This is a genomic window from Anaerocolumna sp. AGMB13025 (genome assembly GCF_029689925.1).
In the GTDB taxonomy this organism is placed as follows: Bacteria; Bacillota; Clostridia; order Lachnospirales; family Lachnospiraceae; genus Anaerocolumna.
In genome coordinates this window covers 848015-1078700 of the sequence record NZ_CP121445.1, presented here as the reverse complement: position 1 = coordinate 1078700, position 230686 = coordinate 848015, and the positions used below count along the sequence as shown (strand labels likewise).

Annotated in this window: 173 protein-coding genes, 1 other RNA gene, 1 pseudogene, 1 riboswitch and 1 other annotated feature (1 of these 177 only partly in view); of the genes and pseudogenes, 27 read left to right on the top strand and 148 right to left on the bottom strand. The window is 38.1% G+C overall.

Annotated features, from left to right (window positions below; translation table 11 throughout):
* From QA584_RS04505 to QA584_RS04475, 7 genes are all read right to left on the bottom strand, one after another.
* A protein-coding gene (locus QA584_RS04505; RefSeq protein ID WP_278273309.1) for a tetratricopeptide repeat protein crosses the window boundary here: on the bottom strand, positions 1-978 show its 5' portion. The gene continues 429 nt to the left of window position 1, outside the view; the window shows 978 of its 1407 coding nt (coding positions 1-978); its start codon is at positions 976-978; its stop codon lies beyond the left edge, outside the window.
* 66 nt (positions 979-1044) lie between these two features.
* Positions 1045-1185 (bottom strand): hypothetical protein, encoded by a 141-nt coding sequence (locus tag QA584_RS04500; protein ID WP_278273308.1) that lies wholly within the window; start codon positions 1183-1185, stop codon positions 1045-1047.
* A 293-nt stretch (positions 1186-1478) separates the two neighbouring features.
* Positions 1479-4142: a valine--tRNA ligase gene (locus tag QA584_RS04495; protein WP_278273307.1), complete on the bottom strand. Its 2664-nt coding sequence runs from the start codon at positions 4140-4142 to the stop codon at positions 1479-1481.
* Between the two features lie 87 nt (positions 4143-4229).
* Positions 4230-4467: a binding site (T-box leader), on the bottom strand.
* Between the two features lie 582 nt (positions 4468-5049).
* Positions 5050-6279 carry a hypothetical protein gene (locus QA584_RS04490; protein ID WP_278273306.1) on the bottom strand — a complete coding sequence of 410 codons (1230 nt, stop codon included), beginning with the start codon at positions 6277-6279 and terminating at the stop codon, positions 5050-5052.
* 15 nt (positions 6280-6294) lie between these two features.
* Entirely contained in the window at positions 6295-7131 is an 837-nt protein-coding gene (locus QA584_RS04485; RefSeq protein WP_278273305.1) for a hypothetical protein, read from the bottom strand.
* Positions 7132-7201: 70 nt separating this feature from the next.
* Positions 7202-8470 (bottom strand): DUF5716 family protein, encoded by a 1269-nt coding sequence (locus QA584_RS04480; protein WP_278273304.1) that lies wholly within the window; start codon positions 8468-8470, stop codon positions 7202-7204.
* 155 nt (positions 8471-8625) lie between these two features.
* Positions 8626-12189 (bottom strand): DUF5717 family protein, encoded by a 3564-nt coding sequence (locus QA584_RS04475; RefSeq protein WP_278273303.1) that lies wholly within the window; start codon positions 12187-12189, stop codon positions 8626-8628.
* Positions 12190-12632: 443 nt separating this feature from the next.
* On the opposite strand from QA584_RS04475, the gene QA584_RS04470 reads away from it, so the two are divergent.
* Positions 12633-13730, top strand: a complete 1098-nt coding sequence (locus QA584_RS04470; RefSeq protein WP_278273302.1) for a pyridoxal phosphate-dependent aminotransferase — start codon at positions 12633-12635, stop codon at positions 13728-13730.
* A gap of 240 nt (positions 13731-13970) precedes the next feature.
* Here QA584_RS04470 and gtfA read toward each other — a convergent pair whose 3' ends face one another.
* The 9 genes from gtfA to QA584_RS04425 form a co-directional block, all read right to left on the bottom strand.
* Positions 13971-15416 (bottom strand): sucrose phosphorylase, encoded by a 1446-nt coding sequence (gene gtfA / locus QA584_RS04465; RefSeq protein ID WP_278273301.1) that lies wholly within the window; start codon positions 15414-15416, stop codon positions 13971-13973.
* A gap of 141 nt (positions 15417-15557) precedes the next feature.
* Positions 15558-16745, bottom strand: a complete 1188-nt coding sequence (locus tag QA584_RS04460) for a sialidase family protein (RefSeq protein WP_278273300.1) — start codon at positions 16743-16745, stop codon at positions 15558-15560.
* 108 nt (positions 16746-16853) lie between these two features.
* Positions 16854-17750 (bottom strand): carbohydrate ABC transporter permease, encoded by an 897-nt coding sequence (locus QA584_RS04455; protein ID WP_278273299.1) that lies wholly within the window; start codon positions 17748-17750, stop codon positions 16854-16856.
* Positions 17751-17771: 21 nt separating this feature from the next.
* Positions 17772-18737 carry an ABC transporter permease gene (locus QA584_RS04450; RefSeq protein ID WP_278273298.1) on the bottom strand — a complete coding sequence of 322 codons (966 nt, stop codon included), beginning with the start codon at positions 18735-18737 and terminating at the stop codon, positions 17772-17774.
* A gap of 83 nt (positions 18738-18820) precedes the next feature.
* The gene (locus tag QA584_RS04445; protein WP_278273297.1) at positions 18821-20461 is read right to left on the bottom strand and encodes a hypothetical protein; all 1641 of its coding nucleotides are present in this window, start codon (positions 20459-20461) and stop codon (positions 18821-18823) included.
* Positions 20462-20553: 92 nt separating this feature from the next.
* Positions 20554-21558 carry a 4-hydroxythreonine-4-phosphate dehydrogenase PdxA gene (pdxA, locus tag QA584_RS04440; RefSeq protein WP_442870351.1) on the bottom strand — a complete coding sequence of 335 codons (1005 nt, stop codon included), beginning with the start codon at positions 21556-21558 and terminating at the stop codon, positions 20554-20556.
* 103 nt (positions 21559-21661) lie between these two features.
* The gene (gene dapA, locus QA584_RS04435) at positions 21662-22555 is read right to left on the bottom strand and encodes a 4-hydroxy-tetrahydrodipicolinate synthase (protein ID WP_278273295.1); all 894 of its coding nucleotides are present in this window, start codon (positions 22553-22555) and stop codon (positions 21662-21664) included.
* 46 nt (positions 22556-22601) lie between these two features.
* Positions 22602-23759, bottom strand: coding sequence for an iron-containing alcohol dehydrogenase (locus QA584_RS04430; RefSeq protein WP_278273294.1), 1158 nt, complete (start codon positions 23757-23759; stop codon positions 22602-22604).
* Complete coding sequence (locus QA584_RS04425; protein WP_278273293.1) at positions 23735-25021, bottom strand: four-carbon acid sugar kinase family protein; 1287 nt, start codon at positions 25019-25021, stop codon at positions 23735-23737. Before QA584_RS04425 ends, QA584_RS04430 begins: the two co-directional genes overlap by 25 nt.
* A 321-nt stretch (positions 25022-25342) precedes the next feature.
* Here QA584_RS04425 and QA584_RS04420 point away from each other — a divergent pair, with 321 nt between their 5' ends.
* Entirely contained in the window at positions 25343-27130 is a 1788-nt protein-coding gene (locus QA584_RS04420) for a sigma-54-dependent transcriptional regulator (RefSeq protein ID WP_278273292.1), read from the top strand.
* Positions 27131-27305: 175 nt separating this feature from the next.
* On the opposite strand, the gene QA584_RS04415 is transcribed toward QA584_RS04420, so the two are convergent.
* From QA584_RS04415 to QA584_RS04395, 5 genes are all read right to left on the bottom strand, one after another.
* Positions 27306-28580: an adenylosuccinate synthase gene (locus QA584_RS04415; protein ID WP_278273291.1), complete on the bottom strand. Its 1275-nt coding sequence runs from the start codon at positions 28578-28580 to the stop codon at positions 27306-27308.
* A gap of 518 nt (positions 28581-29098) precedes the next feature.
* Entirely contained in the window at positions 29099-29917 is an 819-nt protein-coding gene (locus QA584_RS04410) for a DUF4362 domain-containing protein (RefSeq protein WP_278273290.1), read from the bottom strand.
* A 26-nt stretch (positions 29918-29943) separates the two neighbouring features.
* A complete protein-coding gene (locus QA584_RS04405; protein ID WP_278273289.1) occupies positions 29944-30387 on the bottom strand; it encodes a GNAT family N-acetyltransferase in 444 nt (147 codons plus the stop codon).
* Between the two features lie 98 nt (positions 30388-30485).
* The gene (locus tag QA584_RS04400; protein ID WP_278273288.1) at positions 30486-30902 is read right to left on the bottom strand and encodes a DUF523 domain-containing protein; all 417 of its coding nucleotides are present in this window, start codon (positions 30900-30902) and stop codon (positions 30486-30488) included.
* A gap of 34 nt (positions 30903-30936) precedes the next feature.
* Positions 30937-31590, bottom strand: coding sequence for an HAD family hydrolase (locus QA584_RS04395; protein ID WP_278273287.1), 654 nt, complete (start codon positions 31588-31590; stop codon positions 30937-30939).
* Between the two features lie 231 nt (positions 31591-31821).
* Here QA584_RS04395 and QA584_RS04390 point away from each other — a divergent pair, with 231 nt between their 5' ends.
* Positions 31822-33120 (top strand): LysM peptidoglycan-binding domain-containing protein, encoded by a 1299-nt coding sequence (locus QA584_RS04390; RefSeq protein ID WP_278273286.1) that lies wholly within the window; start codon positions 31822-31824, stop codon positions 33118-33120.
* A gap of 251 nt (positions 33121-33371) precedes the next feature.
* On the opposite strand, the gene QA584_RS04385 is transcribed toward QA584_RS04390, so the two are convergent.
* Positions 33372-35483, bottom strand: coding sequence for a glycoside hydrolase family 36 protein (locus QA584_RS04385; protein WP_278273285.1), 2112 nt, complete (start codon positions 35481-35483; stop codon positions 33372-33374).
* A gap of 533 nt (positions 35484-36016) precedes the next feature.
* On the opposite strand from QA584_RS04385, the gene QA584_RS04380 reads away from it, so the two are divergent.
* Positions 36017-36940, top strand: coding sequence for an AraC family transcriptional regulator (locus tag QA584_RS04380; protein ID WP_278273284.1), 924 nt, complete (start codon positions 36017-36019; stop codon positions 36938-36940).
* A 219-nt stretch (positions 36941-37159) separates the two neighbouring features.
* Here QA584_RS04380 and QA584_RS04375 read toward each other — a convergent pair whose 3' ends face one another.
* From QA584_RS04375 to QA584_RS04320, 12 genes are all read right to left on the bottom strand, one after another.
* Positions 37160-38245, bottom strand: coding sequence for a helix-turn-helix domain-containing protein (locus QA584_RS04375; protein ID WP_278273283.1), 1086 nt, complete (start codon positions 38243-38245; stop codon positions 37160-37162).
* Positions 38246-38416: 171 nt separating this feature from the next.
* On the bottom strand, positions 38417-38641 hold the full coding sequence (locus QA584_RS04370) for a hypothetical protein (RefSeq protein WP_278273282.1): 225 nt from the start codon (positions 38639-38641) through the stop codon (positions 38417-38419).
* Between the two features lie 243 nt (positions 38642-38884).
* On the bottom strand, positions 38885-41245 hold the full coding sequence (locus tag QA584_RS04365; RefSeq protein WP_278273281.1) for an ABC transporter permease: 2361 nt from the start codon (positions 41243-41245) through the stop codon (positions 38885-38887).
* Positions 41229-41924, bottom strand: coding sequence for an ABC transporter ATP-binding protein (locus tag QA584_RS04360; protein ID WP_278273280.1), 696 nt, complete (start codon positions 41922-41924; stop codon positions 41229-41231). Before QA584_RS04360 ends, QA584_RS04365 begins: the two co-directional genes overlap by 17 nt.
* 65 nt (positions 41925-41989) lie before the next feature.
* Entirely contained in the window at positions 41990-43219 is a 1230-nt protein-coding gene (locus QA584_RS04355) for a sensor histidine kinase (RefSeq protein ID WP_278273279.1), read from the bottom strand.
* Positions 43216-43917, bottom strand: coding sequence for a response regulator transcription factor (locus tag QA584_RS04350; protein ID WP_278273278.1), 702 nt, complete (start codon positions 43915-43917; stop codon positions 43216-43218). Before QA584_RS04350 ends, QA584_RS04355 begins: the two co-directional genes overlap by 4 nt.
* Positions 43918-44194: 277 nt before the next feature.
* Positions 44195-44707, bottom strand: a complete 513-nt coding sequence (locus QA584_RS04345; protein WP_278273277.1) for a deoxyuridine 5'-triphosphate nucleotidohydrolase — start codon at positions 44705-44707, stop codon at positions 44195-44197.
* A 363-nt stretch (positions 44708-45070) separates the two neighbouring features.
* Complete coding sequence (locus tag QA584_RS04340) at positions 45071-45853, bottom strand: MBL fold metallo-hydrolase (RefSeq protein WP_331487838.1); 783 nt, start codon at positions 45851-45853, stop codon at positions 45071-45073.
* Positions 45854-45974: 121 nt separating this feature from the next.
* Complete coding sequence (locus tag QA584_RS04335) at positions 45975-46856, bottom strand: LysR family transcriptional regulator (protein WP_278273276.1); 882 nt, start codon at positions 46854-46856, stop codon at positions 45975-45977.
* Positions 46857-46859: 3 nt separating this feature from the next.
* Positions 46860-47201, bottom strand: a complete 342-nt coding sequence (locus QA584_RS04330; protein ID WP_278273275.1) for an arsenate reductase family protein — start codon at positions 47199-47201, stop codon at positions 46860-46862.
* A 37-nt stretch (positions 47202-47238) separates the two neighbouring features.
* Positions 47239-47517 (bottom strand): GNAT family N-acetyltransferase, encoded by a 279-nt coding sequence (locus tag QA584_RS04325; protein ID WP_278273274.1) that lies wholly within the window; start codon positions 47515-47517, stop codon positions 47239-47241.
* Positions 47518-47721: 204 nt separating this feature from the next.
* Positions 47722-49095 carry an aldehyde dehydrogenase gene (locus QA584_RS04320; RefSeq protein ID WP_278273273.1) on the bottom strand — a complete coding sequence of 458 codons (1374 nt, stop codon included), beginning with the start codon at positions 49093-49095 and terminating at the stop codon, positions 47722-47724.
* Between the two features lie 274 nt (positions 49096-49369).
* Between QA584_RS04320 and QA584_RS04315 the strand changes: the two genes are divergently transcribed.
* Both QA584_RS04315 and QA584_RS04310 read left to right on the top strand, forming a co-directional pair.
* Complete coding sequence (locus QA584_RS04315) at positions 49370-51367, top strand: oxidoreductase (protein ID WP_278273272.1); 1998 nt, start codon at positions 49370-49372, stop codon at positions 51365-51367.
* A gap of 250 nt (positions 51368-51617) precedes the next feature.
* The gene (locus tag QA584_RS04310) at positions 51618-52214 is read left to right on the top strand and encodes a TetR/AcrR family transcriptional regulator (RefSeq protein ID WP_278273271.1); all 597 of its coding nucleotides are present in this window, start codon (positions 51618-51620) and stop codon (positions 52212-52214) included.
* A gap of 322 nt (positions 52215-52536) precedes the next feature.
* Here QA584_RS04310 and QA584_RS04305 read toward each other — a convergent pair whose 3' ends face one another.
* The 12 genes from QA584_RS04305 to QA584_RS04250 form a co-directional block, all read right to left on the bottom strand.
* On the bottom strand, positions 52537-53160 hold the full coding sequence (locus tag QA584_RS04305; protein WP_278273270.1) for a peptidase C39: 624 nt from the start codon (positions 53158-53160) through the stop codon (positions 52537-52539).
* A 56-nt stretch (positions 53161-53216) separates the two neighbouring features.
* Complete coding sequence (locus QA584_RS04300) at positions 53217-54092, bottom strand: ABC transporter permease (RefSeq protein ID WP_278273269.1); 876 nt, start codon at positions 54090-54092, stop codon at positions 53217-53219.
* Positions 54093-54366: 274 nt separating this feature from the next.
* Entirely contained in the window at positions 54367-55311 is a 945-nt protein-coding gene (locus QA584_RS04295; protein WP_278273268.1) for an ABC transporter permease, read from the bottom strand.
* Positions 55304-56326: an ABC transporter ATP-binding protein gene (locus tag QA584_RS04290; RefSeq protein ID WP_278275108.1), complete on the bottom strand. Its 1023-nt coding sequence runs from the start codon at positions 56324-56326 to the stop codon at positions 55304-55306. The genes QA584_RS04295 and QA584_RS04290 overlap by 8 nt, the downstream gene beginning before the upstream one ends.
* Positions 56327-56477: 151 nt before the next feature.
* The gene (locus tag QA584_RS04285) at positions 56478-57500 is read right to left on the bottom strand and encodes an ABC transporter ATP-binding protein (RefSeq protein WP_278273267.1); all 1023 of its coding nucleotides are present in this window, start codon (positions 57498-57500) and stop codon (positions 56478-56480) included.
* On the bottom strand, positions 57497-59200 hold the full coding sequence (locus QA584_RS04280; protein ID WP_278273266.1) for an ABC transporter substrate-binding protein: 1704 nt from the start codon (positions 59198-59200) through the stop codon (positions 57497-57499). The genes QA584_RS04285 and QA584_RS04280 overlap by 4 nt, the downstream gene beginning before the upstream one ends.
* A 781-nt stretch (positions 59201-59981) precedes the next feature.
* Complete coding sequence (locus QA584_RS04275; RefSeq protein ID WP_278273265.1) at positions 59982-61463, bottom strand: aldehyde dehydrogenase family protein; 1482 nt, start codon at positions 61461-61463, stop codon at positions 59982-59984.
* 737 nt (positions 61464-62200) lie between these two features.
* The gene (locus QA584_RS04270; RefSeq protein WP_278273264.1) at positions 62201-63043 is read right to left on the bottom strand and encodes an SAM hydrolase/SAM-dependent halogenase family protein; all 843 of its coding nucleotides are present in this window, start codon (positions 63041-63043) and stop codon (positions 62201-62203) included.
* Positions 63044-63339: 296 nt separating this feature from the next.
* On the bottom strand, positions 63340-64677 hold the full coding sequence (locus tag QA584_RS04265; RefSeq protein ID WP_278273263.1) for a Sapep family Mn(2+)-dependent dipeptidase: 1338 nt from the start codon (positions 64675-64677) through the stop codon (positions 63340-63342).
* A gap of 240 nt (positions 64678-64917) precedes the next feature.
* Positions 64918-65772, bottom strand: coding sequence for an energy-coupling factor transporter transmembrane component T family protein (locus QA584_RS04260; RefSeq protein WP_278273262.1), 855 nt, complete (start codon positions 65770-65772; stop codon positions 64918-64920).
* Entirely contained in the window at positions 65765-67471 is a 1707-nt protein-coding gene (locus tag QA584_RS04255; protein WP_278273261.1) for an ABC transporter ATP-binding protein, read from the bottom strand. Before QA584_RS04255 ends, QA584_RS04260 begins: the two co-directional genes overlap by 8 nt.
* Positions 67472-67487: 16 nt before the next feature.
* Positions 67488-68066, bottom strand: a complete 579-nt coding sequence (locus tag QA584_RS04250; RefSeq protein ID WP_278273260.1) for an ECF-type riboflavin transporter substrate-binding protein — start codon at positions 68064-68066, stop codon at positions 67488-67490.
* Between the two features lie 698 nt (positions 68067-68764).
* Between QA584_RS04250 and QA584_RS04245 the strand changes: the two genes are divergently transcribed.
* Both QA584_RS04245 and QA584_RS04240 read left to right on the top strand, forming a co-directional pair.
* Positions 68765-68965 (top strand): helix-turn-helix transcriptional regulator, encoded by a 201-nt coding sequence (locus tag QA584_RS04245; RefSeq protein WP_278273259.1) that lies wholly within the window; start codon positions 68765-68767, stop codon positions 68963-68965.
* Positions 68966-69517 (top strand): hypothetical protein, encoded by a 552-nt coding sequence (locus QA584_RS04240; RefSeq protein WP_278273258.1) that lies wholly within the window; start codon positions 68966-68968, stop codon positions 69515-69517.
* 187 nt (positions 69518-69704) lie between these two features.
* On the opposite strand, the gene QA584_RS04235 is transcribed toward QA584_RS04240, so the two are convergent.
* The 12 genes from QA584_RS04235 to QA584_RS04180 all read right to left on the bottom strand — a co-directional run bounded on the left by QA584_RS04235 (position 69705) and on the right by QA584_RS04180 (position 81381).
* On the bottom strand, positions 69705-70433 hold the full coding sequence (locus tag QA584_RS04235; protein ID WP_278273257.1) for a ThuA domain-containing protein: 729 nt from the start codon (positions 70431-70433) through the stop codon (positions 69705-69707).
* A gap of 256 nt (positions 70434-70689) precedes the next feature.
* Positions 70690-72123 (bottom strand): adenylosuccinate lyase, encoded by a 1434-nt coding sequence (gene purB / locus QA584_RS04230; RefSeq protein ID WP_278273256.1) that lies wholly within the window; start codon positions 72121-72123, stop codon positions 70690-70692.
* A 349-nt stretch (positions 72124-72472) separates the two neighbouring features.
* Complete coding sequence (purF, locus tag QA584_RS04225) at positions 72473-73915, bottom strand: amidophosphoribosyltransferase (RefSeq protein WP_278273255.1); 1443 nt, start codon at positions 73913-73915, stop codon at positions 72473-72475.
* Between the two features lie 186 nt (positions 73916-74101).
* Complete coding sequence (purC, locus tag QA584_RS04220) at positions 74102-74812, bottom strand: phosphoribosylaminoimidazolesuccinocarboxamide synthase (protein ID WP_278273254.1); 711 nt, start codon at positions 74810-74812, stop codon at positions 74102-74104.
* Positions 74813-75082: 270 nt separating this feature from the next.
* Positions 75083-75292 (bottom strand): hypothetical protein, encoded by a 210-nt coding sequence (locus QA584_RS04215; protein WP_278273253.1) that lies wholly within the window; start codon positions 75290-75292, stop codon positions 75083-75085.
* 97 nt (positions 75293-75389) lie between these two features.
* Positions 75390-76268 carry an Hsp33 family molecular chaperone HslO gene (gene hslO, locus QA584_RS04210; protein WP_278273252.1) on the bottom strand — a complete coding sequence of 293 codons (879 nt, stop codon included), beginning with the start codon at positions 76266-76268 and terminating at the stop codon, positions 75390-75392.
* A gap of 39 nt (positions 76269-76307) precedes the next feature.
* Positions 76308-77396: a methyltransferase domain-containing protein gene (locus tag QA584_RS28805; RefSeq protein ID WP_331487834.1), complete on the bottom strand. Its 1089-nt coding sequence runs from the start codon at positions 77394-77396 to the stop codon at positions 76308-76310.
* A gap of 51 nt (positions 77397-77447) precedes the next feature.
* On the bottom strand, positions 77448-78221 hold the full coding sequence (gene hisA / locus QA584_RS04200; protein ID WP_278273251.1) for a phosphoribosylformimino-5-aminoimidazole carboxamide ribotide isomerase: 774 nt from the start codon (positions 78219-78221) through the stop codon (positions 77448-77450).
* Positions 78222-78633: 412 nt separating this feature from the next.
* Positions 78634-79689 carry a glycosyltransferase gene (locus QA584_RS04195; protein WP_278273250.1) on the bottom strand — a complete coding sequence of 352 codons (1056 nt, stop codon included), beginning with the start codon at positions 79687-79689 and terminating at the stop codon, positions 78634-78636.
* Between the two features lie 40 nt (positions 79690-79729).
* On the bottom strand, positions 79730-80329 hold the full coding sequence (locus tag QA584_RS04190) for a TVP38/TMEM64 family protein (RefSeq protein WP_278273249.1): 600 nt from the start codon (positions 80327-80329) through the stop codon (positions 79730-79732).
* 265 nt (positions 80330-80594) lie between these two features.
* A complete protein-coding gene (locus tag QA584_RS04185; protein ID WP_278273248.1) occupies positions 80595-80822 on the bottom strand; it encodes a GntR family transcriptional regulator in 228 nt (75 codons plus the stop codon).
* 259 nt (positions 80823-81081) lie between these two features.
* On the bottom strand, positions 81082-81381 hold the full coding sequence (locus QA584_RS04180; RefSeq protein ID WP_278273247.1) for a hypothetical protein: 300 nt from the start codon (positions 81379-81381) through the stop codon (positions 81082-81084).
* Between the two features lie 301 nt (positions 81382-81682).
* Here QA584_RS04180 and QA584_RS04175 point away from each other — a divergent pair, with 301 nt between their 5' ends.
* Both QA584_RS04175 and QA584_RS04170 read left to right on the top strand, forming a co-directional pair.
* On the top strand, positions 81683-82606 hold the full coding sequence (locus QA584_RS04175; RefSeq protein ID WP_278273246.1) for a tyrosine-type recombinase/integrase: 924 nt from the start codon (positions 81683-81685) through the stop codon (positions 82604-82606).
* A gap of 159 nt (positions 82607-82765) precedes the next feature.
* Positions 82766-84415, top strand: coding sequence for a GNAT family N-acetyltransferase (locus QA584_RS04170; RefSeq protein ID WP_278273245.1), 1650 nt, complete (start codon positions 82766-82768; stop codon positions 84413-84415).
* 14 nt (positions 84416-84429) lie between these two features.
* Here the strand turns inward: QA584_RS04170 and QA584_RS04165 are convergent, their stop codons facing one another.
* The 4 genes from QA584_RS04165 to xylA form a co-directional block, all read right to left on the bottom strand.
* Positions 84430-86820, bottom strand: a complete 2391-nt coding sequence (locus QA584_RS04165) for a hypothetical protein (RefSeq protein WP_278273244.1) — start codon at positions 86818-86820, stop codon at positions 84430-84432.
* Between the two features lie 279 nt (positions 86821-87099).
* On the bottom strand, positions 87100-88113 hold the full coding sequence (locus QA584_RS04160) for a PDDEXK nuclease domain-containing protein (RefSeq protein ID WP_278273243.1): 1014 nt from the start codon (positions 88111-88113) through the stop codon (positions 87100-87102).
* Positions 88114-88489: 376 nt separating this feature from the next.
* Positions 88490-89962 carry a xylulokinase gene (gene xylB, locus QA584_RS04155; RefSeq protein WP_278273242.1) on the bottom strand — a complete coding sequence of 491 codons (1473 nt, stop codon included), beginning with the start codon at positions 89960-89962 and terminating at the stop codon, positions 88490-88492.
* Positions 89963-90165: 203 nt separating this feature from the next.
* Positions 90166-91485 (bottom strand): xylose isomerase, encoded by a 1320-nt coding sequence (xylA, locus tag QA584_RS04150; RefSeq protein ID WP_278273241.1) that lies wholly within the window; start codon positions 91483-91485, stop codon positions 90166-90168.
* 197 nt (positions 91486-91682) lie between these two features.
* Here xylA and QA584_RS04145 point away from each other — a divergent pair, with 197 nt between their 5' ends.
* Positions 91683-92843 carry an ROK family transcriptional regulator gene (locus QA584_RS04145; protein ID WP_278273240.1) on the top strand — a complete coding sequence of 387 codons (1161 nt, stop codon included), beginning with the start codon at positions 91683-91685 and terminating at the stop codon, positions 92841-92843.
* 482 nt (positions 92844-93325) lie between these two features.
* Here QA584_RS04145 and QA584_RS04140 read toward each other — a convergent pair whose 3' ends face one another.
* The 6 genes from QA584_RS04140 to QA584_RS04115 form a co-directional block, all read right to left on the bottom strand.
* Positions 93326-94234 carry a diacylglycerol/lipid kinase family protein gene (locus tag QA584_RS04140; RefSeq protein WP_278273239.1) on the bottom strand — a complete coding sequence of 303 codons (909 nt, stop codon included), beginning with the start codon at positions 94232-94234 and terminating at the stop codon, positions 93326-93328.
* Positions 94231-94449, bottom strand: a complete 219-nt coding sequence (locus QA584_RS04135; RefSeq protein WP_278273238.1) for a small, acid-soluble spore protein, alpha/beta type — start codon at positions 94447-94449, stop codon at positions 94231-94233. The genes QA584_RS04140 and QA584_RS04135 overlap by 4 nt, the downstream gene beginning before the upstream one ends.
* Before the next feature lie 150 nt (positions 94450-94599).
* Complete coding sequence (locus tag QA584_RS04130) at positions 94600-96828, bottom strand: methyl-accepting chemotaxis protein (protein WP_278273237.1); 2229 nt, start codon at positions 96826-96828, stop codon at positions 94600-94602.
* A gap of 409 nt (positions 96829-97237) precedes the next feature.
* On the bottom strand, positions 97238-100996 hold the full coding sequence (gene addA, locus QA584_RS04125; RefSeq protein ID WP_278273236.1) for a helicase-exonuclease AddAB subunit AddA: 3759 nt from the start codon (positions 100994-100996) through the stop codon (positions 97238-97240).
* Complete coding sequence (locus tag QA584_RS04120) at positions 100962-104657, bottom strand: PD-(D/E)XK nuclease family protein (RefSeq protein WP_278273235.1); 3696 nt, start codon at positions 104655-104657, stop codon at positions 100962-100964. The genes addA and QA584_RS04120 overlap by 35 nt, the downstream gene beginning before the upstream one ends.
* A gap of 483 nt (positions 104658-105140) precedes the next feature.
* Positions 105141-105281, bottom strand: a complete 141-nt coding sequence (locus tag QA584_RS04115; protein ID WP_278273234.1) for a hypothetical protein — start codon at positions 105279-105281, stop codon at positions 105141-105143.
* A 937-nt stretch (positions 105282-106218) separates the two neighbouring features.
* Between QA584_RS04115 and QA584_RS04110 the strand changes: the two genes are divergently transcribed.
* Entirely contained in the window at positions 106219-106677 is a 459-nt protein-coding gene (locus QA584_RS04110; protein ID WP_278273233.1) for a hypothetical protein, read from the top strand.
* Between the two features lie 129 nt (positions 106678-106806).
* Here the strand turns inward: QA584_RS04110 and QA584_RS04105 are convergent, their stop codons facing one another.
* Positions 106807-107679 (bottom strand): DegV family protein, encoded by an 873-nt coding sequence (locus tag QA584_RS04105; RefSeq protein ID WP_278273232.1) that lies wholly within the window; start codon positions 107677-107679, stop codon positions 106807-106809.
* A 170-nt stretch (positions 107680-107849) separates the two neighbouring features.
* Positions 107850-109271 (bottom strand): annotated as a pseudogene (locus QA584_RS04100) (NAD(+) synthase); the annotation flags it as partial.
* A 210-nt stretch (positions 109272-109481) separates the two neighbouring features.
* Here QA584_RS04100 and QA584_RS04095 point away from each other — a divergent pair.
* Genes QA584_RS04095 through QA584_RS04080 form a run of 4 tightly spaced genes read left to right on the top strand, consistent with a single transcriptional unit; the run spans position 109482 to position 115351 of the window.
* Positions 109482-110876: a tyrosine-type recombinase/integrase gene (locus tag QA584_RS04095; RefSeq protein WP_278273231.1), complete on the top strand. Its 1395-nt coding sequence runs from the start codon at positions 109482-109484 to the stop codon at positions 110874-110876.
* Positions 110873-113041, top strand: a complete 2169-nt coding sequence (locus tag QA584_RS04090) for a hypothetical protein (RefSeq protein WP_278273230.1) — start codon at positions 110873-110875, stop codon at positions 113039-113041. The genes QA584_RS04095 and QA584_RS04090 overlap by 4 nt, the downstream gene beginning before the upstream one ends.
* Entirely contained in the window at positions 113034-114875 is a 1842-nt protein-coding gene (locus tag QA584_RS04085) for a tyrosine-type recombinase/integrase (protein WP_278273229.1), read from the top strand. Before QA584_RS04090 ends, QA584_RS04085 begins: the two co-directional genes overlap by 8 nt.
* A complete protein-coding gene (locus QA584_RS04080; RefSeq protein ID WP_278273228.1) occupies positions 114842-115351 on the top strand; it encodes a hypothetical protein in 510 nt (169 codons plus the stop codon). The genes QA584_RS04085 and QA584_RS04080 overlap by 34 nt, the downstream gene beginning before the upstream one ends.
* A 348-nt stretch (positions 115352-115699) precedes the next feature.
* Here QA584_RS04080 and QA584_RS04075 read toward each other — a convergent pair whose 3' ends face one another.
* From QA584_RS04075 to QA584_RS04040, 8 genes are all read right to left on the bottom strand, one after another.
* Positions 115700-116128, bottom strand: coding sequence for a hypothetical protein (locus tag QA584_RS04075; RefSeq protein WP_278273227.1), 429 nt, complete (start codon positions 116126-116128; stop codon positions 115700-115702).
* A gap of 219 nt (positions 116129-116347) precedes the next feature.
* Complete coding sequence (locus QA584_RS04070) at positions 116348-116956, bottom strand: SEC-C domain-containing protein (RefSeq protein ID WP_278273226.1); 609 nt, start codon at positions 116954-116956, stop codon at positions 116348-116350.
* 291 nt (positions 116957-117247) lie between these two features.
* Positions 117248-118009 (bottom strand): hypothetical protein, encoded by a 762-nt coding sequence (locus QA584_RS04065; RefSeq protein WP_278273225.1) that lies wholly within the window; start codon positions 118007-118009, stop codon positions 117248-117250.
* A gap of 210 nt (positions 118010-118219) precedes the next feature.
* On the bottom strand, positions 118220-120208 hold the full coding sequence (locus tag QA584_RS04060; RefSeq protein ID WP_278273224.1) for an NAD(+) synthase: 1989 nt from the start codon (positions 120206-120208) through the stop codon (positions 118220-118222).
* 43 nt (positions 120209-120251) lie between these two features.
* Positions 120252-120827, bottom strand: a complete 576-nt coding sequence (locus QA584_RS04055; RefSeq protein ID WP_278273223.1) for a nitrilase-related carbon-nitrogen hydrolase — start codon at positions 120825-120827, stop codon at positions 120252-120254.
* A gap of 296 nt (positions 120828-121123) precedes the next feature.
* Positions 121124-121302, bottom strand: a non-coding RNA gene (gene ssrS / locus QA584_RS04050) — 6S RNA.
* Positions 121303-121364: 62 nt separating this feature from the next.
* A complete protein-coding gene (locus QA584_RS04045) occupies positions 121365-122852 on the bottom strand; it encodes a sensor histidine kinase (RefSeq protein ID WP_278273222.1) in 1488 nt (495 codons plus the stop codon).
* A 200-nt stretch (positions 122853-123052) separates the two neighbouring features.
* Positions 123053-123745 carry a response regulator transcription factor gene (locus QA584_RS04040; RefSeq protein ID WP_278273221.1) on the bottom strand — a complete coding sequence of 231 codons (693 nt, stop codon included), beginning with the start codon at positions 123743-123745 and terminating at the stop codon, positions 123053-123055.
* Positions 123746-124043: 298 nt separating this feature from the next.
* On the opposite strand from QA584_RS04040, the gene QA584_RS04035 reads away from it, so the two are divergent.
* Positions 124044-124706 carry an Ig-like domain-containing protein gene (locus QA584_RS04035; RefSeq protein WP_278273220.1) on the top strand — a complete coding sequence of 221 codons (663 nt, stop codon included), beginning with the start codon at positions 124044-124046 and terminating at the stop codon, positions 124704-124706.
* Positions 124707-124770: 64 nt separating this feature from the next.
* On the opposite strand, the gene QA584_RS04030 is transcribed toward QA584_RS04035, so the two are convergent.
* Positions 124771-125334 (bottom strand): NfeD family protein, encoded by a 564-nt coding sequence (locus tag QA584_RS04030; RefSeq protein WP_278273219.1) that lies wholly within the window; start codon positions 125332-125334, stop codon positions 124771-124773.
* A gap of 288 nt (positions 125335-125622) precedes the next feature.
* Here QA584_RS04030 and QA584_RS04025 point away from each other — a divergent pair, with 288 nt between their 5' ends.
* Complete coding sequence (locus QA584_RS04025; protein WP_278273218.1) at positions 125623-125823, top strand: cold-shock protein; 201 nt, start codon at positions 125623-125625, stop codon at positions 125821-125823.
* A 287-nt stretch (positions 125824-126110) separates the two neighbouring features.
* Here the strand turns inward: QA584_RS04025 and purH are convergent, their stop codons facing one another.
* Complete coding sequence (gene purH, locus QA584_RS04020; protein WP_331487832.1) at positions 126111-127748, bottom strand: bifunctional phosphoribosylaminoimidazolecarboxamide formyltransferase/IMP cyclohydrolase; 1638 nt, start codon at positions 127746-127748, stop codon at positions 126111-126113.
* Between the two features lie 272 nt (positions 127749-128020).
* Positions 128021-128102, bottom strand: a riboswitch (ZMP/ZTP riboswitch).
* A 483-nt stretch (positions 128103-128585) separates the two neighbouring features.
* On the opposite strand from purH, the gene QA584_RS04015 reads away from it, so the two are divergent.
* On the top strand, positions 128586-129242 hold the full coding sequence (locus QA584_RS04015) for a TIGR01906 family membrane protein (RefSeq protein ID WP_278273217.1): 657 nt from the start codon (positions 128586-128588) through the stop codon (positions 129240-129242).
* Positions 129243-129969: 727 nt separating this feature from the next.
* Here QA584_RS04015 and QA584_RS04010 read toward each other — a convergent pair.
* The 7 genes from QA584_RS04010 to QA584_RS03980 form a co-directional block, all read right to left on the bottom strand.
* Positions 129970-131715, bottom strand: a complete 1746-nt coding sequence (locus tag QA584_RS04010) for a sensor histidine kinase (RefSeq protein ID WP_278273216.1) — start codon at positions 131713-131715, stop codon at positions 129970-129972.
* Between the two features lie 14 nt (positions 131716-131729).
* Entirely contained in the window at positions 131730-132428 is a 699-nt protein-coding gene (locus tag QA584_RS04005; RefSeq protein WP_278273215.1) for a response regulator transcription factor, read from the bottom strand.
* A 64-nt stretch (positions 132429-132492) separates the two neighbouring features.
* Complete coding sequence (phoU, locus tag QA584_RS04000) at positions 132493-133143, bottom strand: phosphate signaling complex protein PhoU (protein WP_278273214.1); 651 nt, start codon at positions 133141-133143, stop codon at positions 132493-132495.
* Positions 133144-133328: 185 nt separating this feature from the next.
* A complete protein-coding gene (gene pstB, locus QA584_RS03995) occupies positions 133329-134087 on the bottom strand; it encodes a phosphate ABC transporter ATP-binding protein PstB (protein ID WP_278273213.1) in 759 nt (252 codons plus the stop codon).
* A gap of 24 nt (positions 134088-134111) precedes the next feature.
* Positions 134112-135266 carry a phosphate ABC transporter permease PstA gene (gene pstA / locus QA584_RS03990; RefSeq protein ID WP_278273212.1) on the bottom strand — a complete coding sequence of 385 codons (1155 nt, stop codon included), beginning with the start codon at positions 135264-135266 and terminating at the stop codon, positions 134112-134114.
* Between the two features lie 23 nt (positions 135267-135289).
* Positions 135290-136210, bottom strand: coding sequence for a phosphate ABC transporter permease subunit PstC (pstC, locus tag QA584_RS03985; protein WP_278273211.1), 921 nt, complete (start codon positions 136208-136210; stop codon positions 135290-135292).
* Positions 136210-137151 (bottom strand): phosphate ABC transporter substrate-binding protein, encoded by a 942-nt coding sequence (locus QA584_RS03980; RefSeq protein ID WP_278273210.1) that lies wholly within the window; start codon positions 137149-137151, stop codon positions 136210-136212. Before QA584_RS03980 ends, pstC begins: the two co-directional genes overlap by 1 nt.
* Before the next feature lie 319 nt (positions 137152-137470).
* Here QA584_RS03980 and QA584_RS03975 point away from each other — a divergent pair, with 319 nt between their 5' ends.
* Entirely contained in the window at positions 137471-137950 is a 480-nt protein-coding gene (locus QA584_RS03975; protein ID WP_278273209.1) for a deoxycytidylate deaminase, read from the top strand.
* Positions 137951-138227: 277 nt separating this feature from the next.
* On the top strand, positions 138228-138926 hold the full coding sequence (locus QA584_RS03970; RefSeq protein ID WP_278273208.1) for a peptidoglycan recognition protein family protein: 699 nt from the start codon (positions 138228-138230) through the stop codon (positions 138924-138926).
* A gap of 63 nt (positions 138927-138989) precedes the next feature.
* On the opposite strand, the gene QA584_RS03965 is transcribed toward QA584_RS03970, so the two are convergent.
* The 14 genes from QA584_RS03965 to QA584_RS03900 form a co-directional block, all read right to left on the bottom strand.
* Complete coding sequence (locus tag QA584_RS03965) at positions 138990-140786, bottom strand: CehA/McbA family metallohydrolase (protein WP_278273207.1); 1797 nt, start codon at positions 140784-140786, stop codon at positions 138990-138992.
* A 183-nt stretch (positions 140787-140969) separates the two neighbouring features.
* On the bottom strand, positions 140970-143417 hold the full coding sequence (locus QA584_RS03960) for a hypothetical protein (protein WP_278273206.1): 2448 nt from the start codon (positions 143415-143417) through the stop codon (positions 140970-140972).
* 27 nt (positions 143418-143444) lie between these two features.
* Positions 143445-145190: a glycoside hydrolase family 35 protein gene (locus tag QA584_RS03955; protein ID WP_278273205.1), complete on the bottom strand. Its 1746-nt coding sequence runs from the start codon at positions 145188-145190 to the stop codon at positions 143445-143447.
* Positions 145191-145298: 108 nt separating this feature from the next.
* Positions 145299-146354 carry a LacI family DNA-binding transcriptional regulator gene (locus QA584_RS03950; RefSeq protein WP_278273204.1) on the bottom strand — a complete coding sequence of 352 codons (1056 nt, stop codon included), beginning with the start codon at positions 146352-146354 and terminating at the stop codon, positions 145299-145301.
* Positions 146335-147912, bottom strand: coding sequence for a glycoside hydrolase family 30 protein (locus QA584_RS03945; protein ID WP_278273203.1), 1578 nt, complete (start codon positions 147910-147912; stop codon positions 146335-146337). Before QA584_RS03945 ends, QA584_RS03950 begins: the two co-directional genes overlap by 20 nt.
* A gap of 93 nt (positions 147913-148005) precedes the next feature.
* Positions 148006-149007: a carbohydrate ABC transporter permease gene (locus QA584_RS03940; protein ID WP_278273202.1), complete on the bottom strand. Its 1002-nt coding sequence runs from the start codon at positions 149005-149007 to the stop codon at positions 148006-148008.
* The gene (locus QA584_RS03935) at positions 148997-149905 is read right to left on the bottom strand and encodes a carbohydrate ABC transporter permease (protein WP_278273201.1); all 909 of its coding nucleotides are present in this window, start codon (positions 149903-149905) and stop codon (positions 148997-148999) included. The genes QA584_RS03940 and QA584_RS03935 overlap by 11 nt, the downstream gene beginning before the upstream one ends.
* A gap of 54 nt (positions 149906-149959) precedes the next feature.
* Positions 149960-152608: a DUF5696 domain-containing protein gene (locus QA584_RS03930; protein ID WP_278273200.1), complete on the bottom strand. Its 2649-nt coding sequence runs from the start codon at positions 152606-152608 to the stop codon at positions 149960-149962.
* A gap of 192 nt (positions 152609-152800) precedes the next feature.
* Positions 152801-153436, bottom strand: coding sequence for a Yip1 family protein (locus QA584_RS03925; RefSeq protein ID WP_278273199.1), 636 nt, complete (start codon positions 153434-153436; stop codon positions 152801-152803).
* A complete protein-coding gene (locus QA584_RS03920) occupies positions 153426-154901 on the bottom strand; it encodes a hypothetical protein (RefSeq protein WP_278273198.1) in 1476 nt (491 codons plus the stop codon). Before QA584_RS03920 ends, QA584_RS03925 begins: the two co-directional genes overlap by 11 nt.
* A gap of 9 nt (positions 154902-154910) precedes the next feature.
* On the bottom strand, positions 154911-155801 hold the full coding sequence (locus QA584_RS03915; RefSeq protein ID WP_278273197.1) for a carbohydrate ABC transporter permease: 891 nt from the start codon (positions 155799-155801) through the stop codon (positions 154911-154913).
* A gap of 25 nt (positions 155802-155826) precedes the next feature.
* Positions 155827-156729 (bottom strand): carbohydrate ABC transporter permease, encoded by a 903-nt coding sequence (locus tag QA584_RS03910; RefSeq protein WP_278273196.1) that lies wholly within the window; start codon positions 156727-156729, stop codon positions 155827-155829.
* Between the two features lie 46 nt (positions 156730-156775).
* Positions 156776-159682 carry an extracellular solute-binding protein gene (locus QA584_RS03905; RefSeq protein ID WP_278273195.1) on the bottom strand — a complete coding sequence of 969 codons (2907 nt, stop codon included), beginning with the start codon at positions 159680-159682 and terminating at the stop codon, positions 156776-156778.
* A gap of 274 nt (positions 159683-159956) precedes the next feature.
* Complete coding sequence (locus QA584_RS03900; RefSeq protein ID WP_278273194.1) at positions 159957-162047, bottom strand: hypothetical protein; 2091 nt, start codon at positions 162045-162047, stop codon at positions 159957-159959.
* A gap of 454 nt (positions 162048-162501) precedes the next feature.
* On the opposite strand from QA584_RS03900, the gene QA584_RS03895 reads away from it, so the two are divergent.
* Complete coding sequence (locus QA584_RS03895) at positions 162502-164340, top strand: sugar-binding protein (protein WP_278273193.1); 1839 nt, start codon at positions 162502-162504, stop codon at positions 164338-164340.
* Positions 164341-164402: 62 nt separating this feature from the next.
* Here the strand turns inward: QA584_RS03895 and QA584_RS03890 are convergent, their stop codons facing one another.
* The 7 genes from QA584_RS03890 to QA584_RS03860 form a co-directional block, all read right to left on the bottom strand.
* The gene (locus tag QA584_RS03890) at positions 164403-165326 is read right to left on the bottom strand and encodes a helix-turn-helix domain-containing protein (RefSeq protein WP_278273192.1); all 924 of its coding nucleotides are present in this window, start codon (positions 165324-165326) and stop codon (positions 164403-164405) included.
* A 244-nt stretch (positions 165327-165570) separates the two neighbouring features.
* On the bottom strand, positions 165571-167025 hold the full coding sequence (gene guaB / locus QA584_RS03885) for an IMP dehydrogenase (RefSeq protein WP_278273191.1): 1455 nt from the start codon (positions 167023-167025) through the stop codon (positions 165571-165573).
* A gap of 747 nt (positions 167026-167772) precedes the next feature.
* Positions 167773-168270 (bottom strand): DUF6106 family protein, encoded by a 498-nt coding sequence (locus QA584_RS03880; RefSeq protein WP_278273190.1) that lies wholly within the window; start codon positions 168268-168270, stop codon positions 167773-167775.
* Positions 168271-168776: 506 nt separating this feature from the next.
* Positions 168777-169943 (bottom strand): IS110 family transposase, encoded by a 1167-nt coding sequence (locus tag QA584_RS03875; protein ID WP_278271556.1) that lies wholly within the window; start codon positions 169941-169943, stop codon positions 168777-168779.
* Positions 169944-170295: 352 nt separating this feature from the next.
* Positions 170296-171918, bottom strand: a complete 1623-nt coding sequence (gene groL / locus QA584_RS03870) for a chaperonin GroEL (RefSeq protein ID WP_278273189.1) — start codon at positions 171916-171918, stop codon at positions 170296-170298.
* Between the two features lie 34 nt (positions 171919-171952).
* A complete protein-coding gene (locus tag QA584_RS03865; protein WP_278273188.1) occupies positions 171953-172240 on the bottom strand; it encodes a co-chaperone GroES in 288 nt (95 codons plus the stop codon).
* A gap of 1141 nt (positions 172241-173381) precedes the next feature.
* Entirely contained in the window at positions 173382-173582 is a 201-nt protein-coding gene (locus QA584_RS03860) for a hypothetical protein (protein ID WP_278273187.1), read from the bottom strand.
* A 78-nt stretch (positions 173583-173660) separates the two neighbouring features.
* Here QA584_RS03860 and QA584_RS03855 point away from each other — a divergent pair, with 78 nt between their 5' ends.
* Positions 173661-174395, top strand: coding sequence for a DUF6062 family protein (locus tag QA584_RS03855; RefSeq protein WP_278273186.1), 735 nt, complete (start codon positions 173661-173663; stop codon positions 174393-174395).
* Positions 174396-174841: 446 nt separating this feature from the next.
* On the opposite strand, the gene QA584_RS03850 is transcribed toward QA584_RS03855, so the two are convergent.
* From QA584_RS03850 to QA584_RS03785, 14 genes are all read right to left on the bottom strand, one after another.
* Positions 174842-175690, bottom strand: a complete 849-nt coding sequence (locus QA584_RS03850; protein ID WP_278273185.1) for a DUF2225 domain-containing protein — start codon at positions 175688-175690, stop codon at positions 174842-174844.
* 13 nt (positions 175691-175703) lie between these two features.
* On the bottom strand, positions 175704-177371 hold the full coding sequence (locus QA584_RS03845) for a glutamine--tRNA ligase/YqeY domain fusion protein (protein ID WP_278275106.1): 1668 nt from the start codon (positions 177369-177371) through the stop codon (positions 175704-175706).
* A 384-nt stretch (positions 177372-177755) separates the two neighbouring features.
* Positions 177756-178823, bottom strand: coding sequence for a histidinol-phosphate transaminase (gene hisC, locus QA584_RS03840; RefSeq protein WP_278273184.1), 1068 nt, complete (start codon positions 178821-178823; stop codon positions 177756-177758).
* A gap of 216 nt (positions 178824-179039) precedes the next feature.
* Entirely contained in the window at positions 179040-180230 is a 1191-nt protein-coding gene (locus tag QA584_RS03835) for a pyridoxal phosphate-dependent aminotransferase (protein WP_278273183.1), read from the bottom strand.
* Positions 180231-181484: 1254 nt separating this feature from the next.
* On the bottom strand, positions 181485-182108 hold the full coding sequence (locus QA584_RS03830; RefSeq protein ID WP_278273182.1) for a cytidylate kinase-like family protein: 624 nt from the start codon (positions 182106-182108) through the stop codon (positions 181485-181487).
* Between the two features lie 80 nt (positions 182109-182188).
* The gene (locus tag QA584_RS03825; protein WP_278273181.1) at positions 182189-182899 is read right to left on the bottom strand and encodes an ABC transporter ATP-binding protein; all 711 of its coding nucleotides are present in this window, start codon (positions 182897-182899) and stop codon (positions 182189-182191) included.
* A 27-nt stretch (positions 182900-182926) separates the two neighbouring features.
* Positions 182927-183685 (bottom strand): ABC transporter ATP-binding protein, encoded by a 759-nt coding sequence (locus QA584_RS03820; protein WP_278273180.1) that lies wholly within the window; start codon positions 183683-183685, stop codon positions 182927-182929.
* A gap of 21 nt (positions 183686-183706) precedes the next feature.
* The gene (locus tag QA584_RS03815; protein ID WP_278273179.1) at positions 183707-184705 is read right to left on the bottom strand and encodes a branched-chain amino acid ABC transporter permease; all 999 of its coding nucleotides are present in this window, start codon (positions 184703-184705) and stop codon (positions 183707-183709) included.
* A 7-nt stretch (positions 184706-184712) separates the two neighbouring features.
* Positions 184713-185591 (bottom strand): branched-chain amino acid ABC transporter permease, encoded by an 879-nt coding sequence (locus tag QA584_RS03810; RefSeq protein WP_278273178.1) that lies wholly within the window; start codon positions 185589-185591, stop codon positions 184713-184715.
* Between the two features lie 245 nt (positions 185592-185836).
* Complete coding sequence (locus QA584_RS03805; protein WP_278273177.1) at positions 185837-186988, bottom strand: ABC transporter substrate-binding protein; 1152 nt, start codon at positions 186986-186988, stop codon at positions 185837-185839.
* A gap of 761 nt (positions 186989-187749) precedes the next feature.
* Positions 187750-187989: a hypothetical protein gene (locus QA584_RS03800; protein WP_278273176.1), complete on the bottom strand. Its 240-nt coding sequence runs from the start codon at positions 187987-187989 to the stop codon at positions 187750-187752.
* 21 nt (positions 187990-188010) lie between these two features.
* Positions 188011-188688, bottom strand: a complete 678-nt coding sequence (locus QA584_RS03795; RefSeq protein ID WP_278273175.1) for a hydrolase — start codon at positions 188686-188688, stop codon at positions 188011-188013.
* A 398-nt stretch (positions 188689-189086) separates the two neighbouring features.
* Positions 189087-190499: an ATP-dependent Clp protease ATP-binding subunit ClpX gene (clpX, locus tag QA584_RS03790; RefSeq protein WP_442870350.1), complete on the bottom strand. Its 1413-nt coding sequence runs from the start codon at positions 190497-190499 to the stop codon at positions 189087-189089.
* Positions 190500-190935: 436 nt separating this feature from the next.
* The gene (locus QA584_RS03785; RefSeq protein ID WP_278273173.1) at positions 190936-192939 is read right to left on the bottom strand and encodes a S1C family serine protease; all 2004 of its coding nucleotides are present in this window, start codon (positions 192937-192939) and stop codon (positions 190936-190938) included.
* 328 nt (positions 192940-193267) lie between these two features.
* Between QA584_RS03785 and QA584_RS03780 the strand changes: the two genes are divergently transcribed.
* Positions 193268-194686: an undecaprenyl-phosphate glucose phosphotransferase gene (locus QA584_RS03780; protein WP_278273172.1), complete on the top strand. Its 1419-nt coding sequence runs from the start codon at positions 193268-193270 to the stop codon at positions 194684-194686.
* Between the two features lie 105 nt (positions 194687-194791).
* A complete protein-coding gene (locus QA584_RS03775; RefSeq protein ID WP_278273171.1) occupies positions 194792-195820 on the top strand; it encodes an LCP family protein in 1029 nt (342 codons plus the stop codon).
* Between the two features lie 493 nt (positions 195821-196313).
* On the opposite strand, the gene QA584_RS03770 is transcribed toward QA584_RS03775, so the two are convergent.
* From QA584_RS03770 to QA584_RS03710, 13 genes are all read right to left on the bottom strand, one after another.
* Positions 196314-197504, bottom strand: coding sequence for a CDP-glycerol glycerophosphotransferase family protein (locus tag QA584_RS03770; RefSeq protein WP_278273170.1), 1191 nt, complete (start codon positions 197502-197504; stop codon positions 196314-196316).
* A 41-nt stretch (positions 197505-197545) separates the two neighbouring features.
* Positions 197546-198775 (bottom strand): glycosyltransferase family 1 protein, encoded by a 1230-nt coding sequence (locus QA584_RS03765; RefSeq protein WP_278273169.1) that lies wholly within the window; start codon positions 198773-198775, stop codon positions 197546-197548.
* Positions 198776-198855: 80 nt separating this feature from the next.
* Entirely contained in the window at positions 198856-200094 is a 1239-nt protein-coding gene (locus tag QA584_RS03760) for a CDP-glycerol glycerophosphotransferase family protein (protein WP_278273168.1), read from the bottom strand.
* A 9-nt stretch (positions 200095-200103) separates the two neighbouring features.
* Positions 200104-200505, bottom strand: coding sequence for a glycerol-3-phosphate cytidylyltransferase (gene tagD, locus QA584_RS03755; protein ID WP_278273167.1), 402 nt, complete (start codon positions 200503-200505; stop codon positions 200104-200106).
* 191 nt (positions 200506-200696) lie between these two features.
* Positions 200697-202364: a 2-isopropylmalate synthase gene (gene leuA, locus QA584_RS03750; protein ID WP_278273166.1), complete on the bottom strand. Its 1668-nt coding sequence runs from the start codon at positions 202362-202364 to the stop codon at positions 200697-200699.
* 243 nt (positions 202365-202607) lie between these two features.
* Positions 202608-202883, bottom strand: a complete 276-nt coding sequence (locus QA584_RS03745; protein WP_278273165.1) for an HPr family phosphocarrier protein — start codon at positions 202881-202883, stop codon at positions 202608-202610.
* Between the two features lie 68 nt (positions 202884-202951).
* Positions 202952-204175 (bottom strand): CdaR family protein, encoded by a 1224-nt coding sequence (locus QA584_RS03740; protein WP_278273164.1) that lies wholly within the window; start codon positions 204173-204175, stop codon positions 202952-202954.
* Positions 204156-205034 carry a diadenylate cyclase CdaA gene (gene cdaA, locus QA584_RS03735; protein WP_278273163.1) on the bottom strand — a complete coding sequence of 293 codons (879 nt, stop codon included), beginning with the start codon at positions 205032-205034 and terminating at the stop codon, positions 204156-204158. Before cdaA ends, QA584_RS03740 begins: the two co-directional genes overlap by 20 nt.
* 25 nt (positions 205035-205059) lie before the next feature.
* Positions 205060-206118, bottom strand: coding sequence for a hypothetical protein (locus tag QA584_RS03730; RefSeq protein ID WP_278273162.1), 1059 nt, complete (start codon positions 206116-206118; stop codon positions 205060-205062).
* A gap of 17 nt (positions 206119-206135) precedes the next feature.
* A complete protein-coding gene (locus QA584_RS03725) occupies positions 206136-206537 on the bottom strand; it encodes a hypothetical protein (protein ID WP_278273161.1) in 402 nt (133 codons plus the stop codon).
* Between the two features lie 1090 nt (positions 206538-207627).
* Positions 207628-209385 (bottom strand): glycoside hydrolase family 35 protein, encoded by a 1758-nt coding sequence (locus tag QA584_RS03720; protein ID WP_278273160.1) that lies wholly within the window; start codon positions 209383-209385, stop codon positions 207628-207630.
* A 15-nt stretch (positions 209386-209400) separates the two neighbouring features.
* Positions 209401-210432: a LacI family DNA-binding transcriptional regulator gene (locus QA584_RS03715; protein ID WP_278273159.1), complete on the bottom strand. Its 1032-nt coding sequence runs from the start codon at positions 210430-210432 to the stop codon at positions 209401-209403.
* An 88-nt stretch (positions 210433-210520) separates the two neighbouring features.
* Positions 210521-211561: a carbohydrate-binding family 9-like protein gene (locus QA584_RS03710; protein ID WP_278273158.1), complete on the bottom strand. Its 1041-nt coding sequence runs from the start codon at positions 211559-211561 to the stop codon at positions 210521-210523.
* 409 nt (positions 211562-211970) lie between these two features.
* Between QA584_RS03710 and QA584_RS03705 the strand changes: the two genes are divergently transcribed.
* On the top strand, positions 211971-213824 hold the full coding sequence (locus tag QA584_RS03705) for a glycoside hydrolase family 20 zincin-like fold domain-containing protein (RefSeq protein WP_278273157.1): 1854 nt from the start codon (positions 211971-211973) through the stop codon (positions 213822-213824).
* A 281-nt stretch (positions 213825-214105) separates the two neighbouring features.
* On the opposite strand, the gene QA584_RS03700 is transcribed toward QA584_RS03705, so the two are convergent.
* From QA584_RS03700 to QA584_RS03665, 8 genes are all read right to left on the bottom strand, one after another.
* Positions 214106-215746, bottom strand: coding sequence for an extracellular solute-binding protein (locus QA584_RS03700; RefSeq protein ID WP_278273156.1), 1641 nt, complete (start codon positions 215744-215746; stop codon positions 214106-214108).
* Positions 215747-215871: 125 nt separating this feature from the next.
* Positions 215872-216786 (bottom strand): carbohydrate ABC transporter permease, encoded by a 915-nt coding sequence (locus QA584_RS03695; RefSeq protein ID WP_278273155.1) that lies wholly within the window; start codon positions 216784-216786, stop codon positions 215872-215874.
* Positions 216787-216909: 123 nt separating this feature from the next.
* A complete protein-coding gene (locus QA584_RS03690) occupies positions 216910-217857 on the bottom strand; it encodes an ABC transporter permease (RefSeq protein WP_278273154.1) in 948 nt (315 codons plus the stop codon).
* Between the two features lie 72 nt (positions 217858-217929).
* On the bottom strand, positions 217930-218919 hold the full coding sequence (locus QA584_RS03685) for a glycoside hydrolase family 130 protein (RefSeq protein WP_278273153.1): 990 nt from the start codon (positions 218917-218919) through the stop codon (positions 217930-217932).
* 20 nt (positions 218920-218939) lie between these two features.
* Positions 218940-220340: an alpha-L-fucosidase gene (locus QA584_RS03680; RefSeq protein ID WP_278273152.1), complete on the bottom strand. Its 1401-nt coding sequence runs from the start codon at positions 220338-220340 to the stop codon at positions 218940-218942.
* 469 nt (positions 220341-220809) lie between these two features.
* Entirely contained in the window at positions 220810-221073 is a 264-nt protein-coding gene (locus QA584_RS03675; RefSeq protein ID WP_278273151.1) for a hypothetical protein, read from the bottom strand.
* A 221-nt stretch (positions 221074-221294) separates the two neighbouring features.
* A complete protein-coding gene (locus tag QA584_RS03670) occupies positions 221295-223301 on the bottom strand; it encodes a right-handed parallel beta-helix repeat-containing protein (RefSeq protein ID WP_278273150.1) in 2007 nt (668 codons plus the stop codon).
* A gap of 63 nt (positions 223302-223364) precedes the next feature.
* Positions 223365-224729, bottom strand: coding sequence for an MFS transporter (locus QA584_RS03665; protein ID WP_278273149.1), 1365 nt, complete (start codon positions 224727-224729; stop codon positions 223365-223367).
* Positions 224730-224903: 174 nt separating this feature from the next.
* Between QA584_RS03665 and QA584_RS03660 the strand changes: the two genes are divergently transcribed.
* Positions 224904-226004, top strand: coding sequence for an AraC family transcriptional regulator (locus QA584_RS03660; protein WP_278273148.1), 1101 nt, complete (start codon positions 224904-224906; stop codon positions 226002-226004).
* 69 nt (positions 226005-226073) lie between these two features.
* Here QA584_RS03660 and QA584_RS03655 read toward each other — a convergent pair whose 3' ends face one another.
* The 5 genes from QA584_RS03655 to QA584_RS03635 all read right to left on the bottom strand — a co-directional run bounded on the left by QA584_RS03655 (position 226074) and on the right by QA584_RS03635 (position 230339).
* Positions 226074-227513: a permease prefix domain 1-containing protein gene (locus tag QA584_RS03655; protein WP_278273147.1), complete on the bottom strand. Its 1440-nt coding sequence runs from the start codon at positions 227511-227513 to the stop codon at positions 226074-226076.
* Positions 227482-227832, bottom strand: a complete 351-nt coding sequence (locus QA584_RS03650) for a PadR family transcriptional regulator (RefSeq protein WP_331487830.1) — start codon at positions 227830-227832, stop codon at positions 227482-227484. Before QA584_RS03650 ends, QA584_RS03655 begins: the two co-directional genes overlap by 32 nt.
* Before the next feature lie 148 nt (positions 227833-227980).
* Positions 227981-229327, bottom strand: a complete 1347-nt coding sequence (locus QA584_RS03645) for an MATE family efflux transporter (RefSeq protein WP_331487829.1) — start codon at positions 229325-229327, stop codon at positions 227981-227983.
* 66 nt (positions 229328-229393) lie between these two features.
* On the bottom strand, positions 229394-229882 hold the full coding sequence (locus tag QA584_RS03640; RefSeq protein WP_278273144.1) for a DUF6790 family protein: 489 nt from the start codon (positions 229880-229882) through the stop codon (positions 229394-229396).
* Positions 229866-230339 (bottom strand): MarR family winged helix-turn-helix transcriptional regulator, encoded by a 474-nt coding sequence (locus tag QA584_RS03635; RefSeq protein ID WP_278273143.1) that lies wholly within the window; start codon positions 230337-230339, stop codon positions 229866-229868. Before QA584_RS03635 ends, QA584_RS03640 begins: the two co-directional genes overlap by 17 nt.
* Between the last annotated feature and the right edge of the window lie 347 nt (positions 230340-230686).

Sequence of the window (230686 nt, the reverse complement as noted above, 5' to 3'; positions counted from 1 at the left end):
ATAAATGGTATCATCATATTCCACCACTTGAAATCCATCAATTTGAGCCTGCAAATCCTTTACTTTTTGCTGAAGGTCTTTATTATCCTTATCAAGAGAACCCTGATTCTGTGAATTCTTATTGATTTGCTCGGTGTATTCTACTTCCTGTTTTTTAAGCTGATTTTTATAATTATTTTCCACTGTGGGCACAATTAGGAAAAATACACCTAATATACCAATTGCAATACCTAAAATAAGATTTACAAAGACCCACACATTCGGTTTGTCTTCTTTATAAGTAGTGGTAGGAAATACTGTAGGTTCCTGTACCCTTCTTACATTCTCCCGGTCGGTATTACCACTTTCCTCTCTAAGGGAGGTAGTCATCTCACCCAATTCATGGAGATATCTTAACGTTGTTGTATTGGATACATCTATTTTACTTGCTTTTATAAGGCACTTTACCGCCTTATCTGTCTCACCGCTCTTCATGTAAAGTAAGGCTAACAGCTGCAAGGCTTTTACAAAATGAGGATTTAAATTGGTAACTTTTTTTAGCTGGATAATTGCCAGGTCATCACTGCCTTGTTTTGCATACTGTAAGGCTGCATTATATTTTTTAATGGTCTGGTTCAAAGAATCTAATTTGGTTGGATTAGACTGTAAGGACTCCATATAATCATCCGCATCGTTTTGTTCTGCCTGAAAATGTTTGCTGATAACCCATTCACTTAAAGCAGATACCGTTTCCCCTACCTCGTAATAAATAAGTCCCAATAAGTTCCTGGCATTGGTGTTCCTCTTATTTAATTCGAGACTCTTTTTCAGTACCAGTATGGCACCGGACAAATCCCTTACTTTTGCTTTTTCCAGGCCTTCGTTATAATATTTATTGGATAACAAATACATTTTCCTGTATATTGTTAAATCCTCACCACACTTATCACAGCGGTTTCTCTTTGCTGCTATCGTGCTGCCGCATACCGGACAATTCATACTCATCTCCACCTAACCGTCTATTCTCATGTACAATTTATGGTTTACATTAAACTGATAAAAGTCTTATTTATCTTTTAAATCCTTAAGCATGGTCTTTATTATATCAGTAATATCCGATAAATCGTTATTATTAATTACCTCTTCTGCCTGATCCACTTCAAGGCTTGGCTGAAATTTAGCTATTTCTTCATCGAAATTAATCATGGTAACCTCTTTCTGGCTTTGCCAAATCTTATCACAGATTAAAAGAAATTTACAACCTGAACATATACATCATAACCAGTTTGAGAATAAAAATCAAGTTAATATTTGCCTGTATCAAAAGAATTCCAATAGAATGTACCGATTACATACATTCTATTGGCAACGAGCAGTATTATCTACTTCTATTATAATATTACTGGTTTTTTATGCAAGAAAAACTGTTCGATTTCAATCGACATAGTAACCTATATTTACCATAATAAATGGTTTTTACAACGTTACCAGTACCGCTTTTATTTACTCAGATGCTCTAACTGTTCACTGACCTGAGCCATCATATTGGTGTACTTTTCTAATTTTTCTTTTTCTTCTGCTATTTTGGCTTCAGGTGCTTTACTTACGAAACGTTCGTTGCTTAACATTCCCTTAACTCTGTTAAGTTCACCTTCCAGTCTTACTTTTTCTTTGGTAAGACGTTCGATTTCTTTTTCAATATCAACAAGGTCTGCAAATGGCATGTAGATCGCAGCTTCTGGAATTACAGCAGCCACGGAGTCCGAAGGAATGCCGGTTTTATCTGCCTGAATCGTAACTTCTGCGGCATAACCTAGAGTGGCAAAAAATACTTTGCTGTTATCAAAGACAGCTCTTACTTTATCACGTTCCGAAACCACAATAACAGAAGCTTTTCTGCTTGGCGGAACATTCATATCCGTGCGGACATTACGGATTCCTTTTACCGCAGCTTTTATTATTTCAACCGCTTCCTCTTCCTTTTGAAAGGTAAGTTCTTCTGTATAAACCGGCCACTGGGAAATCATAATGGATTCCTCTTCGCCGCTCTTTCCTTCCATTTCTTTTAAGGTACAGTAGATTTCCTCGGTAATAAAAGGCATATAAGGATGGAGCAGTTTTAACGATATGGTAAGCACCTGTTTTAAGGTCCACATAGCACCGGCTTTGGTCTCATCGGTTTCACTGTATAATCTGGGTTTTACCATCTCAATATACCAGTCACAGAATTCTTCCCATACAAAGTCATAGATTTTCTGCACTGCAATACCAAGTTCAAAATTGTCCATATTATCGGTAACATCTTTTACAAGTGAATTGGCTTTGGATAAAATCCATTTATCCGCATCGGTTAAGGTTTTAGGATCAATCGAATCTCCGGTTTTGGCCTTTTCTAAGTTCATCATAATGAACCTGGAGGCATTCCATACTTTATTAGCAAAGTTTCTGCTGGCTTCTACTCTTTCCCAGTAAAAACGCATATCATTGCCGGGAGCATTACCGGTGATTAAAGTAAGTCTTAAAGCGTCAGCACCGTATTTATCAATGATTTCAAGGGGATCAATACCATTGCCAAGGGATTTGCTCATCTTACGTCCCTGGGAATCTCTTACCAGACCGTGGATCAGCACTTTGCTAAAGGGTGCTTTGCCGGTATATTCAAATCCAGAGAATACCATACGGACAACCCAGAAGAAGATAATATCATATCCGGTTACCAATACATCGGTAGGATAAAAATAGTCTAAATCTGCCGTATTATCCGGCCATCCTAAGGTAGAAAACGGCCAAAGGGCAGAACTAAACCAGGTATCTAAGGTATCTTCATCCTGTTTGAAATGGTCATGACCGCATTTCGGGCATTTATCCGGTGTTTCTTTGGATACTATGACTTCCCCGCACTTTTCACAGTAATAAGCAGGAATTCGGTGTCCCCACCATAACTGCCTGGAGATACACCAGTCCCTGATGTTATCGGTCCAGTTAAAATATATCTTGTCAAAACGTTCCGGCACGAATTTAACTTCCCCAGTTTTAACTGCTTCTACCGCCGGTTTAATCAGTTCATCCATCTTAACAAACCACTGCTGTTTAATTAAGGGTTCTACCGTTGTCTTACATCTGTCATGGGTACCAACGTTGTGGACATGATCTTCCACTTTCACTAACAGCCCCATGTCCTCAAGTTCCTTAACCATTAACTTTCTGGCTTCATAACGGTCAAGCCCTGCATATTTACCGCCGTTGTGGTTAATTGTAGCATCATCATTCATTACATTGATTTCCGGCAGGTTATGTCTTTTACCCACTTCAAAGTCATTGGGGTCATGGGCTGGCGTAATCTTAACAACACCGGTACCAAATTCCTTATCTACATAGTTATCTGCAATAATAGGAATTTCTTTATTTACTAAAGGCAGAAGAACCATCTTCCCAATCAGATGCTTATATCTTTCATCCTCCGGATGAACTGCTACGGCTGAATCCCCAAGCATGGTCTCCGGTCTGGTCGTAGCCACTTCAACAAACTCATCGCTTCCCACAATAGGATATTTTATATGCCAGAAATGCCCAGCCTGTTCCTCATGTTCTACTTCCGCATCAGAAATACTGGTCTGACATACCGGACACCAGTTAATAATTCTGGAGCCTTTATAGATATAACCTTTTTCGTATAAACGGATAAAAACTTCCGTAACTGCTTTGGAACAACCTTCGTCCATGGTAAAGCGTTCCCGCTCCCAGTCACAGGAGGAACCAAGCTTCTTTAACTGACCGATAATCCTGCCGCCGTATTCTTCTTTCCATTCCCAGGCTCTTTTTAAAAACCCATCCCTGCCAAGACTTTCTTTATCAATACCTTCTTTTTTTAACTGCTCGATAATCTTAACTTCCGTCGCAATACTTGCATGGTCGGTTCCCGGCTGCCATAACGCATTATAACCCTGCATTCTCTTAAAACGGATCAGGATATCCTGCATGGTATTGTCAAGAGCATGTCCCATGTGTAACTGCCCCGTAATATTTGGCGGTGGAATTACAATGGTAAATGGTTTTTTACTTTTATCTACTTCGGCATGAAAATATTTCTTATTCAGCCATTTTGCATATAATCTGCCTTCTATGTCCTGGGGATCATAGGTTTTAGCGAGTTCTTTCTGCATGGTTTTATCTCCTTTAATCATAATATTCTACTTTTTAAAAAAATTGATACTGTGCATTTTTTGTAAAATAAAAAAAAGCCCTCCGCCTGAAAGGACGAAGAACCGCGATACCACCTTTATTCATGGCATTCTTACCAAATGCCACCTCTGGATCAGATAACCCTGACCACCAGCCTGTAACGGGACCACCCGTAACTTCCTACTCAACTTCAGAAATCCTGTTCCGGAGCTACCTTCAATAAACACTTCCTAAGATAACCTTTCAGCCATGGGCTATCCTCTCTGCTAAGATTATTTATCTAATCCTCTCCATCTCTACATTTAACCGCTATAGTATTAAATAAAATAAATACAACAATAATAATATCAGCAAAAATCCTATAATAATAAAAAAATAATAATAGTAATAGTAATACAATAATTAATAATAATAAACTAAGCCAAACCAGACTCGTTCTAATTACTATAAGACCTGGCATACAACCAGCAAAGAGGCAAGTAAACTACACCGCCGAACCTTAAAATTAAACCGAGGAGCTTAACTTTACGTTCCTATATAATAATATGAAATGTATCAATTTCTGTCAAGTCATTTTTGCAAGTAATAATAGTCAGGATATGTTTCCTATGCGATTCTTCTTCACCTGCAAATTCACTTATGGCTTTTTCCTGTGGTTCAGAGCGAGAAAGCACACTGTCTGACGAGCTTTGCTCGGAGTTTGTGCTTTCTCGCTCTCGCTTTACCACAGGAAAAAACCATTAGTGAATATCAGGCGAAGAATCTAAGCATAGGAAACATATCCTGCACAAGGCTTTCCTCACAACCTAAAAAGCTGATTTATTCAAGTAAATCAACTCCCTCCAACCAGCGAAGTTCCCCCTTGAAGCACTATCGAAACATAGAGCATTACAGATAAATCCCATACTTCCGAAGCTGCTCCGCCACTTCCTCCCGGTTCTCCGGTCTCCGGTTAATAAAAATCCTAACCGCCTCAATACTATTGTCTTTTAACCCATTATTATAATCAATCTGCTCCCTCAGCTTCTGCCTTCTGGAATTAAGCCGGTGACGCACCTCAACCATTTCCTTGTTATCAATAATAGCCGCCGCCTGATGTACCCAGATATCCGGATCCCTTAAATCATAACTACGAAGTTCCTTCACCAGCTCTTTTTTATAGAACTCTAACTGCTCCGTATTCTTGTTATAAATCTTCTCCTCTTCTTTGGCTTTTAAATACTGATCCCATAAATACTTAAGCTCCGCATAACTATTAACCATATACTTTTGATAGGTATAATCCAATGCATTGGTATTATTAATATACTTAATCTTAACTTTATTCAAAAGTCCGATCGCTTTATTCAGCTTTAACTCGGTCACTTTCATCTCTTTTTTATTGATTCTTGAATTAAGAAATATATAAACGACAGAAACCATAGCCATGACAAGGGTCATCATAAAGGGAATCTGCATATCAGCCTTTGTATAATTCTGGATTAAGATAAAAAGCCCAAACAAGATAATAACTAAAACACTGGTGGTAATAGCAATGCCTTTTAAATACGTATGTTTATTTAAAATCTCTTCTTTCTGATAATAAAGAGCTCCCTTTTCTCCCTCTAAATATTTCATATCGGTTTTAATTGTATTTTGATATGCTTCATTATTTTTCATCCGCTTTAATTCAGCCGGCAGGTCTTCCTCATACCGGGCTATATGCTTAAACTGGGAATCCGAGATTTTTTTGTTACTATTCTGAAATTTTGCTTTCTCCCTGATAAACGTAATGATTTTTCTTGCCAGGTCACCTATATACTCCCTGTCCTCAGAAGGTATCTGTTCCAGCTTTTGAATATCCGTCAGATATGAAGTCACCGCCTGGTATTCCACTTTTAATTCCTCCAGTTGTTTCGAGGTCTCCAAAATCTGTTCGCAGTTATCGATTATAAAATTCCCCCGGTCAGCCGTGGAATTATAATCCACTGTCTTTTCCTCCAGGGAAATCATGGCGTTCTGATCCTGTTCCTCGTCACGCTTGGCTTGGAAATCTTCCTGTGGCTGAGGATTGTTTCGTTCTTTCGTTTTGCTTGGTTTACTGTTCCTTTTTGGAAACAGTCTGTTTCGTATGCCCATTAGATTCCTTTCCTGTTACGAGTTTTCCCTTCTGAATTCTTGTTTCCATTGATTGATTAGGTCCTCTGTCATCTCGTAAAACGGAATAATTCTGCCGTTATCTTTATACTCCAGAAGGTTAGTGATAACCTGGTATCCCTCCGAAGTTTTAGCCTCTGATTCATAGATCTCTAAATCACTTCTAAGACGGTTAAGCTCTTCCTCCCCGATACCGTAATTAATAACTTCCTGTTTCAACCGTTCTTCCTGCCTGCTCATAACCAGTGCATTCAGATATTGTTTTAACGATTCCCTGTCCTGATTTCTCTCATAGGCTTCTTTAAAGGTATCCGATGCAGCAGCTAAGCCAATGGTATATATCCTGGCCAGTGCCAGATTATGCAGTAAATTCCCATATCCAGCATTGTCTAATCCGGCCGCCTCGGTACTGCTTAAGATGGCTTCATACTCCAGGGCAGCTTCGGTAAACTGTCTGTATTTCATATAATTATCCGCTTTTTTCTTCTTTTTATCAATAGGTGTCAAATTCCCCAGCTCATCCATGATATGTAACAGCTGTTTGATTTCGGTTTCAGAATAATAATCCGCACTACATAAAATACATACGACATAATCCTTAATCCCCGCTTTATTCTCCAGTAATTCAAGAAGCTTATCTGCTCTATCCTCTAAATCTAATTCCTCTCTGATCCAGGTTATAAGAGCCTCTAAAAAGAGCTCTTCTTGTATGAACTCAATATTATTATAAATATAATAACATAATTCTTCGATGGTATAGACATACGTGTTTGTCAGTTTAAAGTAATACGGCTTGTCTGTCTGCCTCCCGCCGCATAGAATCAACTTTCCCATAAAACCCTCCTAGTTTAGACCTTATTTTCTCCCCTGACTGCTTTCCTTCCATGCCGCTTAGTCCAAAAAATTAAAAGGTAATTTCCATTTCCCATATCCGGTTAGTTGAAGGAAAAAAGTTACCAAATCCCTTGTCTTTCACGGTTATGACAGCGGTATTCCGATTAAGGAACCTAATCCTTATTTCGACCCTGGTAGTTTTATTGGGTCTCTTGGGCAGTCCCTCTAACATAAGGCTATAGGTTTGTGTCTCATGCTTTAGGATATCTTTTCGGTAAATACTGATCTCATTACTGTCATCCAGTATTAAATCCAGCTTCTCCTCTAAGTCATACCAGGGGGAAGAGGCCTTAGCCAAAGTCGCAATGGCCGGTTTATTATCATAATAGCCATTAATATAAAAGGTACTGGTAATCATATCCCCGTCCAGGAGTAAAAAATCCTCTAATTTTTGCTCTCCGGATAATTCCCTTGCGGCGTAACAGGCACCTTTGGCATACAGGTTCTGTCCTTTAAACACTCTTCTTCCAATACATAGTTCCTTTAATACCGCATCCGCCCAAGTTCCTTCAAATCCCTTGCCGGTAACATAAATAGTTGAGACCACCTGCTTATAAAGTACTTTTTTTGCCAGATTGCTAAACAGATACTCCTGTCTTTCCTTATCCTGAATTTCTTCTAAGGACTGATAATTAATAATATCGTTTAATTCTTTCTTAAGAATTCCCACAACATAGGGCTTGGTTTTCCTGTCAATTGTTATCTGCTGATAGTTTAGTCCCTCTTCATCAAAATCAAATAACCCAATGTCATTTAACCACAATTCCTTGCTCTGATACAGAGCATAATACTGATAACACTGGGAATGGCTCAAAACCACCGCCCGGTCTTTTCCGATACCCATATTGTTAAGCGCCTGATAGATGCCTTCTTTAACCGCTCCCTCCGATTCTTTCACGGTTACCGCCAGTTTAAGAATACTGTTGGAGGGAAAATAGATTTTTAAAAGCTGCAGACATTTACGGAAGTACTTCTCAAGAAGCGCCACCGGCTTAAAAGGAACTCCGTAAATCTCGGTATCTTCACCGGTTAAGAGCTTCGACAGTAATCCATCTACTAAAACCCCGGTTCCAGCTTTACCTGCAAGATAAGCCTCCTCTCCATAAATCCACTCCTTGTTTTTTTCCTTAACCCCTAAGGCGGTAGGTATCAAATATTTTGTTTTATCGGAAGTGACACAGATGGATTCCGCTTCAAAGGTCTTAGAATTATAACAGCAAAGCTGGGAATCTCTATCACATAAGTCAAATCCTACAATAAGGCTTTTTTGTTCACTCATACTTCATACCTCCCTTCCAGATACTCATACAGGTTATTGCATACAATTCATTGTTGCCCCAAGGACATGCCCCTATGGCATGGAAACCGTGAAGTCCTGATCAGTTGTATGTTTTATTTTTAAAAAAGTTGCGAAATAATCAGTGTTTGATTCTCCTATAATAGCTTAAAAGCCTTGGATATCACATAATCCGTTGTATAATAATTGCTTAAACTCTCAATTAATGTCTTATCATCCTGAACTTCCAGGGCAGTAAGTAAGAAATTTAGATGGTCGTACCTGGTGTCTTCCTCCAGTTTCATATTATGATCTAATTCAACGCTAACACTTTCGGTAACGGCTATTTCTCCCTCCCTGTCTTCCTCCGTTATGTAATACTGTATACTTTCATTATAGAATAGGATAAACTCCTTTATGTGGATGCCCAGATATACATTTTTCATCTCTTCCGAGACAAATTCATCGGTACTGTTTTTCCCTTCCAGACGGTAATGGATTGTCACTTTATGAGCCGGATTGGTGATATATTCTACAAATATACGGTCGTTGACCCGAGATGGAAGGGTAAGCACGTTCTGGAATTTTTTATAAAAGGGCAGAATAATTCCTTTTTGAATGAATTTATGTAGGTTATAATCGATCATTTCTATTTCGCTGTCGGTAAATTCCTCTCCCTGGGACAGCTTCTTTAATAACGCCAGCATACAAACTTCATTCTCTTCATAAACTAATTCCCGTTTCATTATATTAAAAAGCTCAGGCTGTATTACCCGGTCCATAACCAGATATTTGTAAGCATTATAAGATAAAAAGGCCCGGATTAGTTTATGATTCGTACCTCTTTTATAATAATTCAGGAATACTGCCAGAGAATTGGTAATGTAACTTTCTGCAAACAGCATCTGCACTAAAAGCCGTTCTTCCAGGTCGGCAGTCTCCAGTTCAAAACCTGACGCGGCTTCCCAGAGCTTGTACATCTCTGCGGTGGTACCAAAGAAATGCTTTACCAGATACTTAAGGATTTGCTCGTTGTACTTGCCTTCCTTAAAGATATGATAAGCCAGGCTTACAATTACTTCCTCCTTTGTCTGCTCTTCCCCGGTAGACTGTAATAGAGCAGAACATAATTTAATCAGCCGCTTCACCGCAATTCCCTCAAACCCAAACTCATTAAGGGCTGCCAGAGCTTTCTCATATAAATCTCTTATAATGAAAAGTTCAATTATCTTATCCCGGTCTGCTTTATTAAGTCTGTGAAGATCAATACAGTTTAAGTAATTCTCCAGCAGCTCTCCCTCGAAATTATCATAATAGTAATAGATCAGGTCAAGAATGATTTTATTGTAATAAGCATCACTTAATCCTTTTAAGCCCAATATACTCTTACGGATTTCTATGGATTGCTCGTCAAATTTAAGATAATTCTGTACTTTCTCTGAAAGATTGAGTAAAACCATTGGATGGTTTATTTTCATCTCATAACAGGTATTAATGTAATATTCCCAGTGCATTAGTTTATTCAGGGTATATTCCGCAGTAACTTTGTAGCGGTTTTCAAAACCGTCTATCAGAAATATCTCGGCATCTTCCGTATAAATATCCACATAGGCCGTTTCCCCGGTAAAGGGAGTGTATACTTCCTCTTCCAGCTCCTTATGCACCACCAGAACACCTCTCATATTCGGATTGTGGCATACAATCTCATGTTTGAACATGACCTCGGGAAGTGCTGCAGCCAACTCCTGGGTAAGCACTTGCTGGGCAATTAATTCTTCATATAGCAGGGCCAGATTGATACCTATATTTCGGTTTTTCAGCTGCTTTTCAACAAACTGCTCAATCCGTTTCCAGTAGGAACGGTACATGGCAGGCAGATTCTCTTTATTTTTAACAATATATGCATACAGATAAGCTTTTTTGCGGTCACTTAAGCTGCTATTATATATAAAATACAGCAAAATCTGCTGGGGCAGTACGGTGTCGGGATTCTCATTAATGGAATACATATAATATTCGTAAAGCTCTGTAATCCTTAACTGTTCATTCACACCTTCCTGATACCAGTTAAAATACTTATTGTTTCTTTGCTGTCCTCTGATTAAGAGACTGCAGATGGCAGTTAATACTTCTTTGTTCTTATATTTTTGATATATCTTCACCAGACAGTTATGTACAGGCTTTGAAAAGTTCTTTTTCTTTCCTGCAAGATAGCTGTACTGCATTGCAGTTTCTTCGGAAATATAGTCATGCTTTATATCCCAGCCAAGTACCTGAAGTTCAAAGTCCTGTAATTCATGAAGCAGGGAGGGTTCTTCGTTAAATACAACTGCAGCTTCAAAATATAAAATCGGGCTTCTGCAGCCGCTTTTGTATTGTTCCCTGATTGCTTCCAGTTTTAAGGCTTTATTGACATCATATTTTTTATCGATATAGAGCAGACACCAGAGGATCTTCCATTCATTCCGGTTGGTTTCATATACTTCTTTCATTGTGTGAAGGGCATCTGCTATAGAGGTTTCATCCTTATGCAAAAGAGCCAGCAGGTACAGATAGCCGCAGTATAAGACAGGTTCTGACTGCCTCCACTTTTCGGCGGTTACCGCGTATTCTTTTAGCAGCTGTTCGGATTTTTCCTCCTCCCCGGATATAATTAACAAATGGATCCGTTGGAGTTTAAATTCCTCCTGTCTGGTTTCACTCAGGGTTATAACTTGTTCCAATAAACCTTCCGATTCATTAACATACTGGGTCAAAGGAAGTCTTCCCAAGCGAAAATCCAGATAATTCTCTATCAGTTTCAGCTTGCTTTTGTTTATTTTTTTATGATTAATATCCCTTAATGTACTGTTTCTGGCACAATGACAGCTAATTTCAATTGCAATGGTTTCATGGGCCGTAGTCAGTAATAACCTTCCGTAATTATTACCGGCACGCATTAAGGCAGGATTTAGTACAAATTCCAATGGATAGGTATTCCCAACAAAATTATCTGTCCAGATGATTTTATGTTCCGGTATCAAAAACGGAGCCTCCGAGGTGACACGTATTTCCGCATATCCCCAATTATCCTTTGACAGGGTAACCTTATCCATAATACTTTCGCTTATCAGCTCATAATGAAGCTTGGTTTTATCTACGGCTAGGTTAATACTTAGTTTTTTGCGGATGGCAATCAGGAATTCTTCCATTGCCTGGCTTATGGACCTGCTTTTGATTATATTCTGATACAATAAAAGGAATTTTATATCATGATGTATTAAGATTTGCTTAAATTCCTGAGATTTAAACAGTTTGATTGCTTCTGCCGTATCTGTTTTGGCCAGATTCGTAAAGTTAAACAGATCCTTAATTTTTCCGATGGAAGAATTAAGATAAGGTGCCTCAATGGTAACGGTAAACGGTAATATAATCTCTCCGCAGTCACTGACAATACACACCTCACCCTGTACTGTCTCCAGCGGATTCATATTATCCCCATTAAAGCGGTAACCAATGACATTCTCCCTGTCAGTAAAGCTGCTTTGTTCCAGACAGAATAATTCACTGGAGGAATACAATATACCTTTAATCGGTGTATTTTTACTGTTTTTAATGGTAAAGCTGCCGGAATAGACCTTGCCTGCATCTACTGTAATCACCAGTTCTTCTTCCGATAAAAGAATACCCGGTGATTCATATTCAAAAACTCCTTTCGCTAACCGCTCCACTTTATCTTTCAATTGTTTCACCCCAAGCTTTGGATTTTATTATTCTGTATTGCATTTTTCTGGATTTAAATTATAATAATTATAACACTAATCGACATATTTTAGCAATAGAAAGTGGATAGGCAAATGTTCACATGTTTTATCAAAACTACTGAATATTTGGGCATTTTTCATAAAATTAATTGTTAAGGGAGACTCCTCTGGGGATGCTTTACAAATACCTATGGTATGCTATACAAATACCCATTGGATGCTTTACAGATACTCATTGGATATTTTACAAATACCCATTGGATGCTTTACAGATTCATTGCATATAATTTTGTATAATAATACGAATAGTGGAATAATTCAGATTAGATTCTCAATGAAGGAACGCAATAATGTAACTGTACGATTACAATCTTTATAATAAATTAACTGAAACAACAAAGCAAAGAAAAGGATGGAACGATATGCTGACACCAAAAGAACATTTTCACGGAAGTGATTTAGAAAAAATTGAAGCAATCTATGGAATAAAAAAAGAGGATATCACCAGTTTTTCTGCCAATGTCAATCCTCTTGGCATCTCACCGAGGTTAAAAGCCGAACTGTCTGGTAAAATTGATGCCATAACAGGATATCCGGACAGAGAATATACTTCCCTTAGAAAGTGTATCGCAGCATATGTGAATGCTGATCCGGAACATATTGTGGTAGGCAATGGTTCTACGGAGCTAATCTCTTTATTCATCCAGATAACCCATCCCAAAAAAGCCCTGATCTTAGGACCTACTTATTCGGAATATGAACGGGAAATCTCCTTAGGCGGCGGCAGTTCCCAGTATTACCGTCTGGAGGAAGAAGAGGATTTTAAGCTTAATGTGGAGGACCTTAAAGGAGAGCTGACTTCGGATTTTGACCTTTTAGTTATCTGTAATCCCAATAACCCAACCTCCTCTGCCATTCCCTTATCCGATATGAGAAAAATACTGGATATCTGCAAACAACGCAACATTATCTGCATGGTGGATGAAACCTATGTGGAGTTTGCGGAGGATATGAAAGAGATTACCGGGATTTCCTTAGCCGGTTATTATAATAACATTATTATCCTAAGGGGTATCTCTAAATTTTATGCAGCCCCTGGACTTCGTTTGGGATATGCAATCTGCGGAAATCTGGATTTATTAAAGCAGTTAAATCAGAGAAAGAACCCCTGGACCATTAATACCCTGGCGGCCATTGCAGGAGAAATCATGTTTACGGACGAGGATTATATTAATGAGACCAGAACCTTAATCAAACAGGAACGTGACAGAATCGTAACTCTTCTGTCCGCCTGTCCTAATATAAAGCTTTATCCTCCCGTTGCAAATTTTTTACTGGTTAGAATTCTAAAAGATGGTATCACTTCTGCTGATGTATTTGACGCTGCGATCCGAAAAGGCTTAATGATAAGGGACTGCTCTACTTTTCCTTTCTTAGACCAGAAGTTTATACGCTTCTGCTTTATGTCTCCGGAGAAAAATACGGAATTGGTGCATTTGCTGCTTGGGTTGTTTGCGTAATGAAATGGCACTGATTCTAATAGGTTTTAGGATTGACAAATGATACGATTTATTAAATGACGGGGCCTTTGCCCCGTCTTTTTTAATCCGAGTGGTATAATACCCACATCCTTATCCGGATTCTGGTATCATAATAAAGGGCTCTCAACACACATAGTTTTGCAAACACAAAAAGGACTGCGGCTATTCAGAAATTACTTATTATGAATAGCTGCAGTCCTTCTATATGAATTAAATTAATCAAACCACTAAACGTTTCTCCTGACCTTCTTCACTATATATGATATTCCATTCCTTTGTAATAAAATCAACAGAGAGTTCGGCATAATTTTCTCCATAGTTGCGTTTTATGACCAGCGTGTTTTGGGTACTCTCTTTTATCTGGAAGTCCCCCTCAAATGCGGGATGATTGTTTCTAAAACGCATCAGTGTAAGCAGGGCCTTTACAACCGGACGGGCTGTCTCCTGCTCTACCTCATCTTCTGAATAGTAATGCCTGTTTATATTCCTGCCGACTTTCGTCTCTTCCAGTAATTTAAGATCATTTTTACCGGCGAGCATTCCCACATAATATACCTGAGGAATTCCCGGAGCAAAAAACTGAACAGCCCTGGCTATCAGATAAGCTGCATCATCATCACCCAGGGCAGAATAAAAGGTGCAGTTTACCTGATAAATATCAAGATTATTATAAGCCGCGGTATTATAGATCTTTTTCACATTCGCACCAAACTTAAAAATATCGTCCTTGGTTTTCATGATTTCTTCCTCCGGCAGAAGGTCCTTAACATCCACAACTCCAATCCCGTCATGGGTATCCAGGGTCGTAAACTGTTTTCTTGGACAAATTCTTAACCAGTTTTTAAGATAGCTGCTATTGCCGTAATAAAGTGCATGAATTAAGAGCATGGGAAGAGCAAAATCATAAACATAAAATCCTTTTTCCGCAATTTTTAACTGCATGGTGTAATGCTCATGGATTTCAGGCAGAATAGTGATTCCATAAGGAGTAAGCACCTCTACGACTTCCCTAAGCAGATCCCATACCTCAGGTTCAATAAAAAAACAGCTGGTACCTGCCCTCTTACCGGCATAAGCAAAAGCATCCAGACGGATAATGGCAGCACCATGGTTTGCTAAAAATGTCAGGTTTTCCTGGATAAATTTCTTTCCGGCTTGGGACATACAGTTAATATCAATCTGCTCTTCATCAAAGGTACACCATACTTTTTCTGTGGTACCATCTGCAAAGTGAGCATCGGCATAGGGCATACGGGGTTTTCTTTTATAGATCAAATCAACTTCCTCTTGTGAAGGCTCCCCATTTTCCCAAAAATCCTTATAACGGATAAATAAGTCTTTATATTCTGAATCCTCTTTCTTCGTTAAAAAATCCTCATAATACTCACTTTTCGCTGAAATATGATTTATCATATAATCATACATAAGATAATAATCTTTGCTTAAATTTCCGATATCCTCCCAGGTCCCAAAAGCACTGTCAACTTTAGTATAATCCATAGGCGCAAATCCACGGTCACCGGAGGATGGAAAGAATGGAAGCAGATGGATGCCTCCTATGGCATCTTTAACATAGTTTTTTAATATCCGATTTAAGTCCTTCACATTATTACCCAGGGAGTCTGCATAGGTAATCAGCATAATTTTATTTGGTACTTTATTCATATTTAACCTCATTGCATATCGCAAGTCCCTTGCGGTACTGCCACATAATAAAAGTGAACTAAGTTTCACAGGTTGAAAGAATCCATGCGGTACCCTTTTGGTTCTTATATTTTCCTTCAGCCCTCAAGTCATCACCCGTGCCTAACGTCTGCAGGGCATAGACGGGTCATTTTCAGCACCGTAGCAGATTTTTTCACCGCGTATCCATTTTTCATCCACACAAACGTATTTGATACATTTTCTTTTTCCGAACTTTTGATTTCCCCAGCTGTATGCAACATGGATGTTGCCGGCATGATCCTGCATCATAACCGGATACTCATATCTGCCATTATTAATGTCATTGTATTTTCCGGTAAATCCTTCTCCAAGCTCTACAATTCTGCGGTAGGGCCAGGTCATTCCGCCGTCTTCCGATATTGCCAGGGTAACCGGACACCTCTGCTCCGGCCATACTGTCTTAGTCATATCCTCATTAAAAGATACCGGATTATACACTAACCCAATGGCTCCGCTCTTTAATTTTATGGCTGAGATACTGGAATTATTATTAGGCAGTTCCGTACGTATTGGCTCACTCCAGTTCTCGCCGTAATCTTCTGATTTAGACAGGTAAATAAAATCCGCAAAACGGCTCCGGAACAAGGCGGTTAAACTGCCGGGTTCCGTCTCTATAATATTGGCGTGGACTCTTCCCTGGCTTTTTGGAACCGGAACTTCCCTCCAGCTCTTACCTTTATCATCGGATATCTGCATAACGGTTATATCGCTGCCGTTTCTGGAATCATCACTAAAGCAGATCCAGTTGCCAAAAATATAGCGGCCGTTTGAGAGGATCTGAATCTTTTGTCTGCAAAAGGAACCCGGACGGTTGAACATAACCTCTGTCTGGCCCCAGGTATATCCGTTATCCTTTGATATTTTTCTCCTGATTTCAGCTGTGTATTGCAGATTAAATCCGGTTTCCGTCTCCGGCGTCCTTGCGATTTGTGCCGTATACATTATCCAGATTTCTCCCTCTGGTGTCAAAAACAGAGAAGGATTTTGCTCCGAACGGGTCGGATCATCCGAAATCATAACCGGTTCGGTCCATATACTGGAACCGGCATTTAATCTGGAAAGTACAATGCTGACATCCGCATTCCCTTCATCTGTACCGGCAAACCAGCAGCAAAGCAGGTCTCCATTTGGCAGCTCTAGTAAATCAGCCGCATGGCAGCTTTTATAAGGAGTATTGGGAATCCTTGATTCTACCGTATCCATCAGGGCATTTTTATATAGCTTTCCATTTTCTTCAATTATATCAATAGTTATATATTCTCTTTCCATAGTTGCTCCCATCTTGTATCAATTCATATATATACTGATTTCATTCATGAACTGCTTCATTTGCATTCATACAGTATTTACGGTTTACATCATAACATAAACACCGGTTTAACCCTTTACGGAACCGATTAGAATACCTTTTTTAAAGTATTTTTGTACAAAAGGATAAACGCAGACAATTGGTGCCATAGCAATAAAGATCGCTGCGGCTTTCATATTATTCTGATTCAGGGTATAGCCGTTTCTGATCACATTATTAAAGACAGTTCCGGAATTACTGGAGGTAATTACTACGCTTTTTAGAATCTGCTGTATTGTCTTTAAATTATCTGATTTTAAAAACATCTGGGGAACCAGATACTGATTCCAGATACTAACGGCATTAAATAATGCTATTGTGGCCAGTATCGGTTTTGATATGGGAAGAAAAACCCGCTGCAGAGACTGAAAGTCCGTAGCTCCATCTATAAATGCCGCTTCCTCAAGTTCTGCGGGCAGCCCGTCTAAAAATGCTTTGGTTATCAGTAAAAATTGTACGTTAATCGCCCCTGGTATTATCATGACCCAGATATTATCAATAAATCCCAGGTTACTGTAAATGATGTACTGAGGTATGATACCTGCTTCAAACACCCAGGTAATTACAAACAAAGCCATAATAAAATACCGCTGTCTAAGTCTTGGTCTTGAGAGTGCATATGCCGTAAAATAAGTAAAAAGTACGGCAATGAATGTCCCTAATATCGTATAGATAAAAGAATTTCTCATACCAGTAAAGATATCAAATTTAGGATTAGAAAGAACATATTTAAAAGCTTCAAGATTAAATCCCTTAGGGAAAAAGTTTACTTCTCCTTTTGTTAAATAAGTGCCGTCACTGCTGGCAATAAAAAACACATAAAGGAATGGATAAATACATAACAAAGCAACCAATATCAGTACTGTATCATTCACGGAATCAAAGGCTGTCAGTCTTCTTTTTACCTTATTACTTAATTTCTTCAATATTTATTCACATCCCTTCCCTTAAAACAGCCTGGTTTCGGCGTATTTATTTGCTGCTTTATTCGTAAGCATTACCAGCACAAAGGCTAATATAGATTTCAAAAGGTTTACGGCAGTTCCATAACTGTAATTTGGAAAACCTGAGCTTTCAAACGCGATACGGTATACATAGGTCTGTATGACATCGGCAGTGGAATACACACTGTTATTATACATTAATAATATCCTGTCTAAATCTACGGTAAATATATTACCGACACTTATAATAAACATAGTAATTACAGAGGTTGAGATAGAAGGCAGTGTAATCCGAAACATCTTTACCCAACGGTTGGCACCATCCACCTCCGCTGCCTCATAAAGGGACGGATCAATTGCCGTCATAGCAGCAATATAGATTACTGCTGAATAACCAAACGTCTGCCATACCTGCAAAAATACATACATAGGACGAAACCAGACCGGACTGGCCTGAAAGTGAATCGCTGTTCCTCCAAAGAACTTAATCAGATTGTTTACTACCCCATTTGTCGGAGACAACATGGTAAAAAGAATACTGACCATAACCGCAGAGGATATAAAATACGGCATAAAGCTTAAAGATTGTACAAAATTACGGATTGCTTTCCGCTTTATCTCATTTAAGAATAATGCAAAGATTACCGGGATTGGAAATACGATAACCAAGGAAAGTACCGCCAGAATAATAGTATTTTTCAGAAGTTTAAGCATATAGGGATCATGGAATATTTTAATGAACCATTTTAACCCCACCCAATCGCTTCCAAATATTCCTTTGAAGGCACTGAAATTCTCAAAAGCAATTACCATTCCAAAAAGCGGGCCGAATTTAAACAATATTAAACTAAGGATGCCTGGCAGTAAAAGTAAATATAACTGCCTGTTTTTCTTGAAGTCATTTTTGATACGCTGATTCAGCGGTTTCTTTATAATAGGAATCGGTGCTGCTTTATTTCCTTTTTTCAATATTTTCATCCCTTTCTAGCTCAATCTGACAGGCTGCCCCTTAAGAGGCAGCCATATGAAATAAATACTGTCAGAATTGCATGTTATTTATTAAACGTATCCGCGTAAGCTTCCTGCTGGATTTTTTCAATATCTCCTAAGCCCATACCATCCATTTCTTTCACAAAGGCTTCCCAGTTTGCTTCATTTAATTCCTTATCACCTATTATAAAATGAGTTAAACCAGAGCATTCAGCTTCATATACAGACGCAACCAGATTCGTTAGCTGTTCCTCCTGCTCCGTTGAATAGATTAACGTAGGACGATCAAGGAAATTATCACTGATAAAATAGTTATTTGCAGCATCTGCTATGAGTTTTGTATTCCAGCTATAAAAAGCTGTCTGATCTACCGGCTTTGTAACAGTATAACGGTCACTTAAGAAAGACCATCTCTTTTCTCCAGGCTCTTTTGATTCTTCTGCTGAGTAATCAACGATAAAGGATTTAGTATTACCCTCGTTTTTAAAGCTTTCGCCTTCTACACCCCAGTTAGCTAAGGTGATACCATCTTCGCTGTAAAAATAATCGATAAATTTTAAAATTGTTGCAATCTTATCTTCATCACAGGATGAATTTACTGCTGTAACACATCCACTTTGGTAAAGAGTAGAGGTTGTAATGGGAATTGTCTTTCCATCTGCTCCTTTTAAGAAATCCAGTACCTGCATGTCATAGTTCGGGTTATTATCTGGTCCGCCGTTTGCCATAAACCATTCCGTACGGTTATAATAATCATAAAATATACTTGCGCTTCCTTCCAAGGTCTGGGATTCCCAGTCACCTTCACTATTGGTTCCGCTTATCCAGGAAGGATTAATTAGACCTTCCTCATACCACTGTTTCATGGTTTTTATCCAGTCATATGCACCGGCTGCCTTTATATCAAAAGACCCATCCTTTTCATGGTTATAATATACGCCTCCGGAGCCATTGGCATTCGCATAGCTAGCTGCTCCAAACCAGGCTGCAAAACGGAGTGCACTGTCTCTGCCGGATAACGGATAATAATTATCATCTTTTGCCCCATAATAAGCCTTTAGGGTCTGCAGCGCTTTCGTGAAGTCCTCTATCGTTTTAATAGAGGCGGCATCAATACCTGCTTCTTTGAACTGATCGGCACGATATCCGATTAAATCTGCAAAAATTGGAGATTCTTTTACCAGACCGTAGATTGCTCCATCATCACTTGAAACATAGGCTTTATAATCCGGATTCGCATCGATATAGGCCTGAAGATTTGGTGCATATTTTGTAATATACGGAGCCAAATTAACAAAAGCTCCCTGACTGCCATATACCTTTGCCTGTGCCAGATTTACCATTGCGGCATCCGGAAGGGTTCCGCTTGCGATTCTCTGGTCGACTTCCGTGTAAGTATCACTGATTTCTTCCGGTCCTTCCACATACTCAACATGAATTCCGGTATTTTTTTCTGCTTCATCATACCATTTCAGTTCTTTAATCCAGTCAACATACTGTGACCTCATAAACATAGTATAAGAACCTGCTGACGTTGCTTCCCCATCGCTGCCTGCTGTATTCTGGTTATCTCCTTTGGTTTCCCCGGTTTCAGCCGTTGTATCGCCCTCTCCCGGTTTCGTAGATGAACCACAGCCATAAAATACGGATGCTGTCATGATTAACACAAGTAACAATGCAATAAATTTCTTCTTGCTTTTCATAAAAATACCTCCCTAAATTTTTCTTCTTATCTATTATGATCAGTATGCCTGCTTGCTGATATGCCGGCACATATTCCGGCAAATAACAGTTGTTAAATGTTTCCACCTGCAAAACTGATAGCATAATCCATCGCATTTACCAGACTAAGTTCACTGGCAAGACCGGTATTAGCCTGGTCAAAAGCAGTTCCATGATCTACCGAAGTCCGGATAATCGGAAGCCCTAAGGTAATATTTACCCCTTTTACAGAATCCCATTTTTTTAGTTCCTTATTGTATACAAACCCCAACACCTTTAAAGGAATATGACCCTGGTCATGGTACATTGCCACCACAATATCATAAAATCCGCCTCTGGCTTTTGAAAAAATACTATCCGGCGGTATTGGTCCCTCCGTATTAATTCCTCTTAACTTTGCTTCCGTTATCGCAGGTATTATTTCCTCCTGTTCCTCCATACCGAACAGACCATTTTCACCGCAGTGGGGATTTAATCCGGCTACACCTATAACCGGAGATAAAATTCCCATCTCAATACAGGCGTTATTTGCAATTTCAATTACTTCCAGGATTCGTTCCCGTTTTACCCTGTCACAAGCTTCCCGCAAAGAAACATGAGTAGATACATGAACGACCCGCAGTTCCTCATAGACCAGCATCATTGTATATTTCTTAGTTGCAGTAAGTTCAGCATAAATTTCGGTGTGTCCTGAATAATGATGTCCTGCCAGATTTATTGCTTCTTTACTGATGGCATTGGTGACCGTGGCAGCAATCTTTTTCTCCATGGCCAGTTCTATCACCTTTTTTACATATTGAAAAGCTGCTTCCCCTGCCACGGCAGATATCTCACCTGGTCTTATTTGATCAGGATCCGTCAGTCCCAGGTCCAGTACATCAATTACTCCCGGCGTAAATACGGCTTCCTTCACATCTGTAACCGGATGTATTCGGAGTGCATCCATGCCAAGGACCCCTTTTACCCTGTCTAATATCGCTGCATCACCAATGACGATAGGTGCACACCGTTCGTAATAGCTGTACCGGCTTAATGCTTTTAGTGTAAGCTCTGGCCCGACACTGGCAGGATCTCCCATTGTAATTCCAATAATCGGCTTATTCTTCATTTTAACCTCATTTCCGATTTGTTCTTTACGCCTCTTAGGTTTGTGGATTACAGGTTAGATAAAAACTGTAATCTCAGTTAATTCCCAATTGCTTATATTCTAAGAGTACCTCACGAATTGCCTTGATACCCTCCGGTGAGACCTGATTAAAAGGGCTTCTGCATTTCCCTACGGGATAACCAGACAGGGCAACTGCAGTTTTTACGATTGTATTGGGATTTCCAAACTTGAAGCAATTCCTGAACCCTCTTATATTATCCTGACACTCTTTTGCTTTATCAAATTCACCCTGAATATAATTTTCATAAATCCCCACCATATTATGAGGAAAAACATTGGAGCATCCTGCAATTCCACCAGTACCTCCTGCTATGAGATTCCAAAGTATTAAAGAATCATTTCCGCTTAGTACGGAAAAATTTCTTCCTTTTGTTTTTTCAATGTACATAAGCATATTATCAAAATTTCCACTACTGTCCTTAACACCTTCAATATTATCCACCTCTGCCAGTCTTGCTACCGTATCAGGTGATAATGCATTACCTGTCCTGGCCGGTATATTATAAAGGACGATGGGTAAATCCACTGCTTGGGCCACTGTTTTATAATGTTGATATAGCTCTTCCTGTGAGGCCAAAGCAAAGGAAGGGGTAATTACGGATAATACATCCGCTCCTATTTTTTTTGCATTTTCCGATAGTCTTATGGTATCTTTTGTACTGATACAACCCGTACCTGCATAAATGGTAACTCTTTTAGCAGCTTCCTCAACTACCACAGACAATACCTGTTCTTTTTCTTCTTCACTTAATATATATCCTTCCCCATTGGTACCGGCTGTAAATATCCCATGGATTCCCGCATTTATCAGGCGGTTGACCTGATTTCTAAGCTCTTTTTCATTAATGCTTTCATCCTCATTCATGGGAGTTATTATCGGTGCAATAATTCCTTTTATCAACTCCATGTTCTCTCCAATCTGCGCCTATAACGGCTATCCAACTTCATTTCTATCATTGCATTACTTCCAGATAGAGTTTTCTGGCATCCTCTGCAGTAACCGTAGTCTTATTATTATTCAGCAGACGCTTTACTTGCATACCGTCTTGTACCAGTGCCTCCAAATCCCCAGTATTAATCCCAAAACTTCTTAGTGAGGAGGGTATTTTAAGGGTCCTGATTATTTCACTGATTTTATTCAAAACCCATTCTGCTTTTTCTTCCTGCCTTACATTGAGATTTCTTTTTGAGACTGTATCATAAATCTCTTCTAATTCTTTCAAACAGGACGGCCTATTGAATTTTAAAACCGGCAGCAGCATAATAGCATTAGATATACCATGAGGGATGTGATATCTGCCCCCCAGCGGATAAGACAGCGCATGTACCGCTGTAGTACCGGAAGCTGTAATGGCCGCTCCGGCATAAAAGGCCGCCAGAAGCATACTATTCTTTTCTTTCACTGCACCCGGATCTTCACAGGCAGGAATAATATTATCAAAAATAAGTTTTAAAGCTTCCATTGCAAACATATTACTAATGGGATTTGCCTTATTTGAGGTATAACATTCTATCGCATGGGCTAAAGCGTCAATTCCGGTTGAGGCTGCTATCTGCTGAGGCAGATTCTTTAACATTCTTCCGTCTAAAATAACCATATCTGCCAGCATTTCGGCATTTACAATTCCTACTTTAAGATTCTTTTCCGGAACAGTTACAATACTGTTGGGGGTAGCTTCTGAGCCGGTACCTGCTGTTGTAGGGATTAACAATACATCTGCAAATTTTCTGCCGATGAAGGGCTTGTCCAGTAAATCTCTCACTCCATAGGTATCCGTAGCGGCAATGGAAGCAAGTTTAGCGACATCCATTACACTGCCTCCTCCGATCCCTACAATCAGATCAGCGCCTGACCTTCTAAAATCATCGACTACCTTCTGGGCTTCATCACAGCTTGGCTCGGTGGGCAGTTCATCAAATATTATTATTTCGAGATTACAAAGTCCCAAAAGTTCCAGAGGATAATCGATAATCCCAGAGTTATGGATTCCCTTATCCGTAAATACAGCAGCTTTTTTATATTTACCCTTCAGGAGTCCTTCGATTTGTTCCAAAGCATTACTTCCGCCAATTACTTTATGAGGCATCAAGAGCATATATTGTTCTGGCATAAAACTCCTCCTTCTAAATTTAACTTCCTAACAATCTCATAAATCAATTCCCGGCTTCCAAAGCCACCGGACTTTGATATAATCCACAATTTTTGGTTTTCATAATTGATATAGGAAAGAACCGTTCCAGTATCCAGTTCGCATACAGGAAATACTTCACTGCATTGTATCTGATTAAAGAATCCCAGTAAGGTATCACCGCCTATAATCATAAGGGTATGATTTCTGTTGATTTCTAACAGTTTCTTAACAATCCCGCCTAGTCCGGAAGCGATTTTAATCCTGGTATCATGTAAGATGTTTTTCGTCCTTTCGCCCTGGTTGTTTATCGGTTCCAGATCCTCACTTCCTGTATCAAGCATTACAACAGGATGCTTCGTAAATAAGTCTTCAATGGATTCCATCCAACGGTAACCATTTTCTGATGATAGATAATCTGGCTCAAACATCTGTATCGATTTCAGCATTATTCTACCAAAACCTTGCTCCTGTGCATATTCTATCTGCTCCTGGGATATCGGATTTACACTACCGCACATGACAAATAGCGGGCCGGTTAATCTCGGTATAGTAATCTGCCTTTTTTTAAATTCCAACAATTCAGGAAGAAAGTAAGCAAGCCCGGCACATCCGGCCATAATTCTTAAATGTTTTTTTTGATTTAAGTATTCTGCTATTCTTTGCATATCTTCTTCTGATTCAGCATCAAATATACCAATTGCAGGAGTATCAAAATCTAAATCGTAGGTTTCATTCAACTCTAAAATTTCAACCCTTGTTTTCTCTTTCTCAAAAAGATCCTTTACCTCTGATGAAGCTACCGGTTCAAATGGATCTCTTCCAAATACACTTTCATCAATAGGTTGTCCGTCAATATAATGGCGACCTTTCATGGTGATACGATTCATCTGAGGATATGCAGGTATAAATGGTAAAAAGCTCTCATCACTGGCATCTAACAATGCTTTTAGTTCACTGCCTATATTCCCTCTCAGTCCGGAATCCGTCTTTTTATAGATATGAGGTACTCCTGCTGATACAGCATTCTTAGCCAGGTTATAAACCTTTTTATATGCCTCCTCACCTGACAGATGTCTTGTTTGTGCATCGATAACCAATACTTCCGCGCTGTTATCCTCAAACAAATTCTCATCCCAATTCGATGTTGTTATGATTTTAGTATTCGCTCCATATTGTGCAAATTGAATCCCTGTATCTAATGCACCCGTGAAATCATCTGAGATCATTAAAAGCTTTATCATTCCCTCTACTCCTGACTGTTTCATATTAAAACACTTACTATTATGCTGTGTCATTTTTATGCAGTTATGTTTTAATGTTTTTTCTTTATATGTATATAATATCAACTTTTTCAACATAATACAAGGTGTTTTTCGTCATTTTTCTGCTTATTATGTATTATTTTGAAACATTATTGTCATATATTGATTTGTATGTTTTATTATGATACAATAACTATTAGCTAAAATTACTTACTATCATAACAGTTATAACAGAAAGCAAAGGAAGAACGTTTTCAACTAGTATTAGCTTGCCGCAAATGCGGCAGATGGAGGTTATTTATGAAAAAAATTAAAATTTTAGGCATTGCCCCCTATGATGGTATTAAATCTCTGATGCTTCAGATTGCAGAAAGACGGACTGATCTTGAGCTTACTGCCTTCACCGGTGATTTAAATGATGGACTTGCCATCGCACAAAAGTATGAAAACTCCGGTTATGATATTATTGTATCCAGAGGTGGGACAGCAGAGTTAATACGGCAGTATTGCAAAATTCCTGTCATTGATATTTCTCTAAGTATTTACGATATATTCCGTTCAATAAAATTAGCTGAAAATTCTACGAATAAATATGTCGTGATTGGTTTTCCTGCCATTACAAAAAATGCTCACTTTATATGCGACATGCTCAATTATAATATCAATATATATACCATCCATAATGAATCGGAAGCTTCTGCTACGTTGAAAAACCTGAGTTTGGAAGGATACGACATGGTGTTATGTGACATGATTACAAGTTCACTGGCTCAAAAATACGGAATGAATGCTATCTTAATTACTTCCGGTTCCGAAAGCATTGAAGCTGCCTTCGATTTATCCATACAGATGTCTGAATCCATAAATAAAATCAAAAATGATGTTACCTTCTACAAAATGATACTGGAAAACAATCCAAGACCTTATGTAGTATTTGATGAAAATTTTGATCAGGTATTTTATTCTGGTCTGTCTTCCGAACCCGCTCCTGTATTGGCCGAAATCAAAAAAAGACTACCTGTAATATTAAACGATGGTTACCAAAAATCTTATTTTGAATATTCCGGCTTACTCTATGTACTAATAGGAACTAAGAAAACAGAAAATGAAAAAACCTATATCATTTATTATATTAATCAGCGCAAGGTTCCTCTGGCTCTTACCAAGAATGGGATTTACCACCTGAGCAAAGAAGAAGCAAATGATAAGTTCTTTAACAGCTTTTACGGTATAACGCATTCAACACAGAAGGATCTCATGACCATAGAACAATACGCCGAAAGTAATTATCCCGTTATGATAATGGGTGAAGCAGGCACTGGAAAAGGACAGCTTGCAAGACTGCTTTATGCAAAAAGCAAATTGCAGAACTGTCCTATGACAATTATAGACTGCGCAAGAATCAATTCCAGAGCCTGGGAGTTCTTAACAAATGACAACAATTCCCCTTTAAGTGATACCAATATAACCATTTATATTCAAAACATGAATTATTTAACAGATTCGCAGTTTTCAGAATTATGCAGCATTATAAAGGATTTAAACCTGCATCACAGAAATCGGATTTTCTTTACCAATTCCATTGAAAATGAGGAAGCCTTAAAACGCTGTGAAAAGGTGATTAACAGTCTTTCCTGCCTTACCCTTAGAATACCGCCTTTAAGGGAACACAATGAGGATATACCTAATCTGGCCAGTTTATATATCAGTGTTCTTAATATGCGTTTTGCAAAAGAAATTGTAGGTCTTGAGCCAGATGCCATAAAGCTGCTTCAGGATTATAACTGGCCCTATAATTACGATCAATTTAAACGCATCGTAAGCAGCTTAGTCACTACCGCAAATTCTTCTTATATTACAGCTTCAGCTGTGAAGGGATTTTTAAACAAGGAATTATCCAATACCGTTATCGGTAGCGCGGATAAAATATACGTGAATCTGGACCAGACACTGGAGCAGATCAATATCGATATCTTAAAGATTTTGTTGCATCAGGAGGAGAATAACCAGAGTAAGGTTGCGAAGAAACTGGGTATCAGCCGTTCTACTCTTTGGCGTATGCTCCAGAAGTTAGAATTACCGCAATAAGCATACTATCATAACAGTTGTAACTCAATAATTTATAAATATTACTGCATATAGATACTATTTATTTTTAACAAAAAACAGAACCCTGTGAATAGTTATGGGCCTATTCCCTGGTTCTGTTTTTTGCCGTTTAAGGCAGTCCTATATACAATATATTTAACAATACTTGAGCTAATTAGCGTTTGATAATTTCATCCCTGCCTGGTCCGTTGGATACCAGGGTAATCGGTACTTCGATTTCTTTCTCGATGAACTCAATGTATTTTCTGCAGTTTTCCGGAAGGTCTTCATACTTTTTAATTCCGCGGATTTCCTGATTCCAGCCCGGTAATACTTCGTAAACCGGTTTTGCTTTTGCTAATTTAACTGTAGTGGGGAAATCTTTTGTCACGACACCGTCAATTTCATAACCTACACATACCGGAAGTTCCTTAAGATATCCTAAAACATCCAGAACAGTTAAGGCTACTTCTGTGGCTCCCTGCATTCTACAGCCGTATCTGGTAGCTACTGCGTCAAACCAGCCCATACGTCTGGGTCTTCCGGTGGTTGCACCGTATTCACCGCCATCACCGCCGCGTCTTCTTAATTCGTCTGCTTCATCACCAAAGATTTCACTTACGAATTCGCCTGCACCTACTGCGCTTGAGTATGCCTTGGCAACTGCTATAACATTCTTTATCTCATAAGCAGGTATTCCTGCACCAATTGCTCCGTAAGCTGCTAAGGTGGAAGAGGAAGTAACCATGGGATAAATACCGAAATCCGGATCTTTTAATGCACCTAACTGACCTTCCAACAAGATACTTTTTCCATTCTTAATTGCCTCATGTAAATAAGCAGCCACATCACAAACGTAAGGTTCAACCATTTTTTTGTAATCTAATAATAAGTTATATAATTCATCGGGATTAATGGCCGGTTTGTGATACATATGCTCTAAAATGATATTCTTCATTTCGCATACACGGTCAACTTTTTCCCTTAAGGCTTCCGCGTCAAAAAGTTCAGATACCTGAAAACCAATTTTCGCATATTTATCAGAATAAAAAGGTGCTATACCTGATTTCGTGGAACCAAAAGATTTTCCGCCAAGTCTTTCTTCTTCATATTGATCAAAAAGAATGTGGTACGGCATCATAATCTGTGCCCGGTCGGATACTAAAATCTTAGGTGATGGAACACCCCTGTCAACGATGGACTTAATCTCGTTAAATAAATAAGGGATATTAAGAGCTACACCATTGCCGATAATGCTTGTCGTGTGGTCATAAAAAACGCCGGAAGGCAGTAAATGCAATGCAAACTTGCCGTATTTATTAATAATTGTATGACCTGCATTACTTCCGCCTTGGAATCTTACGATTATATCAGCTTCCTGTCCTAACATATCCGTAATTTTGCCTTTTCCTTCGTCGCCCCAGTTAGCGCCAACTATTGCTTTTACCATACCAAATTCCTCCTATTTCATTCATTCTTTCGAATATTACATACAAAGTATTTTCGCTAATCTGCTGCAATATTCTTTTTATTTCAAAAAAATGGCATTGTAACAAAACCTGCTACAATGCCTTATTACTTTCTTATTATAATCTAAGGAGTAGCATAAGTAAAATCAATATTATTTATATTAGTCATAATTTTTACTTATGCTCTTGTTTGTTTTTTACCCATACTTTTGCTCTCATCTAACTGCATGAAAAAAACATAAGTGAATGGACATTTATAAATATTAGTAAAAATGATTATCGATTAGAAATGTATAAATGAAAATATTATAAATGATTAAGATTTTTAATAATTAAAATCAAAATGATCAAAATTATAGATGATTAAAAAAATAATAAATGATTTAGGAAAAGAATACTAAGCTTATCAAACATAGCATTATCAAGGTTTTCTAAATCATCACAAAGCAAAAACATCAAGTTTATCAATAAGCATGTAACTACAAATTTTAAGTACTATTTAATAAGACAGCAGATAGATATCCGTTAACACCTCTGTGCTGCTGCTTGCTATTTTCTGATTAAATTCTTCGTCCGTTATATCATTTCTGTCTGCCAGATAAACTATTTTTTTATTCTCTTTCTCATAGGTATTAATAAACTTATACTCCTTCTTATATAGCTTATCACTATTTCCCGCATAAGCATCCCTTGTCTTATCTTCAAACACAAAGTATTTATTACCATCATATATCACATCCGTTATAATGGGATCACCTTCCATCGTATAGTTTACTCTCCGCAGATATCCCACGATTCCATTATACGTATTCTGTACAAAATTATTCAGGACCTCTTCACCCTCCGTCTTATCAAGCCCTATTACAAAACAATTATCTTTTACTGCTTCTTCACTGGTATACTCTTTCGGGAGTTTGTCCGTTGGAGGCCAGTTATCCTTTACCGGCTCAAGGATTTCCACCTTGTCTGCCCATAGTTGTCCAGGATAGGATTCTGCAATATTTCCGCCATAGGTTATCTTTATTAAAGTACCCATGGTGACCTCAAGAGAAGGTGCACCGTCGTAATGAACGGAGAAGGGTTCAAAGGAGCGCATGCCGCTGTTATCATAGGCTGCAACCATAAAGCCAGTATCATTTTTTGATATGACTATACTATTAAGTGTAGCAGAATTATTTTCTGTGGTTTCTGCTGTTGTGGTTTCTGCTGTTGTGGTTTCTGCTGTTGTATTTCCTATGTCAGAATCCTTAGATTCCTTGATAAAACTACAGCCAGTGCATATATATAGAATTAGCAACAGACCTATTATCTGCTTCATGCGGTTTCCCTTCTTTCCTTGACCGGTTAATTTATTATCTTCTTTCCCATTAACACCATATCATCATAACTGCAAAAGCCTCTTTTTTTATAGAATCCTTCTGTCTCCTCTCCTTTGGAGGTAAACAGAATAATCTGATCAATGCCTTTATTCTTTAACCGTAGTTCAAATTCTTCAAAAAGCTTCGTACCAATTCCTTTGCCTCTAAGAGTGTTGTCTACACAAAATTCTTTCACATTAAAATGTACTCCATTATAGTATTGTTCTTTACTGCCTAAAATCATACCTATAATTTTGTCATTTTCACAGCAGACCAACCCATAAGCACCCTCACAATTTATCATCTGGGTCAGTCTTTTTGCTGCTGTTGCTGTTGTCCAGGAATCACACCAGGGCGGAGAATTAAAAGCATTTACATATAATTCTGAAATTTTATCTATGTATTTTAATGTTAAATCAAAGTATTCCATGCAGTATCCCTCTATCTTCTTCCCCCAATTTGTCCGTAATCTTCTCGTTATAACAGTTCTCCAAATATCACAGGCAGCTTAGTCCAGATATCTGGTAATTATATCTCCTTTTCCGTCATCACCTTAATATCATGTTCCTCCAATTTTGCAGCAGTGATACCTTTACCGTCAATCAACTTCCCAGAAAAAGTTCCGTCATAGATTTTACCAAAGCCGCAGGAGGGGCTGTTGCTTTTTAAAATCGCAGTTGTACAGTCCAACAGTTTGGCTATCTTTACGGCTTCCTCCGCTCCTTTTTCAAATTGTCTGGTAACATCAACCTGATCTTTATTTATTGCTCTGCCATTCATTAGCTCCACCGGTGTACGGGGCGTTGTTAAGCCCCCTAGTTGTTCGGGGCAGACCGGGATTAAATTATGGTTGTTCTTTAATTTTACAACCGCCTCATTTAAAATTCCTGTCCCCTGGTATCTGCAATCAACACCTAGCAGACAGGCACTCACCAATATATTCATATTATATCCCTTCCTTTCCATTATACGATTACAATCATTCTTCTCTTACAGGAGGCACAAATAATTCAAGTAATTCCTCCAATTCCGTTACCGTGTAATCCGGTTCATAACTCTCTGACAGAGGATGCTGCATTCCGCCAAAGCCCTGTTTGATCCAGACCGTTATCATTCCGATCTGGTTTGCCGGATAAATATCATTATCCAGCCGGTCTCCTATCATAACTGCTTCACTTGACTTACACCCAGCCAGTTCAAGGGCCTTTAAATAGAATCTGACATCCGGCTTTTCCAAACCTTCTTCTGCTGAAGATAGTACCAGATCTATATCATCCATTAACCCAAAGCCCCTTAGCCGTTCTATCGTTCCCGCCGTTTGGTTGGCTATAACCCCAATTTTGTAATAGGAATGCAGTTCCTTAAGAACACTTTTTGCAGCAGCATAGGGTACCTCCAGTTCTTTTTCATAAGGTTCGTAATAATCGATACCAAAGGATTTTAGCGCAGTTACATAGGGCTGGCAGTAATCCCTGGAAGCCTGTACCATTGCCTCGTATAAATTATCATAAGTAAGCTTCCATTTACTGCCATGAAAGCGGCTTACCGTGTTCTTAATCCGGTTTTCATGACATTTATCTTCATTAATGAGAGTATATCCCACATCAAAAAACAACCATTTCACATTATCCATCAGAGTATCCCTTTCAACCAATATAAATAGTCCGTGAAATTTCTTCCCTCTATCTTATATTAATCTATTTCCGATGAACTATCAACAAAAGTCTCATCCCTCTACCAGGTATTTTCGTACAAGCCCTCAGAAATACCAATAAACTTATCCTGTTAAAGCAAAGATTTTGGAATTAACTAGCTGATTAATCAATACTATAGTAAAAATAAGTAAATACTCAAAGGGGTAACTGTGTATATACATGTTGTACAACCAACTGACACGATTGAATCCATTGCCGCCAGTTATGGTGTTTCTGCTGCCAGCATAATCTTAAGCAACGGACTGATTAATCCCTATAACTTAGTTTCCGGGCAGTCAATTGTAATTGCATACCCCAATCAGACCTATACCGTACAGGAAGGGGATTCCCTGACAGGTATTGCCGCGGCTTTTCAGGTTCCGCTTATGCAGCTGCTTCGAAACAATCCGTTTCTATCAAACAGGGAGTTTATTTATCCCGGAGAGACCCTAATCATCAGCTATAACACCAGCGGAACCATTACCACCAATGGCTTTGCTTATCAGTATATCAACCTGGATACCCTTAGAAAGACTTTGCCTTTCCTGACTTACCTCTCGGTTTATAATTACAGGGCTACCGGGCAAGGAGGTATTGCCAGCTATTATGATGATTCGGAGTTAATAAGGATTGCAAAAGAGTATGGAACCCTTCCTCTTATGTTACTTACAACCCTGACCATCCAGGGTGAACCTAACCTTCAGATTGCCTTTGATATCCTGACAAATGATACTTATCAGAGTCATTTTATAGAAGAAACCCTTACTATTTTAAAAGAAAAAGGATTTTACGGAATTAATATCTTTTTTAATTATTTAACTCCGGACAATCAGAAAATATATGATGATTTTGCGGTAAAATTATCAGACGCCCTGAAGCAGGAAGGATATCTGCTATTTATTACGGTTAATCCTAATGTCAGCCTGACCGGTACTGATATATCCGGTCAAATAGCAGATTATACGAATATTGGCAGTCAGGTTAATAATATGACCTTTCTAAGTCTGATCTGGGGGACAAACAACGGGCCTCCTCTGCCGGTTATCTCTCTTAATGTCATTGACCAATTTCTTAATCATGTTACGGCAGAGGTGAATCCTGGGGTTATTGATGTTGGAATACCAATTATCGGTTATGACTGGCCGCTGCCATATGAGGCAGGTGTAACCGTAGCCAATGCACTAACAATTAATGCATCTTTGACTTTAGCCAATGATGTGGATGCCAATATTGATTTCGACATTAACAGCCAGACTCCGTATTTCTTTTATAATGAGTATAGTATTGATGAACCTATCGAACATATAGTAAGGTTTGTTGACGCAAGAACAATTGATGCTCTGCTGAATTTAAAGATGGTATATGATTTTAGGGGAATTGGTGTCTGGAACATCATGGTGTTTTATGAGCAGCTGTGGTTAATTATCAACTGTCAGTATGAAATAGTGAAACTCCTGTCTGATCAATAAAACGGACCATCCTTCTTATTTTCGCTGATTACCGCAGTGTATAAGCTTCAAAATCCGAGACTTACAGCACTTAACAAAAAGGACCGATGCTTGATCATAGTTTTCCTGCTTTTGCAGTGTCTTCTATCATTGCATATCGGTCCTTTAACTAAAACCCCGTTTCTTACAGTTAAATACTTATAACTTACATTGTGCTTATCCATGTATCATAACTGGAATGGTATGAAGAGGAGGCTGCTTAGTTTGATGAGTTATTCTACTGTTATTTTAAACAATCTTGCCATATAATCCCCGGAAATGGTCACGCCAAGGGAAGACCTTTTATTTTCCCAGTGATAAGGTACTTCGGAATAGGCGGGATAAACACAGCTGACTTTCACCTCCTGACCTTCTAAGGAAGGTACCGGCAGGTTAATGGTATGATTCTCCCCTTCCCTTCTCCACACTGCAAGATAGATAGTTTTATTGCAGGTTAGTCCAAAACTTACCCACTCATCAGAATAGTCAGATAATCCCAGAGGCCATATGGGAAGTCCAGTCTTAAGTTCCTGACGGATGGATTTATAAACATCCAGGGCTTCTTTCACCAAAGCTTTCCGCTCTGGGCTTAAATTCGCCAGGTGTCCGCTTTGATGGATGCGAAGCAGCATGGCATTCACCATATTAAATACTACCTCTTCCTTATCCCCCTGTGCCAGAGGATACGACCAGATTGCACTTTGCTCCGGTGTCAGTCCCGTAGGGGAATTAGCGGCTATCGTACAATAATAGCGGTAATTATCCTGATCGCTGGTTGACTGTATGCTGTAGCGGGACAGCATTGCATAGTCAATTCGAAGTCCTCCGGAGGAACAATTCTCAATGATCAAGTCCGGATATCTGGCAAATACACCGTCCAGCCAGGCAAGATAGGCTCTCTCATGGGACAGCAAGCCCTCCCCTGCACTGTCTGCTTCCCGCTCTGTACCGATTCCAGGTTCAATATTGTAATCCATCTTAATATAGCCGACACCATAATCCTTCACCAGGCGGTCTATTACACTGTCTGCATAGGCGGTAACCTCTGGATTTCTGTAATCCAGCTGATACCTGCTTCTGTCATAAACTTTTTTGCCATGTCTGGTAAAGAACCAGTCCTCTGGGACTTTCTTCGCTATGGGGCAGTTAATCCCCATAACCTCAAGTTCCAGCCACACCCCAGGAATCATGCCTTTTGCCCGAATATAGTCCGTTACTTCTAAAAGACCGCCCGGAAAGCGCTTACGGCTTTCTTTCCATTCACCTACCTCATCCCACCAGTCACCGTCTGCATACCACCCTGCATCAATGCAAAAATATTCACAGCCGGTTTCTGCTGCCGCATCCACTAGTGGAAATTCCTGTTCTGCCGTAGGATCCCCCCAAAGACAGTTCATATAATCATTAAAAATAATCCTCAGGTTTTCATTATCTGCATTGCCACGGCGGATTCGCCTGCGGTACTGGGTAAGACTTCCTACGGCGTCTTCAAAGCCCCTGCCGGTTACACCTACTGCTACCGGTACCGTGGTAAAGGAGTCACCCGGCTTTAAGTGTTTATACCAATGGGAGTAGATTTCATTGGGTCCGCTAATACCCAGATATAAATGTCCGTTCTGATCGCCAATTTCCCAATGCCAGGAACCATTATTTTCAATCTGCCAGATTAGTCCCGTTCCGGTTTCCCTGTTTTCCAGATATGCCATGGGAAGATATTCTTTAGACGACCAGTTGCCTGTATTAGAAACCCTGATCATATTAGAGGAACGCTGCTCCTTCGCCGGCTGTACCAGTTCCATTCCAAGTTCCGGGAGGGTATATTTCTTCCAGTTCATTTCCCTCTGCCAGCTGTTATGAGGCACCCAGATCTGCATTTTTTCATCCCGTTTAAGCTTTCCTTCTTTTTCGATTCCCTCATAATTAAAGGAGGAAATATAGTCAATCGTCTGTATCTCTGCGCCGCCGTTTATTACCTCATTCCAAAATCGTACTACAGGCAGCCCCTTATAAAACTGCATGTGGGCATATACATAAACCTTAGTAATTTCATCCATCAAAGTAAATACCAGTTTACGTCCCTTTTCATTCTGCTCATCAACATGTGCGATATAACGCATATGATAACCCGGCGCGGTGACAATATATTTATTGCCATGGCGCTCATATGGACGGTCATAACCTGCCAGATTCAGTTCTACAAATCGGAACCCATACTCCGTTGAGGATGCTATGATATCCTCTTCTTTAAAAAGTGTTGCACCAAAGTGCAGAAGTTTAAAACATTTATCGTCTGCAATTTCAAATACGGCATGGATACCGTTTTCTAATATAGTAATTCGTTCCATCTTGCTTTCTCCAATCTATCTTTACTTTTATCTTTACTTATACCACTATATCATGGGGCAGTAGTGTTTATGTTCTATCATATATTTTTCTGACCTCACGTTAGTACTCCATATTTTTTTCGTTAATGCTTATTTTCCTTCATCAGTACTGCTTTATATCTTTGTTATGCTTCTTTGTTATGCTTCTTTGTTATGCTTCTTTATATCTTTGTTAATGCTTCCTTAGGTTTATTCGACGGCTCTTTTTTCTGTCCTTTCATAAATGTAGAATACATCCAATTATACTTTTTATTCTAACAGTATGACTGAATTATAAAATGCTTCTAGGCGACAGTTTCTTATCCGTAAGCGACTATTGAAATTTATAGCTGATATGCTATGATAAACGTTAGAATTATATTGATTCCTTGCGAAACATATCGTTATGGAACACTACAAACAATTGATACGAAAATTCAAAGTTTTAGCTGCCTTCCGGGCACATCAGAGTTTACAATTACCTAAGAAATTAAACTGGAAAGGAGATTGATATTATGCATTTTTATCTGAAAACAGACCATTTTCCCAAATCCTCCTTTATGAACCGCAGTATTTATCCGGAGGACTGGATGCATTTTCCCAGGACTCCAGGTGAATTTATGCTGTTTTTAATTAATGACGGGACCTTATATATCCGCGAAGACGATATCAACTATGAGCTGCATACAGGTGATATGCTATTATTAGAACCCGGGCGTTTTCATGTGGGATATCAGTGCTCTTATGTGGACTATTATTTTATTCATATGCCGGCAGATACCTTTGCCGCTGTAAATCTTGAGACTGTCTATGAGCTTAACCGTTATTACAGACAAAATAAACACAACTATTTTAAAGCCAGTCCCTTTGACTATGAACTCTATGATTCCTGTAAGGGGCTGCTGCCTAAGACTATGCATATAGACTCTGCTGCTATGACCACTGTCCGTAGGTCCATGGACGAAGTAATAAAAGCCTTATCTACCAGGGATGCGTTTTACAAGTTCATTTGCTCCAAAAACATTCTGGACATATTAATCTGTTTACTCCGCTGCTATTCTGCACAGACCTTTTCAGAAAGTTCAGAGGCAGAGCCACACTCAAAAGGCGACCTCAGGGTAGACGATATTCTTTTCTATCTGCAGCAAAATTATCACACGAAAATTACTGGAAAAGAACTGGAAACCCGGCTGCATATGAATTTTGACTACTTAAACCGGATATTTAAACAAAAAACCGGAATTACCATATTTGAATATCTAAAAATCCTACGGATTAACAAATCCAAGGAATTGTTAAATAACAGCAATATGAAACTATATGAGATTGCAGCCCTTACCGGCTTTCCCAATGAGTATCATTTCAACCGGGTATTTAGTGATACAGTCGGTACATCTCCCGGGAAATACCGGCGGAAGGTCGCAAGACTCAAGAGCTGACGCGCACACATCCGTGACACTTTTTTATTAAGCCTCCTGTACATCTGACATACCTCCTGCATGGAATACTTTTTATCGTAGAGGATAATTCAGAGAACCTTTTGTATAAAATAAAAGGGTCTGATACAAAATTCATCTCTCAGCAATTTTGTATCAACCCTTTATAATTTTATATAGTTAGCTCAACCTTCGTAGTAAAAAACTTAAAACCAGATTATATCAGCATTTAACCCGGTATTCTTCAATTAATTCTAGAAATTCTTTATTCGTTCGCAGAAAATCATATTCTGTACTGCTTTCCATCGCAGAAAGCGTCACTGGTAATAATTGCTTACCATAGTCTTTTGTATCTTCTTTCTTCTCTTCTTCTTTTCCCTCCACGGTTATAAAGATATGGCGGTACAGGGGAATTTTTTTTAACTCCCAGGGTATCAGCATGGCAGAAAGCATTGATTTTAGAAGGGATATGCTCTCCTCTACTTTCTTTTGTTCAAGCGCAATCTCTAATGGTATAATAAAGCGATTCATACCCCACAATTCAAATAATTCACTAAATTTTCCATTAATCTCTCCCAACCGCGAGGCATTCTGACTGTTTCCTTCCTTTAACTCAATTTTTACTAAATTCACCAAGATACCATATATTTCATTTACTTCCTGTAGTAATTTCCGTTCCAGTAATCCAGCGGCTTCGGCATACTTATTCTGCCTAACCAAAAGTTTGGCCATAAAAAATCTTTTATCCAAATCACTTCGGTCTGGTAATAACTCTAACATTGCCTGGGCTTTCTCATCTTCCATCTGATTCATATATTTCGAAATCAGCATATAAATGGCTTTATTGCGAACCTGTTCATCATCACTTTTGGCAGCTCGCTCATATAAAGCAGTAATTTGCTTCCTATAGGGTTCTTTATCCTCAATTTCTATTCCATACAGCATAAGAGCCCCTTCTAACGTCATTGCCATTGTTTGAATCAGTGCATCACAACTTGGATATTCCTGTATTTTATCCATAGCCATAGTAAAACCACTCTCATAACCATTTTTACGGATTGCCTCCACTACTTCATTACTAAAGTAGCCGATTTCTTTTTCCGAAAGTCCTTCGTTAAAGCATAGCAGTGTATTTAAATCAATTTTTAGTAATCTGGCCAGTGGGGGCAGTAAGGATATATCCGGATAGGTAGTTCCTTTTTCCCATTTATTAACGGCTGGCGCGGTTACTCCAAGATACTCGGCAATCTGTTCCTGGGTTAGTCCGATTTCTTTTCTTTTATCCCGAATAACGATATTCATAGACATATGAATCATCTCCCAATTCTAATATTATGAAAAGGCCTTTCATTGATTATAGTTTACAGGAGAATTCTTGTCTTTGCAATTGAATGGTAGTTAAATAGCAGGCAGGAAAATTAACCATTAGTTAAGATTGCTGTTGGTGAAAATTTTGTCACATACCAAATTCTTTAGATTTTAATTCGTATTTCCCTCAAATGAAACCTTATACTTGTTAAATTCCTTTCCATCTGCATTAAAGATTAGGTTTACTGAGTTTAGGTAATCTTCATCGTTATTGTATAAAGGTTCATGATATATTCCAATCACATCATCATTCATCCAGAGATATACTTTAACTTCTACAACCGGAGGATTTTCTGGAACTTTAACATCCTTTCTAAAACTGAATGTTAAACTCAAATTTTTATTATCATCTAAATCGCCCGTATATTCGATATAATCATCTAAATTATTTAATAACGTTAATGCATCTACATTTTTATCAATAATCGCTTCATTTGTTGACTTTTTACTACATGCAGTGCAACATAAGGCAAGTAAAAAAAAAGTATGAAATATTTTTTCATATAAAACAATCCTCCCCTAATTATTGATTAGTCAAATGCACTTTCACACTCAAAACCATTTCGCTGCTGTTTTCCTTTATTTTGCACTAATGGTATCTACAATCGACATATTGTGAATCCGTTTCGCCGGCCCCCTTACCGCAAATATAACCGAAATAAGTACAATCCCAATGATAATCCCAAGTTCAACAGATGGAAGTTTCCAGTGTTCTCCCCAATAGGATGTTATCATTTTTTCATATAGAAGTTTGTTTAGGAATAATCCTACTATACTTCCGCAGATACCTCCTGATATTGCATAAGTAAATGCCTCTGCAAGAATCATTGTATCAAGCTGTCTGCTGCTAAGACCGATAGCGCGTAATGCACCATACTGCTTTGTACGTGCTGCAACACTCATAGCTGTGCTGTTTACAATATTAAAGATTGTAATTAAGGCAATTAAGGTCATAAATCCATAGAGGAACAGTCCAAAGGAATAAAATGAGCCTATTACGCTGCGATTGCCCAGGCGTTCGTCTGAGAACGTGAATTTCGAACCGGCTAATTTATTAATTTGATTCACATTTTCCTCAGTAGCATTTTTATATAATTGCATATCTATTATGGTATAATCCGTTTGCCCAGTGAGCTGTCGAAAGGTTTTCTCAGAGCAGATAATAGTTCCGACCTCCGGTGCGCTATTGAATGGACTGGAAGAAAGAGAACCAACTATTTTAATATTCCCGGAGCGATTTCCTATGTGCAGAGTAACCAAATCACCCACTTGTATGGTATTCTGCGGTTTAAAAACAATTAATCCGGTATTGTCCTGTTGCATAACCTCATTAACAGAGCCTTTTAGCATATAATCCTTTGCCCATCCAAATTGAGTTTTCTCATAAGAAATCAAATCAACCTTTTTTTCTATGCCATTTACTGTAACCGGCAGGTTGTAAGCAAACATCCGACCGTATGCCCGTTTTACCCCAGGATTTTTTTTGATTTCCCCTAACAGTGAGCTGTTTATAGAACTAGTATTATCAAGGCTTATTATAGATAAATCGGGGGTCCAGGGTTTTAAGGGCCGAAGGGCATGATTCATAAAGTCTATTGTGACTGAAAACGATAGAAAAAGAATGATACTAAGGGAAAAGGAACCGACCATTAATATAAAATTCTTCTTACTTGATTTTGCATGATGGATACCCAGGGCAGTATCTATTTTAAATAATGCAGTATTGGCAGCCCCTTTGACGGGACGTAAATCATTGGCGTTACCTGATACTGCCATCAGCGGTGAAACCTTCGAGGCTTTCTTTGCCGGGGAACGGGCGGCAAGCAAAACTGTCAGAATACCTACAATGATACCGGCTAAAATACTTGGTAAGCTTATGGCAAAGGCAGGCATTCCCATAAAGTAATCCGGGCTTAATACTTTAAGTACCCCACACAATACCCATATTATAACGATTCCCACAAGTATCCCATATGGAATTGCAAATCTGCACCAACTAAGTGCTTCCTTACGAACTAGTTTCATAATCTGTTTTGTTGTTGTGCCAACACAGCGCATCATTCCAAAAAACTCGGTCCGCTGGGTGATGTTGCTGTTAAGACTACTCGTAATCATCATGACACCAGCTAGTAAAACTAATAAAAACAAGATAAAGGCCGAACCATAAATCTGCATCATAAAAGCAGAACCGCTTTGTCCAAGTAAGCCAAGAAGCTTTGTATTTTCACCTACCTGATTTTTGGACAGTCCAAGCTGTGCTTTTAAGTCACGGATTACTTGTTGTATGTTGCAGTGGGTGGAAAACTGCACATAATAGACACTGTTATAATCAGCGGGCTGCCCTTTTGTAACTCCAGGATATATAGAACGGAATTCTTTGGTGGTAAGAAAAACACCAAAAGAATCTTCTTCCAAGTTTTTTGATACATTATTCATAAAGCCTGAAATCGTATAGGAGAGACTTTTTCCCTCCGGCGCAGTTATAGATATCTGATCTCCGATTTTAAGTCCGAGCTTTGTTTTTGCGTTCTCACTAATCAGTGCTTCTTTATCCGTTTTAGGGAATACGCCATCTTTCATAAATCCTGTCTGCATCTTGGCAATAAAACTTTTGTCACTTCCGCCAATAATAACCTTCTTGTCTGCCAACGTATATCCCTGGTCTCCCCGGAAATTAAGGACACCATACCAGGAAAAAGCCGTTACCTCAGGGCGTGCAGAGATTAAAACCGCTTCTTCCTCACTGATATCCTTAAAAACTGCATGCCAGTTTCCATCTTCCATACGTGCCTGCATAATTTGGCTGCGTATGAACATATCAGCCATGCCAAATATAACAGTAACCATAAACACTGCTAAAACAATACAGAAAATGGACATCCTGTTTTGACGTCTATGTACTTTTGCTGAAATTGGGACAAGCTCAAGATAACTTTTCATTCTTTTTCCCTCCCAAATCCGTAAGTACACCGTCTGATACCCGCAGTACACGGTCTACCGAAGCGGTCAGATTGTTATTATGAGTAATCATTACAATGGTCTGCTGGTAATAGCGGGAGGCTTTAACCAATAAATCCATGACATCCTGACTATTTTTGCTGTCTAAATTACCGGTAGGCTCATCGGCAAGTATCAATTTGGGTCTGGTAATCAGTGCCCGCCCGATGGCAACGCGCTGCTGCTGTCCGCCGGATAATTGGCTGGGCAAGTGGTGGCGGCGATCGGTAAGTCCCAAAACTTCCAGGATTTCCTCCACTGCTGCCGGTTCCGGTCTTTGGTAATCTAAAAGAATTGGAAATATTATATTCTGTTCCACTGTTAACTCTGAAATCAACTGAAACGACTGAAAAACAAAACCGATATTACGTCGTCTGAATATTGTCTGCTGTTCCTCTTTCATAGAAAATAAATCTTTCCCATCCATAAAGATGTTGCCGGAGGTGGGCATATCCAGCGCACCGATACAATTTAACAGTGTACTTTTACCAGAACCGGACTCACCGACTACTGCTGCGAATTCTCCCTGTTCCACCGTAAAGCAAACATCCTTTAAGGCCTCTACCAGGCTTTCTCCTTTTCCATAGGTTTTACATAAATGCTCTACTTTTAAAATTTCCATTCTCCAAGTACCTCCTTTTCTTAAAAAGAATATCACGGATGCCTTACAGTCTGGTGAATAGCAGCTTACAATTCTGTAAGAAAGGAAATTACAAACGTAGTTCCCTCATTTAAACTACTGTGAAAAGAGATAATTCCTCCTTGTCCCTCAATAATTGATTTTGTCAGGGACAATCCAAGACCAACACCCTGGGTATCCAGAGATTTTTCACTGTGGTAAAACCGCTTGAAAATATGATGGATATCCTCTGGCGCAATGCCTGAACCATTATCATTTATATATATTCGAAACATAGCCGGAGTGTGTTCCCAGGAAATGCGAATAACACCTCCATAGTCTGTATGATCCAAAGCATTTTTTACAATATTCTCAATGGCTTCACTGGTCCATTGTACATCACAGATAACCGTGTCTTCCCGTGAACCCTCTACTAAAATTTCTTTTCCCTCCTTCTCTGCCCTTGGTTTTAATTCACGGACAGACTGGGAAATCAGTTCTGAAACCGGACAGACCTCCTTTTCAAATACAATACTTCCAGCATCTAAGCGGGTGATTTTTAACATGGCTTGAATCAATTGCTCCATCCGTTGTAGGGCCTGCCCGGTCTTTTCCGAATAAACCTTTACGAGCTCCACATTCTCCGGCTCCTCGGTTATAATTTCATGATACATAATAAGGGCGGTAAGAGGGGTTTTCAACTGATGGGAAATATCTGATATGGTATTCTTTAAAAACTCTTTTGTTTTATGCTCTGTTTCATTTTTCGATTGCAGTATGGTAGCCAGCTGATCGACAGATGCAAAAAGACGGTAGATCGTTCCTTCTTTCATATGGGGTAAATGCTTCGAAAAATCCCCTTCGGTAAAACGGGCAATTACTTGTGTCGCTTGCCCATATAGTTCCTCTCTTTTCTTAAGGAAGGCATATGCTCCCCCAAAGAGCAACACAGCCAATACCATACCTGGAACAAGCATACCAAATCCCATGGTCTGTTTTAGTTCTGAAACAAAGGGAAGAAACCTGCTTGACGTATGTTTGGTAATCCCGAGGGTAACAAGAAACTTTTCTCCCTCCCTGCTGCTTAAGGTATTGGTTATCGCTTTTGCAATGATATCCTTTGATACACCCTGATCTAAAAGAGAGGCCGCAACCGCTCTGTCATGGGATAAAAACATATTTTGAGCGGCTTTCACCCAAGCTGTATACAATAGGGTACCGGATAAAAATAGCAGCAGAAGGAAGAGGGCAAGGTAAATTCCAAAGTTTCTATGCTGTTTATCACGAAAAATATTCATTCAGACACCTCAATCCATTGATAACCAAAACCCCGTACCGTAATCAGATGTTCCGGATGGGAAGGGTCAGCCTCTACTTTTTCACGAAGACGCCTTACATAGACAGAGAGGGTATTATCGTCCACAAAATCTCCCCCGCTGTCCCATAATTCATTCAATACTGCACTACGGGTTACCACCCGGTTCGCATTTCTTACCAGCAGACAGATTAAGCGGTATTCTCCACTGGTCAACTCAAGAGGTTTTCCTTTTAATATGACCCTGCTGCCCAAAAGATCAATTGAGATATCACCACACTTTATAATAGTATTATTATTTTGACTGGATACACCCGTCCGGCGCAGCAGGGCACGGATACGGGAGCAAAGTTCCCCTAAACGAAATGGTTTTGTAATGTAATCATCCCCGCCGCTGTCTAACCCTCTGATAATGTTGACTTCTTCATCCGATGCTGTAAGAAAAATAATTGGTATCTGGCTTCCTTGCTTTCTTACTTTTTCACAAACTTCAAAACCTGTTCCATCCGGAAGTGTTACATCAAGTAACATTACATCATAAGTTCCAAGCTTCGGCAGGAAACTCACCGCCTCTTTTACCGTCCGGACAAGTTCAACCTCAAAGCCGTTCCGGTTTAGTGAGTATTTCAACCCGTCCACTAAGCTAATATCGTCTTCTAAAAGCAAAATTCTATTTGTCATAACTTTAACCCCATTAAACTTTTTCTTTCAGTATATAAGCAGTATCCAATAAAATCAATTAGTTTGCTGTAATTCATAGGAATATCCTGTAAAAGAAGGGGTAGATTCACGCAGACTTTTCATAATACTTGACTAGATAAAAGTATATATTTTACTCAATAATTGCCTAAAGAAAAGCCTGCCGAAAATTCGGCAGGCTTATTTGTAATATGATTTTTTAGGCATCTTCGAGACCTATTATAAGAAATGTCCCCTAAATTAAGAAAGCCAGGTATATTTATTTTGTTGTACTTCCAAATCCACCGTTTCTTATTTCTTTGGCTTCATCATCTATGGTAATGCCATATTCTACAAAGATTCCCTGCATGAATCCGGTTCCTGCCTGGATTTCAACGGTTTTCCCTTCCTTGGTGTCGTTCGTTACCTTAGCAAATATATGACCTTCATTATCCGAATAAAAGTAATCACTGTCTATAATTCCTACGGTATTATTCATCTGAAGGCGGAATTTAAAACCAAGACCGCTTCTTGGATAGCACTTTAGTACCCAGTTTTCTTCTATTTCCACACGGATTCCGGTAGGAATTTTTATTGCTTTGCCCGGTGCCAGGGTGATGTCTATGGGACTATAGAAATCATAGCCGGCAGAACCTGTAGTAGCGCGTTTAGGGAGACCTATGGCTTCATATATTTCCTTTACTTTTATCTCCTCTGTGCCTGGAAATGTATCTACCCAGTCTTTTAAGAATTGTTCATAGCTGACTTTATGGAATTTTGCAATACGTTTCATCTTCATACCTATATGTACTACAGAATATCTGAGTACCACCATAAAAAATTATTTTTTATTATGGTTTCCCTTTCTCTTGTTGTATTTCTAATAACTGTTTCATTACTGTTCATGCTCTTTCAATGTTCTTTACTCTTGTACTGTTCCTTGCTCTTTTACTGTTCCTTACGCTTTCACTGCCCCTTACTTTTTCACTTCTCCTTACTCTTTCACTGCCCCTTACTCTTTCACTGACCCTTACTCTTCACTGTCTTCTTCTGTTTATTCCTACTAAACAGCGAATTACCTTTTATAGTGTTACTTAGACACATAGGGCAATTTGATGCTCAAATCATAATCATTAAATTATAATTTGTTTTCTCTTTAAATCTGTATCATAAACTCCTCAAATGCAAATATACCACTGCCTTGTCTTAGCTTTCCCAGCTTTTCAATTGTTTCAAAGCCTGCCTTTACCTTTTGTATAAAATCAGGCTTAATATCTAAGGCATGATGTGCCGGCAAAATCTTAACCACTTCCAGGCTACTTATTTTATCAACAGATTGCTTAAATTGCAAGGGATTCGTACTGGGATAAAATGCATATAAAGTTCCTTTATAGATTAAGTCTCCGGTAAATAAATACCCTCTCTCCTCTTCCCAAAGGCAAATATGTCCCGGTGAGTGTCCAGGTGTATGTATCACACGGATGCTTCTTTTTCCAAGATCGAATGTATCACCGTCCTTTAGAATTTCTGACGGATTACCTTTAAATACCTGATAGTTATGGATATTAAATTCCTTCGGGGTTAAGCCCGTATTCAGATCTTTTATTACATTGCTTTTAATAACCTGTTCCGGGATTGGAAGCCCTTTTATAAGCCAATGGGCATCTTCTTTATGAACCGCTATATCATGGAAAAGACCATGTCCTCCGATATGATCCCAGTGGGCATGGGTTGTAACAACTTTTATAGGAAGTGCCGTGAGTTTCTCTGCTTCTTCCTTTATATTTCCTATACCAAGCCCCGTATCAATTAAAAGAGCCTTCGTGTCTCCGATTAAAAGATAGGAATGAACCTCTTCCCAGTGACCATATTCACTGATAGCAAAGGTAGTTTCATCAATCTTTTCTATAGTAAACCAATTACTCATTTCATCACTCATTTTTATATCCCCTATTGCATGTCCAAATCTTATTTAGATTAATAAGATATAGAAGCAATCCGTTATCTTATATATACAGATTTTCCCTTTATCTTACACCCTCACTGGTTTGCCCATTGCCTTACTTCATCAGGTCCAGCAGCTCTCTGGCTGCCGTTGATATTGGATTTTTATCACTGGTTATGATACAGAAACTTCTTCCAGGAATCTGCTTTCTGAATTTTAACCGAAATAATTCACCAGAGTCTAAGAACTTTTCCGCAAAGTTACTCACCACAGATCCAATTCCAAGATTCCTTAAGGTAAACTGAACAATCATATCACTGGTAGCAAGTTCAAACTCAGGGTTTAATAAAACCCCGTTATTCCTTAATATTTCATCAATATACATTCTGGTACTGGTATTACTTTCAAGGCAGATAATCGGCAGCTTCTCAAGGTCAGAGTATTCCAGTACCTGATCTTTCAGGTAAGAAAACCTGCTGCCGGCGACGAAGATATCCTCCACTGCTTTTACTTCTCTTGATATTATCTCAGATTTTGCAAAAAAAGGGGCACTTACCACTCCAAAATCAATTTTACCATCATATAAGTATTCCAGGGTTTCCGGTGTCGGCGCATTGGTAACTGTCACTTTAATCCCTGGGTATTTGGTATGAAACGCTTCCAAAAAGGACAGTAGATAGAACTGCAAAGTCATATCACTGGCACCAATACGGATTTCACCATTTTCCAGGTCAATCATTTTCTTGAATTTGGTTTCGCCTAAAAGTATGGTCTCATACCCCCTACTGATATAGGAGTATAAGACCTCTCCCTCCGGTGTAAGTTTCACGCCCTTTTGTGTCCTGACAAAGAGATTGCTGCCTAGATTAGTCTCTAACAGCTTAATCCCCTGGCTTACCGCAGGCTGTGAAATGCACAATTCCTCTGCCGCCTTTGTAAAACTTCCAAAGCCGGCAACATAATAGAATATTTTATAATATTCAAGATTAACGTTCATGAATTAAACCCATTCTTTCCAGATATCCGGCTGATATCCCACCGTAGCCTGTTTTCCATTTCTTACAATGGGCGTTTGAAACATTCCTGGATGCTCTAAGAGCTTTTCTTCTTTATCCGCATCATCGGATAAATATTTTACGTAGTTTTCCTCATATTCCCTGGATTTTTCATTCATCAGCTTACTCATACCGCCGACTGCTGTTTTCACGCTTTTATATTCACCCAGGCTCATGCCGTATTTCCCTAAATCAATAAGCTGATACTTGATTTTTCTCTCTTTAAAATAACGTTCCGCTTTTTTTGTATCAAAGCATTTGGATTTTCCAAATATTTGTATGTTCATAACTACTCCCGTTTCACGAGCTGTCACAGGTCCCCCATTATTGTTCCGCCAGAAGATTCCTGTATTGTTTATTTTTCTCAAACCACATAACGGCATAAGAACAGGTCGGATAAGCCTTTTTATTCTCAGCCATAAGATACTTTACCACCTCTTCCATTAACTTTCCCGCAATCCCCTGTCCTCTTAAGGAGTCATCCACGAAGGTATGGTTAATATTTACCACATCTTTCGTCATATCCGGGAAGGTTACCTCCGCAATCATATTTCCTTCTTCATTTTCTAAATAAATCCTGTTTCGTTCCTGTTTAAACTCCATATTTTCTCCTTTCTGCTAACGTTTATGATAAGTAATTGCGAAACTTAAATTTAGTGTCTGTATACTATACCATTCATGCAAGTTCAATTTCAAAACTGATTCCTATAAAGAGGAGCGATAATGCATTGAAATTGATATGAATTGTATCGTATATTCTAACTAAATGGTTTTGCAAGTACCTAAAAGTTCATGACTTACCTTATATTATTTTAAGAAAAACCTGACCAGTCTATCTTTGGTTTTCGTATAAGGAGGATACCGCATGGGCAAATCCACCCAGTTTGCTTTCTTTATAATACTTTTCTTATGGCTGAAGGTATCAAAACTGTGCCTGCCGTGATAACTGCCCATGCCGCTTTCTCCTGCCCCGCCAAACCCCAGATAAGGAGAGGCCAGATGGATGATGGTATCATTGACACAGCCTCCTCCAAAGGATATATTCTTAAGGATATGCCGTTCCAGCTGTCTATCCGTAGTAAAAAGGTATAGTGCGAGAGGTTTGGGTCTGCCGTTTACATATTCCGTTACTTCTTTTATATGCTTATAAGTCAGGATAGGAAGCACAGGTCCAAAGATTTCTTCCTGCATGATTTTAGAAGCTGGCGTAATATTGTCTAAAAGTGTTGGGGCAATCTGGTATTTATCCGTTTCACTTCCATAACCTCCGGTCAGTATAGTCTCCCCCTCAATAAGGCTCATAATACGTCTGTAATGTTTCTCGTTTATAATCTTTGGATAGTCCGGATTCTGAAACGGATCTTCACCTAAGAATTCTTTTATATATCTTTTCAGATAGGTGATCAGCTCCGTTTTAACTGTTTCTTCCACAAACAGATAGTCCGGCGCTACGCAGGTCTGTCCGGAATTTAACAGTTTTCCAAAGGTGATCCGTTTTGCCGCCAGTTTAAGATCTGCGGTTTTATCAACAATGCAGGGGCTTTTGCCGCCAAGTTCTAAGCTAACAGGAGTAACATGCTTTGCAGCCTTCTCCATAACCAGCTTACCTACCTCCACACCGCCGGTAAAGAATATATAATCAAATTTCTGCTCTAAAAGTTCCTGATTCTCCTGCCTGCCCCCTTGCACTACTGCTACATACTTTGCCGGAAAACATTCTGATAGGATGTCTGCCATTACCTGGGATACTTCTGGTGCATAAGCCGAGGGTTTTAAAATAACGCAATTTCCAGCAGCAAGGGTTCCAACTAAAGGCGTTATACTTAACTGAAAAGGATAATTCCAGGGTGACATGACTAACACCACCCCATAAGGCTCCGAAAGAATAAAACTCCTGCCATAAAACTGAGCAATCGGCGTCTTTACATATTTTGCTGCCGCCCATTTTGGCGTATGCTTAACCAGTGTCTTAATTTCTTCTAACACCATACCAATTTCTGTCATATAACTTTCGGCTTCAGATTTATTTAAATCTTGTTTCAGGGCTGTTAATATCCTGGATTCATTGGTTAAAATTGCTTTTCTTAATTTCTTTAGTGCATTCAAACGAAAACTGACAGGAGTCGTTACTCCCGTCTTAAAATATTCCCTTTGTTTTTTTACAATCTCCTGAATCTCCACGAAATTAGCCTCCTTCTTATTTTATTTTAAAATGATATTTTCTAAAATGCAAGGTATTATTAAAGTAATATCCAAAAAAACCTTATTTAAAAGCTGTTTTTGATCCTTAAATAAAAGCTGTTTTTGATCCTTGACAAATTTTTATCAAAGAGTTAACATGATTATACCGAATGCATTCGATGAATGTATTCTATGAATGCGTTCTATGCGTATTCTGGGATTTACTTTTAAGTTTATTTCAACATTAACTTATTTATGAAAACGGAGGATATTTATGCAGAAAAAGTACAAGAAGCTATTTGAAACAGTTTCCATTGGCAGCTGCTCCTTAAGTAATCGTTTTGCTATGGCTCCCATGGGTCCACTTGGTTTAGGGGATGCAGAAGGGGGCTTTAACCAACGGGGTATCGATTATTACGTAGAACGTGCCAAAGGCGGAACCGGCTTAATTATTACCGGAGTAACCTTTGTTGACAATACCATCGAAAAGCACGACATGCCAAGCTGCCCCTGTTCTACTTATAACCCGGTGCATTTTATTCGTACCGGACGTGAAATGACGGAACGCATACATGCTTATAACTCCAAAGTCTTTTTGCAGTTGTCCGGAGGTTTTGGAAGAGTTACCATCCCAACGAACCTGGGAGAACATCCGCCGGTAGCACCTTCTGCCATTCCTCACAGATGGCTGGATAAAACCTGCCGCCCTCTTTTGAAGGAGGAAATCAAAGAAATCGTTACCCAGTTTGGTAAAGGAGCTTATAATGCCAAACGTGCCGGCTTTGACGGTGTCCAGATTCATGCTGTACATGAAGGTTATTTAATGGACCAGTTCGCTATCTCCCTGTTTAATAACCGTACCGATGAATATGGCGGTAGCCTTGAGAACCGTCTCCGTTTTGCAAAAGAAGTAGTAGAAGAAATAAAAAGAACCTGCGGAGAAGATTTCCCCGTAACCCTGCGTTACAGCGTAAAAAGTTTTATCAAAGACTGGCGTGTGGGAGCGTTACCCGGTGAAGTATTTGAGGAAAAAGGAAAAGACTGCGAAGAAGGCATAGAAGCTGCAAAACTCCTGGCCGGATATGGTTATGATGCCTTGGATGTGGATGTAGGCTGTTATGATGCCTGGTGGTGGAATCACCCTCCTATGTATCAGGAGAAAGGTCTTTATATCCCTTATGCGAAAATGGTAAAAGAAGCGGTGGATGTACCAGTTATCTGCGCCGGCAGAATGGATAATCCGGATCTTGCCATGAAAGCCTTAGAGGACGGAGCCTGTGATATTATATCCCTTGGACGCCCCCTCCTGGCAGATGCAGACTATGTGAATAAACTTAGAAAAGATCAGACTGAATCCATTCGTCCCTGCCTCTCCTGCCACGAAGGCTGCATGGGAAGAATCCAGGAATATTCTGCACTTAACTGTGCGGTAAATCCACAGGCAGCAAGAGAACGCTCCAGCAGACTTATTCCCGCTTTAAGCAAGAAGAAAGTACTCATTATCGGGGGAGGTGTTGCAGGTTGTGAAGCTGCCAGAGTACTTGCCCTTAGAGGCCATGAACCTGTACTTTATGAGAAAACTGACCGTCTGGGCGGCAATTTAATACCAGGTGGTGTACCGGATTTTAAGGAAGATGATCATGCACTGGCCGCTTGGTATGAACATGAACTTGCCACACTGGGAGTTCCTGTCCACAAAAATACTTTAGTGGATGAAGAACTGATTAACGCCTCTAAGGCAGATACCGTTATTTTTGCCACCGGTTCAAAACCAAAGAAGTTCTCACTGGGTCAGGGAAAGGTTCATACTGCCGCTGAAATATTAATGGATGAAGAACCAGCCGGAGACAAAGTAGCTATTATCGGCGGCGGACTTGTAGGCTGTGAAACAGCCCTCTGGTTAAGAGAAAAAGGAAAAGAGGTAACCATCGTTGAAGCACTTCCAAAAATCCTGTCCGTAAACGGTCCGTTATGCCACGCTAATGTTGAAATGTTGGAAGCCTTAGTGCCTTTTAAAGGTATTTCTGTTGTTAGTTCAGCGAAAGCTAAAAATTATGACGGCAAAGTCCTGGAAGTTGAAACAACAGACGGCAGCAAAGAAATCTCTGCCGATACGGTTATCCTGGCAGTTGGCTATACTTCTGAAAATGAATTATACAATCAGATGAAGGATGAATTATCAGACGTTCATATATTGGGAGATGCCGGTAAGGTATCCAATATTATGTATGCCATTTGGGACGCTTTTGAACTTGCAAGCAATATAGATTAAGATTGGCAGCTCCTAAATAAGGCTGTTGCAAATTATAGTATGTTGGTCTTGGCATAGAATAGGGTATATTTTGCAAATATTTCATTCCAAGTTCGCGCGAATATGCAGCTTCATTCACTTTCTTGCAGCCATTCGTCCATACTTTCCACAAAATATTTGTAAACTATAATTCCTATTCTCTTCCAGGCAATTTAGTCTTTGATTTGCAACAGTCCCTTTGATATAATAGCCATAATAAAGGAGAATTTTTATGGCAGAAAAACTTACGAACCGTGCCAGACAGGCACAAAACACCAAGAAACGAATCTATCAATGCGGTATTGGGCTTATGCAGCAGCATGGTTTTGAAAACATAACCGTAGAACAGATTGCAAAAAAATCAAAAGTATCGATAGGAACCTTCTACCACTATTTTCAGTCTAAATTTGATCTACTGGTGGAGATTTACCGGCAGGGGGATGATTTTTTCTTAGAGCATACCCCTGAAATTATAGGAAAAGACGTGTCTTGTCTGGAAAAAATAAAGGATTATTTTTTATTATATGCAAAGCTTTCTTTAAGAGACGGAATTGACAGTGTCAGAAATTTATATGTTCCCACCAACCGCATGTTTATTACCCACGGTCGTGCTATGCAGGATTTGTTAATAGAGATTATAAAAACCGGTCAGGAACGCGGTGAAATAACGAACACACTTCTGCCGGATATTATATCCGAAAAACTATTTATTGCTGCCAGAGGCATTATTTTTGACTGGTGTTTACATGATGGTGAAAGTGATTTAATGACGGATATGGAAGATATTATAGGCAGATTATCAACCTCCTATCTGAATAAGCAGCAATGATTTAGAAGGCTTGAAAAATGGGGCTGTTGCAAAACCGTAAGGTTTTTGAACTTGGGCTTAGAATGGGGATAATGTTTTTTAAAAACATTATCCCCATTCTCACCCAAGTAATTTACTCTTTGAATTTTGAACCGCCTCGTTCTTTTTATATCTATAACTGGACAATTTTACTTATATTTTAAACCTTTCTTACCTCAGTATTAACGTATATACGGTTATACCAGTCTGTACTACTTTAGTTCCTGCTTTAAAAAGAAAACCGTACAATCTCCCTGGGATACCGAAGCCGGTTAAAAGCTTAAGGGTCAAAAAGAGGTTACCGTTATATAAAATATTCAATGGATTTGTCCGGAGTCCTCCTTGTATTAACATTATAAAGCAGCATAATTTCACGTTTCTCCATGGCACCAAGGGTATAATAACCTTTGCCGTCTTTATTCATCAGCTCCATCTTTACCTTGCGGTTCATTTTACATGGGCAGCCTTCTACTCTTTGTACCTCTGTTCCGTCAATGGGCTTCTCCCATTCATAGGGGTCAAAGAGGCACATATAGTCCCTTTCCACATCCGTTAAGAGAATATAATGTTCACAGGTGTCAAGCCATACTCTGGCAACTGCTGCTCCTCCCTGTAAGAGGCATTCCGCGATTTTACTGTTCTTATTAATCCGCACACTATCCCCCATAAGGATTTCGGTATAAACCGGAAAATTCTTTGTCTGGCGGAAATGATTAAACCAGTTGGACAGAAACTGCATCGCCATCCGGGAGGTGCCGCTTTTTCCGTATTCTCCCTGGCTGTTATATTCATCCAGGGTATAAAGATATATGGTTTTTATTATTTCCGGCATAATATCTTCCCGTTCAAACAAATATCGGAATGCATTTATTAAAGTTGTCGGTCCGCAATCGTATTCCGAGGTCTGATAACATAATTGATTCTTCATATAAACTAACATTCCTTTCATTTCGAGCAAGCGTTAATTGTTAAGTTTAAACAGAATTATTTACCGGAAGGATCAAAGGCATCCCTAAGGGCATCCCCAATAAAATTAATGCTGATAACCAGCAGCACAATTAAAAGTCCCGCCGGTATCCAAAGCCATAATTTCGTAGTAAGTACAGATAAGGACTGGGCGCCGTTTAACATATTGCCCAGACTCGCCTGAGGTGGCTGAATACCCATGCCAAGAAAACTTAAGGCTGCTTCATCCAGCATGGATAGTGCTATGACAGAAGTGGCATACACTAGAATCGGTGCCACAGTATTTGGCAGTATCTCTGAAAACAATATATACCTGGTTGGCATCCCTGCTACAAAATCTGCTTGTATATAATTGGTTTCCCGAATCGATAAGACATTGCCTCTTACCAGTCTGGCAACCCCTGGCCAGTCTACAAAACCCAATATTAAAATGATATTCCAAAGCCCCGGTCCGAATATAGCCGCCGAAACCAGTACCAGCAATATATAGGGAAAGGACATAACCATATCCGTAAATCTCATAATGACCATATCAGTCCAGCCCCCAAAATAGCCGGATATCAGCCCTAAGATTACTCCAATTGCCGTGGAAACTGCCGTAGCCGCTATACCTACTAACAGAGAAATCCTGGTTGCGTAAAATAATCTGCTCAAAACATCCCTGCCTACCTGGTCCGTCCCCAAAAGGAATTTGGCAGAAGGGGCTTCACTGAAGCCGCCTGCTATTTTATTAGGATTATGGGGAGCAAGTAATGGTGCAAACAAGGCACAGAGCATAATTACAAGTAAAAAAACCAGACTTGCTACCGCAAGTTTATGCTGAAAAAAACGCTTCATTACCCTGTTGCCTGTTTTTAACTTAGTTTCCGTGGGCTTTTTTATCTGTTTCTTCATTGTACTCCCATCTGTGCGTACAGTGCACTGCGAAATAAAGAAGTTAAGAAAATCACTATTGTTTTCTAAACCTGCCTCTTTCTTATAATATTCCGTATATCCTGCTGTAAGTGAAACAAATATAGGTACTTAGTATCGTTCCTTCACCTAATATGTCTTTCAAATAAAAGATACCTTGAATTATCTTAACCATAGTATTCCACCAAATGATTTATGCAGAAGTTTTCTCACTAAAATAATATTCAGCCAAAGTAATTCCTCTAAGTAGCCCCGCTTAATATTTAATCGTCGGGTCAACCACGGCATATAGTATATCTGTTAGTAAATTAGCAGCCATTACCACGATAGCCGACATCAGACATACTCCCATAATAACGGGGTAATCCCTGTTAATAATGGCACTCATGGTCATCAGTCCCAGACCGGGCCAGCTAAAAATCTGTTCAATTATAATAGCACCTCCGAAAAGAACCGGTATCTCCATACCAAATACAGTAACAATCGGTAACATGGCATTTCTAAGGGCATGTTTGTTGATTACGAGAAACCGTCCGATTCCCTTTGCTTTTGCGGTGCGAAGGTAATCTTTTTGTAGAATTTCAAGCATAGCACTCCGGATATAGCGGATATTGGTGCCGGCCATGGAGGCTGCCAGAACAATTACCGGCATAATCATATGCTTTATAATATCCCAAACATTCTTATCTGCTCCTAACGTGGACATTCCGCTGGAAGGCAGCCATCCAAGCCTTACGGTAAAAATATAAATTAAGATAAGGGATAAAAAGAACCCTGGTATACTGCTGCCTAAAAAGGATAAGGTTACCACGGAGTAATCTCCGATGGAATACTGGCGCACTGCACTATAAATTCCTGCGGGAACTGCAATGATCATACTGACTACCAGAGAAGACGCCATAAGTAACAGGGTCGGTCCAATGTAAGTTCCTATCATCTGGCTTACCGGCTGGTAGTTCTTCATGGAATAACCTAAATTACCGTGGAACAGTTCCTTCAACCAGTGAAGATATTGGATATAGACGGGCTGATCAAGCCCCAGGGCAACTTTCTTTACTTCCAGAGCTGCCTGAGACACTCTGGCACCCTGAATCATTTCCAGGGGACTGCCAGCTAAACTCATAATAAAATAATCAATGATTGTAATACCAAGCAGTACCGGTATTGCAATTAGAATCCGCCTTACTATATATTTAAGCATCTGCCTCCTCCTTTCCCTTAAGGTTATTAGACATAACCGGACAGGCTGCCCTATGAGAGCTTGCGGTGCTAACCGGTGCCAGGACTGGTTCTGCTATTTTACAGGTTTCCACTGCGTAAGGACACCTTGGATGAAATCTGCAGCCGGAAGGTATTAAGGTATTGGAAGGAATCTCCCCCTGCAATATAGTCCTCTCTCTGTTCCGTTCCCTAGGATCTGGTATGGGGGCTGCATTGCATAAAGCCTTTGTATAAGGATGTATGGGGTTGGCAAATAATTCTTTCGCTTCTGCTATCTCCACTATCTTCCCAAGATACATAACTGCGATGCGGCTACTGACATAATTAACGGCATCCAGACCATGTCCGATAAAGAGATAGGTAATGTTTAATTCCTCCTGGAGGTTTTTAAGCAGATTTAGTATCTGGGCCTGTATGGAAACGTCCAGGGCACTTACTGGTTCATCACAGATAATCAGCCTTGGATTTAAGGAAAGTGCTCTTGCTATTCCGATACGCTGTCTTTGCCCACCTGAGAATTCATGGGGATAGCGTTCTTTACTTGTCTTTGGAAGCCCTACCAGTTCAAGCAGTCGGTCAACCTGTGACTCTGCCGTTTTACTGGCACAGATGCCGTGATACAGCATAGGTGCCGAAATAATATCCATAATTCGCTTTCTGGGATTTAGAGAAGAATAAGGATCCTGAAATACCATTTGAATTTGAGTACGGATTTTTTTTAGTTCCCTGGCTGAGATGTCAGTTAACTGAATTCCATCATAGAATATCTGCCCTTTCGTAGGTTTCTCAAGAACTGCCAGCTGACGCCCAATCGTAGATTTTCCGCAGCCGGATTCTCCAACGAGACCAAGGGTTTCTCCTGTATATATTGTTAAATCAACACCATCCACAGCTTTAATCTTCCCTACAGCATGGGGAATGACACCGCCCATAACAGGATAATGTTTTATTAATCCTTTTATTTCTATCAGAGGTACTTTATCCTTCTCCACCAGCCATTCCTCCTGTTTATCCGCTTTGTTATCTTCTCATCAGCCATTTATTTAAGTCATTTATTTTAAGTTGAGCCTGGTATTCACTCATGCTTTTTTCATGTGGTAAAGCAAGACCCAAAAAGCACAAATTCCTCGCTATTTCTTTACTATGTTACTCACTAACATTACTTCTTTCTGCTATTTTTATTTCAGACGTAACATTCATTATATCTTCCAGGGATCTCCAACAGCGTTTATAATGCCCTTCTTCTGTTTCAATTAACTTCTGCTCCAGACTGCAATCTGGCCCGGCATACGAACATCGGTTGGCAAAACGGCAACCCTTAATCTCCTGATATTGTTCCGGAACTGCTCCCTTAATCGGCACCAGTTCTCTGGTTTCCTTATCCCGTATACTTGGTATTGATTGTAAAAGTGCTCTGGTGTAGGGATGTTCTGTATTCTGAAAGAGATCAGATACCTTTCCTTCTTCTACGATTTGTCCCGCATACATTACCAGTACCCGGTCAGCCATTTCTGCTACCAGCCCCATATCATGGGTAATCAATATAATTGACATATTAAGTTCCTGATTAAGAGTCTTAAGCAGTTCCATAATCTGTGCCTGAATCGTAACATCCAGGGCAGTGGTCGGTTCATCTGCAATCAAAAGCAGCGGATTACAGGCTAAAGCCATAGCAATCATAACCCGCTGTCGCATCCCTCCTGACAGGGTATGGGGATATTTTTTCATAACAAGGTCAGAATCCGGCAGTCCTACCTTTTTAAGCAGATCTGCCGCCCTCTTCCTGGCTTCTTTTTTATCAATTTTTAAGTGGGATACCATGGTTTCTGTTATCTGGTTTCCCACTGTAAATACCGGGTTTAAACTGGTCAGGGCATCCTGAAAAATCATGGTCAGGGCACTTCCTCTTATTTCATCCAGTTCTTTTTCTGTTTTAACAGCTAAGTTTTCACCGTTAAAGGTGATGTCTCCGCCGGTTACCTTACCATTTTTGTCAAGGAGCCCCAGTATCGAAAGAGCGGTTACACTCTTACCGGAACCGGATTCTCCAACGATACAGAGGATTTCTCCAGAGTTTACCTGAAAGCTTACTTTATCAATACGGGTAATTTCCTTTTTGTCTGCGGTGAAGGCTACTTCTAACTCTTTTACCTCTAGTATAGGGGTCATTGTGTCACATCCCAATCCTGAATATTAATAAAGGAACCGTATACATTTGGTGTAGCATTTACCAGACGTTTATTGGCGGCACCTTGTGCACTGATGACATAAGCTGAAATCATAGGTACCTGTTCCTGTACAATCTTATCAATGGTCAGATATTGTGTCTTGATTGCTGCCACATCACTGGTGGTCTGGGTTGCTGACAGGGCATCGGATATCTGAGCATTTGCAAAACCGGTCCAGCCGTCTGCAGATAAAAGCCAGTTAACATCCGGATAAGGATCAACCGGTGCATAGGTATATTGGACTGCCAGCATGTCAAAGCCTTTACTGCCTGCTGTGGTCATAAGGGTTGACAAATCTACGGTATTCACCTGGACTTTAATTCCTACTTCTGCAAGCTGGGCAGTAATGTAATCTGCTGCCTGGGTAAAGGTAGTATCTCCGCTGTTTACATAGAACTGAAGTACTTTGGAGGAATCCCAGCCATTGCTTTCTGCTTCTTTTACAAGGGCTTTTGCTTTTTCCGGATCATAGGCTGTCGGTGTTAAGCTGGAATCATAAAAAGGTCCTGCACTGGATAAAAAGCCGTCTACTACTTCACCTTTTCCATTTAAGAGTCCGGTTATGATAGCCTGACGGTCAAAGCCGCACAAAATAGCCTGACGGATTCTTACATCCGTTATACTGGTAGTGTTAAAAAAGATGGACTGATTAGTTATTGGCGAGCCATAGGTAACATTAACATTATCAAGACCTTCCACTCCAGCATAATCTTCCTGCAAAATGTTACCTGTAGTCTGTTGTACAAAATCTATTTCACCGGACTGAAGGCTGGTTAAGAGCTGAGCAGCCGGCAGAATCTTTATATTTAACTTACCAATCTTTGGAACACCCTTCCAGTACTTATCATTAGCTGTATAGGACACATAATGCTGAAGATCCACATCTGTAATCCGATAAGGTCCGCTTACTACAGTAGGTGCGTTAAACCAGTCATATGCTGCAAGATCCTCCTCAGCCACATCCTTTAATATGTGCTTTGGAAGGGTAAGGATATAACGGCCGTATGTATTTTCAAAGGTAGTGAGTGCCATTTTATACTTGGTGGTAAATTCCACTGTCTTCTCATCCACGGCCTTTACACCGGATATTTCGGTAGCACCCTCCTTCACAAAGCCATCATCTCCGACACCTTCAAAGGCATATAAAGCCATATTAGCATTGGCAAGTTTGGGACTTGCAAGTTTTAGTACTGTAAATACCACATCCTCTGCCGTAACCGGCTGACCATCGGACCATACCGCAGCTTTATCGAGATTAACGGTAAAATGCAGATTATCCTCTGTTGTGATAGAAGAAGCCAGCATACCTTCAAATTCCAGGCTGCTGTTTAATTCCACTAAGGGCAGAAATTCCAGTCCGGTAGAATACTTAAGGATTTCCGTAGCATCCATTAACAGGGGATTACTGGTGGATAAGGTATCTGTCATACCGATGTTAACAATTTTATCTCCTGTCACGGTATTTCCGCTGTCTGAGGTAGTATCCCCGGCTGTTGTTTCTGTAGTGCTTTGGTTTTCACCATTTACAGCAGCCGTATCTTTGTCTCCGGATTTCTGAGTCCCTCCGCATGCTGTTAAGGACAGCATCATAAAAAGTGCCATAAAAAGTGCCGTGATCTTCTTCCCATTCCTTCGATTCATCTTATTCATCCTTCCTTTTGCCAATAGATTCTTATCATGTTAATGCTTGAGAGGATGCTGCATAAAGCGGCATCTCAAAAATATGCACAGACTGCTTATCTTCATAACCCGCAGCAGCATGGCTGCTTCGTAAGTTTCTCTTTCTTACTTTTCCTAAGAGTATTTTTAGTGTTATGTCTTCGCATATATTATTCATATATTCATATTGGTTTAGTATGTATTAATTAAAGTTATTCTACTACCGAAATTATTCCCTGTCAACTCCATTCTGTGTTCCCGTTTCTCTTTTCTGTATTCCTCCTAATTCTTTATCTGCAATCCAACTTCTTTTATTCTGTATTTCAATTTCTTTTTTCTCTGTTCTTGTTCTTTGATATATATCTTTCACCAGATATGATCAAACTTTCTTTACTTGTCATAAAATACCATGTAAATTTATTTTTATGATTATACATCATATATTACCATATCGCAATAGGGTAACTATCTGCATTTTCTTTTATTTGCTATATTCCCCATATTTTCTATTATGATATATGGCAAAAGTAATTATTGATAGGATGGCTGCACTTTTTAACCATCAAATATTCAAATAAAGATATATTTCCTTTCTATACAAGAATATATGAATCTTTGAAATTTATCCATATTAAAAGAAAAAAATACCCATCGCGATTACAACGGGTATATTTTTTTCTTTTATATTTTATATATAGAGTAGATAGCTGTACTAACATTATTATTATCCCATATGACACCAGTTTAACAATAATAATTTAAATTAATGCATAAACCAGCCAATTGGCCCAGTTTCCAGTGCGATATTAACCTGTTTTACTTCCTGGTATTCTTCCAGTCCATGAACGCCAAGCTCCCTGCCAATGCCGCTCATCTTATAACCTCCCCAGGGGGCTTCGTTAAAGGTGGGCTGACAGCAGTTAATCCACATAATTCCTGCTCTTATCTCCTTCATGACACGAAGAGCTCTTGCGCTGTTTAACGTACATACGGTTCCTGCCAGACCATAGGGTGTATCATTTGCAAGGGCAATGGCTTCCTCCTCTGTTTTAAACGTCTGGACCGTAAGGACCGGTCCAAATATTTCTTCTCTTACAATTTTCATCTCCCTGGTACAATGATCAAATATGGTAGGTTTGATAAAGAATCCCTTGGCACACTCACCTTCCATATATCTTTCACCGCCGCAGACAAGTACTGCTCCTTCCTGTATTCCCGACTGAATATACCCCAGTACCTTTTCCATCTGGGCTTTCGTAATAATGGCTCCCATATCCGGGTCTAAAAGACCGGGTCCTATGGTTATGGCTTCGGCCCGCTCCTTTAATCTTGCAAGGAATTTATCTTTGATGCTATCTTCAATAATTAATCTGGAACCGGCAGAACACACCTGTCCGGAGTTAAAGAAAATCCCAATCATTGCCCATTCAATAGCGCCTTCAAAATCACAGTCTGCAAACACAATGTTAGGCGATTTACCGCCAAGTTCCAAACCTATCTTTTTCAGGTTACCGGCTGCCGCCTTCATAATGGATTGACCGGTTTTTGTACTTCCTGTAAAGGTAATCATGTCTACCTCTTCACTTTCAGCAAATACCGCACCAACCTCAGGGCCGGTTCCTAGAACCAGATTGACAGTACCTTTTGGCAGTCCCACCTTTTCAAAGATTTCAAACAGCAGTACCGTTGACAGGGGGGCATTTTCACTGGGCTTAAATACAATACAGTTACCGGCTGCCAGCGCTGGCGCTAACTTCCAGACCGCCATAAGAAGAGGATAATTCCAAGGGGTAATCTGTGCACACACTCCTACCGGTTCGTGAACGGTGTAAGAGTGCATGGGACCGAAACCATTATTTACTTCGTAAACGCCACCCTGAGGCTTTGTTATCAGTCCTGCATAATATTTAAAGCAGGCCGCCGCATCGGATACATCTCCCTGGGCTTCCCGTAACGGTTTCCCATTATCAAGGGTATCCGTCCTTGCCAGTTCCTCTCCACGGGCGGTAATTTCATCAGCAATCTGATACAAGTAGTCTGCGCGGTCGGTTCCAGACATTCTCCGCCATTCCCCGGTTACATAAAAAGCTTCTCTGGCGGCTTTAATAGCAGCTTTCGCATCGGCTTCATTGCTTTCAGTGGTGTAAGCAATAATTTCGCCGTTTGAAGGACATATGATTTCTCTTTTTCTTTCGGTAACCGATAAAACCCACTGTCCATTGATATAATTTTTCTTCGTCTCCATATCATTCTCCTATCCGTGCGCTGCTGCGCACTTAAATTTCTTATTTTTATTCCAAAGCACTTTATCTATTCACAAACTGCTTTGCTTTATCATACCTGACCAAATCATTATTACTTAGTACTTATTAATACTAACCGCATATACCTATGTGAATCCGATCAGCACATTTTGATTGGTAAATGGAATAGACATACCTCCTGCCTGTCAGGGTTTTCTATTTCAAAGGAATTTTCTATAACATAAAACAGACAGCAGAAATCACCATAAGCGACTTCTCTGTCCGTTTATTTCAATCCTCCTGTTTTACTGCTTCTTCGACACTTAAGGCAATCCTATTAGATCAAAGCGTCTGGCTCGCCAGACTCTAGCGCTAATGCGCTGTCACATCAGTGACACCTTCCTGTTCCGTGTCAATCGCCTCCTGCACGGAGCTCTATTTTACAGGATAGTTCAGCAAACTTTCCTCATAAAATAAAAAAGAGAAGCTAAGATGCTAAATTTTAAGCATCCACGCTCCTTTATATCCTTTTTTAATTGGCAATTGCCTCATAGGCAGTCTACTTTGCTTATTCTATTCCTTGTTTCTCTATTTATATTAGCTGTTAAATATTATTATAAACTATGGTATGATACCAGAGTCAATACCTTTTTTGAAATTTGCCCGCAGCTTTTTTTATCTGAGTTTTTTTATCTGTTACCATTGTAAGTTCAATTATCATGAATATAACTTACCCGGTTTATTTCTCAAACTTAACCTTCCAGTCCTGTCCGAAATCCACCTGATAGGTATCCATAAAATTACCCATACTGTTAGCCATAGCTATTTTCATAAGCTCATTGGTATAAACCACCGGTTCACCTTTTTTTACATAGCCAAAGGATTTGGCAAAGGGTACTTTTTCCTGATATATAAGGTCGTTGCCATGATAAATAGCCACCTTAAGAATATCCCCATATGCAAAACCGTTATTAAGAAACTCCTCCACCGGAATGTTACTCCACAGATTTCCGAAGTTAGGGTCGCTGATTTCAAAGATTCCTTCTGCTTTCCCTGGTTTTAGGACCGGTTCTTGTATTTCATGAACTACAATTTCCTGTATCGGGTATGCAGGTCCAACTTCTTCATAGGATATGATTCCGCTGGCAAGTCTGGCAGCACAGTAGCCGAATAAATCCCTTCCATGGAAGATGCTGGTTCCTACTGTAGATTTCAGCCGGTTTATCGTTTCGTCAATTTCCCTTACTTCTTCAATTCCTATGTTCTTCAAAACATGGGTTAAGGCTCCGTTATCCGGAGTTACCACATAATATCCGTCCGTGGTTTTGGCTACCGCTGCCCTTCTTTTCGTACCTACCCCCGGGTCTACCACCGATACGAATATGGTACCTTTTGGCCAGAACCGCATGGACTGGTACAGACGGTAAGAAGCACTCCAGGTATCAAAGTGCGGGATTTCATGGGTACCGTCAAAGATCTCCAGGCTGCGGTCTACGGTTTTTACCACTCCATACATGGAGCAGACCGCACCTTCTTTATAAGTAAAGTCCGTTTGAAATACTAAAATTGGTTTTTCATTCATATCAAAATTGTCCTTCCCGGGTACCTAATTATTTACCCTTCTAGAATTATTTACTGTTTTGAATTATTGTAGTATATAATAATTGCTGAATTATGACTACCTTGTATAATAAATGCTTTGTAATATGACTGTTTGTATCATGACAGCTTTGTATACTGCTTATCTCGTTACTGCTTTGTATCGTGCATTGTCTCGTAACTGCTTTGTATTATAACTGCATTGTATTATTCCACTTTGTATCATGACAGCTTTACATTATAACATTTTGCATTATACAGTCTTATCAAAGCCTTTTATTACATATCCCCAAGGCAACACATGGCTTCCTTATATACCTCAAATAAATTCTCTACCTTTCGGATTTCAATTCTCTCATCAGCCTGATGGGCCAGCATAGGTTCCTCTTTTGTCAAGGGACCAAAGGCAACACAGTTTGCAAGGGCTTTACTGTAGGTGACCCCGCCGCTTATTAAGGGCTTTGCCTGGGTATCTTTTGTAACACGCCGGTAAGTATCCAGCAGCACTTTGATATAAGGTGAATTCACATCCGCTAAGGTAGGTTTATCATCATAACCGATTTCAATCTGAAAAGATCCTAACGCTTCCTTAAGTTTCTCTTTTAATACATCTGAGGTAACACCTAAGGGATAGCGGCAATCCACAACCGCTGTAATACTATTGTTATGAATCTTTAAAATTCCTAAATTTAACGTAAGTTTTCCCATAGGTATCAAGTCATATTCCATACCGGCTCCTTTTCCATAGGAATCATAAAAGCAGTTATACAGCAGACCAGCCAAAGGATCTTTACCTGCCTGCTGTATAACATCCAACAGCATCACCGTGGCATTGGCTCCGTCCTCGGGTCTGGAAGCATGGGCAGCTTTTCCGTGGACTGTGATTTTAAGCTGTTCCTTTTCTTTTATAACCTCTCCGGTATAACCGGACTTATTAAGAACCCGTAAAAACTCGTCCTCCATTTTTAAGTCCTTAATATATGCGACCGCAGCTGGGCTGATTACATTACACTGGACTCCACCCTCTAAGGAAGCAATACAGCTCTTATGATTTCCGGTTATCTGAAACATCAGAGCGCCCTTTTCTCCATAGCTGATTGGGAATTTACCATCTGGTGTAAATGCAAAATCCGGGATTCCTGCCTTTGCTGCATAATACCTCATATCATCCATGGTCCGTTCTTCATCGCCGCCGATTACAAGACGGACTTCATTTTTACAAGGTATGTTATGGTCCTTCATATATTTCAGGGCATAATAGGTAATCATAAGGGGACCTTTCATATCCAGAGTTCCTCTTCCATGGATATATTCTCCTGTAATTCTTCCGTCAAATGGTTCTAAAGTCCAGCCTTCTCCGGGTTCAACCACATCCAGGTGGGAAACCACATCAATCCGTTTTTCTGATTGTTGCCCTTTTATACGGATAGCCAGTGCATGTCCGTCAAACTCTATAACCTCAAAGCCGTCTCTTAAGGCCATTTCCTTTAACCACAGAAATCCTCGGTGCACTTTTTCTCCATAAGGCATGGTTTCCGATACCGTTGCCTCCTCATAGACGGTAGGAATCTTAACCAGTTCGCTGATACCGTTAATCATCTCCTTAAGATAGCTCATTCCTATCACCTTTCTTTTTTTATCTGCTTTATATCTTCTATCTACATTATATCTTCTACCTACTTTATATCTTCTACCTACTTTATATCTTCTACCTACTTTATATCTTTTATATATTTGTTATCTTAATAATATCCCCTGCTTATTTTATATGACATAGGACCACAGGTTATAAGTGACTTCACTTCGTTCACTGTCATAAAATACTTCGGGAACCTTTCATGTATCATGTATCATGTTCTATGAAAACGGATACCACATTTTAGCAGAATGGGGCATAATATTGCGGGTAATAATCCAATAGATACAAAACACTGCTAAAAGGCTGTATATTACTTTCATAATCTGGTCAGACTTTTCTTCTTCCCGCTCACTATAATAAGTGCGGGTCTTTCCCTTGCCGTAACCTCTTAAGTCCATGGCATTGGCAATGTTTCCAACCCGGTCAAAGGAGGTAATGATTAAGGGCATTAAAATCAATATATTTTGCTTTAGACGTGTAAGAATGGAGGCCTTTTTAGGATCCAGCTCAATTCCCCTGACCTGCATGGAAATTTTGATATTCTCAAAATCTCTCCCGATATCCGGAATATAACGAAAGGCAATAGAAAATATGGTACAGATTTTATAGGGCACTTTAACAGAATACAACCCTGCTGCCAATTCCGAAGGGGTAATGGATAACACAAAGGTCATTGAAACCATCAGTGAGGTCATCATCTTAAAAAACCGGATAGACAGATACCATATGCTTTCTGCCGATATAAAATACCTTTCTGTAAACCGCAGCAATACCGTATTACTGCCGCCGCACCAGTCACTGCCGCAGTAGGGCTTTACTACCCAGTACAGAATAATATTAATGGAATTCATGATAATTGCGATAATAAATATGTATTTAAGGGTTTTCCATTTAGGCTTTAGGGATATCAGCCCTGCAAAGCTGATTATAAACAAGGGAAGCAACAGCCGGATATCAAAGGACATGATAATATAGACCAGAAGAATCAGGAACATTCTTACTTTGGTTTTTCCGGTCAATTTATGCAGCCAGGTACTTCCCGGGATAAGATTGATCAGCAGTTCGTTATTCATGCTCTTTCATCATCCTTTCATAAGCAATAAAATGCTCAATATATTCCTCCGGACTAAAATCCAGACGTTTTGCCAGGGTATAAAGGGACGTCTGCTTTAAATTGGCCTGTTCAATCACTTCATTGTCTGAAAGCACCTTATACACGGAATCATCTGCAATCAGCCTGCCTTCTGCAAATACAACGGCTCGGTCTGTATACTGTATTGCCAAATGCATATCATGGGTAATAAATATAATAGTAATTCCGTATTCTTTATTAAGTTCCTCCAAAAAATTCATAATCTCTGTGTAATGGAAATAATCCTGTCCGGCTGTGGGTTCATCCAGTATAATGACTTCCGGCTCTAATACCAGAATGGACGCTATGGTAATCCGCTTTCTCTGCCCATAGCTGACAGCCGTTACAGGCCAGTTCCTCATCCCATAAAGCCCGCACATTTTGAGGGTCTTCTCAACGGCTTCATCAATTTCGTCCTTACTTTTCCCCCTCAGTACAAGGGCAAGTTCCACTTCTTCCCGAATAAAGTTCTTAACCAGCATCTGATTGGGATTTTGCATAACAAATCCGATTTTTTCACCGATTTCCTTAATAGATAATGTTAGATAATCCTGTCCGTTGATATAGATGCTTCCTCTTAAGGGTCTTTCAATACCGCAGATTAATTTTGCCATAGTACTTTTTCCAGCACCATTTTTTCCTACAAAGGCAATCTTTTCACCTTTTCTTATGGAAAATGATATATCTTTTAGTACTTCCTCCTTACCATAGGAATAGGATACTTTGTCCGCTCTAAGAACTTCACTGCCTAATTTGGGTATATACTTTTCCCAATTAAATTTCTGCTGCTTAATCAGCTTTTCCTCAAAGGAATCTAAATTCATATGATAAATATCGGACAAATTCTGATCTTTATAAAATTGACAGCCTGCATATTTCATAGCCAGAATATAAAGAGGTTCCCTAATTCCATATTCCGGTAAAAGCCCCGACGCTAAGAGTTCATCCGGTACACCGTTAAAGATGATTTTCCCATCGTTCATCAGAACAACCCGGTCTACCTGCCGGTATAGGACATCCTCCAGACGATGTTCAATGATTACGACTGTTTTATCCTGTTCTTTTTGGATCCGGTCGATTAAATCCACCGCATACATTCCCATCTTAGGGTCTAAAGCCGCTAAAGGTTCATCAAAGATTAATAAATCCACATTATCATGAATGACACCTGCAAGGGCAACTTTCTGCTTCTGCCCTCCAGATAATTCATAAGGTACATGGAGGAGGAATTCCTCCATTCCCACTGTTTCACTTGCTTTTTGCACCTTGGGAAGCATATCTTTACGGGGCATGCTGTCATTTTCCAGGGCAAAGGCGATATCCTCTCCTACGGAGAGTCCTACAAACTGAGCATCGGAATCCTGCAGAACCGTTCCGACAATACGGCTCAATGCAAAAATGCTGGCATCTTTCGTTTCCATGCCAGCAATTTTAAGAGAGCCGGTTACAGTACCTTCATAAGAAAATGGATTTAATCCATTCATACAATTAACCAGAGTTGATTTGCCGCTGCCGCTAGGACCAAGCAACAATACTTTTTCTCCCTGATAAATTGTAAGATTAATATTATGTAAGGTGGCTCCTGTTTGAGATTTATATTTAAATCCAAAATCCTTAAATTCTACGATTGGTTTTTTCATTTTACAACTGCGCTTTCTATTCGAGGGTTAAATTCGTATTGCGTGCATTGCGCTTTGATAAAGCAAACAGAATCGGGATACCGATAATAGTCAGTACCAGAGTATTGGCAATTCCGCCGGATAAAGACTGAACAAAAGTAACTTCCAGCTCACCGCCGTAAAAAAGAACGGTAAAAATAGGTGTTACCACACCAAAGGCAAAGGCATTACCAATGATACAGGTAATTACATAAATAACCGCGTGGCGCAATTTAAAGATACCATCATTAATCCTGGCACCATAAAGGGGAAGAAGTCCAACAATAAAACCTAACACACCATTGCCAATGGACCAGTCAAACCAATACCCCCAGCCCCCGATTAAGTCTGCTATGGTATTACCTACCAGACAGGTAATAAATGCAGGTACCGGACCGAACATACCGCCGACAATAACTGGTATAATCATGGCAGTTGTCAGTTTCGTATTCGTAAATACCGGTATTCCTCCAATGTTCATCAATACCCCAAATAAAGCTGCACCAATTGCAATTACTACAACAGTCTTGGTATTCCAGACACCAAGGATTGTTTTAAAGATACTTTTTTCTTTCATTCGTATTTACCTCCGTTTTGATTTTACGTTTTATCCTATATTAAAATCTCCTGTTACTTTTAGTACTTTCACAGTTACAGGACATCTTACGATGCCGATGCTCACAAAACTGATTTGCTCATCAATCCTGGTGTAGAAATATCCGATTTGACTTCTTGCTTTTTGAGGTTCCACTTCTTGCTTTTGAGATTCCGATTCCTTATACTCTCTGAAAAATATCTGATCGACCCGTGTCAGAAATTAACTAACTGAAATAAATACAAGCTGACATTATGAGAAAGAATTACTTATACACAGGCAGCTCATACATATATCCTATTATTCATATTATAATTTAGCTTTTTAATTATTGGTAGTATATTCCATAAACATATGGTTGTCAACAGAAAACATGCCAATATTTAAAAGAAATTTTATATTAATTTTATATTAATTTTATAATAACTTTATAATGATTCGAGTGGTTTAGAGGTCAATTATGTGTTTTGAATAACTATGTTAAAACCAAGATTTCTCAAAAAAATAATATAAAATAAATATAAACTATTAAACGCCAGTATTAAAAATGTAATATATATTTGACATTTATCAACTTATATTGTACAATCTTTTTAGAAAAATGCAATCAGCCGAATTCCGAATTCAGACCAACAATGCTAAAGTCAAAATGAGCATCAAAGAGGTGATCGAATCCAAATATGAAAAATAAAAAGATGAAAATAGCCCGGATTGAATGTGATATGACTCAGGATGATCTGGCGAGAGCAGTGGGAGTTACCAGGCAGACTATCAGTATGATCGAAGCTGGGAACTATAATCCCACCTTAAAGCTTTGTATAGCAATCTGCAGTAAACTGAATAAAACACTGAATGATTTATTTTGGGAGGATGAAACGTAAATGAAACTTAAAGAAACAATAAGAAATTTAGCTTCCAGAGGCGATGAACGTACCCTTGCCGGTGTAGGCAAAGCGTCCGTCATAACTTTATATTTTACTTATATCTATCTGATTTTAATCATGGTTATAAAAATATTAAAAACCAAGAGTTTTGATTCTTCGGTATCTGATGTAATATTATTCTTATTAATTACCGCTACCTTTCTGATATCTTCAAGGCTTAATAAAGAATACAGTCCATCCCTGCCGGTATCTATGATTGGAAAAACACTGAATACAGATTTAACCGGAAAAGGGAAACAGAATCGAATCTTTAAGTATCTTCGGGATTCCGTTATCACTACGCTAAGTATAACTTTGGGGGTATATCTCTTAAATTGGTATACGAAAGGCAGTGATTCCTATAAAGAATCCGGTTTTCTCTCAGAAACCGTGACCTGGCTGATAACACTTTTTGTAGTATCGTTTTTCACTAATTACTCTTTGAACGAGAGAAAAATAAAGAAATATGTCCGCTATTTGCAAGAACTTGAGAAAGAGGAGGAAGAATAGAACTCAATCGGAATCCAAACAAAAATAACCCAAGCTAACCTATGACTGATGATTTCATACGAAAAGCACCTTCCCTGACAAACTGTCTAGAATCGTATCATTCAATACATAAGACAGCATGACAGAGTGGGTGCTTCTATCATTCATCCGGTTATTTAATCTTTCTGTTTATGGGTAATACTTTCTACTATGCTCTGAACTTAACTACCGGCGGCACATTACCGTATTTTACCTCCGGAGTATTGACCGGGCAGGCCCACTTAACGGCATTGGTTATAACCTTCTGAACCTCAGGCATATGATAAACCGGAAAAGTTTCATGACCGGGACGGAAGTAGAAAATCCTTCCCTTTCCTCTGTTCCAGCAGCAGCCGCTTCTAAATACTTCTCCTCCCTCAAACCAGCTAATAAAAACCTGCTCATCGGGCTGAGGTATATTAAAGTGTTCTCCATACATCTCTTCTGCCGGGATAATAAACTTCTCCTCCATTCCGTCGCAGATTGGATGTCCCGGATTTACAGACCAGATTATTTCTTTCTCACCGTCTTCTCTCCATTTTAGTGATTCTGTGGCAGTACCCAATAACTTACTGAATATTTTAGAAGCATGTCCGGAGTGCAGTACAATTAATCCCATACCCTCCAGTACACGGTGATAAACCCTTTCTACGATTGCATCTTCCACTTTATCATGAGCCATATGACCCCACCAGATTAAAACATCTGTATTACTTAGTACTTCTTCGGTTAACCCGTGTTCCGGCATAGTCAGCGTGGCGGTTTTTACATCCATACCTGCTTCTTCTAAAAATTTTGCAATACAACCGTGTATTCCCTCAGGATATACTGCTGCAGCTTCTTTTAATTCAATTTCATGTAGATATTCATTCCATACTGTAACCTTAATCTGTCCCATATCTAATCTCCATTTCAAATATTGGCTGCCCAGACACAATTGACTGGAAATCTCAGCCATTCTGATGATTTTTTAGCTATATTATAATGTACCACTTTTTACTGTATTTGAAAAGCTTCTACAAGATATTTATCATTTTTTAACCTAAAAAGCTGAATCTGGTATTGTCCTGCAAAAGCGAAGGGATAAAGGTGTTAAAACCGCAGAACCACATGCAAAGGAAGTTATGTTTATCTACTGCAAAATGGTTTCTTTATCATACTTTAATATCGGCTTTTAAACCCAATAACGCTTTATTCTCATTCAAAATCGGTAAAATAACCTCAGTAATAAATTCTTCCACCTGCTGCTCGGAACGTCCGGTATATTTAGACGGATCCATCGTATTCTTAAGTTCCTCCAAAGACATGTTAAAGGAAGGATCTGCAGCAATCAGTTCCAGAAGATTGTTGTCAAGACCGTACTCCTTCACATTTCTTCCGGCTTCCATGGATAAGGTTCTGATTTTTTCATGCAGTTCCTGTCTGTCACCGCCAAGCTTAACGGCATCCATCATAATGTTTTCCGTTGCCATAAAAGGAAGTTCTGCCATAAGGCGCTTTTCAATTACCTTGGGATAAACCACCAGACCGTCTACTACATTGAGATATAAGTCTAATATACCGTCTACCGCAAGGAACGCTTCGGGAATACTAATCCGCTTATTCGCTGAATCATCCAGGGTTCTTTCAAACCACTGGGTTGCAGATGTAATTGCAGGGTTCATCACATCAGCCATTACATAATTAGCAAGAGAAGCGATACGTTCACTTCTCATAGGATTCCGTTTATAAGCCATAGCTGAAGAACCAATCTGGTTCTTTTCAAAAGGCTCTTCGATTTCTTTTAAATGCTGTAACAGCCTGATATCATTCGAAAATTTATGGGCACTGGCTGCAATACCGGCAAGGATATTCACCACTCTGGTATCTACCTTACGGGAATAGGTCTGTCCCGATACAGGGTAGCAATCAGTAAAGCCTACTTTTTCAGCAATCAGCTTATCCAGTCGTTTAATTCTGTCATGGTCACCGTCAAATAGTTCTAAGAAACTGGCCTGGGTTCCGGTGGTGCCTTTCGAGCCTAATAATCTCATACTGTCTATTACATAACAGATATCATCATAATCCAGTTTTAATTCCATTAACCAAAGAGCAGCTCTTTTACCAACAGTAGTCGGCTGCGCCGGCTGAAAATGGGTAAACGCCAGCGTCGGCAGTCCCTTATACTTCATGGCAAACTTAGACAGTTCATCCATTACATTCAGAAGTTTCTTTTTCACCAGCTTTAAAGCTTCCGTCATAACGATGATATCCGTATTATCTCCTACATAACAGGAGGTTGCGCCTAAATGGATAATACCCTTTGCATTAGGACACTGAACGCCGTAGGCATAAACATGGGACATTACATCATGACGTACCAGGGCTTCTCTTTCCTTTGCCACATCATAATTAATATCGTCCTGATATTTCTTTAATTCTTCAATTTGTTCCTCTGTTATTGCTAACCCCAGCTCTTTCTCGGCTTCTGCTAAAGCCACCCATAACTTTCTCCAGGTCCTAAACTTCATATCCGGGGAAAAAATATACTGCATTTCTTTACCGGCATAGCGTTCGGACAAAGGGCTTACATATTTATCGTAACTCATAAAATCCTCCTGATGCTGCAACTAATATGGACTATTTCCTATTTATGTTCCATACTCCATTTTATTATCTACTATTTAAGATTCTGTTATTAAATACCGTTTCATAAAACTTTGAACACACATATTTTGCGGTTCATAAAAAACTTTGAACACACATATTTTCCGTTTTATGAGACTTTGACTCACTCCGGTAAGACACACCGGGGTACATAACTAATCCATAACAGAACTCAACCAATTATATCATATCGTTTCTGCATTAACCATACGTAAATTATATCTGTCAGACATGACAAACCGCTGTCATGTAATAAAATCTTCCAGTTCACTGAGTATGATACTTTGTTTCTTATCTGTCGTACTCTCCCCTGATATCTTCCTTCGGGGGTTCCACCGGATAATTTCCGGTAAAACAAGCATCACAGTAACCGGTATCTCCGTTAATCAGTTCACTTAAGCGGTCTACGGACAGATAGCCTAAGGAATCTGCTCCGATTACCTCCCGGATCTGTTCTACGGTATTATTATGGGCAATCAATTGATCATCGGAAGGTACGTCGGTACCAAAGTAGCAGGGATATAAAAAGGGCGGGGAACTAATTCTGACATGAACCTCGGTGGCTCCTGCATTTTTAAGCATTCTTACGATTCTTTCACTGGTAGTTCCTCTTACGATTGAATCATCAATCATAATAACACGTTTGCCTTTTACAACGTCCTTTAATACATTTAGTTTAATCCTGACACTGGATTCCCGCATGGATTGTTTAGGTTTAATAAAAGTACGTCCAACATAACTGTTCTTTACAAAAGCCGTGGCGTACTGGATGCCGGATTCAAAGGAATATCCCATAGCGGCCGCATTACCGGAATCAGGTACTCCGATTACTAAGTCTGCCTCTACCGGATAGGTCTGGGCTAGAATCCTTCCTGCCATAATTCTTGAATTATAAACGCTTACGGAATCCAGACAGCTGTCGGGTCTGGCAAAATAGATATATTCAAAGATACACTTGGCAGCTTTCGCCTGAACCATGGAGGTATCGGAGTGGATACCGTCCTTATCAATCATTACAACTTCCCCTGGCTGTACATCACGGATAAATTCTGCATCCACTGCATCTAAGGCAGAACTTTCGGACGCCAGAACATAGGTATTCTCTCTTTTGCCAATACAAAGGGGACGGAAACCAAAGGGATCTCTGGCACCAATTAATTTTCTTGGGCTCATGATTACCAAAGAGTAAGCACCTTTTAACTTTAACATAGCCTTTTTCACCGCTTCTTCTACACTGCCTGTCTGTAACCGTTCTCTGGCAATGAGATAAGCAATTACTTCTGAATCAATGGTGGTTTGGAATATTGCACCGGTATAGGCCAGCTCGTCCTTTAATTCCAGGGCATTAACCAGGTTACCGTTATGTGCTAAACCTAACGTACCTTTTACATAATTTAATACCAGGGGCTGGGTGTTTTCCCGATTGCTGGCTCCAGCCGTTGAGTAACGTACATGTCCTAAACCGATATTTCCGTTTAAAGAATCAAGACTCTCTGGGGTAAATACCTCATTGACCAGACCCATGCCTTTATAGGATTTTACGCTTCCTTTCGGTCCATTGGTGTCACTTACTGCGATACCACAGCTTTCCTGACCTCTGTGCTGAAGTGCAAATAAACCGTAATAAATAGAGGAAGCCACATCCTTGCCGTCAAAATCATAGATGCCAAAGACACCGCATTCCTCATGTATTTCGTCTGAAATATAGTTATCAACCTTATTACTATTATTCATCGCAATTTCCTTTCTATATAAAGTGTTAAAATGGATAAATAAGCCGAAGGACTTATTTAATCATATTTCTCCGGATTTTCATGCGTCATTTTAAATTACTCCAGTGGCTGAAAAATGGACAATATGTTATACTATTGTCCATTTTTCGTTAACCGATTCCATCCGTTCGGACAGGCGGTACTGTTTTTATTTAGCCAGACCAAGACGTTTTAATACTTCCTGATAGGCGTCTTCTACATTGCCTAAGTCTCTTCTAAAACGGTCTTTATCTAATTTATCGTGTGTCTTGATATCCCAAAGTCTGCAGGTATCCGGTGAAATTTCATCTGCTAAGATTACTTCTCCCTTGTATCTGCCAAATTCTATTTTAAAATCGATTAATTCAATTCCACATTCTTCAAAATACTTGCAAAGTACTTCATTTACTTTAAAAGTTAGTTCAGTAATACGATCAATTTCTTCTCTGGTAGCTGCACCAATGGCAATGGCATAATAGTCATTAATCATAGGATCACCCAAATCATCATCTTTATAGCTGAATTCCAGTGTGGGGCATAATAATTTTATGCCTTCCTCCATACCAAGTTTTTTAGCAAAGCTTCCTGCGGATACATTACGTACGATTACTTCAAGCGGTACGATTTCAACTTTCTTCACAGCCGTTTCCCTGTCACTTAATTCCTCAATATAATGTGTGGGTACCCCTTCTTTTTCAAGCAACTGGAATATGTGGTTGGACATTCTGTTATTAATTACACCTTTTCCAACGATGGTTCCTTTTTTTAAGCCATTAAAAGCGGTTGCATCATCCTTATAATCAACGATATATACGTCTTCGTTATCTGTCTTAAATACTTTCTTGGCTTTTCCTTCATAAAGCATATCTAATTTTTTCATTTCGGCTCCTATCTGCGTGTGTCACGCCACATTCAGTAACAGTGAAGTATGGTAAACTTGTCTACGAACTTTACACTTATATTATAGCGAACCTTGGAAGTTTAGCAATAGATTTATAGGTGTTTACCCTTATTTTCTCCTAATCAAGTTAATAAGCATTACTTATCAACCGGTATATACCTATAACTAATAACTATAAACAAATTAATAAATCCTATCATTTCAGCCAGTTTAGCTAAAATATATCACCCCATACACAAAATTATAGCTTTATCTATCTGAGTCCATCATATTTTTATCTGAGCCTATCATTATTTTATCTGAGTCCATCATACTTTTATCTGAGCCCATCATAATTTCATCTGAGCCCATCATAATTTCATCTGAGCCCATCATATTTTCATCTGAGCCCATCATATTTTCATCTGAGCCCATCATAATTTCATCTGAGCCCATCATATTTTCATCTGAGCCCATCATAAGCACTACTCATTATATTTGCAATGTATGCTCCTTGCCTTGCAGATCTTTCCTATATAAAAAATTATGAAACTTTCATAAAGATGTTAAAAATGCTTTATTTACTCTTTTCCAATATAACTTTTAATTCATCCACCGAAAAGTTATATTTCGTATTACAAAAATGGCAGTTTACCTCAATGGGTTCCTTATCATCAATCATTTCCTGAATGTCCTTCTTACCAATACTGACAATGGCCTTTTCTACCCGTTCTTTGGAGCAGTTGCAGGCAAAAGCAGTGGGCATGGTATCTAATAGTTCAAGGTCAAACTCTCCTAAAATGTGTTCCAGGATCATCTCCGGGGTAAGGTCGGCATCTAACAGTTTCGTTATAGAGGATACCTCACTGATTTTTTTCTCCAGCTTATTTATTACTTCTTCTTCGGCAAAGGGCATTAACTGAATTATAAATCCGCCGGAACGCTTTACCGTATTTTCTTTATTCATTAAAACTCCAAGTGCAACGGAGGACGGTACCTGTTCGGAGGTCGCATAGTAATACGTAATATCCTCTGCAATTTCACCGGAGATTAATTCCGTCTGTCCCACATAGGGGTCCTTTAACCCAAGGTCTTTTATCACACTAAGAACGCCTGCCCCCAATGCGCCGCCCACATCAAGTTTCCCCAGAGGACTGGGTGGCAGCATAACCGTGGGGTCGTATACATACCCTTTTACATTGGCATTGGCATCTGCTGTAACGGTAAGCCCCTGAATCGGTCCGTTGCATTTTATCTGCAGGGTCAGAAGGTCATTGGTTCCTTTCATCATGCTGCCCATCATGGCACCTGCCGTTAATAATCTTCCCAGGGCTGCTGTTGCAACGGGGCTTGTATTATGAACGCTTCTTGCGTACTCTACCAGTTCCCTGGTCGTTGCCGCAAAAGCACGGATCTGATTGTTTGCTGCTGTAGCTCTTACTATATAATCTGACATAATAACCTCCATCTGCCGCATTAGCGGCAATTACTTCTTTCAATTACTTCTTTCATTTCCTTCGATATATTTCTTGTTCTCCTGATACTTTTCCTTCGCGATAAAATATATCCTCTCACTGGTATCACTCGGTGGGTTTTTAGTAAAGGCATCATATACTGATACAAATTCCAGTCCTGCCTTTTCCAGTAATTCGGTTACCTTGCCAATAGGATAAGCTTTCTGGTAGTGGGTTTCCTGAAAACGGGTAAAGATTTGATTATATCCGGTATCTGCATAATTATCACTGTTGCCTGAGTAATTATTACTGTTGTCTGAGTAATCAACACTTCTGTTTTCAAAATCATAGTCTTCTTCCTCAGATACAGTTCCTTTATCCTCGGCATCATAGGTGTCTTTCTCAGATACATCCACTTGCTCATAGTCCTCTGTATCCTCGTTGTCTGTTTCATCCTCTATCTCTATTTTAACGAATATGGTCATATTGTATTCATTGACCTGCTGTGCTTCGTCGTAATAATTTTCCCATATAAAGCTGCAATCTTCCCTGTTTTCTGCTATGGTACTATCACCAAGGAGGTTTTTATATTTATATTCCGTATTCATATCAAAGATAAAGATACCGCCAGGGTCCAGGTAATTGTTGACCAGCTTAAATACTTTTAACAAATCCTCCTCTGAGGTAATATAATTCATGCTGTCGCAGATACTTACCACCGCATGAACGGTTCCATACAATTCAAATTCACGCATATCCTGCTGCAAATACAGAATGGGGTTTCTAATATTCTGACTGGCCACTGAATTAGATGACTCGAATGTATTTTGTGTTTCAGTATTATTTTCAGTATCAAAAGATTCCAAATCCTCTGACCAGGAGTCCTCTTCATATTCCTTCTCCCTGGCTATTTCAAGCATCTCCTCAGAGAGATCAATCCCTATCATATCATATCCCTTTAAGGCCAGCCTCCTGGTAACTTTACCAGTACCGCAGCCAAGTTCCAAAACCAGACCATCCTTCACACCGTACTCCTGTAATAGTCCGGTGAGATAATCTGTCCATGCATCATAGGGAACATTATCCATAAATATATCATAAACCTGTGCAAAACCAGTATAAGCCTGCATTTTTACTCACTTTCTGTCAGCCTTACTATATTACTGTTTTCTAATTCCTGTCTATCTTAACTGACTTACTACATCCGTATATTTCATAGGTCCTCCGAATAAGTCCAGAGCACTTCCAATTGTAACATCCAATTTGTCCTGTCCCAATTCTTTAAGAAGGCTTAAATCCTGAAAACTTCCGACTCCTCCTGCATAAGTAATGGGTATCTTTCCCCAATCCCCAAGGATTTTTACTAATTCCTGTTCAATTCCAGAGGATTTTCCTTCCACGTCTACCGCATGGACTAAAAATTCATCACAATAATCCGTCAGGGCATTTAAAGTATCCAGATTAACTCTTACCGTAGTAAACTTCTGCCACCGATCGGTTACAATAAAATATTCTCCCTCACTTTTACGACAGCTTAAATCCAGAACTACTCTATTCTTTCCCACTGCTTTCACCAGTTTTTTCAGATTATCATAGTGAATGATTCCGTCTTTAAATACATAGGAGGTAACAATTACATGGGAAGCACCGTCTTTCAAAAAATCAGCCGCGTTCTCCTCTGTTATTCCTCCCCCAATCTGTAATCCCCCCGGATATTCTCTCAGAGCTTTCTTAGCCTGTTCGCAATCCTGTCTGTAATACTCAGTACCATTAGGATTTAGGAGGATAATATGCCCTCCTTTAATATGATCATTTTTATATAAAGCCGCATAAAAGGATGCATCCTGCTCTGATATAAAATTCTCAACCGCCATACTGCCCTGATCGGACAGGCTGCCGCCTACAATCTGCTTTACCCTTCCATTATGAATATCGATACAAGGTCTGAATTTCATATAGTCTCCTGTAAACTTATGACTTAGCGCTAACTTTAGGCTTCTATCTTATCATACTTGTTCTGAATACGCAAGATAGGTGGATTTCTCACAAATTTCCCTCATATAAAGTAGAATTAGAACTTATCCGTGCTATCAAAAAAACACTTTTCCGATGAGCTGAAACCTATTTGCTCTCACCAGAAAAGTGGTATTTTTATTATACTTCAATTCTTCTTACCAGAATCCATAACCCTTGATTTCTTCTGTGGATTAGTTCGCAGTATATTTGTACTTTTTAAATTCTTTTGATATTATTCTTTTGATACTATTCTTTTGATATTAATCTATTGATATTAATTCTTTTGATATTAATTCTTTTGATATTAATTCTTTTGATATTAATTCTTTTGATATGATATTGTATATTCTGTTATAGATTATTCTGAGTAAGATAAATCCTTTTTACTTTAGTTTCAGTCTTCTCCTTACGTTTCATCATCTTTGCATATTCCTCTTTCAGTTGGGCTCCCACTGCTTTTATACTTCTCTCATTTACAACTTTATATCCAGGTTCAACTAAAGAAGGAAATTCCCCGTTAATAATTCCCTGGATATTATGCTGAAATTGTGACAAATTTTTTCCCTTATAAACATCCCTTCCATCAACCAGGCTTTCTTCATAAATTGGTATGTCCCTGATTAAAACCGGGGTCTTCATGGCCAGGGCTTCTAATAATACAATTCCTTCTGTTTCCTCATGGGTGAGGAACAGAAATAGATCGCTTCCGGCGTAAGCCTCCCGAAGCTCCTCTCTGCATACATACCCCGGAAAAAACAGATTGGGAAGTTTTGTTTTTACTGCCTTTTTTACACGGATTGATACGGTATTTAAATTGGTATAGCCAAACCAGATGAATTTATAGTCTGGCATTGCCTTTGCCAGTTCTACAAAATCCAGAATACCTTTCCGTTCTATGTATAACCCGGCTGATATGACTACTTTATCCTCTTCCCTCAAATGGTACTTTTCCCGGAATTTACTTCTATCCCCTTCATTCCTCTTATAGTATTCCAAATCAATACCATTAGAAATACTTACAATGGGCTTTTTCAGTCCATAACCCTCTAATAGGTTTTTGGAATACAGAGTTGGGGTAACAATAAGGTCGCCGCTGTTATAACATTTCATAATCCATTTTTTATACAGGGGAGCAAGCAGATTGGAACAGAGAAATGAATTTTTAAAATCCTCTTCCGTGGAATGTGCATGGTATACAATCTTTTTACCTTTTGCCTTAGCAACCAGTGCCATAAAGAAAGAACTCAGAAATATAGTATTTATATGAATAATGTCATACTCTTCTTTTTTGTCCGTCGTGTAAGAAACCTCATTTACTTTAAGCGCCTCTTGCTGATGATAGATGGCTCTTCCTACACCACTCTTTTCTACAAGTCTCAGATGACCTGAATATAATAAAATTTTCATAACAACTCCTATCTGCCGCATTCGCTGCAATCAAGTACAATTATTGAATCAAGGTAATCAGATACTTTCCTATCTCCGTCAGCCCCATACTATAAATTGCGATTGACATTGGTTTTCCTAATAAAATAATAGTTGTAAATTTCATTAATTTCATTTTGGTTAAACCCGCAATATAACATAACAAATCATCCGGTGCCAGGGGAAAGAAAATAGCGCAGGCAAACATAATATCAAATTTCTTACCCCGGTCAACCCATCCTATATATTTATCAAAAGATTTTTCTCCGATGGCCCCTCTTACAAACCTTCTACCGTACTTTTTAGAGAGAAGGAACACGATTATTGAACCGATACAAATTCCAATATAGTTATAAACAAATCCCATCCAGGGGCCAAAGATTATAATACCCGCAACACAGCCCACCGCACCGGGAAGTATTGGCACAACCACCTGAATAATCTGTATCAGTAAAAAGATTAAAGGTGCCCAAATACCAAAGCTATTAATAAAATTTTTAAAGGTTTCCGTTGACTGGAATAATCCGTTCTTATAACCCCAAAATAGGAAAATACCGATTAGCAACAGACCTATACAGGTACTTACATGTACTAATCTATTTTTCGCTACTTTAATATCCATAGACTGTGTCACCGTCCTTTCAGTTTTTATTCTTACAGAATACTTTTTACAGGTAATGACTGTTGATTAGAATAACCTATGGTAAACTTCTATTAAAGTAACCTCTTGTGAAAGTAATCTGCTGTTAAAATAACCTCCTATTGAAATTAACCTCCCTGTTTACAGCTACTTTACTATAGTTTAACTTGCTTTCATAAACAGTCTATTATAGTATAATAAAGTTTTTATAAAATTTATTTGCCCTGCTGTTATATATAACTTCAATTTATTCACATCCTCCGTTACATAGGTCCCCAGACCTCTTTTTGTGAATTTCTTCGGATTCCATTTCTTTGTATATACGGTTTGCGGTATTGGGATTAATTTTATATTTAAAAGCCAGTTCCCTTCCAGAAGGTAGTTTTTCACCAAGTGCTACTACACCGTTTACCATATCTTTTTTTATTTCATTAATAACTTGTATATAGATCGGTATATTATTACTAAACTCCATTCACATCCTCCTTTCCATTCGATACAAATTCTTGTTATAAATTACAAAAACACTGTATTTCTTCTCTTGCAATTTCGATTAGTTATTTCAGTGGTTTACTTTGTTACCAGTAAACTAGTTAAATAGTACACTAACTTCATATTTATGTCAATATCTTTTAATAAAATACTTTAGAAATATTATAGTGTATTATTTATTTTTTTTATTTCTCTTTTATATAACGACTTACTTCTTATTTTTTCTTCAAGAATATGTAAATTTATTTTTTGGGAACACCTTGTTGAAATAGTTGTGCTAGTTTGTAACCATCATATAATCCGGCTAAGTAGCTCAGTGAGCTATATTCTGCATTGCTGATGTCTGTCCATAACAAAAGAGCTTCTATGATTTCACGCTGCTCTTTTGTTAAAGTTAGATTTAGGTAATCCCTTTCAGCTATATCCTGTTGTTCAGAGACCGCCTGATAATTTAAGTCATTTTTAAGGAGATTGTTAAGCGTTTTTTCCTTTAGTTCCATCAGTACTCTTTTTAACACATCATTAAATTCCTTATGCTCCATATTTACCCCCATCGCATATCGCAAGATCACTTGCTGATACTACCACTAATACTCTTCTGTTTTTTGTTGTATGTGAGGTATCATATCATAAAATACATCTATAAAAAGTTCCCGGGTAGGAACCAGTCATAAATTTGATGTTAATATAACTCCCTGTTTTAGGCTGATTAGAAATGTCTGTTTCAACGATAAATTATTCAAATATAATAGAAATCCTTCAGAAATACATTTTAATTATATATCTTTTCAACTCCTTTATATCTGATAAAATATAATCATAACAACAAGGAGCATAACACAAATGAAAAATTTACAAACCATTATTTCTGAGTACTTATTATTCTGTAACAATCAAAAAAGATTAGATAGTAAAACTATCAAGGCTTATAAAATTGATTTAACACAATTTTCTGATTATCAGTTAAATGATTTTTCTAAATCTATTAAACCTGATTCTATAGAGGATTTCGTCTCTACTCTGCATCAGTCCTATAAACCTAAAACTGTAAGACGGAAAATAGCTAGTGTAAAAGCCTTTTTTCATTACTTAGAATACAAAGATGTTATTCTTATAAACCCTTTTAACAAATTACAAATAAAATTTCGCGAACCAATAGTTTTGCCCAAAGTGATACCCTTACATATAATTGAAAGCTTTTTATTTACATTATACAAACAGGAGAAATTAGTCACTACCTCATTTCAAGCAAAATGTATATCTCGTGACATTGCAGTCATAGAACTCCTTTTCGCAACTGGAATAAGGATTTCAGAACTTTGTTCTTTAAAGAAGTCTGATATTGATTTTATAGAAAGACATGTATTAATAAATGGTAAGGGGTCAAAAGAACGACGAATTCAAATCGGCAATGATGATGTAATATTAGCTTTAGAAAATTACCAAAGATATTTTAAAGAAGAACATATAACTTCCAAATATTTTTTTATTAATCGAATAAATAATCGCCTCTCAGAACAATCCGTGCGATATATGATAGATAAATACGCTAAGTTAGCAGCTATTGAGTTACATATTACACCACATATGTTTAGACATTCATTTGCTACTTATCTTCTAGAAGAAGATGTTGATATCCGTTATATTCAAGAAATGTTAGGGCATAGTTCCATAAATATAACTCAAATTTATACCCATGTCACTATGGCCAAACAGAAAAATATTTTGACAAAAAAGCATCCGAGGAATGCTATACATTTTAATTAACCCACATATAATCACTAAAAAAATTGCGTATTTATGATACTGGCATTAGTAAATTATCAGCTCTTCTATAAATAAAGGATAATCTGGTATTATCTTTTATTCATTATAAGATAATGGAAAAATAAATTGCTTTATATACAAAGATTGTGAGGGGCAAAGTTGATTTTACAAATTATTAAATACGAAAGCAGGATGCAGAATGCTTTACTTGTTTTTTTCAAAAAAGCATTTAAAGAGGATCAACGGTATTTATCTTTGCATGAGAAAGACAAGGATCTATGTGATATAAAGGGTAGTTATCTGGATAAGGGTTGCTTCTGGTGTATTGTTGATCAAAGCGAAAAAATCTATGGAACAATTGCCTTGAGAAATCTGGGTAATTTTTTTGAGATTCGCAGGTTATTTGTTTTAAAAAAGATACAGAACAAAGGATACGGTAAAAAGCTCATTACCTTGGCAATAGAATATGCTATAAAACAAAATGCATCCCAACTGAAAATAGCTGTTATGGAAAGAGGAATTGCCGTTCAACATTTAATGGATGTGTTTGAATTCTCACCAACTAAGCAATATAACAATAGCAGTGCTGATATTTTTTTTAAGCGGGATTTAACGCCTGATTACATTTATAACTTTAAATTGAAACAGCTGTCACTAGCTTATGAGAATTCTATTATTCTAAATCCGACAGAAAATATTCCTTTTTATAATAAAATGTATGATACCCACTTTTTTGAAGGATTATATGTAAGCGAAAGACTAAAGGATATCAATGATAAGGTGATTTTTGCAGGAAGAAACGAATATATAGAATTCTTTGAATATATTAAACAGGAATGGAAAAAGAGGCTCAATGCCTATGATGTGGACTTAAAAACACTTGCAGGTTTGAACGCTCATCTTATACTTTTTTTATGTATTTTAAGCCCTGGAGACACGGTTATGTTATTGCCTGAAATCTGTGGAGGACATTTTTCAACAGAACAAATCCTTTGTAACTTAGGAGCAAAGGTAATCCAGATGGTTCCTGATAAGAAGAAATTACGTGTGGATAAACAACAAACTAGGCTTCTAATCAATGAGACAAAACCGAATTACATTTTCGTAGACAGAAGCGAAGGTTTGCTATACGAGGATTTTTCATGGCTAAAAGACTATACAGATATTTATAAAATCTTTGATGCTTCCCAATATTTAACTCAAATATTATTGGAACAATATATATCTCCTTTTGACATGGGATTTGATATGATTGTGTCGACGCTGCATAAAAATTACCCAGGTCCACAAAAAGGTATTATTGCTGTGAAGAAAGATGGGGAAATATGGGAAAACTATCTAAGAGATGCTAAAACATATATTTCGAATACTCACCCCATGCATATTGCAAACTCAATTATCCCTCTTCTGAATGAAGATGAGTTTATATCATACAGTAGCTTGAATATTGAATGCTCGCGGTTGTTGGAATATTATCTCCTACAAATGAAAGTACCTGTGGTACAAACTTCGGGAGTAGAGCCTCGGACTTTGCATGTTTGGATATTGTGTGACGACAAAGAACTTAGCTATAAATACTATCTCAAGCTACAAACTTTACATATCCTTTGTAATTACAGACAGTTGCCATACGACCTTGGTTTCGGACTGCGGGTAGGTACTAGCGCTGCCGTCAGAATGGGGTTGAGACCTGCCCATGTAAAAGAATTAGCCACTATTATGGCTAATGCGTATCATGGTCCAGTCACCCCTTCAATCAGCAAAAGAGCAATAAAACTGATTCAAATCGTTAAAAAATCAGCATCATAATAAGAAAGCTATATTTATTGAAGAATAATTGGATAAGATCTTAATATCCAATACAGCAGCATAGTCATTCCTTGGTTCGTTTTTTTTCTCTCTTCAATACGATCAACTATCTTTTTCTCTTTTATGTATTCCGGATTATCAGAAATTAACTGCTTTAATTCTGTAAGCAGTCGCAATTGATCAACTGGAAATTGGTAGAGTTTAAAAAGTAATTCCAAAAAGTTTATTCTGAATATGCCATATCTATTATGGTACTTGGAATATATTTCTTTAGCAGTGTCAAAGTGTTTTTTGACCTCATCCATTGTATGAGAGCTTAGATTAATACCGTATTGATTCGATATATTTCTTCCGTCAGCAATCTTTATCTTTGCGAGTAATGTATGACAAAATGCTTCGTGCACATCTACATTGTTAGCTTGAGAATGCATAAGGAATTCATCTATCTGACAAAGGATTGGACCAACATCGCAACCAACGGAAATCATATCCAACTCTGATTGTTTAACAAGTGAGGCCCGTCTGGATTTTTCATCTGATGATAGGGAATCATTGGCTCGTCTATAGTACTCCTTTGCTTTCCCTATCAGCTCCAATGCTATAGTATCAGATTCTTCTTGTGAACAGTTTGGAATTTCTATATAATGGATAGAACTTGCTTTTATATATAAATTGTAGTAATAATCATAAAGAGCTTCTCCTTGGTCTCTAAGAAAGCTAATGAAATTTTTTATCAGAGATTCCGGAAGTTCAATCCCTAGAATGTGATAACATCTAATCTCATCGGTATAGCATCGTTTTATGATTTCATTGTGAAGATGAACGTTTTCAACCGTTGAATAATGTTGAAGATCTTTACGGATTTTTTTCAGGTCGGAATAATTAAATATCCCTTTTTCTGTCGCTATATGTATTTCCCAGTATGTTGCATATAATGAATATAAAGTTTCTTCTTTTTTCATATCAACAATATATTTAAGTATATTATTCATTACTCGCGAATTGCTACTACCATGGCTACTCTCAATAATATGTAGGATGGCTTCCTTACTTTTATTTCCTTTCATATTCTCTAGCATCTTTTGGAACATTTCAGCAGAGATCTTATGATTTCCCATATGAAAGTTTAAAATACCGCATTCATAGATAAAGAGTTGTTTTTTTTCTGGTTGAAGAAAGATGGCACGCTCCAATGATTGATATAGTGGTTTATATCTACCGTTCATTAAAGCTTCACTAAACAATTTTAAACGTATCTTTTCATCCACTTGTTTAATTGCATTTGGGTTACTTTTTACAAAGCAAATCCATCGGATTTCTTCCTCAACATACTTCGATTGTACAAAAATATCCAGTATCTTATTATATTCATCATCATAGACATAGAACTTCTCTATCTCCATCAGCAACGATTGTTCACAAATGCAGTAAATATAATTCGTGTTAAAGGGAAATGGCAGGAATATGTTTGCTTTACGTATATATTTCAAACATTTGCTTATCTCTTTTCTCTTTACATTCAATATCTTACAAATAAAATCAATCTCCACAAATGTGTTTGATAATATTGTAAAATATATTGCAAAAAATATTTCTTTATCTTTTGGTGAGAGATGCTTAATTAGTGGGTGAATATCATCTTGTGAAATGGTATCAATCAGACTATTATTGAAATCGAACACTTTAGCTGCCTGCAATAACTGGAAATCTACAAATGGTCGTCCATTGTCACTATCCTCTATTAAAACGAACATATTGTTTGCAGAGCTAAAAAGTTCATTATTTATCTCAATAAACCTTTGTCCTAATTGTTCTACATTATCAAGCACTATTAGAGAATTTTCAAACTCCCTTAATCTCGAGGTGCTGTCTGTAGATTTGAAAAATGAAAAAATATCATCCTTTTTATTGGCGCAATTAATAAACACAATATTCTTAAATTGAGTTACATCTTTTACACGATTCAAAAAAACTCCTTCCAACAAGAAGAAAGCGGCAGTAGTCTTTCCACGATTTGGAAATCCATAAATATACACAAACGAATTAATATCTTGTTTACCATAAATCCCCTCACATAAGTTCTGCTGGATTTGATTTCTATCCGGCGATAACACCAGATACTTTTGCGTCTTTCTTCTTGAAGCAAAAAAACTAACGATTCTAAGACCTACTGATGAGTTTTGATTAAATAGCGAAATGAGATCGAACACTGAAGCTGTACCAATGATTCCTAAAATTAATCTGAAAATGAAAAAGAGAGATACTCTTGTATCGCTGTCAATGGTATCTTTAAAAATAAAGGTACAAACAAAAACCGCTAGCACAACAATTATGATCAGACCAGAAAGGAGAGATGCTAAAATCCGGTCACGCCTTTTTACAATACATATCTTTTCAATAATCACTCTCATACCCCCTGCAACCTTAATATATAAAAAACAATAATAACTTATTATTTTATAAGCAGTAATGAATAAAGGATAATACCAGATTATCCTTTATTCATTATATCAAATTTAATTACAAATAAAAACAATTTTTTAATAATTTGGGAATATTTTGTCATATTATAAAAAAACATATTATTGGTACTACTGTAACTAGATTTATAAACCCACATTTTGACATTCATAAGATGCTGTTTCTAAGTATCCAAGAAAATCCTGAATGCTATTTTCTAATTTCTAAATCTCTAACTTCTTAATTATCTTTTCAACTTCCGCAATTAGCTGTTCCTTATCGGGAATGTAATAAGTATACTTTGAAGCAAAAATATTGTTTGACAACCCACCAAGAGCATATTCTGCCGTTAATGAATCTTTATCAGTACATAGAATAATACCAATTGGTTTATTGTCATCCTCGTCATTTACTTCTCGTTCGTAATAATTCAGATACATGTTAAGTTGTCCGGCAGCCTCTGGCATTAATTTTGTAGTTTTAAGTTCAATCAAAACATATGATTTAAGTGGCTTATTATAAAATACCATATCCACATAATAATGAATGTTATTTATTGTAACTCTTTGCTGAGTGCCTACAAACATAAAACCACGTCCAAGTTCTAATAAAAACCTTTCAATCTGCCTTACAAGTGCTTCTTCTAAATCATTTTCCATGAGAGGTTTATCCTCTGGTAAACCTAAAAACTCAAATACATACGGGTCTTTTATCATATCGGCAGGTTTCGCCAATTCTATTCCTTTCGTAGCCAGTTTGAGTACTTCTGCTTTATTGACATCACCTTTGGATAGCAACAGTCTCTCATACAGCGATGTGTCAATTTGTCGTTTTAATTCCCTAACTGACCATTTCGAATTAATTGCTTCTTTTTCATAAAAGCTTCTTTTGTCTTTATTTGAAATAATGAGTAATTCGCAATAATGAGACCAACTTAATTTAACAGACACTGTCTGTTGAATTTCATATTCTTGATAAAATCTTCTCATGAATTGAAGATTTGAAACTGAAAATCCTCTTCCCAATTCTTTTGTCAATTCTTTTGATAGTATTTTTAACGTCTTTACTCCATATTCTGCACGAATATTTTCATTTTGCTCATATAGAACTATAATTTCACCAATTTTCCAATATGAAATAAGTAGTTCTGTATTGACTTCTTTTGCTATGTTATTGCGAGCAGTCTCAAGAATATTTTTTATTTCATGTACTAGTGGATTCATTAAATCATTTGCCATTTTAATACCTTCTTTTCCTATTTAAATTTAACTAGTGCTGATGCTAATACAGTAAATAAATCTCCTCTACCTATACAGACCATATTTTATACAATAATAAATTAATAATAACTTTTAGTCTATTAATCTATGTATTGTTAGAAATACTATAAACCTACAGTAAAAATTCGCTGATGATGTCTATAAATAAAAATATATATTTATATGTCAATATTATATCACACGATTACTACTTGGGATCGTAAAAAATTTCTCAAAAAGCAGTATGCCAAAGTCGCCCACCAAGGACTACTTATAAACATACTGCTTTCTCAAATTTTCTATATTTCAATTTTCATATAAATATTCTTATCTATAAAGACAAGATCCGTACATTTTACTCCGCAATCCTATCAAACATAGTCTTAAGCGTAGGATATAAATCCTTAAATATATCATACTTCTTATTATACTTAGCAACAATCACAGGATCTTGTTCCGTCGTTTCAATTACCTTAATCAGCTTTCCGGCAGCTTCTTCTACGGATGCATATTTACCGCAGCCTACGGCAGCTAAGATGGCAGCTCCAAAGGCAGGTCCTTCCGCACTGTTGATTTTATCAACTTTTACATTCAGGACATCAGCAATGATCTTGCACCATAAAGGACTTTTTGCACCGCCGCCGTTAATACGGATACGGTCTATGTTTACACCTAATTTCTTGGTGATTTCAAAGGAATCACGAAGTGCAAAGGCTACACCTTCTAACATAGCCTGGGTCATATCGGCACGGGTGGTATCCATGGTCATACCGATAAAGGTACCTCTGGCATTGGGGTTATTGTGGGGAGTTCTTTCTCCCATCAGGTATGGAAGGAAATATACATTGTTATCTCCAAGCTTTGTGATAGCAGCTTCTTCCTTTTTATATTCCTTGGTTCCAATAATTTCATCCTGCCACCATTTGTTGGAAGCGGCTGCGGATAACATAACACCCATAAAATGATATTTACCGTCTGCGTGGGCAAATACGTGAAGGGCATTCTGATCTACTTCTGCATATTCTTTGCTGGCAATAAATACTACGCCGGAGGTTCCAAGGGATACATTGCACATACCCTCTCCTACGGTTCCGGTACCTACTGCGGCTACTGCCTGATCTCCGCCGCCGGCAATTACTTTCACGCTTTCCGGCAGACCTAACTCTTTGGCTATATCTTTTTTCAGAGTACCGACTACTTCATAGCTTTCATATACTTTAGCCAGCTGTTCTTCTTTTAAGCCGATAATATCAAGCATTTCTTTAGACCAGCATTTATTCTTAACATCCAGTAATAACATACCAGACGCATCGGATACGTCGGTGCAGTGAACACCGGATAAACAATAGGCTGCATAATCCTTTGGCAGCATAACTTTCTTAATTTTTGCAAAATTCTCCGGTTCATGTTTTTTAACCCACAACAGCTTTGGCGCTGTAAAGCCGGTTAATGCCATGTTACCGGTATAAGCAGATATCTTATCCCTGCCGATTTCGTTATTCAGATAATCGCATTCTGCCTGGGTACGTCCGTCATTCCAAAGAATTGCAGGACGGATGACTTTATCCTCCTCATCAAGGATTACCATACCATGCATCTGACCGCTGAAACTGATACCATCAACGGTGGTTTTATCACAATCCTTTGTCAATTCCTTAATGCCGTCTGTTAAAGCAGAGAACCAGTCCTCCGGATTTTGTTCAGACCAGCCCGGCTGAGGAAAATATAAAGGATATTCTCTTGTTACAATACTTTTAATATCTCCGCTTTCATCCATTAAAAGCAATTTTACTGAAGATGTTCCTAAATCCACACCAATATATAACATGTTAAACCTCTTTCCCGAATGCTTCTATCATGCTTCGTACCATAAGTATAAATAGCTTCTGCGGCACAGCCGAAAGTATATTCCGGTTATGCCGGCTTAAGCTATTATCTTTTATTCTGACTATAAACAGAATTAAGTTCAGATTTCACAAATCCACATAAAATTTTTAACTCAATTATTTTAACACAGTTATTCTTACAAGTTTATTTCGTTTCAATGATATACTGATTAAGAATAGATTCCAGAAGTTCCTGTCTTCCGGAAACATTAGGCGCAACACCGTTCTTTAGTGCATAAGCTTCTAATTCCTTAAAGCCAACTTTGCCTTCCACGATGTCTTTGCCAATACCTTCCGTATAACTTGCATAACGGTTCGCGATAAAGTTTTCAAATACCTTATCTTCAATTAACTTTGCAGCAACTTTAAGACCTCTTGCAAATGCATCCATACCTGCAATATAAGCATAGAACAAATCGGATTCTTCAAATGAAGCACGCCTTACTTTAGAGTCAAAGTTAAGTCCGCCCTTTGTAAGACCGCCGGCTAAGAGGATTTCGTACATTGCTAAGGTTGTGTCATAAATATTGGTTGGGAATTGATCCGTATCCCAGCCTAAGTTTGCATCACCCTGGTTCGCATCAACACTTCCAAGGACACCATTGATGCGGCACTGGTTTAATTCATGCTGGAAGGTGTGCATAGCAAGGGAAGCGTGGTTCGCTTCAATGTTTAATTTAAATTTATCGATTAAGTTATATTTTCTAAGGAAAGAAAGCACGGTGGCAGTATCGGTATCATACTGATGTTTGGTTGGTTCCTTGGGCTTTGGCTCGATTAAGAACTGACCGGTGAAGCCGATTTCTTCCGCATAGTCACAAGCCATCTTAAGTAATCTTGCCATATTGTCTAGTTCCAGACCGGTATCGGTATTCAGAAGGGTTTCATAACCTTCTCTTCCGCCCCAGAATACATAATTAGAACCACCCAGTTCCTTTGTTACCTCCATAGCCTTTTTAATCTGAGCTGCTGCATAAGCAAATACTGTGGCATTACTAGAGGTTCCTGCACCATGTACAAAACGTGGATTGCTAAAGGCATTGGTAGTTCCCCATAAACACTTGATTCCGGTACGTGCCATTTCTTCTTTTATAACTGCAACGATTTCATCCAGTCTTTGATTGGTTTCTTCCAGATCTTTTCCTTCCGGAGCAATGTCCCTGTCGTGGAAACAGAAGAAAGGAATCTGCATCTTTTCCATAAATTCAAAAGCAGCATGTACTCTTTCTTTTGCTACTTCCATGGGACAATCTGCCTGATCCCAGGGTCTTTTTATCGTCCCGACACCAAAAGGATCACTGCCCATGTGTGTAAAGGTATGCCAATAAGACATAGCAAATCTTAGCTGTTCTTTCATGGTTTTACCCGCTACAACCTCATCCGGATTGTAGTACTTAAAAGCCAGGGGATTTTTACTTTCCGGGCCTTCATAATTGATTTTTCCTATACCTTCAAAATAAGCCATACAATCAAACCTCCTATATAGTTTTTTGACTAAACTAATGTTGATACTATAAATATAACAACAATTTTTGGCTTTGTCAAGGTGAATTCTTCTTTCTGTAACCCCCTTTTCAATGCCTCCTTTTTATGTTATGATTACTTTATATTTTACACTAATTATGACAGGTTTTTCTATTGTCATAGATAAGGATGGATAACATGGTTACAGGAAGCAAAGAACTGATTCGTGACATTAACAGCACCCTTGTGCTGGAAACAATAATTAATTCAAAGCCCATCTCAAGAGCTGCCATTTCAAAAAAACTCGGACTGACCAAAGCAACGATTTCCACCATTGTCCAAGACCTGATTAATAAGGATTTAGTAATTGAAATCGGCAGTGATGATACCGATCTTGGAAGGAAACCAATTTTACTGAGCTTTAACAAAAAGGCTGGCTATGTGATTAGTATTGATATCGGTGTCGAAACCGTCTCAGCTCTGCTGACTGATTTAGAAGGTGAGAACTGTAGTCTGAAACAAATCAAAACACCAAAAGCCCATGAAGATATTGTACAGGTCTTAAGCAGTTTAATTGAATCCATGAAACCCCAAAGCACTTCTACTACATATGGTTTGGTAGGAATCTCCTTGGGAATCCATGGGGTTGTTTATGATAATAAAGTTTCCTTTACACCTTATTATGATTTGACCGGCATCGACTTAGCTAAAAAATTAGAGGAACACTTTCATGCACCGATATTTTTGGAGAATGAAGCCAATCTTTCCGTACTGGGAGAAAAGACTTTCATGTTTGATTATCCCAACATAGCCAATATCAGCGTACATTCCGGAATCGGTCTTGGAATTCTCATTAATAATACCCTCTATACCGGTTACAACGGACGCGCCGGGGAATTCGGCCATACCATCATCGAAGTTGACGGAAAAGAATGCCCCTGCGGCAATCATGGCTGCCTGGAGCAATATGTTTCAGAACGGGCTTTATTAAAAGAATTTGCTAAGAAAAAAGACTATTCCGATGTTGATTTTGAATTGCTCTCTTCCATGTATCAGACCGGAGACAAAGACGCTATTGATATTATGGACAAGTTTATCAAATATATGTCTATCTGCATCAATAATGTGTTAAATGCCTATAATCCGGATATTGTCATTATTAATAGTTCCTTTACCAGTTTCTTTCCGGGGCTTACAAGACATATTGAGCAATCCTTAAACAGCAAAATGAACAGTGTTACCCACATTGTGCCCTCTGCTCTGCAGGATTCCTCTATTCTACTTGGCGGTATCAGTGTTGTGATTAAGAACTTCCTGGCTATTGGTACACTGAAACTGCAGAATAATGAATTATTCTAATCGATAAAAACTAGGATTCGAGAGTTAAAGTATAAACTACCTATCGCATTGGACCCTTCTCCTCTGAATCCCAAAAATAATACATTTTATATTAGTAATACACTACATATCTATACAAAAAAGACACCGGTAAGCCGATTTTATAAGATGGAATATCCATCAATTAAAATTGCTGACTGGTGCCTTATTATTTTAAACTATTCTTAACTCGTAATCTTTTAATTTTATATTGCGCTTCAAAAGTCTTTATACAATGCTTCATTAATAACAGTTTGATCTTATATTACTTACACATCGTTAATACATCTTTACTTTCTTCTTAATCCTTTCAAATGATTTATCCATCTATCAAACGATTTATCCATCTTCAAAGAATTTATCCACCTTCAAAGAATTTATCCACCTTCAAATAATTTATACACCATCAAAGGATTTATTCACTTTCAAAGAATTTATTCACCTTCAAAGGATTTATCCACCTTTTAAACGATTTCTTCCTTATTCCGTATAATCTTCACCGCCTGACTGACATTGGAAATGTTAACCGTATTAAATTCCCCGCCGAACTCGCCATCTATAGACCAGGGAACTGATTCTTCCGAAACCAGGAGGATTTCCTTCACAGGAAAGGAAAAGATATGATCACTGTTTAAATTGCCTTTAAGCAGATCATTGATAATTCCTTGAAAATCCAGTACATTTTGCGGCATCTTAATAAAGATTCCTTCAAACATCCCATCATCTAGTCTAACATCCTTACCTGTCAGTCCCTTAATACCGCCCACCGATATGGAATTTGCCACCATACCATAGATAAAGTTATCGGAAATAACCCGGTCACCACAGGTTATATCCATGTGATAGGATTTCCAGTTGGGTAATCTCTTTACACCTTCCAAAATATAAGCCAGTCTGCCTAGCATATTCTTGCTGGTCTGGGGGGTTTCATAAGAGGCATCGGTAAAAAGTCCAAATGCCGCAGTATATGTAAAGTATTCCCCATTAACCAGTCCGACATCACATGGAAATGCTTCGCCATTTAATACTACTTTCGCAGCTTTGGGTAAATTTTTAGGCAGTTTCAGATTATAGGCAAAATCATTGGTAGTTCCAGAAGGTATATAGCCAATACTCGGCTTTTGATCGCTGTGCATAATTCCGCTTATAATCTCATTCAGGGTTCCGTCACCGCCGGAACATACCACCAAATCATATTCCTCACGGCTTAAGCAATCCATTACAATATTTTTAGCATCCTTCCTGCCGCCCGTTGCATAAATAACCACTTCGTAACCGCTTTTCACGAAATACTCAATGATACTTGACAACCAGTTTTTAATTTTACTTTTACCGGCAAGTGGATTATAGATAAACAATAGCTTTTTTTTCATGATAATTTATTTATCCCCTCCATTTGCTTTTGTTTCTTTCTTTTCGTCATAATACCACCAATGCGACCGGTTTCTTTCGCAGATAAGGATTTCCAGCCATCGCTCATTACCTTATCTAAAAGTCCTAGTTCCGTTGCTATTTCATATTTTAATTTTTCATCTGGTTTTAAATCACTTAAATTGATTGGTTCCTGTGCTGCTTTTTTCGTACTCATAATAATATTATACACCCTTTCTAGATTTTAACAAGGGACTGTTTTCATTACAAATTAATCTTTCGTAGTGAAACAGTCCCCTGTTTAGCATTCTATATAAAGTGTAGCCTGATATATTTATTTCATACCTTTGCTGCTAAACTTATTTAATTAAATTTTAAATAATTGTATTGCCTGTTCCAGTTTCTTGGCATCCCCTGCAAGTTCCAGAGCAGAACTGCTTAAGTTTTCAACAGAACTGATCTGTCCGTTAGCGGTTGCGCTAACCTCTTCGGACGCTGCTGCGGTTTGCTGGGCAACTGCTGAAATATTACGGATTGCATCCATGCTGACTTCTTTCGCCGTTTCAATACCTTTGATGCCGATGGATATGTTATCCAGGTTCGTAACCAGGCTGCCGACATGTTTATTGATATCTTCAAATACCTTAATGGTCTTCGTTAAAGATTCCGTCTGGGATTCTACAATATTTTCCGCCTGTTTTGCAGATACTACGGTACCCTGGGTCTTATTCTGGATTTCAGTTACGATACCTTGAATCTGGCTGGCTGCCTGAATAGACTGGTCTGCTAACTTACGGATTTCATCGGCTACAACTGCAAAGCCACGTCCTGCATCACCGGCTCTTGCTGCCTCTATGGAAGCATTTAAGGAAAGTAAGTTTGTCTGGGAAGCAATTTCATTGATGATACCAACGAAATTACCAATGTTACGTGACTGTACTTCCAGAGCTTCGATATCCTTGATTACCACCTGGGTTACATCTGTGGTGGCTTTGGATTTATCATTTAATTCATCGATTATGATTAAGCCGTCTCCGACAATACCCTTTGTATTATTGGCAATCTTCTCAATTTCATAAGTACTGCTGTATACCTGATTGATCTTATCGGAGAGATTAGCCATCTGTCCTAAGCAGTGTTCGGTATCTTCTGCCTGCTGAACCACACCTTTTTCTATTTCATCAATGGTAAAGGAAATATCCTTGGTTGCACCCAGAATCTTTTCCGAAGTTACTGATAACAGATCCGCAGATTCTGTTACCTTGGTACCTACACCCGCAACTTCACCAATTAAGTTGCTCATACCAGACGTCATATCGGCAAGACCGTCGGATAACACCTTGAATTCATCCTTACGTTTCGTACTGAATTTAGCAGTTAAGTCACCACGCGCTGCCAAAGATATGGATTTAACAAGTTTGGCAATTGCATTACCGATTCCACTCGCAATTATGGTACCTAATAAAATTGCAAGGATGCTGGCAACCGTGATAAATATCATACTTAAATCTCTAATTGCTCTAGACTGTTTTAATATCTCTGCTTTAGGAACCAGAGCACATACCATAGAACCGGTATCACCTACTTTGCTGTAAAGGAACAGATACTTCTCACCGTTATAGTCCACATAGGTATAATCACTGGGTTCTTCACTGGCTACGGCGTCTTTGTAGTACTTCGTATCTGTATAAACATCCTTTAAATTCTCATCTGTTAATTCTTCTCTGCCATCTGCCGTTACAAAGCCGATAATACTTCCGTCAGCAGTATCGATATCCTTAAGTACGTTCATGACTTCTTCCATGGACACATCCATCATGATCAGACCGCTGCTATAAGACAATTTACTTACCAGCGCCATAGAATATTCATCTTTACTCATCTTTAACTGTTCGTCCATAGCATCATGGGTACCTACCCAAACATTTCGTGAGGAAGATTCCATAATCTTCTTTGCTTCGTCCGTCGCGGTATATTGTTTGAATAAATCCTTAGGCGGGGTTGCAAATGTTGAAACCGGGGTTCCTACACCAGCCATAATATGTATTGCGTTAATAAACTTATTGGTTTCCCTGATAACAATGACTTCTTCCTGTAGCTGCCTTAACGCAGTTACATTATCAAGGGTATCCTTTTCATTCACCCTTCTGTAATAATTCTCAACCGTATTACTGAGCGAAAATTCAATGGCTTTATCCTGTACGGACTTAAACCCGAGTCCAAGATATTTGCTGACTGCATTCAGGGTATCAGTAGTACTTTTTTCATAATTTGTAATGATTGCTTTGGATGATTGCTGGTAGGATACTACTCCAAACACAGCCAATAAAATAACCGGAACAAAGAAAGCACCAAGTATTTTAATCCGGATTCCCTTTAATTGATCAAAGATTCTTTTTCTTTCCTTTAACTCTGATTTTACTTTTTCCGTCTTTTCTTTCGCTTGTTTTGATTTTTCTTCCAGTTTTTTCTTTTCTTTTTCCAGTTTCTTTTTCGCTTTTTCCTCTAATGCTTCTTTCTTTTTCTCTGCCTTCATAAAATCATTTAATTTCTTTTTGTTCTCATTCCCCATTGATGAATCAGTATTTTTTTTCACTTTTATTGATCCTCCTGCATCCCCTTGGTAGGTCATATTGAATAACTTTTCTTAGACAATTTTATAACATTTGCTTAATAAGCAATATAAAATGCATTATTAGAGCAAATTTTACAAAAAAACTTACCCTTTTTTGTGTGATTTGTCTATCTTGTATATAATTATACCACATAATCTTCCAAAATAAAATGTTTTTCTACAAATTATCTTATATTTGTAAAAAACTACATAAGAGGAAAGGAAACTACATGGTTTAAAAAATCATGTAGTTCATCACAAAAATAGTAATTTTAGTACTGTTTTTGAATGAGGATCTGATTAGAATTCTTATTGTTTTTATAAAAGACAGTGAATATATATTCATTATTTATTTTTATCCCAGGAGGCAGTTTTATAGGGAATTTACCTTCTAAACCTGTATCTCCTTGCTCAGTCCAAAGGAATAAATAATTCTTTCTTTTACCATTTTTCCGGTTAATTGTTCCAGGGCTTTCTGGTAATAATCCAACTGCACTCTATACCTGGTGCTAAGTTGTTCTTCCGCCTGTTCTCCATACACGGCATCGGTTTTATAGTCTAATAATACCCATTGCCCCTCTTCTTCAAAATACACGTCAATAACACCCTGAATCAGTACGGTTTCTTCACTTTTTAGGCTGTCATTGATTTCATTGGCTTTCATTCCCATGATAAAACGGCGTTCTTTATAAAGCCTACCAGCTCTTGCGGCTTCTTTCATTCTCTTAGCGGTACGGCTTTTTGTAAACTGGAATAATCGGTCTATGTCAAGAACATGGATATCTGTTTCAGTGATTTTCTCCATCTTCTTTAAAGTCAGCAGGGTACGGTAAATATCATCTTCCGTATTAATCTGTAACAAGTCCATAGCTTCTAATACAGTATGATACAAGGTTCCAAGATCCGCCCCGGTAGCAATATCTGATTCACCTGCAAACTCAGGTATGATAACTTCCTTCCCTTTTTTATCAGTATGCTTCATCACAGTTCCAAAATCTTCTGCTTCATACTGTCCAAGCCGCTTTAATTCCGATACGGTAAGTTTAATATGGATATTGGTTTCGGTTTCATAGGGATACTTATATTCCATATAAGACCTTATGCCCTCTCTGGCTGCTTCATCATATATCCTGTCCTTATCCCAGTATATAAAATCCTCTTTGTTCACCTTGCTAAAAAGCTGTTCCATATATTCTGCCTCTGCGGCTTCTTCATAGGAAGATTGCTTTATGGTAATAGGAGTGCCTAAAAGATAAAGGGGATGCTTGTCCTCCTGTCTTATGCCATAGTCTTTTAGAATCTCTTCAAATCCCCTGCAGCGCATCAGGGAAGGAATTACCCAGTCAAGATAGGTTGCGGCATTGCTTAATTGATAATATAACAGGGTCTTTTCCTTCTGCCTTACGATACCTGCCCATTTAGGAATCATTTTAGAAGGGGCTTTTACCCCGCCGGTTAAAATTAACTTTTCCTTAGCTCTGGTCAGGGCAACATAAAGCACTCTAAGTTCTTCTCCCAGATTTTCCAACACCAGCTGTTTTTGAATTACTTTTTTTACCAGAGTGGGGCCTTTTATCCGAAGTTCAGTATCGATATAATCAATACCAATTCCCAGATCCGGATGGATTAAAAGACTGCTTCTGGAATCCTGATTATTAAAGGTTTTGCCAAGTCCTGCTACAAAGACGATAGGAAATTCCAGTCCCTTGCTTTTATGGATGCTCATAATCCGAACTGTATTTTCATTTTCCCCGGCAACTTTGGCTTCTCCAAAATCCACATCATACTTATGGAGCTTTTCAATATAGCGTATAAAATGAAACAATCCGCTGTAACTGCTGCCTTCAAATCTTATTGCCCGCTTAATCAGCATATCTACATTGGCACAGCGTACTTCACCTGCTGGCATGGCAGAGATGAAATTATAATAGCCGGTTTCCTCAAGAACCTTTAAGATCAGTTCATGAATAGACAGATAATGAACCATATTTCGGAAATGATTTAATTTCTCCAGAAAGCCTTTTAATTTTTCTGACAAATCATCCGTAGTCGTTTCACCATATTCCTTTACGGCTTCATACATGGTAATCCTTCTTCTGGGTATCCGAATCTGTGCCAGTTCATCACTATTTAAGCCTACCATGGGAGACCGTAAAACGGCAGTGAAGGGGATGTCCTGTCTCGGATTATCAATAATACGAAGCAGATTTAACACAGCCCTTATCTCCAGGGTAGAAAAGTAACCCGACTGGGTTTCCGTATGGGCGGTGATTCCTTCTGCTGCCAGAGTATCGGCAAATACTTCGGACCAGCCGCTCATGGTACGAAGAAGTATTACCATATCCCCATAACCAGCTCGTCTTAAACCCTTTTCCTTTTTATCATAAATCATAAGCCCATTCACAGGGTCGGCCAGTTCTTTCATACGCTTTGCTAAGGTTTTAGCTTCTATTTCTCTTGCAGTATACTCGGTTTCTTCCTCACTCTCTTCTTTTCCGGCGCCTGATTTAGTATCTGACACTTTTAGTTTGCTAAAGGGACTGCTCTCTTCGTCCTCCTGCTCCGTTTCAGAAGGTTTGACAGAAACTAACAAAACCTCAGTATCCACCGATATCCCCTCGGTAAAGGCACCAAAATCCGCTCCCGGATAAAGAGCTGCCTTCTCATCATATAGGATATTCCCAAGTTTCCTGGTCATAATCTGCTCAAAGATAAAGTTAATACTCTCAAGTACAACCGGTCTGCTTCTAAAATTCTTATGTAGGTCAATTCTTTGATTGCTTCCCTCCAGCAAATCATAGGTATCATACTTTTCCATGAATATCTCCGGTCTTGCAAGACGGAAACGGTAAATACTCTGTTTCACATCCCCTACCATAAAGAGGTTTGGTCTGCCATAACGTTCACCACTGATACTATTTAGAATCGTCTCCTGAACCAGGTTGCTGTCCTGGTACTCATCTATCATAATTTCAACATAATGCTCACAAAGTTCATCTGCTGCCGGAGTTGGAGTCAGGATTCCCTCCTTTTTCTGGACTAGTATATTCAGGGCAAAGTGTTCTAAGTCATTAAAGTCCACAATGTTCTTACCAGATTTTTGTTCCTTATAGGCATCGGCAAAATCCTTGCATAAATCAATAAGTACCTCCACCGGTTTCTTCATAGCTCTTAGGTCCTGTAACATCTCCTGGCTGTCCTGAAAGAAATAATTCTTATTCAGATCCGTAATGGCTTTTTTAATCTCTTCTCGGATGGTCTTTACCTGATTCTTCTTCTCCTCGCTTACCCACTCTTCCTTTTTACCAGATAGTCTGGCAAAGGTAAATCCACGAAACAGTTCACCGTATTCTTCATAATCATGAAGTTCAGATAACTCAAGCAGTAACGTCTCATCACTTTTTAGTGCTGCCAGATAAGCCCCCGGTCCGTCTGCCTCTTCACAGATTCCAATGGCTTCCCTGCATCTGATAAGGAGATCTGCCGTCACCGTCTTAAGATATAGAAGCAGCGCCTTCATCCAGTCAGAGGATTTCATCTCTTCTAACGTTTCAATGGCAAAGGTATGTTTCTTATCCTCCAGCCATTCCTCTGGCCAGGGATAACTCATAGAAAAATGATAAAGCCGAAGTATTAAATCCTGTGCTGCCTCATCGGATTTACCGGAGGTAAAGCTTTCGATAAATTCCAGAAAGTCTTCCTGTCCGTCTTCATAGTATCGTTCCAATAAATCATTTACCACATCGGATTTTATCAGGGTAAGTTCTGCTTCGTCTGCAATCCGAAAAGATGGGTCCAGGTCTATAGTATTAAAATGATTCCTGATTACATTCAGACAAAAGCTGTGTATGGTGGTAATCTGGGCGCTGTGAACCAAGGTGACCTGTTTTTGCAGGTGAAGATCCTCGGGCTGTTTGGAAAGCTTTTCTTCAATAGCAGCACCGATTCTCTCCCTCATCTCTGCTGCCGCGGCATTGGTAAAGGTAACAATTAATAATCGGTCTATATCCACCGGCTTTTCTTCATCCGTAATAATCGAGATAATCCGCTCTACCAGTACTGCTGTCTTTCCAGAGCCTGCCGCCGCAGATACTAAGATATTCCGGTCCCTTAAATCAATTACTTTCTGTTGTTCCTCGGTCCACTGCATCTGCGTCTCCTCCTTGTCTTTCTTGTTTCTGTTTCTGATTCGTAATTTTATCCCAGACCTCCTGGGGTGTCATGGAGGCTAAATTCCGATAAGAATATCCCTCTATCTTGGTGTCAAAACCGCAGACACTTTTATAGACACAATAATCGCAGGCGCTGCGTTTTCCAAGCTGGTAGGGTTTAATGTCGGTTTTCCCCTCCAGAATTTTTAAACCATATTGTTTCACCGTATCTTTTACGTATCCCTCCAGAGCCTTTAATTTACGGATATCTGCTATACTGGAACGCTTGGTGGGAAAGCCCTCTTTGTTGGTTTCCACTGGTATAATGTCAGACTTAACAGAGGGTTTCATCCCCTCTCCCTCATTGTAAAACTCCCGATCCATATGCATAATAACTTCTTCACTGCTGTTTACGATTCCATTCATCTTAAGTTCTTTTAAGATACTGTCTTCTACATGGCTGCTTTTCTCCACAAAGGGGTCGTCTATGTTGTAGTAAAGGATTCCGGCAGGAATGACTGATTTACCCGGATGTTCCTTCTCCATTAATTCCATTGCCGCATTCATATAAACCGCAAGCTGTATCTGTAACCCGTAATATACTGACAGAAGATCAAAGGAAGTGGTACCGGACTTATAATCAATTACCTTTACCATAAGATTGTCCTCTTCTTCAAAGACATCCAGTCTGTCAATCCTGCCCATAAGTCTGATATAGTCTTCCTCACTTAAGTCAATTTTTAAGCTGTTAAGTTCCTGTTCTCCGGAGAAGAACATCTCAAAGCCTACCGGTTCAAAATCTCCTTTTTTGATCTGCTCACACAACGCCCAGAGGGTTCGTTTGGTAATCCGCTCCACCCGTTTTACCAGGTACTGGTACCGCTTGGTACTGCTAAACACATCATTTCCATAGCCTTTTGCAGCTTCCCTTACACACTGGCCTGCCCATTCCTCCCTAAGTTCCTCTGGAATGGTATGCCAGTTATATTCGCTTTCTTCCATTTTTCTAGAAAACAGTTCTATGGCGTTATGAAACAGATTACCGATGTCCGGCACTGCCAGCCGATATTCTGCTCTTTCGTTTAATTCAAGTCCATAGCTGATATAATGGGCAAAGGCACAGGCTGCATATTTTTCAAACCGGGTCACACTTCCATTTAAGGAATCCCCGTACAATTCTCTAGCAATCCGCTTTGATAAGCCTTGTTCTTTATTCACATAAAAGGCTGCCTCTACAAGTCCCTTTAACAGAGGCGTATATTCCTCCTTAGAACAATAGAAACTAAATAATTCCTTCCAGGTATCGGTGGTATCCTGAAAGGGATACGTTCTAAGACCTTCGATTAAGTAAGAAAGTCCTCCGTCAGCACCTAATATCTGTGACAAATCTTCTTTGTCAGAATCCACCTCAACAGGCTTTAAGTCAGGAAACAGCTTTCTTATGGTTTCAATAATATAGGAGGGTCTGATTGCTTTGCCATCCCCATCAAGCCTGCTGTAACTGATATATAACCTTTCCTGGGGTTTTGTCATATTTAAGTACAGGTAAAACTTCTCTGTATAAGCGGCCTGCCGTTTCGTCGGAGCCATCTCCACCTCATTGTCAGAGATAAACTGCCTCTCCATATCCGTTAAAATCCCTCCACTGCCTGCATTTTTTGGAATAATGCCGTCATTAACTCCCACAAAAAATAAGGCTTTAATATCTTTTAACCTGGTACGTTCGATATCACCTACCATAACCTGGTCAAGTCCCGGGGGAATCAGCCCTACTTTTGCTTCTGCAAACCCCGCTTCCAGCACTTCTATGTACTCTTTTAAAGAAATAACTTCGTCTCCTAAGAGTTCAGCCAATTTCTCATACAGGTCCATAACAATTCCGTATATCTGTTCATATTCTCTGGCCATTTCCAAAAGATTCTCTTCATTAAACTGTGTCGTGAATTCCTCTAGTTTACCTGCAGCCTCCATATTCACCCCGAACTCGTAAATGGCTTTCGTGTATTCTTTCACGTTCTTTGTCTTATCCGAAAGGACTTCATATAACGGATTTAATTCTGCTAGAAATGCCTGTCTGACTTCATTAATTCTGGTAAGCTCACCTTCTCTTTGTCCTCTAAAGGTTCTGACCCAATCAGTCTGCCACTTATTATGCCCCCGTATTCCAAGGGCAATTACATAATTCTCTAATATATCCGCATCTTCTCTGGCGATGTTTGACAAGCCGCACCTAAGATACCGGAATACACTTTCATAATCAAAATTATTCTGGATAATATCAAGAGCCGACCGTACCATTTCTACAAAGGGATTGGAAAGGATGTCCCTTTTATTATCAATAAAACAGGGAATCCGGTTCTTATCAAACTCCCTGCCAAGTTCCCTGCCATAAGAAGCGATATCACCGGTCACTACCGCAATATCCTGATATCTGTAATTACCTTCCCGTATCAGCTTCTTGATTTCCTGTAAGACAAAGGAAACCTCCCCTCTGACATCCCTGGCCCCATGGATACTTATATTATCCTGATCTCCCTTAAAAGGTTTTATGGGGTAACGGAAGATGTTAGCTTCCAAAGCTGCCAAGGCTTTACTGTTTCGGTATCGATAGGGGATAATCACTTCGATATTCCCATGAATTTTTTCTGGTTTTTCCCCCTGGATATTCTCTGATTTTTTAGCTTGGATATTTTCTAGGCTTTTCTCTTGGTTATTCTCTGTTTTTTTCCCTAGGATACTATCTGGGCTTTTCTCTTGGTTATTCTCTCTTTTTCCCCCTAGGATACTATCCGGGTTTTTCTCTTGGTTATTCTCTGAAATATTACCAGAGGTAAGTTCTTCGGTAAACAGGGGGTTCTCCACCCGTATCTTTTCCTCATATGCAATATCTGTCAGCTTTTTAATAGTTTTCTTACTTAGATGGAATAACTGAAATTCTTCATCCGGTACATAAAACTCTTTCCGGTCAATGGTGACGGTTATCAGGACCTTTTTTGCCTTTTTCATCAAAAGAGTCAATAATTTATACTGGGCAGGTGTAAATCCGGTAAACCCGTCCAGACAAATAATACTATCCCTAATCAATGCAGATTCCTCAATTACCCCGCAAAGCACGTCAAGAATCTCTTCCGCTGTAATGAACTTCTGGTCCAGATACTCCTTAAATGCCCTGTAAATTATGATAATATCATGTAATTTACTCTTAAGCAGCGGCTTACCCTTCATCTCTGCTGCCATATGTTCAAGCATCGGTATACTGATACTGTACTGATAGATTTCAGAAATCAATGACTTTAACTCATCGATAAATCCCCGCTTTTGCACGTCATGGTTAAATAATTCCAGTTCTTTTCTCTTTCTGGCCACGATTTTTCGCAGCACCATCGTTTTTCCCGTATCTTCCAGAACCGGCTTATCATTCCCCCCCACTTCATCAAAGATTCGGTAAGCAAGCCGCATAAAGCTTAATATATCAATGTTCATGGTTCCCCCGTAAGGGTGCATCATTACGATGTCTTTCTGAGTCTGGAGGGTAAACTGTTCCGGAACGATAACAAAGTAATTGGTATTGTCATTCTGTATGGATTTCTCTATGATTTCTTTATATAACTGATAGGATTTGCCCGAACCGGACCTTCCTAGAACTAGTTGCAATGACATGTTTTAGTCTCCTCCTTTTAGAGTATTGAGAATTATTGATAAAATCAGCTTTTCAGGCTGTGAGGAAAGTATTGGTGCTGTTATGTTTTCTATGCTTAGGATTCTTCGCCTGAATTCACTAATGTATTTTATATGCGGTAAAGCAAGAATGAAAAGCCACAAACTCCTCGCTTTGCTCGTCAAACAATGTGTCTTTTCATTCTGAACCACATATAAAATACATAAGTGAATTTGCAGGCTCAGAATAAAGCGCATAGAAAACATAACAGCACCAATACTTTCAGGTTTCGTTTGCGAAGCTGATTTTATCTATGTATTTTGTTTTTATCTTTATCTTTATCTTTATTATGGTCTCCGTCAGATAATATACTTGGTAATAGAATATGATGATAAAAAGAGGGATTCAATTTTTTCTTTCCTTTTAAGTTACCAATAAATAAAGACAACAAACTAACTTTACTTGGTATTTTGCTATTCGTTACTTCATTTAGATTGCATTGGATAAGCTATCGTTGGTCTGAAAAACTCATCATATCCTTTTTTGTACCAATACGGATTGTAGCTCCAAAACCATTTATAAATATCTTCCTTAAGTATTTTTTCGGCTTTCAATTTTTCTTCCATATAGTTTACTGCATTTTGGTCTTTCTCTCTTAATTGCCATTCGGGGTGAAGCATTGAAACCTTTGTTTTAACTGCATATTCAAATCTAATACCAGCGGTATAAGCCTTTGTGTTATAAAAAAGTCTTGGAGAGCCATCAAGCCATTCGAAAGGGAAAAATACAGAACCATCATTACCTTTATGTCAGAGGATATATCAAAAATATCAGTTAACATGGCAATATATTGATGATTTTTCTCTGACATTTCCATGAAATCATTCCTTTCAAAACTCAAATAATCTTCGGCTAAGTACCTGTCCTATAACCTATATATCACTTGCAGAACATACGTTCAACATAGATGCTATTATCTAACAAAGCGTTACATAATATATATTTTCATACTATATTTATTTCATGAAATCAACTTTAACACCATCCCCATTATATCATAATGAAGCCTAACTTGTAAGCTTAAGATACATCGTCCACTGCAAATAGAGAAATAAAGTTTTCTCCAAAGACTAAGGCAGTATTCTGGTATGCTTGTAATTTTTTTGTATTGGAAAGAACCCCATGACACTTAAACTTGATGAACTGCGCCAAGTAGTAAAAGAGTAACTGTCTGAGCGTAAGCGAGTTTTACTCTTTTACTACTGCTTTAAGCAGTTCATCAAGTTTCTAGTGTCATGAGGGTTCTTTCCCTACAAAAAAATTACAAGCATACCAGAATACTGCCGCCCCCTTTAAAATAATTATCATAAAATCAATAAAAAGCTAATAAGATATATAAAGTATTTATTTGGAGGTTAGTGTGTGAATTTCCTTATACAGACCAGAGGGTCTTTAAAAAATCCACACATAATAAACTGAAATTGGTACGTTCACAAGAGTTTTCCATCGCATGGATTCGTTTAAGAAAAGTGAACCTTTACCAGGAAAGGCATGGTGCAAAATTTGTCAAAAACAAAAATCGTTGTTATTCACTTAAAGGAAATTATATATACGGCACTATTTGCAGGACTGGGAATATTGCTGGTAGTTCTTCTGGTCATTATGTTTTTAAACAAGAAGGATGATTCGACAGCAACTATGACAGGAACCCAATATACACCCGGAGTATACAATTCAACCCTCGTATTAAACGACACAGCGCTGAATTTGGAAGTTGTACTGGATAAAGATCATATTAATTCCGTACGCATTGTCAACATCGATGACACAATCACCACCATGTTCCCACTGGTTGAACCATCCTTAAATGATATTGCTGAGCAGTTAATCAACGGAGTTGATATTGATTCCATCGTAATATCCGATGATAGTAAATATACCCAGACTTTACTGTTAGATGCCATTAAAGCAACACTTGCCAAGGCAACCGTACCAGAAGAAGAGGATGAAAAAGATCAGTAATTTAAACATAGGTACCCGTAGTCTTGCGGATACATTCTCTGCATTAATACATAATAACAGCCTCCTTACATAATCCAGTATGGATTATGAGGAGGCTTATTATAGGATATCTTATTATCGTACCTGCCCTTAGATGATATAAGGTGATCTGTCACTTAAAAATATAACTCCAATAATTCCAGGACCTGTGTGGGCTCCGATTGCACAGCCTACATAGCTTTCAATAAAGTTCCTGCAGCCGTACTTTTCAATCATCATTTCTTTTACCGTATTCAGGGTCTGTATATCATCACCATGGACAAGACCTATGGTTTGATTCTCTAAATCCACACCTCGTTCTCCTGCGATATCTACCAGACGCTTTAGGGATTTCATGCGTCCCCTGACCTTTTCTATGGCAACCAGGGCCCCGTCCTCATTAATTTCTATAATAGGTTTAATATCAAGAAGTCCTCCGGCAATCGCAGAGGTCCTGCTGAGTCTTCCGCCTTTATAAAGATATTCCAGGGTCTCTACGGTGAAAATATGTTCCATGTTATCGCAGTAAAACTGAATTGCTTCAATTATCGTCTGTTTTGGTAATCCTGCCTCTACCATTTTTAGGGCTTTTTCTACTACCAGACCAAATCCAAGGGATGCACATTTGGAATCGATTATAGTCAGGTCAAAATCCGGATATTCTTCCAGAAGTTCTGTTTTTGCAAGGTTGGCAGCATTAAAAGTTCCGGCGATTCCGGTGGAAAAACAGATATAGATTACTTCATCACCATTCTTTGCATAGGCTTCAAAATTCTTATGGAACATAAAGGCATTAATATGATATGTCTTTACCTCCATTCCAGATCTGAGTATATCATAAAACTTTTCCGGCATTATAGTTTCACCGTCAAAGTAGTCTATTTCATTAATAACAACCGGCGTAGGTATAACATGGAGCTTGTACTTCTCTGCCAGCCACTTGGGCACATCGGAAGCGGAATCTGTAATAATTCTTAAAGCCATTTTTATCCCCCTGTAGTTTAAGTTTCAAGTATATAAAAACTCATCTCATTGTATTCTTTATAGCTAATAATTACGAAACTCCAACAATGTACCTCTATATATGATGGAATGATACACTTCTAAAAACTGCATCGTTTCGTCATTACCTGCTGATCGCTATGGATCAAACCTCAGCAATTGATATTCTCAAGGTCCATAAGCCAGAGTGCCGCACTGGCATCACTTGGCATACGCAAATCTCCCCTTGGCGATACGGCAACCGAACCAACCTTAGGTCCATCCGGAAGGCAGGACCGTTTAAACTGCTGGGAGAAGAACCGGAGGTAAAATACCTTGAGCCATTTTAGGATAGTTTCTTTATCATAACAGTCTTGAAAGGCTATAACCGCCAGCCGGTATATCTTATCAGGGGTAAAACCGTACCGTAAAATATAAAACATATAAAAATCATGTAACTCATAAGGACCTACAATATCTTCTGTCTTCTGGGATATAACTCCCTCTACCGGCGGCAGCAGCTCTGGACTTACCGGCGTATCAAGGATATCCAACAACACATGTTTTAAGGATTCCACTTCTGCGGTTTCCGCAAAATAAGATACCAAATAACGCACTAAGGTCTTTGGCACGGAAGAATTCACTCCGTACATGGACATATGATCCCCATTATAAGTAGCCCAGCCCAGTGCCAGCTCTGACATATCTCCGGTACCGATAACCAGTCCATTATATTTATTGGATAAATCCATAATAATCTGGGTTCTTTCCCTGGCTTGGGAATTCTCATAGATTACATCATGATTGTCCTTATCATGGCCAATATCTTTAAAATGCTGCAGTACTGCATCCTGAATTGGAATTTCCATTAAGGTAGTACCAAGATGTCCCGCTAAAGCAAGGGCATTCTGATACGTACGGTCCGTTGTACCAAAACAAGGCATGGTAACGCTTCGTATTCCCTTTCTGTCCAGATGTAGCAAATCGAAGGCTTTACAGGTAACCAGTAATGCAAGGGTGGAATCAAGTCCTCCGGAGATGGCTATGACTGCACACTGGCTGCCGGTATGTTCCAGTCTCTTCTTTAATCCAAAAGCCTGGATATTAATTATCTCTTCACACCGCCTGTCCCTGTCTGCTTTTACACCAGGTACAAAAGGTGCTTTATCGATAAACCGGGTTAATTCAGTATCTGGAAGTCCGGCAAAGGAATAGCTGTATTCTATTATCTCATATTCCTGAAAAGAGGTCGGCGTAAAAGTACTCATTCTTCTACGCTCATTCATTAACTTCTGGACATCCAGTTCGGAATATATCATTTCATTTTCAAAGCGTTTTGACTGTTTTAGCAGGACACCATTCTCTGTAATAAGATTATGCCCGGCAAATACTAAATCCGTTGTGGATTCACCTTCCCCGGAATCGGCATAGATATAACCACACACTAATTTCGCCGACTGCATCTTTACTAAATCTCTGCGGTAAATATCTTTTCCAGTGGTTTCATCACTGGCAGAGGGATTTAAAATCAGTGTTGCCCCGGCCATGGCATGGTTTACACTTGGCGGGAGCGGTACCCATAAGTCCTCGCAGATGTATGACACATTTCAAATATGTACAACACCATTAAATCCATTATTATTTCTACATTATAACACCTTTTCGTAATAAAAGCTATTATGAACAGAAATAAATTTCTATCTCATGTTATAAATGCATTTAACTGCATATCCCAAAAATAAAAGTGTACAACAGTACTGCTATGTGCTATTATGAGTTAATCATAGGATTGGAGAGATATCATCGTGATAGCAGTAATTGAACAAAAGAAAAATGGAAACACGTTTTATTTAAGAAGAATCTTTGACCATAACAATACACTTATAAATGAAGAAAAAGTACGATATAAAACGGTTATCAAGAAAATCGATAACAAAACATACTTTATTCTTTATGATATGAATATGTGTATTATTAAAGATGTATTTAAACTCTTAAATATAGACTTATCAGAACAAGCCTATAATTCAAAAGAAAAAAACTTACATGGACTAAAATTATTATTCATCTTCTCATACATAATCAACACGGAAATCAGTGATTTTAAAAGTTCAGATATTAATAACTTTATTAATTTCCTACAAGGTAAATCACTAAAAGGAAGACAACTGTCTTTACAGTTGACTACAGAAAGAAATTCAGAAACCATTTCCTCCTATTTATCAAGCTGCAGAATATATGCCGAAAAATATTGTGATAAAACTACCTCTAAACTTTTAGAATTAGATAAATATAAAACTATTGAACATACACTTAGTGATGAATATACGCATAAAACTATTCCTTATAAAAACAGAATTAAAAAGCATGATGAGCTATTAGATGAAGTCCCTGCATATATCAACACTGAAGAAATGTCAAGAATTATTAATATAATCAGAAGTGAATACTCCTTACTTGAAGAATGCATTGTACGCTTAATGTTTGAAACTGGCTTAAGAATTGGCGAAGTCTTAGGCTTAACAGCTGATGATTTAGTAGTTAAAGAAGTAGAAACTGAACATGGAGTAAACTACATTACATATGCTTATATAAGAAACCGTGTATCCGATGAAAATTACCAAAAGGCTAAAACCTGCATGAAAGTTCACGATGTGGGTGAATATCAGCTTAAATCATATCAAGACAGTTATCAAGTTGTAATTGTTCCTCGTGAACTTTTTGAATTAATAAACTCCTACATAGAAAAATACCATCTCAAATACAGGAAAACAAAGAAAGTCAATTACTATCATCACGCTAAAGCTGACAGGGTTAGAAGTGCATCTAAATATGAAGATATGAATTATTATGTTTTTTTAAATTCACAAGGTAAAAAACTTTCGCAGCGTATGTGGTCAAGCACCCTAAGAGAGATATTTATAAAAGCAGACATAGCTGTTGATAAGGAAAAAAAGATTCATAACCTTAGCCATAGATTTCGCCATGGATTTGCCGTTTTTCATGTTCAACACATGAATACGAAAATATTAAAACTAAAAGAATTAATGAGACATCGCTCCATTAGAACGCTTGAACGATATTATAAATTAACACTTTCTGATAAAGTTAAAATTAAAGAAGATTTTACTGATGAATTATACCGCTTTTTACCAGAACTAAAAACATATAATTATAATACCAAAGAAGGTAAACCATGAATACAAGTAATGAAGTAGTTAGACTAATTCGCCAAGTTGAATTTCGTGACAAAGAATTAAAGAAAATTGTAATGGAATTTTGTGATAACAAATACAACAACGTTTCTTCAACCCAGTCATTGGAAATAAGTAGAAGTTTCAAATGTTTTTCCAATCATATCAGTCAAGATTTTGAATGGAACAAATTAAAGTTTTTTTTACGGAATGTTAGAGCCTTACATCATGTCTTTTCTTTATTACTACATTTCACAACTATTGATTATTTACCAAATAAAATACGAGATGAATATATACTTGCCCACGAACAATTAACCTATCTATCACAAACAACCATTCAAAGATGCACCTGTGAACAGATGGAATATCCGCATTCTATATGGCTTACTAAAAGCTCAAGGAATATTATAATAAATGCAAAGAGCCTTGATATTTTTAAGCTGTTAGTAGACTTCATCGATACCGGAACAGACTTATATAAGCATGAAGCATATAAAATCTTTCTACTGAATTTTGAAGAAAGCATGCAAAATCATTCCATAATAAGTCTGGATGATTTTAATTATGATACATTTAAAACACAGTATCAGTATTTCAAAGATAAAAACGCCGTTAATGCATTGTTTTACTTTTATTATTATATATGGGAAATCTCTAAGGACAAAAACTTATTTCCAATAAATAGCGGAATCATTTATGAAGCAATGAAAAGACATACCTTCAGCTCTGAGTATCTTGACGGCTATCGGGCCTACTATCACAATCCACTTGAAAATGTACCTCTTACGGATAAGTGGATATTAATTCAAAACGAAGAATATAAGACCAACAATGAAAAAACCGCTAAATTACACGGAAATAGCATAGATTTTAACCGGATTGTTGCTAAAGAATATCAGGCAATCGTCAAAGAGTGGATTTGGGTAAATACAGGTTCTTCATTATTGACTAAAATTAAGAATTACGGTTATGTTGTAGACTTTTTAAACTTTATATGCAGCAGAAAAAAGCATCAATATTATGAAGTTAGCATTGATGAGGTACTTATATACAAAAATAATATCCTAAGTACTGTACAAGTAGATTCCAATATTGGACGTACTTTCAACGGTGTTAAAGTGTTTTTGGATTATTGCAATGATACTAAAAAGATAAATATTGAAAAGAATACATTGATACAGTTAACACACTCCTATGCTCGAATTAATAATGCCGAGAAAGTCTCTGATGAAGATTTAGTTAAAATAGCAAATAAGATGAAAGAAAAAACTTATGAAGATATTAAATTTAATCTTTATTATGTCATCTTCTATCTGTTACTTGAATCAGAGATGAGACTATCCCATATATTGTCACTTGAAATAAACAGTATCAGAGACACGATTAAAAAAAATCAGTATGTCATAGAATTTCAGACCAAATCATCTGGAACCTTCGAAATAAAAACTGGCATAACCAAGTATATTAAAAAGCATCTGGACTCAGTAATTTCAAGCACAACAATGATACGTAACAAATGCCAAGATGAAAGTATTAATAACCGGATTTTCTTAAAACGAAATATTAACCGGAGTTTAGTTATTTCACCTATGAGGAAAGATGATTTTAACATCTACTTAAAAAACATTTGCATTGAACTGCGCATAAAACCGTACACAGCTAAAAATTTAAGAGATACTCATATGACCAAAAGCGTTGAATACTCTATCAGCAAAGGTTTACACCAGCTTACACAATCAATATTAACCGGACATAAAAATACAGAAATAACCAAAAGACATTATTTAGATGAGGACATCACTGAAATGCTGGAATTACTTTATCAGACGCAGATAGGAGATATTAATGTTAATGGCGAGGTCTTAATTAACTCATCTAAATTATGTAATGAAAGTGTCGTAGAAAAAGGCTGTGGCTTTTGTAAACGCAGCCACTGTACTGATGATAGTTACTTTAGTTGTTTCATTTGTAAGGAATTTGCCACAACCGTAGATAGAAAAAGCTTTTTCGAAGAAAGAATAAAAGAAATTGATTTTAAACTCGAAACACTGAGCACAAGACATGATATAGAAGACTTACAGTTAAAAAAGCAATTGTTACTGGCTTACTTAAAGAAAATTTACATAATTGATGCTCAACATATAAATAAGGAGAACTTAAATGTATGATAATTTCGCTATAAATATTGTAGAACTCGAGAAACTTACAGGTGAAGAAATCAATCTGAACACCTATGGAGTTAATGATATTATTAAAAAGATTATAGAAATTGACATTCTCCCGCATAACGATACTTTTATGAAGTTTTCAGATAACATTTGGGACTTCAGAGGTAATAAAACTGATGCCATACCCTCTGGAACAAAAATATTAAATTTTACTGATATACCCGTTTGTTTCCAAGAAGATATTAAATCATATGTACTATTATCTCTTCTAAATAACAGAAAAAAGATACAATCAATTCATGCATACTTATTCCGTCTTAAAAAGTTCTTAAGATACTGTTATAACAAAGGAATATATTATCTGAATGAAATCACAGCGAACGACATTGCTGCTTTCAAAAAGGATTCTGCGCTATCCCTCCGATATGAGAATGCCATCAAAGAGGCTGTCTTAGATTTTGTTAAGGTATATTCCTATAATTTTAAAAATATCTTAAATGACGAACTATCTCAAGAGCTTGCAATTACATATAATGATGCTTTACTAAACCATATTGAAGCAAATAAAACACCTCATATACCGAAAGAATATCTTGATAAAATGATACAATTATTTATCAAAACTATAAACAGCGTAACCGAAACCATAAATAACAGAATAACTGCAGCTGCTCTTCTTTTACTAAGCCAAACCGGTTTGAGGATAAGTGAGCTTCTCACATTTACAGTAAGCTCCCTTAATTATAAGTCACTTCATGAAGGTCGCAGAATACCATACCTTAAATATATTTTAAAGAAAAGTATCCGTGGTAATAACAAGTATACATCTATGGATATTTTTGTAACTGAATTAGCCGAGTTTGCTTTCAAAAAGCTCATTGAAATAACCAATGAATTTAGAAACCAAAAAGGCACGGATTACTTGATTTTATTTCCAAATACCAAAGTACATCCAGTTCCAGAAACGAGCTTTAACAAGCGAAATATTGAGCTATTTATATCATATGACAAGGAATTGAAAACGATTAACCGTATTGAACCATCGCAATATCTGAGCACCGTTAAATTTCGAGAACATAGAACTATCAAGACAATAACTTATCCGATTACCATTCAGTATCGTGTCACAGTCTGTACCAATCTATACGAAAAAGGAGTCCCTTTACAGTATATACGTAAATTCATGGGACACCTCTCTGAGGAAATGGAAGGCTATTATGTTAGAAACCCGAATAATATTCAAGAAGATATTAATTTTTCCAGACAGACAATAGAAGGTATCGTACGTGGTGACTTAAAAATTCTTGGTAACAATGCTGGTCAGATGCATAATGACATACAAAGGTTTATCAATAACAATAACTTTAATGTTGAAAAAGATGTTGAAGCAATAGTACAAAAGCTCATTGAAGCCGTACCAATAAGAGCTAAATTAGGTGGTGTATGTATTAAAAGTTCCCCCTTCAGAGAATGCAGCAAAGATTATCAAACAAATGAACTATTCTGTGCGTATAATGTATGTCCAAACATCTTTCATTTTTTCTATATGTGTGAGTTATCTTACCGACAGTGCAAAGAACTCGTAGAAACAATCAATATCAACTACAGAAATGAATATTTCCGTCAAGTTGAAAAAGAGTGTTTGATGTTAGGTAGAATTGTTAGAGATAAATTACTTCCTGAACTTAAGGAGCTAAAGGTACAGATAAACAAACATGGAACAGATAGCATTTTGATTAACTACCCCGATTTAGTTAATATTATTGAAAATTATGACGAAATCCTATTGGAGGCAAATAAATGGCAACATATGATGAAAGCATTGAACTTATAATAAATAGAATGGGCATTTCAAAAGATGACATACCAGATTTCATCTATGATTATCTTATAAAAATCGAACAGCTTGCAACTGAAATTAAAGAGAACCAAACCAGAGCAGTTGAACATTTCAAGAAAAGTAAATTTAACGCATCGTATGTATCTAAGCAAATAAACTGCTCCAGAACTACTCTTTATAATAACGAAATCCTAATACAATATATCGATAAGCGCGAAATAGAATTAAACAAAAATAATCCGTATGTTAAAATCAGTGAACTTAACGATATCATTGATGAACTGCGGAAAGAAGTTGATATGCATGAAATAAAAGATGTAAAAATAGAGTTAATAATCATTGAAAATGAACAGTTAGCAAATGAACTCAAGACATTGAAGATAGATGTTGACAATCTAAAGATGGAAATCGAAAAAAAAGATAAAGAAATTAGGACTTTCAGAAAAAATGCACTAAAATCAGGTGAGTAATATGTAAATAAAATCTGTTTAAAGCTTTACATCCCTGTTTTATCCTGTTTTAAAACCCTTTTTAAAGGATATTTTAATAATACAGAACAAAATAATCAATTATAAAAGAACGAGCACAATTTGAAGCTTATAACTCACTTAAAAAGACAAATACTATATATACAAACTTTAAAGGAGATTTCTGAGTGGTATTACCAGATAGAAAGAAAAGTGTTGAATAATCAACATATTGTGTGAATGGAAGTTTTGAGTACCCTTGGAATAGATAAAAGGTGCAGATTTTACCTGCACCTTCATACTTTATACAAAATAACTTTTGAATTTGTACTTTGATTTCTATTTACTACTCTATATCTCTCTAGATATTATTTCGATTTCGAGTTTTGCTTCATCTGTTTTTTTATATATGCCACTGGTTGAAAAATAGTCCGTACCTGATATCGCAGGTATTCTTGCTTGTTCTGATAATCCGCCATCAACAGGAGTATAACCATATTGAGCCATTACAACTTTTACCATTCTTCCTACATTCTGTCTAGCTGTTGGATTTTTGTCATTACCAAGGTAAATAACCGGGAAATTGGAATGTGCATCAAACTTTCTTTCCAACTCTGCTCCGATTAATGTTAATACTGGTAAATCCATTTCTGATGCAATTATCATCTTAAATACACTTTCTGGCTTAACCAAAAAATTCATAACCTCTTCAACTCCTGCTTTTCCACCATTTACATCAAGCATCTTTGTCTTCTTCATAAAATCTTCTTTAAATCCCATAGCAACTACCCCTTTCATAAATTTAATACTACATATATGCAGTATTAACTTAATCTTTGAATTTAATATAACATATATGTAGTATTAATGCAATACTTTTTAAATATTTTACAAAATAATTTTCAATGAGGCAAAGAGAGGGCACGAAGTAAAAATCTCGTGCCCTCTCTGTTTCTCTGCATTATAAAAGATTATGTTTGTTTATTATTATTATTATTATTATTTTCGTTCTAACACCCGGTATGTACCTGAATACTTTCTTAATGTTTCCTTAGCATCTGAAAGCTCTATGCCTGACCTTTTTGCTATATCCTTAAAAATTAACACTGTATTTTGAGATTCCCCATCTAAAATGTAATCACTTAAAGATTGATTTAATACTCTTAGTGCATCTGAATCTAATTCCATATCTATACCATATTTGTATTCCATAAGCTCTGAACTACCTATTAATTTATCTAAAAACACAGGTGGATATTTGAAACCATCCTGTAAGGTGTTCATAATAGCCATATCTATCTTTTTGCCTTGATATTCTACCCATGAGTGGTCAAATCTACCTTCATCATTTTCTACTACACCTGTTTTGACTTCTAAATCTGTAAAGCCTACCTCTGTTAAAAGAATGTACATTATTGCAGAAGTCAGATGGCAACCTCCTTCAAATTTGTTTTCCTTAATGAAATCATAAGTACTTTTTACTATTATTCTCATATTATCATCACTTTCAATTTCATTAAAAGTTAGATTATTCTTCTTTAAACAGCACTGTTTGTATTTTAAACCACTACCACAAGGGCATCTATCATTTCTTCCTATACTACCCATATATTAGAAACCACCTTTTCTTTCATTTGTACTTTATTACTATCTTGCGCTAGGGTCTACCGCCTTGACACTTGGGTCCTGTGCCAAACAGCCCATGGAGAGCTATAATATAAAATCTCGCATTCATTGGCAGGTGCAACAAATAAAACTTTACCCTTCTTATTACTTATGGTTAATGTACCTTTTATTCCAAATGAATTAGCTTCTTTTAGGTTTGGTTCCATCTTATCTACAATAAAAGAATTTTCAAGCCTGATTTCATAATCTCCGGCTCATTTTTACTGTTATAACTTAAGATGCCATTTTCTTTAGAAATAAGTTGATATATGTTGGTATATCTAATATTACTTCATTTTTATCTTCATCGAAAATAAATGAACATTGTACTAACTTACCCTCTTTAGATATACAATCATACAAAAAGTTTAGATTCTCTTTTACTTTAGGATTAAGCGCCTTAGTAAGGTCCTTGTTCATATCGGTAAAAATATCTTTAAAATCATTAATTAGCATCTCAACATCAAGCAATTTATTCTCGGATATCATTTCTTCCAATTCCTTGACCACTTTATTTTGTAACCTTGATTTACCCTTTTCAATTAGATTCTTCGGAGATACATAAATATGTACCTCCTGCTTATCATAATTTATCTCTGATTGAGTTATACCCATTTCACAATGTGTCATATATATTCTTAAATTATAAATCATTCTATATGTAAAATAGTTATCATAGTAATTCTTCTTTACCACACCAAAGATATCTTTATAGTTTGTTTCATAAAATTCTACCCAAGCATAATAAGCACCTAAAATGTTGTACATATATCTATTTAAAGCTGTAAAACTTTTATTATCTAAAAAATCACAACTCTGTAATGATTTCTGCCAATCATCTATATTATCAACAACTATATAATAATAGTCCTTACAAATCATGATTTTTTGTAAGGCTCTTATACTTTCTTGAGCTGCTTTCAATTCTTCCTCAGTAATTTCTTTAAAAATTGTATACTTTCCTACATCTTGAAAGGTTACTAACTTATATCCCATACTAATCCTCACTATGTTTTGTTTATACTTATTTTTACATATTACTCCAAGTCAGTAAATTGGTCAATACGAGCCGGGAAAAACGAGTCGTTTCCCCGGCTCTCGATTGTGCTTGAGTAGAACAGAAAACCACCGTCTCTAAGAAGTCACATATATAATTTATAGTAAGAAAAATAATCGACTTTCTTAGTAGGTTATCCTTTTATTGTATTATATCTCAACCGTATCAAGCTCCTTCAGCCATATTTCTGCAGAAGCATCACTTGGCATTCTCCAATCACCTCTTGGAGATAACGAAACCGAACCAACCTTAATGCCGTCTGGCATACAAGAACGTTTAAATTGCTGTGCAAAGAATCTTTTATAAAAAGTTCTCATGTCTCTTAGTATACTTTGTTTATCAATTATATCAAGATTTACACCTTTTCTAACAGCTTGTAATTCCAACGAATTAACATACAACTCATATATTTTCTTAGGACCAAATCCATATCTCAACATATAATATAAAACAAAATCATGCACCGCATATGAGCCAATAGCATCCTCGGTTTTTTGGGCAATTGTTCCGTCTGGATTTGGAGGCAATAACTCAGGACTAATCGGTGTATCACAGATATCAAGAAGTGTATCCTTGATATCATCAGCTTGCTTTTTTGCATAGGATTTAACAATACTTCTTACCAATGTCTTTGGAATAGATGCATTTACCCCATACATACTCATTTGGTCTCCATTATACGTACACCATCCAAGAGCTAACTCAGACAAATCACCTGTTCCCACAACAATACCATTATATTTATTTGCCATATCCATGAGAATTTGTGTACGCTCTCTTGCTTGTCCATTCTCATAGGTTATATCATGAATATCGATATTATGTTGAATATCGTTATAATGCTGAATACAAGCATCTCTTATCGGAATTTCCAATATTGTTACATTCAAAGCTTCCATTAACTTCTTAGAATTTTCTAAAGTTCTGGAGGTTGTACCAAAACCAGGCATTGTAATTCCTATGATACCTTTCATATCATAATTATTTAACTTAAATGCCTCTACCGTTACAATTAATGCCAGTGTAGAATCCAAGCCCCCCGATATACCTATTACAGCATTACTACAATGTATTTTTTTAAGCCTTTGAGCCAATCCTGTGATTTGAATATTCATAATCTCTTCGGAACGGCTGTCAATATTATGAGGCACAAATGGTAAGACAGATAGTTCCTTGTTTGATTTAAATTTATGAGAAACAGGCTCAAATGTTTTAGTATTTATACATTTATATTCTTTCTTTTCTTGGATAATCATATATGAACTATTCATTGTCCTATCATTGATACATTTTTCAATATCAATTTCACCATAAGTTATCTCTGTATTGCTAAAAAATATTGATTCTGATATTACATATCCATTTTCGGCTATAATACAATGTCCTGAAAATGCATTATCTGTTGTAGATTCATCAGATGTTGCAGATGCATAGATATAGCCACACATGCACCTTGCTGAGTGCATCCTAACTAAATCCCTTCGGTAATCTGATTTACCAATAGTCTCATTACTTGCTGAAAGATTCACTATGATATTAGCACCATGCAAACAATGATATGAAGACACAGGTATCGGTCCCCATAAATCTTCACACACCTCAGTGCCGATAACCGCTCCTGATACCTCATCTTCAATAAGTAAATTTGTTGTAAAAGGATACGTAACACCTCTAATGGTCATTTCATCGTTAATTCTATCGAATGAAGGTTTAAAATTTCTAGATTCGTAAAACACACTGTAGTTTGGAATATATGTCTTAGGTATTATACCAAGTATTTTACCCTTATGAATGGGTATTGCACAGTTAAACAATTGATTATCTTTCCTTAACGGCATTCCCACAAACATAATTGGATTAAATTCATTATTGGATTTTTCAACAAATCTAAACAATTCATTAATAGCACTATTAATTAATGTGGAGTGATTAAATAAGTCTCCACAAGTATAACCAGTAATACAAAGTTCTGGAAATACTACGATTCTTGTCTGTCTCTCACCATTACTATTTTTTTTATTAACATCATTGATAAGTTCTAACATCCTATCTACATTGTAGGCTGGGTTTCCTATTTGTACTGACTTAGGTGTTAATGTAGCTACTTCAATGATTCCATTATTTATAAAATCATTCATATTTATACTCCTTTTCTTCATGACTGATATAAAAATGTGTTCATCATCTATAGCTATATTTATTCATATTATATATATAATTATTGAACATATTTAAAATGTACCATATGCAGATTTCAATACCGATTGTTAAAGACAGCATATTTAAGCATCGAAACAAAAGATTCGTTCCAAGCGGAACTTTCTTCCCATTAAAATTAATGTATTCCACCTTTTCATGACCGGCGTTAAAATATCTTGCCTCATAAAATTCAGAATAGTTCGGCAGGTTTTTCTTTGGAACAAAACCAAGGAGCTGACCGTTTTGTATCACTGCTGCCGTATTATAAAGTTTGCCTTCTGTAGTGATTGGCACCCCAAGAGTAACCAAAACCTCTTTACCGGCAGTGTACGCTTCGATTCGTGCAAGCTGAGCAGCAGCACTATTTAACAGGGTATCCTGTAAAAAAAGTTCTCCGCAGGTATATCCGGTAAGGCATAATTCCGGCAGGGCAAGTACTTTTACCTGATCTTTTTCCGCCTGTTCAATTAGTTCGATGATTCTATCCGCATTATAAATACAGTTTGCTACCTGTATCCTTGGGGTAGCTGCAGCAACTTTAACAAATCCATGTTTCATATAAAACTCCCATCTGTGTGCTTTAGCACACATGCAAATCAGGATGTTGAAAAAACTGTTCCTGTTTTTTCAACCTAACTCCCATCTGTGTGCTTTTGCACACATGCAAATCAGGATATTGAAAAAACTGTTCTTGTTTTTTCAACCTAACTCCCATCTGTGTGCTTTAGCACACATACAAATCAGGATGCCCAAAAAACTTCTCTTGTTTTTTCAACCTAACTCCCATCTGCTGACGAACTTTACTCGTCTATTCAGTAAAAAAAGGCAGCTAAAGCTGCCCTTCATCTTTTGTTCATGTACCCGAAACGCCGTTTCCTGTATTTTGACTCCTAGCAAAGCTAGGTGGGTTTCCGCACATAAGCCTCTGTCTTCCACTGCAAACGGTGGCCTGACATAATCTTACGGATGTAGGAATCCCATATTATATCATGTAGGTTCAAAATAACAGGAGTGTCGTACATCCCAGGAACTTCTTGTGACTTTATTATACATTACCATAATGGATTTTTCAAGTTCTTTATGACATAATTAGCACTAAATGTCTAACTCTTCTACATATTCCTCCAAACATTGGAAGGTAAATACAAATTCTGTGCCAGCACCAAGGGTACTGTTAACCTCAATCGTACCATTGTGTTTTAAGGCAATTTGCTTTGAGATTGCAAGTCCAAGACCGGAACCCTGCTCATTTTGTTTTAATTTGGATTTATAGAATTTGTCGAAAATGCTTGGTAAATCTTCGGCTGAAATTCCAATGCCTTCATCCCGAATTGATATTACTAGTTTGTCCAGCTTCGATAAATTTATGTGTATGACAGAATTTTCATTTGAGAATTTAATGGCGTTATCTAAAATAATAAGGAACATCTGTCTTAAGCGGTCGTAATCGCCCATCATCATATAAACCGGACGGTCTTTTTTAATTTCAAGGGTTATATTTTTTTCAGAACTGATGGCGTGTACGCTTCGGATTAAATCATCAAATACCTGACTAATATTGACGGGTTCTTTTTCCACAACAAAATCCGGATTCTGCATTTTAGACAGCACTAACAAATCTCCGACCAGGCGCTCCATACCCTTGCATTCCATTAGCATTCTCTCATGATACTGATTCATCTTTTCTTCATCAGTAATAACACCGTCTACCAATGACTCCGCGTAAGCCCGGATTACCGTAATAGGGGTCCTGAGCTCATGGGATACATTAGCAAAGAAATCCACCCGGACCTGTTCCCTGTTCTGCCGCTCTATTTCATTTTCCTTTAATTCATCAGCTAGTATGTCAATGGTCTGTGCCAAATCCCCCAGTTCATCCCTCCTGGTGATTTCCGTCTTGCTTTCATATTTGCCGCCCGCAAGTTCCAGAGCCGTATTTCTCATCTTGGTGATAGGATTGGATAGACCTCTTGCAAATAAAATTGCAATGATAAAGGATATTAACAGTGCAACACCAACGCTTAAGAATATTAGGTACATACTGTTTTGTATAATTTCAACCTGCTCTTTTATCTCGGACCTCAAAAAAATAGCACCAATTACTTCCCCGTTAATGATTACCGGCATACCAAGAATAGCAGATTCACCGCCTAATTCTTCATAATAACCACTGGCATACATAATCTGGTTCTGAAATGCTGCATTGATGACATCAATACAGTCCTGGGACAGCTTAACATCATCCAGATTAACATTCGCTAAATTCTTATCCAGAGGATGGGCCGCTTGGGGATTGGATATGGTCCAGATATCCGGTTTATCCGGATCTAGTTTCTCTAATATCTCCAAATCTTCAATATAATTTTCCTCTTGACCATCGCTAATCATTTTCGATAATTGGGAAGATATACTGGTAGCCTGATTTCTCAGCTTATACTTGTAATTGTCAATTGTTTTGGTCTTATACAGATTTAAAAAGATAAGCCCTATTAAGACTGCCAACACAGTCAGCACAATCGCGTAATTTATGTATACTTTCAAAAACAGCCGGCCTGGTGTCCTGCCCTTACTCTTCTTATCCATCTTAATACCCACTGCTTAACATATTTTTAGCCAAACCATCAGATCGTATCCAAAACCATATATATCAGATATTCTGATATTTGACTTAGTTCTTTACCTGCCATAACCTAACCTAAAAGAAACTGCGAGGCAGTTTCTTTAGAAATGATATATAGCCTAAGTTGCCCGGAATAGCTATGTCTTTTCGTACAAGCCCTTAATTATTCCGCAATCTCAAATTTATAACCGACACCCCAGATGGTCTTTATATTCCAGTCCGGATGATCTACGGTATCAAGTTTTGCCCTAAGACGTTTAATATGGGAATCAACTGTCCTGCTGTCACCGAAATAATCAAATCCCCATAAACTATCCAGCAGATTATCCCTGGTAAATACCTTGTTGGGGTTTTTAGCAAGCGTCCACATCGTTTCGATTTCCTTTTTCGTCAAGGACATTTTTGAACCATTAATATGTAGGGTATATTCGTCTAAATTAATAATCATATCACAAAGAGATATAATATTCCCGCTCTTTATATCCTTTTCTGTCCTGGTCATACGTCTTAGTACCGCTCTTACCCTGGCCATTACTTCACTTGGACTAAAGGGTTTTACTATATAATCATCGGCACCAATGTCCAGTCCCATAATACGTTCAAAATCTTCGCCTCTGGCTGTTATTAAAATAACCGGCACATTAGATTTTGCCCGAATCTTACGGCATACTTCATACCCATCTTCTTTTGGCATCATAACATCTAGCAGCACAGCGACTGGATTATGCTGTTCAAATAAACGAAAAGCTTCTTCTCCGTCATAAGCAATGATCGGTTCCAGTCCTTCCTTTTTTGAATATGTAGATAGCACATCTGTAATATCATGATTGTCATCGGCAATTAATATATATTGCATGGTGTCTTCCTCCGATTAAATTTATAACAATAAAAATTTTATCATTTTATATTTTATTTTGACATACGTCAATACTTATTATAGCCCATTTTACAGGTTAAAAACAAGAGTAAATGGCACAATATATATTAAAATTCTCCTTAAATTCTTACGTTTTTTTTAAGATTTTGCCATGTTTCTGACAAAAACTAGTATTATAGTAATTTTATGATAGGTGGGTGTGAAAAATTCTTTTTTTACTATTAAGTTTGCATTTGCAGACAGCCTGGGGAAGAATGACGATTTGGAGGACAACGCCATGAAAAAATCTTTATTTAAAAAGTGTCTTTTGGCACTTGGCTTGTATTTATTCTTCACTGTGATCATACCAATTCCCATTGCCGGCAATAGCATTATTGCCGAAGCATCCTCTGTGGATACTGAACAGACTGACATTAAGTTAAATGTCAGCAGTAAATCCCTTGTAAAAGATACTACTTTTGATCTGAAGTTATATAATATTTCAGACACCAATAAAGTGTCGTACAAGTCAGATACTGCCTCAGTCGCTACCGTTGATGATAAGGGTACCATTACCGCGGTTGATTATGGAACAGCAGTTATTACTGTGACAGTTAAAGCCGGACTTAAAACAATTGCTACTCTAAACTGCGAGGTAACCGTAGGGCCTCCGGCAATCAGTATTATTTTGACTAAAACAGATATTACTCTGACAGTTGGTGATAAGACTACGTTAACTGCAATTTTAAAGCCAAATAATACGGTGGAAGAAGCTAAATTCTCCAGCAACGATTCTACGATAGCCAATGTTAGTATTGGTGGAAGAATAACAGCTAAATCTGCTGGCGTTACCTATGTATTCGCATCAATCAGCAATGGTAAATATGATATGTGTAAAGTAACAGTAGTTGAAAAAGACACAAATACAAGTACTGAACCGGAAAAATCCGGTACTAATTAATAGGGAACAAAAAAACTGTCAGGTATTAATCTGACAGTTTTTTTGATATTTAAAAACTCGTTCCTCATCGTATTTCTTGAACTGTCTTAATCCCTTGGTCTTCTGAATTTGTCACATAAAAGATACTGTCTTCAATCCAGCAAATTGCCACTGTTTTACCTTCCATAATATCACCGCCGTTGGTTGCTCTGGCAGGTGAAGCTATACTTTTTCCATTAATAATATATCGGATTTCCCCAGATTCTCCAGTTTGGATTGTTTGTGAAACTGTTGCCTGGAGTCCTACTAAATCTTCTGCGCCTGGAAAAGCCGCATTTTTGACTTTTTCTAAGGGTTTAAGCACCAGCCGGTAAGCCAAAAAGCATATAACCAAACCGGTGGCAGCTGCAACAATAAGTATCACTGGAATGGGCAGCGCTGCTCTTACCGCCAGAAGTGTCCACCCGGTTCCGCCAAAACTGATTAAAAATAATTCTATTAAGATAGAGCTTAAAGGCAACGATACCTTATCTCCAAAAAATTCGGATTTCAAACCGTCCATTACAGCATCCAAGCGATTTCCCAGGAGAAAAGCTAGTATTGCAAGAGCCACTCCGATAAAAAAACTTATCTGATATAGTATGAGCATCTCTAACCCTCCTTCGTTTTTCCTTAATTTTATAGTCTGCTTAATACTATCATATGGCTATTAAATTAAACTTGGCTTATATAATTATTAAAATTAGATTAAAAAATAAAATTTGAATCCTTATTTAATATTTTGATGAAAAATAAGGCAAATATACTAAAAAATATCTGTAAATTTGGTCACTTGTAAGCGCTCCAAAGATTGACATTTAATACCTTTTGTGGTAAATTTAGTCTATCATCACTAATTATGGTATGATTTAATTTTTTAACGCACTAGGAGGCAATTATGAAAAAGGGTACAGTAAAATGGTTTAATGCAAAAAAGGGGTTTGGTTTCTTATCTGATGAAGAGGGTAATGACGTATTCGTACATTTCTCAGCACTGAATATGGATGGCTTTAAAGTATTAGAAGAAGGTCAGGCTGTTCAATTTGATGTTGTGAATGGAGAAAAAGGACCTCAGGCAGCTAACGTAACCAAATTATAATTTTTGCGGCTGACCTATAGTTATAATCATGGATCATACGTAATAATCAGAACAATTATAATATTAAATTAATTATACAGATTTATGCGTAAAGGTTATAACGAAAAGAGGATGTCTTGCTGATTGGATTACTCCAACTGCCGACATCCTCTTTTTTGTTCACAAAAAATGAACCAGGTGACAAAGCTCTAATAAAATCGAATTAATCAATATATACTGTACTATTTATTATCAACCTGCAACCGTATTTTGTAACTGAATTCTGCAACAACCTAACAACGGCTTTCTTAGTGTTTAAAATGTCTCATTCCGGTAAATACCATAGCAATCCCGTATTCATTGCATTTCTTAATAGAATCTTCATCTCGGATTGATCCGCCCGGCTGAATGATAGCGGTAATTCCTGCCTGGTGGGCAGCCTCTACACTATCATCAAAAGGGAAGTAAGCATCCGAAGCCAGTACAGCACCCTTTGTGGCATCTTCGCTGATTAATTCAGCCGCATGCTCGATACATTGTTTCGTCGACCATACACGGTTTACCTGTCCCGGTCCGATTCCGATGGACTGTTTATCCTTGGCAAGGGCAATGCCATTAGATTTCACAAATTTAACCACTCTCCAGGCAAATAACATGTCTTCCATTTCTTTATCTGTAGGTACCCGGTTTGTTACCGTTTTTAGTTCCTCTTCTATTAACAGTTTGCTGTCGATGGTCTGGACAATCAAGCCGCCGTTTACTTTCTTTAAGTCATAGGCATTTTCATCCTGAGGTACTTCAATATCCTTTAATTCCAGCACACGTACATTTTTCTTCGTCTGTAGTACTAAGAGGGCTTCTTCCTCATAACTTGGCGCTACGATGACTTCTAAAAAGACGCTTTTCATTTTTTCTGCCAATTCTAAGGTTACTTCTCTGTTCACTACTACGATTCCGCCATAGATTGATACTTTATCGGCTTCAAAGGCTTTTGTCCAGGCATCCAAAATGTTATCCGCACTGCCTACACCACAAGGATTGCCATGCTTGCAGGCTACTACCGTAGGTTCTGTGAATTCCTTTAACAGTTCCAGGGCGCCGTTGGTATCATTAATATTATTAAAGGACAATTCTTTGCCGTTTAACTGCACTGCATCCGTGATGGAGCCTTTTTTCTTACCGATTTCACGGTAAAAAGCTGCTTTTTGGTGAGGGTTTTCACCATATCTCATATCCTGAACCTTTTCAAAGGTCATGGTAAGGGTTTCCGGAAGTTCCTGATCATTTCTCTGTTTCTTTAAGTAATCAGCAATCATGGTATCATAGTTAGAGGTATGCATAAACACCTTCTGCATGAAATAAAACTTGGTATCTAAGGTTACTTTACCCTCCGTTTTTAACTGATTCAGCACCGTGTCATAATCCGCCGGATCAACCACTACAGCTACATCCTGATAGTTCTTGGCGGCTGAACGGAGCATAGTGGGACCTCCGATATCGATATTTTCCACTGCTTCTTCACGGGTTACGTTATCCTTTAATATGGTGGATTTAAAAGGATATAAATTAACGATTACCATATCAATGGTCTCAATCTTTAAATCCTCTAATTGTTTCATATGTTCTGGTTTGCTTCTCATAGCAAGGAGTCCAGCATGTACTACTGGATGCAGAGTTTTTACACGCCCGTCCAGACATTCTGGAAATCCTGTTAATTCAGATATCTCGGTGGCAGCTACACCGGCTTCTTTTAACTTACTGTAGGTACCGCCGGTAGAAATAATCTCCATGCCCAGTGACACTAATTCCTTTGCAAATTCTACAATTCCTGTTTTGTCTGACACACTGATTAATGCTCTCATAGTTACACCCATATGTATCGCAAGTCCTCTTGCGATACTGCCACGTAAAAATGTGAAACAAGTTCCACTGGTTGAAAGAATCATATTGTGGCACCTTTCTACTTTTTAATTTTCTTTCAACCTTTGAAAGAATGTATTGTGGCATTCTTTCTATTTTTTCTTTCAACCTTCCCGTCAGGACAAAGTGTTAAGAAGCTTAACACACTATTTTCTATAAGATTTGAGATGCTTTTAATAGTAGTACTCCGTTATGTCTGATACTATACCAATACTACTAACCTGTTTAAATCATCTGACAAATAGAAAACCGCCTGGGTAACCTGTGTGAACACTTATAATAAATATATAAGGTTACCAAAGGCTGCCCAGGCGGTCGGCTCAATATTATTTGTACTTCCCGTGGGTTAACTCCCACTTCCGCCAGTCATACAAATTCTTATTTTAGTTTACTATACTTTATCTTAAATTTCAATGAGTTTTTTAGGATGATTTCTGAATGTGCTAATTTATACAGTCTTGTGCAGATAATCTAAGTAATTACTATGTAATATGGAATTAATTTATTTTTCCTTTTCTAAAATAATAACATATATTTTCACTATAAATTAATAGGTTAAAACAATTCCAAAAACAACTAATTCTACACCAATAGCTACACAATGTTATTTATACTTTATTACAATAAATTAATACTATCACTTATTCCATTATATGGCAATCATTCTAGCAATTGAGCACATTACCTATACACCCGATAGAAAATAATCGTTACACATTAAAATATAGCCAAATTAATTTCCGAATACCAGCAAACCAAGAATTGAATAAATAAGATTTTTGTAATATAATGAATCACATAATAATTGGCTATACTAGGTTATTATGGATAAACCAGCCGCTTAAGATAAGGAGTTAGTCAGTATGAGAAAATTTAAATTTACGGATATTTTAATTGGATTTGTTTTTACCTTATTATTTATCTCCATCGGTGTTATTGCTGCCGTTAATTTCAGATTTATTTATTATTATGATATATCCCATTTAAAAATAGCAGAAACCTCAGGCATTGACCGACAGGTGATTATCGAGAATTATGACACCCTCATTGATTATAATTCACCGTTTTTTAAAGGTGATTTAAAATTCCCTACTTTGGCCGCTTCTGCCTCGGGATTACAGCATTTTAAAGAAGTGAAGAATATATTCGTATCCTTTTATTATGTTGGTTTTGCATCGTTAATTGCCGTTATTATCATTATCTTATATAAAATGCGGAAAAAAGACCGAAGTTACTTATTAGTATCCTCAATAACAGTTCTAGTCCTGCCAGCGGTAACAGCCCTTGGCTGTGCAATTAATTTTGATGCTGCCTTTGTTATATTCCATAAGATTTTTTTCAGGAACAACTACTGGCTGTTTGATCCGGTGACCGACCCGGTTATAACAATCTTACCGGATACATTTTTTCTCCATGAACTTATTGTTATTATTGCATTTGTTGTAATCGGCAGTGTCGTACTGTTTTTACTCTCCCGGAAAAAGGGAAGAAGAAGTTATTTTACCAACAGACATTATTAGAATGTCCTGTCATCGATAACCAGACTGATATCCTGACTAATCCCTTGCCTGAATTTACATCTGCTGCGTTGGCATCAGGCATACCTAGCTATTTATTTCAATTGTGATTATTAGTAAAAACAGGCTTTAGAAGAGTGTATCTCTTTCAAAGCCTGTTTATTTGTTACTCTATTATCTGTTAACTATTGTCTATTACTACATCTATTATTTGTTAACTACTATCCACTAATGTATCTACTATCTGTTATCTATTAATCCGATATTAAATTATTCCGAATTAAAAAACATTCTTATTTATCATAAATATTCAACAAACCGAGCTTCAACCCTAGGTGTTTTGCACCGCTAAACACATCCTAATCTATCCTATTAGAAATGAGCTTTCTGCCTGTGTTCAGCATGACTGATAATTATCATATATGGGTTATTTTTTATCTGTATAAAAGTAACTTGTCAGGGAAGAAGTTACTGGTTATTTTTTCCATCTACTGATAATCTTCTACAATTGTATCTGCAAAGCCTGTCGAACTGGATATTATTGCTACGTATATTCAGATATCTACTTTAAAAAATAATTCTACAGCTATTTACTGTTGCAACTATTTATCGTTACAACTATTTATCGTCACAACTATTTATCGTTATAACTATTTATCGTTATAACTATTTATCGTTATAACTATTTATCGTTATAACTATTTATCGTTACAACTATTTACTACTACCACTATTTATTACTATTATAAGGAAGACTTATCTTAAATTCCGTACCGATTCCCGGTTCACTGTCTACCTGTATATTACCGTTATAAAGTTCTACTATATGTTTTACAATGGATAGACCAAGACCGGTTCCGCCCTGTTTACGGGAACGTCCTTTATCTACCCGGTAAAAGCGCTCGAAAATGCGGGATAAGTGGTCTTTGGCGATACCAATTCCAGTATCCTTCACCCGAAGCACCAGTTTATTATCCTCTTCCATACAACTAATAGTAATATCCCCCTCTTCCGTATACTTTATGGCATTATCAAGCAGATTAATAAGCAGCTGCTTCATACGGTCGGGATTACAGATAAATGGCTTTAAATATGGCTGGGGTACAAAGATTACATTCACTTTCTCCGATACCTTGGAAGCTAACAGTTCAATAACAGAATTCACGCATGCATTCATATCACAAGGTATTGTCTCAAACTCGCGTTTTGATTCGATTTCTGATAAGAGGAGAATATCCTGTATTAAACTGTAGAGTCGTTCCGCTTCAATATCTATTATATCCAGGAACCGGTTCGCAATTGCTTCTTCCTTGATAGCGCCGCCTTTTAAAGTATCAATAAATCCCCTGATGGAAGTAAGGGGAGTCTTTAGTTCATGGGTCACATTGGATACAAAATCACTTCGGATACTTTCTAGTTTTTTAAGTTTTGTTACATCTTCTATAATTAATAACACGCCAAAGTACTGTCTTCCTTCCATTCCAAGAGGGGTAGCAGTTACACGTATATGACGCAGATCTCCCCTGGAAAACGTGCCTTCATGTTCAACACTCAAATTCGTTTCACGTACTTGATCGATTGCATCAAATACGGCAGCATTTCTTACAATATTATACAAGGACTGTCCTAAAACTTCCTTGTTTGATGGATTAACAATGCCGATAAAAGCTTTGTTATAAAACAGGATTTCATTGGAATCATCAATAGCCACAACGCCGGCTGTCATACTGCTTAACATGGCCTCCAGTTCGGCATTCCTTTGGGTTAAATTCTCTATTGTCTCTTTTAAATTCCCAGACATGACATTAAATGCCTCAGCTAGTTTCCCAACAACAGACCGGTCTCTGGTATAAATCTTTGTATTATAATCACCGTTGGATATACGTCCGGCGGCATTCGCAACCTCATGGATGGGTTTCGTCAAAATCTGTGTAAACAAAAGTGCCGCAAGAACCGCGATGATAAAGCAAATAAGTATAGCATAGATCATCGAATTAAGCATATGCCCATTTAAAGCTTTTAATTCGGCTAAAGGCAGAGAGATCCGAAGTACTCCGCCAAAATCTGCATTACTTACCGGTACGGCACTATAGGAATACTGCTGCCCCATGGTCTTTGAATACCGGTTCACCGTTATGCTCTGACCATTTAAAGCGGCCTTTACTTCCTCTCTGTTTTTATGGTTTTCTAATTGTGCATCCGTATCGGAATCTGCAAAAACCTCGCCGTTTCTGTTAATTATGGTAATTCGGAAATCGTATTTTTCTGCGTATTTATTCACAAAGTCTTCATAATCCTGGTGATTATGAAATTCCTCGTCGTCAAATATATCAGCCATTAATTTTGCCTGAGTAAGGTAATAGCTCTGACTCTGGTGGTAAATAAACTGATAGCCTTTACTCCAGAATATAAATGTAGAAATGCCGATAGCAAATAATATTATAGTCAAAAAGCTTATAAATAACTTTTTATGCATATCGAAATCCTCCCTTAGGCAAATTTATACCCCATTCCCCTTACTGTTTTAATATAAACCGGATGGCTTTCATCCTGCTCTATTTTTTTTCGTAAATTGCTGACATGAACGTCTACGGTTCTGGTCTCCCCAATATAATCATAACCCCAGACCTTTTCCAGCAGATTATCCCTGGTAAATACAATACCCCGGTTTTTAGCCAGCAGATAAAGTAACTCAAATTCTTTATAAGACAATTCTACCGGAACCCCTTTTACCGATACGGTTCTTCTGGCACGGTTAATTTCCAGATAATCAATAACGATTTTTTCTTCCTTTTCAGCTTCCTCAATTTCAAAACTGCTCTCACTTCTTCTTAAAACCGCCTTGATTCTTGCCAGTAATTCATGGACTCCGAAGGGTTTTACCAAATAATCATCAGAACCTACTTCAAGTCCGACAACTTTACTGATTTCATCACCTTTTGCTGTCAGGAAAATAACCGGCAGCGTGCGTAAAGCCTTATTAGCCCTGATTCTCCTTAGCACCTCGATACCGTCAATTCCCGGCAGCATCCAGTCTAAAAGTACAATGTCAACTTTTTCTTTATCCAATAAATCTAAAGCCTCTTCTCCGGTTTCTGCCTTGATTACATGGTAACCATCCCGTTCCAGATTATAAGCCAGTAATTCTAAAATATGTTCTTCATCATCAACCGCTAAGATTGTTTTCATATGAACTCCCATCTGTGCGCTCTTAGCGCACCTGAAAATCAGGATGTTGAAAAAGCAGCACATCTCAACCTAACGCCAAGTCTCCTGTTATAATGAACTTAATCCATTCAGCAATATTAGTGGCATGATCTGCCATTCTCTCCAGATACTTTATAATCATTAAATAACAAATACACTGTGGAACAGTTTTGGGGTCCTTCTGCATCATATCAGACAATTCTTCTGTAATCTTGTAAAAATAGCTGTCAACTTCATCATCTGCCGGTATAACTCCGGTAGCTTTATCAAGGTCTGCTTCTACAAAGCTGTCGATGGTATCAATTACCATCTTTTTCATGGCGCTGATCATTTCGGGTAAGTTTTTTGGTGGATTCGAATTCGGTAATTTACTTAAACGGATAATATACTCTGAAATATCGGAACATTGATCTGCAATCCGTTCAATATCTGTTATGATTTTCATTATAGAAGTAATTTTTCTTAGGTCAGTTGCAAGGGGCTGCTGTTTGGCAATTAAATTAATGCATTCCCGTTCAATGTGCTGTTCCAATAAATCAATTTCATCATCTCTTTTAATTATTTTTTTAGCAATCTCCACATCTGTATTATCCAGTGCCAGAATCATCTCATTCATGGATAATTCCAGTACACTTCCCATTTTAATAACATTGTTATTCAATTCTTCAAGTTGTGCAATAAAACTTTGTCTCATCATTTACTGGCTCCTATCTGCCTGTTATCAAGGCTTATTTTAATATGAAAAGCTTTTACACTTAGCTTTCATATTAGTATCTTATTCGGTTTATTCTTATTTTATTGTAAAGTTATTGAAAAACCGGAAGTACTTCCCTGGTATATACATCATATTACGTACTTTCGGCTTAATTTTCAAGTACTAAATCAACCAAATCTACCGGTAATATAGTCCTCGGTTTTTTTATTCCTTGGTTTGTTAAATATCTGCTCGGTTTCACCGTACTCAATCACCTCACCGGTTAAGAAAAAGGCGGTTTTATCTGATATTCTGCCGGCTTGCTGCATATTATGGGTTACTATAATAATTGTGTAAAATTGTTTTAACTCCGTTGCAAGATCTTCGATTTTTAAGGTAGAGATAGGGTCTAAGGCAGAAGTTGGTTCATCCATTAATATTACTTCCGGTTCAATTGCAAGAGTCCTTGCAATACAGATTCTCTGCTGCTGTCCGCCTGATACAGCCAGGGCACTTTTCTTTAATTTATCTTTTACTTCATCCCAGATAGCCGCCTGTTTTAAAGATTTTTCCACGATTTCATCCAAAGCATTCTTTTTACGGATTCCATGGATTCTGGGTCCATAGGCTACGTTATCATAGATGCTCATAGGAAACGGATTGGGCTGCTGGAATACCATTCCCACCCTGGTTCTTAGCTTAATTGCATCCATATCCTTATATATATCAACTCCGTCCATGGTAATTTCACCGGTAATCTTTACACCTTCTATTAAATCATTCATACGGTTGATTGTCTTTAAGAAGGTTGATTTACCACAGCCGGACGGTCCGATAAAGGCTGTAATCTGACCTTTTGGTATTTCCATATTTATATTTTTTAAAGCCTGGAAGCTGCCGTAAAATAAGTTTAAATCCGACACCGAGAATTTTGTTATGTCACTCACCTTTTTTCCTCCTGTTAATTCCTATTAGTTGGTTCCCTTTTTCTTTAAGAATACCCTTGTAATCATCTTTGAAGCTACATTTAAAGCTATAATTAATACCAGTAAAACCACTGCTATGGAACTAGCCGTAGCTAAGTCACCGGACTCCTTTATTAACCAGTACATTTTAGTGGTAAGGGTTGCCGCTGCTGCCTTGCCTCCTACTAATCCCCCCGGGATCTGGGCAACGGTACCAGCAGTCCAGATTAATGCTGCGGATTCCCCTACAATCCTTCCGATACTTAATATAATAGCTACCAAAATTCCAGGAAGTGCTCCGGGAAGTATTATTTTAGCTATGGTCTGCAGTTTGGTGGCTCCAAGTCCAAACGAAGATTCCCGGTATGCTTTCGGTATTTCTTTTAAAGCTTCTTCCGTTGTTGAAATAATGGTTGGAAGCAGCATAATACTTAAGGTTAATGCACCTGCTAATATGGAATACTGCATTTTTAACAGCTGTACGAATACAAGCATACCAAATAAACCATATATAATAGATGGTATACCTGCCAGGTTCTGAATGGCGAACCGGATCAGGCTTAATATTCTGCCGCGCTTCGCATACTCATTTAGATATATGGCGGAACTGATGCCAATGGGAGCTGCTATTACCAGGGACAGCAAAATAATATAAATCGTAGAAACCAGCATCGGAACAATACCTCCGCCTGGTCTAAGGACTTTGATACGGATCGTACCGGTTCCATCCTTGATTGCAGCGGCTGCCTCCTGTGGAGTCATTTTGTCAATTGCAGCACTGCCGGCTTTTAAAATTACGTCCTTTTCTTTTAAAGGATACGCTTCTTTTTTCATATTTGTAGCAGTTTTTACTGGGGAATCGCTGTCAATGTGAGAGATAATAATCTTCTCCCCATCCTGTGCCAAGGTAATTCCAAGTGATCCCACATAGGCTCCATTACTATTATTACCCGGAGCTTCTTTTGTCTCAATATTTACAAAGGTTGTTTTATCATCCCACATTCTGGTGACAAAGTTTAGATTAATACCTGGTATGCCTTTATATAGAATAAAACCGATGATAACAGCCAGAATCGCGACAGTTAATACTGTGGATAAATAAATCAATCCCTGTAAGGCGCCATCTTTTATTTTTCTGTTATTCCATTTTTTATTTTCCATCCTATTATGCTCCTATTGCTTTATTAGCCCTTTGCACCCTCGTTACCTAACTTACTGGTTAACCTGATAAGTGTTATGTTTATTACCATGATAAACAGAAAGAGAATTACACCGGTTGCGAATAACATATCCTGATGCCTTCCGGAGGCATATCCCATTTCCATAGCAATATTGGTGGTTAAAGGTCTTATTTTTGACCAAATACTGGTAGGCAGTCCCCCGATATTGTTGCCGGCGATCATCATGACTGCCATGGTTTCACCGATTGCCCTTCCAATGCCTAGTACAGTAGCTGTTAAAATTCCGGAACGGGCAGCAGGAATAACTGACTGAAAAATAGTTTGTGTTTTAGAAGCTCCAAGACCTAAGGATGCTTCACGGTAGGACTTTGGTACGGCTCTGATTGTAGCTTCGCTTAAGGATATAATGGTAGGCAATACCATTATAGTTAATACCAGAATAACGGCTAATAAAGATTCCCCTTGTCCGGTGGGGGATACGTTATTAATAATGGGTACAATGACACCTAAGCCAAATGCACCGTATATAACTGACGGAATACCGGCCAACAATTCGATAGCCGGTTTTATGAATGCCACTAATTTTTTTGGGGCTAATTCAGCAATGAATACAGCAGTTAATAAACCAATGGGAACCCCGAGCACAATTGCACCCAGGGTTGCCAGAACGGATCCTACTATCATGTAAAATACACCATATATTTCATGTCCGGGATCCCATTTTAATCCGGTTATAAAGGTAAGGAAGCTGTATGCATCTTCTTCAAAGAATGGTTTCAATCCTTTGGAGAACACAAAGATAATAATGGCAATAACGCTGAGTACACTCACTAAGGCACATAGTAGGAATATTCCGTTAAAAACCTTTTCAAGGTAATCTTTTCGTCTGCTTGTCTGATTTTCTTTGTATGCATTCGTTTTCATTAATTTACTTTGATACCTCCGTGTTCTTCAACAAATCCTTGTCCGTCATCGCTTAAAGCATAATCGATAAATGCTTTTACAGCAGGAGTTGCTTTATCTTCCATGTATACGAAAAGGAAGGGTCTTGATAAAGGATATTCACCTGATTTAGCATTTTCAGCGGTAGCATCTACACCATTTACGGTAAGACTCTTAACTGTATTGTCAATGAAGGAGAAAGATACATAACCGATTGCATTTTCATTGCCGGCTACTGATGTCTGTACGTTACCATTTCCTTCTACAACTGTTGCATTTTCTACTAAACCGCCGGCATCTTCTAACTTAATTAATTCTTCAAATGCTGATCTTGTTCCGGAAGCACCTTCTCTTGATACAACAATGATATCTGCATCGTTTCCGCCTAAATCTTTCCAGTTCGTAATTTGTCCGCTATAGATTTTAGCTAAGTCTTCCGTAGATATATCTTTCACAGGATTTGCAGGATTTACTGCTACTGCAATGCCATCATAAGCAAAGGTTACTTCTTTTAAACCATCCACTTTTTCTTCATCTTTTAAATTTCTGGAAGAAGCACCGATATCGTTAGCTCCTGCTAAAGTATCAGCAATACCTGCGGATGAACCAGTTCCGGTATAGTTAATTGTTAAATCCGGATTCAAGGCTGTAAATTCATCAATCATTGCGGTTAATGGTTTATCCACTGATGTAGAACCTGTAATTGTTATGGTTCCGGATAAATCTCCTGCTGCATCCGTAGGTTCTGCAGTTGAATCCGGAGCAGTGGTTGCTTCCGGCGTGCTGGTTGCTTCCGGTGTGTTAGTTGTTTCTGTTGTATCTGTTGTATCTGATGTAGTTGTATCTTTGCTGCTGCATCCGCTTAATGCTGCGATTATAGCAATCGTTAAAACTGCAACTAATATCTTTCTAAACTTCTTCATATCTTTCCTCCTGATATTTGGGTATCCCCTAGTAATTTTTTTGTTTTATCTGCAACTTACAAAAGAATTTTAACTCCCGATTGTTATATAGGTATTTTTAAATTGTAAAGTCTATGTAAACTAGATTTCTTTCTCTTACTTGCTTAAAAATCATTGTAAAGTATCACTTCACAATTAACTTTACATATGCTTACCACTTATTCTGCCCTTATATACAATTTACATTCTTATTTTGGTATGCTAGAATATATAAAATAAATGAAATTTGTAAAGTTGCTGCAAGTACTTCATTACATAAGAACAGGAGTTAATTTGATAAATGAAAAGACAGGATTATTTAAAATGGGATGAATATTTTATGGGGATTGCCCTGTTGTCGGCAGAACGCAGTAAGGATCCCAATACTTGCGTAGGTGCGTGTATTGTAAGTGATGATAATAAAATCCTTTCCGTAGGATATAATGGTATGCCAATCGGCTGTTCTGACGACGAATTTCCCTGGGAACGGGAAGGTTCCGTATTGGATACGAAATACGTTTATGTCTGCCATGCGGAAATGAATGCAATCCTTAATTATACCGGAACTCATATGAAAGGTGCTAAACTCTATGTTACCCTCTTTCCCTGCAATGAATGCACCAAAGCGCTGATTCAGAAGGGCATTTCAGAGATTATCTATTTATCTGACAAATATGCGGATACAGATATTGTAAAGGCTTCCAAGCGTATGCTGGAGGCAGCAGGCGTTAAGTACCGTGGGTATACCCCTATCCATCGGGATGTGATTATTTCTTTGTGATGAATTTTATGTGAGGAATCTTCGCAGCGATGGGTATGTGAAGTACTTAATAAAATCAGTTTATAGTTTTGTGAGAAAGCAGTGGTGGTGATAGGTTATTTATATCTTCTTTGTTTCTTTTTATTGTTATTTCTTAATAGGGCTTCAGAAATCGTTAAGATATTCTCAATGATTTTTAACCTTTTCACTCTTGTAATCGAGCTTTATTTATGGAAAAATAGGTTTGTAGCAGTTTCTTGTATTCATTACAGTTCAGATAGAAAGGCAGGATAATACCTTGCTTACCAAAAAACAATGGCTTCGAAAGAAGCGCAAGAAAAAATATTTCATGTTATTTACCATTACTTCTCTTACACTCTTTATTCTTCTTATGGTTTTACTGATGTCGGTTTCAGTACTAAAGGATATGAATATTACAAAGTTTTCTTTAATAAATTTTACACGTTCTGCTAATCCGATTGCAAAGCCTGAGATTATGGAGATGTTTTTGACACCGAATGATTATTCCAGACCCCAGACACCTTTAAAGAAAGTAAACAGTATTGTTGTTCATTATACTGCTAATCCAAAGACTGGTGCCGAGGCAAACCGGAATTACTTTGAGAATTTACGGATTAGTAAAGAAACTTCTGCCAGCAGCCATTTTGTTATTGGACTGAAAGGAGAGATTATTCAATGTATTCCTTTGGATGAAATTTCTTTTGCTTCAAATAACCGCAATGAGGATACTATATCTATAGAATGCTGTCACCCTGATGAGACTGGGAAATTTAATGATTCTACTTATGGTTCTCTTATTAAACTGCTAGCCTGGTTATGTAAAGAATATAATTTAGATCGGGATGATATTATCAGACATTATGATGTAAACGGTAAGTTATGTCCCCTTTATTATGTGGAACACGAAGATGCCTGGGAGATGCTAAAAAATGATGTTATGGCTTACATCGATGAGAATGCAGCGAAAGACAAGTAAGGGTGCTAATTCTCTATTTATAGCCTGTAATTTTGCCATAACACCTTTGGTTTCTCTGCCAGGTTAAATTTCAAAAAATATTGGATTGGTGATTGCCATATTCGTACAGTCCTCATCTACCTGAAAGAACATCCATTTTAGATTTTTTGTCTCAAAATCAGTTAATATTGTGCTGTAGTCATATTTTCCCCGTTCCAAAGCATTTAACTTAAGAGGGCTTCTCTTCTTTCTTCCACCATTCGTGTATAGATATAAGGTTTTTAACGGTCGGTTTCCAATAATAGTTAAATTGATTTCTTTGGTTGTTGAGTCTATCTTTACTATATCGCCGGGAAACTTTCCTGCAATTTCTGGAATAAGTATTGGTCCGTTGGTGATAAAGCTATGTCCGGCTCTTAGAGCTGTCAAAAGGTTTTCCTGTGTCAATTTTTCCTCCACATATACATAGTTTCTTACCCCTACAGTAGATAAGTTGGTGTTTGCCCATTTTTCCATAATTGGCAAAGAATAATTGTTTATTCTTAATAAGAACAATTCTTCAGACTCCAGTTCTTTGGGTATGGTAATCTGTCCGGATTGTACTGTTTCAGCCAGGTGATGGAACTTCTCAAAATATTCCTGGTAATCATCCGCCAATATATTATGGGTGTCACTGCCTGCCGTAGCCGGAATAAAAATACCTTGCTCCAATAGGCTTAACCACAGTGTAAAGGCTTTTCCATTGGTGGTTCCAGGCATCATAGGGTTAGAGCCATTCCACACTTCCATGGTATCAAAAATGGGGAGGATATCATTATAATTTTCATTCCATGAGATGGAACTGCTATGTTCTCTTGGATGGTTTATCTGAGGCAATCCTCCTGCCAGACGAATTTGGTCAACAACTCGTATAAATTCCTTCCTTAGATTCTTATCGGTACGGTCTTTTCCAGCAGGAATCTGATAGATGACATCCTCCTCGGCTCCCATAGCCATTACATGTCCATTAGAGGTCGAGATTTCCTTAGATATGACTGGAAGGAACCGTTCGCTTTGAAACCGTTTCCATATCTTGTGATTTAATATATTATGATGATCACTCAAAGCTCCAAAGGAGGAACCCATAGCAAGCATTGATAAATATACCTCTTCCGGAGTTTCAACCACCGGATCATCCCCACCATATACAGGACTGCTAAAAATACTATGGTGGTGCAGGTCCCCACAATACCACCCCTTCTCTTTTAGCTTGATGATGGGCTTTAGCTTCTCTGATAGCTCTAAACTCTTACCAGGCAACACCTTAAATGTTTTCCCTATTATCTCATACTCTGAACCCTTGGAGATTTCTGCATAATAATTACCAGCCGGTAACGTTACCTCCAGGCTGCCGTTTCTATCTGTAATTCTGCGAAGCATCCGTTTCCTGCCTGTCACAGTACCATAATTCATAGCATTATGATTTACAGTGTCAGACTTATCAGTGTCAGACTTATCAGTGCCATAATAATCAGCAACATACTTCTCTGCTTCATAATTCTCTGCGTTATAATTCTCTGCGTTATAATTCTCTGCGTTATAATTCTCAGCGTTAAAATTCTCAGATTGATAATCTGTGACTGCTTCGCCTGCCTTTACCTGGTATAGTTTTACCTGTGAATTAACACCAATTTTATCTTCATCCTGCACCTGGAAATACACCTTGCCATAATCAGCAGCCAAAATTTTTTTCTGGTAATGCAAATCGTGGTGATTACACAACTCCTCCAACCAAAGAAGAAACTTACTTAAGTCCTCTATAGCCATACCCTCTCCTTTTACGGCTTCACTGCCTGAGAGAATATCAATAGCGATTGATAAAAACTTGGTCCACTTTGACATTTTTACACCTGTTTCAAGGGACTATTGCCAATTCATGCAACAGACCCTTGCCTTTCAAGCTTACTTATTCATTTTTTGAATCTGCAAGTAACTTTCCTCCCATACTTCCTCCGGTAAGAGTCTACACCGGTTAAGAAAGCGGCTTCGGTAAACCTGCCTCTAACGTATTTACGCTGTTAAGCTCTATCTTTCACCTCTGGTAATCGTAAGTTTTGGCGACTCCTGATAAGGTAATTCCTTTCCTCCAATCCATACCGAATCCAGAGACTTTAGGTGTACCTCACCATAGGCGGGGTCTGTAAACTGTAGTGTTTGACAACCGTCATATTCCACTTGAATTGCAAGCATCTGATCACAAAAATCCTCAAAGCTTTGAAATTCCAAATCGGAACCGCACCGAATAATCACTGCACTCTTTAACCCCATGGAGATTACCTCTTTACCTGTATTTGCACCTTCCTTAACGAGGCTTATACCATTACTGAAATAAGCTCCCAGGTAGGTATTATTGACTCGTATTAACAGCCAATTATCCTTTATTTCATATTCATCGTATTCATAAACCGGTGTATACGCATGGATATAATGAACCAATTCTTCTGGATTGATCTGATAAAGCATCAGCATCAAATCACGATACTGTTCAATATAAGGAATCGTTCCATTACCAGCCCAGTAAGCCGGACGGTTACCTCCGCTAAAGGGACGTTCTCCGGGATGATTAATATAAAACTGAACCCCTCTCTCCCCCAGAGCTGCATTCATCAGGTGCTGCTGGTGACCATGAACAAAAGGCTTAAATCGTCTGACACAGGCCATAAAGTAATCCTTGGTCCGGTAAGCATAGGTCTTTACTTTATTAATCCCCTGATCAAGTTCCATTGCCATCCATTCCTTATCCCCAAGTATTACCTCCCCGTTACAGTCTGAGGGAACATAATCCGACAGGCAGTAAAGAGATGCAGCTCTGGATTCTGAGGTTACATAACCTTTGCCGGTAGTAATCCATGAAAAAAAGTTGGGTTCTAATAGCTGCCTTACCTTTAAGGTTTCCTCATAGGCTCTGCCATAGCTGGAACACATAATACCGGAGAAGGTATTTAACTTGATAATACCAAAGGTAAAATCCAGTGCTTTTGTTACCCGGGATATAATATCTTGATCCGGGGGCACATTATATAAGACAAAGAAACCGATTAAATCAACCGGAATATAGGTGGCTGAATTCCATTCGGCATATCCGTATTGTTCAAAAGTGTTGAACCACTTTTCAATCCGTTCCCTGCCGATGCGATACTGTTCCCTGCCCTTTTTGCCGCTGGCACAAAAGGTATCCTCCGGATATAAATATCCGGCAAGATATTGACTGATGTGGAACAGCAAAGCATGATTCTCACTGAAATACCACATAACATCATTGCCTGGTTCATCAATCCAGTAACGGAAATTCAGTATGCTTTTTTTAATCCTCTCATATAATTCCTCAGAAAGATACTTCCGGTACTGAATCACTAACTGGATTAACTGAGGCAGATAAAAATCAGCGCAGTCCTCTTTATTTTCCACTTTCTTAATACAGATATCAAGACACTCATAGGCAATATCCGTCATCTTTTGCTGCCGGTTTAGTATAGCCATGGTACGGTTTACTAATTTTTCACCATAATCACATACAAAATCCAGCCCCTGCTGCTTTCTCTGTGCTATGGTATCTGCCGGTGCAAGGCTTACATGCTTTGCGGGCATATTGCCAAGAACAAATTCCCTTGCTATTTTAAACTCACCGATATCACAGGTAAGTGAAAACCGGAATACTCCTACGTTATACTCTTTTGTATCACCAAGATAAATATCTTTCGTGTTCTTATTTACCTGATAGTTAAGGCTTTTTACCTTGTTATCCTTATAAAATCCCTCCAGGTTCGTAACAGACAATGTAATCTCTTCGCTCAAACAGGAGGGATCCATAGCAACTGTAAGCTGTCCCTTGGTTATAAGATCTCTGGGCAGATAACAGCTTTTTAAGAAGGCTTCTATTTCTTTCACTTTTTTGGTATCTGTATTTATCTGGATTGCGCCGGTAAGCTCTTCCTTACCTTTATATCTCATTTCGAAATAGAAGAATACATCCCGTTCTGCAAGTTCATCGGCATAGACTACTATGTCATTGCAGCCTTCCTTTAAGGGCAGTTCTACACAGGCTAACTCTGGTATATTCCTGTTATAGGGATGAAAGCAAATGATTTCTTCCCCATTTGCCCATACCTTCATACCTCCGCAGGTATAAAGTTCAAAAGGATAGTCACCGGTCTGCTTTGCATAAAGCTGTGTCTTGGCATTTACAGAAATATAATGAGGCGTATTAATAAAGGTAGTGAAATCAATACGGTTATTCTCAAAGGGAAAGTAAACCCTTTGATATTCTCCGTTATAATACTGGACCTTTTGAATCCGGTTTTCCTTTAAGAATTCTCTTCTTACCGGATATACAATCTGGACATAGGCTTCTCCAAGATTTACTTCTGCCTCAAAGGTTTCATAGGGTGCTGCAAAAGCTTCCCTTTCCGGTTCGCTAATCCACCAGCGGTTTATGGAGTCATTATAACCAATTTTATATTTTAATTCCTGCATATTTACTATTCCTTTCTTCCAGGCTCTTTAACCAAGATCCGGTTTATCCTTCAAAAATATGGTTTCACAGGCTTTTCCTTCGGTTTCAAAAATTATGATTTCATTTTGTCCCTGTATTAGCAGCGGTGCCGGCAGATATAGGCGTTTTTGCGGTCCTATCTCCCAGAAACGTCCCAGGTTAAAACCATTTATAAAGACACAGCCCTTGCCCCAGCCTTCCAGATCAATATAGGTATCGCCTAATTCCTCCACCCATAAATCAAATCGGTAAAATGCTGGAACGCCTTTTTTATATTCCTTTGTAAAATTAAGCTTAGACAAATTATCAAGAGGCAGGGGGTAGTGGGTCCAATTCATATGCATATGACCATTAATCTGTACACAGCCATCTATTCCTTTTCTCTGTCTCTCCAGTAAGGGACCGAAATTGACCCTTCCCATATTTTCCATCAATATATCAATATTGCTGTTTTTCTCAAAGGTAAAGACTACTTCATGTTCCGTTAGTAGCTCTCTGTCGTATAACGTAATCACAGGTTCCTCGTTAATAAATACATTGGCTCTGTCATTGGCATCCCATAATCTTAATTGTTCCAATTTTTCTTCCTTACTCAGGCTAGAGTGGTAAAGTATATAGCCATAACTTTGTCCGAGCCGTTCCATGGATTTTGGGAAGGTGTCTTTTACCGGTTCTGAGATATCTGAAAGAACAGAAAATAAGCTGACCCTATCCTTTACGAATAGCTCTCCATAGGCTGCTTTTTCTGGTCTGTTAGCAAGCTTTACCTCAGGCAGCTTAATGTGTTCTCCTATTACCTTCTGAAATTCTAAGTATTTTTGAGTGATATCACCGCTTTCGGTTAATACGGCATCGTAATCGTAGGAGGTAACATCCGGAGTCAGTACATTATAATAATTAGAGCCATTCATAAAACCAAAATTGGTTCCGCCAATAAACATATAGATGTTAATATTTCCGTATAGCAATGCCTCCTTTAAATCCATACAATTATCTTCCAGATTCGAAGTGACATGACCGCCATTGCCCCAATGGTCAAACCAGCCCACCCAAAACTCCATACACATCAAAGGACCGCCATCCGTATGCTTTTTTAAGGTTTCAAATTGTGACTTCATCTTAGACCCGAAATTGCCGGTAGGGAGAACCCCTTCTAATTTGCCGCAGACCATGGCATCTCCCCAGGGTCCATCCGAGGTAAGTAAAGGAACCTTTGCTCCGTGTTTTAGCATAAGTGCCTTGATTGCTTCCATATAAGCGGTGTCATCACCGTAATACCCATATTCATTTTCAATCTGCATCATAATAACAGGACCGCCATATGGAAGCTGAAGTGGTCCTATCACTTTAAATAACTTACTGTAATATTCATCCACATGCTTTAAAAATGGTTCATATACGCTTCTTAAATGCATCCCATCCTCTTTTAACAACCAGGCTGGCAGACCGCCAAACTCCCATTCCGCGCAGATATAAGGGGAGGGACGGATAATCACCCAAAGCCCTAAATCTGCCGCAGTCTGTACAAACTGCTTAATATCTGTGAGCCCTTCAAAATGGAATTCTCCCTTTTTAGGCTCATGCATATTCCAGGGTATATAGGTTTCCACCGTATTGCAGCCCATTGCCTTTAGCTTTAACAAACAGTCCCTCCAATGCTGTGGAACAATACGAAAATAATGAATGGCTCCAGATATAATCTGAACCGGTTTTCCATTATAGTAAAACTGATCTTTTATTTCAAATAAACTCATTTTTTGCCTCCTGTTAGCTCTTTATATTGTGTAATCGGTTACACATCGGATAAAAATAAACTGCCTTTACTGCTTTATCATGAGCAGAAAGGCAGTTTATGCCTATCTTTACAAGGTACTATTACGAACAATAAGTTCTGGTTTTACCAATACAACCGACTCTCCATGTACTTCCTTTTTCAGTATTAATTTTTGCAGGCTGTTAAAAACCTTTTTGCCATAATACTCATAACGGGGGTTCACTGAAGTAATCTGAACCGGGGTCATTGTTGCTATGCTGACATTATCATATCCCGTAACCGCAATATCCTCCGGCACCCGAAGTCCGGCCTCCATTATGGCATTGACCGCCCCCAGGGCAACATAATCATTGATACCGCATATTACCTCCGGGTAAGATTCTTCTTTTAGTATTATCTTCATACTTTCATAGCCAGACTCATAACTAAATACCTCATAGCCTGTTAGCCATCTTACCGATACATCAAGGTTTAACTTCTCTGAAAGACGATAGGAACATATTTTTTTATAATAAGATGGATAATATTCATCGCCGCCACCAATAAAGCAAATCCGTTTATATCCTTTGGTTTTCAAAAAATCCAGTAATTGTCCTACACCTTTTTCATCGTCTGAGTATACTCCGGTACAGCCAAAACGCTCTACTTTTGCGCCACAGGCAATGAAGGGAATTATCTGTTTTAATTCCTGTATTTCTTTAATATATCTTTCTGGCAGCTCCATCGCGTCGATACGTCCGCCCATCATGACAATACCATCAACATGCTTTTCTTTTAATGAACTAAGAAGCTTTGACTCAAGCTCATAATCGCCCTTGGAATTAAGCAGTATAGTCATATATCCATGGCTCGAGGCCCACTTCTCAAACTCATAATATACCTTGGCAAAATACTCATTCCCGATATGGGGAACGATATATCCTATGGTTTTAGTAAAGCCTGCCTTCAAATTCTGAGCAAAGGTATTGGGTCTGAAATTATACTTTTCCACCAGTTCAAATATCCGGGTTTTATTCTTTTCTGAAACATAGCCTCTGCCGGATATTGCTCTGGATACCGTAGCGGCGGATATTCCGATTTCCTTTGCTATATCATATATTGTAATATTACGCTTTACTAGATTACTATCGTCTGAAATAATCATCACCCGCCCTTGATAGAATAATAGTGGTTACAGATTGCCTGCCGATGTCAATACCCCTATAGCTTTTATAGTTGTCGTCGTCCAGGATTTTTTCCAAATCACGGCTTTCTGATGTTTCATAAACACTTATATTAGTATATTCTACTGTATTCGGAATATCAAGAAAAACTTTCTTTGGGGTATCAGATTCATTTATCGTTACCAATATCAGCTGTTCTTCTCCATCCTCTGTAAAACCGGTAAAGGCAACTGGCTTTAAATTCTCTAACTCCCTCTTATCACCCTCTGTTTCAATTCGCTCATAGCCTGGCCTGATAAATCTGGAATAATTACCATATGCCCAAAGACGTTTTAACGGATTAAAATTCTTTTCCTGTTCATTTATATAAATCAGTCCATCCCGGTAGCCTCCCGGCGCTACCGCAACCCAGTTCTGCCAAGATACAACATCTAATACAGTTAAATCCTCGGCGATTACTTCGGCCAGATGAAAAGCAGAATCCATGGTTACATCAGAACCATTCACCATCTCACACCATTCACTGGTACGTAATTTTACCTCCTTGTAACGGGCATCCATATAACGCTTAAAGGCTTCCTTTGAAGCTTTATCCGACCAATAGGAATGATTATCTATGGTATCCATATGGCTGCCTAAAACAGAATCATTTAAGATAGCACTGCTATAGGCTATGGCTTCACCTTTCCATTCACCGCTTTCCGGACCGGAGAGGGATACCCCCTTAAGTGCCGGACGGCTCTCCATTTCTTTTAAAAATTCCCGGTACACAGACGCAATATGCCCCGGCTCATAATGGCACCCTTCCTGCCCCTCAAACCAGTCCCACTGCGGTTCATTAATGGGTGAAATAAATTTAACAGGTATTCCCTCATTGATAAAATGCTCGGATACATCCATTACATAACGTGCAAAATCATCATAATTCTCTGTGGCTAAGTTCTCCTTACTTCCCTTACTCACCTGTGCCGTTCCGTTTAAGGTGAGCCGTTCCGGGGGACTGTTACAAAACATTACGACTTCTTCTACCCCTAATGAAACTGCTTTCTTCAAAAACCAGACCGCATTCTCATCCTTACTCCAGTCATAGGTAAATGGAGCTGTTTCAAAACTTTCCGCCCGTCGGTGTACATCCCTGTATATACCCTTTTGGCTTTCTGCCGAACCTGCCCCGATATTATACCGGTAGCAGGTTAAACCAATACCGGTATCCTTATCAAAAAGCAGTCTTGCAATTTCCTCTCTGACCGCCCTGCCGGCAGCTTTGTCTACCTTATCCCAACCACCTACATACTGTGCCCACCAGCAGCCGCTGGTACCAAAGCTTTCTATAACCTGATGTTTCTTTGTACGATCAAGTTTCAAGGTGATCGCTCCTGGTAGTTTTACTTCTTCCGCCGGTGATACTTCCACCATCGTATTATTCTCTCTGTTTTGGTCTGACAGTCTCACTTTATCCTCCTTATACGTACTGCAAGATAAATAACCTATTAGTAATACCGTCAGGCAAATGACTGTTATACTAAATCTTTTCTTCATATAACCCCCATCTGTGTGCTTTAGCACACATACAAATCAGGATGTTGAAAAAACTGCTCTTGTTTTTTCAACCTAACCCCTCATCTTACTGCTTTATCCGACCAATCCAGAATTCTCCAGATTTTCAACAAGCCATTTCTGGGCACCAAAATATAAAATTAGTAAAGGAATCAAGAAAATCAATACTGCCGCCTGCTTAACCGCGTCAAAGGCAAAATCGGTGGCCACCGGAACGTCAAACCAGGCTTTAATTGCATTTAGGATAAATTCCTTATTGGCTGGATTAAACTTACTGGCTAAGATGGAACTTAAATATGGACCATCCTTATTAAAATATCTTGTGTAATAGGTATCCCCATAATTCCATACAAAGGACAAGACTGCAATTGTTGATATAGCGGGGATGGCATTTGGTAACATTATCCTAAAGTAAGTTTTATGGAAACCACAGCCATCAATCAGGGCTGCTTCCTCCAGCTCATTGGGAATATTCTTAAAGAACTGGCTGAATATAAAGATAAATAAACTTTGCTTGATACCAAACCCAAATACAGCAAATATAACCAGGGTAATGGGCTGATTAATCAAATTGACTTCACCTGCTGCTGTAAAAAGCTTTAGTATTCCAAAGGCATTAAAATGAGTAAAGTAAATGTACTGAGACAATAACAGTGATTGCCTTGGCACTAAAAATACCAGTATAACCAAAAAGAATACGATTTTATTACCAAAGAATTTTACTCTTGCCAAGGCATATCCGGCCATAGCCGTTACAAATACCTGAATAAACATAATTCCAAGGGCATATAATACGGACCACAGCATCGTAAGGAAGCCATCTTCCATTACAAACCGAGCCGCCGCTTTAAAGCTGATAACTGAAAAATGAATTGGCAGCCATATTATATTGGGATTACCCAAATCCTCTATAGCCGAAAAAACAGAAGGAATCAGTTTAATAATGGGATATAGTATGGTAAAACACAAACCGGTTATAATACAGAATAAAAAGACTGACTGTACTCCTTTTTTGGCTTTCTTCCCAAAAAGATATAATGCCAATTCCGGTGTATGAATGCTTGGTTTATTTTTCATATTTCTTAACCGCCTTTCTCATAACCAATAGCACCAGTAGAAGAACCGCTAATACATTAAAGATATAGATTACGGATAATGCCGAACCGGTTCCTATCTTACTTTGTGTAAATGCAAACTTGTAAGCCTCTTCTGCTATCGGGGAAGTTAAAAACAGGTCTACTACCGTATATACAGATACAAACATGGTAATATGCATGATAGATGGTAATGTAACCTTCCAAAAGGTTTCATAGGTAGTCGCACCTTCTATTTTTGCCACCTCATAAAGACTTGGACTAATGGATTGAAGTGCCGCTAAGTAAATCAGGGTCTGAACACCTGCCTGTGCCAGTAAATCGAAGATCTGATCCACATAGCCAATTACAGGCGTCAATACAGCGTTTGGAATATCCGTATATCGAAGCAGCAAGTAACTGATATAGCTTTGGCTAAAGAGACCAGAGCTTTGCTTTACCATTTCTCCTCCGGTGGTCACTGAAAGCATCTGGGTTACCACCTCCAAACCGAATACAATGGGAAGAAAAAAGATAACCCTGACAATACCACGTCCCTTGAATTTCAAATTGGCCAGCAGGGCCATAAACAAACTAAAGATTACAATAAGAGGAGCATTGGTTAAAATCATCAGATTCTGATCTATAAATAACCGGGCAAAGGGCTGATTTTCGGAGGTTAATTCCGAATGAAATAACTCAATATAATTCTTAAAATCGGAAAATGCGAATTTCATACCTCCAGTTTCACTGACACTGATGGTATTAAAGGAGTATCGAAAGGTATTAAACAGCGGAATGGCAAAACACACAAAAAAGCCAATTAAAAAGGGCAATACATAGAGAAAACCATTCAGCTTCCTTTTCGTTTTATAGCTTAAATGAAACTTTTTTTTAATCATATTTTTCACTTATCCTCATTTCTTTGCTGCAGTATGCATATATCAAGTTTTTCTCTATTCTAATATGATATATCCAAGTGCAGCAATTTCTTTACCATCTACGACAACAGAATGAAGGTTATAGTTTGTTATAACAGAAACCTTTGACTCATAATCCGTACGAAATACGTTATTCTCAAGGATCTGATGATTTGTAATCTGCATAGTTCCTATTTTCTCCCAGGCTTCCTTACAGGTTTGATACACCTGATTCATGGTTTCCTTCTGCTTTTCATACTCTGTAGCGTAATAATAGGAATAGGCACTGTCCTTTAAAGCATCCACGCTTTTTGCTGTCAGGGTAAACTTGGGATATACTCCAAGTTCGACCGACTGTAACACATAATAAGAAGCCTCATAAGATGACATATTCACGTCTTCGGTGGTTACCTGAACCAAACCGTTCATTACTAACTGCCGGAAAGGAATTGTGGTATAAATCGTTGCATATTCGCTGCTATCCCTGGAAATATTCTCAGCGTAGGAAGCATAGCGTAAAGCTTCCAGCCTCGGATTATACAAAGATAATTTCTTTTGTACGGCAAGTTTCTTTAAGTTATCCTCAACAATCTTACTTGCCTCATAAGCGGTAATATTCTTTTTATACCGATAGTCCGCAAAATTGTAATACGCCAGATCCGGTATGGACAATTTATCATAGGTTTTAGATGCTGCAAGGAATTTATCCGTCACTCCATCCAGATAACGGGGTGACAGCAGATAAAAGTATTTGGCTTCAAAATAATCCGAAGCACCATCAAAAATTCCGATGGAAGGTAAATACCGGTAAATAGCCGCCGGTATATTGGAATAGTCATAGACCGCATGGTTTTTGGCTGCAAAGCCATTTCCTTTGTCAAAGACCTTACCAAGCCCTGCTTCAAAAAACAAATCAATTCCTTTTTCCTTTGCCAAATCTCTTAATTCATTTAATTCTTTCTCGGTTCCATTGCTTTTTGTCAGACTTGCCTTGGTATTTAACTTATTTTCCAGACCTCCGTTAAAAAACCCGGAATACTGGATAGCAAGGTTCATATCCCCAGTATCTTTAATAATATTAGATAATTCCTGATAGGTAGTCATGGAATAAGGAGAATCATAAGGTATCCCAAGGGCACGCTTTACCAAAGATAGAGTTCCAATAAAATCCAGGTATAATTTAGGCTGGTCAGGATAACTAAGTTCACTGATATTCCATTCCTTAAGCAGATAATTCTGATAAGCTTTTGCCATATCATAATAAGTCACCTTTCCAGGAAACAGTTCATACCTGACAGAATAATCCACCTCCATCATATCGGTCTTGGCCATATAGGTTTGCTTGATATCACTGAAGGGTCCATATACATTCACATTGGTATACTGGGTTACATCAAAAGAAGGATAAACCCTGTTATATGAAGAAGGGGTATTCTTATCCGTTGAAGCCAGCTTTGCATTGATATAGGAGGTTTGTGCACCCTCTTCGATGATACCCAAAAATCCATGAGTAGAATTCCCTCCCTCTCCATAGGTCATGCCAAATACCGGCATCATCAGTTCCTGTTTATATTCCGGCATATAATAATAATCTTTTAGATAGTCATTATCGTATACCGGTCTGCTATAATCCGGCACTGCCGCATCTGCTGTATTAAATTGAAATAATGCCCCTGCACCGTCTGGAACTAAAAGATAACCATCCTTATATTCCTTTACCCCGGCAGCACCAAAGTAAGGCAGTACTTTTATATTCTGAATCCTGTAATAATCGTTCTCGCTTACCATCTCCTGTGAGGGGATGCGAACTGTGAAATCATCACCATCAAGCTTTGCCTCCAAGGTAATATCTAAAACCGAGGGTTCAACAAAAGTTACCGAAAGTCCCATCTGTGCCGCATCCGCGATTAACATATCCCTGGTATAGCCGAGTACTTTAGCTAATTGGATTAACTGTTTTACAGCACTTCTTGGTGGTGTCCCGTTATATGCTACAAAGTAGCAATTCTCAGTTGTGCTCTTTTTATAAATCAGACTTAAGGTCAGCTTATACTTCTCTCCTGCGGCTTTTTCCAACTCACCTGAGGCAATTTTATCATCAATTCCCTTTATAAAGAACTCTTCATAACGGTCAATCGCCATCTTGTCCGGATAATACTCTTTAAACCGCTCTGATTCGCCCTCGTTAAACTTCATCTTAATCTGGACACCGTTATCAATCTGGTAAATGTTATAGGAATCCGTCAGTTTACAAAAACTGTAGCTGTCCCATTCATAAAGATTGTTATTATTGCCCAGATAAGAAACACTTAGCAGGGATTGTTCGGCTGGATCGGTTGAATTTGGTATCAGGGCATTCCATACCTTTTTGGTGTTTTTATCCTCCACCTTAAGATTCATCGTAGTGCTGTCTATGTACAAACGTTTTGAATCGCTTTCTGCTACTAATACTTCACCCGCGTCATGTGAAAGCTCTTTTCCGGCTTTTGATAATCCCTTATAAGACATCTCTGGAAGCTTATTCGCCTTAATACCTAGTATCGGTATATAGTGGAGGATACCAATTAAGACACATAATCCTAAGATGGTAAAAAACAGTTTTGCTATAATATGTTTGCCATATGCTTTTTTTATTTTATGTATGACAGGTTCCATACTATCAAGTAATTTTCTTAAAACCTTCATGGCTTAAACCCATTGCATATCACAGGCTCACCTGTGATACTGCCACAAACATAATAGAGTGAAAGAATCTCAATGTGGCACCTTTCCTACTAAATTTTCTTTCACTCTTACTTCCATTCCTGTGCATGGTTCTTGTGCTTTATCATAATCCTTCCGGCACGGCTTCGCTTTTCTTCATTACTTAACTGATTCTTAGCCTATCCGCCTCAAGGCTTCTCTGGCAACTGACATTACAAAATAATACATTCGTTCAATCAAAGAGAAAAATAGTATGCCTATAAAGACAATAATCAGAGCGGCAACTACCGTAGCCAGCAAAGTCTTGATATTTAATGCAAAGGTATATTCATGTATGATACAAAGCCCGGCCAGTAAAATAAAGGCAAACCAAACGATTGAAAGACTTTGCAGTGATTGTAGTATAATTACTTCCTCTGTTATGACAAAGTTGCTTATTATTGCTGTAACCAGGTTAAACACCACCATGGGAACTAGGGAATAGCATACTACCGTATAAATATCCCGCATATTTCCTTTTCCGTTAAATAAGGTTGTTACAGTCCAGTTACTAACAGTAAAAAGCAGAAAAACAGAGATTGCCGAGACAAATATGGATATACTGTTCATGGTAAAGATTGGATTCTTATTCATTACAAATCCGGTATATTGATAGGATATACACTTTATAACTCCGTAAAGGAATAAAATAATAGTAGCAATCAGAAGGCTGCCTTTTTTTCGGTATTTAATTTCATAAAATCCATCAAAGGGATGAAATACCGCATGTTTTAGATAGAATAATTTTTCTTTCCTTATCTCATTTTTCACCGCGTCTGCCCTCCTTCTTATGATATTTTACTTCAGAAGCAATAACTGCTGTAATAAAGACCAGAAACAGTGCTGCCACAATACTAAAATGCTTTTGTAATACTTCCGCACGGTATCCATTATAGGCCTTTGAGTAAAAGATACGGTTATTTCCCTGTTTGAAATAATACATGGCCTTCTTATACTCATCTTTCATCAAATAGTTTTTTCCTATTCCGATATATGCTATTTCATAATTTGAATTTATCTTTAATATTTTTTCAAAATCCTTTAAGGCCGCATCCCACTGCCCATTATAATATTCTTTACTGGCTAAAAGGGCAGTTTCTCCAAAAACTGTTGGTTTTAATATGTAAACACATTTTAGTCCGCTGTCACTTACCACTAGCCTATTACCCAGCCAGGCAATTCCAGTAGGATTATTATAGGAGCCTTTGGTATTACCAATGGAGCCAAAGGTATTTAACAGCTGTCCATCATAATCATAGATAAAAATTCTTCCTCTGGATTTATCTGCTACCGCATAAGTACCGTAATCCGTAACTGCTATATCCACAAATTCACTGGGGTTGCTGAAACGACCGTGGACATCGCCAATTACCGGCGTATCTCCCTGCTCCCTCAGTACATTCTTTCCTCCGGAATTAAGGCGGAAAGCCATAAACTCTGCCGCTTTATCATAGGTTACCGCATAAACAAAACCATCCTCATCAATCGCCACATTATTAAATGCCGGTGCAAAGGTTTTCTTCATCTGCTGCTTTTGCTGATCCGAAGAGACTGATTTCCAAAAGTAATCCATTAAATTAACACGGGGTTTATTTACTCCGAAATACCTGGAAAAGGTTCCATCGGAGTTCAGTTCTATAATACCTTCATAGCTTGACTGTACTACTACATACATACGGCCTGTATTATCCACTGTAAGCTTGGAGGGTTTAAACTGTGTTACACCAGTCATGTTATCCGGCTTCTTAATCAAACGCTTCATTGTATAATCTGAGCCATCCAGAATAATAATATTCTCAGCTCCGGTATTGGCAATATAAAGCTCATTTTCCTTCTCATGATAAAACACTCCTTCCGGAGCATTTAAAATCATCTGCTTGCCGGTATCCTGATCCACAACGATTTTATCATTGGAATCTCTTATTACCTTTAAGGACTTTATAAAATTACCATTCTGATCAACAATATTCACCCGGTTTGATAGGGTATCCGCCAAAAAGATTCTGCCATCTAAACTGGTACATACATCATTTACGCTTAATAACCCGTTGCCGCCCATACTATTCCCATCCAGTACCTGGTCCACCTGGAACGCTGCCGGACTTTCAATGGCATTCCACCAGAAATCATAGGTATAGCCATCAAAAGAATAACCTTTCTTATCAGCCGCCTGAGCAACCATCGGGGTTGAGACCAAAATAATTATAAGCAATAACCTTAAGATTCTTTTCTTCATCTGCGCCTCCTATCCTTTTACACCGGAAGTTGCCATAGTCTCGATAACATTGCTTTGAGACAGGACAAAAACCGTTATGGGAACGATTAATAGAACCAAGGTAATTGCGGCCGATACACCTGTTCTTGATATCCCACCACTGACTAACTGCTGCAATACATAGGTCACCGGCTTTAATTCTTCACTGTAGATAAATACCCCGCCGGTAGTACCCCACATCTGCTGAAAGGACAGAATAATCAAGGTAATCCAAGCCGGTTTGCAAAGGGGCATAACAACGCTCCAATAAGTCCTGAATTCTCCGGCACCATCGATCTTTGCCGCTTCTAACATCTCATCCGGTATCTGTACCATAAAGTTTTTCATCAGGTACAACCCGAGTGTTGAGCCTACAGCAGGCAGTATGACCGCCCAGTAAGTATCTATCATGCCAAACTTACTCATTATCAGATAATTAGGAATTGCTGTTACCGAAGCATTAAACATCAGGGCATATACAATAACATTGCTCATTATCTTTGATCCTGGAAAGGTGTATTTTGCCAGGGGAAACGCTGCCATAGAGCCAAGCAGTACCGTGCCCCCGGTTCCCAGTCCTGTAATCAAAAGTGTATTAAAGATATACCTTGTCAACGGAACATTGAACTGCTCTATGATAGTTGCCAGATCAAAAAAGTTACTCAGGGTAGGATTATCCACCGTAAGTCTTGGCGGGAAGATAAAAATCTCACTCATAGGTTTAAACGCATTCACTACTACAAACCATAATGGGAAAAGACTGAACAGACCAAAGACGCCAAGTAACAGAGTCAACCCAATGTCACCAAACAAGCTTCTATTTCTTCGTCTTATTTTTCTTGCTCTTATTTTTGATACCAGAAAACGATATATTTTTTTCACATTAACCTCCAATCTGCCGCCTGGCTTAACCCAGCTTACGGAGTAATTTCTGCACAATGATATTACATAACAGCATAATAAAGAATAGAACTACTGCTATGGTACAGGCATAACCAAGCTCATATCTGACATTACCGTAATCATGAAGATGTGTCAGGATGGTATGTCCTGAATATTCAACAGAAGGGAAGCCTGCAAGGTCAATTGATATCTGCGAAACCGAAAGGGAGCTGGTAATCTGCATTACCGCACCAAACATTAACTGAGGCTTCATAGACGGAAGTGTAATATACCAAAGTTCCTGCCAGCGGTTTTTAACCCCTTCAACCGCTGCCGCTTCATACCAGGATTTATCTACATTTTGAAGTCCTGCGATAAAAGCTAAAAAGCTTACGCCAAGACTTAACCAAAGCTGTACTCCTATCAGTATGGGCATTACATATTTTGCTGTGTCAAGCCATAGGATCCTGCTTGAGACAATCCCTAGCTTCATCAGCCATGCATTAGCCCAGCCGTATGTATCGGAGGAAAAAATCAGTTTCCAGATCATGTATGCATTACCAGAGATTGACGGTGCATAAAATACCAGGGTTAAGATGGATCTTGGCAGGGGTGGTAGTTCATTAATCATCCAGGCTACCAGAAAGCACAGCATATAGCTGATTGGTCCGGTAATTAATGCAAACAGCAGGGTGTTTTTCACTGCAATTAAAAAGATATCATCCCTGACCAGCAGATTCACATAATTGGTCAATCCGCTGAAGCTGGGAGCTTCCACCATGTTAAAGGATGTAAAACTTAATATTATTGATATAATAACCGGAATCAGGGTAAAAAACATAAATACAATGGCAAATGGTGCAATCAGCAGATATTTATACTTATGACGCTTCCATATAACAGCAAATGGTTCTTTTTTCGTTTTCAAGGAAATACCTCCTTATTTATTCAGACTGCTTCAGTCTTTATCCATATTACTTTGCAGCCGAGAGCTTAAATTCCTTACGTTTGTTAGTAAGCTCTTTATCAATTGTCTTTAAGTTCAGATACAGGGTCTCTCTTGGATTGGTGTTTTCGGCTAATACTTTATTAAAGGAATATAGTATCATTCGATTGGTCATATAATTTCCTGGTACTGCCGGTATACCTGCAGTATTAGAAAGCTGAGACATAAGTTCTAAAAGTTCTTTATTGCTCCAGGGTAATTGCTTTAATACCTCTGGGTTAGCAGAAGGATATCTTGCTGCGGTACCCATAACAGATTCTACTGTATTGGCATACTTTAGCTGAACATCGGTACTCGTCCACCATTTCACAAAATCCCAGGTCTTTTCCTGATTCTTTGAAGTGCTAAGTATTGCGCTGTTTATAGTTTCGATTACAAACTGATTATCAATGGAGCCATCCTCTTTTTCAACGCCTGGTACCGGTTGGAAAGACCATAACCCTTTGATTTCTGGCGCAAATACTTCCAACTGGCAAAAAGTTGTATATTTCGTTACACCAATGGGCATTTCTCCTGTCCTGAAACGATTGGAGAAATCTGCATCTGCTATAAGCCCATAATTAGTAAAAAAGTCCGTATAGAGCTTAAATGACTGCATGGCCGCATCAGATCCCAATGCATTGGCCATACCATAATCGTTTCCCTTTCCCTGGTATAAATCTCCTCCGTACTGATATACCAGTGAAGGATAGAAGTTAGAGGCTCCTTTTACAGTCGGAAGGTAAAATTCATAATTATTTTTCTTTAAAATCGGAAGCATATTCTTTACTTCTTCCCAGGTTTTAGGTACTTCAAGACCGATTTCCTTTAATATATCATTACGTGTAAACATCATATAAAAATCAGCCTGTTCGGGAATACCATATACGCCGCCTAAATAAGAGGCCGCATCCAACTCACTTTTGTAAAAGGTTTTGGTTGCCGTTTCATAACCGTCAAGCTTTGACAGGTCAATAATTGCGTCACGCATAGCAAAATCCTGCAAGGTGGCCTGTGACAAACCAATTACGGCATCCGGTGCATTACCTGCTAAGGCAGCACGTAAAACTACATCAAGAGGTATTAGCTGAAGATTGACTTTAATACCTGTCTCCGGCGTAAAACTCTCATCAATTAAATTCTGTATAATCTGAGCTTGTTCATGACCAATGGATTGGACGTTGGTTCCGACAGAATTTACCATCCACACCTTAATGGTGGCAGAATCCTTTGAAGCATCCTGACTGACCTGACTGGTTTTAACAAAGAAAGAGGTTAAGAAACGGTAAGCTCCATAATATGCCCCTTCCAGGAAAGTATCACTTGCTCTTGGCAGCTTAGTATCCTCACCGGATACAATAAAGCTGTCCAGTTCCAGCGGCATTTCAGTAATTGTAATGAGCCAGGTACCCAGTGCTGATATATTTTCTTTAAATTGTCCTAATTCTTCTACTACTCGTTCCGGCTCTTTTGACAGTTCCCTGGCCTCAATTGCCATTTTTTGAACCAGACTGGTATTTTCTCCTTTTTCGCCGGTTATTTGCACCAGTTGGTCTACAATGGTCTGTAAACGTTCGCTTTCCTTTGCCATTGTTTCTGAAAATTCAGGGAATTTTTCAGCAATTTGGTAATCAATAAATTTATCCGGTGTTTGTCCGGTAATTTTAATTACTTTTAAATACATCTGATTTAGCTGTGTCATACTGTCTTCCACATCATTGATTACACTGCCAAAATCACCTGCGACACATTCCAGCGTAATAGTGTTTACGCCTTCTTTTAGATGAAATAGATAAGGATTTTTATCCTTGTCTGTTATGGTATAATTTATCATGCCGCTGCTGTACTCAAAATTCAGTGCATTCATCTCGGCATAAGGCAGTTCTCCATTGACTAATAATCTGCGGCAGGAGGTTACTCCTCGTTTCAGACTCTGTCTTCCTTTAAACGTTAATTCATACAACCCTTCCTTTGGTACGGTAATCTCCCAGGTAATTGCATCTCCGGGCTGTTTCCAGTTCGTACCGCCAATGGTATTATAAATTATTTTGTAAGGGTGGTAGGGGGATAACCGGGAATCCGAATAGTTTTTCTGTATATTTATGGAGGCTGAATTCTTTTCTAGCTTTAATGTCCCGCCGCCTGCACGCTCTGCCTGGCAGATAATATTGGCTCCATCAAATACCGGATATTCCTCCCGAAGTTTCGTAATTGCTGTATTATAATCAGTTGCTTTACCTGCCTTTTTAAAAATTATGCTGGTAAATTCAATCGGCTCTTTCACAACCTCAAAGGTTATCGTATTAAGACCCTTTTTCAGATAGAACATATAAGGTTCACCGACACGTCTTTCATAATCTTCAATGAACTGTTTTGTTTCTATGAACTCTTCTATTGTATTCGGTCTGATCTCATTCCCAGCTTTGCTGTTGATCGCTTCATCTTTCCAGAACCGTTTAAACACGACCTGTTCCAAACCGTTATAACAAACTTCTCCATTAATGAACAAACGCCGTTGGATATCTGAGGTGGTTCCAGGCTCTGGGATATATCCAACCTCCAGATTATAAAAACCTTCCTTTTCAACAAGTAAGTCCCAGGTAATAGACCCGGAATCTCCGGTTGATAAACCATTCCCTAATTTCTTTACTGTCATATCCCCGGATGCCGTATAATTATTCAGATCAACTTGCAACGTTGCATCCTCAACAACTCCATCATAACCATTTTGGTTTAGATATTCCTGATAGGAAGTATCGTAAACAACGGCATTGGAAGCGGGAATTGCATATGCTTCCCCTTTAGAATCCTTTCTATTCAAAAACACGGCAATAATAGCAATCACTATGATAAGAACAGTTACTATGAGCGTTATCAAGGATTTCTTTGATTTCATACTGATACCTGTGCCTTTCCAGATAAATTAAAAGCTTATGTCTATATTTTTATATCATAATCATTATTAATATGATGGTTACATGAAATGGGGTTGCTGCAAACTGCTTTATGATTACAACCTAGTAAAACCATATAGGCAATTTACAACAACCTCAGCCAGTTATTTAATTATTATTGTTTTTAACTTTAACCCTGTAATAGTTATGTACAGATTCCACTACTAAGTTAACTAACGCTTCTGCTAAATCACTTCTCTGCCATAGCAAAGTCTCTTACTCTGCTGCAACGGTAACTTTAACTTTAACCTCTGCACTGTTTCCTGCAAAGTCAGCGGCTGTTATAATTACTTCATATTCGCCAGGAGTTGTTGTATCAAGACTTGAGATATCTGCTGTTATATTTTCCTTAATGTCGATGCCATCAACATCTGCGGCACTTTCTATAAAATCATCCTTCCAGTTAATTGCAGATGCATCTTCATCAACTTTAATCGTTCTGTAATCCTTCTTGGTAATAATAACCGGTGCCTTTTTATTGTCCGGATTGAAGATAATAACCTTTGTCTTCATACTGCCTTCATTCTCTGATTTATCAGAAATGATAACCTTTAGGCCTTCATCATAAGTGCCGGTCTTAGCAAAATCAACACTGGAATAATCATATTTTGCTGTTGTTGCATCCAGAATACCATCTACTGCATCCTCACAAGTTACATAGTCTGAGAAGGTAATAGTTGACGGATCTGTTCCCGCAGGGAAAGCAAACGTCTTTGTCTTCTTAATGTCAGGTGCAACATTATCTCTGATATCATCAGTAGCTAAAATTGCTTCCATATCCTTTGCCTGTTTGGTAAATAAATCTTTATTGGCTTTTATTGCAACATCATAGCTTGGAGAACCATCTATTCCATAGAAAGATTTTCCTATTAGGTTCTCCCATATTGATTGATATCCTAATAATCCCGCATAGTTATTTACTTTCAGCTTAACTGAAATATCTGTAAAGGTCTGTAATAGCTCATCGCCAAACTCTTCATTGAAGATATCGTAGCCATAGCCTGTTGCCTTAGCAGAAGCCGCCGCTTCTTTATATTTTGTAACACTGTCAACCCCACCCAGGGTTTTATAATATGTACCATAATATACTTTTAAGAATTCCATGCACAGTTTCGCCTGGTCTTCACTGATTCCTTTTAAGATACCCATACTGTTACCGGTTGATAATACCTGCTGATATGCCGGATCATCTGTTGCCATATCATCTGGTCTTGGCCAGGGCACAATACCAATAGACTCACCGCGGTCCGCTGCCGTTGAGCAAACACCGGAAATCCACCAGTCAGGCATATCTGTAAATACACTTCCACCGTTCTGGAAGTCGGTAGCCTGTTGGCACCAGCGTGGTGTATATTCATCATCGGATAAACCACAATCTTTGTATATGCCTGCATCCATAAGTTCTTTAATATAAGCAACACCTTTAATCGTGCCCTCTGAATCCGCTTCCAAACCATCTGATCCATAAATACCGCCACCGGCTGCAAAGATAGAGGATAGAGTAGCCATTCTATGATCTGATTCATAAGCCTGCACGGTACTGAGCAGACAACCTTCCGGTGCTTTTGTATTAGCATAATAAGCACTGATTTTGTTCAAATAATCTTTAAAGGTACTAAAGGTCCACTTACCTTCATTATATAAACTTGTAGGATAAATGGTCTTTCCATTCGAATCTTTTAAAGAATCTACCTTGCTGATTAAAGTGGCATTAAACATTAACGGCCATCTCGGAATAAAATTCTGTTCTGCTGTTAAAAAATAGTTATGTCCATAAATCTTGTCGTAAAACATCCAGGAGTATTCCGGATCACTAAATAAATCCGCATACTGATCAAGTGGCTGCAAAATATTCTGTCCTAATACGGTGATTTCAGATCCACCCCACATAACTGCAATATCACAAACCGGATTACCTGCCAATACACTAGTAAGCAGTTCGCTGCGTGTATCTGTTGCATACTGTACAAACTGTACCTCTACATTTAACTGTTCCTTAGCAGCTTGAAGAGCCGCCATGGATGCCTGTCTTGAAGCCTCATCCATTGTATACTCACCAGTAGTTGGGTCCTTGTAATTTGGATCGATATCCGGTAACCAGTGTGTCCCCCATCTAATTGTTTTTGTTTCTCCCGATGCAGTTCCTGCTTCTGCAGTTTCCGTAGTTGCTGTTGTTGATGCTGTTACTGCTGTAGGTGTTGTTTCGTCATTCTTATCTGGCTTTTTGGCACATCCTGTAAAGGATGTAACCAGTACACAAAAAATAACCAACAACGATGTGATTCTCTTCAGAATTCTTTTGCTCATAAATCATCCTCCTAATTTTTGTATGTAATCGATTACACTTTAATTCAAAAAAAAACTGTTAATATGACTAATTGCATCCCTTGTGTAATCGGTTCCATATTTATATAATAAGACTTTATGTAATAATTGTCAATCGAAATAATGTGTTTATTATATATTTATCCTTATGTTAAGTATACTATTTTGTTAATTATGTACAATAAAAGACAATATTCTTCTTTTCAATTCATTGACATATATTTCCATGTGTGAGATAATATTTTAGACCTAATATAACTACAATAGTATATCCGGTAATAAATCTTATTAATAAAATCAAACAACTGGTACATACAAAAGAATTAGATCCAAGTAACTCCAAAAGCTTCCATATGCAGAACAGGCTACTCTGTCTGCACATTTTTTCTTGACAGCTTTTTGGAATACTAAATAAAAAAAGGAGTGGTGTATATCTATGAAAAAAGGAACAAACAAATTTTTAAAACGTTTTACAGTTTTGCTAACTGCAACAGCAATAATTGCTGTCTGGCTTCCCGGCTCAAGTTCTTTGATTCGGGCAGCCACCAGCGAAAAAGCCCCTGGCGGAATAGCCACCAAGCAGAATGGTTCGGATAGTCCTGGACCAATGGTTACCAATTTTGGTTCTCCAGTTATCGACGGAAATATCGACGAAGTTTGGAAGCAGGCCGTACCTGTCCTACCTGTTATCAGCTCCGGTATCACAGATACTACCGCCACCATCAAAACCCTATGGGATGACAGGGCTCTGTACATACTGGCAGAGATAAAAGACAGTCACTTGTCTGCCGAAGCCGGTTCCGTCTATGAACGGGATTCCCTTGAAATCTTTCTGGATGAAAATAATGACAAGACAAAAGATTTTGACGTAGATGATCTGCAATTCCGTGTAAATTATAAAAACAAACAGTCCGCAGACCACGGTGATTTAAACCGGTTCTATACCTGTACCAAGGAAGTTAAGGATGGTTATCTTATTGAAGCCAGAATTGCTCTTTTAAAGCCACCAGTTAATAATAAAGTATTGGGCTTTGAAGTACAAATCAATGATGCCAAAGAGGGTAAACGGATTGCTACCCTTAATCTCTTTGATAAAACCGGCAGTGCTTATGCCGATACCGGTCTTTTTGGCAATACTGTTCTGACCGGAAAAAAAGCAGGTACGATTTCTGGTTTAAACCCCTATGATCTGATGAATTTGGTGAAGTATGCAAAAACAATTAAGCTGGAGCGGTACACCAACGGGAAAACAGTAGAAAAACTGGTAAAAAAAGCTGATTTAATTCTTGGAGACAAAAAAGCGAAACAAAAAAAGATTGACCAGATATATTCCGAACTAAATTTGTCTGTAAGAAACTTAAAACACTCCGATCAGGGTTATGAGGATAAAGAATGTCTGCAAGTTCCAACAGAATATAAAACTACCGATGTACATAAGGGTACCATTGAGCGGCTTGATTACTCGACCTATACTTATGATAATGATAATAAAAAACTTGAGAAGTATCTGAATGTATATCTACCATATGGCTATAATGCAAATGATAAGTCCAAAAAATATAATGTACTGTATTTGATTCACGGCATGGGTGAGAATCAAAATACCATCTTTGGAGGTCCGGGAAAGAATACGGAACTGATGAAAATACTGGATAACATGATAGCTGACAATGAACTAGAGCCAATGATTGTTGTTACTCCAACCTGGACCAACGAAGGCAATTCCAATATGTTCGGACTGGTGCAGAATTTCCATAATGAGCTTATTAATGATATATTGCCTCTGGTTGAAACAAAGTATAACACCTATGCTGCCTCCGCCTCCCAAACCGATCTGATTGCTGCCAGATCTCACAGAGCCTTCGGCGGATTCTCCATGGGCTCGGGATGTACCTGGTACAATTATATCTACGGTATTGACTATTTTAAGTATTATATGCCAATCAGTTTATATTGCCTGGCAGATGTAAGTGGTATGGGTTATGAAGGATCCAGTGCAGACCAGATGGCACAGTATTTGGCAAGCATCCCAAAGAAAGCTGGTTATGGACCAAATGATTACAGAATCTTTTGTGCTACGGGAACCGACGATATGGCTTACGGCGGTATGGTAACACAGATTGATTCCATGAAAAAGTTAACGGACAGCTTTATCTATACTGCTGACTTGTCAAAAGGTAATATGTATTTTATGACACTGGAGGATGGTACTCACACCTGGAACTGTGTTAACCGGTATCTGTATAATATGCTGCCGGATTTATTTCAAGATTAATAGACATATCAACTGGAACAACCTCCAATCTAGGCAATACTGATTGGAGGTTGTTTAACATCTTATTCTTCGTTGAAATATGCTAATAATTCCTTGTATCGATCCTGGGCCGAATAGCAAGTATCTAATAAATATCCTCTTTCCTCCGAGAATTGCTTTAAGCCTCTATAATAGAATAATTTATGTTGCTCATCAATAATAAATGGAGTGACTCCATTTTTCAAACACTCTTTAAAAATAATCATGCGTCCAACTCTTCCATTTCCATCTTGAAATGGATGTATGGTTTCAAAGTTATAATGGAATTCAATAATATCCTCAAAGGATGCATACAAAATTTGATTATAATTAATTAGTAATTTTGCCATTTCACCTTTTACCTTTGAAGGTGCTATTGTCTTTTGATCTCCAATCATATTTGGTCTTACTTTATAGTCACCCACATTAAACCATTCTTTTCTACTATCTGATGTATTATTTTTCAAAATTTTATGAAAACTTTTAATAATATCTTCTGATAATTTTTGATCTGCTATATCTAGCATATAGTCAAAACATTGAAAATGATTTATTGTTTCTATAATATCATCAACCGAAGCCGTTTCCTCTTTCTCCGTAACAATTGTATTTGTTTCATAGATATATCTTGTTTGGTCTTCTGACAGTTTACTGCCTTCAATACGATTTGAATTGTAAGCTAATTTAACTTGTGTCTGATGATATAATCCCCCCTTTAACTTCATACCTTTTTCTTCTCTTAGCAAATTAAGCAGATGATTATCAGCAGTTTTACTCATCTCCATAATATCGCCCGGCTGACAATTTAATATTTTACAAATATCTTCTATAATTTTTATAGAGACATTCTCATTCTTTGAAAGTTTTGCCATGGTAGTAGACGACATTCCTATACTCTTTTGTAATTCGGTTTTGGATATATTTTTTTCTGAAAGTAATTGAAATAGCTTTGTATACTGAATCGGCATATATTACACTCCTTTTCATAAGTATATCACATTTCTTTATATTTATAAACATTTTCTTAATTATCTTTATATATATAGTTTTTTATTTCAATTAAGACAACACAAAACCTCCCAAGATTAATCCTGAGAGGTTCTTAATTGTTTTGTAGTCCGGGTGCCTCCAAAGGAAGCACCGATGTTACTCTTTCTATTCGTCTACGCTATAGTTCGGGTGCCTCCAAAGGAAGCACCGATGTTACTCTTTCTATTCGTCTACGCTATAGTTCGGGGCTTCCTTGGTAATATGAATGTCGTGGGGGTGACTTTCTTTTAGGGAAGCTGCGGAAATTTTTACAAATTTGCTGTTTGTTTTCAGCGCTTCAATGGTACCGGTTCCGCAATATCCCATACCGGATCTGAGACCGCCGATTAACTGGAATACCGTATCTTCAACGGTTCCTTTATATGCCACACGGCCTTCTACACCTTCTGGTACTAATTTTTTAGCATTACTCTGGAAATATCTGTCCTTGCTTCCGTTTTCCATGGCAGCTATAGAACCCATTCCACGGTATACTTTATATTTTCTTCCCTGGAACAATTCATATTCTCCGGGACTTTCATCACAGCCTGCAAATATACTACCCATCATACATACGTTAGCACCGGCAGCAATAGCCTTAGTCATATCTCCGGAGTACTTAATACCACCGTCTGCAATAATGGGAATACCATATTTCTTTGCTACGTTATAAGAATCCATAATAGCGGTTATCTGGGGTACACCAATACCTGCTACGACTCTTGTCGTACATATGGAACCAGGTCCGATACCAACCTTAACTGCGCTGACACCGGCTTTAATTAAAGCTTCCGTAGCTTCTCCGGTTGCAACATTACCTGCAATAATCTGCAGTTCGGGATAGGTTTCATGGACCATCTGAACAACTTTAAGAACATTGGCAGAATGTCCATGGGCAGTATCAACTACAATTGCGTCAACCTTGGCATTAACAAGGGCCTCCACACGTTCTAATATATTAGAAGTAACACCAACTGCTGCAGCACATCTTAAACGTCCCTGGGAGTCTTTTGCAGACATTGGATATTTAATCTGCTTTTCAATATCTTTTATGGTAATAAGACCTTTTAAATTACCATCCTTATCAACGATCGGTAATTTTTCTTTCCTTGCGGAAGCTAATATCTTCTTAGCTTCATCTAAGGTGATGCCTTCCTGTGCTGTGATTAAGCCTTCTGAAGTCATACAGTCTTTTATTTTTCTGGAAAAATCGGTTTCAAACTTTAAATCGCGGTTCGTAATAATACCAACCAATTTTTTGCCTTCTGTAATAGGAACTCCTGAAATTCTGTACTTCGCCATTAATTCATTGGCATCATCCAGAGTATGCTCCGGTGATAAATAAAATGGATCTGTGATTACTCCATTCTCTGAACGCTTTACCTTGTCTACCTCATCCGCCTGCTTAGCAATTGACATATTCTTGTGAATAACACCAATACCGCCTTGTCTAGCCATGGCAATTGCCATTCTATGCTCAGTAACTGTGTCCATTCCTGCACTCATCATTGGAATATTTAACTTGATTGACTGTGTCAAATACGTAGATATGTCGACTTCATTCGGTATCACTTCTGAATATGCCGGCACTAACAGGACGTCGTCAAAGGTAATTCCTTCACCGATTATAGTTCCCATTCTAATTATCCTCTCTTTCTTATAGGTTTGCACGTTTTGGGGTTTTATTTTTATTGATTTTTAAAAGTATAACCAATTAAGGTATGCTTGTCAATAACTAATCAATAATTATCTTGTCTTTTGTAAAAAAACATAAAACCACGTCAGTCCGTACCTCGCGTACATCTGTCTTTCTGATTTATTCTAGAATAATGCTCTGGTTATTGACACGATTGAGCCTGAGCGGATTACGCAGTACTTAACCTTCTCTTTACGAAGTGTGCCTTCATTGTAGAGCTTTGGTGTAATAAGACACAATTTCTATAGAAGAATAAAGTGTCAGCAAGCTGACACTTTCGCGTCTGAACAGATTGCACAGCAATAACTTTCTCTCCGCGGAGTAGTCTCCTGCAGATCCTGTCTTTATCCTATAGGATAGTTCAGAGAACTTTCCCTCTTAAAATAATAAATGTCTGATTTGCCAGACTCTTAAGCTGGTAAACTATCATGCAAATGACATAATTCCTGAATACATCATAAACGGCCTGACTGCCAAGAGCTTTTATGTAAGGATTTTTAGAATTTTCCTGTGATATAAAAATAAGGAGAATGAAATCTGTAACCCTTAACTTGTCTTACTGAAAGGAACCGACGATTTAGCCGGAACGCCTTCTGTTTTGACTACAAGGTTTACCTTCTCATTCTCCTAAAAGAATTCTGATAGAAAATTATAATAATTATTATTGTTAAGGCTGCGCTTCACAGCTATTAATACTGGGCAACTTTTCTGGGGCTTTTTTGCTTGATGCAGTTTATCATCTTTTCATTTGGCTCAAACAGTATTTTTGTGGCAGTCTCGCCTTGACGAACTATAATAACATAAGGTTTCGTATCCTTACTTCTGGAGCTGAAATCCTTAACAACGGTCTTAACATAGGTATATCCATCGAGAGCATGTGAACCTTCCGGAGCCATAATCTCAACCTGATCAAAATCAATCTTTAATGCCGTTTTGCGCTTTGCATTACCCATTATCTTATCAAAATCCAGTTGACCGTCGCAAAATACATATTCATATTCCACGCTAAGTCTTGGAAATATATAAACTATGCCCACAATTACTATAGCTGCAACAAACAGTAGTATTGAACTTTGGAACGTAAATAAGAATGCTATTATCGCTACAAAAATTAATAAAAAGCGAATTGCATAGGTTCCGGCGGTCTCCTTCCTTTTTACCCCTGCTTCCGCATATAATTCATTCATTCATCCTACCTCCTGTATATTTCTCTAATTTAAGATTCTTCTAAATAAAAACCGTTTCCCTTCTCAGCAAACATGTCTATCTTCTGACATTATACTAAAATTCAAGCTAAAGTTAAAGCCTATAACTTAAAATAATTCTAATATTTTTCTAAATTATCCCGAATAATTAATGATTATTCACGAAAAAATAAGTTATTACATGCAATTACTTCATTTTACTTCATTTTCAACTAATCCGAAAGATTTTTACTCAGTAAATAGAATTCCCTTCATGAACAAAGAGTCTGGCTCGCCAGACTCTAGCGCTGACGCACTGTCACGACAGTGACAATCTTCCTTAAGTGCGTCATGAGCATCCTGCCTGGAAGGCTTTTTTATTGCATAGACTAACTATGTCAAGTAGTTATTTTATATTAGTTTACTGTTATATAATTGTACCTTGAAAATAGCATGACAAATAAAGCACCTTGAAAGCTGCCTTGAAAAATTGATATGAGAGATAAGAACTACTTTATGTAAGCTTCATGTTTCATTTCCATACAGTAAAGAACTCTGACCAGTTTTTTTGCAACGTGGGAAACTGCAACATTATAAGGTTTTCCTTCTGCCAGTTTTTTCTGTAAGAATAAACTGAAATTAGTATCCCATTTACCAACATTTTTAGCGGCTGTATAAAGTGCGAAACGCAGGTATTTTGAGCCTCTTTTAACCATTTTGGCATGGGTAGACGTATACTGCCCAGATTGATAGATAGATGGCTCCATTCCGGCAAATGCAAGTATTTTTTCGGCATTAGAAAAATCAGAAAAATCACCTATTTCGGCATGAATGATAGCTGCAGTTGTATAAGAAATACCGGGAATCGTTATAAAAGGAGAATCTATATTTTTAACAATCTCTTTTATTCTTTTCTCAATCACTTCGGTTTGTTCCTGCAGCAGAAAAATGCGAGCTAGGGTTTGTTGTAATTCAATGGTCTGTATGCCATCGCAGGTTCCGATTGATTGTTTGGCTGCTTCTTTGATATCAATTGCTTTTTGACGACCATAGTGACCTTTTGAATGTTTTGATAAAAGGTTAGTCAAACGAGTCAGATGAGCCTTTGAAATAGCGTTAGTATTGGTGTATTCACTCATAAGGTGATAAATCGAATTAACCTGTAGTTCATGAACTATTTTCTCTAATTCGGGAAAAATGATATTCATCAACCTAGCGAACGATACTTTGAGCCTGGAGCAATCTTTTACAAGGTTAAAACGATATCTTGTTAGTGACTTTAGTTCTTTTTCATGGTATGATGCAGGTGCATAGGGCGTTAGCTTCTGTGTCATCAGCATTGATACGATTGATTGGGCGTCAGCCTTGTCCGTTTTCGTCTTTCTAAAGCTTAGACTTTTTTTGTATAGACTAGTGTGAAGCGGATTGATAATAAAAATGTGGTAGTTTTTATTAGCGAGGAAATCAGCGATATTGTTGCTATAATGACCAGTTGCTTCCAGCCCTATTTTTATTGTTTCAGGGTTATTGGTGAAGGATTGCATACGTTGAAGCAAAAGAGAAAATCCAATAAGATCATTAGAAATGGTGAAGACAGGGAAAAGAATTTCGCCGTCCGAACTGGTGATAAGACAATCGTGTTTATTCTTTGCGACATCAATGCCTACGTAAATCATAATAATAGCTCCTTTTAGTAGATTGACACTGTTGCTTATTCCACAGAACTGCCTGCTATGTAGCCTCGTGCTAATTAAAACGTCATGCGTTATCTAACTGATCAACATTTAAGCAGGCAACTGTGGTTATAGCCTATGAACAAACGTCTAAGCGTTAGGTAAGTTCGACTAATCCACAGTGCCTATAAACAGTATACACTTACTCAAGAAAAGAGTAAGGAACTAATATCAATTTAACATACGAGGTAAGTTCGAAGAAGTTTCCTATGCAATAAAAAAGTCCCAGGAATTTCATCAGAAACTCTGGGACTTCTTATCATTATCTAATTTGATTTATTTATAAAGGTATTTATTACATCATACCCATTCCGCCTGCACCTGCTGGCATAGCTGGTTCATTGGATTTTATGTTAGCAACAACTGATTCTGTTGTTAATAAAGTAGACGCAACACTGGTAGCATTTTGAAGTGCACTTCTTGTAACCTTAGCAGGATCAAGAATACCAGCTGATACCATATCTACATATTCTTCTTTTAAAGCGTCAAATCCCATTCCAGGATTGTGTTCTTTTACTTTGTTAGTTACTACGGAGCCTTCGAGACCTGCATTAGCAACAATACAGAATAAAGGAGCTTCAAGAGCTTTTAATATAATGTTGGCACCTGTTTTCTCATCGCCTTCTAATTCAGCTGCTAATTTGGCAACTTCCTTGGATGCGTGAATATAAGCAGAACCGCCGCCTGCAACAATACCTTCTTCCACTGCTGCTCTGGTAGCTGCAAGAGCATCTTCCATACGAAGTTTCTTTTCTTTCATTTCGGTTTCGGTAGCAGCACCAACACGGATAACAGCTACGCCGCCTGCAAGTTTAGCAAGTCTTTCCTGTAATTTTTCTTTATCAAATTCAGAAGTAGTTTCTTCAATCTGAGCTTTAATCTGAGAAATTCTTGCAGTGATATCTTTCTTATCGCCTTCACCATCAACGATGATTGTGTTTTCTTTCTGAACTTTAACAGATTTTGCACGTCCTAACTGATCCATTGTAACTTCTTTTAAGTCTAAGCCTAATTCATCAGAAATTACAGTACCACCGGTTAAGATTGCGATATCCTGAAGCATAGCTTTTCTTCTGTCACCATAACCAGGCGCTTTTACAGCTACAACTGTGAAAGTACCTTTTAATTTATTAATGATAATGGTAGTTAAAGCTTCGCCTTCTAAATCTTCTGCAATAATTAATAATCTTGCGCCGGTTTGAACGATCTGCTCTAACACAGGAAGGATTTCCTGGATATTGGAGATTTTTTTATCGGTAATTAAGATGTAAGGATTGTCTAAGTTAGCTTCCATCTTATCCATATCAGTTGCCATGTAAGCGGATACATATCCTCTGTCAAACTGCATACCTTCTACTAAATCAAGTTCTGTTTTCATAGTCTTGGATTCTTCAATGGTAATAACACCGTCATTAGACACTTTTTCCATCGCATCTGCTACCATTTCGCCAACAGAATCATCACCTGCGGAGATGGCTGCTACTCTAGCGATCTGAGCTTTTCCGGTTAATGTAGAGCTCATTTTGCTAATGGCATCAACTGCTACTTCTGTTGCCTTTTGCATACCTTTTCTTAAGATAATAGGGTTAGCGCCTGCTGCCAGATTCTTGATACCTTCATTAATCATAGCCTGAGCTAAAACAGTAGCTGTAGTAGTTCCGTCACCAGCTACATCATTTGTCTTAGTGGCAACTTCTTTTACTAACTGAGCTCCCATGTTTTCAAAAGCATCTTCTAATTCAATTTCTTTAGCGATAGTAACACCATCATTGGTAATTAAAGGAGCACCAAATGATTTATCAAGTACAACATTTCTTCCTTTCGGTCCTAATGTAACTTTAACTGTATTAGCCAGCTGATTAACACCAGATTCCAATGCTGCTCTGGCTTCTGCGCCGTATTTAATTTCCTTTGCCATTATATTTGCCTCCTATAAATGATATTTTAAATTCTTAGTCTTCCACAATAGCTACAATATCGTTCTGTTTCACAACAATGAATTCTTCGTCCCCTAATTTAACTTCAGTTCCGGCATATTTAGAATAGATTACTTTATCTCCTGACTTCACCTGCATGGTAACTTCTTTACCATCAACAACACCGCCAGGACCAACTGCAACAACTTCCGCCTGCTGTGGTTTTTCCTTTGCCTGACCTGGTAAAACGATACCAGATTTTGTTGTTTCTTCAGCGACTAATTGCTTTAAAACTACTTTGTCTCCTAATGGTACTAACTTCATATCATTTTCCTCCTTATAAATAAATTATTTAAGATTAAAAGGCTTATGTTGAAAGACATCCAAATCCGTATGTCCTTGACTTATTATTAGCACTCGCTTAAGTTGAGTGCTAACTGATAAACTATATATTAGTAAATTTACTTTTATTATGCAAATTTACTTCTGTTTAAAAAATAAGCAAAATAGCCTTTAAAATTAACTTTTTTAACGCATAGTCTCTATATCTCTTTTTTTCTCACTTTTTTATAATATCTAAGAAAATCAAGCCAGACTAAACCCTTTCACATCCCTGCTAACCTTCATTCCTAACCTTTTAAACACGATACCTTCCTTCCCATATAAAGACTTATTTAAAACTTACCCCCGAAATCCCCATAATAATTAAACATTCCCATAATTAGTAAAATCATACGTATACTTATGAGAAATGAACATATGATAACGAAATTAATAAGCTATAAATAATAAACCAAATAATTGTACATTATATCACACTTATATCGCAAACTTGACATAGGACCAAACATATCCCAAACATATCGCAAGTATATCCCAATCACACAAACATATCCCAATCATATCACAGATGTATCCCAAACGTAAATCAACTTAAATATTAAACAATACTGAATAATGCTTTTTAATTACAGCTGTATACCTTCTTAACTTTTTATCGACATCCCCATCTAATTTTCCCAAACTAATCCCCAAGCATGCCTATTGAACAAGCAAACTGCTACGAGTCAACTTTGCTACTATCAGCTTATAATATAACATTACACATCTACTTTGATCCATATTAGCTTTGAACAATATCTCTTTTCCCAATTTATCTTTATCCAATATCAGCTTTATTCCATTTACCTTTACTCAAATACTGCTTAACTTAATCATTCACTTTATTCAATGTCAGCTTTACTCCATTTACCTTTACTCAATACTGCTTAACTTAATCATTCACTTTATCCAATATCAGCTTTGCTCTCCAATTACCTTTACTCAAATACTGCTTTACTTAATCATTCGCATTATCCAATATCAGCTTTGCCCAAAAACTTACGATATGCGGGAGTATCCTGTTTTGTATTTTCTGTGAATTGAAAGAATCCCATCGTTTCTTATGATCTGGGAATCGTGCCAATTAAATCAGAGCCAGCTGTTTGACGAATGAGTTAGAATAACTCATGAGGAGTTCTGGCTCTGATTTAATGTTATAAACGATACCCAGAGCATTAGAAACGATAGGGAATCTTTCCCGAACAGAAAATACAAAACAGGATACTCCCGCATATTCACAACCTCCCCGCAAAGCGTCCCTTCCCAAAGCGCCCCCCTTATTCATCAAAGCGCCCCCAAACACCAATTGCGAAGCCCCCCCTCCTATGCTATAATAAATGAAAAACCAAAGGCAGGGATTAAATTGAAAGAAAAATTATACACCATACCGGTAAATGAAGCATTTCAAGCAGACTGCGAGTGCCCCATCTGTCTGATGAAGAAAACCCTGGAAGACAATGCCATTGACTTTACAATGGGACCAAGCTATATGGAAGATGACGTAAGGGCAGAAACTGACAAAATCGGGTTCTGCAGCCATCACATAGAAAAATTATATGAAAACCAAAATCGTCTGGGATTGGCACTTATGCTAAAAACCCATATGGACAAAACAATAAAAGACATAGAAAAATTAGCCAATACCGGAAAAGTATCCTCCCCTTCTTTATTTAAGAAGAAAACCGAACTCTCCGGTGTTAAAGCCTATATAGACCACATAGATAATTCCTGCTACATCTGTGAACGAATAAATAATACATTTAACCGCTATATCGATACCATATTCTTACTTTATCAAAATGATGACGAATTTCGAAATAAATTGAAGCAATCAAAGGGCTTTTGTACTTCCCATTACGGTCTTTTATATGAAGAAGCACCAAAACATCTAAAAACAGACCGTGCCGAAGATTTTATGAAATCTCTGAATTTCGTATACCTGGAGAATATGAAACGTGTTAGGGACGAGCTGGAATGGTTTACTGATAAATTTGATTACCGTTATGTGAATGAACCCTGGAAAAATTCAAAAGATGCGCTTCCACGTACTATGATTAAAACCAACAGCTTAATAAATAAGGATGCGGTTTCAAAGTAGAATACCTAAATCTTTCTTATACAATACGGTAAATGTATAAAGGGGGCGGCAGTAACCTGGGAGGCTTGTAATTTTTTTGTAGGGAAAGAACCCTCATGATACTAAAAACTTAGAGAACTGCTTATAACAGGGTGAAAAGAGTAAAACTCGCTTCGCTCAGACAATTACTCTTTTCACCCTTGACGCAGTTCTCTAAGTTTTAAGTTTCATGAGGAACCTTTCCAACACAAAAAAATTACAAGCCTCCCAGGTTACCGCCTTAGTCTTTCGTTTAATTAGGTATGACAATGAGTGTTGGTATTTTTTCATTACCAGCACACATTTTATTTTAAACTATGTAAATAATTAAGAGCCAACCCTCTTTATGGAATATATTTTATGTACTCTATATGATATCCATAATTAAGGCGGCTCCGTTTTTATATTTTCATTCTATTCTGTAAAGATTATAGATTCGGTTTCAAAAGCTCTTTTAATTCCCTTGCTTTTGTCTTAATTCTTTCATTTGCATCCCTGGCAATCAATACTTTTGAAATCCATCTGCTGGATTCTTCGTATTTACCGACTCTTCTGGCCAAATCTGCAACTAAGTAGGTCATGGTGTTTTCATCCATTCCGCACATAGGGAACATTTCCTTTGAAAATGCTTCCAGGAATCCTTCATATGCGTTTGTAAGGAATTCCAGTTCTTCCTTTTGCAATTGAGTAATGGTATCCTTGTTAGCCTCCCCATTTTCTGCAGCCAGGCTTTCTGCCTTACCGCGAAGGAGCCAGGCTGTTTTTAAACAAGTATAGGCACGTTCACTTAATTTGCTTTTTTTAACGATAGTATTAACCAAAGCCAATTTATGTCTTGCAATGGCGTCATCATATGAAAATACTTCGCCGTCTGTTCTAATGCCTTTAAAAGATGACGAAATCTGTTCTTTAATTAACTTTGCTTGAGCAGAGGTCATATAATTAAAGAAACGGTTAAGAGCAGAATATCCGCAATGAGGGCATACGATTGCATCGTATTTCAGTGAATCCACAAGCTGATATTTAGGTCGTAAATCCGTATCGGCAGATATTAGCTTAACTTTACCGGTTTTAACCGTTTTTGACTTGAACTCTTTATCACAAACAGGGCAGGTGTAACTTTTATCAAATATCAAATCAGCTTCTACTACTTTTTTTTCTTCCGCCTCGGTTCCATCACCGGGCTTTTTACTGCTTTTATCATCCGGAGCATAAACTTCCAAGTCAGACATTTTACCAAGTCCAAAGGCTTCCAGCCCTGAAAATAAATTTGCCATTCTTCTTCCTCCTCTATTCGGGTTTATATGAGCTCTTAAGGGACACAATCCGGTTAAATACTAAATGATCCTCTGTAGAATCCTTAGAATCAATACAAAAATAACCATGTCTTAAAAATTGATAGCTTTCATAAGCTTTTGCGCCTTTTACGCTTGGCTCAATATAGCATTCCTTTAATACGGTGATGGAATTCGGATTCAAATTCAGGCTTCCGTCTTCATTATATACACCTTTTTCCTCATCTACAATATTCTCATATAATCTTACTTCGGCTTTTTCTGCTGTCGATGCTGCAACCCAATGTATGGTGCCTTTTACTTTACGACCTGTAAACCCGCTTCCACTCTTAGTTTCGGGATCATAGGTGCAATGTACTTCTGTCACATTACCGTCCTGATCCGTTACATAATCCGTACAGGTTACAAAATAAGCATTCATTAAACGTACTTCATTGCCGGGAAATAAACGGAAATATTTCTTTGGCGGCTCAATCATAAAATCCTGTCTGTCAATGTACAATTCCCGGCTAAAGGGAACTTGTCTTACACCCATTTCTTCATTTTCCTGGTTATTGGAGGCCTCAACATATTCAACCTGACCTTCCGGATAGTTAGTAATGATTAATTTAACCGGGTCAAGCACTGCCATAACCCTTGGTCTCTTTAATTTTAAGTCCTCACGGATACAGTATTCTAACATGGAATAATCAACAGAACTCTGGCTCTTGGAAACTCCGCAAAGTTCCATAAAGGTCTTAATGGATTCCGGAGTAAAACCTCTTCTGCGCAGAGCGCTGATGGATACTAATCTTGGATCATCCCAGCCGTCTACGATGCCTTCCTCTACCAATTTCTTAATATATCTCTTTCCGGTAATTACATTAGTAAGATACATTTTGGCAAATTCGATCTGCTTCGGAGGATTTACATATTCCAGTTCTGTCACTACCCAGTCATATAAAGGTCTATGGTCTTCAAACTCCAGGGTACAGATGGAATGGGTTACTCCTTCAATGGCATCTTCTATTGGGTGCGCAAAATCGTACATAGGATAAATACACCAGGTATCACCGGTATTGTGGTGGGTCATTCTGGCAATACGGTAAATTATAGGGTCCCTCATGTTAATGTTTGGGGATGCCATATCAATTTTGGCACGAAGTACTTTAGAGCCGTCCGGATATTCCCCATTCTTCATTCCTTCAAATAGTGCCAGATTCTCTTCAATGGTACGGTCTCTGTAAGGACTGTTCTTACCAGGTTCCGTTAAAGTACCTCTGTATTCTCTGATTTCATCGGCAGTAAGTTCACAGACATATGCCTTACCCTTCTTAATCAGTTTAACAGCTCCTTCATACATTTGCTCAAAATAATCGGAGGCAAAAAACAATCTGTCTTCAAATTCGCCGCCAATCCATTTTACATCCGCAATGATAGATTCTACAAATTCCGTTTTTTCCTTAGTAGGATTCGTATCATCAAATCTTAAGTTGAACTTTCCGCCGTATTTTTTCGCCAATCCGTAATTTAACAGGATGGATTTGGCATGTCCGATATGGAGATAGCCATTGGGTTCCGGCGGGAATCTGGTTGTAACTGTAGTACAGTTACCTTCCTTTATATCCTTATCAATAATTTGCTCTATAAAATTCTTAGAAATAATTTCCTTATCTGCCTGCATATCCGTATCTTTACGCAGTTCCTGGTTTTCTAGCCCTATGCCGTCATTATCCATGGCAATTCCTCCTTAAAAAGCAGTATGTTTTCATAAGCTATATCATACCACAATTATTTTTAATAGTCAAAGCAGGTAAAAAAATAAAGTTTATCGAAAGTTACACTCTAAACCCGTGGTTTTGTGAAGTGTTTTTCTGTATATACAGGCAAATAAAAGGCACTGTTATCTTATTGTACAGATGCGGTACCTCAATATAATGCATTCAAAATCTTTTTAAAGTATCCATGAAAGTATCAGTTTTCAAAATCAGATTGTAAAAAAAGAGGACAAATTTCCCATAACAGGAAAAGCCCTTCCTGGCATCATCGCCGGAAGGGCTGATACTATTTATTTTGAGGCATCGAAAACAATAACCTTTAAAGCTTTTACCAGCTTCTCCATTTCTTCCCCGGTACCAATCGTAATACGAAGATAATTACTTATTCTTGGTTTGTTAAAATATCTTACAAATATATTTTTAGCCTTTAACGCCAAAAAGATTTCTTCTGCCGGAATATCCTTGTGTGCAGCAAAGATAAAATTGGTTTTGGAATCAAGAAAAGAAAAACCCAGTTTTCCTAATTCCTTTTTGGTCCATTCCCTGGTATCGATAATCCTGCCCAGGCATTCCTTAAAATATGCCTCATCCTTTACTGCTTCCACCCCAAAATAAATTGATGTCTGGTTCATGGTATAAGAATTATATGAATATTTTACATCATTCAGGGCTTTAATCAGCACAGAACTTCCCATGGCATAACCAATCCGCAGCCCAGCCATGGAACGGGACTTGGAAAAGGTCTGGACCACTAAAAGATTGTCAAATTCCTTAATCAGGTCCAATGAACTTGTTCCACCAAAATCGATATAAGCCTCATCTACAATTACAATGGAATCCTGATTATGTTCCAGAATATCTCTGATAAAACCCACATCTTCATATAGGGAAGTCGGTGCATTGGGATTGGCAATTACAATTCCACCATTTTCCCTGTAGTAATCTTCTTTTCTTATCCTGAAATCCTCATTAAGAACTGGTCTTTCATATGGTATGTGCAATAATTCCGCCCATACATCATAAAACGAATAGGTAATATCCGGGAACAAAATCGGTTTATCCGAATTAAAAAATGTCATAAAAGCCATCGCAAGTACATCATCCGAACCAACCCCAACAAAAACCTGGTCTTCTTTAAGCTGATAATAATCGGCCAGTGCTTTTACCAATATCCCTGCAGTCGGATCCGGGTATAGCTTTAACTTATCCACCTGAAATTCCTGTATCGCTTTCCTAACACCTGGCGCAGGCGGATAAGGATTTTCATTGGTATTTAACTTAACCATCCCCGGTGCATCCGGTTGTTCTCCCGGCACATAGGGAATCACTTTTCTTATATTCTTTTCCCAGTTTTTCATAATTTACACCCATTGCATATCGCAGGTCGGCCTGCGATACTGCCACAAATAATAAAAGGGTGAAAGAATCCACAAATGGCAACCTTTCTTACTTAAATTTTCTTTCACACTTGTCCTCTCATTTTGCCCAATTCCCAAATAATGCTAACCACCTTTATCTTATAAAGATACCTCTTCTGCTGCATTCGTTTCAGAAAATTACATCCTAATCCTGATCTACTTCGCTAAATATTCCTCAGCCAGCTTTTTAAAACCACTTAAAGAACCTTCAATAGTCTTATAATCCACACAATAAGCTATTCGGCAGTATCCCGGACAGCCAAAGGAAGAACCCGGTACAATAAGTATATTATGTTCTTTAGCTGCCGCAGAAAAAGCTTTATCATCTTCTCCCAAAGCCTTTATAAATAAGTAAAAAGCACCTTCTGGCTTCACACAGGTATAACCATATTCAATTAAGCTGTTGTAAAGTAATTCCCGGTTACGGTTATAAACAGAAACATCCACCTCAGAATCCAAACACTTGGCAACTACCCGCTGAATTAATGACGGAGCATTCACAAAACCTAAAATACGGTTGGCAACATTGGCCGCTGCCACTACCTCAGAAAAATCATCTACCTCATTCGGTATCACCAGATAACCAATTCTTTCACCAGGTAAGGATAAGGATTTACTGTAGGAATATCCTACAATTGTATTATTATAATATTTTGTTAAATAAGGTACTTCAATTCCGTCATAAACCAGTTCTCTATAGGGTTCATCAGAGATTAAGTAAATAGAGGTCCCAAGCTCACTTTGCCTGCGGTTTAATATATCCGCCAGCGCTTTAATGGTCTCCTCCGAATATACTACTCCTGTAGGATTATTAGGTGTATTTACAATAACAGCTTTCGTCTTTGCTGTTATTTTACTCTCAAATTCGTTCAGATTGGGCTGAAAGGTTTCTGTATTGGGGCTTACCACCACTAATTCTCCGTCAAAGTTGCTGACATAATTCCGGTATTCACCAAAAAAAGGTGCAAAAACAATTACCTCTTCTCCTGGATTTAAAAGTGTCTTTAATACCACATTCAACCCGCCGGCAGCGCCTACTGTCATTACTATATTTTCCTGCCCAAATGCAGTTGCAAATTTTTTATTGATCGAAGCTGCAATGGCTTCTCTGACCTCTTCATATCCGGAATTATTCATATATCCATGCACCAGATTAGCATTTTCTTCATTGATTACCTCTATTACCGCGTCCTTGACTGCTCTCGGCGGTTCGACGCTTGGATTACCTAAACTAAAGTCAAAGACATTCTCTGCTCCGTATATAGACGCAAGCCTTTTTCCTTCTTCAAACATTGCACGGATAACAGAACTATTTTGCACCAAACCAACCATTTTATTTGATATCATTGCAGCATCCTCTTTTCTTTGTTATTGCGTATCTAATTTCGATTAGTATAGCACAGTAACGTATTGAATTGCAAGGTTTTCTTGTGGGCTTGCTTTTAGGTTAGTCTAAAGGGGGCGGCAGGGGAAGGGGGTCTGGTGGGGGCGGTTTATAGGGGAAGAACCCTGATGTCACTAGAAACTCTGTGGTGTGCTTATAGCAGGGAGCAAAGAGTAAAACTCGCTTACGCTCAGACAGTTACTCTTTGCTCCCTTGGCGCACATCACAGAGTTTAAGTGACATCAGGAACCTTCCCAATATAAACCGCCCCCACCAGACCCCCTTCCCCTGCCTTAGTCTTTGGATATATGTCCTTAAAGCTGTGTATTTTAATTTTCTAATGTATTAAAAAAAGCATCCCGAAGGATGCTTTTTTAATTGGGATGGTAACATGGCATAAACCGTATATTGCACATAATCATTCCCAAAATATAATGACTGTCCTTGTGATGCAGTAAAATACATTGTTGTTATAGTACCATTGCTTTTTTCATGTCAAGCCTAATATACGCGGAATCCACATAATGCAAGTAAACATTCATTGCCATTATATCTAAAGTAGCATATCCGCCGGAAGAGCCTATACTATTAACTCCCCAATTCTAGTATACCCAGTAGTTGAACAAATGGCACCAACATAAGTAGCTGCCATTGCAGAATTTGTTGACATTGATAAAAAAATAATACAGCAAATGATATTACAAATAATCTTTTAAGTTTCATTATAACCCCTATCTCATCCCATTTATTTACATTTTATCATCAATACTTCGCCTCTACAATACTATAAAGTCAAAAATTTTTTCTCTACTTCAAATCCATAAACCCATAACCTTCCCTAACTTCGCAGCCAGCAACAAAAAATACTTGATAAAATCAGCCAAAACTCTCCCTCTGAAAGCATGATTATGATATCTTTCATAAGCGCTTCATTCTGAGTCTGAAATTTACTTATGGCTTTCTCCTGGGGTTAAGACCTAAAATGCACACTGTCTGACGAGCAGCGCGAGGAGTTTGTGCATATTAGGTCTTGCTTTCCCCAGGAGAAAGCCATTAGTAAATTCAGACGAAGAATCCTAAGCTTATGAAAGATATCATAATCGATGCTTTCATCAAAGACTAAAAAACTGATTTTATCAAGTATCCAACAACCTTAAAACAGCGAAGTTTCACAACCCAAATAATTTTTATCATACCTAATTCAGGTACCCTTAAACCTATTTCTGAAACCGTATATCCAAATAATTCTTAACAATCTGCACGCCCTTATCAAAACCTAACTGCTGGCTGTTAAGACATAGATCATAGTTCTGGGCATCTTCCCAATTTCTACCAGTGTAGTATTTGTAGTAAGCCGCACGGCGTTTATCCGTGGTAATAACCTTTTTCTCCAACTCTTTTTCCGGCAGGCTGAACATCCCTTTTAATCTTCCCACGCAGTCCTCTAAGGAAGCATGGACAAAGATTTTCACCACGTTGTCCATATCCTTTAAGATATAGTCGGCGCATCTTCCTACAATAACACAGGATTCCTGTTCGGCAATCTGCTTTATTACCTTAGCCTGATAGTTGAACAGGTTATCATTTGAGACGAAATCCTCACGGTCCGGCGGGATTAACTCCCCTTTATATTCTTTTCTGGCGATGCGGAATAGCAGGCTTTGTTTTAACTTTTCGTCTGCCCTTCCGAATAATTCTTCATTGATACCGCTCTCATCCGATGCTAACCGTAACAATTCCCGGTCGTAAAAGTGAATCCCCAATTCTTCCGCTAACATCATGCCCATGGTCTTACCGCCGCTGCCATAACCTCTGGCAATGGTAATTACATAATGCTCCATAGTAACCTCCTTCACTTATAGGAATACCTGCTTCAAGGCATTCCCATAAGTCATATAAATTTAAGATCTACAACTGTCTCTTATTCTCCTAAATAAGCCTTCTTCACAGAGTCATTGTTCATAAGTTCCTTGGCATCGCCTTCTAAAACAATGTTGCCGGTCTCTAATACATATGCACGGTTTGCGATGGATAATGCTTTTTTTGCATTTTGTTCTACTAATAATACGGTGGTGCCGCTTTCACTTATTTCTTTTATGATATCAAATATTTCGGATACAAATAATGGTGATAAGCCCATAGAGGGTTCATCCATCAGTATAATTCTGGGATGGGACATTAAGGCACGTCCCATGGCAAGCATTTGCTGCTCGCCGCCGCTTAAAGTTCCTGCTATCTGGCTCTTTCTTTCCTCCAGACGGGGAAAACGCTTATATACTTTTTTTATGGTGTCTTCAATTTCTTTTTTATCTGTTCTGGTATATGCACCCATTTTTAAATTCTCAAATACCGTCAGTTCCGCAAAGATTCTTCTGCCCTCCGGTACATGAGCCATACCTAAGGATACGATTTTATGAGCAGGAATTTTAGTTAAATCATTTCCCTCAAACAAAATACTTCCTTCTTTGGCATCTACCAAACCGGTGATAGTATGAAGAATTGTGGTTTTACCGGCACCATTGGCACCAATTAATGCAATTACTTCCCCTTCATTTACTTCAAAGGAGATGCCTTTTATTGCCTGTATTACTCCGTAATAGACCTGAAGGTCCTTAATTGTCAACATTGCCATGGGAATTCCTCCATTCTTTCCCCAAAATTATTCACCAAGATAAGCGGTGATTACTTCGGGATTATTTAAAACCTCTTCCGGAGTACCGGCTGCAAGCTCTGTACCGAAGTTTAATACCAGTAATTTTTCGCAGATTCCGGTTACCAGTTTCATATCATGCTCAATTAACAGTATGGTTATCTGATAGCGGTCTCTTACCAGACGGATGGTTTCCATTAACTCTGCTGTTTCATTGGGATTCATACCGGCAGCGGGTTCATCTAACAGCAAAAGTTTTGGATTGGTTGCCAATCCTCTTGCAATTTCCAGTTTTCTCTGCTTTCCATAAGGCAGGTTACTGGCAAGATAGTCTGCCTGACCGTCCAGATCGAAGACCTTTAATATCTCCATGGCTTTCTCATTCATTTGCTTTTCTGATTTAAAATAAGAAGGCAGTCTGAAAAAACTGGTTGCCAGGGAATACTTTGTCTGGTTGTGAAGTGCTGTCTTTACATTATCCAGCACACTCATTTTTTTAAATAACCGGATATTCTGAAAGGTCCTGGCAATGCCTGACTGACAGATTTCAGAAGGAGATTTTCCAACCAGATCGACTCCGTCTATTTTGATGGTTCCGTCAGTAGGACGGTAAACACCGGTCAGCAGATTAAAAATTGTTGTTTTACCTGCTCCGTTGGGTCCGATTAGACCATAGAGCTGACCTTTTTCTATATTAAGATTTACATTATCAACAGCCCGGAGTCCCCCGAAGGAGATTCCCAGATTTTTCACTTCTAATAAAGCCATATTCATCCACCTTCCCCTTCTTTATTTTGCTTTACTTTTTGCAAGTAAGGGCAGTTTGGGCAATTTGCCGCTTTCCTCTAACTTGGTACGGATACCGGAGGAGTTAAACAGCATCATTGCAATTAGTACGATAGCGTACAGTAACATTCTGAAATCGTCGGCCGCACGGAGCATTTCTGGTAAAATGGTTAAGATAATTGCAGAAATAACCGACCCTTTAATGCTTCCCATACCGCCTAAAACGACGATAACCAGGATTTCAATGGATTTATTATAATCAAAATCCCCAGGCTTTACGATACTCAAGTGATGACCGTATAAGACACCGGCAATTCCGGCAAAAAATGCTGCGATTACAAAGGCCATAATTTTATAGCGGCTGACCTTAATACCGATGGACTCGGCTGCAATATAATTATCACGAATGGCTTTGATTGCCCTGCCGTGCCTGGAGTTAACTAGATTTACAATTACCAAAAGGGTTACGATCATGATAGCATAGGTCCAGGTATAGTTCGAGTATCTTGGAATCTTAGAAAGTCCCATGGCTCCTCCGGTTATTCCTAAAAAGTTGACGATAGAACGGATAATTTCACCAAAAGCCAGAGTTACAATAGCCAGATAGTCACCTTTTAACCTTAAAACAGGAACACCGATTATTACACCAAAGATTGCTGCTACAATACCCCCAAGGAGGATACCGAGTAAAAATTCAAGACCTCCCGGTAAATTAGCATGTAACGTAAAGATTGAGCCAGTGTATGCACCAATTGCCATGAATCCTGCATGTCCTAAGGACAGCTCTCCTAAAAATCCTGTCGTCAGATTCAGGGACACAGCCAGTATAATATTAATACCGATCGGAACCAATAAGGACTTAAACTGACGGTTTAATATATTACCATCCACTAAAATAACAATCACGATATATACTGCTATAATAGTTGCCAGACGAATGATATTTTTTTTATTGATCAGATTGTTTTTGTGCCCCATATTTCCTTTCACCTCTTTGCTCATACTCCACCTACACTTTCTCGATCCGGTTCTTGCCAAGGAGTCCGGACGGCTTTACTAAGAGAACCAGAACTAAAACGCCGAATACAATGGCATCGGAAAGTTCGGTAGAAATATATGCTTTGGAAATACTTTCGATGACACCAAGCAAAATACCGCCAAGCATTGCTCCCGGTACGCTGCCGATACCGCCTAGTACTGCGGCAACAAAGGCTTTAATTCCAGGAAGGGCTCCTAAAGTCGGTTTAATGGACTGGAACTGGCACACGAACATAATACCTGCAACTGCTGCCAGGGCAGAACCTATGGCAAAGGTCATGGATATGGTACGATTTACATTGATACCCATTAATTCTGCCGCAGCCTTGTCTTCCGAAACAGCTCTCATAGCACTTCCGGCTTTGGTCTTGTTTATGAATAAGGTTAAGGCAATCATGCAGATTGTGGTTACTACCAGGGTCACAATAGTGATGCCATTAATGGTAACTCCCCCAATAGATATGGCTTTTACATTAATGATTGATTTAAATGTAATGGGGTTCGCTTTAAAAATTAATAGTGCGACACTTTGCAATAGAAAGCTCATACCAATTGCTGTAATTAATACCGCCAGGGCCGGAGCCTTCCTAAGGGGTTTATAAGCAACTTTCTCTATTGTAATACCCAGAATGGCACATACTACTATGGTAAATAAAATTGCCGCGATAATCGGCATTTTTAAGCCTACAGTGGCTACATATAAGGTGTAGGCACCTACCATAATGATATCTCCATGGGCAAAATTAATCATTTTGGCAATACCATAAACCATGGTATATCCTAATGCGATTAAAGCATAAATACTGCCGGAACGTAATCCGTTAATGAATTGTTCGATTATGCTGACCATTAAATATCACCTCTTTCTCCTTTTTAAACCTAAGTTTCTTCGCTAAGCTCAGAACACACCTCTTCCCGGCTCTGCGCCAAGCGAAGAAGCTCAGATTATGCATTAAAAACCTGTATGAATTACAAGAACAAAAGGAAGAATCATCGAAAGAGGGCAAAACCTGCCATCCCTCATTAATTTTTCCTTTTGTTCCAATAGTATGTCTAGATTAACCAGTCAATTAATGACTTCTATGTCTTTACCTATTATTGTTTATCTAAAGCAGTATATTCGCCGTTAACGATTTTAACAAATTTAACACCTTTATTCGGCTCACCATCGGCATTAAAAGTTACATCACCGGTAAGTCCTTTTACCTCGATTTCAGTCATAGCTTTGATTAAGTCATCACTCTTGGTGGAGCCTGCTTTTTCAAGGGCTGCTTTCATGACATATACTGTATCATATCCATCTGCTGCGAACTGATCAGGAACTGAATTATATGCTTTTTTATAGTTTTCCGTAAATTTCTGGATCGCAGGATCGGAATCTGTAGCAAAGAATGGGCTTAAGAATACAGCACCTTCTAATACTTTAGGATCTACTGCTTTAGAAAGTACGCCGTCCCAGCCGTCAGAACCGATAAAAGGAAGGGTCATTCCAAGTTCTGCTGCCTGAGTAGTGATATAAGCTGCATCCTGGTAATAAGCAGGAACAAAGATAATCTGAGCATCTGTACCCTTAATCGTGGTTAACTGTGTATTAAAATCTACCGCATCGGTTACGAAAGCTTCACTGGCTACGATTTCTCCGCCGATTTTCTTAACTTCATCTACAAAAGCCTGCATAACACCAGTACTATATTCATCTGCATTATTGTAAATAACTGCGATTTTCTTAAGTCCTAAATCTTCAACGGCGTAATGAGCCATTGTAACACCTTGCACTGGATCGGTAAAGCATAAACGGAAGGCATTGTCATATGCGGTAAGATCCTTAGCGGAACCAGAGGGTGTAATCTGGAAGATTTTATCTGCATTGGTCTGTTCGGAAATTGCAAGACCTGCACCGCTGGTAACGGTTCCAAGAAGGGCGTTTATCCCTTTATCCATCAAGCTGTTATAAGCAGACATTGCCGTATCACCGGATGCTTCATCATCAGCAAAATCAAGCTTTAACGTTAAGGTAGAATCTCCGACCTTAACACCGCCTGCTTTATTGATTTCATCAATAGCCACTTCTGCCCCCTGTTTTACGGATACGCCGTAAGAAGCTGCCGGTCCGGTTAAGGGTCCAAGACCACCGATTAAAAATTCACTGGAACTCCCCGTATCTTTCTTTCCGCAGCCTGCTAATGCTCCTACTGCCATAGCACTGATAAGGCCTAAGCTTAAAACTCTTTTCATCGTTTTTTTCATAAAATATCCTCCCTTTAATTGAATTATTAATTATAGTGGTTTACCGCTTTGAACTTATTGCATAGTAATGCGCTAAAGTTTTAGGGTATAAAACCAGAAAATAAGGAACATTCATTAAAATGTCTTGAATAGATATAAAATAAGGCGTTCAAAACATAGTATTACTGAACGCCTTTATTCTGCATATATATTACTATTGTAACTGGTATTTGTCAACTGCTATTTTATCAGTAAATTAATGGTTAATGCCTGTTTTAAGCCTTGTGTGGCGGGCATAGTTTCTACATGGTATCCAGGTAAATGGATATGTAATTCAATTAGTAATTGGCATGGGGCTTCGCAGGGGGAGACTATGGATACTTGATAAAATCAGCCTTGAGGTTATGAGCAAAGCAGTGATAATGCTGTCTTGCATAAGCTTATATTCTGAGTCTGAATTTACTAATGCCTTTTTTATGTGGTAAAACAAGAGTGAAAAGGCACAAACTCCTCGCACAGCTCGTCAGACAGTGTGCCTTTTCACTCTTAACCCACAGAAAAAAGTCATAAGTAAATTGACAGACTCAGAATGAAGCGCTTATGCAAGACAGCATTATCACTGCTTTTTTCTTTGAGGTTTTAGAGCTGATTTTATCAAGTTTTCTTATTGTTTTTTTACTGCGAAGCTTTTATTTTATAGTATTGATTTTATTGATTTATTGATTTTATTGATTTGTTGATTTTATCATAAACATGTTTTCTACTCAAATTCTTTTAGAGGATTAATTATCGCGGTTTGTAAGTTCGCCGCCGCACTTGTCACAAAAGTCCAGTCCTGCCAGAGTGATGCCTCCGCAATCGGGGCAGATTATTTTTTCGGGCAGGATTTCTTTTTCTACGATTTCGTATTCTTCTGGTTCTGATGGTACAGCTTCATTGATCTGGGTTGTTATCGTTTGTTCGGGCTTTGATTGGGGGGTTTGGAATTTTAATATTGTTTTTATTTGATCGATTATGGACATAGGGGTTCCTCACTGGATTGTTTATATAATATTTTCTTCGCCGCGGTACTTGTTCATCAGTTTTTTAAAGATTTCTCCGTTGGTGGGAGGGGTATAGGTAATTGCGTTGGCTCCTGCTTCGATGGTCTGTAAAATACTTTCCTCTGTAGGTCCTCCGGTTGCGATGATTGGTACTTTGGGGTATTCTTTTCTGATTTCTCTTACGATTTCTACTGTTTTAGAGGCACCGGATATGTTTAAGATATCTGCGCCGGCTTCTAGTCTGCTTTTTAAGTCTGTTTTCTCGGATACTACGGTTATTACAATGGGTATGTCTATTTTTTGTTTTAAATATTCGATGGTTTCGTTGGGGGTAGGTGCATTTAATACTACTCCTACTGCTCCCTGGAACTCTGCATCTTCTGCTAAGTTAAGTACTCTGGGGCCGGTCGTTGTTCCTCCTCCGACTCCGCAGAATACCGGTACATCGGAGCAGCTGATTATAGAATGGGTAATGATGGGCTGGGGTGTAAAGGGGTACACGGCGATTACCGCGTTTGCATTGCAGTTACGTATAATTGCTACATCGGTAGTAAATACCAGGGATTTTATTAATTTTCCGAAGATACGAATTCCGCTTACCTGGTCTATGACCTGGGGTACACGGACCATGTGTTTTCTAAGATTACCGTCTATCTCCGGCAAATGCTTATCTTCCATGCATTGTTCCTCCCATTTATTTGATTGTCCAAATCTAAGTATATCTAATTATTTCCAAGATAACAAGCGAATTTATTCGCTGTTTTTCGGCTTTTTTATTGGTTTTTTCTGGCTTTTTTTCAGTTTTTTATCGGGTTTCAGCTTAGAACTTAAGCTGCTTATTGTAATTGATCCATTAACCTTTTATCTGGTGTTTAAACGGACTTTTTATCCTTTTGGCCGGTGTGTAAACGGGTTTTTATCCTTTTAAACTTTTATCCTTTTAACCTTGTGTTAACCGGATTATACTACCATCTCTCTCTTTAATCTTGATTGGATATATGGACCGTTTTCGAACAAAATCCTGCCCTAATACTTCATAGATATAATAAGTTATCAGGACAGGATTTATAAAAATTCTAATTCTTTTGTTCAAGCATCGGGGTAAATGCCTTCTGGGCGGTTCCTCTCATCTCCAGTAAAGGGACCCCTTTTTTCTCTATATAATCTCTGGTTATGATTACTTTACCGATATTCTCATCCTTTGGTATTTCATACATAATATCCAGCATGAATTCTTCTATGATTGCCCTTAGAGCCCTGGCACCTGTCTTTTTCTCCAAAGCCTTTTCTGCGATTGCTTCTAAAGCCCCATCATCAAATTCCAGTGAAACCTCATCCAGTAAAAGCAGCTTCTGATATTGCTTTAAGATGGCATTCTTAGGTTCTTTTAGTACTTTCACTAACATATCTCTGGTTAAGCCTTCTAATGCATATATAATAGGAAGACGTCCGATAAATTCAGGAATCATACCAAATTCCCTTAAGTCCTCCACCGTTACTTTCTGCAGTATATTCGGATCTTTATCAAATTTGTCTTTTAAGTCGGCACTAAAACCGATGGAGGATTGTTTATTTAACCTGATCTTTATAATGCCTTCCAGATCGGGAAAGGCACCGCCGCAGATAAATAAAATATTTCTTGTATTAACTGTTGTCATGGGAACCATGGCATTTTTACTGGAGGCGCCTACGGGTACTTCAATTTCGCTGCCTTCCAATAGCTTTAACATTCCCTGCTGTACGGATTCTCCGCTGACATCACGGTTATTGGTATTTTTCTTCTTGGCGATTTTATCAATTTCATCAATGAAGATAATACCTCTCTCTGCTTTTTCCACATCATTGCCGGCTGCTGCCAAAAGCTTTGAAACTACGCTTTCCACGTCATCTCCTATATAACCGGCTTCTGTCAGGGAAGTGGCATCTGTTATGGCAAGAGGCACATTCAAAAGCCTTGCCAGAGTTTTGACCAGAAAGGTTTTACCACTGCCGGTAGGTCCGATCATCAGCATATTAGACTTTTCGATTTCGATATCATCCATAGTATTGGTAACCACTCTTTTATAATGATTATAAACTGCCACCGATATCACTTTTTTGGCATGTTCCTGACCCACGACATATTCATCCAGCTGGCCTTTTATAATATGAGGGGAGGGAATATTCTTAATATTTAAGACAGCTTCTTCCTCTGTCTTATCCTCCGCAGGCTTTTTCTTCTTTAACTTCTGGCTTTTGGGGATTTCATTCTGAAGATTGTTTAAATTCGTCATATTAGGAGGAAATCCCATCATCTCCATATAGGGTGAACCATGGTTAATTGTATCAAAGGTTTTTTGCATACAGTCAGAACAGATACATATGTTATTGGGAATACGGATCATCTTGCCTACTTTACTCTCCGGTCTTCGACAGATATAGCAGACTGCTTCATAATCATCCTTATCCTTTGTTTCTTTGGTATTCTCCGTACTTCCGGTTTTATTCATATTATCTATATTATCATTGTTATCGTTAAAATCATTAGCCATATAACTACCTCTCCTTTATTTAAGCCAAAGGCCATTTATTGAGTAAACATCTGCTGCCTGTAAATATTATAAAAATAATGCGTGGATACCATTATATCCTACACGGTTGCGGTGTACAATAGTTTAAAATTTAAATTTTTATAAACTATTCTAATAAATTCTGACAAATTATTTAATTTTTATAATAAAAATAAAAAATTACAGTTCTATTTTATCATATTTTTATCCATAATTCACTAAGAATGTCATTAATTACAGGATATTGGTATTTCTCTATTATTATATAATAAATGACCGGAGATTGCTATATCCGTTAAAGGTTTTTAAGCCTTTATGGATTAGCGAATCCCCGGTCTGTATTATTGCTGTTAACGGAAAGGATGGCTTTTTACGATTATTTACTGTCCGGATTCTTTCCAAGTTTAACTTTAATTTGTTTTTCCTCAAATTTACCGTTAGAGTTTCTCATTATGGTAATTGTGACTTCCGTACCGGCACGATAGGAGGTGACTTTTTCCTTTAACTGGGTTCCTGCTGTGATTTCAGTATCATTTACCTTCGTAATAATGTCCCCTGTAACAATACCTGCTTTTGCAGCACTGCCTCCTTCAAGGGCTTCGGCAACATATACACCAACCGGCCAGTTATAGGCCTTCGCAATATCCTCAGTTACATCCTGAATGGATACGCCAAGATATCCTTTTTCGTTATCTTTTAATATTTCACGGTTCATTAATTCATTGATAATCGGCGTTGCTTTGGAAATCGGGATTGCAAAACCCATTCCTTCCACTTCGCTTGAAGCATATTTAACTGTATTAATGCCTATTACTTCACCTTTTAAGTTCAATAAGGCTCCGCCGCTGTTGCCGGGATTGATGGCTGCATCGGTCTGTAACAGCACCATGGTTTTATCTTCTAATTCTACTTTTCTGTCTTTTGCACTGATATATCCAACGGTTGTAGATTGACCGTAACCTAAAGCATTACCGATTGCTATTGCCATCTCACCAACTTTAACAGATCCGGAATCACCTAATTTAGCAACTTTAATGGCATTTAACGTAGATTCCTTAATGGTGCTGATATCTATGGAGACAACTGCTAAATCCGCTACTGCATCGGTACCTTTTATGATAGCTGTTGCTTCTGTTCCGTCTATAAATTTAACTTTAATAGGGTTTGCTCCCTCAACAACATGATTATTGGTTGCGATTAAAAGTTCCTTATCATTCTTACCTACGATGATTCCGGAACCGCCCCCTTCATTAGGCTGGTCAATCTGCTGACCGAACCAGTCAAAGGACTGATTATAGGTAGTCGTGATCATTACAATGCTGGGCATGGTTTCGTCAACTACATCCGTAATATCTGTCCTCTGCTTTACTCCCTCCTGGGTTACCGCAGTTGGTTCAATCTGCTGATCATTCCCGGTAGACAGATTCAATTTAAACGGGCTGTCTCCACCGATATTAAAGCTAATGGGTGCTGCCTCCGGATTAATCTTATAATAAGCCAGATTAAAACCAAGGAAACATCCTCCTGCTATAACACCGAATACGGCTGCTCCTGCAACAAATTTTACAGCTTTCTTAAGGAATTTAAAACTTCTGGATTTCTTCTTGATAGTATCCCCAGGGGTTCCATAAACATTACCATTATTATTATAATTATTCGAATTAAATCTCTGCCTGTCATCATAAATATTATTGTACTGCCCATTCTGATAAACCGGACCCGATTGGTTCTGGGAGGAAGCTGCTACCTGTTCTGCCCAAAAGCTGTAAGTCGAGTTATTCTGACCCGGGACTCCGTTATTGTTCATACTGCCTGCATTCGCATCGGAGCTTATATTGCCGTTCGCATTAGGGTTTAAATTGTTGTTTGAGTTTATATTGCTGTTCGGGTTCATATTACTGTTCGGATTCATATTGCTGTTTGAATTCATATTGTTGTTCTGATTCATATTGTTGTTTGGATTCATATTGCTGCTTGGATTCATATTGCTGTTTGAATTCATATTGCTGTTTTGATTCATATTGCTGTTTGAATTCATATTGCTGTTTTGATTCATATTGCTGTTTGAGTTTAGGTTTATATTGTTGTTCCTATTTGAATCCGAATTTAAATCCATAGTATTACTATAATAGCTATTCCGGTCATTGTTTAAATTGTTATCTAAGTTATTATTAACATTAGGATTCATACTGCTATCCATAGTATTACTGCTAAGTATCCTGTTGTTGTCTTTCACATTCTCTGTCCCGGAATTACTCTGATTATTATTGTAATTAATATCGCTGCTGTCATTGTTGACAACTTTGTTTTCCTGGTTTTGGTCTCTGCTTAAGTCCGGTTTGGACTGATCTTCGTTATTATTAAATAAATCATCTGACATATAAATGCTCCTTTCCATATTCTGGTACTTCATAACACCTTTTTCTTCAAGGGTTACTTCCTTCCCAATTACTTATATCAAGTTTTTCAACCTATTTCTTATCTGATGCTTTTATTCTAACAGTACTTTGTGTAGAGATTGTGAATAAAATTTGAAAAATTTTTGTCCTCAGATGTAAGCAATTCTTAAGATTAGACCCTCAAATATTAAGAATTTATATATTGTGGATTGACTTTTAATCATGTATTATATTAATGATGCTTTACGCTAATACTTTAAAAGATAAATTATGTAAGAAGCCCATATATAGGGTCATTGGTGAGAAATAATGATAAAAGACAATCAAAAAACCTTTAATCGAATACATGTTATTATAGACGGCTGTTTACTGGTATTATCCTACGTCGTTTCTTATTTTCTGCGCTTTTACACCCCGTTACGTGAGATATTTAAATTAGAACCCTCTACCCGATTTTTATCCTTACAGCAGTATACACAGATACTAATCTTTTTAATTCCGGGCTATTTAATTATATATTATTTATGTAATTTGTATGCTCCCAAACGGGACCAGAGTACCCGGGTCAGCTTATGGAATATTGTAAAAGCTAACTTTCTTGGTACCTTTTACTTTACTTTCCTTTTATATGCGGTAAAAGAAATTAACTATTCCCGTTACATGATTGCCATCTTTTTTATTGTTAATGTTATATTTAATGCCAGTTTCCGAGCTGTTTTAACCTACTCCTTAAAGACAGCCAGAAGAAAAGGCTATAACTTAAAGCATGTTGTGTTAGTGGGATACAGCCGAGCGGCAGAAGCTTATATTGACAGAATACTTGTGAATCCTCAGTGGGGTTATTATATACATGGAATTCTGGATGATACCATGGAACGGGGAACCTTATATAAGAATATCAAAGTAATCGGTTCCATTGATGACCTGTTGGAAATACTTCCCCAGAACCGCCTGGATGAAATTGCAATCACCTTAAGTATCGATGAGTATTCCAAACTTGGACGGATTGTTGGAGTCTGTGAAAAATCCGGTGTCCATACTAAGTTCATCCCGGATTACCAGAACTTTTTCCCTACGGTACCTTATACGGAAGATTTAGACGGACTTCCTGTTATTAATATCCGTAATGTACCTCTTAGCAATACCGTTAACCGCTTTTTAAAAAGGATTATTGATATCATCGGCTGTATCGCGGCACTTATCGTTTTCTCTATTCCTATGACGGTGGTTGCTATAATTATTAAAGTTACTTCTCCCGGACCAGTTATCTTTACCCAGGTCAGGATTGGGCGCCACAACAAAGAATTTAAGATGTACAAATTCCGGTCCATGGAAGTACAAACAGATACCAAAGAGAAAAAAGCCTGGACGACTTTTAATGATCCCAGGGTTACTAAAATCGGTAAACTCATACGCCGGACAAGCATCGATGAATTACCTCAATTATTTAATGTACTAAAAGGTGAAATGAGTCTTGTAGGTCCCCGTCCGGAACGACCGTTCTTTGTAGATAAATTCAAAGAAGAAATTCCACGGTATATGATCAAACATCAGGTTCAGCCCGGTATGACCGGTTGGGCACAGATAAAAGGATTCCGGGGTGATACCTCTATCCGTAAACGTATTGAATGTGATTTATATTATATTGAAAACTGGACAATTGCTCTGGATATTAAAATATTATTCTTTACTGTTTTTAATGGTTTTATCAATAAAAATGCATATTAAATTAAAATTCGGGCTTGCCGCAATAATTCGCTGTTTTGTATCTTCAAAACAGGCTGTTACAATTATTGCGGCAGCCCCTTCAAGATTAGAAGGGTCAGGTTTAGGATGAATACGAAAAAAAAGAAAAAAAGACTGAAAAGAAAAGTACTGTTGTTTATTGATTTAATTCTTTTACTGATTGTTGCCGGCTTTGGTTATTTTATTTATATAACCGGTAAAACCCAGTTAGATACCAGCGGTGATTCATCCATCGTTACCAATAGCATTGACAGTGAGGAAATCGGAGGTTATCGAAATATTGCCATATTTGGTGTTGACTCCAGGGATAATGCTTTAAAGAAAAGCACTCATAGTGATACGATTGTCATTGCAAGTATCAACCGGAAATCCAAAGACATTAAATTAGCCTCCATATACCGTGATACTTATGTAGACATTCCTGATAATGGCTTTAATAAAATTAATGCAGCATACTTTAAAGGGGGATATCCTCTGGCTTTAAATACGATTAATACCAACTTTGACTTAGATGTTAAGGAATATGTGACTGTTAATTTTGATGCAGTCTGTAAGGTTATTGATTTACTGGGCGGTATCACCCTCGATATCACCAAAGAAGAATTAAAATACGTGAACGGCTATACCAAAGAATTAAACCAGATTAACGGAACAAAGGTCGGAAAGTTGAAATCCGCCGGCACCCAGGTGGTAAACGGTACCCATGCAACCGCTTATGCCAGAATACGTTATACCAAGGGTGGTGATATCAAACGTGCAGAACGTCAGAGAATCGTAATACAAAAGATCTTTGAAAAAGCCCAGTCTGCTGATTTACTGACCATTAACAATATTTTAAATGAAATATTTCCTCAGATTTACACCAATCTGGATACCATGGATATGCTGAATCTTGCAAAAGATATCTTGTCTTACCACATTGTTGATGAAACTGGTTTCCCCTTTGATAACGTGGCACAATATTACAAGAAAGTTTCTTATGTATTTCCAATCGATTTAGCTGCCAATGTCTCACAGCTTCACAAATTCTTATTTAATGATGCTTCCTATGTTCCTTCCTTAAAGGTTAAGGAAACAAGTGATACGATTCTTGAGATTACAGGACCTAAAAAATAAAGGAAGACCTTAGCAGGACAACCTATCCCTGCTGCCTAATAAATAAATACTATGTATCCCTATAAGCTCTATTCAAAAGGGAATGTGCAGACTATGGTTTAACCAACATGGGCATAGAATAGGGATTACAGTTTGGAAAAATATTATTCCAAGCTATAATCCCTATTCTATGCCCAAATTATTTAGTTTTTAATACGTAGTAGCTCCTTATAGCAATCTGTCAGCTCATATTAGCATTAATTATTTCTAATTTCAATTTGTTTCTGGTTTCTGTTTATTTCTAATTTCTATTTTTTTAAATTTCTATATGTTACTAATTTCTATTTATTTCAAATTTCAATTTGTTTCTAAATTCTGTTTGTTTCTAATTTCTGTTTGCTTCTAATTTCTGTTTGCTTCTAATTTCTGTTTGCTTCTAAATTCTGTTTGCTTCTAATTTCTGTTTATTTCTAATTTCTGTTTATTACAAACTACTTTTATTTAATGTTAATTGTTACCTGCCGATAACTTTTATAATCCGATCTGCCACAGTTTTCGAAGCAGTTCCATACTCATATATGGTCAGACTACCTAAAAAAGCTTCTACCTGGGCACTGTATTCTTCTTCCTCAAACTCATTAATATTAGTCAGCAGTTCATCCCCAGTCCGGGCCTTTTTATAAGGCAGAGAATTATATTCAAAGTAAAAGCCTCTTTCCCTTTCGTATTCCGTTACATCCAAGGCATATAAAAATACTGGTCTTCTCATAAAAGAAAATTCAAACATAAGATTGGAATAATCCGTTATCAATACATCTCCCACCGACATCAGTTCATAAATATCCCGGTAATGGGAAGCATTGATGATCTGCTGATTATAAGTAATAAATCCGCTCTGTCCGGAAACCAGAGGGTGAAGCCTTACAGCCACGACCCAGTTACCCCCGAATTTATTCTGAAGGGCAGCGATTAATTTATGAAAGTCCAGCTGGTAAGAGCTTGTATTATTCTCCCCTTCCCGGTAAGTAGGTGCATATATGGCTATTTTAACTGCTTCAATCACACCGAGTCTTTTCCTGACCCCTGCTGCAACATGAGTGGACTTATTAAGTAGGATATCATTTCTTGGACTGCCGCACTCTAAAATCTCACCCTGATACCAAAAACTATTCCGGTACATCGCGGTACAAAAACTGCTATTGGAGATATATAAATCCGTCATCCTAGAATCCTGTTTGGCATTGGCTATATACTTTTGTCCTAACTTTTCTTTATAGTCTTTCTCTATTTTCTTAAGGGCAATACCTCCATGCCAGGTCTGGATATAATACTGCCCCCTTCTTTTGCGTATATAATTTTCCTTCCGGTTATTGTCCACCCATACCCTTGCCGTTGCAAGGACATAAACAGCCTTAATGGAATTGGTCTTATAAACCGTAATACCAGTAGGTGCGTAAGCGGTTTCCGGGTGATTGGCAATGAAAAACAGTTCCAGTTCCTTCCCGGCCCTTTTCCTCTTTACCAGTTCTTCTGCGACATATTTGGCATTATCCCCGAAGCCCCATACATTACAGATTACTACTCTGGTCTTATGTATGGGCATAAGATGAAATATATGAAACAAGGCTGTAATCCAAAGATACCTTATTACTTTTAATAACTCTAATATCTGCTTTGGCAATAGTTGTTTGATACGATTTCTCATGTTTACACCTCTTGTATATCACAGGCTGACCTGGGGATTCCTTACTTCTTTTCGTTTTCCTGTGCCATTTGAATAATGACTTTATTATTCTTCTTATTATTCTCGCACAGGTTGTTAAGGATTTCACTAAACTGACTGGCGGACTTTTGCCAGCTTAAGGATTCCATATATGTCCCAGCCGTATGATGCATCTCTTCCAGCAGCTCAGGTTTTTCTATAACTGCTTTGATCTTGTGATATAAGTCCATATAAGATAAGGACGTGAGGATTGCACTGTTATCTGGAAAGAAGTATGGGAAGGTGCCGTCTTCGAATTCGATTAACGGAAGTCCGGTGGCTAACATCTCATAGGGTACCAGCGAAATATTGCTCATGGAAGCAACCATACCAAAATCTGCTTTTTTATATAATGCCAATAGTTCCTTTTTATTTAACATTCCCAGGTTTTCACCTGCGTCACAGTGAAAGCTCTTGTCCTCACCAAAATATTTGATAGTAAGAGTAATACCTTCCTTACTAAATTCCTCTTTCACCTGTTTTAACAGGTATTGGGTAATACAGGGAAGCCTTTTTCCGTAATATTTTAAATAGACAGCCAGTGTAAAGGTCGTTTTTTTTGAATATGACTCATAATTCCGTTTACAGGAGGGATATTCCTTTTTTTCATAAGGAAATTCAATCATATCCACCGGAGATATGAGCTTGCAGTTCTTCTCAACCATTTCCTTGTTCCAGGGACCAAGGCTCACCATATGAAGCCCCTGTTCGTATGTCTTTTGGGCCATAAGGAACAATTCTCCAAAGGAATAGAAATAGGGTTCATAATCCTGGAGAAAATACATTTTATAGCCTTTCATCTTTTTGGCAAAGGATACTGTATCCCAGGAACTGGCAATGACAATATCAGAATTTAATTTATCCAGATACTTATTGGTATACATCTCTCCCTGATAATTGCTAAGGTTACAGCTTGCGCATTCTTCCATATCTGACTTTGTCTGGGTTTTGTACACCACGTATCCCACCTGATAACCAAGCTTTGACAATTCTGTTCCCAATCTCAGGATGGAGGTCTGACCCCCGTTATACTTTGCCATACGTTCAATCACAAAGGTTATCTTTTGAACCTTTGACGGCTTATTGTTTATCAGTATACCCGGGTCATAATTCGCAAGCCTTGCATTCACCTGTCTTTTTTCAATAACTGCCTGAAAATTATGTATAATACCCTTTGCTTTAATCTTTAAAATGCTTTTCCACTTATTGATCATATTGTATTACCTTTCCGTATTTTCCCTGCCTGATAACCTTAGTATTCCCATCCTATAAAAAGATATCGCTCTTGTCAGGTTTATTTATTCATATCCTGAATAAGCTGCACTACTTTTTGTGATGCACTTCCATCATCCAGGTGGTTATATTTATTATGAAAGGCTTCATATTTTTCTGAAAATTCTTCCGCCTTATAATTTACGATGGAATCGATTAACTCTTTTGTGGTACGTGTAATAGGACCCGGTGCTTCTTTTAAGAAGTCAAAATAGAAACCCCTTAAATTGTCCTTATAATCCTCCAAATCATAAGCAAAAAACAACATAGGACGCTTTAATACACTATAATCAAACATAACTGAGGAATAATCTGTAATCAGCAGATCAGAAACCAGATAGAGATTGGCAATATCTTCGCACATGTCGTACTTATATACAAACCCTTGATAGGCCGACCAGTCCAGGGTTTCTTTAACAAGATAATGATATTTTACAATACAGACATAATCGTCACCAAGTTTTTTCCTGAATAAATCAAAGTCCAGAGCCTGGTTAAATTTATAAGCACCTTTTTCATAGTACTCATTATCTCTCCAGGTCGGAGCATATAAAATTACCTTTTTATCCAGCGGAAGTCCCATTTTCTTCTTCAAGTCAGCTATATACTCTTTATTATTGCCGGAAAATAGAATGTCATTTCTGGGATAACCGATTTCTAACATTGTCTTATCAAAGGCAAAGGCACTTTTAAAGACTTCTGTAGAAAAATGATTCTGTGAGATTAAGTAATCCCAGGTTCTTGTATTCTTGTAGAATTTTTCTTTATATTTTTCAATATCTGTTTCCCCTGCCATATTAACAGAGTCCATATCCAGAGCCAGCTTCTTTAAAGGGGTACCGTGCCAGGTCTGAATATAATGTACGCCTTTGCGCTTAATGATATAATTTGGCATTCTTGAATCACTTACCCAGGTTCCTGCTATGCCCATAATCAGAAAGTACATAGTCCTGGTTCTTCTTAACTTTTTGGCGTTACCCGGCACATAGGTGCTGACATCATCTAACATTACATAACAGCGAAACTTTTTATCCAGACCCTGTTTAACCATTTCCTCGTATATGCATCTGGGATTGCCGGTGTAATTTCTCCCCATATTGCTTTCAAATATAACGATATTTTTCTGCACCGGTACTAGTTTGGTCTCAATCCGGTACAGATGAAGAACCACTCTTCTTCCTGCTTTTTTTACGAATTTTAAGGCATGTTTCATTTTCTTTTTGACTGCCTTGCCTGCCTGTCCTATAAAAGGAATATCCATGTATATCTCCTACCTGACTTTAGCACCTAAGTGAAGGTCATTTTTTATTTTTGTTGTCGATATCCCTTCTGTTCTAGGTAAGTATACAACTTCACAATAATCCTTGAGAAAATCGAATTCACCTTTCCAGTCATCCCCCATAACAAAAACATCGATATCATTGTCTATGACATCACTGATTTTTTGTTCCCAGTTAAATTCGGGAATTACTTCATCTACATATTTAATGGATTCTAATATAATCTTCCGGTCTTCAAAGGAATGATATGCCGTCTTGTGCTTTATGGCGTTAAATTCATCTGAGGATAACACCACCACCAGATAGTCTCCTAACTCCTTTGCCCTTTTTAATAAATTGATGTGACCTACATGGATTAAATCATAGGTTCCATAAGTAATAACTTTCCTCATAATAAGCATACCTCTTTTCTTAAATTTTATCTTATTGTTTTATATTAGGTTAAATTGATTATTTCCTTTCGATTACTTCAAAACACTCCAAACAACAGAAAACAGAGGACACAACAAGTTCTTTCACTTGCTCGTGTTGTATCCTCCATTTGTTTTGCCTCAGGTCATAACTTGGGTTATCGTTGATGCATTTATAGTATTAATCTGTTTACGGCACTAAAGACAGCCCGTATGGAAGCTCTTGTTATATTGGAACTTATGCCGACTCCAAAAGATACCTTACCGGACTCTGTATCCAGCAAATGCACATAAGCTGCTGCCTGTGCATTGGAGCCTTCGCCCAGAGCATGTTCCGAATAATCCAGTACCTTGATTTTAATACCCAGCTCTTTTATAAGCCCTCTTTGTACCGCATCAATGGGACCGTTACCAGTCGCTTCATAAGTCTTTTCCGTTCCATGATCCGTATAGGTGACAACCGCTAAGGTATCAAAGTCAGAATCTGTATCAGATAAATCTTCAAACCTGGACTTTCTAAAATGATACGGCTCTTTTCTATCCAGATACTGAAGCCTAAACTCCTGCATAATCTGATCCGGAGCCACTTCACCGCTTTTTTCAGAAATACCCTGAATTATGTCGGCGAACTCTTTGTGCATACCCTTAGGAAGTTTAAAGCCGAAATAGGTTTCCATAATAAAGGCTACACCGCCCTTGCCGGACTGGCTGTTAATACGGACAATGGGTTCATATTTTCTGCCGATATCCGCGGGGTCAATGGGAAGATAAGGCACCGCCCAAATACTGCTTTTTCTTTCCTTCATCGCTTTGACTCCCTTATTAATCGCATCCTGATGGGAGCCTGAAAATGCGGTAAATACTAACTTACCTGCATATGGATGGCGCAGGTGCACGGGAATTTTACAGCAGCGCTCATAAACTTCAATTATTTCATTGATATTATCTATCTCTAATTCCGGATTAATTCCCTGAGAAAACATATTATAGGCCAGTGTCAGGAGATCCACGTTACCGGTTCTTTCACCATTACCAAAAAGTGTGCCTTCCACTCGGTCTGCACCGGCAAGCAGTGCCAGTTCGCTGATGGCAACACCGGTCCCTCTGTCATTATGGGGATGCACACTTAGAATAATGCTATCCCTGTTCTTAAAATGGGTATTCATCCATTCAATCTGATCTGCGTACACATTAGGCGTATTCATCTCAACGGTTGCCGGAAGATTAAAAATAATCTTCTTATCCCTGGTCGGTTCCCAAACCTCCATAACCGCCTCGCAAACCTCCAAAGCAAAGTCTAACTCTGTTCCGGTAAAACTTTCCGGTGAGTACTCCAAAATAATATTGCCTGGAAAGTCTTTCGCATATTCCTTAACCAGTCTGGTGCCCTCTATGGCAATCTGTTTGATTTCTTCTCTGGACATACCAAAAACCACATCCCTTTGCAGGGTTGAAGTAGAATTATAAATATGGACGATTGCGGTTTTTACACCTTTTAGTGCTTCAAAAGTTCTCTTTAATAAATGTTCACGGCACTGTACCAATACTTGTACTACTACGTCGTCCGGTATTAACTTTCTGTCCACCAATTGCCTTAAAAAGTCAAATTCTATCTGGGAAGCGGATGGAAATCCAACTTCAATTTCCTTAAACCCTAACTTAACCAGCAAAGTAAAATATTCTATCTTTTCTTCTACAACCATAGGCTCAATTAAGGCCTGATTACCATCCCTTAAATCCACACTGCACCAAATCGGTGCTTTTTCTATCTGTTTATTAGGCCATTGCCGTTCCGGAAAATCTACAACGGGTACTTTTTGATAGCGGGTATAATTTAACATGATTACTTCCCCATCCTTGTTCCTATGCTTATTGTTTCTTTTATTAATTGTGCTTATTGATTTCTGTTAAATTTCTGTTTATTTATTTCATATATTCATTTCTGATTATTTTTCTGATATTTATTTTGATATTTACCTCTGTTTATATTTCTGATATCTATTTTTGCCTATATTTCTGCTTCTTCGATGTTCTCCATTATATCATTGTAACCATTTTAATACAACCTATATTTTGAGGACCTTTTAATCCGGCAAATCCTCTCCCAAGCCAGTTTCCACAGCTTTTAAAAGAGTTTCCAACGCCTCTTCTTCATCGGTACCTTCACAGATTAATTCTATTTCATCTCCGGTTTTTATACATGCACCTAATACGCCTAAAACACTTTTGGCATTGGCAGTTGTATCTTTGATTTGAATACTTACCTTGGACTGAAATCCTATGGCTGTCTTGCATAGTATTCCCGCGGGTCGTAAATGTAATCCGGTAGGATTCTTCACTATTACTTTACCACTAACCATTTTTCTACCTCCTATGAACCGCCTTTCGTTGTTTGTATGTATTCGGTCCGCTGGTCTTACCGGTGCTATTATCCTGCAGCTTTGCTTATGGTTACGCTTACACTGGTACTTGGGATAGTAACTCCCTCCTCCGTTGGACTGAACTGGATATTGAACAGCTTGGTTCCAATATCCGCGTCCGATAAATCGATATATGGTTTTAAATTATATTTGCTTACATTTAAAAGCTGCTCATCTTCTCCCATAACCTCCACCTGTATCGGTTCAATATTGTTTAGTTCAGCTGATAAACCATCCGGTATATTCTTAAGCTCAATGTCATTGTTGTTCAGACTGACATCTTTGCTTTCCATTTTTTCTATATTTATATTGATTACAGCGGTCTGATTGTCATCAATCAGTATTACATCATTCTTGATGAAATCTGCAATGTTTACCTTGTCTTCAATATCTTCTTTCTGATTATTAATATAATATTCACCGATGATATATTGTACCTTGTCCAGCTCTTCTTGGGTGCCGGCAATTACCACCTGATGAGGTTCAAATTTAGGGTCTTTATATATATATCCGTAATACGGAGTTCCTTTAACCTCAATAAACAAGTTAACGGTTTTGGTCTTTAATAGCTCTATTGAAGCATCCACTTCCTCGTAATTTAAGGTTATATTACCGGAATCCATTAAAGTACCGTTTTTATCATAAACCTTGGGAACCGCAGTCTTTTTAAAGGATTCCCTTTCGTTGCTTACATTCACTTCCACTACTACTTCTTTTATTTTATCCACTGCAGACTCTGGTCCAGATACCTTAATAATGTTAGGGCTAGTAGTCTTATCCTTGATATAATATCCATCCGGTACGGAACCAGTAGTTACCACATCAATTCGAAACTGCTGTTCTACAAGGTCCTCCAGGCTTACCTGCATGGTGTAATTCTCTTTAACGACTTCTACATTATCGCCATATTTTGGGACGGTTACATCAATTGGCACTGCATTGGTAATCGACAATTCCGATAAATCGGCAACTGCCTGAAAATCAGAATTCTTCAAGGATTCTATGATCGAACGCTTTCCTTTTACCTTAACATCCACTGTGTCACCAGATACGACTTCGTATACTTTATTATTATGAGCCAGTGCATTTTCATTGATTTTTGTAACAGGTATATCGTTGAATGTATCTGTCGTCACAGGATCATCAACGTTTAAGATGACAACCCAGACCAGGACAGCAACAAGCAGCGAGAGAATTTTAAGACCTAAATTCCTAGTCAATCTTTCTTTCATTCTTGAATCTTCCCTTCCATAGTTTGATCTTCTTAACGTCCGTTACTTTATTCTGCAGGGCAGTTATTTTATTCCTCAGGTAATCCCCGTCCACATTCCGAATCAGTGTGCCGCCAGTAGCTATGGATACCTTGCCGGTTTCCTCCGACACAATAACCGTCAAACTGTCACTTACTTCACTGACACCAATACCGGCTCTATGCCTGGTCCCCAGATCCTTGCTCAGATGCATGTTATCCGATAAAGGTAAATAACAGGTAGCCGCGACAATCCGGTTTCCTCTAAGAATCACCGCACCGTCATGTAAAGGAGTATTATGTTCGAATATGTTAATTAATAATTGACTGCTGACGAGGGAATCAATGGCAATACCGGTTTGTTCAAATTCAGAGAGAGAAATATCCTTTTCAATGACAATTAATGCTCCTGTTTTGGTCTTCGCCAGTTCAAATGCAGCTTTTACGATACCGGCAACCGTATGATCGGAAAACCGCTCGCTTTTGTCCTTGGAGTCATTAAAATTAAAGAACGGTGACACCAGATTATTCTGCCCAAGCTGTTCCAAGGCTTTTCGAAACTCAGGCTGAAATACAATGATGACCGCAATCAGTCCTACATTAATACTTTTAAAGAATATCCAAAGAATTACATTTAAATTCAAGATGGAGGCAACAAGCCATAAAACCAGTAACACAATGAGGCCTTTTACCAATATCCAGGCCCTTGTCTGTTTTACCCAATTGATTACATTATAAATTCCAAATGCAAGGATAAGAATTTCTAAAATATCCGTAAATCCTATTTTGGGCAGTGACAGCCACGCTACATAATCTTTAAAAAAACTAATAATTGTCTCCATAATAACACACCTGCTTTATATAGTATTATTTCGCATCGTCTTTACCATTGATACCATAATCTTTGTACTCCTCGTAGTCCTCTTCGTATTCCTCTTCTTCATCAGATAATACATCATTGTTAAGCTTTCCGGTTAATCCCTGCTGTATACCTGCATTTTTCTGTGTATTATATCTTTTTACATTAATCTGGGGCGCCGTTACGTTTATTTTAGGCACTGCCTTTACATAATAGTAATAATCTTCATCTTCAAATTGTACATGCTCCACACCCGTATAATCCAGGGTCAAGTGGAAAAATTGTATAATGACTGCAAGAATGCCGGAAGCTATGGTACCGAGTATCATAATACCAATCTGTTCCGAAACATCCAGCTTTAAATCACTGAATAAGAATCCCAAAATGCAGGTAAGTACTCCGGCTGCCACGGCAATTTCACGGGCATAATCAAATTTCATGCGCCTTATAATATATGTTACGAGTATAACTAAGGAAAATATGACTATGGTCATAAATAATTGTTTATTACCGATTAAACCATCTATGACATAAGTATATACCTGCAGCGTGTCCTCAACACTGACATTAATCGGTAAAGTAACTGCTTCCCGTATGACTCCAAATAAGTAAAATATAATAACTCCGCAGGCTGTCGGCACAATGGAAAGTGGTGTTGCAAACAATCCAAGTAATAAAGGTATGATATAAGGTACCTTTAAAAAATACAGAATGGGAACTGCTAATATCACATATCCTAATTTCGGTGTAAACCTTAAGAATAAGCAGTACATAATCAAGATAATCACTATAACTATAACTGATAAAATTTTTGATATATAATATATATGAATTACGGATACCAACGCTGCCAGCAGTACTAATATGGCAGATGGTGTAAATGCACTTAGCAACGATAATACAAATACTATGGTAATCTGTTTTAAACGCTGGTCATAATTCAGAACTCTGTTTATAATCTGGAATACAACAAGGGCCATCAGAAACTTTGCAACGGTATCGATATATATTTCATATTTTTGGTACAGATTTCGCAGCCTTGCCCTAAGTACTAAAAATGTCATCATTATTATTTGCCTCCCAACTATCCGTTCGCTTTCTCGTCCTGATAGAAACTGCTTAATTTCTTCAGGGATTTATAATATTTTGATAGGTTTTTCCTGGACTTATCATATTTTAACGAATATCCTATAATGGAACCGGCTATAAATACTGTCATCAACATAATATAAAATCCCAAGATATATTGTCCTATACGGATAAAGTTAAAGGTAACCAGATTACTTATTATATATTCGGCTTTATACATTCCTATCAGCATCAGAATCAGCAGATAACCGATTGTAACGCTTACAATTGTCTTAAGGAGCTGGAGTCTGACATAGTCTGTCTTATAATACTTCCCCATTCTGATATCTTCCTTACCGTCTCTTTGTTCAAACAAAGCAAGCTTGGTCATGATTCTGATTTTTTTATTATTTAACATGAAACTACCTCCGATTTATTACTTAACCCCTGTCCCCTTTTCTCATTCTTCTGTTAATATAATTGTATTTTTCACAGTATTATCATACATTATAACATATTGGCCAATTATTTTCGAGCCTTATTTTTAAAGAAACAGGGTTTTTTCTTGATTTTGGGTAATTTGGGGGCTGTTACAACCTTGGGCGGTATTGAACCTGGGCATAGAATAAGGGCTGTTGCAAACCACCTAGGGGTATTGAACCTGGGCATAGAATAAGGATTATATTTTGAAAAAATTTTGTTCCAAGCTCGCGCGAATGAGCGGCTGCATTCTCTTTCTTGCAGCCATTCGCGCATACTTTCCACAAAATTTTTTCAAAATATAATCCTTATTCTCTCCCAGGTAATTTACTCTTCGATGTTTGCAACACCCCTTATTTATGTCCAGGTAATCTACTCTTTGAGGTTTGCAACAGTCCTTATTTATTCCTAGGTAATCTATTCTTTGAGGTTTGCAACAGTCCTTATTTATTCCTAGGTAATCTACTCTTTGAGGTTTGCAACAGTCCTTATTTATTCCTAGGTAATCTATTCTTTGAGGTTTGCAACAGCCCTTATTTATTCCTAGGTAATCTATTCTTTGAGGTTTGCAACAGCCCTTATTTATTCCTAGGTAATCTATTCTTTGAGGTTTGCAACAGCCCTTATTGTGAAAGGTCTTTTGATCTTCTAATCCAAATACATTTACTTCGCTTTGAGAATGAAAACCACACCTTCTGTCTGTGAAAAACCAGGCAACAGCCGGACTAGTTTGAAATATTCTTGCATTGAAAGGGTTCCCTATGACACTTAAACTCCGGAAATTGCGCCAAGGAGGGAAAGAGTAACTGTCTGAGCGGCAGCGAGTTTTACTCTTTTCCTCCTGCTTTAAGCAATCTCCGGAGTTTTAGTGACATAGGGGTTCCTTTCCTGCAAGAATATTTCAAACTAGTCCGACTGCTGCCGGAAATTCACTTGCAACAACGCTTGATGAACAGGTAATCTTATCTTTTATTTTACAGTGTCCTCATCGTGGATTTACAGGCTCTGGGTTTGGTCCTGGCTTAAGGTTATCCTAAATTTGGTTGGTCTGTAAGCAGAATCTGGGGTTTGTTATAGTGTTCCAGTTCAAGGACTACTATTTCATTTTCACCGGTTTTTAACAAGGGTCCTGGTAAATATAAGGTTTTCTGGGGTCCTGCTTCATTCCAGTAACGTCCCAGGTTAAAACCGTTTATGAATACATTGCCTTTTGTAAATCCTTCCAGGCGGACAAAGGTATCAAGGGGTTCTGTTACTGTGAAGCTGCCGCTTAGGAAGACCGGCTTGGCATCACTGAGGGCTGGGGTGTCGATATAGTTTAATGGGCTAAGATCTCTGCAGGGGAGAGGATACATCTTCCAGCCATAATGATAGACTGGACCAATTTTAACGCCCCTTAGGATGCCCTTCTCATCTCTGATTTTGGGACCATAATTAATGCGTCCCAGATTTTCTACCAGGATATCTAGTTTTGCTTCTTCATGAAAGCCTAGTTCCAGCTTTATGGTGTCGTTTCTTTTACCGGTACGTTCTTTAATACCCTTTTTCTCTCCGTTAATGTAGATAATTGCCCGGTCATGGAGTCCGTCAATGGTTAGTTCCAGCTCTTCAAAGGGTCCCTTTAGCACACTGGAGTATAATACATATCCAAAGTCCTGACCGAGTTCTTCCATGGTCATTACATAGGAGGCTTCTACCGGCTGGGATAAGCTCTCCAGATTCTCAAAAAGGGAGGCAGCCTGCGTTAATGGAACCATTCCATATGCTTTTTTGGGCAGGTTACCGACTAAAATGTCAGGTGCTTTTCCAAAGTGGGTTTCTATTACTGATTTTATGGCATAATATTTCGGTGTTAAATCCCCCCATTCGGTTAGGGGGCAGTTGTAATCGTAGCTGGTTACGGTAGGTTGTATTCCTTTATCGTAATTGGCTCCGTTGGTAAAACCGAAATTAGTTCCTCCATGGAACATATAAAAATTCACAGAAGCCTTTTGTTGAAGCATCTCTTCAAATACCTTGGCGGTATCGTCATCTTCTCTGGTATGGTGCTCCTCATACCAGTGGTCAAACCAGCCGTTCCAATATTCTGTACACATAAGCGGCTGGTTCTCACGATAACGTTGTAATAAGGCAAAGTTAACCTCCGGGCTGCTTCCAAAGTTAATGGTTACCAGATAATCCTTTAGTGACCCTGCGTTTAACATAAAATAACCCGGACCGTCAGAGGTAAACAATAAACAATCTACTTCGTTTTCCTTGTAAATATCCACAATCGCTTCCAGATAACGTTTGTCATCTCCATAACTGCCATATTCATTCTCAATCTGTACCGCAAGGATATTACCGCCATTGGTGGACAGATGGGGCTTTATTCTTTTAAAAAGTTCTTTATAATATCTTCTTACCTTACTTAAGAACACCTCGTCATAGCAGCGAAGCCTCATCCTTGGATAACGCAGCAGCCACCAGGGCAGACCGCCGAAATCCCACTCTCCGCAGATATAAGGGCCAGGTCTTAAGATAACGTACAGACCTAACTTTGCGGCAGTTTTTATATAACGCTCAATATCAAGTATCCCGGTAAAATCGAATTCATTCTCATTCTTTTCATGTAGGTTCCAGCAGGTATAGGTCTCAACTGTATTAAAGCCGCAGGCCTTAAGCTTTTTTAACCGATCCTCCCAATACTCCGGCACAACCCGAAAGTAATGGATGGTTCCCGATAGGATGGTGAATTCTCTGCCTTCTATATAAAAGCTATTGTCTTTCACGGTTACTATTCCCATGATATCCTCCTGTTGTTAAAAATCCGTTGATTTACGGTACTCAACCTTGGAATGCAGGTTTACTATCTCATAAGAGGCCTCTGGGTTCTCCAGACGGTACATCATTTGGACTACCAGACGTTTACCAATGGTATCGTTTTGTACCTGAACGGTAGTTAAGTTTTCTGCATCTGCATATTCCTGGTTATTATCGTAACCAGATATGGCGATATCCTGGGGTATACGGTAATTATGTTTTTCACAGTACTGTATTACAATATGTCCGATGTAGTCACTGGCACAGATAAAGGCCTCTGGCATTTTTTCAAGGTTATCCAGGAAATCTTCGATTTCTTCCTGGTAGCTGTCAATTCCTATGGATTTCGTCAGACAAAATTTAGGATTAACCGGAAGATTATTTTGATTCATTGCCTGAAGATAGCCCTCGTACCGCCTGTAATTGGTGAGTGCATAATTGATATCCCCTATGAACCCAATTTGAGTACGTCCTTTTTTAATGATATAATCGGTAATCTGGGATATACTATATAATCCTTCCAGTAAAACCAGATCCCCATTTAAAGTCTCTAAGGGCATTCCGGTATCCACATCCATAAATACCTTTGGTATATTTACTTCATTTAATAGGTGTATTAACTTACTGTCATATACATTAAGTACAATAATACCCTGAACCGATTGATTGGTTAACATAGCTGGAAGTACATAATTAGCGGGTACCGAGGTCGGCAGGTACGTATACAGCAGATTTACATTGTAAGTAAGCAGTTCCTTTGCCATCCGGTGTATTATTTTCATCCAGAAGAGGGAACTCTCTGGTCTGGATACTGCTACAGAAACTGTAATCGTCTCATCCTTCTCCGTTTCATCACGCTCGGAAGAGGCTCTTATATTATCCGGAACTAAATAATGCATGTCTTCCGCTTTTTTAATGATTTTCGCTTTTAAATCTTCTGAAACTCCACCCCTGTTACTAAATACCTTCCAAACGGTAACTCTGGAGATATTAAGTGCCTCCGCTATTTCCTGCATCGTGACTTTTTTCATAGTATATAACCTCTCTGTTATAATTTTTACTATGGTGTTACTTGTCAAAGCTTTTTCTTTGACGATAAGTGTCCCATGATTTATCTGTTTATCCTACGGCAATCACTCTGCCGTCTGAAAAGATAATAATATCCTTTGTATTATCTTCATTGCGGCAGCTTGCTTCAAAGGTATTGGTTGTTACTTCAATTTTAATATCACGGTTATCAATGTTAACATCACTTAACACTGAAAGATCCGCAGTAAAACATCCGTACTCGTCCCAATACCTATGTTCTGCATAATATACCGTTCTTAGCTGCCATTTAATCCTCTCATCTTTCGGGATGGCATACTCTTTCACTCCACTGTCCTTACTGTTATCCTCAAAGAATACAAAGCCCCACAGTTCCGGATAATGAATATTGATTACCCCAGTTGGAGCCCATACCCAATTATCTTCAGGATAAGGTAAATTAGTATTTTTGTCAATTTTTTTGTAAAATTCCCCATTTTTTTCTTCCACCAGCCACTGCACTCTGGAAAAGTTAATCCTCCAGTATTCACCGCTCTCTGGTTTTCTTGTTTCATACGCACATTCCTTAAGAGCCGCAAAGGGCATGACTACCTCTACGGACCAGGATTTATTATCGGCTGAAGGGTCGTTTAACTTACCATTGATATGTACTGCGGTCTTAAGTCCCTTAATATCCCAGCCATTAATAGGTGTACCCATATCCCGGTAGGCTTTGGTGAGGAGCAGATCCCAAACTGTATTCCTAGCGTTCATTTCAAATTCATAATATTTTTGTGTATCAGAATCCGGATCTATAAATATTTCAAAGTCGTTGTCGTTAAAGATAACCTCATCCCGCCCAGTTACATTGGCCCAGATTTCATTGCCTTCAAGTAAAGCAGCAAAGTAAAGGTTCTCATCGTCCCACAGCATCTTTGCCTTTGTGATAAAACGAGGCTTTTGCATATGCTCTCCCTGGATGTCTACAAAATCCGTGGTAAAGGGAGCAGCTTTCCAGAAGGTCTTATCGATATTACCATCCAACTGGAAGGGTTCTAACGCCCTTTGGCACACATAAACAGGTGGATTAAATGGGACAGCAGGCATCGGTATTCTATAATTGATCGGTTTCATAAACAGCTCCTTTGCTATCTTGGTTCATTAATTTTATCATATAGTTACGTTCGCTTCTAAACTATAGCATAATTTTTATGATTTAACAATCAATTTTACAAAATAGTTAACATTTTACAGGTTTTTATTAAAATTATATTTACTTTTTGTTATCAAATGTATAGCTTTTTTTAATAAACATGCTATGATATTAAAATTATATCGGTTCAGGTTTCCTGCATAACGGCATCACAGATAAGTTTTGCTATAATGTACTTTACTGTACTTCTTTTCTGTAACATGTACCTCCTGCCAGACAGGGTCTATCCTTACATAGGAAATATTAATCTCCTATACTGTGAAAGAATTCTTCTGAATTATGTCCGGAACCTGACCGTTATATTAAAATCCAACAAAGGAGTAATAACCTATGTATCTGATTCCCAGTCCTCAAAAATTAACCTATACGCCCAATGAATTCACTCTGAAGTATGACACCCAAATCATTCTTAATTCCCGATTGGGTTTTATGGAATATAATTACGCCCGAATTCTTAAGGATAATATCAAGAAACATGTATGCTTTGGACTAAATATTACAAAGGCTGATGACCAAAGGGATAATGGTATCTATCTTAACTTGTCCCCTTCCTTAAAGGAACAGGAATATACCCTAAGTGTGCAGGAAACAAAAATAACCTTAACAGGCGGCAGCAGTACCGGTCTGTTATACGCTGTTCAGACCCTGTCCCAGATGATCAGCCAATGCCTGGCCGTTATCCCTTGCCTTGAAATCAGTGATTATCCGGAACTTATAAACCGTGGATATTATTATGACGTTACCAGGGGAAGAATTCCTACCTTAGAGACTTTGAAAGCTCTGGCCGACAAACTCAGTTATTATAAGCTAAATCAGCTTCAGCTTTACGTAGAACATAGTTTCCTATTTAAGGATTTCAGTGAGGTATGGCGGGATGATACCCCGTTAACTGCGGAGGAAATCTTGGAAATTGACCGCTATTGTAACAACCTTAACATCGAACTGGTTCCCTCCATTGCCAGCTTTGGACATCTTCACAAGGTACTTTGTACGAAAACCTATGAGGAATTATGTGAGCTTAATGGTTCGAACAGTGATTCCTTTTCCTACATGGGCCGGATGGAACATCATACGGTCGATATAACCAATGACAAAAGCTTTCTTATGATCGAGAACATGCTTACGGAATTCATACCCTTATTCTCCTCGAAACACTTTAACATCTGTGCGGATGAAACCTTTGACCTGGGAAAGGGTAAAAGTAAGGAGTTAGCAGCCAAAATCGGCACCGAGCAGATGTATGTGGATTTTGTTGCTAAAATATGCGAGGTTGTAAAACACCATGGGAAACGTCCTATGTTCTGGGGGGATATTATTGTTGCCAATCCTTCTGCCATACAGCAGCTGCCTCAGGATATTATCTGCCTGAACTGGGATTATTGTACCAAGCCCTCCGAAGCAAACATAAAGAAATTAAAGGACGCCGGTGCAGTACAGTATCTTTGCCCCGGGGTACACGGATGGCGCCGCCTGGTTAACCACCTTCGTAATGCTTACGACAATATCAGCGAAATGAGTAAATATGCTCACAGCTATAACGTCTTAGGCCTGCTTAACACGGATTGGGGTGATTATGGACATATTAACCAGCCGGAATTTTCTATTCCCGGAATGATATACGGTGCCGCTTTCTCCTGGAATTCGGATATTCCTGGTTATGATGAGATAAATAGACAGATTTCTATGGTAGAATATCTGGACCGCTCGGGTAATCTGGTTTCCATCTTTGATCGGATGGGCAGTCAGGATTATTATCTGTGGTCACATACCGTACAGTTTAAGGAATTAACCAAACGCGATGCTCCTCTGGAAGAGATTACGAAGTTATTACAGGAAGTTAACCCTAAGACGCTTCCACACTCAAATCAGCTTATTATAAAATCCACTAAAGAACTGTATCAGAGTTTACCCCAGCTGGACAGCCAAAATAGAGCTGTGGTAAAAGCTTATCTGATCGCAGCAAAAGGAATGGAACTTTTTAATTCCATTGGACTTGTAATCGCCAAGCAGTTCCTTAAGTTACCTGACACAGAATCTGACAGCCCGAAAGACCTGGCAGTTGCTCTTGAATACTGGTTCAAAGACTACAAAGAACTTTGGAGGAGCAGTTCCAAAGAAGGTGAGTTATATCGGTTACAGGAAGTTATCTTGTGGTATGCAGACTATCTGCGAGAAATCGTATAGACCGCTGCAGCAGTGGAGTGTGTAATCAGACAAAACCTTCTAAGTTTGCGCAGGTAGTGTTTTTAATTTTGTGTCTTTGCTCTTTTAATAATTCCTGAGGTCGGGTATGGGCAGAGATCATAAATCCTTAAAAATCAAGGCTTCTGCGGAATATAAACTATTCCTTGAATCATATGAAAATAATGGAGAAAACACAGAAATATTTACACTCTCGTTGCGCAAAACAGGACCGGGCGGCATACAATTCTCTTCGTATGCCGCCCGGTCCTATTCTTCTTATTTTATTGTTCTAACGCTTTATTACGCATTTCAATGTATTGTTGAAGTCCAAGATTATCAAGCTGTTTTATGTAGCTATCCCAACCTTTATCAATATCTTCTTGTCCGGATACCCATTCAGCGATCTTCTGATCCAGATAGTTTTTAATTGAAGTCTGTAATTCAGCCATAGAAGAAGCATCCTCAGCATTTGCCCAGTAAGTAGGGATAATTGACTTAGTAAGGAAAGGTTCATATTGTTTATCAACAACTGGCTTCTCTTTAAACATAGGTACATCTTCAATTAAAGCAAAACCTTTTGGTAAATACTTCGGCAAGGACTGAGGCCATAAGTTAGACCAGTTATACTTTGTTTGCTCCTCTTCTGATAACGTTTTAATGTCAATTGCTCTGTAACCGTCACCTTCTTTGAAAACAACCTTATCAAGAGGTCCACAGTTAATCTGTACGGAATTATCCATAGCCATTACATTATCCCACCATCTGCAGATTGCTTCGGGATTCTTTGCATTATCTGTAATTACAACCTGATTCTTAAGAACCGTCGTTCCATAAGTACTCTTTAAGTAAACCGGTGTGCTTCCATCTTCTGCACTTAATACAGAAAGGGGAACCCAGTCTGGTGTTACACCTGCATCATAAGGCATGATATCTCCACTGCCATACATCATACTAACACCATATAAATCCTGAGAACCTTTCGCTTTCCACTGGCTCTTATCCTGTGTAAACATTTCCTGGTCTAAAAGCCCTTCTTTGTAGAGGCTGTTAAGGAATTTAATACCGTTTTTAAATTGTTCTGAATTTGCTCCAAAGGTTAATTTATCATCTACCATAGTAAAGCCGTAATTATCAACTGACATTCCAAACCATCCGCATAAATATCCAAGATGTCTGTTATCCGGATCAAAAGCGAAAGGAATTTCGTCGTTAGGATCACCATTGCCGTTTGCATCTTTTTCTTTAAAGGCTTTTAAAACAGTTCTTAATTCTTCTGTTGTTTTCGGCATTTCCAGACCTAAATTCTTAAGCCATTTTGTATTTATGTAGGGATTAAAGTCAACTTCCGGAGCTTCTAATACATAGGGAATGGAATAAATATGACCATCCGGAGCTGTCATTGCTTCTCTAACACCTTCTAAGTTAAGCATAGCTGTGATATTAGGGCAATATTTTTCAAAATAATCTTCAAGGGGAATAAAAGTCTTCATATCCACACCATAGGTAAGAACGTCGGAATCTAATACTGTCCAGCCGCCTATACAATCTGCATAATCTCCTGAGCTTAAGGCAAGGCTGTATTTTTCTTTTGCTACATCATAGGGGTATTGCTGTAACTCAACCGTAACACCCGTTTGTTTCTGCAATTCGTCCATCATATAATATTGACCAGTTTCACTGGCGTCATCCACAAACAGAGAAAATGTATAGGTGCCCGGGTCCGCAATAGGCAGCCCTTCTTTATACATTACCCCGTCAACCTTTTCCCTGCCATCTGAGGATGCAGTTTCTGTACTGGTTGCTGCATTGGTTTCAGCAGTTGATTTTTCTCCATCTGACTTTTTAGAAGAGCAGCCAGTTAATGCGGTAGTAGCAAAAACGGAAGCTACAAGCGTTAAAGCAATCACTTTTTTCAATTTCATATAATTTTCCTCCTGTTTACTATATATTATCAGAGTCATCAGATGTAAACTCCTTTAATCCTCCTCCAATGACCCGATATTTTAATATAAAGAACCGGAAACAAAACGTTCCCTCTGTGTTATTATCAGCCTTTTACAGAACCAATCATAACACCTTTTACAAAATGCTTTTGCACTAAAGGATACATAACCAATACCGGAATACTGGAGATGATAATCAGAGAATATTTCATTAATTCGGTGAGCTGGCGCTTCTGCTCGATTGCCGCCTGCTGCGCCGGTGTCAGTGCATTCTGTGCCAGCTGGCTGGCATTTTGCACCAGGATAGATCTTAATACTAATTGCAAAGGATATTTTTTTTCATTATCTAAATAAAGCAAAGCTGAGAAATAGGAATTCCAATGACCAACTCCGTAATACAGCACCATAATTGCTATAATGGCGCCGGAAAGGGGCAGCGCAATCTTAAAGAAAAATTGTGTTACACCACAGCCGTCAATCTGAGCTGCTTCATATAATTCTTCGGAAATATTTGATTTAAAAAAGGTTCTTGCCACAATCATATTAAATACACTGATTGCACCAGGAAGAATCAGTGACCACATACTGTCTAGGAGATGCATATTCTTTACTACCAAATAGGTAGGTATCATACCACCGCTGATAAACATGGTAATCATGTAAAAGACAGTAACAAATTTTCTTCCGCCAAACTTATCTCTGGATAATGCATAAGCGGTCGGAAGAGTAATGGCAAGATTAATCATGACACCACAAGCCGTATACAGCAGTGAATTTAAAAAGCCTGTGACAATCTTACTATTTTTAAACACTTCCGCATAACCTGCCAAGGAGAAACCTACCGGAAATAAAGCCACCTTACCACCGGCTACCGCATCCGGATTACTTATGGAAGCAATTATAATAAAATACAGCGGATATGCTACAATTAAAAATAGGAAGGTAAGGATTGTGAATATTATGGTGTCATAAATCACATCTTGTCTTGAGCGTTTTACTTTATTTTTTACTTTTTTCATAGTTACACCCGTTTGCATATCACAGGCTCACCTGTGATACTGCCACAAACAAAATAGGTTGAAAGAATCCTATTGTGGCATCCTTTCAATTCTTAAATTTTCTTTCAACCGTTATCCCTTCCCTTACCACAAGCTTACGCCAGATAATTTGTCTGCGGTTTTATTTACTGTAATCAGCAGTATCGCATTAACAACCGAGTTAAACAAACCAATTGCCGAGGAATATGAGACATTATGATCTACCATACCTACCTGATAGGTATAAGTTGAAATAACCTGGGATACGCTCAGATTCAAGTCATTTTGTAATAAAAATACTTTTTCAAAACCAATGGATAACATACTGCCGCAGCTTAAGATAAGCAGTATTGTAGCCGTTGGTACAATACTAGGAAAATCTATATAACGTACCAACTGAAACTTACTCGCTCCATCCATAACTGCTGCTTCATGAAGTTCGGGGCTTACACCAGCTAAAGCCGCAAAGTAAATAACTGAGCTCCAGCCCATTCCCTGCCAGATACCAGACCATACATAAATATGCCGCCAGTAGTTTTTATTGGCCATAAAATTAATAGCATCACCGCCGAAGAACTCAATTATATGGTTTACTACACCGACACTGGGAGATAAAAACAACACAATCATTCCGCACATAACTACGGTTGAAATAAAATTAGGTGCATAGGTCACTGTCTGAATAATCTTCTTATATCTTTTGTGCCGAAAGGAATTCAGCATAAGGGCAAACAAAATCGGTATCGGGAATCCTGCAATCAAAGCATATACACTAAGGATTAAGGTATTACTTATGGTGTCTGTAAAATATGGAGAGTGGAAAAAACGTTCAAAATATTTTAGTCCCACCCAGGGGCTGTTAAAAAATCCAAGCTTGGCATTATAATTTCGAAACGCTATTTGTACACCATACATAGGAATATAACTAAATATAAATGTAAGAACCATACCAGGAAGAACAAAAAGCCATAGCGGGATATCCACTTTCATTTTTTTCATAAACCCGGTCTTTTTCCTGGTCGTATCATTAGGGTTACTACTTTTCATCTTCATATATTTTTCCTCATACAATCATTTAGCAATTAATATTGTTTTATTAACGATTACGAAAACGCGGCTTTTGGCTTATAAAGGATTTTCCTTCATAAAGCTCATGAGTTCCTCCACAGTAGTAAAGGCTACGCTGGTAACGGTATCGGCACAGCCATAGTATATTGCGATACGTCCAGTTTTTGCATCATTTAAGGTCGCACAAGGAAAGACAACATTCGGAACATCTCCCACACATTCGTAATATTCTCTTGGTCCTAATATGTAATAACGGGATCTCATCTTAACCTTCCAGGGTTCTAAAAGATCTAACAGCGCACATCCCATACGGTACACCATGCCATTGCAGGTTGCTAAAACTCCGTGATAGATTAATAACCAGCCCTCATCTGTCTCAATGGGCACCGGGCCCGCTCCAATCTTGGTTGCCTGCCATGCTGAACGGTCCCCCCTGAAGGTTCCCATAACAAAGCGGTGATGTCCCCAATGTTCCAGATCCGGGCTCATGCTTAAGAAGATGTCTCCAAAGGGTGTATGTCCGGTATCACTGGGTCTGCTAAGCATTGCATATTTTCCGTTAATTTTTCTTGGAAATAAAACTCCATTACGGTTATAGGGAAGAAATGCATTCTCCAATTGGTAAAAAGTCTTAAAATCAAAGGTATAGCCAAGTCCAATGGTTGGTCCATGATAACCGTTGCACCAGGTTATGTAATAACGGTCCTCTATAAAACAAACCCTGGGATCATAACGGTATTCCCTGGTCAGGATTTCTTTATCGTCACCTATAAATTCAATGGGTTCGTGATTAATCTCCCAATTCAGTCCATCCTTACTAAAGCCTGCGAAGATATCCATGCTGACCGCTTTGCTGTCACAACGGAACACTCCCGCATAGCCATCTTCAAAAGGGATTACTGCACTATTGAAGATACTGTTTGAACTGGGTATTGCATCCGCCTTTATGATCGGGTTGTTTTCATATCTCCATACCGGATTGTTATTACCTGCGGGCTTATCCCTCCAAGGCATATCAGGCAAAGCCTTTCCTACTATTTTAGCCATTCTTTCCACCAACTCTTTCCTTAAAGTATCTCTATCTTAAATACGTGTCCAATAGGCGCTTTTTCATAATTTCCTGCCGGAAGTCTGAACACATACTTATCCTTTATTTTTTTGTATTCCACTGCTTCACCAGTTCCAACCATATGAACCGATTTAATTTCAAGAGGTAATGGGACACTGATTTCTGTCTGAACCGTATCCTCTTCGGAAGCATACATATAGAACGCATATACTGTATTATCTTTTCTGGTAAAAGCAACATTATCCTTCTTATATGGCGCACATACTCTTGTGCCATAGATTGCTTCTCCATATACGCTTAACCATTCACCCATGCCCTTCATGGTTCTAAGCGCGCCTTCCGGCAATCTTCCATCGGGCTGAGGTCCCACATTAAGAGCAAGATTTCCGCCTTTTGCAACAATATCTACCAAAAGATTGATAATCTCTCTGGGGGTTTTATAGGTATCTTCATAACGGAAGGAAAAGGATGTTCCCATAGTGATACAGCTTTCCCACGGAACACCTAAAGGTTCATCCGGAACACACTGTTCTGGGGTTACATAGTTCTCATAAGGACCTCCAACGGTTCTGTCGGCACTTAAAATCCAGGGCTGGAATTCCCTAATCTTATCAATCACCTCACCCAGGCGGATGTCCTGCTTTGATTCCTTGCACACCCAGCCTGCATCAAACCAGAGAACATCTATCTTACCATAATTGGAAGCCAGCTCAAGAATCTGATTCTGTGTAAACTGAACAAATTCTTCAAAGCGTTCTGGATTTTTCTCGGTATCATAAGAAGGTCCTCTCCAGGTGAAGGTTCCTCTTCCGGTTTCGCTGTTCCAATAGCTTGGTATATGCCAGTCAGCCTTTGAAAAGTACGCTGCAATTCCCATACCCTTCTTACGGAAACTTTCAAACAAATGACTGCAGATATCCGCATACTGGTGGGTATGATATGGACAATCTTCTGCGGTTATTTTATAATCAGAATATTTACTGTCCCACATGCAAAAGCCGTCATGATGCTTTGTTGTAAATACCAAATATTTAAACCCGGCTGCCTCTGCTGCCTTTGCCCATTCCTCCGGTTGGAACCGAATGGGATTAAAGGTTTTATTTAAATCAAAATACTGCTTTTTGAAGGTTTCTGCGTCAACCTCCCAGTCAATACAGTCCCGTGACCAATCTGCATCCTGATCACTAAGAGCCCAGGACTCCACTACCCCAATCTGGGAATAAGGTCCCCAATGCATCATAAGCGCAAGCTTCTGATCCTGAAACCATTCTAATTGTTTTAACACTTTTGGATCCGTCGGTTTTACGTAATCCCTGGCGGAACTATAATTATGTACTCCATCCAAGATCTTCTCTTCACTGCTATCTGTCATTTCTGTCTCAAATATTTCTTCACTCATAGATTTGCTGCTTCCTTCCTGTATGGCGTTAAAATAAATGTTAACATTATACTTTTTGCATAATCGTCTATAATTGCCTTATTTACTGGCAACTATCGTACCATTTTAACTTAACATAATTTACACATATAATTAACATATGTTTTAACTAATCATAACTACTAATTCTGGTTTTGTCAACATTTTTAATAGTATTTATCATTATTTTTAACATTTTTGTATGTAATATAACTTATTATTGATTGAATATATATAAATAGTTGGCAATTATTTATCTTTTTTAAGGGTTGTTAACATATTTAAAATTGTTAATGCTTGCTTAACATTGCGGTTTTGTTTATATTTGGTTAAGCAGTATTTTACATTTTTAATTTTCTTGGATATAAAAGTTAAAAATGCATAAGAAAAAGACCATTACACTGTTATATGTAATAGCCTTTTATTCACCATCATCTGTTATATGTAAATTCTATTGTTTTCCTAACTCCCTATATATTTTATGATTAAAATAAAATGCAAAACCACCTAATACTATAAAGGAAAAACTTTTCGTAATAAGTGCGGGCAGTGGCAGCGATACACCTGAAGCCAACTGACAGATTGTTTGTGGAAACATCATGATTCCTACCACAATACATAACTTTAAAATACAGGCAAGAATTAATGTCCCTAAGGGCTCTCTTCTTTTTACCAGATAAAGTGCAGCATAACATAGCACACTAATAATTCCCATATCCAACACATACGTAATATTCGTGGTATATATTCCAATCAGCGAAAGAGTAGTTCCCTTTATTATTGTAGGGATTACATCAGGCAACCACGCAACAATTAACGCAATTCCCGATAGGATTAAAAAGATATATATCCCTTTTGATCCCTGTATAGCTTGTCGTAATGATATGTTTTTTATATGGCCAAACATCCCAAATAAGGAGCAGGAAAATATTTGCATTACCAGATTTTCTTCTGTACCGCTTCCGCCACAGCAAATGGTCCCGGAATGGTATAAGCCCCGCGGTGATCACCAAGATAATCGCTGTCAAATACAATATCACTGCCATCAGGATTTTCAAAGCGTTCCTCTGGCTCAAACGCTTCACCAAGAATATCACTGTTAATGATTCCATTTTTAAAGTCATTGATAAACTTGTATACATTGGAATCAATGCTGTATTCTCCGTCTTTTTCAATCAGGTGCACATATACTTCGTGTTCCAAATCAACAAGCGCATTTGCTTCCTTCTCCCACTTCTTTGCGCCATTAAAATAAGCATTTCCATTAATCCAAACCGGCAGACGATTAAAATGATACTCCTGAAGCTTGAACATGTTTGGATATGGGTCTTTCATATCAAATAGCTTAATCCATTCCTCATAAGTGGGATACTCATCAAATACGCTGTTTCCCACCACCTGGTTATCGGCCATCATAAATCCCATATCTTCCTTAGCTTCCACTTCAATTACCGGATTTTTCTGAACAAATATATTGTTATAAACTCTGTTATCTCCATGAAGAATTGTCATAAAGCCCGAAACTTCCGTGCGGTGGGGGATATGATACGGGGTATATCGTGGCTGGTTAACACCATTAACATTCATATCCGTTCCGCCGCCAACCGAAGTAAACGCGCCTAGAATCAGATTGTGGACGCAGGCAACACCTTGTGTTGCTATACGGACTGCTGCTTTGGACATTAAAATATTATTATCAATTAAGGTGGGACCATGTCCGACTTCAATAAAGATATCCTGGCTCATCATCGTCCCAGGTGCCTTTGGCGTATCCGCAGGAGTTTCATTATCATGCATCAGGTTCTGGGTAATACGCGTTCCCTGTGCCTGCCAGTCACACCAGATTCCCATGGTGGAATGGTGGATGTGGTTCCGACGGAAGGTAACATCAATTGCCGCATGGAATTTAATTCCGGCTATTTCCGCACCGCCAAGCTGCTGCATATTGTTAATATGATGGATATGATTATCTTCAATGATACTAAAGACACATCCCATACGGCCAACAATACCAGTCTGTTCGCAATGATGTATATTACAGCGGCGGACGATGTGACTTCCGATGGTTTCCTTTGACCAGCCATGATACTGACCACGGCAGACTGCATCCCGTTCCATCTGGGTTGCACTCTTAACATGTTTTACTGTAAAGTAATGATCGTTTTCCGGATCGAGATATTTACCAAGAGAGATACCGCTGCATTTACTGTTGCTAATTTCACAGTCCTCAATAATCCAGCCTTTAGACCAGTGAGGTCCAATCATTCCATCCTGATAAGCTGCCGGCGGTGCCCAACTAGTAGCGGCTTTATTAATATGAAAACCACTTACGGTAATATAGGATTTTCCTGTCTCTGAGGGTAGAAAGCAGTTTCTGCGAACGTTAATCTCAACCTTTTCCTGGTTTGGATTCAGCCCTTGGAAGTTGGCATAGATTACCGTTTCATTTCCCTCCTGCTTTGTGTACCATTTATAAATAGAGAACTCCGGTTCCCAGGAAGGGGCGTAACGTTCCCCTTTGATACATTCCTCCAGGGTCGTAGTTTCATAAAGCATACGGTCATTTAAATACACCGCACCGGTGTGATTGTCAGGCGCGCCAAAATACCAGTCTCCATATACCAGGGTAGTGTAGGGATTATAAGAACCAAATACACCGTTATCGATGCGGCATACCCATACCTTATCCTGATATACTTCCCAGGTTTTGATTTCTTCCGCACCTGTAATTACCGCTTTCAGAGGTTCTACACTCCGGTAGGTAATCCGCGCATTTTCTTCTCCTGCATTCTTTGGATTGACATACTCTCTGTATACTCCCGGTGCAACCAGGATTTCATCCCCTGGCTTTGCAGCCTGGGCTGCATCATTAATACACTTATAGGGCATTTCTTTGCTGCCGTTTCCCGGTCTGGGGGCAGCTATGTTAACATATAATTTCATTCTAACTCCTATCCGTGTGCTTTAGCACACATACTGCTTTTGTTTTTTCAACTTATCCACCGCTTAAGAATTTGCTTCTTTTTTATCTTTTGCATTTACCTCTTGAACATTTAACTTAAAATAAATGATTAATACAAGGATTCCGGCAATTAGCGGAACTCCAGCAAACATGAAGGTCAGCATATTATTAACGGAAGCTGCCTGAACTAATTCTTGTGCATTAAAGCCTGATGCTTTTAAAAGCCATCCACTGATTGCGGTTCCAAGACCACCACCAACTTTCATACCGAAGGAAGTACAAGAGTACATACTGCCGTCAATTCTTTTTCCGGTTTTTCTAAAAGTATATTCGGAGGCCTCTGCAACCAATGCATTAAAGGTTCCACCCAGTGAACAGCAGGTTAAAAAGGATAATGCAAAAAGAATCAGCATAAAGGGAACATTCTTAGTAAGTGCAGCTGCGATAAAGGCAATTCGTATTACGACATGGAGACTAAAGGAGCCAAGGCTGACAGTGCGGATACTATGAAACTTCTTAATCAGAATTGGCACTAAAATCAGACCAATAACACTGGCGATAGAAGACGCCGTAGCAAAATCACCAAATTTATTACCGTCACCAAGCACATAGATACAAAAGTAAACCGCACCACCCATGGAAATTGCCATACTCATGTAAAAAACAGTGTAAAGAATCGTAAGCATATCAAAGTACTTGTTAGAAAGGAGTAATTTCATTGTTTCTACGAATCCAACCTTCTCCGGTGCAGCATCTGCTGCATGATTATTTAGAACCTCCTCAGGCAGTTCCTTTACAGAAAATACGGCAAAGGTATTTATAACAAGACCAACTACTGCAAAAATGATAGCAGTCACTTTCCAGCCTGTGGCTCCGCCGCCAAAATTCTCTACTAACTTTAATGTAAAATTAGAAACCACTAAATTCCCCAATGTAGAACCGATGAAACGGAAGGTACCTAGCTGTACACGCTCATTACCATTCTTTGTAATCAAAGCGGTAAGAGTGGAATAGGAAATATTATTGGCAGTGTAAAATATTGCATTTAACAGGGTATAGGTGATAAAGAAATACGCATACTGGACAGTTTTTCCCATTCCCAAAGGAGTAGCAAAGATTAAGATCAGACAAACGGAATTCCCAATAAAGGAACCAAACATCCAGGGTCGGGCTTTTCCCAGTTTGGTATGTGTGCGGTCGATGATACTTCCAAAGAAAATGTCCGTCACCCCATCCAATAGCTTTGAAAACATAATCAGGGTTCCAACCACCGCCGGATTCATGCCAACTGTGTTGGTCAGGTAAATCATAACAAAACTGGATAACAGTCCAAATACCATGTTCGCCGCAAAGTCACCAGTTCCATAACCAAATTTGTTAAACGCCTTTAAATACTTCTTCTCTTCCATAGTAAACCTCATTTCTTATAGTAGTTTCATTATTCTAAGTTCTTTTTTCTAAGTGCTTAAAAATTACCTTTTCCTTGTTGCTGTATTTATGTTATCATGTATATAACTACTTAGAAATATCTGATATAGCATATTTTATTAAAAAATGTATCCGAATCCGACATGGAGGTTTTTGTGAGCCGTCGAACAAATCAAGAGCTCCAAAAGAATGATAAACTTTCTCAGGATAATTTTTTAAAAGACCTGGGAATCCAAAAATCCTTTTTAAAATTCGGTAATTTCGGCAGTTCTGTTATTGAATATCTGGAAATTGGTATGCCCTATATGATTCTCTACGAATCCGTCATCGCAGGACAGGACAAGGCCGTTACCCTTGAGTTTACGGAAAGCCGTAAAAACTATATCTATTCCACCCGCAGCGCCCTTAAGGTTCTCGGGGAACGCCCTCTTCATGCCCATGATTTCTATGAGCTGACCATTGTGCTTTCGGGAGAGGTTACGATTCAGATTGAGGATGAATTCGTTACGTATCACGCCGGAGACTGCTGCCTTTGCAATCGAAATATCCATCACCGTGAACTTCAAGATCATGATTTTGAACTTCTTCTGTTTATGTTCAAGGAAGAATATATCCGCTCCGTCATTGAAGAAGACATCCTGTATGATGAATCTGGTAATATATATAAAAAAGACAACATATTCCACCGGTTATTTTTAAAAAATGAAAAAATAAGCATCTACACAGCGAAAGAATATATTGATTTCCGTTTAAAAGAAGAATTTGACCAGAATCTCTTCTTTTCCATTATCAATAGTATTTTAAAAGAACTAAGTGAAAAAAGATCTGGCAGAAGCTACCTGATTAAAGGCTATTTCTGCCGGTTCATAGAGCTGCTTACCAATCCCCTCAAGTATCAGGTCACCACCCATCAGGGTAAGCTTTCCAGAGAAGAAGAAATGGTTTATCAAATTTCCATGATTTTGGAGGATTGTCACGGGCATATCTCCAATGAAGAATTAGAACAACGGCTCAATTACAATCGCGACTATATAAACCGCATAGTAAAAAAGAGAATCGGAAAAAATCTGTCGGAATATAAAAGAGACTTCCTGTTAAAGGAAGCCTGCCATCTATTGCTTAAAACAGATCTGAAAATAAGTGAGATATGTGAAACTCTTGGTTATTCCAATCGGAACTTTTTTAATAAGCTTTTTACAGAGCAGTATGGGATTACACCTTCGAAATATAGAGCATTTAAGGGGGAGGGGATGTGATATTGACCAGAAACCCTATGACAAATCATTATCCCAAAGTAAACCGCATCAAATGCTCCTTTCTTATTGTTACTTAAAAACTTTATCATAACGGTAAGCAGAACACGCCAGTCCAGCTAAAACTGCATTTGTAATAATACTGCTATGTCCTTCCGAAACAAACGGAAGATTGCAAAACCACCCGAATTGAAATCCAAAGTTTCCAAACATATATAATAAAAATTGTAGTACCAAGGCGAAAACACAGGAAAACGCTAATACTTTGCCTATTTTATTATTTATCTTACAAACCATTCGTATCAGCATAATATAAACCGCTGTCATGATTAAAATTATAGCTGCTGACGGCAGCAATCCATATTTTATCATCGAATAGGCGATTCTGTAATTAGTTTGGTAGTGTACTGGCAGAATATCCTCCAGCTGTGTTACATCACCATTATCAATATATTGCATTCTATAATTATAATCGAAATCATCCAAATTTTTAAAATACCATTCACTTGTAAAATAAGATCTTAATTCATCTTGACTCAGATTTATTTGTCCTATTAGTTTAGATTTACCTAATAAGTCCTTTATCAATATACTATTATAAGAATCATCCCTGAAATTTTTTACTACTTTTTCCGGATAGAAACATTGTTGAAACTCACGTTTCCAATTCCCGCTAAAGGTTGCCAAAAATACTGCCAGCATAATACCAAAACCTATCAACCACGTGAATAATTGGTTTCTTACATTTCCTTCCAGCATACCTGTAACAACCATATATAACAAGGTTGAAGATATTGTTAAAAGTAATATGAAATTAGCCGACACAAAAAAATCATTAAAACGTAACGAATTACATAATATAATCGCTGCTACTATTAGGGTAGTTAATTGGATTGATTTATTTTTTTTGTTTTTATAGTAATATGCCATATTGATAATAATCGGAATAATCATAAGCTCCCATGCAAATAGAATTTGAGGCTTTCTCAATCTGATTAATTCTAATACAGATATTCTTTGAATCATAAAGAAGGCCAGACAAAACAGCAAGGCTCCAACAATTACTTTAAAATATATCTTATTGTTCTTTACTATATTTTCATAACCAAAATGATATGTAAGGAAGAAAATTGTTAATCCATAGAAAAAGTAAGAAATATCCGTAAGGGAGCTGCTATTACTAGGAAACCTCCTTACCCGAACACTGCCTGCTATACCTATACACATTAATAGTACAATTAATATCACAATAAAAGGATTTTTTTGCACCTTACGCACTTTGTTTAAATGAACTCCTATTTCAACTGCATTCCCCATATTTTCAATCGCTTTTTTTAATGCTGCTGAAGTCTCCATACCCTGAAGAATATATTCTGCTTTTCTATCTTCTATGTGGGCAGCCAATTCTTCCTTAATCTCATTTCGTACTGGCTTATATTGAATCTGCTCTACTACATCATCAAGAAATTGGTCTATTTCCTTAGTTGCTCCATACTGCAGTCCCATATCCATTACCCCCAATCACGAGATTGACAGCTTTCTGATAAGTATTCCACTCCTTTGTCTTATCTGCCAGTATTTTAGTACCTTTTTTGGAAATACGGTAATACTTTCGTATTCTTCCTGATTCAGAAACTTTTTCATAGCTTTCAATTGCCCCATCTGCCTCTAACGCATGCAATGCCGGATATAGGGTCCCTTCTTTCAAAGAAAATACATTCTCGCTTCTTGCTTCTAGCTCTTTAATCATCTCATACCCATACATATCCTGATTTTCTAATAGTTTTAAGAGCATCATCGATATACTGATATTCATAAGTTTTTTGTCCATATTCATTACTCTCCATACCTAGATTCTATAGGTGTTATTATACATAGTTTTCATAGGTATGTCAATATGGAATTAATTTCTCTTGATCCACTGCTCCTTGTTATGTATTGAATACAAAAACTTTCCCACACATCAGCTATTATTCTCTCTAATTCACCTGAGTTATGTAATTTATCCGATAAGCAAATATTCCTGTTAAAATAACATTTAAAACATCTGCAATTGGCTGTGAAAATAACACTCCCTGAACCCCAAAAATTCCAGGTAATAGTAAAACAAGGGGAATAAAAAATACTCCTTGTCGGCAGATGCTTAAGATGCCACCTTGTTTTGATTTTCCAAGTGCCAGATAGAAGGTACCATAAACCAGCTGAAAGCCTAAGGTTATGAATACAATGCTGTTCAAAATAAGGGCTTCCTGCCCTATTTTCATGACTACGGAATCATTTTTACTAAATATTTCAATGATATTACTAGAAAAGCAGATAATTCCTCCTGCTGCCAATATGCAAAAACAGCTTGTTAACTTTAGTGCGAACTTTTTAGCCTGTTCCACTCTGTCCCCTCTTCCTGCCCCATAATTATAACCTACAAAGGGCTGGAAGCCTTTGAGGAAGCCAAAGACTGCCATTGTGCCAAGTGCTATGACTCTAGCTTCAATTCCTATTGCTGCCACCACGGAATCCCCATAATCGGCTGCCACAAAATTAGTAATGCCTACCGCCACACTTGTCAATATTTGAAATACCATAATTGGAAGTCCCACCTGAAAGATTTCAATATATATTTTCTTTTCTATCCTTATATTTTTTATAGAGATACGGAAAACACTTTTCTTACTGAACATGTAGCTTGCATATAGTGTGGTAGAAACTATATTAGCTATCAAGGTTGCTGCTGCAGCACCCATAACTCCCATATGAAATCCGTATATCATAAGAGGATCTAAGCCGGCATTAAGGAGACCGCCTATTAGCATTGCAACCATACTGAATCTTGAAGCGCCTTCTGAAGTTATAATGTTATTGACGGTTACGTTAAACACATTAAACAGCAGACTGATTATAAAGACATAACCGTATTGTCTTGCATATGGAAGTATGGTTGGGGTTGCACCCAGGCTTTTAAGTATTGGGGTCATAAATAATAATACAAAAAGAATACAGATTCCACCTGTAAACAAACTGCTAATCAAAGCTGTTGAAGCACAATGATTGGCTTCTTTGTATTGTTTGTTCCCCAAAAGCCGTGATAAATAGGAGGAGGCTCCACTACCGAATAGTAATGCAATTCCAGTCATTATTGTTCCTAGCGGAAATACTATGGATACTGCCCCCATCTGTGCTATTCCTAATTGTGCCACAAAATAGGTATCTACCACGTTGTATAACGCAGCAATTAACATTCCCACCATGGTGGGTACTCCAAGCTTTATAAGTGCTTTTGATACTTTTTCATCCTTTAGTAAAAATAATTTCTTTGATTCATTTTCCAAAACCATTTCCTCTTTTCGTGTTTAGTTTATATACTGTATAGCATCTATACTTTATGGGTAAAAAAATTAAGCCTTTATTGTATTCATAACAAACGGAAGCAGTAATTCCAAAACAATGGATAAATCGGTAAGGGTAACAAAGAGTTCCGTATTATTCTTTTCCTTTCTTATGGCATGTTGCAGGAATGCCAGTCCATAATATATACTCCCTATGAATAATGCAGTGATACGGAAATTTATGTACACCAGGGATAAAATGCCGCATAATCCGGTACATATATTGGCAAATCCAAGCTCACGGATCAAGGGATAACTTTTGCTGTCTTCTAATTCAAAAATCGCTTTCGCCGTGAAGCCTGGTGATATAGCCTGCTTCATTCCACAGGTAACTAGTCGTAGTCCAACCCCAAAGAATACAAACCACTTTATCATGACTGCCCATAGATCTGTATCAGGGCTAATCATCCTATCAATTAAAATGCAGCCCATTGGCAACACATAAAAAAACAAAATAACTGATATCTCAAATAGTCCCATTTTATTTTGATTTTTCATCTTGATCGCCTTTTAATTTTTCATTCATCATCTCATCAAATAAATGAAGGATTTCTTCCATCTTTTCATATAACTCATCCGGCATTTCCCGAAGCATTTCGAATAGCTTTTCATTGGAAGCCCTATGAAATTCTTTATGCCCTTCATAAGCCTTTCTCCCAATCTCCGTCAGCTCAAGCCTCACTTCTGTATCTGAGTTTGGCGAAACTCTTTTTTTCACTACACCTTTGTCAACTAATTTATAAACCATCTGGGAAGCTGCTCCCTTCGTAATTCCCTGATAGGCTGCCAGGCGTGTGATATTAATATCTTCCATATCTTCGATTGCCTCAATGGTATGTATCTCCGCCCTTGAAAATGTTAAATCTGTCCCGTAGTTTCTTTGCTTATTCTCTGTTTGATTATATTTGTGGACTGTTCGCTCCATCAAAGCTGATATGGCTCTATAATCTCTCATCTGATTACCCTTCTCTATTGTTTAGTTTTTATACTGTATAGTTGCTAAACCTATGATACTGTCTTCTGTTATAAATGTCAATCTATTTTTTTCGATAGACATGGGTGTTCTATTTTTTTTGATAGTCCTGGGTGTCTATTTCTTAAGATAGTCCAGGGTGACAATTCCCGCTCCGACTTTCTATTCCACCGCTTATGCCATTGCCCAATTACCGCTTCCCTATATTTAAAAGAACACCGTTCAAAAAGTTAACCTCCGAACGGTGTCCGCCTACACATACAGATCTTGATGAAAATTCTTAATGAAGTTCAAAAACGAACCTCTTCTACTAATTTATACATTATGCA

What these genes read in the sequence shown, in the direction of transcription:
- QA584_RS04500 (WP_278273308.1), bottom strand. Translation starts at nt 1,185, where the DNA reads ATGATTAATTTCGATGAAGAAATAGCTAAATTTCAGCCAAGCCTTGAA.
- QA584_RS04495 (WP_278273307.1), bottom strand. Translation starts at nt 4,142, where the DNA reads ATGCAGAAAGAACTCGCTAAAACCTATGATCCCCAGGACATAGAAGGC.
- QA584_RS04490 (WP_278273306.1), bottom strand. Translation starts at nt 6,279, where the DNA reads ATGGGCATACGAAACAGACTGTTTCCAAAAAGGAACAGTAAACCAAGC.
- QA584_RS04485 (WP_278273305.1), bottom strand. Translation starts at nt 7,131, where the DNA reads ATGGGAAAGTTGATTCTATGCGGCGGGAGGCAGACAGACAAGCCGTAT.
- QA584_RS04480 (WP_278273304.1), bottom strand. Translation starts at nt 8,470, where the DNA reads ATGAGTGAACAAAAAAGCCTTATTGTAGGATTTGACTTATGTGATAGA.
- QA584_RS04470 (WP_278273302.1), top strand. Translation starts at nt 12,633, where the DNA reads ATGCTGACACCAAAAGAACATTTTCACGGAAGTGATTTAGAAAAAATT.
- gtfA (WP_278273301.1), bottom strand. Translation starts at nt 15,416, where the DNA reads ATGAATAAAGTACCAAATAAAATTATGCTGATTACCTATGCAGACTCC.
- QA584_RS04460 (WP_278273300.1), bottom strand. Translation starts at nt 16,745, where the DNA reads ATGGAAAGAGAATATATAACTATTGATATAATTGAAGAAAATGGAAAG.
- QA584_RS04445 (WP_278273297.1), bottom strand. Translation starts at nt 20,461, where the DNA reads ATGAAAAGCAAGAAGAAATTTATTGCATTGTTACTTGTGTTAATCATG.
- pdxA (WP_442870351.1), bottom strand. Translation starts at nt 21,558, where the DNA reads ATGGGAGATCCTGCCAGTGTCGGGCCAGAGCTTACACTAAAAGCATTA.
- dapA (WP_278273295.1), bottom strand. Translation starts at nt 22,555, where the DNA reads ATGGAGTTGATAAAAGGAATTATTGCACCGATAATAACTCCCATGAAT.
- QA584_RS04430 (WP_278273294.1), bottom strand. Translation starts at nt 23,759, where the DNA reads ATGCCAGAACAATATATGCTCTTGATGCCTCATAAAGTAATTGGCGGA.
- QA584_RS04425 (WP_278273293.1), bottom strand. Translation starts at nt 25,021, where the DNA reads ATGATAAAGCTTTTAATGATCTCAGATGATTTCACGGGTGCATTAGAT.
- QA584_RS04420 (WP_278273292.1), top strand. Translation starts at nt 25,343, where the DNA reads ATGAAAAAAATTAAAATTTTAGGCATTGCCCCCTATGATGGTATTAAA.
- QA584_RS04415 (WP_278273291.1), bottom strand. Translation starts at nt 28,580, where the DNA reads ATGGTAAAAGCAATAGTTGGCGCTAACTGGGGCGACGAAGGAAAAGGC.
- QA584_RS04410 (WP_278273290.1), bottom strand. Translation starts at nt 29,917, where the DNA reads ATGAAGCAGATAATAGGTCTGTTGCTAATTCTATATATATGCACTGGC.
- QA584_RS04405 (WP_278273289.1), bottom strand. Translation starts at nt 30,387, where the DNA reads ATGGAATACTTTGATTTAACATTAAAATACATAGATAAAATTTCAGAA.
- QA584_RS04400 (WP_278273288.1), bottom strand. Translation starts at nt 30,902, where the DNA reads ATGAATATATTGGTGAGTGCCTGTCTGCTAGGTGTTGATTGCAGATAC.
- QA584_RS04395 (WP_278273287.1), bottom strand. Translation starts at nt 31,590, where the DNA reads ATGGATAATGTGAAATGGTTGTTTTTTGATGTGGGATATACTCTCATT.
- QA584_RS04385 (WP_278273285.1), bottom strand. Translation starts at nt 35,483, where the DNA reads ATGGAACGAATTACTATATTAGAAAACGGTATCCATGCCGTATTTGAA.
- QA584_RS04380 (WP_278273284.1), top strand. Translation starts at nt 36,017, where the DNA reads ATGCATTTTTATCTGAAAACAGACCATTTTCCCAAATCCTCCTTTATG.
- QA584_RS04375 (WP_278273283.1), bottom strand. Translation starts at nt 38,245, where the DNA reads ATGTCTATGAATATCGTTATTCGGGATAAAAGAAAAGAAATCGGACTA.
- QA584_RS04365 (WP_278273281.1), bottom strand. Translation starts at nt 41,245, where the DNA reads ATGAAAAGTTATCTTGAGCTTGTCCCAATTTCAGCAAAAGTACATAGA.
- QA584_RS04360 (WP_278273280.1), bottom strand. Translation starts at nt 41,924, where the DNA reads ATGGAAATTTTAAAAGTAGAGCATTTATGTAAAACCTATGGAAAAGGA.
- QA584_RS04355 (WP_278273279.1), bottom strand. Translation starts at nt 43,219, where the DNA reads ATGAATATTTTTCGTGATAAACAGCATAGAAACTTTGGAATTTACCTT.
- QA584_RS04350 (WP_278273278.1), bottom strand. Translation starts at nt 43,917, where the DNA reads ATGACAAATAGAATTTTGCTTTTAGAAGACGATATTAGCTTAGTGGAC.
- QA584_RS04345 (WP_278273277.1), bottom strand. Translation starts at nt 44,707, where the DNA reads ATGAAACGTATTGCAAAATTCCATAAAGTCAGCTATGAACAATTCTTA.
- QA584_RS04340 (WP_331487838.1), bottom strand. Translation starts at nt 45,853, where the DNA reads ATGAGTGATGAAATGAGTAATTGGTTTACTATAGAAAAGATTGATGAA.
- QA584_RS04335 (WP_278273276.1), bottom strand. Translation starts at nt 46,856, where the DNA reads ATGAACGTTAATCTTGAATATTATAAAATATTCTATTATGTTGCCGGC.
- QA584_RS04330 (WP_278273275.1), bottom strand. Translation starts at nt 47,201, where the DNA reads ATGAACATACAAATATTTGGAAAATCCAAATGCTTTGATACAAAAAAA.
- QA584_RS04325 (WP_278273274.1), bottom strand. Translation starts at nt 47,517, where the DNA reads ATGGAGTTTAAACAGGAACGAAACAGGATTTATTTAGAAAATGAAGAA.
- QA584_RS04315 (WP_278273272.1), top strand. Translation starts at nt 49,370, where the DNA reads ATGCAGAAAAAGTACAAGAAGCTATTTGAAACAGTTTCCATTGGCAGC.
- QA584_RS04310 (WP_278273271.1), top strand. Translation starts at nt 51,618, where the DNA reads ATGGCAGAAAAACTTACGAACCGTGCCAGACAGGCACAAAACACCAAG.
- QA584_RS04305 (WP_278273270.1), bottom strand. Translation starts at nt 53,160, where the DNA reads ATGAAGAATCAATTATGTTATCAGACCTCGGAATACGATTGCGGACCG.
- QA584_RS04300 (WP_278273269.1), bottom strand. Translation starts at nt 54,092, where the DNA reads ATGAAGAAACAGATAAAAAAGCCCACGGAAACTAAGTTAAAAACAGGC.
- QA584_RS04295 (WP_278273268.1), bottom strand. Translation starts at nt 55,311, where the DNA reads ATGCTTAAATATATAGTAAGGCGGATTCTAATTGCAATACCGGTACTG.
- QA584_RS04285 (WP_278273267.1), bottom strand. Translation starts at nt 57,500, where the DNA reads ATGACCCCTATACTAGAGGTAAAAGAGTTAGAAGTAGCCTTCACCGCA.
- QA584_RS04280 (WP_278273266.1), bottom strand. Translation starts at nt 59,200, where the DNA reads ATGAATCGAAGGAATGGGAAGAAGATCACGGCACTTTTTATGGCACTT.
- QA584_RS04275 (WP_278273265.1), bottom strand. Translation starts at nt 61,463, where the DNA reads ATGGAGACGAAGAAAAATTATATCAATGGACAGTGGGTTTTATCGGTT.
- QA584_RS04270 (WP_278273264.1), bottom strand. Translation starts at nt 63,043, where the DNA reads ATGAATGAAAAACCAATTTTAGTATTTCAAACGGACTTTACTTATAAA.
- QA584_RS04265 (WP_278273263.1), bottom strand. Translation starts at nt 64,677, where the DNA reads ATGAGCTATCTTAAGGAGATGATTAACGGTATCAGCGAACTGGTTAAG.
- QA584_RS04260 (WP_278273262.1), bottom strand. Translation starts at nt 65,772, where the DNA reads ATGAATAACGAACTGCTGATCAATCTTATCCCGGGAAGTACCTGGCTG.
- QA584_RS04255 (WP_278273261.1), bottom strand. Translation starts at nt 67,471, where the DNA reads ATGAAAAAACCAATCGTAGAATTTAAGGATTTTGGATTTAAATATAAA.
- QA584_RS04250 (WP_278273260.1), bottom strand. Translation starts at nt 68,066, where the DNA reads ATGAAAGAAAAAAGTATCTTTAAAACAATCCTTGGTGTCTGGAATACC.
- QA584_RS04245 (WP_278273259.1), top strand. Translation starts at nt 68,765, where the DNA reads ATGAAAAATAAAAAGATGAAAATAGCCCGGATTGAATGTGATATGACT.
- QA584_RS04240 (WP_278273258.1), top strand. Translation starts at nt 68,966, where the DNA reads ATGAAACTTAAAGAAACAATAAGAAATTTAGCTTCCAGAGGCGATGAA.
- QA584_RS04235 (WP_278273257.1), bottom strand. Translation starts at nt 70,433, where the DNA reads ATGGGACAGATTAAGGTTACAGTATGGAATGAATATCTACATGAAATT.
- purB (WP_278273256.1), bottom strand. Translation starts at nt 72,123, where the DNA reads ATGAGTTACGATAAATATGTAAGCCCTTTGTCCGAACGCTATGCCGGT.
- purF (WP_278273255.1), bottom strand. Translation starts at nt 73,915, where the DNA reads ATGAATAATAGTAATAAGGTTGATAACTATATTTCAGACGAAATACAT.
- purC (WP_278273254.1), bottom strand. Translation starts at nt 74,812, where the DNA reads ATGAAAAAATTAGATATGCTTTATGAAGGAAAAGCCAAGAAAGTATTT.
- QA584_RS04215 (WP_278273253.1), bottom strand. Translation starts at nt 75,292, where the DNA reads ATGATGGGCTCAGATGAAAATATGATGGGCTCAGATGAAATTATGATG.
- hslO (WP_278273252.1), bottom strand. Translation starts at nt 76,268, where the DNA reads ATGTCAGATTATATAGTAAGAGCTACAGCAGCAAACAATCAGATCCGT.
- QA584_RS28805 (WP_331487834.1), bottom strand. Translation starts at nt 77,396, where the DNA reads ATGCAGGCTTATACTGGTTTTGCACAGGTTTATGATATATTTATGGAT.
- hisA (WP_278273251.1), bottom strand. Translation starts at nt 78,221, where the DNA reads ATGAAATTCAGACCTTGTATCGATATTCATAATGGAAGGGTAAAGCAG.
- QA584_RS04195 (WP_278273250.1), bottom strand. Translation starts at nt 79,689, where the DNA reads ATGAAAATTTTATTATATTCAGGTCATCTGAGACTTGTAGAAAAGAGT.
- QA584_RS04190 (WP_278273249.1), bottom strand. Translation starts at nt 80,329, where the DNA reads ATGGATATTAAAGTAGCGAAAAATAGATTAGTACATGTAAGTACCTGT.
- QA584_RS04185 (WP_278273248.1), bottom strand. Translation starts at nt 80,822, where the DNA reads ATGGAGTTTAGTAATAATATACCGATCTATATACAAGTTATTAATGAA.
- QA584_RS04180 (WP_278273247.1), bottom strand. Translation starts at nt 81,381, where the DNA reads ATGGAGCATAAGGAATTTAATGATGTGTTAAAAAGAGTACTGATGGAA.
- QA584_RS04175 (WP_278273246.1), top strand. Translation starts at nt 81,683, where the DNA reads ATGAAAAATTTACAAACCATTATTTCTGAGTACTTATTATTCTGTAAC.
- QA584_RS04160 (WP_278273243.1), bottom strand. Translation starts at nt 88,113, where the DNA reads ATGGCAAATGATTTAATGAATCCACTAGTACATGAAATAAAAAATATT.
- xylB (WP_278273242.1), bottom strand. Translation starts at nt 89,962, where the DNA reads ATGTTATATATTGGTGTGGATTTAGGAACATCTTCAGTAAAATTGCTT.
- xylA (WP_278273241.1), bottom strand. Translation starts at nt 91,485, where the DNA reads ATGGCTTATTTTGAAGGTATAGGAAAAATCAATTATGAAGGCCCGGAA.
- QA584_RS04145 (WP_278273240.1), top strand. Translation starts at nt 91,683, where the DNA reads ATGGTTACAGGAAGCAAAGAACTGATTCGTGACATTAACAGCACCCTT.
- QA584_RS04140 (WP_278273239.1), bottom strand. Translation starts at nt 94,234, where the DNA reads ATGAAAAAAAAGCTATTGTTTATCTATAATCCACTTGCCGGTAAAAGT.
- QA584_RS04135 (WP_278273238.1), bottom strand. Translation starts at nt 94,449, where the DNA reads ATGAGTACGAAAAAAGCAGCACAGGAACCAATCAATTTAAGTGATTTA.
- addA (WP_278273236.1), bottom strand. Translation starts at nt 100,996, where the DNA reads ATGCAGTGGACCGAGGAACAACAGAAAGTAATTGATTTAAGGGACCGG.
- QA584_RS04120 (WP_278273235.1), bottom strand. Translation starts at nt 104,657, where the DNA reads ATGTCATTGCAACTAGTTCTAGGAAGGTCCGGTTCGGGCAAATCCTAT.
- QA584_RS04115 (WP_278273234.1), bottom strand. Translation starts at nt 105,281, where the DNA reads ATGGAAGAAAAATTGAAAGCCGAAAAAATACTTAAGGAAGATATTTAT.
- QA584_RS04105 (WP_278273232.1), bottom strand. Translation starts at nt 107,679, where the DNA reads ATGGCTTTAAGAATTATTACAGATTCCGCTTCCGATGTGCCCAAGTGG.
- QA584_RS04090 (WP_278273230.1), top strand. Translation starts at nt 110,873, where the DNA reads ATGAATACAAGTAATGAAGTAGTTAGACTAATTCGCCAAGTTGAATTT.
- QA584_RS04085 (WP_278273229.1), top strand. Translation starts at nt 113,034, where the DNA reads ATGTATGATAATTTCGCTATAAATATTGTAGAACTCGAGAAACTTACA.
- QA584_RS04080 (WP_278273228.1), top strand. Translation starts at nt 114,842, where the DNA reads ATGGCAACATATGATGAAAGCATTGAACTTATAATAAATAGAATGGGC.
- QA584_RS04075 (WP_278273227.1), bottom strand. Translation starts at nt 116,128, where the DNA reads ATGGGATTTAAAGAAGATTTTATGAAGAAGACAAAGATGCTTGATGTA.
- QA584_RS04070 (WP_278273226.1), bottom strand. Translation starts at nt 116,956, where the DNA reads ATGGGTAGTATAGGAAGAAATGATAGATGCCCTTGTGGTAGTGGTTTA.
- QA584_RS04065 (WP_278273225.1), bottom strand. Translation starts at nt 118,009, where the DNA reads ATGGGATATAAGTTAGTAACCTTTCAAGATGTAGGAAAGTATACAATT.
- QA584_RS04060 (WP_278273224.1), bottom strand. Translation starts at nt 120,208, where the DNA reads ATGAATGATTTTATAAATAATGGAATCATTGAAGTAGCTACATTAACA.
- QA584_RS04055 (WP_278273223.1), bottom strand. Translation starts at nt 120,827, where the DNA reads ATGAAACATGGATTTGTTAAAGTTGCTGCAGCTACCCCAAGGATACAG.
- QA584_RS04045 (WP_278273222.1), bottom strand. Translation starts at nt 122,852, where the DNA reads ATGGATAAGAAGAGTAAGGGCAGGACACCAGGCCGGCTGTTTTTGAAA.
- QA584_RS04040 (WP_278273221.1), bottom strand. Translation starts at nt 123,745, where the DNA reads ATGCAATATATATTAATTGCCGATGACAATCATGATATTACAGATGTG.
- QA584_RS04035 (WP_278273220.1), top strand. Translation starts at nt 124,044, where the DNA reads ATGAAAAAATCTTTATTTAAAAAGTGTCTTTTGGCACTTGGCTTGTAT.
- QA584_RS04030 (WP_278273219.1), bottom strand. Translation starts at nt 125,334, where the DNA reads ATGCTCATACTATATCAGATAAGTTTTTTTATCGGAGTGGCTCTTGCA.
- QA584_RS04025 (WP_278273218.1), top strand. Translation starts at nt 125,623, where the DNA reads ATGAAAAAGGGTACAGTAAAATGGTTTAATGCAAAAAAGGGGTTTGGT.
- purH (WP_331487832.1), bottom strand. Translation starts at nt 127,748, where the DNA reads ATGATTCTTTCAACCAGTGGAACTTGTTTCACATTTTTACGTGGCAGT.
- QA584_RS04015 (WP_278273217.1), top strand. Translation starts at nt 128,586, where the DNA reads ATGAGAAAATTTAAATTTACGGATATTTTAATTGGATTTGTTTTTACC.
- QA584_RS04010 (WP_278273216.1), bottom strand. Translation starts at nt 131,715, where the DNA reads ATGCATAAAAAGTTATTTATAAGCTTTTTGACTATAATATTATTTGCT.
- QA584_RS04005 (WP_278273215.1), bottom strand. Translation starts at nt 132,428, where the DNA reads ATGAAAACAATCTTAGCGGTTGATGATGAAGAACATATTTTAGAATTA.
- phoU (WP_278273214.1), bottom strand. Translation starts at nt 133,143, where the DNA reads ATGATGAGACAAAGTTTTATTGCACAACTTGAAGAATTGAATAACAAT.
- pstA (WP_278273212.1), bottom strand. Translation starts at nt 135,266, where the DNA reads ATGGAAAATAAAAAATGGAATAACAGAAAAATAAAAGATGGCGCCTTA.
- pstC (WP_278273211.1), bottom strand. Translation starts at nt 136,210, where the DNA reads ATGAAAACGAATGCATACAAAGAAAATCAGACAAGCAGACGAAAAGAT.
- QA584_RS03980 (WP_278273210.1), bottom strand. Translation starts at nt 137,151, where the DNA reads ATGAAGAAGTTTAGAAAGATATTAGTTGCAGTTTTAACGATTGCTATA.
- QA584_RS03975 (WP_278273209.1), top strand. Translation starts at nt 137,471, where the DNA reads ATGAAAAGACAGGATTATTTAAAATGGGATGAATATTTTATGGGGATT.
- QA584_RS03965 (WP_278273207.1), bottom strand. Translation starts at nt 140,786, where the DNA reads ATGTCAAAGTGGACCAAGTTTTTATCAATCGCTATTGATATTCTCTCA.
- QA584_RS03960 (WP_278273206.1), bottom strand. Translation starts at nt 143,417, where the DNA reads ATGCAGGAATTAAAATATAAAATTGGTTATAATGACTCCATAAACCGC.
- QA584_RS03955 (WP_278273205.1), bottom strand. Translation starts at nt 145,190, where the DNA reads ATGAGTTTATTTGAAATAAAAGATCAGTTTTACTATAATGGAAAACCG.
- QA584_RS03950 (WP_278273204.1), bottom strand. Translation starts at nt 146,354, where the DNA reads ATGATTATTTCAGACGATAGTAATCTAGTAAAGCGTAATATTACAATA.
- QA584_RS03945 (WP_278273203.1), bottom strand. Translation starts at nt 147,912, where the DNA reads ATGAAGAAAAGATTTAGTATAACAGTCATTTGCCTGACGGTATTACTA.
- QA584_RS03940 (WP_278273202.1), bottom strand. Translation starts at nt 149,007, where the DNA reads ATGAAAAATAAACCAAGCATTCATACACCGGAATTGGCATTATATCTT.
- QA584_RS03935 (WP_278273201.1), bottom strand. Translation starts at nt 149,905, where the DNA reads ATGATTAAAAAAAAGTTTCATTTAAGCTATAAAACGAAAAGGAAGCTG.
- QA584_RS03930 (WP_278273200.1), bottom strand. Translation starts at nt 152,608, where the DNA reads ATGAAGGTTTTAAGAAAATTACTTGATAGTATGGAACCTGTCATACAT.
- QA584_RS03920 (WP_278273198.1), bottom strand. Translation starts at nt 154,901, where the DNA reads ATGAAGAAAAGAATCTTAAGGTTATTGCTTATAATTATTTTGGTCTCA.
- QA584_RS03905 (WP_278273195.1), bottom strand. Translation starts at nt 159,682, where the DNA reads ATGAAATCAAAGAAATCCTTGATAACGCTCATAGTAACTGTTCTTATC.
- QA584_RS03900 (WP_278273194.1), bottom strand. Translation starts at nt 162,047, where the DNA reads ATGAGCAAAAGAATTCTGAAGAGAATCACATCGTTGTTGGTTATTTTT.
- QA584_RS03895 (WP_278273193.1), top strand. Translation starts at nt 162,502, where the DNA reads ATGAAAAAAGGAACAAACAAATTTTTAAAACGTTTTACAGTTTTGCTA.
- QA584_RS03890 (WP_278273192.1), bottom strand. Translation starts at nt 165,326, where the DNA reads ATGCCGATTCAGTATACAAAGCTATTTCAATTACTTTCAGAAAAAAAT.
- guaB (WP_278273191.1), bottom strand. Translation starts at nt 167,025, where the DNA reads ATGGGAACTATAATCGGTGAAGGAATTACCTTTGACGACGTCCTGTTA.
- QA584_RS03880 (WP_278273190.1), bottom strand. Translation starts at nt 168,270, where the DNA reads ATGAATGAATTATATGCGGAAGCAGGGGTAAAAAGGAAGGAGACCGCC.
- QA584_RS03875 (WP_278271556.1), bottom strand. Translation starts at nt 169,943, where the DNA reads ATGATTTACGTAGGCATTGATGTCGCAAAGAATAAACACGATTGTCTT.
- groL (WP_278273189.1), bottom strand. Translation starts at nt 171,918, where the DNA reads ATGGCAAAGGAAATTAAATACGGCGCAGAAGCCAGAGCAGCATTGGAA.
- QA584_RS03865 (WP_278273188.1), bottom strand. Translation starts at nt 172,240, where the DNA reads ATGAAGTTAGTACCATTAGGAGACAAAGTAGTTTTAAAGCAATTAGTC.
- QA584_RS03860 (WP_278273187.1), bottom strand. Translation starts at nt 173,582, where the DNA reads ATGAATAAGGGGGGCGCTTTGGGAAGGGACGCTTTGCGGGGAGGTTGT.
- QA584_RS03850 (WP_278273185.1), bottom strand. Translation starts at nt 175,690, where the DNA reads ATGGCAAATTTATTTTCAGGGCTGGAAGCCTTTGGACTTGGTAAAATG.
- QA584_RS03845 (WP_278275106.1), bottom strand. Translation starts at nt 177,371, where the DNA reads ATGCAGGCAGATAAGGAAATTATTTCTAAGAATTTTATAGAGCAAATT.
- hisC (WP_278273184.1), bottom strand. Translation starts at nt 178,823, where the DNA reads ATGAAAAACTGGGAAAAGAATATAAGAAAAGTGATTCCCTATGTGCCG.
- QA584_RS03835 (WP_278273183.1), bottom strand. Translation starts at nt 180,230, where the DNA reads ATGATATCAAATAAAATGGTTGGTTTGGTGCAAAATAGTTCTGTTATC.
- QA584_RS03830 (WP_278273182.1), bottom strand. Translation starts at nt 182,108, where the DNA reads ATGGAGCATTATGTAATTACCATTGCCAGAGGTTATGGCAGCGGCGGT.
- QA584_RS03825 (WP_278273181.1), bottom strand. Translation starts at nt 182,899, where the DNA reads ATGGCAATGTTGACAATTAAGGACCTTCAGGTCTATTACGGAGTAATA.
- QA584_RS03820 (WP_278273180.1), bottom strand. Translation starts at nt 183,685, where the DNA reads ATGGCTTTATTAGAAGTGAAAAATCTGGGAATCTCCTTCGGGGGACTC.
- QA584_RS03815 (WP_278273179.1), bottom strand. Translation starts at nt 184,705, where the DNA reads ATGAGCAAAGAGGTGAAAGGAAATATGGGGCACAAAAACAATCTGATC.
- QA584_RS03810 (WP_278273178.1), bottom strand. Translation starts at nt 185,591, where the DNA reads ATGGTCAGCATAATCGAACAATTCATTAACGGATTACGTTCCGGCAGT.
- QA584_RS03805 (WP_278273177.1), bottom strand. Translation starts at nt 186,988, where the DNA reads ATGAAAAAAACGATGAAAAGAGTTTTAAGCTTAGGCCTTATCAGTGCT.
- QA584_RS03800 (WP_278273176.1), bottom strand. Translation starts at nt 187,989, where the DNA reads ATGTCCATAATCGATCAAATAAAAACAATATTAAAATTCCAAACCCCC.
- QA584_RS03795 (WP_278273175.1), bottom strand. Translation starts at nt 188,688, where the DNA reads ATGGAAGATAAGCATTTGCCGGAGATAGACGGTAATCTTAGAAAACAC.
- clpX (WP_442870350.1), bottom strand. Translation starts at nt 190,499, where the DNA reads ATGAATAAAACCGGAAGTACGGAGAATACCAAAGAAACAAAGGATAAG.
- QA584_RS03785 (WP_278273173.1), bottom strand. Translation starts at nt 192,939, where the DNA reads ATGTCAGATGATTTATTTAATAATAACGAAGATCAGTCCAAACCGGAC.
- QA584_RS03780 (WP_278273172.1), top strand. Translation starts at nt 193,268, where the DNA reads ATGATAAAAGACAATCAAAAAACCTTTAATCGAATACATGTTATTATA.
- QA584_RS03775 (WP_278273171.1), top strand. Translation starts at nt 194,792, where the DNA reads ATGAATACGAAAAAAAAGAAAAAAAGACTGAAAAGAAAAGTACTGTTG.
- QA584_RS03770 (WP_278273170.1), bottom strand. Translation starts at nt 197,504, where the DNA reads ATGAGAAATCGTATCAAACAACTATTGCCAAAGCAGATATTAGAGTTA.
- QA584_RS03765 (WP_278273169.1), bottom strand. Translation starts at nt 198,775, where the DNA reads ATGATCAATAAGTGGAAAAGCATTTTAAAGATTAAAGCAAAGGGTATT.
- QA584_RS03760 (WP_278273168.1), bottom strand. Translation starts at nt 200,094, where the DNA reads ATGGATATTCCTTTTATAGGACAGGCAGGCAAGGCAGTCAAAAAGAAA.
- tagD (WP_278273167.1), bottom strand. Translation starts at nt 200,505, where the DNA reads ATGAGGAAAGTTATTACTTATGGAACCTATGATTTAATCCATGTAGGT.
- leuA (WP_278273166.1), bottom strand. Translation starts at nt 202,364, where the DNA reads ATGTTAAATTATACCCGCTATCAAAAAGTACCCGTTGTAGATTTTCCG.
- QA584_RS03745 (WP_278273165.1), bottom strand. Translation starts at nt 202,883, where the DNA reads ATGGTTAGTGGTAAAGTAATAGTGAAGAATCCTACCGGATTACATTTA.
- QA584_RS03740 (WP_278273164.1), bottom strand. Translation starts at nt 204,175, where the DNA reads ATGAAAGAAAGATTGACTAGGAATTTAGGTCTTAAAATTCTCTCGCTG.
- cdaA (WP_278273163.1), bottom strand. Translation starts at nt 205,034, where the DNA reads ATGGAGACAATTATTAGTTTTTTTAAAGATTATGTAGCGTGGCTGTCA.
- QA584_RS03730 (WP_278273162.1), bottom strand. Translation starts at nt 206,118, where the DNA reads ATGATGACATTTTTAGTACTTAGGGCAAGGCTGCGAAATCTGTACCAA.
- QA584_RS03725 (WP_278273161.1), bottom strand. Translation starts at nt 206,537, where the DNA reads ATGTTAAATAATAAAAAAATCAGAATCATGACCAAGCTTGCTTTGTTT.
- QA584_RS03720 (WP_278273160.1), bottom strand. Translation starts at nt 209,385, where the DNA reads ATGGGAATAGTAACCGTGAAAGACAATAGCTTTTATATAGAAGGCAGA.
- QA584_RS03715 (WP_278273159.1), bottom strand. Translation starts at nt 210,432, where the DNA reads ATGAAAAAAGTCACGATGCAGGAAATAGCGGAGGCACTTAATATCTCC.
- QA584_RS03710 (WP_278273158.1), bottom strand. Translation starts at nt 211,561, where the DNA reads ATGAAACCGATCAATTATAGAATACCGATGCCTGCTGTCCCATTTAAT.
- QA584_RS03705 (WP_278273157.1), top strand. Translation starts at nt 211,971, where the DNA reads ATGTATCTGATTCCCAGTCCTCAAAAATTAACCTATACGCCCAATGAA.
- QA584_RS03700 (WP_278273156.1), bottom strand. Translation starts at nt 215,746, where the DNA reads ATGAAATTGAAAAAAGTGATTGCTTTAACGCTTGTAGCTTCCGTTTTT.
- QA584_RS03695 (WP_278273155.1), bottom strand. Translation starts at nt 216,786, where the DNA reads ATGAAAAAAGTAAAAAATAAAGTAAAACGCTCAAGACAAGATGTGATT.
- QA584_RS03690 (WP_278273154.1), bottom strand. Translation starts at nt 217,857, where the DNA reads ATGAAGATGAAAAGTAGTAACCCTAATGATACGACCAGGAAAAAGACC.
- QA584_RS03685 (WP_278273153.1), bottom strand. Translation starts at nt 218,919, where the DNA reads ATGGCTAAAATAGTAGGAAAGGCTTTGCCTGATATGCCTTGGAGGGAT.
- QA584_RS03680 (WP_278273152.1), bottom strand. Translation starts at nt 220,340, where the DNA reads ATGAGTGAAGAAATATTTGAGACAGAAATGACAGATAGCAGTGAAGAG.
- QA584_RS03675 (WP_278273151.1), bottom strand. Translation starts at nt 221,073, where the DNA reads ATGGGAATTATTAGTGTGCTATGTTATGCTGCACTTTATCTGGTAAAA.
- QA584_RS03670 (WP_278273150.1), bottom strand. Translation starts at nt 223,301, where the DNA reads ATGAAATTATATGTTAACATAGCTGCCCCCAGACCGGGAAACGGCAGC.
- QA584_RS03665 (WP_278273149.1), bottom strand. Translation starts at nt 224,729, where the DNA reads ATGGAAGAGAAGAAGTATTTAAAGGCGTTTAACAAATTTGGTTATGGA.
- QA584_RS03655 (WP_278273147.1), bottom strand. Translation starts at nt 227,513, where the DNA reads ATGGATATGGGACTGCAGTATGGAGCAACTAAGGAAATAGACCAATTT.
- QA584_RS03650 (WP_331487830.1), bottom strand. Translation starts at nt 227,832, where the DNA reads ATGGACAAAAAACTTATGAATATCAGTATATCGATGATGCTCTTAAAA.
- QA584_RS03640 (WP_278273144.1), bottom strand. Translation starts at nt 229,882, where the DNA reads ATGAAAAATCAAAATAAAATGGGACTATTTGAGATATCAGTTATTTTG.
- QA584_RS03635 (WP_278273143.1), bottom strand. Translation starts at nt 230,339, where the DNA reads ATGAGAGATTATAGAGCCATATCAGCTTTGATGGAGCGAACAGTCCAC.